The 230,686-nt window shown below is 70.4% G+C and carries 184 protein-coding genes and 3 pseudogenes (2 of these 187 cut by a window edge); 116 read left to right on the plus strand and 71 right to left on the minus strand.

All coding sequences use genetic code 11. The features are described from left to right. Both NF681_00570 and NF681_00575 read left to right on the plus strand, forming a co-directional pair. A protein-coding gene (locus NF681_00570) for a tripartite tricarboxylate transporter substrate binding protein (GenBank protein UST52505.1) crosses the window boundary here: on the plus strand, positions 1–605 show its 3' portion. Its footprint begins 391 nt before the window's first position; the window shows 605 of its 996 coding nt (coding positions 392–996); its start codon lies beyond the left edge, outside the window; its stop codon occupies positions 603–605. 22 nt (positions 606–627) lie between these two features. Then, positions 628–1,587 carry a tripartite tricarboxylate transporter substrate binding protein gene (locus NF681_00575; GenBank protein ID UST52506.1) on the plus strand — a complete coding sequence of 320 codons (960 nt, stop codon included), beginning with the start codon at positions 628–630 and terminating at the stop codon, positions 1,585–1,587. A 250-nt stretch (positions 1,588–1,837) separates the two neighbouring features. Here NF681_00575 and katG read toward each other — a convergent pair whose 3' ends face one another. Further along, positions 1,838–4,132, minus strand: a complete 2,295-nt coding sequence (katG, locus tag NF681_00580; protein UST52507.1) for a catalase/peroxidase HPI — start codon at positions 4,130–4,132, stop codon at positions 1,838–1,840. A 559-nt stretch (positions 4,133–4,691) separates the two neighbouring features. Between katG and NF681_00585 the strand changes: the two genes are divergently transcribed. Continuing rightward, positions 4,692–5,588, plus strand: coding sequence for an SDR family oxidoreductase (locus tag NF681_00585; GenBank protein ID UST52508.1), 897 nt, complete (start codon positions 4,692–4,694; stop codon positions 5,586–5,588). A gap of 263 nt (positions 5,589–5,851) precedes the next feature. Here NF681_00585 and NF681_00590 read toward each other — a convergent pair whose 3' ends face one another. From NF681_00590 to NF681_00600, 3 genes are all read right to left on the minus strand, one after another. Beyond that, complete coding sequence (locus NF681_00590) at positions 5,852–6,859, minus strand: tripartite tricarboxylate transporter substrate binding protein (protein ID UST52509.1); 1,008 nt, start codon at positions 6,857–6,859, stop codon at positions 5,852–5,854. Between the two features lie 62 nt (positions 6,860–6,921). Further along, the gene (locus NF681_00595; GenBank protein ID UST52615.1) at positions 6,922–8,061 is read right to left on the minus strand and encodes a CoA transferase; all 1,140 of its coding nucleotides are present in this window, start codon (positions 8,059–8,061) and stop codon (positions 6,922–6,924) included. A 122-nt stretch (positions 8,062–8,183) separates the two neighbouring features. Further along, positions 8,184–9,200, minus strand: coding sequence for a hydroxymethylglutaryl-CoA lyase (locus NF681_00600; protein ID UST52510.1), 1,017 nt, complete (start codon positions 9,198–9,200; stop codon positions 8,184–8,186). Between the two features lie 125 nt (positions 9,201–9,325). On the opposite strand from NF681_00600, the gene NF681_00605 reads away from it, so the two are divergent. Then, positions 9,326–10,237, plus strand: a complete 912-nt coding sequence (locus NF681_00605) for a LysR family transcriptional regulator (GenBank protein UST52511.1) — start codon at positions 9,326–9,328, stop codon at positions 10,235–10,237. A 52-nt stretch (positions 10,238–10,289) separates the two neighbouring features. Here the strand turns inward: NF681_00605 and rraA are convergent, their stop codons facing one another. The 4 genes from rraA to NF681_00625 all read right to left on the minus strand — a co-directional run bounded on the left by rraA (position 10,290) and on the right by NF681_00625 (position 14,773). After that, positions 10,290–10,754 carry a ribonuclease E activity regulator RraA gene (rraA, locus tag NF681_00610; protein ID UST52512.1) on the minus strand — a complete coding sequence of 155 codons (465 nt, stop codon included), beginning with the start codon at positions 10,752–10,754 and terminating at the stop codon, positions 10,290–10,292. A gap of 13 nt (positions 10,755–10,767) precedes the next feature. Further along, positions 10,768–11,751 (minus strand): tripartite tricarboxylate transporter substrate binding protein, encoded by a 984-nt coding sequence (locus NF681_00615; protein ID UST52513.1) that lies wholly within the window; start codon positions 11,749–11,751, stop codon positions 10,768–10,770. Further along, a complete protein-coding gene (locus tag NF681_00620) occupies positions 11,748–13,766 on the minus strand; it encodes an aconitase family protein (protein ID UST52514.1) in 2,019 nt (672 codons plus the stop codon). The genes NF681_00615 and NF681_00620 overlap by 4 nt, the downstream gene beginning before the upstream one ends. A gap of 80 nt (positions 13,767–13,846) precedes the next feature. After that, positions 13,847–14,773: a LysR family transcriptional regulator gene (locus NF681_00625; protein UST52515.1), complete on the minus strand. Its 927-nt coding sequence runs from the start codon at positions 14,771–14,773 to the stop codon at positions 13,847–13,849. A gap of 94 nt (positions 14,774–14,867) precedes the next feature. Here NF681_00625 and NF681_00630 point away from each other — a divergent pair, with 94 nt between their 5' ends. Continuing rightward, positions 14,868–15,449 carry a hypothetical protein gene (locus NF681_00630; GenBank protein UST52516.1) on the plus strand — a complete coding sequence of 194 codons (582 nt, stop codon included), beginning with the start codon at positions 14,868–14,870 and terminating at the stop codon, positions 15,447–15,449. 111 nt (positions 15,450–15,560) lie between these two features. Here the strand turns inward: NF681_00630 and NF681_00635 are convergent, their stop codons facing one another. The 3 genes from NF681_00635 to NF681_00645 all read right to left on the minus strand — a co-directional run bounded on the left by NF681_00635 (position 15,561) and on the right by NF681_00645 (position 17,759). Beyond that, positions 15,561–16,610, minus strand: a complete 1,050-nt coding sequence (locus tag NF681_00635; GenBank protein UST52517.1) for a DUF1176 domain-containing protein — start codon at positions 16,608–16,610, stop codon at positions 15,561–15,563. Positions 16,611–16,675: 65 nt separating this feature from the next. Beyond that, positions 16,676–17,116, minus strand: a complete 441-nt coding sequence (locus NF681_00640; protein UST52518.1) for a hypothetical protein — start codon at positions 17,114–17,116, stop codon at positions 16,676–16,678. Positions 17,117–17,414: 298 nt separating this feature from the next. Continuing rightward, complete coding sequence (locus tag NF681_00645) at positions 17,415–17,759, minus strand: hypothetical protein (GenBank protein UST52519.1); 345 nt, start codon at positions 17,757–17,759, stop codon at positions 17,415–17,417. Positions 17,760–18,596: 837 nt separating this feature from the next. On the opposite strand from NF681_00645, the gene NF681_00650 reads away from it, so the two are divergent. Together NF681_00650 and NF681_00655 are read left to right on the plus strand one after the other, a co-directional pair. Further along, a complete protein-coding gene (locus NF681_00650) occupies positions 18,597–20,057 on the plus strand; it encodes a D-aminoacylase (GenBank protein UST52520.1) in 1,461 nt (486 codons plus the stop codon). Between the two features lie 3 nt (positions 20,058–20,060). Next, complete coding sequence (locus NF681_00655; protein UST52521.1) at positions 20,061–20,486, plus strand: DUF4440 domain-containing protein; 426 nt, start codon at positions 20,061–20,063, stop codon at positions 20,484–20,486. Between the two features lie 29 nt (positions 20,487–20,515). Here NF681_00655 and NF681_00660 read toward each other — a convergent pair whose 3' ends face one another. Further along, positions 20,516–21,487: a helix-turn-helix domain-containing protein gene (locus NF681_00660; protein UST52522.1), complete on the minus strand. Its 972-nt coding sequence runs from the start codon at positions 21,485–21,487 to the stop codon at positions 20,516–20,518. Between the two features lie 168 nt (positions 21,488–21,655). On the opposite strand from NF681_00660, the gene NF681_00665 reads away from it, so the two are divergent. From NF681_00665 to NF681_00795, 27 genes are all read left to right on the plus strand, one after another. After that, positions 21,656–22,273 carry a DJ-1/PfpI family protein gene (locus NF681_00665; GenBank protein UST52616.1) on the plus strand — a complete coding sequence of 206 codons (618 nt, stop codon included), beginning with the start codon at positions 21,656–21,658 and terminating at the stop codon, positions 22,271–22,273. After that, a complete protein-coding gene (locus NF681_00670) occupies positions 22,270–22,992 on the plus strand; it encodes a DJ-1/PfpI family protein (GenBank protein ID UST52523.1) in 723 nt (240 codons plus the stop codon). Before NF681_00665 ends, NF681_00670 begins: the two co-directional genes overlap by 4 nt. Positions 22,993–23,035: 43 nt before the next feature. Further along, positions 23,036–24,247, plus strand: a complete 1,212-nt coding sequence (locus tag NF681_00675) for an ABC transporter substrate-binding protein (GenBank protein ID UST52524.1) — start codon at positions 23,036–23,038, stop codon at positions 24,245–24,247. 20 nt (positions 24,248–24,267) lie between these two features. Then, positions 24,268–25,014, plus strand: coding sequence for an ABC transporter ATP-binding protein (locus NF681_00680; protein UST52617.1), 747 nt, complete (start codon positions 24,268–24,270; stop codon positions 25,012–25,014). A gap of 10 nt (positions 25,015–25,024) precedes the next feature. Beyond that, a complete protein-coding gene (locus NF681_00685; GenBank protein ID UST52525.1) occupies positions 25,025–25,720 on the plus strand; it encodes an ABC transporter ATP-binding protein in 696 nt (231 codons plus the stop codon). A 2-nt stretch (positions 25,721–25,722) separates the two neighbouring features. Next, entirely contained in the window at positions 25,723–27,645 is a 1,923-nt protein-coding gene (locus tag NF681_00690) for an ABC transporter permease (protein ID UST52526.1), read from the plus strand. Beyond that, positions 27,646–28,770 carry an FAD-binding oxidoreductase gene (locus tag NF681_00695; protein ID UST52527.1) on the plus strand — a complete coding sequence of 375 codons (1,125 nt, stop codon included), beginning with the start codon at positions 27,646–27,648 and terminating at the stop codon, positions 28,768–28,770. 194 nt (positions 28,771–28,964) lie between these two features. Further along, complete coding sequence (locus NF681_00700; GenBank protein ID UST52528.1) at positions 28,965–30,200, plus strand: 3-methyl-2-oxobutanoate dehydrogenase (2-methylpropanoyl-transferring) subunit alpha; 1,236 nt, start codon at positions 28,965–28,967, stop codon at positions 30,198–30,200. A 78-nt stretch (positions 30,201–30,278) separates the two neighbouring features. After that, positions 30,279–31,283: an alpha-ketoacid dehydrogenase subunit beta gene (locus tag NF681_00705; protein ID UST52618.1), complete on the plus strand. Its 1,005-nt coding sequence runs from the start codon at positions 30,279–30,281 to the stop codon at positions 31,281–31,283. A gap of 2 nt (positions 31,284–31,285) precedes the next feature. Next, positions 31,286–32,614 carry a 2-oxo acid dehydrogenase subunit E2 gene (locus tag NF681_00710; protein ID UST52529.1) on the plus strand — a complete coding sequence of 443 codons (1,329 nt, stop codon included), beginning with the start codon at positions 31,286–31,288 and terminating at the stop codon, positions 32,612–32,614. 2 nt (positions 32,615–32,616) lie between these two features. Next, positions 32,617–34,014, plus strand: coding sequence for a dihydrolipoyl dehydrogenase (lpdA, locus tag NF681_00715; GenBank protein UST52530.1), 1,398 nt, complete (start codon positions 32,617–32,619; stop codon positions 34,012–34,014). Between the two features lie 568 nt (positions 34,015–34,582). Then, complete coding sequence (locus NF681_00720; GenBank protein UST52531.1) at positions 34,583–35,548, plus strand: ABC transporter substrate-binding protein; 966 nt, start codon at positions 34,583–34,585, stop codon at positions 35,546–35,548. 14 nt (positions 35,549–35,562) lie between these two features. Then, positions 35,563–36,336, plus strand: coding sequence for an ABC transporter permease (locus NF681_00725; GenBank protein UST52532.1), 774 nt, complete (start codon positions 35,563–35,565; stop codon positions 36,334–36,336). Then, positions 36,321–37,121 carry an ABC transporter ATP-binding protein gene (locus NF681_00730; GenBank protein ID UST52533.1) on the plus strand — a complete coding sequence of 267 codons (801 nt, stop codon included), beginning with the start codon at positions 36,321–36,323 and terminating at the stop codon, positions 37,119–37,121. The genes NF681_00725 and NF681_00730 overlap by 16 nt, the downstream gene beginning before the upstream one ends. A 13-nt stretch (positions 37,122–37,134) precedes the next feature. After that, positions 37,135–37,872, plus strand: a complete 738-nt coding sequence (gene hutC / locus NF681_00735; GenBank protein ID UST52534.1) for a histidine utilization repressor — start codon at positions 37,135–37,137, stop codon at positions 37,870–37,872. Positions 37,873–37,942: 70 nt separating this feature from the next. Beyond that, the gene (gene hutH, locus NF681_00740; protein UST52535.1) at positions 37,943–39,517 is read left to right on the plus strand and encodes a histidine ammonia-lyase; all 1,575 of its coding nucleotides are present in this window, start codon (positions 37,943–37,945) and stop codon (positions 39,515–39,517) included. 15 nt (positions 39,518–39,532) lie between these two features. Beyond that, positions 39,533–41,251, plus strand: coding sequence for a urocanate hydratase (locus NF681_00745; protein UST52536.1), 1,719 nt, complete (start codon positions 39,533–39,535; stop codon positions 41,249–41,251). 5 nt (positions 41,252–41,256) lie between these two features. After that, the gene (locus tag NF681_00750) at positions 41,257–42,279 is read left to right on the plus strand and encodes an ornithine cyclodeaminase family protein (GenBank protein ID UST52537.1); all 1,023 of its coding nucleotides are present in this window, start codon (positions 41,257–41,259) and stop codon (positions 42,277–42,279) included. Between the two features lie 19 nt (positions 42,280–42,298). Further along, entirely contained in the window at positions 42,299–43,105 is an 807-nt protein-coding gene (locus NF681_00755; GenBank protein ID UST52538.1) for a PhnD/SsuA/transferrin family substrate-binding protein, read from the plus strand. Beyond that, positions 43,105–44,079, plus strand: coding sequence for a tripartite tricarboxylate transporter substrate binding protein (locus NF681_00760; protein ID UST52539.1), 975 nt, complete (start codon positions 43,105–43,107; stop codon positions 44,077–44,079). The genes NF681_00755 and NF681_00760 overlap by 1 nt, the downstream gene beginning before the upstream one ends. A gap of 94 nt (positions 44,080–44,173) precedes the next feature. Then, on the plus strand, positions 44,174–44,926 hold the full coding sequence (locus tag NF681_00765; GenBank protein ID UST52540.1) for a transporter substrate-binding domain-containing protein: 753 nt from the start codon (positions 44,174–44,176) through the stop codon (positions 44,924–44,926). A gap of 13 nt (positions 44,927–44,939) precedes the next feature. Beyond that, entirely contained in the window at positions 44,940–45,608 is a 669-nt protein-coding gene (locus tag NF681_00770) for an amino acid ABC transporter permease (GenBank protein ID UST52541.1), read from the plus strand. Further along, a complete protein-coding gene (locus NF681_00775) occupies positions 45,605–46,219 on the plus strand; it encodes a HutD family protein (protein UST52542.1) in 615 nt (204 codons plus the stop codon). The genes NF681_00770 and NF681_00775 overlap by 4 nt, the downstream gene beginning before the upstream one ends. 2 nt (positions 46,220–46,221) lie before the next feature. After that, the gene (gene hutI / locus NF681_00780) at positions 46,222–47,463 is read left to right on the plus strand and encodes an imidazolonepropionase (protein ID UST52543.1); all 1,242 of its coding nucleotides are present in this window, start codon (positions 46,222–46,224) and stop codon (positions 47,461–47,463) included. A 73-nt stretch (positions 47,464–47,536) separates the two neighbouring features. Continuing rightward, on the plus strand, positions 47,537–48,928 hold the full coding sequence (locus tag NF681_00785; protein UST52544.1) for a formimidoylglutamate deiminase: 1,392 nt from the start codon (positions 47,537–47,539) through the stop codon (positions 48,926–48,928). Continuing rightward, entirely contained in the window at positions 48,925–49,752 is an 828-nt protein-coding gene (gene hutG / locus NF681_00790; protein UST52545.1) for an N-formylglutamate deformylase, read from the plus strand. The genes NF681_00785 and hutG overlap by 4 nt, the downstream gene beginning before the upstream one ends. A gap of 40 nt (positions 49,753–49,792) precedes the next feature. Beyond that, entirely contained in the window at positions 49,793–51,151 is a 1,359-nt protein-coding gene (locus tag NF681_00795; GenBank protein ID UST52619.1) for an FAD-binding oxidoreductase, read from the plus strand. A gap of 112 nt (positions 51,152–51,263) precedes the next feature. Here NF681_00795 and NF681_00800 read toward each other — a convergent pair whose 3' ends face one another. Then, positions 51,264–52,574, minus strand: coding sequence for an MFS family transporter (locus tag NF681_00800; protein ID UST52546.1), 1,311 nt, complete (start codon positions 52,572–52,574; stop codon positions 51,264–51,266). Between the two features lie 230 nt (positions 52,575–52,804). Between NF681_00800 and NF681_00805 the strand changes: the two genes are divergently transcribed. Beyond that, on the plus strand, positions 52,805–53,152 hold the full coding sequence (locus NF681_00805; protein UST52547.1) for a hypothetical protein: 348 nt from the start codon (positions 52,805–52,807) through the stop codon (positions 53,150–53,152). Between the two features lie 65 nt (positions 53,153–53,217). Here the strand turns inward: NF681_00805 and NF681_00810 are convergent. The 5 genes and pseudogenes from NF681_00810 to NF681_00830 form a co-directional block, all read right to left on the minus strand. Beyond that, positions 53,218–53,683, minus strand: a pseudogene (locus NF681_00810) (NADP oxidoreductase). 124 nt (positions 53,684–53,807) lie between these two features. After that, complete coding sequence (locus tag NF681_00815) at positions 53,808–54,497, minus strand: type 1 glutamine amidotransferase domain-containing protein (GenBank protein UST52548.1); 690 nt, start codon at positions 54,495–54,497, stop codon at positions 53,808–53,810. Positions 54,498–54,583: 86 nt separating this feature from the next. Next, positions 54,584–55,189, minus strand: a complete 606-nt coding sequence (locus NF681_00820) for a TetR/AcrR family transcriptional regulator (GenBank protein ID UST52549.1) — start codon at positions 55,187–55,189, stop codon at positions 54,584–54,586. A 259-nt stretch (positions 55,190–55,448) separates the two neighbouring features. After that, the gene (locus tag NF681_00825; GenBank protein ID UST52550.1) at positions 55,449–56,129 is read right to left on the minus strand and encodes a hypothetical protein; all 681 of its coding nucleotides are present in this window, start codon (positions 56,127–56,129) and stop codon (positions 55,449–55,451) included. An 847-nt stretch (positions 56,130–56,976) separates the two neighbouring features. Continuing rightward, positions 56,977–57,867, minus strand: coding sequence for a LysR substrate-binding domain-containing protein (locus NF681_00830; GenBank protein ID UST52551.1), 891 nt, complete (start codon positions 57,865–57,867; stop codon positions 56,977–56,979). A 115-nt stretch (positions 57,868–57,982) separates the two neighbouring features. On the opposite strand from NF681_00830, the gene NF681_00835 reads away from it, so the two are divergent. Genes NF681_00835 through NF681_00860 form a run of 6 tightly spaced genes read left to right on the plus strand, consistent with a single transcriptional unit; the run spans position 57,983 to position 63,496 of the window. Continuing rightward, a complete protein-coding gene (locus NF681_00835) occupies positions 57,983–58,732 on the plus strand; it encodes an SDR family oxidoreductase (protein ID UST52552.1) in 750 nt (249 codons plus the stop codon). 23 nt (positions 58,733–58,755) lie between these two features. Further along, on the plus strand, positions 58,756–59,748 hold the full coding sequence (locus NF681_00840) for a TRAP transporter substrate-binding protein (GenBank protein UST52553.1): 993 nt from the start codon (positions 58,756–58,758) through the stop codon (positions 59,746–59,748). Between the two features lie 55 nt (positions 59,749–59,803). Then, entirely contained in the window at positions 59,804–60,322 is a 519-nt protein-coding gene (locus NF681_00845; protein UST52554.1) for a TRAP transporter small permease, read from the plus strand. A gap of 20 nt (positions 60,323–60,342) precedes the next feature. Continuing rightward, positions 60,343–61,602, plus strand: coding sequence for a TRAP transporter large permease (locus NF681_00850; protein ID UST52555.1), 1,260 nt, complete (start codon positions 60,343–60,345; stop codon positions 61,600–61,602). A 30-nt stretch (positions 61,603–61,632) separates the two neighbouring features. Continuing rightward, positions 61,633–62,469, plus strand: a complete 837-nt coding sequence (locus NF681_00855; protein UST52556.1) for a transketolase — start codon at positions 61,633–61,635, stop codon at positions 62,467–62,469. 13 nt (positions 62,470–62,482) lie between these two features. Next, a complete protein-coding gene (locus NF681_00860) occupies positions 62,483–63,496 on the plus strand; it encodes a transketolase family protein (GenBank protein ID UST52557.1) in 1,014 nt (337 codons plus the stop codon). A 229-nt stretch (positions 63,497–63,725) separates the two neighbouring features. On the opposite strand, the gene NF681_00865 is transcribed toward NF681_00860, so the two are convergent. The 8 genes from NF681_00865 to NF681_00900 form a co-directional block, all read right to left on the minus strand. Then, positions 63,726–64,109, minus strand: coding sequence for a hypothetical protein (locus NF681_00865; GenBank protein ID UST52558.1), 384 nt, complete (start codon positions 64,107–64,109; stop codon positions 63,726–63,728). A gap of 62 nt (positions 64,110–64,171) precedes the next feature. Next, positions 64,172–67,321, minus strand: a complete 3,150-nt coding sequence (locus tag NF681_00870) for an efflux RND transporter permease subunit (GenBank protein ID UST52559.1) — start codon at positions 67,319–67,321, stop codon at positions 64,172–64,174. Between the two features lie 16 nt (positions 67,322–67,337). Beyond that, positions 67,338–68,510: an efflux RND transporter periplasmic adaptor subunit gene (locus NF681_00875; protein ID UST52560.1), complete on the minus strand. Its 1,173-nt coding sequence runs from the start codon at positions 68,508–68,510 to the stop codon at positions 67,338–67,340. After that, positions 68,507–69,175 carry a hypothetical protein gene (locus NF681_00880; protein UST52561.1) on the minus strand — a complete coding sequence of 223 codons (669 nt, stop codon included), beginning with the start codon at positions 69,173–69,175 and terminating at the stop codon, positions 68,507–68,509. Before NF681_00880 ends, NF681_00875 begins: the two co-directional genes overlap by 4 nt. Beyond that, positions 69,172–70,383, minus strand: a complete 1,212-nt coding sequence (locus NF681_00885; GenBank protein UST52562.1) for a TolC family protein — start codon at positions 70,381–70,383, stop codon at positions 69,172–69,174. The genes NF681_00880 and NF681_00885 overlap by 4 nt, the downstream gene beginning before the upstream one ends. Before the next feature lie 195 nt (positions 70,384–70,578). Continuing rightward, entirely contained in the window at positions 70,579–70,932 is a 354-nt protein-coding gene (locus tag NF681_00890; protein ID UST52563.1) for a hypothetical protein, read from the minus strand. A gap of 268 nt (positions 70,933–71,200) precedes the next feature. Next, complete coding sequence (locus tag NF681_00895; GenBank protein ID UST52564.1) at positions 71,201–81,193, minus strand: hemagglutinin repeat-containing protein; 9,993 nt, start codon at positions 81,191–81,193, stop codon at positions 71,201–71,203. Between the two features lie 12 nt (positions 81,194–81,205). Next, on the minus strand, positions 81,206–82,909 hold the full coding sequence (locus NF681_00900; protein ID UST52565.1) for a ShlB/FhaC/HecB family hemolysin secretion/activation protein: 1,704 nt from the start codon (positions 82,907–82,909) through the stop codon (positions 81,206–81,208). 385 nt (positions 82,910–83,294) lie between these two features. Between NF681_00900 and NF681_00905 the strand changes: the two genes are divergently transcribed. The 6 genes and pseudogenes from NF681_00905 to NF681_00930 all read left to right on the plus strand — a co-directional run bounded on the left by NF681_00905 (position 83,295) and on the right by NF681_00930 (position 91,627). Further along, positions 83,295–85,352 (plus strand): ATP-binding protein, encoded by a 2,058-nt coding sequence (locus NF681_00905; GenBank protein ID UST52566.1) that lies wholly within the window; start codon positions 83,295–83,297, stop codon positions 85,350–85,352. Between the two features lie 718 nt (positions 85,353–86,070). Further along, positions 86,071–87,558 (plus strand): SulP family inorganic anion transporter, encoded by a 1,488-nt coding sequence (locus NF681_00910; protein ID UST52567.1) that lies wholly within the window; start codon positions 86,071–86,073, stop codon positions 87,556–87,558. Positions 87,559–87,571: 13 nt separating this feature from the next. Further along, on the plus strand, positions 87,572–88,441 hold the full coding sequence (locus NF681_00915; protein ID UST52568.1) for a hypothetical protein: 870 nt from the start codon (positions 87,572–87,574) through the stop codon (positions 88,439–88,441). Between the two features lie 8 nt (positions 88,442–88,449). Continuing rightward, a pseudogene (locus NF681_00920) lies at positions 88,450–88,692 on the plus strand (LysR family transcriptional regulator). Positions 88,693–88,942: 250 nt separating this feature from the next. Continuing rightward, the gene (locus tag NF681_00925; protein ID UST52569.1) at positions 88,943–89,671 is read left to right on the plus strand and encodes a haloacid dehalogenase type II; all 729 of its coding nucleotides are present in this window, start codon (positions 88,943–88,945) and stop codon (positions 89,669–89,671) included. Positions 89,672–89,866: 195 nt separating this feature from the next. After that, positions 89,867–91,627, plus strand: a complete 1,761-nt coding sequence (locus NF681_00930) for an ABC transporter ATP-binding protein/permease (GenBank protein UST52570.1) — start codon at positions 89,867–89,869, stop codon at positions 91,625–91,627. 172 nt (positions 91,628–91,799) lie between these two features. Here the strand turns inward: NF681_00930 and NF681_00935 are convergent, their stop codons facing one another. The 6 genes from NF681_00935 to NF681_00960 all read right to left on the minus strand — a co-directional run bounded on the left by NF681_00935 (position 91,800) and on the right by NF681_00960 (position 97,693). Further along, on the minus strand, positions 91,800–92,816 hold the full coding sequence (locus NF681_00935) for an isopenicillin N synthase family oxygenase (protein ID UST52571.1): 1,017 nt from the start codon (positions 92,814–92,816) through the stop codon (positions 91,800–91,802). 52 nt (positions 92,817–92,868) lie between these two features. Next, a complete protein-coding gene (locus tag NF681_00940; GenBank protein UST52572.1) occupies positions 92,869–93,771 on the minus strand; it encodes an ABC transporter permease in 903 nt (300 codons plus the stop codon). Beyond that, the gene (locus tag NF681_00945) at positions 93,771–94,574 is read right to left on the minus strand and encodes an ABC transporter ATP-binding protein (GenBank protein ID UST52573.1); all 804 of its coding nucleotides are present in this window, start codon (positions 94,572–94,574) and stop codon (positions 93,771–93,773) included. The genes NF681_00940 and NF681_00945 overlap by 1 nt, the downstream gene beginning before the upstream one ends. Beyond that, positions 94,571–95,479, minus strand: a complete 909-nt coding sequence (locus tag NF681_00950) for a LysR family transcriptional regulator (GenBank protein UST52574.1) — start codon at positions 95,477–95,479, stop codon at positions 94,571–94,573. Before NF681_00950 ends, NF681_00945 begins: the two co-directional genes overlap by 4 nt. After that, positions 95,476–96,522, minus strand: coding sequence for an adenosine deaminase (locus NF681_00955; protein ID UST52575.1), 1,047 nt, complete (start codon positions 96,520–96,522; stop codon positions 95,476–95,478). Before NF681_00955 ends, NF681_00950 begins: the two co-directional genes overlap by 4 nt. A gap of 64 nt (positions 96,523–96,586) precedes the next feature. Further along, complete coding sequence (locus NF681_00960; protein UST52576.1) at positions 96,587–97,693, minus strand: ABC transporter substrate-binding protein; 1,107 nt, start codon at positions 97,691–97,693, stop codon at positions 96,587–96,589. Between the two features lie 476 nt (positions 97,694–98,169). Here NF681_00960 and NF681_00965 point away from each other — a divergent pair, with 476 nt between their 5' ends. From NF681_00965 to NF681_00995, 7 genes are all read left to right on the plus strand, one after another. Beyond that, positions 98,170–99,273 (plus strand): DUF1615 domain-containing protein, encoded by a 1,104-nt coding sequence (locus NF681_00965; GenBank protein ID UST52577.1) that lies wholly within the window; start codon positions 98,170–98,172, stop codon positions 99,271–99,273. Between the two features lie 65 nt (positions 99,274–99,338). Next, positions 99,339–100,562 (plus strand): DUF1028 domain-containing protein, encoded by a 1,224-nt coding sequence (locus NF681_00970; GenBank protein ID UST52578.1) that lies wholly within the window; start codon positions 99,339–99,341, stop codon positions 100,560–100,562. Then, positions 100,559–101,569 carry an ABC transporter ATP-binding protein gene (locus NF681_00975; protein ID UST52579.1) on the plus strand — a complete coding sequence of 337 codons (1,011 nt, stop codon included), beginning with the start codon at positions 100,559–100,561 and terminating at the stop codon, positions 101,567–101,569. The genes NF681_00970 and NF681_00975 overlap by 4 nt, the downstream gene beginning before the upstream one ends. Then, positions 101,566–102,645 (plus strand): dipeptide ABC transporter ATP-binding protein, encoded by a 1,080-nt coding sequence (locus NF681_00980; GenBank protein ID UST52580.1) that lies wholly within the window; start codon positions 101,566–101,568, stop codon positions 102,643–102,645. Before NF681_00975 ends, NF681_00980 begins: the two co-directional genes overlap by 4 nt. After that, positions 102,642–104,162 (plus strand): ABC transporter substrate-binding protein, encoded by a 1,521-nt coding sequence (locus tag NF681_00985; protein UST52581.1) that lies wholly within the window; start codon positions 102,642–102,644, stop codon positions 104,160–104,162. Before NF681_00980 ends, NF681_00985 begins: the two co-directional genes overlap by 4 nt. Before the next feature lie 25 nt (positions 104,163–104,187). After that, entirely contained in the window at positions 104,188–105,129 is a 942-nt protein-coding gene (locus NF681_00990) for an ABC transporter permease (GenBank protein ID UST52582.1), read from the plus strand. Positions 105,130–105,131: 2 nt separating this feature from the next. After that, positions 105,132–106,022, plus strand: coding sequence for an ABC transporter permease (locus NF681_00995; protein UST52583.1), 891 nt, complete (start codon positions 105,132–105,134; stop codon positions 106,020–106,022). 129 nt (positions 106,023–106,151) lie between these two features. Here the strand turns inward: NF681_00995 and oxlT are convergent, their stop codons facing one another. Then, positions 106,152–107,447, minus strand: coding sequence for an oxalate/formate MFS antiporter (oxlT, locus tag NF681_01000; GenBank protein UST52584.1), 1,296 nt, complete (start codon positions 107,445–107,447; stop codon positions 106,152–106,154). Between the two features lie 435 nt (positions 107,448–107,882). After that, positions 107,883–108,350: a nuclear transport factor 2 family protein gene (locus tag NF681_01005; GenBank protein ID UST52585.1), complete on the minus strand. Its 468-nt coding sequence runs from the start codon at positions 108,348–108,350 to the stop codon at positions 107,883–107,885. Between the two features lie 649 nt (positions 108,351–108,999). On the opposite strand from NF681_01005, the gene NF681_01010 reads away from it, so the two are divergent. From NF681_01010 to NF681_01020, 3 genes are read left to right on the plus strand one after another with little or no spacing between them, the layout of a single operon-like run. Continuing rightward, positions 109,000–109,140: a hypothetical protein gene (locus NF681_01010; protein ID UST52586.1), complete on the plus strand. Its 141-nt coding sequence runs from the start codon at positions 109,000–109,002 to the stop codon at positions 109,138–109,140. 60 nt (positions 109,141–109,200) lie between these two features. Next, complete coding sequence (locus NF681_01015) at positions 109,201–109,572, plus strand: hypothetical protein (GenBank protein ID UST52587.1); 372 nt, start codon at positions 109,201–109,203, stop codon at positions 109,570–109,572. 58 nt (positions 109,573–109,630) lie between these two features. Next, positions 109,631–110,713, plus strand: a complete 1,083-nt coding sequence (locus tag NF681_01020; protein UST52588.1) for a hypothetical protein — start codon at positions 109,631–109,633, stop codon at positions 110,711–110,713. Between the two features lie 133 nt (positions 110,714–110,846). On the opposite strand, the gene NF681_01025 is transcribed toward NF681_01020, so the two are convergent. Beyond that, positions 110,847–111,005 (minus strand): hypothetical protein, encoded by a 159-nt coding sequence (locus NF681_01025; protein UST52589.1) that lies wholly within the window; start codon positions 111,003–111,005, stop codon positions 110,847–110,849. Positions 111,006–111,098: 93 nt separating this feature from the next. Here NF681_01025 and NF681_01030 point away from each other — a divergent pair, with 93 nt between their 5' ends. From NF681_01030 to NF681_01045, 4 genes are read left to right on the plus strand one after another with little or no spacing between them, the layout of a single operon-like run. Further along, a complete protein-coding gene (locus tag NF681_01030; protein UST52590.1) occupies positions 111,099–113,036 on the plus strand; it encodes a multicopper oxidase domain-containing protein in 1,938 nt (645 codons plus the stop codon). Between the two features lie 14 nt (positions 113,037–113,050). Continuing rightward, entirely contained in the window at positions 113,051–113,527 is a 477-nt protein-coding gene (locus NF681_01035; protein UST52591.1) for a hypothetical protein, read from the plus strand. A gap of 26 nt (positions 113,528–113,553) precedes the next feature. After that, positions 113,554–114,555: an SCO family protein gene (locus NF681_01040; protein UST52592.1), complete on the plus strand. Its 1,002-nt coding sequence runs from the start codon at positions 113,554–113,556 to the stop codon at positions 114,553–114,555. Then, entirely contained in the window at positions 114,552–116,744 is a 2,193-nt protein-coding gene (locus NF681_01045; protein ID UST52593.1) for a cytochrome-c peroxidase, read from the plus strand. Before NF681_01040 ends, NF681_01045 begins: the two co-directional genes overlap by 4 nt. 66 nt (positions 116,745–116,810) lie before the next feature. Here the strand turns inward: NF681_01045 and NF681_01050 are convergent, their stop codons facing one another. After that, the gene (locus tag NF681_01050; GenBank protein UST52594.1) at positions 116,811–117,704 is read right to left on the minus strand and encodes a LysR family transcriptional regulator; all 894 of its coding nucleotides are present in this window, start codon (positions 117,702–117,704) and stop codon (positions 116,811–116,813) included. A 134-nt stretch (positions 117,705–117,838) separates the two neighbouring features. Here NF681_01050 and NF681_01055 point away from each other — a divergent pair, with 134 nt between their 5' ends. Beyond that, positions 117,839–118,579 carry a glucose 1-dehydrogenase gene (locus NF681_01055; protein UST52595.1) on the plus strand — a complete coding sequence of 247 codons (741 nt, stop codon included), beginning with the start codon at positions 117,839–117,841 and terminating at the stop codon, positions 118,577–118,579. A 66-nt stretch (positions 118,580–118,645) separates the two neighbouring features. On the opposite strand, the gene NF681_01060 is transcribed toward NF681_01055, so the two are convergent. Further along, on the minus strand, positions 118,646–119,536 hold the full coding sequence (locus NF681_01060; protein ID UST52596.1) for a LysR family transcriptional regulator: 891 nt from the start codon (positions 119,534–119,536) through the stop codon (positions 118,646–118,648). A 97-nt stretch (positions 119,537–119,633) separates the two neighbouring features. Here NF681_01060 and NF681_01065 point away from each other — a divergent pair, with 97 nt between their 5' ends. Further along, complete coding sequence (locus NF681_01065) at positions 119,634–120,470, plus strand: SDR family oxidoreductase (protein ID UST52597.1); 837 nt, start codon at positions 119,634–119,636, stop codon at positions 120,468–120,470. Positions 120,471–120,507: 37 nt separating this feature from the next. Here NF681_01065 and NF681_01070 read toward each other — a convergent pair whose 3' ends face one another. Together NF681_01070 and NF681_01075 are read right to left on the minus strand one after the other, a co-directional pair. Next, complete coding sequence (locus NF681_01070) at positions 120,508–121,248, minus strand: SDR family oxidoreductase (GenBank protein UST52598.1); 741 nt, start codon at positions 121,246–121,248, stop codon at positions 120,508–120,510. A 71-nt stretch (positions 121,249–121,319) separates the two neighbouring features. Beyond that, entirely contained in the window at positions 121,320–122,048 is a 729-nt protein-coding gene (locus NF681_01075) for an SDR family NAD(P)-dependent oxidoreductase (GenBank protein UST52599.1), read from the minus strand. A gap of 164 nt (positions 122,049–122,212) precedes the next feature. On the opposite strand from NF681_01075, the pseudogene NF681_01080 reads away from it, so the two are divergent. The 4 genes and pseudogenes from NF681_01080 (at position 122,213) to NF681_01095 (ending at position 129,874) form a co-directional block, all read left to right on the plus strand. Then, positions 122,213–123,142: pseudogene (locus NF681_01080) on the plus strand (LysR substrate-binding domain-containing protein). Between the two features lie 274 nt (positions 123,143–123,416). Beyond that, a complete protein-coding gene (locus tag NF681_01085; GenBank protein ID UST52600.1) occupies positions 123,417–124,970 on the plus strand; it encodes a sensor domain-containing diguanylate cyclase in 1,554 nt (517 codons plus the stop codon). Positions 124,971–125,214: 244 nt separating this feature from the next. Beyond that, positions 125,215–125,634 carry a BLUF domain-containing protein gene (locus NF681_01090; GenBank protein UST52601.1) on the plus strand — a complete coding sequence of 140 codons (420 nt, stop codon included), beginning with the start codon at positions 125,215–125,217 and terminating at the stop codon, positions 125,632–125,634. Between the two features lie 133 nt (positions 125,635–125,767). Then, positions 125,768–129,874 carry a PAS domain-containing protein gene (locus tag NF681_01095; GenBank protein UST52602.1) on the plus strand — a complete coding sequence of 1,369 codons (4,107 nt, stop codon included), beginning with the start codon at positions 125,768–125,770 and terminating at the stop codon, positions 129,872–129,874. A gap of 16 nt (positions 129,875–129,890) precedes the next feature. On the opposite strand, the gene NF681_01100 is transcribed toward NF681_01095, so the two are convergent. The 5 genes from NF681_01100 to NF681_01120 all read right to left on the minus strand — a co-directional run bounded on the left by NF681_01100 (position 129,891) and on the right by NF681_01120 (position 134,145). Next, on the minus strand, positions 129,891–130,277 hold the full coding sequence (locus NF681_01100) for a phosphonate transporter (protein UST52603.1): 387 nt from the start codon (positions 130,275–130,277) through the stop codon (positions 129,891–129,893). 51 nt (positions 130,278–130,328) lie between these two features. Then, on the minus strand, positions 130,329–130,895 hold the full coding sequence (locus NF681_01105) for a carboxymuconolactone decarboxylase family protein (GenBank protein ID UST52604.1): 567 nt from the start codon (positions 130,893–130,895) through the stop codon (positions 130,329–130,331). 66 nt (positions 130,896–130,961) lie between these two features. Then, positions 130,962–131,858: a hypothetical protein gene (locus NF681_01110; GenBank protein ID UST52605.1), complete on the minus strand. Its 897-nt coding sequence runs from the start codon at positions 131,856–131,858 to the stop codon at positions 130,962–130,964. An 85-nt stretch (positions 131,859–131,943) separates the two neighbouring features. Further along, positions 131,944–133,164: an ATP-binding protein gene (locus NF681_01115; GenBank protein ID UST52207.1), complete on the minus strand. Its 1,221-nt coding sequence runs from the start codon at positions 133,162–133,164 to the stop codon at positions 131,944–131,946. 357 nt (positions 133,165–133,521) lie between these two features. Next, positions 133,522–134,145 (minus strand): TetR/AcrR family transcriptional regulator, encoded by a 624-nt coding sequence (locus NF681_01120; protein UST52208.1) that lies wholly within the window; start codon positions 134,143–134,145, stop codon positions 133,522–133,524. Between the two features lie 263 nt (positions 134,146–134,408). On the opposite strand from NF681_01120, the gene NF681_01125 reads away from it, so the two are divergent. The 5 genes from NF681_01125 to NF681_01145 all read left to right on the plus strand — a co-directional run bounded on the left by NF681_01125 (position 134,409) and on the right by NF681_01145 (position 141,913). Next, positions 134,409–135,197 (plus strand): SDR family oxidoreductase, encoded by a 789-nt coding sequence (locus NF681_01125; GenBank protein ID UST52209.1) that lies wholly within the window; start codon positions 134,409–134,411, stop codon positions 135,195–135,197. Between the two features lie 17 nt (positions 135,198–135,214). Further along, positions 135,215–136,216, plus strand: coding sequence for an NADP-dependent oxidoreductase (locus tag NF681_01130; GenBank protein ID UST52620.1), 1,002 nt, complete (start codon positions 135,215–135,217; stop codon positions 136,214–136,216). Between the two features lie 378 nt (positions 136,217–136,594). Beyond that, a complete protein-coding gene (locus NF681_01135) occupies positions 136,595–137,599 on the plus strand; it encodes a TRAP transporter substrate-binding protein (GenBank protein ID UST52210.1) in 1,005 nt (334 codons plus the stop codon). A gap of 67 nt (positions 137,600–137,666) precedes the next feature. Then, complete coding sequence (locus NF681_01140; GenBank protein ID UST52211.1) at positions 137,667–139,904, plus strand: S-layer homology domain-containing protein; 2,238 nt, start codon at positions 137,667–137,669, stop codon at positions 139,902–139,904. Between the two features lie 122 nt (positions 139,905–140,026). Next, positions 140,027–141,913, plus strand: a complete 1,887-nt coding sequence (locus tag NF681_01145) for an AI-2E family transporter (protein ID UST52212.1) — start codon at positions 140,027–140,029, stop codon at positions 141,911–141,913. A 22-nt stretch (positions 141,914–141,935) separates the two neighbouring features. On the opposite strand, the gene NF681_01150 is transcribed toward NF681_01145, so the two are convergent. Together NF681_01150 and asnB are read right to left on the minus strand one after the other, a co-directional pair. Continuing rightward, on the minus strand, positions 141,936–142,910 hold the full coding sequence (locus NF681_01150) for an AraC family transcriptional regulator (GenBank protein UST52213.1): 975 nt from the start codon (positions 142,908–142,910) through the stop codon (positions 141,936–141,938). A 58-nt stretch (positions 142,911–142,968) separates the two neighbouring features. Then, a complete protein-coding gene (gene asnB, locus NF681_01155) occupies positions 142,969–144,930 on the minus strand; it encodes an asparagine synthase (glutamine-hydrolyzing) (protein UST52214.1) in 1,962 nt (653 codons plus the stop codon). Between the two features lie 406 nt (positions 144,931–145,336). Between asnB and NF681_01160 the strand changes: the two genes are divergently transcribed. Both NF681_01160 and NF681_01165 read left to right on the plus strand, forming a co-directional pair. Then, positions 145,337–145,774 (plus strand): hypothetical protein, encoded by a 438-nt coding sequence (locus NF681_01160; protein ID UST52215.1) that lies wholly within the window; start codon positions 145,337–145,339, stop codon positions 145,772–145,774. Between the two features lie 133 nt (positions 145,775–145,907). Beyond that, entirely contained in the window at positions 145,908–147,971 is a 2,064-nt protein-coding gene (locus NF681_01165; GenBank protein UST52216.1) for an EAL domain-containing protein, read from the plus strand. A 28-nt stretch (positions 147,972–147,999) separates the two neighbouring features. On the opposite strand, the gene NF681_01170 is transcribed toward NF681_01165, so the two are convergent. After that, positions 148,000–149,811, minus strand: coding sequence for a glycoside hydrolase family 15 protein (locus NF681_01170; GenBank protein ID UST52217.1), 1,812 nt, complete (start codon positions 149,809–149,811; stop codon positions 148,000–148,002). A gap of 704 nt (positions 149,812–150,515) precedes the next feature. On the opposite strand from NF681_01170, the gene wecB reads away from it, so the two are divergent. From wecB to NF681_01205, 7 genes are all read left to right on the plus strand, one after another. Then, positions 150,516–151,706, plus strand: a complete 1,191-nt coding sequence (gene wecB, locus NF681_01175) for a UDP-N-acetylglucosamine 2-epimerase (non-hydrolyzing) (GenBank protein ID UST52218.1) — start codon at positions 150,516–150,518, stop codon at positions 151,704–151,706. Positions 151,707–151,719: 13 nt separating this feature from the next. Further along, the gene (locus NF681_01180) at positions 151,720–153,267 is read left to right on the plus strand and encodes a glycosyl transferase family protein (GenBank protein ID UST52219.1); all 1,548 of its coding nucleotides are present in this window, start codon (positions 151,720–151,722) and stop codon (positions 153,265–153,267) included. An 11-nt stretch (positions 153,268–153,278) separates the two neighbouring features. Next, a complete protein-coding gene (locus NF681_01185; GenBank protein UST52220.1) occupies positions 153,279–153,581 on the plus strand; it encodes a hypothetical protein in 303 nt (100 codons plus the stop codon). Between the two features lie 36 nt (positions 153,582–153,617). Further along, on the plus strand, positions 153,618–155,288 hold the full coding sequence (locus NF681_01190; protein UST52221.1) for a DUF2334 domain-containing protein: 1,671 nt from the start codon (positions 153,618–153,620) through the stop codon (positions 155,286–155,288). Beyond that, positions 155,285–158,389 carry a tetratricopeptide repeat protein gene (locus NF681_01195; GenBank protein UST52222.1) on the plus strand — a complete coding sequence of 1,035 codons (3,105 nt, stop codon included), beginning with the start codon at positions 155,285–155,287 and terminating at the stop codon, positions 158,387–158,389. The genes NF681_01190 and NF681_01195 overlap by 4 nt, the downstream gene beginning before the upstream one ends. After that, a complete protein-coding gene (locus tag NF681_01200) occupies positions 158,389–159,462 on the plus strand; it encodes a DUF4434 domain-containing protein (protein ID UST52223.1) in 1,074 nt (357 codons plus the stop codon). The genes NF681_01195 and NF681_01200 overlap by 1 nt, the downstream gene beginning before the upstream one ends. A gap of 130 nt (positions 159,463–159,592) precedes the next feature. After that, the gene (locus tag NF681_01205; GenBank protein UST52224.1) at positions 159,593–162,181 is read left to right on the plus strand and encodes a PAS domain S-box protein; all 2,589 of its coding nucleotides are present in this window, start codon (positions 159,593–159,595) and stop codon (positions 162,179–162,181) included. A gap of 17 nt (positions 162,182–162,198) precedes the next feature. On the opposite strand, the gene NF681_01210 is transcribed toward NF681_01205, so the two are convergent. From NF681_01210 to NF681_01225, 4 genes are all read right to left on the minus strand, one after another. Beyond that, the gene (locus NF681_01210; GenBank protein UST52225.1) at positions 162,199–163,701 is read right to left on the minus strand and encodes a helix-turn-helix transcriptional regulator; all 1,503 of its coding nucleotides are present in this window, start codon (positions 163,699–163,701) and stop codon (positions 162,199–162,201) included. 198 nt (positions 163,702–163,899) lie between these two features. Further along, positions 163,900–164,148: a CsbD family protein gene (locus tag NF681_01215; protein UST52226.1), complete on the minus strand. Its 249-nt coding sequence runs from the start codon at positions 164,146–164,148 to the stop codon at positions 163,900–163,902. Positions 164,149–164,231: 83 nt separating this feature from the next. Beyond that, positions 164,232–164,423 carry a CsbD family protein gene (locus tag NF681_01220; protein UST52227.1) on the minus strand — a complete coding sequence of 64 codons (192 nt, stop codon included), beginning with the start codon at positions 164,421–164,423 and terminating at the stop codon, positions 164,232–164,234. 202 nt (positions 164,424–164,625) lie between these two features. Next, positions 164,626–166,389, minus strand: coding sequence for a rhodanese-like domain-containing protein (locus tag NF681_01225; protein ID UST52228.1), 1,764 nt, complete (start codon positions 166,387–166,389; stop codon positions 164,626–164,628). Positions 166,390–166,564: 175 nt separating this feature from the next. Between NF681_01225 and NF681_01230 the strand changes: the two genes are divergently transcribed. From NF681_01230 to NF681_01255, 6 genes are all read left to right on the plus strand, one after another. Next, entirely contained in the window at positions 166,565–167,524 is a 960-nt protein-coding gene (locus tag NF681_01230) for a fatty acid desaturase (GenBank protein ID UST52229.1), read from the plus strand. A 141-nt stretch (positions 167,525–167,665) separates the two neighbouring features. Next, the gene (locus NF681_01235) at positions 167,666–168,553 is read left to right on the plus strand and encodes a MurR/RpiR family transcriptional regulator (GenBank protein UST52230.1); all 888 of its coding nucleotides are present in this window, start codon (positions 167,666–167,668) and stop codon (positions 168,551–168,553) included. A gap of 167 nt (positions 168,554–168,720) precedes the next feature. Then, positions 168,721–170,142 carry an MFS transporter gene (locus NF681_01240; GenBank protein UST52231.1) on the plus strand — a complete coding sequence of 474 codons (1,422 nt, stop codon included), beginning with the start codon at positions 168,721–168,723 and terminating at the stop codon, positions 170,140–170,142. Next, a complete protein-coding gene (locus NF681_01245; GenBank protein ID UST52232.1) occupies positions 170,139–170,786 on the plus strand; it encodes an aspartate/glutamate racemase family protein in 648 nt (215 codons plus the stop codon). Before NF681_01240 ends, NF681_01245 begins: the two co-directional genes overlap by 4 nt. 390 nt (positions 170,787–171,176) lie before the next feature. Continuing rightward, the gene (locus NF681_01250) at positions 171,177–172,217 is read left to right on the plus strand and encodes a major royal jelly family protein (GenBank protein UST52621.1); all 1,041 of its coding nucleotides are present in this window, start codon (positions 171,177–171,179) and stop codon (positions 172,215–172,217) included. A gap of 5 nt (positions 172,218–172,222) precedes the next feature. After that, the gene (locus NF681_01255) at positions 172,223–172,783 is read left to right on the plus strand and encodes a 2'-5' RNA ligase family protein (protein ID UST52233.1); all 561 of its coding nucleotides are present in this window, start codon (positions 172,223–172,225) and stop codon (positions 172,781–172,783) included. Positions 172,784–172,794: 11 nt separating this feature from the next. Here NF681_01255 and NF681_01260 read toward each other — a convergent pair whose 3' ends face one another. Next, entirely contained in the window at positions 172,795–173,286 is a 492-nt protein-coding gene (locus NF681_01260; protein ID UST52234.1) for an Lrp/AsnC ligand binding domain-containing protein, read from the minus strand. A gap of 95 nt (positions 173,287–173,381) precedes the next feature. On the opposite strand from NF681_01260, the gene putA reads away from it, so the two are divergent. Beyond that, entirely contained in the window at positions 173,382–177,227 is a 3,846-nt protein-coding gene (gene putA, locus NF681_01265; protein ID UST52235.1) for a trifunctional transcriptional regulator/proline dehydrogenase/L-glutamate gamma-semialdehyde dehydrogenase, read from the plus strand. Between the two features lie 49 nt (positions 177,228–177,276). Here putA and NF681_01270 read toward each other — a convergent pair whose 3' ends face one another. Then, positions 177,277–177,546 (minus strand): hypothetical protein, encoded by a 270-nt coding sequence (locus NF681_01270; protein UST52236.1) that lies wholly within the window; start codon positions 177,544–177,546, stop codon positions 177,277–177,279. Between the two features lie 300 nt (positions 177,547–177,846). Between NF681_01270 and NF681_01275 the strand changes: the two genes are divergently transcribed. The 3 genes from NF681_01275 (at position 177,847) to NF681_01285 (ending at position 179,683) form a co-directional block, all read left to right on the plus strand. After that, positions 177,847–178,530 carry a sugar transferase gene (locus NF681_01275; protein UST52237.1) on the plus strand — a complete coding sequence of 228 codons (684 nt, stop codon included), beginning with the start codon at positions 177,847–177,849 and terminating at the stop codon, positions 178,528–178,530. Continuing rightward, a complete protein-coding gene (locus tag NF681_01280; GenBank protein ID UST52238.1) occupies positions 178,520–179,182 on the plus strand; it encodes a PIG-L family deacetylase in 663 nt (220 codons plus the stop codon). Before NF681_01275 ends, NF681_01280 begins: the two co-directional genes overlap by 11 nt. A 93-nt stretch (positions 179,183–179,275) precedes the next feature. Further along, positions 179,276–179,683, plus strand: coding sequence for a BLUF domain-containing protein (locus tag NF681_01285; GenBank protein UST52239.1), 408 nt, complete (start codon positions 179,276–179,278; stop codon positions 179,681–179,683). Between the two features lie 12 nt (positions 179,684–179,695). On the opposite strand, the gene NF681_01290 is transcribed toward NF681_01285, so the two are convergent. The 3 genes from NF681_01290 to NF681_01300 all read right to left on the minus strand — a co-directional run bounded on the left by NF681_01290 (position 179,696) and on the right by NF681_01300 (position 182,446). Next, a complete protein-coding gene (locus NF681_01290; GenBank protein ID UST52622.1) occupies positions 179,696–181,249 on the minus strand; it encodes a cryptochrome/photolyase family protein in 1,554 nt (517 codons plus the stop codon). A 283-nt stretch (positions 181,250–181,532) separates the two neighbouring features. Continuing rightward, positions 181,533–181,958, minus strand: a complete 426-nt coding sequence (locus NF681_01295) for an Hsp20/alpha crystallin family protein (protein UST52240.1) — start codon at positions 181,956–181,958, stop codon at positions 181,533–181,535. 47 nt (positions 181,959–182,005) lie between these two features. After that, a complete protein-coding gene (locus tag NF681_01300) occupies positions 182,006–182,446 on the minus strand; it encodes an Hsp20/alpha crystallin family protein (protein ID UST52241.1) in 441 nt (146 codons plus the stop codon). Positions 182,447–182,677: 231 nt separating this feature from the next. On the opposite strand from NF681_01300, the gene NF681_01305 reads away from it, so the two are divergent. From NF681_01305 to NF681_01315, 3 genes are all read left to right on the plus strand, one after another. Beyond that, complete coding sequence (locus NF681_01305) at positions 182,678–184,129, plus strand: metallophosphoesterase (protein UST52242.1); 1,452 nt, start codon at positions 182,678–182,680, stop codon at positions 184,127–184,129. Further along, complete coding sequence (locus tag NF681_01310; GenBank protein UST52243.1) at positions 184,126–185,430, plus strand: cytochrome B6; 1,305 nt, start codon at positions 184,126–184,128, stop codon at positions 185,428–185,430. Before NF681_01305 ends, NF681_01310 begins: the two co-directional genes overlap by 4 nt. A gap of 168 nt (positions 185,431–185,598) precedes the next feature. Further along, on the plus strand, positions 185,599–187,032 hold the full coding sequence (locus tag NF681_01315) for a diguanylate cyclase (GenBank protein UST52244.1): 1,434 nt from the start codon (positions 185,599–185,601) through the stop codon (positions 187,030–187,032). A 176-nt stretch (positions 187,033–187,208) separates the two neighbouring features. Here the strand turns inward: NF681_01315 and NF681_01320 are convergent, their stop codons facing one another. After that, on the minus strand, positions 187,209–187,871 hold the full coding sequence (locus tag NF681_01320; protein UST52245.1) for a nucleoside 2-deoxyribosyltransferase: 663 nt from the start codon (positions 187,869–187,871) through the stop codon (positions 187,209–187,211). A 74-nt stretch (positions 187,872–187,945) separates the two neighbouring features. Further along, positions 187,946–189,064 carry a putative zinc-binding peptidase gene (locus NF681_01325; protein UST52246.1) on the minus strand — a complete coding sequence of 373 codons (1,119 nt, stop codon included), beginning with the start codon at positions 189,062–189,064 and terminating at the stop codon, positions 187,946–187,948. A gap of 213 nt (positions 189,065–189,277) precedes the next feature. Between NF681_01325 and NF681_01330 the strand changes: the two genes are divergently transcribed. Next, entirely contained in the window at positions 189,278–189,832 is a 555-nt protein-coding gene (locus tag NF681_01330) for an acyl-CoA thioesterase (protein UST52247.1), read from the plus strand. On the opposite strand, the gene NF681_01335 is transcribed toward NF681_01330, so the two are convergent. From NF681_01335 to nirB, 4 genes are read right to left on the minus strand one after another with little or no spacing between them, the layout of a single operon-like run. Then, positions 189,833–191,575 (minus strand): bifunctional serine/threonine-protein phosphatase/kinase, encoded by a 1,743-nt coding sequence (locus NF681_01335; GenBank protein ID UST52248.1) that lies wholly within the window; start codon positions 191,573–191,575, stop codon positions 189,833–189,835. Positions 191,576–191,582: 7 nt separating this feature from the next. Then, a complete protein-coding gene (locus NF681_01340; protein ID UST52249.1) occupies positions 191,583–192,395 on the minus strand; it encodes a formate/nitrite transporter family protein in 813 nt (270 codons plus the stop codon). Between the two features lie 51 nt (positions 192,396–192,446). Further along, complete coding sequence (gene nirD, locus NF681_01345) at positions 192,447–192,803, minus strand: nitrite reductase small subunit NirD (GenBank protein UST52250.1); 357 nt, start codon at positions 192,801–192,803, stop codon at positions 192,447–192,449. A gap of 34 nt (positions 192,804–192,837) precedes the next feature. Then, positions 192,838–195,366, minus strand: coding sequence for a nitrite reductase large subunit NirB (nirB, locus tag NF681_01350; protein UST52251.1), 2,529 nt, complete (start codon positions 195,364–195,366; stop codon positions 192,838–192,840). A gap of 351 nt (positions 195,367–195,717) precedes the next feature. Between nirB and NF681_01355 the strand changes: the two genes are divergently transcribed. Beyond that, on the plus strand, positions 195,718–197,022 hold the full coding sequence (locus NF681_01355) for a DUF2254 domain-containing protein (protein ID UST52252.1): 1,305 nt from the start codon (positions 195,718–195,720) through the stop codon (positions 197,020–197,022). A gap of 46 nt (positions 197,023–197,068) precedes the next feature. Here NF681_01355 and NF681_01360 read toward each other — a convergent pair whose 3' ends face one another. After that, the gene (locus tag NF681_01360) at positions 197,069–198,808 is read right to left on the minus strand and encodes a tannase/feruloyl esterase family alpha/beta hydrolase (protein ID UST52253.1); all 1,740 of its coding nucleotides are present in this window, start codon (positions 198,806–198,808) and stop codon (positions 197,069–197,071) included. Between the two features lie 288 nt (positions 198,809–199,096). Between NF681_01360 and paoA the strand changes: the two genes are divergently transcribed. The 4 genes from paoA (at position 199,097) to NF681_01380 (ending at position 203,415) form a co-directional block, all read left to right on the plus strand. Continuing rightward, positions 199,097–199,756, plus strand: a complete 660-nt coding sequence (paoA, locus tag NF681_01365; protein UST52254.1) for an aldehyde dehydrogenase iron-sulfur subunit — start codon at positions 199,097–199,099, stop codon at positions 199,754–199,756. After that, on the plus strand, positions 199,753–200,703 hold the full coding sequence (locus tag NF681_01370; protein ID UST52255.1) for a xanthine dehydrogenase family protein subunit M: 951 nt from the start codon (positions 199,753–199,755) through the stop codon (positions 200,701–200,703). The genes paoA and NF681_01370 overlap by 4 nt, the downstream gene beginning before the upstream one ends. Before the next feature lie 8 nt (positions 200,704–200,711). Next, complete coding sequence (locus NF681_01375) at positions 200,712–202,907, plus strand: xanthine dehydrogenase family protein molybdopterin-binding subunit (protein ID UST52256.1); 2,196 nt, start codon at positions 200,712–200,714, stop codon at positions 202,905–202,907. A gap of 205 nt (positions 202,908–203,112) precedes the next feature. Then, positions 203,113–203,415 carry a hypothetical protein gene (locus NF681_01380; protein ID UST52257.1) on the plus strand — a complete coding sequence of 101 codons (303 nt, stop codon included), beginning with the start codon at positions 203,113–203,115 and terminating at the stop codon, positions 203,413–203,415. Here the strand turns inward: NF681_01380 and NF681_01385 are convergent. After that, positions 203,400–204,149 carry a hypothetical protein gene (locus tag NF681_01385; GenBank protein ID UST52258.1) on the minus strand — a complete coding sequence of 250 codons (750 nt, stop codon included), beginning with the start codon at positions 204,147–204,149 and terminating at the stop codon, positions 203,400–203,402. The two genes, NF681_01380 and NF681_01385, sit on opposite strands and share 16 nt — an antisense overlap. Positions 204,150–204,428: 279 nt before the next feature. On the opposite strand from NF681_01385, the gene NF681_01390 reads away from it, so the two are divergent. Both NF681_01390 and NF681_01395 read left to right on the plus strand, forming a co-directional pair. Then, positions 204,429–205,490, plus strand: coding sequence for a catalase family peroxidase (locus NF681_01390; protein UST52259.1), 1,062 nt, complete (start codon positions 204,429–204,431; stop codon positions 205,488–205,490). Further along, a complete protein-coding gene (locus NF681_01395) occupies positions 205,487–206,071 on the plus strand; it encodes a cytochrome b/b6 domain-containing protein (protein UST52260.1) in 585 nt (194 codons plus the stop codon). The genes NF681_01390 and NF681_01395 overlap by 4 nt, the downstream gene beginning before the upstream one ends. A 61-nt stretch (positions 206,072–206,132) precedes the next feature. Here NF681_01395 and NF681_01400 read toward each other — a convergent pair whose 3' ends face one another. The 3 genes from NF681_01400 to NF681_01410 all read right to left on the minus strand — a co-directional run bounded on the left by NF681_01400 (position 206,133) and on the right by NF681_01410 (position 208,121). Further along, complete coding sequence (locus NF681_01400; GenBank protein ID UST52261.1) at positions 206,133–206,585, minus strand: ABC transporter substrate-binding protein; 453 nt, start codon at positions 206,583–206,585, stop codon at positions 206,133–206,135. Positions 206,586–206,815: 230 nt separating this feature from the next. Beyond that, the gene (locus NF681_01405) at positions 206,816–207,463 is read right to left on the minus strand and encodes an urea carboxylase-associated family protein (protein ID UST52262.1); all 648 of its coding nucleotides are present in this window, start codon (positions 207,461–207,463) and stop codon (positions 206,816–206,818) included. Beyond that, positions 207,456–208,121 carry a YqcI/YcgG family protein gene (locus NF681_01410; protein UST52263.1) on the minus strand — a complete coding sequence of 222 codons (666 nt, stop codon included), beginning with the start codon at positions 208,119–208,121 and terminating at the stop codon, positions 207,456–207,458. Before NF681_01410 ends, NF681_01405 begins: the two co-directional genes overlap by 8 nt. Positions 208,122–208,326: 205 nt before the next feature. On the opposite strand from NF681_01410, the gene NF681_01415 reads away from it, so the two are divergent. The 6 genes from NF681_01415 (at position 208,327) to NF681_01440 (ending at position 214,688) form a co-directional block, all read left to right on the plus strand. Next, a complete protein-coding gene (locus NF681_01415; GenBank protein UST52264.1) occupies positions 208,327–208,824 on the plus strand; it encodes a C40 family peptidase in 498 nt (165 codons plus the stop codon). A 143-nt stretch (positions 208,825–208,967) separates the two neighbouring features. Then, positions 208,968–209,615, plus strand: coding sequence for a hypothetical protein (locus NF681_01420; protein UST52265.1), 648 nt, complete (start codon positions 208,968–208,970; stop codon positions 209,613–209,615). Positions 209,616–209,640: 25 nt separating this feature from the next. Beyond that, a complete protein-coding gene (locus tag NF681_01425; protein ID UST52266.1) occupies positions 209,641–210,720 on the plus strand; it encodes a TAXI family TRAP transporter solute-binding subunit in 1,080 nt (359 codons plus the stop codon). Between the two features lie 148 nt (positions 210,721–210,868). Beyond that, positions 210,869–211,414 (plus strand): (2Fe-2S)-binding protein, encoded by a 546-nt coding sequence (locus tag NF681_01430; protein ID UST52267.1) that lies wholly within the window; start codon positions 210,869–210,871, stop codon positions 211,412–211,414. After that, positions 211,411–212,427 carry a xanthine dehydrogenase family protein subunit M gene (locus NF681_01435; GenBank protein ID UST52268.1) on the plus strand — a complete coding sequence of 339 codons (1,017 nt, stop codon included), beginning with the start codon at positions 211,411–211,413 and terminating at the stop codon, positions 212,425–212,427. Before NF681_01430 ends, NF681_01435 begins: the two co-directional genes overlap by 4 nt. Next, positions 212,427–214,688 (plus strand): xanthine dehydrogenase family protein molybdopterin-binding subunit, encoded by a 2,262-nt coding sequence (locus tag NF681_01440; GenBank protein ID UST52269.1) that lies wholly within the window; start codon positions 212,427–212,429, stop codon positions 214,686–214,688. Before NF681_01435 ends, NF681_01440 begins: the two co-directional genes overlap by 1 nt. A 61-nt stretch (positions 214,689–214,749) precedes the next feature. Here the strand turns inward: NF681_01440 and NF681_01445 are convergent, their stop codons facing one another. The 3 genes from NF681_01445 to treF are packed head-to-tail and all read right to left on the minus strand — an operon-like array spanning position 214,750 to position 217,633. After that, complete coding sequence (locus NF681_01445; protein UST52270.1) at positions 214,750–215,106, minus strand: DUF1090 family protein; 357 nt, start codon at positions 215,104–215,106, stop codon at positions 214,750–214,752. A gap of 19 nt (positions 215,107–215,125) precedes the next feature. Then, positions 215,126–215,974 carry a serine protein kinase RIO gene (locus NF681_01450; GenBank protein ID UST52271.1) on the minus strand — a complete coding sequence of 283 codons (849 nt, stop codon included), beginning with the start codon at positions 215,972–215,974 and terminating at the stop codon, positions 215,126–215,128. A gap of 42 nt (positions 215,975–216,016) precedes the next feature. Beyond that, positions 216,017–217,633, minus strand: a complete 1,617-nt coding sequence (gene treF / locus NF681_01455) for an alpha,alpha-trehalase TreF (protein UST52272.1) — start codon at positions 217,631–217,633, stop codon at positions 216,017–216,019. A gap of 230 nt (positions 217,634–217,863) precedes the next feature. Here treF and NF681_01460 point away from each other — a divergent pair, with 230 nt between their 5' ends. From NF681_01460 to NF681_01490, 7 genes are all read left to right on the plus strand, one after another. Next, entirely contained in the window at positions 217,864–218,745 is an 882-nt protein-coding gene (locus NF681_01460) for an SDR family oxidoreductase (protein UST52273.1), read from the plus strand. A gap of 164 nt (positions 218,746–218,909) precedes the next feature. Continuing rightward, positions 218,910–220,889, plus strand: coding sequence for an EAL domain-containing protein (locus NF681_01465; GenBank protein ID UST52274.1), 1,980 nt, complete (start codon positions 218,910–218,912; stop codon positions 220,887–220,889). 347 nt (positions 220,890–221,236) lie between these two features. Beyond that, positions 221,237–223,384, plus strand: coding sequence for an ATP-binding protein (locus NF681_01470; protein ID UST52623.1), 2,148 nt, complete (start codon positions 221,237–221,239; stop codon positions 223,382–223,384). Next, positions 223,377–223,835, plus strand: a complete 459-nt coding sequence (locus NF681_01475; GenBank protein ID UST52275.1) for a response regulator — start codon at positions 223,377–223,379, stop codon at positions 223,833–223,835. Before NF681_01470 ends, NF681_01475 begins: the two co-directional genes overlap by 8 nt. Next, positions 223,828–226,335: a response regulator gene (locus NF681_01480; GenBank protein ID UST52276.1), complete on the plus strand. Its 2,508-nt coding sequence runs from the start codon at positions 223,828–223,830 to the stop codon at positions 226,333–226,335. Before NF681_01475 ends, NF681_01480 begins: the two co-directional genes overlap by 8 nt. A gap of 74 nt (positions 226,336–226,409) precedes the next feature. Then, entirely contained in the window at positions 226,410–226,643 is a 234-nt protein-coding gene (locus NF681_01485) for a DUF2789 domain-containing protein (GenBank protein UST52277.1), read from the plus strand. Then, on the plus strand, positions 226,640–227,203 hold the full coding sequence (locus tag NF681_01490) for a hypothetical protein (protein UST52278.1): 564 nt from the start codon (positions 226,640–226,642) through the stop codon (positions 227,201–227,203). The genes NF681_01485 and NF681_01490 overlap by 4 nt, the downstream gene beginning before the upstream one ends. A gap of 8 nt (positions 227,204–227,211) precedes the next feature. Here the strand turns inward: NF681_01490 and NF681_01495 are convergent, their stop codons facing one another. Next, positions 227,212–229,728: an AI-2E family transporter gene (locus NF681_01495; protein ID UST52279.1), complete on the minus strand. Its 2,517-nt coding sequence runs from the start codon at positions 229,726–229,728 to the stop codon at positions 227,212–227,214. 119 nt (positions 229,729–229,847) lie between these two features. On the opposite strand from NF681_01495, the gene NF681_01500 reads away from it, so the two are divergent. Next, positions 229,848–230,686: the 5' portion of an NAD(P)-dependent oxidoreductase gene (locus NF681_01500; GenBank protein ID UST52280.1), read on the plus strand. The gene runs 61 nt beyond the window's last position; only the first 839 of its 900 coding nucleotides appear in the window; its start codon is at positions 229,848–229,850; the stop codon falls past the right edge of the window.

Consider the following 230,686-nt stretch of genomic DNA (forward strand, 5'->3'; position numbering starts at 1 on the left):
CGAACGTGCTGGTCGCCAACCCGGCGCTGCCCGTGAAGAACGTCGAGGAACTGATCGCCTACGCGAAGAAGAATCCGGGAAAACTGTCGTATGCGACCAGCGGCGTGGGCAACCCCCAGCACCTAAATGGCGAGCTGTTCGCCTCGATGGCAGGCATCCAGATGAACCACATCCCGTACAAGGGCTCGGCCGGGCAGCTGGTGGACGTGGCCGGTGGCAACGTCGACCTGAGCTTCGTCAGCATGGCTGGCGCTGCGCCGTTCCTCAAGGGTGGGCGCCTGAAGGCGCTGGCCGTGACCTCGGCCCGACGTGCCAGCTTCGCGCCCGACATCCCGACCATCGCCGAGTTCAAGCCGATGGCGGCTTACGACATGGACAACTGGTTCGGCCTGTTCGCCCCCGCCAAAACACCGGTCGACGTGCAACAGAAGCTCAACACCGCCGTGACGCAGGCCCTGCAGGATCCGGCGTTCGCAAGGAAGTTGATGGAGCAGGGCGGTGATCCTGCCCCCATGACGATCGACCAGTTCCGCGCCTTCATCAAGACCGAATCGGTGCAGTACGGGCGCATCGTGGAGGCCGCGAAGATCACTCCCGAAAACTGAAATCCCCACCCAAGGAACTCCCATGCGTCGCAACGACTTTTTGAAGACCCTCATCGCGTTATCCGCCACCAGCGCACTTCCGCTCACGGCCTGGGCCAACACCGCCATCAAGACGATGATCCCGGCCAACCCGGGCGGCGGTTGGGACACCACCGGCCGCGCTCTCGGCAAGGCCATGCAGGAAGCGGGCTTCGCCTCCTCCGTGAGCTACGAGAACAAGGGCGGCGCCTCCGGCACCATCGGCCTGGCGCAATTCGTCAGCAGCAGCAAGCGCGATCCGAACGCGATCGTCATGACCGGAGCGACCATGGTCGGCGGCATCATCGCGAGCAAGCAGGCCTCGCAGCTCGAGGCCGCGACGCCCCTGGTCCGGCTGATGACCGAGTACCAAGTGTTCGTGGTGCCGACCGCCTCGCCGATCAGGACGATCCAGGACGTGGTGGCGCAACTCAAGGCGAATCCCGGCAGCGTGAAATGGGGTGGTGGCTCGCGTGGCACCACCGAGCACATCGCCTCCGTCATGATCGCCCGGGAAGCCGGCGTCGATCCGACCAAGGTCAACTACGTGGCATTCCGCGGCGGCGGTGAAGCGGTCTCCGCGATCCTCGGCGGCAACGTCACGGTCGGCGGAAGTGGTTACACCGAGTTCGGCGAGTACATCAAGGCCGGAAAGATGCGCGCCATCGCCGTTACCTCCGAGGCCCGTATTCCGGGCATCGACGCGCCGACGTTGAAGGAACAGGGCCTGAACGTCGTGATCGGCAACTGGCGCGGCGTGCACGGCGCGCCCGACATCACGCCCGAGCAGCGCAAGGCGCTCATCGAGGGCATCGTGAAGGCGACCAGGACCCGGGCCTGGCAGCAGGCCGTCGAGCAGAACGGCTGGACGCCGGCCATGTTGACGGGTGATGAATTCAGCAAGTTCGTCGAAGACGAATTCGCGAGTCTGCGCGCGACCATGACCAAGGCCGGGATGATCTGAGGTCAGCGAAGCGTCCGGAAGACCGGGGAAGCCCACGCAGCACGGCACAGCAAGTCGCCCGGCTGGTGGACGAGGGGAACAAGGCCCCCGACACGCTGAAGCACGCGCCCCGCTTGCTGTCGGCTCATGCGGCCGACCCGCAGCGCCACCGGCATCCACCGGCGCTCGACACCCCCGTGCTGCGAGCCCGAACTCACTTCGTCACGGACGACCGATGGGGCGTGCAGCGTCGCCAGACCTCGCAACCTGTCTATTGGCGAGCTTCGTAACGGTCGAGCATCATCACTTTGTCCCAGACCTTGACGAAGTCCCTGACGAAGCGATGGTGCCCGTCGCTGCCCGCATACACCTCGGCCACCGCGCGCAACTGGCTGTTCGAACCGAAGACCAGGTCACAGCGCGTGGCCTCGAAACGCTGTTGTCCGGTGGCGCGATCGACGATCGAGAAGGTCATCGCCTTGTCGTCCGCCGGCTTCCATTCGTGATCGACGCTGGTCAGCACGCGGAAGAAGTCATTCGACAGCAATCCGACGCGGTCGGTGAAGACACCGTGGGCCGACCCGTCATGGTTGGCGCCCATCACGCGCAGCCCGCCGACCAGTGCCGCCCATTCGGGCGCGGTCAGGGCCAGCAGATGCGCCTTGTCGAGGAACATCTCTTCCGGCGCGACGCCCGGCGCGATCTGTGCGAACTGATCGTCCGTGTAATTGCGGAAGCCGTCGACCAGCGGCTTCAGCCAATTGAACATTTCGATGTCCGTGAGCTCCTGGGTGGTGTCGCGCCGGCCCGGGGTGAACGGAACCGACATCGGGACGCCCGCGTCGGCGGCCGCCTTCTCGATCGCCGCACAACCGCCCAGCACGATCAGATCGGCCAGCGACACGCGCAGGCCGCCCGACTGCTTGCCGTTGAAATCCGCCATCACGCGTTGCAGCGCGGCGATCACCGGCACGGTGCGCCGGTTGACCGCCCAGTCCTTCTGCGGCGCCAGCGCCAGCCGTGCGCCGTTGGCACCCCCCCGCTTGTCGCTGTTGCGGTAGGTGGCGGCCGCCGAGAAGGCCGTGAACACCAGATCCGACACCGACACGCCGGCGGCCATGAGCTGCTGCTTGAGCGCCGCGACATCGCCCGCACCGATCACGTCGTGGTCGGCCGGCGGGATCGGGTCCTGCCAGAGCAGGCCGTTCTCGTTGCGCTTCTCCGGGCCCAGATAGCGCTCACGGGGACCCATGTCGCGGTGCGTCAGCTTGTACCAGGCCTTCGAGAACGCCTGCGTGAACGCGTCGAAGTCGTTCAGGAACTTCTCGCAGACCGCGCGGTAGGCGGGATCGGTCTTCAACGCGATGTCGCTGGTCATCATCATCAAGGGATTCATCTGCCCCGGGATGTGCGCATCGGGGGTCCTGGGCGCGTTCGGATCCGTGGGTGTCCACTGCAGCGCCCCGGCCGGGCTCTTGGTCTGCTGCCACTCGAACTTGAACAGGTTCTCGAGATAGTCGTTGTCCCACTGCGTGGGGTTGGGCGTCCAGCTGCCTTCGATGCCGTTGGTCGACGTGAATTCGCCGGCCCCGCTGCCTTCCGGGTTGTGCCACCCCAGGCCCATGGCCTGCATCGGCGCGATCTCCGGCGGCGGCCCGATGCGTTTGGCCGGCACCATGCCGTGGCTCTTGCCGAAGGCGTGGCCCCCGGCGATCAGCGCCACCGTCTCCTCGTCGTTCATGGCCATGCGCGTGAAGGTGGTGCGGATGTCGCGCGCCGACCCCATCGGATCGCCCTTCGAATAAGGGCCCTCGGGATTGACATAGATCAACGCCGAATGGCTGGCGGCCAGCGGGTTCTCCAGGTCGTAGTCGGCATCGCCGTTCTGATCGCGCCAGCGCTTGTCGCGCGAAACCATGGCGTCGGGCGTGTTCTCGACGCTCGCGTCCCACACCTCGGGTCCCCAGTACGTGCTGGTGTCCGCTTCCCAGGCGTCTCGACGCCCGCCCGCGAAGCCATAGGTCGGAAAGCCCATGATCTCGAGTGCGCAATTGCCGGTCAGGACCATCAGGTCGCCCCATGACAGCGCGCTGCCGTACTTCTGCTTGATCGGCCAGATCAGGCGGCGCGACTTGTCGGTGTTGCCGTTGTCCCACCAGCTTTCCACCGGTGCAAAACGCTGCAACGCCTCGCCCGCACCACCACGCCCGTCGGAGATGCGGTAGGTGCCTGCGGCATGCCAAGCCATGCGGATCATCTGCGGACCGTAATTGCCATAGTCCGAAGGCCACCACGCCACCGAAGTCGTCAAGAACGTCTTGATGTCCTGTTTCAGTGCCGCGTAGTCGATCGTCTCGAAAGCGGCGGCGTAATCGAAGTCCGCGCCGAGCGGATCCGCCTGTGGACCGTTCGCGTGCAGCTGCTCGACCTTCAGGCGGTTCGGGTACCAATCCGACAGCGCGGGGGGTGTGCCCAACGCGCCCCCGACCCGGTCTCCGCCGAACGGGCAACGACCGGTCATGTCGTGGGTCTGCGTGTCGGTCTTGTCGTCCTTGATGTCCAGCATGTCGTGTTGTCCTTGTTTTGTTACAGCTGCAGTCTATGGCTGTCCGTACTCCCCGCGTTTCATTGTTGACATTGCCATGGCGCTCGCCACGCGCCCGCTGCAGCCGATCGCCGAAGCTCGCTTCGCAGAAACCGATTGCAAGTTGTTTCAAGATGGGTAACGGTGAGACGTTCGAAGAGCGCTGTCGGTCTTCCGCGACCCGATGGAAGATCGTCGTGCGATCAGCAGTCGAGCTCACCCATGAGCCGGGTGGTGACCATCTCAGTGCAACAAAACTGGGATCGGTTCGAAGTGACGGGTCGACGCTCGCTCGACGCCGACATCCGGGTGCACCAGTGACCCTGCGAATGCTCGGGCAGGGTCATCGGCGCACAGGCAATCTCCGGACCGGGCGCGGCCTGGAAACCCGCTTCGTCGTACGAAGCGGCAAGCGCCGGGACTATGGCAGCGAACCCGATCGTCGGTTGCACTGCCTCGTCATGCGCGTGGCGCCGTCCATTGCAGTGGCAAGGCGCTCGTGGGTCTGCCTGATCCTTTTTTCCAATCAGTGAGAAATACCATGTCCCGTGATCAATACAGCTATACGAATCCGGTCGAACAGTACGGTCGCGTGGAGCCGCCCGTGCAACATCAGCCGATGCCCGGCGTTCAGGCGCGGATGACGCCAGTGCCCGATCTGGGTGAGGCGACGTATCGCGGCAGCGGACGGCTCGCGGGGCGCAAGGCGTTGATCACGGGCGGCGACTCCGGCATCGGCGGTGCCGTCGCCATCGCGTTCGCGCGCGAGGGCGCCGATGTCGTGATCGTGCATCTGCCCGCCGAGCAAGAGGATGCCGCGCACATCCTCGGCCACATCGAGAAGGCCGGAAGGAAAGGGCATGCGATCGCCGCCGACATCACGGACGCCGATCGCTGTCGCGCGCTCGTCACGGAAGCCGTCGACGTGCTCGGTGGACTCGACATCCTCGTCAACAACGCCGGCAAGCAGGTGGCCGTTGCGCGAATCGCGGACCTGTCCGACGCGCAGTTCGAGCTGACGTTCCGCACGAACGTGTTCGCGAATTTCTGGATCACCAAGGCGGCACTGGCCCACATGTCGGCGGGTGCCAGCATCATCAACACCGCATCGCTGGAGGCCTACAAGCCGTCACCGGAGCGTCTGGATTACGCGGCCACCAAGGCAGCCATCAACAATTTCTCGAAGGGCCTCGCGCTGCAGGTCGCTTCGCGCGGCATTCGAGTCAACGTGGTCGCACCCGGGCCGGTGTGGACTGCGCTGCAGGTGTCGGGCGGTGTGTCCGACGAGCAGATGAAGACCTTCGACGACGAGAATACCTACAAGCGTTCCGGACAGCCCGCCGAAATCGCGCCCGCCTACGTCTTCCTTGCTTCCGCGGAATCGAGCTATGTCTCGGGCGAGACGTTGAACGTGAACGGCGGCATGGTCACGCCGTAGACGATCAGAAGGAAGGCGGTCCTTTTTCTCCACGGGACGTTGTTGCATGACACGTCATTCAGACCTCTGCCGAGCAGGGTCCGATTGATCGACAGCGAGATCTGGAGGGTGCCGTCAGTAAGCGCCATGACCATCGAGCCCGTGACGTGCGACCTGTCGACCCGTCGTGTCCGACGCCACGATGCCCATCCGCCGTACGCGTCGACACGGTAGACGACAAGTGACGTGCCGGCAGGTCAAATGGGTGGCGAAAGAAAGCGATTTCACGTCACGGTGACGCCAGCGCTTTTCACGATCTTCTCGTACTTGTCCTTCTCGCTGCGGAAGAACACCGCCGCCGAGTCCGGCGCCGTCGGCCCGATGACGTTGCCCTGCTTGATCAGCGCGTCGCGCACCTCGGGCACCGCCACCGCCGCCACGAACGCATCGTGGATGCGCGCCACGTCGGCGGCGGCCATGCGCGCCGGGCCGATCACGCCGAACCAGCCGTCGACCACGCAGTTCGGCAGACCCTGCTCGGCGATGGTCGGCACCTCCGGCAGGATGGGCGAGCGGGCGGCGGTGCAGACGCCGACCGCCACCATGGCCTGGCTTTTCAGATGCGCCTGGATGGCCGGCACGGCGATCACCGCCATGTCGACCTGGCCGCCGATCAAGTCGGCGATCAGCGGCGCCGATCCCTTGTAGGGCACATGTTGCACGCGCACGCCGGCCTCGTCGACGAACAGCGCGGCGCCCAGGTGCAGGATCGTGCCGTTGCCCGAGGAGCCGTAGTTGTACTTGTCCGGATTGGCCTTGAGCAGCGCGACCAACTCGCGCACCGACTTGACCGGCAGCTTGCGTGGGTTGATCACCAGCGCCAGGGGTGTGCTGCCCAGCACGGTGATGGGCGTGACGTCGGCGAGGGCGTCGAACGGCAGGCTCTTGTAGACGCTCGGGAAGATCACGTGGTTGTTGGACACCACGCCCAGCGTGAAGCCGTCCGGCGGCGACTTGACGAGCGCCGTGGTTCCGGTGATGCCGCCGGCACCGGGCTGGTTCTCGATCACGACCGGGTGCTTCAATGCAACGCCCAGGGCCTGCGAGCAGGCCCGCATGATGGTGTCGACACCCGAGCCGGCGCTCACCGGGAGGATGAAACGCACCGGCCGATCGCTGCCGCCCTGGGCCCGCGCGGCGGGCGATGCACCGAGCGCCAGGGCTGCGGCGACGCCGAGGAAGTCGCGGCGAGGCAAGCTCCCGTGTGGTGGGTCGAAGGTCTGGATCGTCATGGGTCGTCTCTCTTCGTTGTGGATGCGTGGCCCCGCCGACGGGCCGGTCTCGCCGGCGCCGCTCAAGCCAATGCGTGCCGTTCACGCATCTCGGTGATGGCGTCCCGACCGTAGCCCAGTTCGGCCAGCAGTTCGTCGGTGTGTTCCCCGAGGGTCGGTGGATCGAGCCGCACGCCGAGCCGTTCGCCGTCCATCGACAGCGGGAAGAGGGCGGTGCGCGCGGTCTGCCCGGCGCGCTCGCCGTCGGGCAGCCGGATCTCGGCCAGGCCGCCGGTGGCCAGCAGGTGCGGATCGTCGTAGAGGTCCTCCGGCCGGACGATGGGCGCGAAGGGCAGGCCGTGGCGCTCGAAGATCGCCGACAGCTCGGCCGCCGTGCGTGGCGCCAGGCGCACGCGCAGGTCGGCCAGCATCGAAGGCCGTGCGCGCACGCGCAGGTTGTTGGTCGCGAGCGACGGGTCGGCGAGCAGGTCGGCGAAGCCCAGCGCCGTGCAGAAGGTCCGCCATTGCGCATCGCTGACGGCGGCCAGGAAGATCTGCTCGCCGTCCTTCACGGTGAAGACGTCGTACAGCGCCCAGGCCGAGATGCGCTCGGGCATCGGCGCGGCGGCCTCGCCAGTGATGGCGTACTGCAGCATGTGCTGGCCGACCAGGAAAACGTTGTTCTCGAACAATGCCGAGCGCACCCGCTGACCGCGTCCGGTCTCGCGACGCTGCATCAGTGCGGCGAGCGCGCCGATGGCGCCGAACATCCCGCCCATAATGTCGTTCACGCTGCTGCCGGCGCGCAGGGGGTCGCCGGGCCGGCCTGTCATGTAGGCAAGCCCGCCCATCATCTGTACCACCTCGTCCAAGGCGGTGCGGTGCTCGTAGGGGCCAGGAAGGAATCCGGCATGGTCGACGTACACCAAGCCCGGATTGAGCCTGGACAGCGCTTCGTGGTCGAGGCCGTAACGCGCCATCACCCCGGGCTTGAAGTTCTGCGCCACGACATCCGCGCCCACGCACAGGCGCAGCGCCACCTCCAGACCCTCGGGCGTCTTCAGGTCGAGGGCGATGCTCTTCTTGTTGCGGTTGAACATTGGGAAGAAACCGGCGCCCGCGCCGAGCAGGCCGCGCGTACGGTCGCCCTCGATGGGCTCGACCTTCACCACGTCGGCGCCCAGGTCGGCCAGCACCATGCCGCAGGTCGGGCCCATCACCATGTGGGTGAACTCGATGACGCGGATGCCGGCCAGCGGCAGCGGTGCATGGGCCGCGCGGCCGGGAGCGGCGGCGTCGGGGCGAAGGAGCGTGGTGTCGGGATCGGTCATGGCGTCGATGGCGGTCATGCGCTGGCGGCGGTCTGCGGCGCCGCGACGGCGGCCGCGGGCGTGGCCGGCACGAAGGTCTTCGGGAAACCAGCGCGCCACAGCGTGCCCTGCAGCGTCTGGCCAGCCAGCCAGACGGCGAGGCGCGCGCGCAGGTCCAGCAGGGCCTGCAGGTCGATGCCGGTGGCGATGCCCATGCGTTCGAGCATGAAGGCGACATCCTCGGTGCTCACGTTGCCGCTGGCGCCGGGGGCATGGGGGCAGCCACCGATGCCGGCGAGACAGGCGTCGAAGCGCGTGACGCCGACTTCCAGCGCGGCATACACATTGGCCAGCCCCATGCCGCGCGTGTCGTGGAAGTGGCCGCACCAGACGCGGTCGCCAGCGATGCGGATCGCCTGCTCGAACAGGCGGCGCACCATCGCGGGATCGGCGTAGCCCACCGTGTCGGCCAGGCTCACGCGATCGGCGCCGGCGTCGAGCAGGGCCTGCATCAGGCGCAGCACCTCCTCGGTCCTCACTTCGCCCTGGATCGTGCAGCCGAAGGCGGTGCCGACGCCGCCGTCGATCAGCGTCCTGGAGCCCGCCGCGTCCCGGGCGGCGCGCATCCGGCCGACCTCGGCGACCACCTCGTCGGGTGTCCTGCGCAGGTTGGCCAGGCTGTGCGCGTGGCTGGCCGACAGGGGCACCATCATCAGGTCGGCGCCACCCTCGATGGCGCGTTCGGCGCCCTTCAGGTTGGGCACCAGCACCGAGGCGAAGACGCCGGGCAGCGTCCTGGCGAAAGCCAGCAGCTCGGCCGTGTCGGCGAGCTGGGGCATCAACCGTGCCGGCACGAAGGAGCCGACCTCGATCTCGTGCTGCCCCGCCGCGTGCGCGGCACGGATCCATTCGATCTTGATGGCCGTGGGCAGCACGACCGGGATGCTCTGCAGGCCGTCGCGCAGGCCGACCTCGCGGATCACGGCGCGCAGCGGCGCGGCGGCACGGGGCTCGCGCTGCGTCTGGGCGAGCGTTGGGATGTGGTCGTTCATCGCGTCTGTCTCCTTGTGCCGTCATCGTAGGAATTCCAGACCGCGATGCGACGCAATCTGGGAACATGCAGGATTCCCGATCGGAACATCACGGGGCGTGTCGCCCGCTACGAAGGGCCGCCCCGATGAGAGACCTCGACCTGACCACCCTGCGCCTGTTCGTCGCCGTGTGCGAGACCGGGAGCCTGAGCCGCGCCGCCGAGCAGGCGCACATCGTCGGCTCGGCGATCAGCAAGCGCCTGGCGCAGCTCGAGGGCGGCCTGGGCACGCCGCTGCTGGTGCGCCGTCGGCGCGGCGTGGTGCCCACGCCCGCCGGTGCGACCCTGCTCGAGCACGCCCGCGTCGTGCTCGCCGGTGTCGACCGCCTCGGGCGCGACATGGCGGGCTATGCGGGCGGCGCGCGGGGAATGGTGCGGGTGCTGTGCACGTCCTCCGTGCTGGAGGAATCGCTGGCGCACGACGTGGCCGACTTCCTGCGCCTGCCGGCGCATGGAGACATCCAGGTCACGATGGAGGACCACATCAGCTCGCAGGTGGTGCGTGGCGTGTTCGAAGGCACGGCCTCGCTGGGGCTGTGCTGGGACGCCGTCGACACGCAGGGTCTGTCGACGCGGCCCTACCGCACCGATCGGCTGGCCATGGTGATGCACCCGGCGCATTCGCTGGCGGGTCACCAGCAGCTGCACTACGCGCAGACGCTGGCACACCAACAGGTCGGACTGCCCGCCACCACCATCCTGCAGATCCTGCTGCGGCGGGTCGCCGCCGAGCAGGGCCTGCAGATCCAGAGCCGCGCCACGGTGTCGAACTTCGACGCCGCGCTGCGCGTGGTGCAGGCCGACCTCGCCCTGGCGGTGGTGCCGGTCGAGGTGGCCGGCATCTACGCCGGTGCCGTGGGGCTGCGCGTCGTTGCGCTGGCCGACGCCTGGGCGCGGCGACAGTTCGTCGTGTGTTTCAAGGATCAGGCCACGCTGTCCACCGCTGCGCGGTTGCTGCTCGAACACCTTGCCAACCGGTCCGACCAGCACGGCGATTGACGGACCGGCGGGCGATCGACGCAGTTCGCCGCCAGGCGGATCCCTTCGCGCCTCACGACGCGACGACCACCACGCCATCGTCATCCATGGCGACGAAGTCTCCGGACTTGAACGGCACGCCCCGCAACGTCACGACGTCTCCGGAGTCGGCAGCGAAGCGGCCTCGCGCACGTGCGGGCGAAGTTCCGAGCGCGAAGACGGCGAAATCCCCGCGTTGCAACGCATCGGCGTCGCGCACCGCGCCGTGGATCAGCGCACCTGCCCAGCCGTTGTCCCGTCCCAGGGTCGCCATGCGGTCGCCGAGGACGGCCACGTCCAGGGACCCGCCGGCATCCACCACCAGGATCCGGCCTTCGCCAGGCTGGGCGAGTCGCAGCCGGATCGGCTCGGCGTCCTCGAAGGTGCGCACCGTCACGATCCTGCCGGCAGCGCGCCGGCATCGACCGAACGAACGCCAGGGTCCCGGGCAGATGCGCGCCCCGGCGCCCTCGCTGTCGCAGAGGTCCGCGGTGTTCATGCGCGTTCCGGCTTCAGTCCAGGGTGGCGCCGGACTGCCTGACGAGCTTCTGGTGCTTCGCCAGTTCGGCCTGCAGGAAGGCGGGGGCCGCGTCGGGACCGGTGTCCAGCACCATGAGGCCCTGGCCCGCGATGGCGGTCTGCGCCTCCGGCGCGTGCAAGGCGGCCTTGATCGCCGCGGCGTAGCCGTCCACCAGGGTCCTGGGCAGCCCGGCGGGGCCGATCAGGGCGATCCATGCGTCGAAGCCATAGCGCGGCGCGCCGGCCTCGGCCATGGTCGGCACGTCGGGCAGGGCGGTCGAGCGGCGGGTCGTCGACACCGCCAGTGCCCGCAAGGCGCCGGACTTCACGTGCGGCGCGACCTGCGACACCGAGACGAAACCGAGCTGCACCTGCCCGCCGATCAGGTCGGTGACCAACGGGCCCGTGCCGCGGTAGGGCACGTGCTTCATGTCGACCCCGGTCTCGCTCACCATCAGCTCGCCGGCCAGGTGCAGCGTGCTGCCGTTGCCCGCGGAGCCGTAGTTCAGCGTCCCGGGCTTCGCCTTCGCCAGGGCGACCAGTTCACCGAGGGTTTTCGCCGGCACGGCCGGATTCACCACCAGCACCAGCGGCACCGTGGCCAGCACGGCGATGGGCGTGATGTCCGTCAGGCTGTCATAAGGCACGCTCTTGTAGATGCCGGGATTGATGACGTGGTTCGACGAGATCATGCCGAGCGTGAGGCCGTCCTTGGGCGCGCGGACGATCTGCGTCGTGCCGGGAATACCGCCCGCGCCCACGAGGTTCTCCACCACGACCGGGTGGCCGGTGGTGCGGCCGAAGCCGGGCGCCAGGGCCCGTGCCACGGCGTCGACCGTCGAGCCCGCGGCCAGCGGCACGATCAGGCGGATCGGTTTGTCGGAGGCCGGGGATTGCGCGCCCGCGACGAGCGAGGCCGTCAGCAGCGTCGCGCCGATCAGCGCGCCGAGCGAGCGCCGGGTGATGACTGGGTTCATGGGGTGTCTCCGTGGTGGTGTGCGTGCCGACGCTGCAGCGATTCGAAGGACATCAGCTCGCCGGCGATCGCGCTGGCGGCCACCGTCGGTGGGCTGGCGAGCCAGACCTGGCCCGGCCCGCCACGCCCGGGAAAGTTGCGGTTGATGGCGCTCACGGTGACTTGGTCGGCGGTGGCCGATCCCCCCGGGCCGCAATTGCCGCAGGCCCCGCACGAGGGCTGCAGGATGCGCGCGCCGACGCGCTCGAACGCGTCGAGGTAGCCCGACGCGATGCAGTGGTCGCGCACCGCGGTAGTGCCGAACTGCAGGTACAGCCGCACGCCCGGTGCCACGCGCAGGCCGTGGTCGACGGCCCAGCGCAGCACGGCGTGGTAGTGGTCGAAGTCCTCGCGCTTGCCCGCCGTGCAGGAGCCACCGTAGGCGATGTCGACGCGCACCGGGCCGGGCACCCGCGACAGCGCCAACCCGTTGCCCGGGTCGCCCGGCGACGCCACCATGGGCGCGACGGCCGCGCAATCGACGGTGATCGTCTCCGCGTAGCGCGCCCGCGCGTCGCTGCGCATCCAGGGCTCGATCGCGACGTCGATGCCGCGCCGCTCGCGCAGGAAGCGCACCGTCTCCGCATCGGGCGCGACGATGCCGGTGAGGCCGCCGAGCTCCGCCGTCATGTTGGTGAGCGTCGCGCGCTCGTCGGTGGTCAGGCCGGCGACCGACGGGCCGGTGAATTCGAACACCGTGCCCACGCCCCCGCCCGAGCGGATGAACGGCTCGGCCAGGAGGTGCAGCACGATGTCCTTGGCCGTCACGCCCGGCGCCGGTCGGCCCTCGAGCACGATCCGCAGCGACTGCGGCACCGTCAGCCGCACCGCGCCGGTGATGAAGGCATTGGCCATGTCGGTGGTGCCGACGCCGAAGGCGACGCAGCCGAGCGCGCCGCTGTGGGGCGTGTGCGAATCGGTCCCGACCACCACCTGGCCCGGGAGGGCGTAGTGCTCGGCCATCATGGCGTGCGAAATGCCCGCGACGTTGGTGCCGTCGTCGGCGGCGGCCTCCGGCTCGGTCAGCGTGCGGTGGCTGCGCAATCCGTAGGACGCCACGAAATCGCGCTGCGCCTGGACCATGCGGTGCACGTTGGGCACCAGGCCGCCGCGCACGTGCGCCGGGCTTTCCTCCACATAGGACGTGTGGTCCTCGAACACGACGATGCTCGCCGGATCGTGCAGGGCGAGCGGCCGGCCGAAGGTGGCGTGCAGCATGTGCGCGGCCATGCCGGTGTAGTACTCGTGGATGAAGCGCCAGTCCGCCCGCACGAAGGCGCCATCGCCGGGCGCGGGGTCGGCCGGGGTCAACTCGGTGGCCAGCGCGTGGCGATCGACGATCTTCTCGAACAGCGTGCGCGGCCGGGTGCCCGCGTCGGGCGCGCGCCGCATCCGGCGCATGTGGGTCTGGCCGAAGCGCAGCAGGCCGCCGCTGCGCAGGATCGAGCCGGCCAGCGCGTCGCGTCCCGCCACCAGTTCGTCGAGCGCGATCGCCTCGCCCGCAGCGATGCGGTCGATCAGGCCGAAGTCGGTGGAGGTGAAGAGCCCGATGTTGTCGGCGTTCTGGCGGTAGATGCGCTCGAAGGTCTCCGCGATGACCAGGCGGACGCCGGCGAGCCGTTCCGCCGCCGGACTGTGTTCACGCGACGAGCCTTTGCCATAGCGCTTGCCGGCGACCACCACCTCGATGCCCGAGGCGCGGATCGCGCCGACGCCGACGGGCCGCTCGCCGGATGCCTCGAAGCCCACGTACGGGTGGCGGCCGAGCGCGTCGTCGTAGTGGGTGAGGATCGTGATCGGCGTGATCTCGTCGGTCGAGACGTCGTCGCGCAGGGGCCGGGCGTCGCGCAGGGACACGGTCCGGCCGGCCAGGACCTCGCGGATCGCCTGGGGCGACCGGCTCAGGAAAAGGATTCGCGGAAGGAATCGCAACGCCGCCTCGTGGGCGGCTCGATCGGCAGGCGCAAGGGCTGTCATGCCCCGATGCTGGCGGACCGAGGCGGCGCGGCGAAGCGCCGAAACGGCACAGGGGCTCTCGCGCGTCGCGAGATCCTCGTTTACCCGCGCAACGCCTCGATCAGCGCCTGCACGACCCGTGGCTGCGGCGTGCGGTGCAGCGCGTAGAGATGCAGGCTGCGCGCGGCCCAGGGCTCGTCCAGCGGCCGACGCACGAACCGGGGATTGCCGGCGTAGGCCGCGGCGGCGCTGGAAGGGATGACGGCGATGCCCAGGCCAGCCTCGACCATGCGGCAGACGGCGTCGAAGCTGCTCACCCAGACCGTGGGCGCGAAACGCGTGCGCATCGCCTCGGCACGCTCGTGCAGGGTGCGGTCCAGGGCGCCGCCCTGGTGGACGCCGATGACCGGGTGCGCCAGCGCCTGGGCGAAGCCGACCTTCCTGGCGGCCGCCAGGGCGTGACCCTGCGGCAGAACGACCTGCAGCGGATCGCTGGCGAAATGCCACGCGTCGATGCCGGAGGCCACCGGCGTTTCCACGCCGACGCCCACGTCGGCGCGGTCCTCCAGGCAGGCACGGATCACGTCTCGCGTGTCCGCCTCGTGCAGCGACACCGTCGCGCCGGGGTGCCGGCCCAGGAAGGCCTGGAGCCGTTCGGGCAGGAAGCCGACCACGGCCGACATGTTGGCGTGCAGCCGGACCGTGCCGCGCGCCTCGCCCGCCTCGCTCTGGACTTCGCGCAGCAAGGCCTGCAGGTCGTCGTCGAGCTTCGTGCCGCGATCGAACACGAGGCGACCGGCATCGGTGAGCAGGACGCCGCGTGGCGAGCGCACCAGCAAGGCCGTGCCGAAGGCGTGTTCGAGGTCCGCCAGGCGCCGGCTCAACGCCGAGGCGGCGATGTGTTCCTGTTGCGCCGCGCCCACGATGGAGCCCGCGCGGGCGGCGGACACGAACAACCGCATGCTGTAGGGATCAATGCGCAAGGTCAGGAGGACTCCGATCAACCCGTCTCGTGGGGGCTTCACCATACTCGCGCGGCATTTTCATGCCTGTCCTCGTCGAGCCGCGGGCGCTGGTCGTCTCGGCGCCGGTCGCGTCAGGACCACCCTGGACAGCTGCCTGGTGCGGGTCGAGCTCGACAACGGTCTCGTGGGCTGGGGCGAGTCCTATGGCGCGCAGCTCGACGCCATGCCGGCCCTCTTCACGGGCTGCACCGAGCCGCTCGCGGTGGGGCAGGATGCCGGCGATCGCCGCCTGACATCGACGATTCAGCAAGGGGCGCTGCCTTCCATCGTCCTGGAAGCCGTGTTCCTCATGAAAGCGCGGCGGCATCGTTGCCGCTCCCTCTGGATCAATCACGTCGGCAAGGCGCGCGAAGCCGGTCTGGACGACGACACGGTGGCTGCATTGGGTGACGGTTCGATTCCCGCGGCGCCGGCTGCCGTGCGGGCCGCCGCTCACTTCGAGCAGGCTCTGGCCGAAACGCATTGCGTGCCGCAGCCTCTGTACGACGACGTGGCCGCCGAGTTGGGGCCCGTGGCCGGGTGGACCTCATGGTCTTCCGCGGCTTTGCGGCTCTGGTGGCATCGATTCTCAACGTCCGTCAGCCCGAGACGCCCGAAGGTGCCGAAGCACCGTTCTGAAGCCCGGTTTCGTTCGCAAGCCACCCTTTTTTCACACCGACAGCGAGGGCCGCGAATGTGACGCGTGCATCGCAGGTGCGGGTCGTCGAGAAAACCAGCGCACGCCACCGCGACAGCGCCGACGGCCCAGACGAGCGGCAAGCCGACGCCATGCCAACGTCGGCCGCCGTCGCTAGCGTCGGGCCGGCGTGTATTGAACACGGCTGACATACCGCGGCAGGCTCCAGGCGCCACCGGCGAATCCCCGGCACATCGTGTCGCCCGCTTCGCGCGTGCGAACGAAGCCCTGGCCATCGAAGTGCGCTTCCTGCACCCAAAGACAGTCGGCGATACCGCGTCCCTTCTGTAGCGACGTCACACTGCCGTCCTTCGCATCGAAACCGCCTGTCGCCTCGAGGTGCCGGACGGCATGGGGCGGCTTGTCGTTGGCGATCCACAGGAAACTCTGGTCGTTGTAGGCACCGGTGCCACACGCCAGCGACACCAACACGCTCGCATCCGTGAGGCGATCGACCGTGAGCGCCTTGGCGTCGATGCGCTCAGCTTGATTGCACGAGGTCCGCGCCTCGCGGAGGTCGAGCTTCGGAAAGATGCGTGCAGCCAGGGCCGCGTCGCCCGGACGGGTCGCGACAGGCCGCACGGCCTTCACCACGGGCACGGGCAACGGCGACAGGACCGAAGACTCCGGCTTGCTGCCCCGCTGGACCAGCGCACCGGGCGTATCGACACGACCCTGCGCCTCGTCCATCTTGAGCAGGACGGCGTTGAGCCCGAGCAGCGAGACCACCCAGCGCCCGCCGCCTGCGGAGGTCACCACCGCCTGCTCGGCACGCATCAGTTGAGGCAGCAGGCTGCGGGCCTGCGCTTGGCTCAGGCGCGCCACTTCGGTGCCCAGGCCGCGTATCTCTGCCGTCCCTGCCTTCAGGCTCAGTGGTCCCCGCACGTCGTTTTCGCCGCCGACCTGCACATCGATCTCCACCTTGGTCGCCGGTCCGGCCGATCGCGTGAGCAGGATCGACGCCGGCTCCGAACTCCCGGCCTCGGGCTGGTAGCCGGCGGCACGGCAGGTCCGGGTGTTGTCGCAGGCGACCTCCCAATCCTTGTAGGAGAACGATGGCGCTTCGCCGTCCGCCGCCGCAGCGTGAAAAGTGGACAGCACCGCGGCGGCTGCGACAGCCAGCAGTGACGCGTTGCGCTGCCATCTCGAGACGGACGTATTCATGTGACGAGTCGGCTTCCGCGGCTTCCGTGGCTTCGCGCGCACGTGCCACGATGCCCGGTCGACCTTCAGAGGTTGGCCTGCAGCCATTTCACGACCGTGGCAGGACCGTGGCCACGATAGGGCACTTGGTAGCGGAAGACACCGCCGTCGAGGGATTCTTCGGCCTCGCTCGCACCGTTCGCTACGATCACGCGCTTGATCTTGGCCTGAACGGCCTGCTTGCCTGCATCGCTGCGGCAGACCTGCTTCAGCGCGTCGGTCGCATTGGCCAGATAGGCCCATGGACTCTGGTTGTTGTCGTCTTCGGCGACCCGGGAATAATTCGCGTCGTCGATCTGGGTTCCGCAGGCCTGGTTCGTTTCCTTGGCGAGCGAGGCGACTTTTTCCCAGTCCCGGGAAATCATTTCCTTCTGCTTCAGCATTTGCGCATCGGCGCCGGATGCGACCATCAGGGCGCTGGAAAGAATGGAAGCCGCTGCGATACCGAGCGCGAAGGCTTTTTTCATGGATGAGAAGTGGAGGGATTGACACGCACAGGGCACCGACGGTGCGCTCGTCATCCTACCGGTACCGGGTGTCATGGCATCGCCGATGAGCCTCCGCGCGGACGGCGAGAGCGATGCCAAGTCCCGCCTGCGGCGGAAGTCTCGCGCCGGGGATGAGACGTGGTGGCCTGACGCCGGTGGTCGGACCTTCGATCTTCCACGGACACCCGTGCCGTGCAGGCCTTCAGGGCATTCCTGCGTCGGCGGGTCCATGTGCAGGACCGGTCGACGACCTCCGCCTGGCCGTGCGGGGATCGCTTCAGCCCCCATGGGCGATGTTCCGACACTGCAGGTACCTGCGCCAGTCGGTCAGATGACCGACCTCGCCCTCCGGCACGCACGCGAGCACACGGTGCAGGACGCTGGTGTAGCTCGACGATGGAAGGCGGACCCATAGGCGCACGCGCGGCGCGGCATTGCCATAGGCACCACCGGGATGCAGCAATGGCTCGCAGCGAAGCACACCCGTGCGTTCGCAGGACGACAAGGCGCGACGGACGCGGAACGCGTCGACCGACGGAATGGTGAGATCGAGCACCTGGAATGCATCGTTGTTGGTGGCCCTGGCGGTGGCGGCATGGTCTCGATAGGCGGCGTAAGCCATGGATTTCTCATCTGGAAAAAGGGAAATTCATTGTCTCGAGACCCACGAAAATACAGTACAAAGATTCAAATGAGTGGCGACAAATTGGCGTAAACAGGCGATCCGTGTTGCCGCGTTTCGTCGATCGCTTCGATCTGCGCCGACGCTGTCTGGAACCGATCCTGCGGTGGATGCCTGGTCCAGAACCGGCGGTGCCCGCGCGATGGCGCCGAACGCCGCCGACCTGGAGAAGCTCGGACGCCGGACAGCGTCACCATCGCGCGCACCCGACGCTCTCTCCTGATCCCAGCGACGGTGATCCCTTCGGACGCAACATGTCTCATGAAAATCAATGCCGAAGCACCTCTCGCCGGTGACGCGATCGTGGCCCGCTGCATCGGGCGACACCGTCTGCTGCCGACCGACCGTGATTTGACGGACGGTCTCTTGCACCCTCGGGAGGGGAGGTCGTCGGGTTCGACGAACGCCATGGCGAGCGGCTTCGATGCAAGACCCTTGAGAGAACCGTCGGGTGGCGCAGCGCCGTTGAATCCGGAGGCCAGGAGTGACCCAGCTGCCAGATGGCTCGTGGGCCATCGGGGAACTCAGGATCGGTCTCAAGGCGGGTTCAGGAATCCGCGGGTCGTCTGGAAACGATGGGAGCTTTCTGCCACCACTTCGGCCATTCCGTGAATCGACCTGGCCACGCAGAGAAGTCGCTACTCCCCCCAGCCAATGATTGATGGACGCCTGTCGGCGGATCGAGCTTCATGCGCGTCATCAGAACGCCTGAAACTTTGGCGGATTTCGTGATTCATTTGTCGTTTACGCAGCCGAGGCGGGTGCAGAGAATGAATCATGACCCTCTCCCGCCACTTCGACCTTCTCATTCGCAACGGTACCGTGATCGACGGAACAAAGGCGCCCCGATTCGAAGCAGACGTCGGAATCACCCACGGTCGGATCGCCGCTATCGGGAACCTCGCCGAAGCCACTGCCGCGCAGGTGGTCGACGCCACCGACCTCATCGTTGCCCCGGGGTTCATCGACTCCCACACACACGATGACCAGGCCGTGCTCTCACACGCCACGATGCCCTTCAAGGTTTCACAAGGCGTCACCACGGTGGTCGCCGGCAACTGCGGCATCAGCGCCGCACCGCTTCGGGAAGGCATGGATCTTCCCATGCCGCTCAGCCTTCTCGACTCGCCGAGCACGGGCCGCTTCACCTCGTTCGCTGCCTATCTGGACGCGTTGCGCGCCGCTCCCTCGTCCGTCAACGTGGCTGCCATGGTCGGCCATTCGACGCTGCGTGCGCTCACAATGGCCGACATCGACCGCCCCGCCAACGACGTCGAGATCGCAGCCATGCGCGCGCATGTCGAAGAGGCCATGCAGGCGGGGGCCATCGGGGTGTCCACAGGTACTTTCTACCCGGCCGCGGCCAAGGCCACGACCCGGGAGATCATCGAGGTATGCCGCCCGCTGACATCGCGCAAGGCGCTGTATGTCACCCACATGCGCGACGAATCCGATCAGATCATGGAGGCCTTGGAAGAGACCTTTGCGATCGGTCGAGCGCTCGATGTACCGGTGGTCGTGTCGCACCACAAGGCCATGCACAAGGCCAACTTCGGAAGGACGAAACTGACCTTGCCCGTCATTCGCGAGGCGATGCAGCACCAGTGCGTGTCGCTTGACTGCTACCCCTACACCGCGGGCTCCACCGCGCTGCGCACGGACCGCGGCATGCTGGGTGGCCGCGTGCTGATCGCCAGCAGCGAATCGCATCCCGACCGGGCCGGGCAGGACCTGGACGACATCGCCATCGAATGGGGTGTGGGCAAGGAAGAGGCCGCGCGCCGCTTGCAGCCTGGCAGCGCCATCTACTTCATCATGGACGAAGACGACGTGCAGCGCGTGCTCGCATTCGACGAAACCATGATCGGCTCCGATGGCATCCCCCTCGGCACCAAGCCGCACCCGCGCCTCTGGGGTACTTTTCCGCGTGTGCTGGGCCATTACAGTCGCGACATCGGCCTGTTCCCGCTGGAGACCGCGGTATGGAAGATGACCGGCTTGACAGCGCGCAACTTCGGGTTGCACGAGCGCGGCACCCTGAAAACCGGACATTGCGCAGACCTCGCGATCTTCAATGCGCTGCGGGTGCGCGATACGGCGAGTTATGAGAAACCTGACGAACCCGCCGACGGCATCGAAGCCGTCATCGTCAATGGCGTTCTGACCTGGCAAAACGGCAAGCACACGGGCGCGCGCCATGGACAGGTGATCACGCGCCACGGCCCTGGGAGGGCATGAGGAATGAACGACGAAGGATGCATTCGCGCGGCGAGGGCCGCCTCCAACTTGGCGATCGCCCGCAAGGACGTCGAAACGATCGCCAGCTTCTGGACGAAAGACGTTCACGTGCTCGGCTCGGTGTCGTTGCAACTGTCGGGCATCGAAGCCAATCGTCGTTTCTACGAGGAACAGTTCGCCAGACGACCGGACACGACCTACAAGCGCACGCCCCTCGTCGTGCAGGTCATGGCGACGTGGCGGGTCGCGCTCGAATCGGGTGAATGGGCCGGGACCTGGACCGATGCCGACGGTCCGGTTCGGGTCGGTGGAAGTTACATGGCGCAATGGCTGCTGGAGGACGCGGGTTGGCGCATCCAGGGGGAACTCTATGTGCCGACGTCTTGCGTGGGAGGTGCGTACTGCGCTCGTCATCCGGTCATTGGCTGACACCTCGTAGCCTCTTCCGAGGCAACACGTCACCCATGTCGGCAATGCAGCTCGCGAAACAGCAGCGGCGTCATCCCGAAGCGCCGGTCGAAGGCCTTGGAGAGTTGCGAGGGCGTCGAATAGCCCGTCTTCGCTGCGATCTCCTTGAGAGAGATGCCCAGGGCCAGCAGGCTGCGAGTGTGGTCCAGCCGCAGCGTCTCGACAAAGCGGGCGGGTGTCGTGCCGGTGGAGCGGGCGAATTTACGCAGGAAGGTGCGTTCGGACATGGCGACCCGTGCCGCAAGCCGGGGCACGTCCAGGGTTTCCGAAAGATGCTCGTGCATCCAATGGATCAGAGCGGAAAACGGGGCATCGGCATGCATCTGCGCATCCAGCACGGGGCTGAACTGTGACTGGTAGCCCGGTCGGCGCGCGTACAGCACGAGACGCTTGGCAATCGCATTCGCGATCTCGCCACCGAGGTCCGCCGCCACCATCTCCAGGCTCATGTCGATGCCGGTGGTGACCCCCGCAGAAGTCCAGATGTTGCCGTCGTTGACATAGAGCGCATTCACATCCACTTCCGTGTCCGGATACGCTGCCGAGAGTTGCGAACAGGTCGACCAGTGGGTCGCCACGCGCTTCCCACGCAGCAGGCCGAAGTGTGCGAGTGCGAAGGTGCCGGTGCAGATCGAGCCGTAGCGACGCGCGTTGCCGCATGCCTTGACCGCCCAGCGCTGCACCACCCTGTCGTGTGCCATCGCCATCAGCGCCGTGTGGTCGCCCCCTGCGATCAGCAGCGTGTCGACGTCCGAAGCGGACACCTCGCCGATCGGTTGCGTCGCCAGTTCGACGGCACTGCTGCTGTGCAAGACACCGCCTTCGGCCGAGAGGATGTGTACCTTGTAGAAAGGCGAGCCTTGCGCGTCGTTGGCTGCCGCGAAGACTGACGCCGCGCCTGCGACGTCCAGGATCTGCACGCCCGCAAAGGCAAGGATGGCGATGTGTCGGGGCGATGACATTGGCGGATATTAACTTTGCTTTGTCATTTACGCCAAGCGGTCGGCTCCACAAAATCGAGGTCCGAACAGGCTGCCTTCCACCAAGGACATCGACGCGTGACAACGACTTTAACCCCCACTGTGCACATCGGATTCTTGTTGTTTCCCGACGTGACGCAGCTCGACCTGATGGGCCCGGCACAGATCCTGAGCCGGGTTCCGGGCGCGAGGATCCATCTGGTGTGGAAGGCGATCGAGCCTGTGATGACCGACGTCGGCTTCAGCATCAATCCGACGACGACCTTCGCCGAATGTCCGCAGCTCGACGTGCTGTGCGTGCCCGGCGGGGTGGGGGTGGTGCCGTTGATCAACGATGCCGCCACCTTGGCTTTTCTGCAAGCGCAGGCGGCGCAGGCACGCTATGTCACCTCGGTCTGCACGGGGTCGATCGTGCTCGGCGCCGCGGGCTTGCTCACGGGTTACGAGGCCGCCTGCCATTGGTCGTGGCTGCACCTGCTGCCGCGACTCGGCGCAAAGCCGAAGGCGCAACGAGTGGTGCGCGACCGTAACCGCATCTCGGGTGGCGGTGTGACCTCGGGCATCGACTTCGGACTCACGCTCGCTGCCGAGCTCGCTGGCGAGGAAGCGGCACGATTGATCCAACTCGGCGTTGAATACGACCCGAAACCGCCATTCGATTCCGGCTCGCCTGCCGCTGCCGGTCCACAGCGCGAGGCGATCGTGCGTGGGCGAAATGAAAACGGTGTCCTGCTCGCGCAAGCGGCAATTGAAAGGTCTCGATCATGAGTGCCGCGGAATCGACAAGTGCGCCGCTTCGCATCGGGATGCTGGTTTTTCCGGAGATCACCTCGCTAGACGTGCTGGCCCCGTTCGAAATCCTCTCGCGGGCGAGCAACTGCAAGGTTCAACTGGTCTGGAAGACCATCAACGCGGTGACGGGCGACACCGGCCTGCAGCTGATTCCCGACGTGAGCTTCGCGGACGCACCGCAGTTCGATGTGCTGATGGTGCCGGGCGGGCCCGGACAGATCGTGCTGATGGAGGATGCCGAGGTCCTGGCCTTCTTGAGGAAGCAGGCTCCCGGAGCGAAATACATCACCTCGGTGTGCACCGGCTCCCTGCTGCTGGCAGCCGCGGGCCTGATGCGGGGCTACAAGGCCAGCACCCATTGGCTTTCATTCGATCAACTGGCGCAGTTCGGCGTCGTGCCGGTCGACGAGCGCGTGGTCATCGACCGCAACCGTATCAGCGGCGGCGGTGTGACCTCTGGCCTGGACTTTGCATTCAGTGTGCTGGCCGTCCTGCGTGGCGAACACGAAGCAAGAAAAATCCAGCTGTTCATGGAATACGACCCCCGGCCGCCGTTCGAAAGCGGGCACCCCCGCGTTGCGTCCGCAGCGCTGGTCGAGGAGGTTCGCACCATGGCCGAGCCCATGCTGATTAGGAGACGCGAGGCTTCGGCGAAAGCCGCTCAAGCAATGAAATTTCTCGATCCACTGGCCTAAAGGAAACGTCATGCCATGCCGTCTGAACTGCAGCGCTCTTTCTGTGACCGCGCTGCTGCAAGCCACGCTGTTCGTCGCCTTCCCGGCGTTCGCACAGATCTCCGGTGACGTCGTGAAGATTGGCGTCATCAACGACCAGTCCGGTCCATATTCCGCATTAAGTGGACCAGGCTCGGCGCTGGCAGTCACGATGGCGGTAGAAGACACCAAGAGTCAACTCGGCGGCATCAAGGTCGAAGTGCTGGTGGCCGATCATCAGAACAAGGCGGACCTGGGCGTGACGATCGCCAGACGCTGGTTCGACGTCGAGCAGGTCGATGCGATCATGGACGTGAGCAACTCGGCCGTCGCGCTCGGCATCCAGACGGTGATCAGGGAGAAGAACAAGATCGGCATGTACGGCGCCATCGGCACGACCGAACTCACCGGCAAGCAGTGCGTCAGGACGGGCTACTCGTGGCTGCACGATTCGTACTCGCTCGTGTCCGGGCCAGTGCGCTCCATCCTCAGAAGCGGCGGCAACACGTGGTACTTCGTTGCAGCCGACTTCGCGTTCGGCAAGAACGCAGTGCAGGTTGCGAAGCAGATCCTCGCGGCAAATGGCGGTAGGAGCGTGGGCGAGACCTATCACCCGATGGCCACTTCCGACTACAGCTCTTTCCTGCTGCAAGCGCAGAGCTCGAACGCCAAGGCCGTGCTGTTCGCCAATGGCGGCGCGCAGCTCGTGAACTCGATGAAGCAGTGGAAGGAGTTCGGCATGCAGAACGGCAAGCAGAAGCCGGTCGCCACCATCCTCGAGATCTCCGACGTGCATGCGGCCGGTCTGGACGTGATCGAGGGGCTATCGGCGACCACCGCTTGGTACTGGGACAAGGACGATCAGGCACGTGCCTTCGGCCGCCGCTTCTTCGAGCGTTTCAAGGCGATGCCCACGGCCACGCAAGCTTCGATGTACTCGGCCGCGAGTCACTACCTGAAAGCCGTGATCGCCGCCAAGAGCGACGCGACCGACGTCGTCGACGCCAAGATGCGCGGCACGCCGGTCAATGACATGTATGTGAAGAACGCGGTGCTGCGTCCTGATGGCAAGCTCAGCCATGACTTCCTGCTGGTGACGGTGAAGTCGAAGGCGGATTCCAAATACCCGTGGGACTACTACAAGGTGGACGCCCTGATCCCGGCGAGCGATGCACTGTCGCCACTCGGCGAAAGCGAATGTCCACTCGTGGACAAGGCTGGCTTGCAGAAGAAATGAAAGCCGCCATTGAAGGCGAAATGGACGCCGACCCGATCCTGATCGCAAAAGGCTTGACCCGCAGCTTCTCCGGCTTCACCGCCGTGAAGAACGTGGACATCAAGGTGCGCCGCAACACCATCCACTCGGTGATTGGCCCGAACGGGGCAGGCAAGAGCACCCTGTTCAACCTGCTCACCCGCTTCCTTGAAGCCGACACAGGCACCATCACCTACAACGGTGTGGACGTCACGTCCACCTCTCCCGCGCAGCTCGCGCGCCAGGGCGTGGTGCGCTCGTTCCAGATTTCGGCGGTGTTCCCGCACCTGACGGCCTCGCAGAACCTGTGCATCCCGCTTCAGCGGCTGGCGGGTTTCACGCGCGTGTTCTGGCGATCGACTGCCTGCCTGAGCGAGGTCGACGGGCGCGTGACCGATCTGCTCAGGCGCTTCGGCCTGAGTGCCTACGCGCACGTGGCCGCCGGTGAACTGCCGTACGGCCGCAAACGCGCGCTCGAACTTGCAACGACCTTCGCGTTGGAGCCCGAACTCGCACTGCTCGACGAACCGATGGCGGGCCTGGGGATCGAGGATGTGGCGCGCGTGACCGACCTCATCGCCGAGCAGTCCGCGAGAAACACCATCGTGATGGTCGAGCACAACCTCAAGGTCGTGCAGAAGCTGTCCGACGTCGTCACCGTGCTGTGCCGTGGCGAGGTGCTCGCAGAGGGCGCGTACGACGCGGTGGCCGAGGACCCCCGAGTGTTGGAGGCCTACATTGGCCACTGAGACGAAATCCATGGTCCTGGATGTGAAGGACCTGCGCGCTGGTTACCTGGGCAACCAGGTGCTCGACGGCATCGGTTTTCACCTGAAAGGCGGCGAAGTGGTCACGCTGCTGGGTCGCAACGGCGCGGGCAAATCCACCACGCTTAAGTGCCTGATGGGTTTCATCAGTGAGAAGTCGGGCTCCATCGAGTTCAGCGGCACGGCCATCGCACGCTGCCTGCCCGAGCAGATCGCGCGGCTGGGCATGGCCTACTGCCCGGAAGAGCGCGGCATCTTCTCGCAGCTGTCCGTGCTGGAGAACCTCACGCTGCCCCCGGTGATCCGGCAAGGGGGCCTCAGCGTGGACGAGGTCTACCAGCTCTTTCCCAACTTGCGCGAGCGAAGTGCCAGCCAGGGCACCAAGCTCTCCGGCGGCGAGCAGCAGATGCTCGCCATCGGCCGCATCCTGCGCACCGGCGCGAAGTTCCTGCTGCTGGACGAACCGAGCGAAGGCCTCGCGCCGGTCATCGTGAAGCTCATTGGCAAAACCATCCAGCAACTGAAGGACCGTGGTTTCACGATCCTGCTGGTGGAGCAGAACCTGCGCTTCGCCTGCGAACTGGCAGACCGGCACTACGTGATGGAAACGGGCCGCATCGTCGACGAGCTCTCGCGCAGCGAGATCAACCACAACCTCTCGCGCGTCCATGCGCACCTGGGGATCTGAACATGTTTGAAATCCTGGGCCTATCGCCCCAAGCGCTCGTCGGGCAGGTCTTGCTGGGACTGATTAACGGCTCGTTCTACGCGATGATGAGCCTGGGCTTGGCGATCATCTTCGGCTTGCTGAACGTCGTGAATTTCACGCACGGCGCGCAGTACATGATGGGTGCGTTCGCGGCCTGGATGCTGCTGCAGTGGGCCGGCATCAACTACTGGTTCGCCCTCGTGCTGGCGCCGATCGCGGTCGGCGCGAGCGGCATGCTGATGGAGCGGCTTTTCGTGCGCCGCATCTACCACCTGGACCATACGTACGGACTGCTCCTGACCTTCGGCGTCACGCTGATCATCGAAGGTCTCTACCGCAAGAGTTTCGGCGCCGCGGGCCTGCCGTACGAGAACCCGATACCGGGCGGCTTTCGCACGCAGCTGGGCTACATGCCGTACTACCGGCTCTGGGCGCTATTCGCTTCGTTCGCGGTGTGCCTGGGCGCCTGGTTCATGATCGAGCGGACCAAGCTCGGCGCCTACCTGCGTGCCGCCATGGAACGTCCCGACCTCGTGCGCGGCTTCGGCATCAACGTGCCGCTGATGGTGACGCTGGCCTACGGCTTCGGCGTGGGCCTCGCAGGCCTGGCAGGGGTTTTCGCCGCGCCGATCTACAACGTCAGCCCTGCCATGGGGTCCAATCTCATCGTCGTGATCTTCGCCGTCGTGGTGATCGGCGGCATGGGCTCGATCAAGGGCGCGATCATCACGGGCTATCTGCTCGGCCTGTCCGAAGGATTGATGAAGGTGTTCTACGCGCCGCTGGCCGACACGGTCGTGTTCATCATCATGGCCGCCGTGTTGCTGATCAAGCCTGAAGGCCTCTTCGGCAAGGGCGTCATCACGCAGAAATTCTCGAGTGCCATAACCGGCTCGGCGTCGTCGGCAAGGGCGCACAGCGGGCCCTGGACATGGGTGGTGCTCGCAATGTCGGTCGTCGCCCTGGTAGCAGCACCGTTTTTTGTCTACCCCGTGTTTCTCATCAAGGTGCTGTGCTTCGCGGTCGCCGCCAGTGCCGTCAATCTGCTGCTCGGCTACATGGGAGTGCTGTCTTTCGGACATGCCATGTTCTTCGGCTTCTCGGCCTATGTGTCCGGGCACGTGGCCACGGTCCTCGGCATGGCGCCACAGTGGGCCATTCTTGCCGGTACTGTCTCCTCGGTCGCGCTGGGCAGCATCGTTGGCGTGATCGCCATCCGGCTGCAGGGCATCTACTTTGCGATGTCCACCTTGGCGCTCGCACAGATGGTGTACTTCTTCTGCGTTCAGGCACCCTTCACCAATGGCGAGGACGGGCTGCAGAACATTCCCCGCGGGGTCGCCTTCGGCGTATGGGACCTCAAGAGCGACATCTCGACATACTTCTTCGTGTTGTCGATTTCCGTCGCCTGCATCCTGACGATCGCGAGACTGGTGCATTCGCCGGTCGGCCGCATCATCTCGGCCATCCGCGACAGCGAGCCGCGCGCCGTGTCCCTGGGCTACGACGTCAACCGCTACAAGCTCGCTGTGTTCGTGTTCTCGGCCGGTGTGACAGGCCTGGCTGGAGCTACCAAAGCCATCGCGGTGCAGATCGCCACGCTCACCGACGCCACGTGGCAGATGTCCGGCGAGTTTGTCCTCATGACGCTGGTGGGTGGCTTGGGCACCATCACCGGTCCGGTCCTCGGTGCGTTGACACTGATCGGAATGGAGACGTACATGGCCGGGCTGCAGGACTGGGTGACCGTGGTCCAGGGCGTGGTGTTCTTCGTTGTCGTTCTTTCCTTCCGGGCAGGAATCGCGGGGACATTCGCGAGGGCCTTCGCGGGTGCCAAGCGGCAAACGCCCGAGGCGGAAAGCGAAACCGTCGCGTTCCCGGCGCAGGCGTACCAGGAGCGTTGAATGCAGTTCGACATCGTCATTGTGGGTGCGGGAATCGCCGGTTCGTCCCTGGCTTGGCAGCTCTCGCGGCACGCGCGCGTCGCGCTGCTGGAGATGGAGGCGCAACCCGGCTACCACGCCACCGGTCGCTCGGCGGCGCTCTTCATGGAGACCTACGGCACGCCGATGATCCGCGCGCTCACCCGTGCCAGCCGCGCGTTCTACGAGAATCCGCCCGAAGGCTTTACGGAGCATCCGATCCTTTCGCCACGCGGGGTGATGCACGTGGCCAAGCACGGACAGGAGCGGGAATTGGAGGACGCACTGGCGTTCGCACTCGCGTCATCTCCGAATGTCGTGTTGCTGTCCACCTCGCAGGTGGTCGAGCGTTGCTCCGTCCTGCGGGCCGATCTCATCTGCGGCGCCGTGTACGAAGCGGATGCGATGGACATCGACGTGCATGCCCTGCATCAGGGTTACCTGCGCGGGTTCCGTGGCAACGGAGGCCAACTGCTGAGCGGCGCGACGCTGTCGTCGGCGGCCTTCGGGTCCGGTCAATGGACGATCACGCTGGCCGATGGACGTGGCTTGTCGGCCGGCAAGCTCGTGAACGCGGCTGGTGCCTGGGCCGATGTGGTGGCCTCCCGCTGCGGCGTGCCGCCGGTCGGGTTGCAGCCGAAGCGTCGCACGGCCTTCACCTTCGAGCCCCCAGCCGACGTGGACATCGCCCGCTGGCCCGCCATCGTCGGGGTCGACGAGACCTACTATTTCAAGCCCGATGCAGGCCAGCTCCTCGGGTCACCGGCGAACGCGGATCCGGTCGATCCCCAGGACATCCAGCCCGAAGAACTCGATGTCGCCACCGGCATTCACTTCATCGAGGAAGTCACCACGCTGCAGATTCGACGGCCGAGGCACGTGTGGGCCGGGCTGCGCTCCTTCGTCGCTGATGGGGACCTGGTGATCGGTGCGGACGACAGGTGCCCGGCTTTCGTCTGGGCGGCGGCGCAAGGCGGCTACGGGATCCAGACGGCATCGGCGGCGGCGGCACTGGCGGCAGCCTCGGTGTTGGGACAGGACGTGCCGCAACACCTGGCGGCGCATGGCGTCGTGGCCGAAGCGCTTCTGCCACGCCGCCTGCGCTGACCCGGCCCGGCTGCACAACCACGTCGGGTCCGGAGAGCCTCGAAGCCGCGTCGTGGGTAAAACCCTGTGTGGCATCCCGGGAGTCCAATTTAAAGTCTTTCGGCCGCGTCTACCAACGCTGCGACTGAACCCGTTGCCTATCCGGCAGTGGCGTTTGTTTCCATCCAAACACGCTACCGCGTGCGGAGTCCATCATGAATGCGCGTCCAGCCCTGCGGCTGCATGTGCCAGAGCCCTCAGCGCGCCCTGGCTGTGCCACCGACTTTTCCTATCTGCAACTCTCCAGCGCGGGCACCGTGCGCAAACCGCCGGTCGATGCGCTTCCCGCCGAGACGAGCGATCTCGCGGACTCGCTGATCGGCGTGCTCGATCGTGAAGGGCATGCGGTCGGCCCGTGGACGCCCGATGTCGACGGCACGCTGTTGCGCAAGGGCCTGCGCTCCATGATGAAGACGCGCATCTTCGACCTGCGCATGACGCTGGCGCAGCGCCAGCGCAAGACCTCGTTCTACATGCAGTGCTTCGGCGAAGAGGCCATTGCCGTCGCGCACGGCGCTGCGCTGCAGAAGGGCGACATGTGCTTTCCGACCTACCGGCAGCAGGGGCTGCTGCTGGGTCGCGATGACGTGTCGATGACCGAGATGATGTGCCAGCTCATGAGCAACGAAGGCGACCCCATGAAAGGGCGCCAGCTGCCGGTGTTCTATTCGAGCAAGCGCGCCGACTTCTTCACCATCTCCGGCAACCTGGCGACCCAGTTTCCGCAGGCCGTCGGTTGGGCGATGGCCTCGGCGATCAAGGGCGATACACGCATCGCGTCGGGCTGGATCGGCGACGGCGCCACGGCCGAGGCCGATTTCCATACCGCGCTCACCTTTGCCCATGTCTACCGCGCGCCGGTGATCCTGAACGTGGTCAACAACCAGTGGGCGATCTCCACCTTCCAGGCCATCGCCGGCGGGGAGTCCACCACGTTCGCGCAGCGCGGCGTGGGCTGCGGCATCGCGTCGCTGCGCGTGGACGGGAATGATTTCCTCGCGGTCTACGCAGCCACCCGTTGGGCCGCGGAGCGCGCACGCTCGAACGCCGGCCCCACGCTGATCGAATGGGTGACGTACCGGGCCGGGGGTCATTCGACGTCCGACGACCCGTCGAAGTACCGCCCGGCCGACGACTGGGCACGGTTTCCGCTCGGCGATCCGATCGAACGGCTCAAGCGCCATCTCGTGAACCTGGGCGTCTGGTCGGACCAGGAGCACGAGCAGGTCCACAAAGAGCTCGAAGCCGAAGTCGCAGCAGCGCAGAAGGAGGCCGAGCGCCACGGCACCCTGCTCGACGGCCGCAGCGCCAGCGCCGCCACGATCTTCGAGGACGTCTACGAAACCATGCCGCCGCACCTGCGCCGGCAACGCCAGGAACTGGGGATCTGACCGATGTCCGCACTGCTTGAAAACCACGGCGCTGATGTCGACGCCACCACTACCGCCACGGCCGACGCCACCAAGCCGATGACCATGATCCAGGCGCTGCGTTCGGCGCTGGACGTGATGATGGCGCGCGACCCCGACGTGATCGTCTTCGGACAGGACGTCGGCTACTTCGGCGGCGTGTTCCGCGTCACCGAGGGCTTGCAGGCCAAGTACGGCAAGACCCGCTGCTTCGACACGCCGATCAGCGAAGGCGGCATCGTGGGCGTGGCCGTCGGCATGGGCGCCTACGGCCTGCGCCCGGTGACCGAGATCCAGTTCGCCGATTATTTCTATCCGGCCGCCGACCAGATCGTGTCGGAGGCGGCGCGGCTCCGGCATCGGTCGGCGGGCGACTTCACCTGCCCGATGGTGATCCGCATGCCCTGCGGCGGCGGCATCTATGGCGGGCAGACCCACAGCCAGAGTCCCGAGGCGATGTTCACCCACGTCTGTGGCCTGCGCACCGTCGTGCCGAGCAATCCGTACGACGCCAAAGGCCTGCTGATCTCCGCGATCGAGTGCAACGACCCGGTGATCTTCCTGGAGCCCAAGCGGCTCTACAACGGCCCGTTCGACGGCCATCACGACCAGCCCGTGGTGCCGTGGTCCAAGCATGCGCTTGGCGACGTGCCGGACGGCTACTACACCGTGCCGCTCGAGTCGGCGAAGGTGTTCCGCCCAGGTGGGCAGCTGACGGTGCTGACCTACGGCACGATGACCTGGGTGGCTGAATGCGCGGCGCGCGAGACCGGCATCGACGCCGAGATCATCGACCTCCGCTCGATCTGGCCGCTGGACCTCGACACCATCGTGCAGTCGGTGCAGAAGACCGGCCGGTGCGTGATCGTCCACGAGGCGACCAGGACCAGCGGCTTCGGTGCCGAACTCTCCGCCCTGGTGCAGGAGCACTGCTTCTATCAGCTGGAAGCGCCGATCGAGCGGGTGGCGGGCTGGGACACACCGTACCCGCATGCACAGGAGTGGGCGTATTTCCCTGGACCCGGTCGCGTCGGCGCCGCCTTCCAGCGCGCGATGGAGGCATGACCATGGGACAGTACGCGATCAAGATGCCCGACATCGGCGAAGGCATCGCCGAGGTCGAACTGGTGGTCTGGCACGTGAAGCCGGGCGATGCCGTTGTCGAGGACCAGACGCTGGCTGACGTGATGACGGACAAAGCCACGGTCGAGATTCCGTCGCCCGTCGCGGGCACGGTGGTGTCGCTGGGTGCGAAGACCGGTGCGGTCATGGCCGTGGGCAGCGAGCTGATACGGCTCGACGTCGCGGGCGCCGGCAACGTGCAGTCGGGTTCAGTGCCCGCGGCCAGCACGCCCCCCGCGCCGGCGGCCGTTGCCACTCCCGCGCGCGTGGCCGTGCCACGGGCGCCGCCCGAGGCTGCGGCGCCGGTGGCGCCCCCTGCGAAGGCGCCTGCCGCGCAAACCCCGTGGCTGCAACCGGCGCCGTCGGTTGCAGCGCCCATGCCCATGCGCGCGTCGGACGGCAAGCCGTTCGCCTCGCCCGCGGTGCGCCAGCGTGCCCGCGAACTCGGCATCGAACTGCAGTTCGTTCACGGCAGCGGGCCGGCCGGACGCATCACGCAGGACGACCTCGATGTCCACCTGCTGGCGGCCAGCCAGCCGCGCACGAGCGCCCGCGCCAGTGGTCATGAGCGACTGCACGGCGAGGAGTCGCATCCGGTGATCGGCCTGCGCCGCAAGATCGCGCAGAAGATGCAGGAGGCCAAGCGCCGCATTCCGCATTTCAGCTACGTCGAGGAGATCGACGTGACCGACATCGAGCTGCTGCGCGGCACGCTCAACGAGCGCTACGGCGCGAAGCGCGGCAAGCTCACGCTGCTGCCGCTGCTGGCGCGCGCCGTGGTGATCGCGCTGCGCGATTTCCCGCAGATGAACGCCCGCTTCGACGACGACGCGGGCGTGGTCGTGCGCTACAAGCCCGTGCATCTGGGCATCGCGACCCAGACCGATGCCGGGCTGCTGGTGCCGGTGGTGCGTCATGCGGAATCGCTGGACCCCTGGGCCTGCAGCAGCGAGATCGCGCGGCTCGCCGAAGCCGGACGTGCCGGGAAGTCGGGTCGCGACGACCTGTCCGGCTCCACCCTCACCATCAGCAGCCTCGGGCCGCTCGGCGGCATCGTCACGACACCCGTGATCAACCATCCGGAGGTGGCCATCATCGGCGTCAACCGCATCGTCGAACGCCCGGTGTTCCGTGGCGGCGTCGTGGTCGCGCGCAAATTGATGAACCTCTCGTCGTCGTTCGACCATCGGGTGGTCGACGGCATGGACGCGGCACTGTTCATCCAGGCGATCCGGGCCCTGCTCGAAACCCCGGCCCTGCTTTTCGTGGAGTGAGGATGACGACGAGATTCAAGACGACGACGCTGCTGATCATCGGCGGCGGCCCAGGCGGCTACGTGGCGGCCATCCGCGCTGCGCGACTGGGCATCGCGACGACGCTGGTCGAAGGCGAGGCGCCGGGCGGCACCTGCCTGAACATCGGCTGCATCCCCTCGAAGGCGCTCATTCATGCGGCGGAGGCGTTCGACGATGTCCGGCGGGCCACGGCGGTCTCGCCGCTCGGCATCAAGGCCGGATCGGCGTCGATCGACCTGCACCTCACGCAGGCGTGGAAGGAGGGCGTGGTGTCGAAACTGACCGGCGGCGTCGCGGCGTTGCTTCGCAAGGCGGGCGTGCAGTACGTCCAGGGCTGGGCGAAGGTGGTCGATGGCAAGACCGTCGATGTCGCGGTCGAGGACGACGAGCCGCTCCGCATGCAATGCGAACACCTGCTGCTGGCCACGGGTTCCGAGCCGATCGCGCTGCCCCAGTTGCCGTTCGGCGGCCGGGTGATCTCGTCGACCGGTGCGCTCGCGCTCACCGAAGTGCCGCGCCATCTGGTGGTGGTCGGTGCCGGATACATCGGGCTGGAACTGGGCATGGCCTGGCGCAAGCTGGGCGCCGAGGTGACCATCGTCGACGTTGCGGACCGCATCCTGCCCGGCTACGACGAAGACCTCGGCCGGCCCGTCATGGCGTCGCTCCAGCGCATGGGGGTCGTCGTGCACCTGGGCTGTACCGCCGAAGGCATGAACGAGCCGGGCGACGGCTTGCGGGTGCGCAGCCGCCAGGCCGACGATCTGGTGCTGCCCGCCGATCACGTGCTGGTGGCCGCGGGACGTCGTCCACGCACCGCGGGGCTCGAATCCCTGCAACTGGAGATGCAGGGGCGCGCGGTGAAGGTCGATGCCCGGTGCCGCACGTCGATGCGCAACGTCTGGGCCATCGGCGACCTCACGGGTGAACCCATGCTGGCGCACCGTGCCATGGCGCAGGGTGAGGTGGCGGCGCGCTGCGTGGCCGGGCAAAAACGCAGTTCTGCGCCCCTGGCCATCCCGGCGGTGTGCTTCACCGATCCCGAAGTGGTCGCGGTCGGCCAGACGTCGGGCCAGGCATTGCAATCGGGCATTCAGACCATCACGACCGTCTTCCCTTTCGCCGCAAACGGCCGGTCGTTGACGATGGAAGGCGGCGAGGGCTTCGTCCGGGTGGTGGCTCGCCAGGATAACCACCGGGTGATCGGCTGGCAGGCCGTCGGCGTCGGCGTGTCGGAGCTCGCGGCGGCGTTCACGTATTCGATCGAGATGGGTGCGCAGCTCGAGGACATCGGCGCGATCGTCCATGCGCATCCAACGCTGGGCGAGGCGCTGCAGGAAGCCGCCTTGCGTGGGCTGGGCGATGCGGTACACGTTTGAGGCAGTGCGGGCCGGGTCGCACTCGCAACCATGGCGTGCACGGATCCAGGCGGCGACGATCATGAAGAATGGCCGATGCGCTGCGGACCGACAAACGCGTTTCCATCGAAAAAACGGGTGCCGAGAGCACAGCGATCTGCCGCCGCCGGTCGGTATCCGACTCGGCGTGCCGCCACCGCCGAGCAAGGGGTCGGGAATGGACACCCCGCGCACTTCGGGATTGTCGGCAGCCGAGCACCTCGCGGAGGCTGTCGGCGAGCGCCGCACCGACCCGGTTTCCGGCGGCGTGGGGGAGGGTGTCGGAGCACGATCCGCCAGGGGGTCCGACCGCCCGGCCTTGTCACTGGCACGCGCTTTGCAACAGGTCACCGGTCGGACGACCTCGACTGTATAGACAGCAATTTGGTGCATTCGCCGTCGAAGCATGCACCTCGAGCGCGCGCAGGGGTAACCCTGTATATACAAGTTGGGGCGCCCGACCACAATCCGGCCCACGTCGGTCGGTGCGCATGTGCTCGGCGTCGGCGAGCCCTGCTTTTTCATCACGAACGGAATCCACGGAGTACCCATGGTCAAGATGGTCGTCAAAGTCACTTCGCTGCTCGCAGCCGGCCTGTGTGCGGCCGGCCTGGCCACCACGGCTTCCGCACAGGACACCAAGCTCGTGCTCGGCATGTCCGGCTGGACCGGCTTCGCGCCGCTCACGCTCGCCGACAAGGCCGGCATCTTCAAGAAGAACGGCCTGGCCGTCGAAATCAAGATGATTCCGCAGAAGGACCGTCATCTGGCGCTGGCGGCCGAAGCCATCCAGTGCGCGGCCACCACCGTGGAGACGCATGTGGCATGGAACGCCAACGGCGTCCCGATCGTCCAGATCTTCCAGCTGGACAAATCCTACGGCGCCGACGGCATCGCGGTGCGCGGCGACATCAAGGGCTTCGCCGATCTCAAGGGCAAGACCATCGGCGTCGATGCGCCCGGCACGGCGCCGTATTTCGGTCTGGCCTGGATGCTCAGCAAGAACGGCATGACGCTGAAGGACGTGAAGACCACCACGCTGTCGCCCCAGGCCGCCGCGCAGGCCTTCATCGCCGGCCAGAACGACGCCGCCATGACCTACGAACCCTACCTGTCCAGCGTGCGCAACGCGCCCGAGTCCGGCAGGATCCTGGCGACCACGCTCGACTACCCGATGGTCATGGACACGGTCGGCTGCGCGCCGACTTGGCTCAAGGCCAACGCCAAGGCGGCCCAGGCGCTAACCAACTCGTATTTCGAGGCGCTGGAGATGATCAAGAACGAGCCCGCCAAGGCCAACGAGATCATGGGTGCGGCCGTCAAGCAGACCGGCGAGCAGTTCGCCAAGTCGTCGGCCTACCTGCGCTGGCAGGACAAGGCCGCCAACCAGAAGTTCTTCGCCGGTGAACTCACGGCCTTCATGAAGGACGCCGAGAAAATCCTGCTGGAAGCCGGCGTGATCCGCAAGGCGCCGGACAACCTGGCCGCGACCTTCGACGCCAGCTACATCAAGTGATGGGGCTCGCCCCGATGGCCCCGCTCGAGCCGGTGAGCGCGCGTGCGCGCTGGGTGCTCGGCGTCGGCTTCTTCGTGCTGTTCGTCGCGGTGTGGGCCTTCTTCACGCTCGGCGGCTTCGTGTCGCCGACCTTCCTGGCGAGCCCCGTCACGATGGTGAAGGAAGCCTGGCTGCTGTTCACCGAGTACAACTTCCTCCACGACATCGGCATGACGGTGTGGCGGGTGCTGGGCGGCTTCGTGCTCGCGACCGTCGTGGCCGTGCCGCTGGGCATCGCGATGGGCGCCTACAAGCCGGTCGAAGCCTTCCTCGAGCCCTTCGTGTCCTTCTGCCGCTACCTGCCGGCGTCGGCCTTCATTCCGCTGCTGATCCTGTGGGCCGGCATCGGCGAGACGCAGAAGCTGCTGGTCATCTTCATCGGCTCGGTGTTCCAGATCATCCTGATGGTCGCGGTCATCGTCGGCGGCGCACGCAAGGACCTGGTCGAGGCCGCGTACACGCTGGGCGCGGACAGCGGCGGCATCGTCAGGCGCGTGCTCATCCCGGGGGCGGCGCCGGGCATCGCCGAGACGCTGCGCCTGGTGCTCGGCTGGGCCTGGACCTACGTGATCGTGGCCGAACTCATCGGCTCCTCGTCGGGCATCGGCCACATGATCACCGACAGCCAGGCGCTGCTCAACACCGGCCAGATCATCTTCGGGATCATCGTGATCGGCATCATCGGCCTCGTCTCGGACTTCGCCTTCAAGGCGCTCAACCGCAGGCTCTTCGCATGGAGCACGCTCTGATGTCGCGCAACCAGCTTTCCATCCAGGGTGTGTCGCGCGTGTTCGAGGGCACCAGGGGCCAGCGCACGCAGGCGCTCCAGCCGATCGATTTCGAGGTCCGCGAAAACGACTTCGTCACCATCCTCGGTCCGTCGGGCTGCGGCAAGTCGACCCTGCTGCGCATCGTCGCCGGCCTCGATTTCCCGACGACCGGCCAGGTGCTGCTCGACGGGGAACGCGTCGCGGGCCCGGGCGCCGACCGCGGCGTGGTGTTCCAGAGCTACACGCTGTTCCCGTGGCTCACCATCGCGCAGAACATCCGCTTCGGCCTGCGCGAGCGCGGCATGAGCGAGGCCGAGCAGAAGGAGCGCAGCGACTTCTTCATCGCCAAGGTGGGTCTGCGCGGCTTCGAGCATCATTTTCCCAAGCAGCTGTCGGGCGGGATGCAGCAACGCACGGCCATCGCGCGCGCGCTCGCCAACGACCCGAAGATGCTGCTGCTCGACGAGCCCTTCGGCGCGCTCGACAACCAGACCCGCGTGCTGATGCAGGAACTGCTGCTGGGCATCTGGGAGTCGGCGCAGAAGACCGTGCTGTTCGTCACGCACGACATCGACGAAGCCATCTTCATGGCCAACCGCGTGGCGGTCTTCAGCGCGCGACCGGGCCGCATCAAGGCCGAGATCGTGGTGGACTTCCCGCATCCGCGGCACTACACGATCAAGACCTCGCCCGAATTCATGGCGATCAAGGCGCGCCTGACCGAAGAGATCCGCGCCGAGTCGATGGCGTCGGCCGAGCACTGAGACGTCGAGCGCCATGAAACGCGATCTGCCGGCGCTCGCCCTCTACGCGCAGGTGAAGGAATTCATCTCTCGCAGGATCCAGGACGGCACCTGGCCGGCCGGCCATCGCCTGCCGTCGGAGCACGAGCTGGTCGCGCAGTTCGGCGTGGCCCGCATGACGGTGAATCGCGCGCTGCGCGATCTGGTCGAGCAGGGCCGCATCACCCGCGTGGCCGGTGTCGGCAGCTTCGTCGCCGAGGACAAGCCGCAGTCGACCCTGCTGCAGATCGCCAACATCGCCAGCGAGATCCGCCAGCGCGGGCACGACTACCGATGCCGGATGCTGGCGGTCGAACGCTGCGCCGCATCGCCCGACGTGGCGGCCTGGCTCGACCTGCGCGCGGGCGAATCGGTGTTCCACAGCGTGTGCCTGCACCTCGAGAACGAGACCCCGGTTCAGCTCGAGGAGCGCTACGTGAACCCGGCCGTGGTGCCGGCCTACCTCGACCAGGACTTCGAGGCGACGCCGCCCAGCGAATACCTGGTGCGCCACGTGCCGTTCGACCAGATCGAGCACCTGGTGGACGCGGTACTGCCCACGGCCGAACAGGCCGAGCGGCTGGCGATGCCGGCGGCCGAGCCCTGCCTCCTGCTGACGCGTCGCACCTGGACGCGGACCACCCCGGTCACCTGGGTGCGCTGCCTGCATCCGGCGTCCCGCTACCGCCTGGGCAGCCGCTTCCGCGCCGACGGCAATCCCAGCTTCGGCTGAACTCGCCCGTGCCCAGCCACCTCGCTCACCTCTGCGCCCACGCCGAAAACGACCTGTATAGACAAGCCACATGACCGGTCTCCACCACGCACCCTCCGCCGCCAGGATGCTCACGCCGGGCGCCGTCGACCTCCCGCTGCTGCGCGCCATCCACGCGGGTGGCGTGACCTTGTCGCTCGACCCGTCGGCCGTCGCCGGCATGCGGGCCTCGCAATTGGCGGTGCAGCGCATCGTCGACACCGACGCCGTCGTCTACGGCATCAACACCGGCTTCGGCAAGCTGGCGAGCACGCGCATCGGCAACGACCATCTGGCGGACCTGCAGCGCAACCTGGTGCGCTCGCACGGCGTGGGCACCGGGGAGCCGCTGGCGGCGCCGGTGGTGCGGCTGGTGCTGGCCACCAAGGCCGTGAGCCTGGCGCGCGGGCATTCGGGCGTCCGCCCGGAACTGGTCGATGCCCTGCTCGCGCTGTTCAATGCCGGCGTGCTCCCGCGCATTCCGGCCAAGGGCTCGGTCGGCGCGTCGGGCGACCTCGCGCCGCTCGCGCACCTGGCCTGCGTGCTCATCGGCGAGGGCGAGGCGACCCTGCCCGCATCGATGGGCGGCCGCGTCGTCGGCGGTGCCGAAGCCATGCGCAGCATCGGCCTCGAACCGTTCGTGCTGGGGCCGAAGGAAGGCCTGGCACTGCTCAACGGCACGCAGGTGTCGACCGCGCTGGCGTTCGCCGGCCTCTTCGGTGCCGAGCGCGTCCTCGCCGCCGCGTTGATGTCGGGTGCAATGTCGCTCGAGGCGATCCAGGGGTCGATCAAGCCGTTCGACGCCCGCATCCATGCCGCACGCGGGCAGCCGGGGCAGATCGCCGTCGCGGCCGCCGTGCGCGCGCTGCTCGACGGCAGCGACATCGTGCCGTCGCACGCCGACTGCGGCCGTGTGCAGGACCCGTACTCGGTGCGCTGCATTCCGCAGGTGATGGGCGCCTGCCTGGACAACGTGACGCACGCCGCGCGCGTGCTGGTCATCGAGGCCAACGCCGCCTCGGACAATCCGCTGGTCTTCACCGACACCGGCGACGTGATCTCGGGCGGCAACTTCCATGCCGAACCGGTGGCGTTCGCGGCCGACATCCTCGCCCTCGCCATCGCCGAGACCGGCGCCATCGCGGAGCGCCGCATCGCGCTGCTGCTGGACACCGGCCTGTCGGGCCTGCCGCCGTTCCTCGTGCGCGACGGCGGACTCAACTCCGGCTTCATGATCGCGCAGGTGACGGCCGCGGCACTGGCATCGGAGAACAAGTCGCTCGCGCACCCGGCCAGCGTCGACAGCCTGCCCACGTCGGCCAACCAGGAAGACCACGTGTCGATGGCGACCTTCGCCGCGCGTCGGCTCGGCGACATGGTCGACAACACGGCGGTGGTCGTCGGCATCGAGGCCCTGTGCGCGGCGCAAGGCATCGAACTCAGGCGCGGGCCGACCGCGTTGCCGAAAAGCTCGCCATTGGTCGAAGCCGAGCTGGCCACCATCCGAAGCCGGGTCGCCTTTCTCGAACGCGACCGCTACCTCGCACCCGACATCCAGGCCATGCGGCAGTGGGCCCTCGCGGCCGACTTGCCCGACGTCCTGCTGCACCTCCTGCCCAGCCATTGAAAGGACCCCAGCGCCATGAACGCTCCCGAGAGAATCAACGCCGATCCCCGCCACGATCCCACCCGCGTCATCCGCGCGCCGCGTGGCAGCGAACTCACCTGCAAGAGCTGGCTCACCGAGGCGCCGTTCCGCATGCTGCAGAACAACCTCGACGCCGAAGTCGCCGAGCGCCCGCAGGACCTGGTGGTGTACGGCGGCATCGGCCGTGCCGCGCGCAACTGGGCCTGCTACGACCAGATCCTCGAATCGCTCAAGGTGCTGGAAGACGACGAGTCGCTGCTCATCCAGTCGGGCAAACCCGTCGGCGTGTTCAGGACGCACGCCGACGCGCCGCGCGTGCTCATCGCCAATTCGAACCTGGTGCCCAAGTGGGCGACCTGGGAAAAGTTCAACGAACTCGACCGCGCGGGCCTCTTCATGTACGGCCAGATGACGGCGGGCAGCTGGATCTACATCGGCGCGCAGGGCATCGTGCAGGGCACCTTCGAGACCTTCGTCGAAGCGGGCCGCCAGCATTACGGCAACGATCTCGCGGGTCGGTGGATCCTCACCGCCGGCCTCGGCGGCATGGGTGGCGCGCAGCCGTTGGCGGGCGTGCTGGCCGGCGCCTGCGTCCTGGCCATCGAATGCCAGCAGTCGAGCATCGACTTCCGGCTGCGCACGCGCTATGTCGACAAGCAGGCCAAGGACCTCGACGATGCGCTGGCGCTCGTCGCGCACCACACGGCCAGGAAGGAAGCCGTGTCGATCGCGCTGCTCGGCAACGCCGCGGAGATCGTGCCCGAACTCGCCAGGCGTGCGAAGGCCGGCACCGCGATCCGCCCCGACCTGGTGACCGACCAGACCTCCGCGCACGACCTCGTCCACGGCTATCTGCCGGTGGGCTGGACGGTGCCGCAGTGGCAGGCCGCCATGAAGGACGCGTCGCAGCACGCCACGCTCACGGCGGCGGCCGCCAGGTCCTGCGTGCTGCACGTGCAGGCCATGCTCGACTTCCAGGCCATGGGCGTGCCCACGGTCGACTACGGCAACAACATCCGCCAGGTGGCGTTCGACGAAGGCGTGAAGAACGCCTTCGACTTCCCCGGCTTCGTGCCCGCGTACATCCGCCCGCTGTTCTGCGAGGGCAAGGGCCCGTTCCGCTGGGTCGCGCTCTCGGGCGACCCGGAGGACATCTACAGGACCGACGCGAAGATCAAGGAACTGTTCCCGGAGAACAGGCACACGCACCGCTGGCTCGACATGGCGCGCGAGCGCATCGCCTTCCAGGGCCTGCCCGCGCGCATCTGCTGGCTGGGCCTGGGGGAACGCCACAAGGCCGGCCTGGCCTTCAACGAGATGGTGAAGACCGGCGAGCTGAAGGCGCCCATCGTCATCGGCCGCGACCACCTCGACACCGGCTCGGTCGCCAGCCCGAACCGCGAGACGGAAAGCATGAAGGACGGCACCGATGCCGTCAGCGACTGGCCGCTGCTCAACGCGCTGCTCAATACCGCCGGTGGCGCCACCTGGGTCAGCCTCCACCACGGTGGCGGCGTCGGCATGGGTTATTCGCAGCACGCGGGCATGGTGATCGTGTGCGACGGCACCGACGCCGCCGCCAGGCGCATCGGCAACGTGCTGTGGAACGACCCGGCCAGCGGCGTGATGCGCCACGCCGACGCGGGCTACGACATCGCCGTCGCGACCGCCAGGAAGCACGCCCTCAACCTGCCCATGATCAACGAAGGCTGAAGCCCATGTCCGATTCGACCGCGGAGATCCATCTCCAGTACCTCAACCACCCCGACGTCCAGAAGCTGGCGATGACCGATGCCGAGATCATCGCGGCCGTCGAGCAGGGCCTGGTCGCGCAGGCGCGCGGCGAGGCGACCATCGAGCCGCGCATGCACCTGGTGCCCGAGAAGGACTATCCCGGCCACTTCAACGTGCTGCGCGGCTACATCCGCACCCTCGGTGACCAGGGCGTGGCGGGCGTGAAGGTGGTGGGCGACTTCTATCGCAACTACGAGATCGGCCTGCCGTCGGAACTCGCCATCCTCAACCTCTTCAACCCGAAGAACGGCACCCCGGTCGCGATCATCGATGCGTCCGACATCACCGACATGCGCACCGGCGCGGTGACGGCCATCGGCGCCAAGCACCTGGCGCGCAAGGATTCGAAGGTGCTCGGCCACATCGGCGCGCGCGGCACGGCCTACTGGAACGTGCGCCTGCTGCAGTCGATCTTCCACTTCGACGAGATCCGCGTGCACTCGCGCCGCAAGGAAAGCCGCGACGCCTTCGCCGCCAGGCTCGAGCAGGACCTGGGCGTGAGGATCACGGTGACCGAGGACTGGGAAAGCTGCGTGCGCGGCGCCGACATCGTGGTCGAGGCATCGCGCCTCGAGAAGCCCGCGCCGATGCTCAAGACCGAATGGATCAAGAAGGGCGCCTGCGTCATTCCCTACGGCACCAACAGCGCGGTCGAGCTGTCGCTCACCGACATCATGGACAAGATGGTGATGGACGACTGGGGCCAGGCCAAGGCCGGCCCCTTCGGTGCGCTGCGCGCGCACGTCGACAGCGGCAAGCTGTCGGCGACCACGCTCTACGCCGAGCTCGGCCAGATCGTGGCCGGCATGAAACCCGGCCGCCAGAGCGACGACGAGACCACCCTGTTCTGGCACCGCGGTCTGTCGCTGTCGGACATCGCGCTGGGTTGCGCGATGCTCGACAAGGCGAAGGCCATGGGCGTCGGCCAGACGCTGCGATTCCGTTGAACGACCGCCGCGTCGCCCCATGACCGCGATCGCCAACGCCCGCATGTACTCGGCCACGCCGGCCGTGCGCGACGCATGGAAGGTGCTGCTGCACTGGGTGCTGGCGCGGGCCGGGCTCGCGTGGGAGGTGATCGACCACGACCCGCCCGCACCGTTGTCGGCGCTGTGGGCGCGCGACGACCTCGGCCTCGCGATGATGTGCGGGCTGCCCTTCGCCCAGCGCGGTGCGCGGCCCACGCTGGTGGCCGCACCGATCCCGTCGCCGGCGCGCTATGGCGGCCGGCCGGTGTACTTCACCGACATCGTGGTGCGTGCGGACTCGAGCTTCGAGCGGCTGGAGGACACCTTCGGCGGCACGGTCGGCCACACGCTGGCCGACTCGATGTCGGGCGGCGTCGCCTTGCGCGACCATCTGGCGCCGTACCGCCGACGAGCGGGCACGCGGCTCTATCGCGCCACCGTGGGCAACCTCGTCCACGCGCGCGGCGTGATCGAGGCGCTGGCGGCGGGCCGCATCGATGTCGGTCCGCTCGACAGCTACTACCACGACCTGCTGCGCCACGACGAACCCGCGCTCGCCGCGCAGGTGCGCGTGGTCGCGCGCACCGAGCCGATGCCGATTCCACCGCTGGTCGCGACCGCGAGGATGACCGATGCCGAACTGCAGCGCCTGCGCGACGCGCTGGGCGACGTGGCCACGTCCGACGCGCTCGCACCCGCCAGGGAACGCTTGTTGCTTGCGGGATTCGCCATTCCAGACCCCGCCGGCTACGACGTGCTGGCGGCCATGGCCCGACGCCCCGTCCCACCTTTCGAGGACCTCTGATGAAGCACTTCCTGCTGGCCACCTCCCTGACCGCTTCGCTGCTGCTCGCGACCACCCCGTTTTCGGCTTCCGCCCAGAGCTATCCAGCCAAGCCGGTGCACGTGATCGTGCCGTTCGCGCCCGGCGGCCCGGTCGACGTGCTGGCCCGCATCCTGGGCCAGGAGTTCGGCGAGGCCTGGCGCCAGGCCTTCGTGGTGGAGAACAAGGTCGGCGCGGCCGGCAACATCGGCGTCGACCAGGTGGCCAAGGCCGCGCCGGACGGCTACACGATCGGCATCGTTCCCGCGGGCAACATCGCGGTGAACCCGTCGCTGTTCAGCAACCTGCCCTACAAGGCCTCGGAGCTGCAGCCCGTCGCGATGCTGGCCACCGTCGAGAACGTGCTGGTGGTCAGCGCCGACTCGCCGGCCAGGAGCCTGAAGGACCTGCTCGCGATGGCCGCCGCCAAGCCCGAGACGGTGAGCTTCGCTTCCCCCGGTGCCGGCAGCCAGGCGCATCTGGCGGGCGAGCTGATGGCGCTGGACGGCGGCGTGCGCATGATCCACGTGCCGTACAAGGGCACGGGGCCGGCGCTCAACGACGTGATCGGCGGCCAGGTCACGATGATGTTCGGTCAGATGTCCTCGGTGCTGCCGCTGATCAGGGGCGGCAAGCTGCGCGCCGTCGGCGTCGCCAGCCCGAAGCGTTCGACCGTGCTGCCCGACGTGCCGACGATCGCCGAACAGGGCATGCCGCGGTTCGAGGCGGTGTCGTGGTATGCGCTGATGGTGCCGGCCGCCACGCCGAAAGCCATCGTCGACAGGCTCAACGCCGAGAGCCTGAAGATGCTGGACAAGCCGGCCATCCGGGAGAAGTTCGCGGGCCTCGGGCTCGAAGCCGGCAGCGGCACGCCGCAGTCGCTGGCCGCCACCATCCAGAGCGAAACCGCGCGCTGGGCCGACGTCATCCAGAAGAAGAACATCAAGCCGGAATAGGGCACTGCCCGCCGCCTGCCATCCTCCGACGTCTCGCCGCGCACCGCCCGTCTCGTCTCGTCTCGTCTCGTCTCACCATTCCTCAGGACCCACCATGACCTTCCGCCGCGCGCTTCTCGTCGCCGCATTCGCCCTTGCCGGCTTCACCGGTTTCACCGGCGCGGCCCATGCCCAGGCCGTTCTCACCGTCGGCACCGACGCCACCTTCCCGCCGATGGAGTTCATCGAAGCGGGCAGGCACACCGGCTTCGACGTCGAACTCGTCGAGGCCATCGGCAAGGCGATGGGCCGCAGGGTCGAGTGGGTCGACATCGACTTCAAGGGCCTCATCCCCGGCCTGATCTCCAGGCGCTTCGACATGGCCGTGTCGGCCATCTACATCACCGACGAGCGCAGGAAGGTCGTCGACTTCACCGAGCCCTACTACGCCGGCGGCCTGGTCGCGATGGTCAAGGCCGACAACACGACGCTCAGGTCGCCGGCCGACCTGAACGGCAGGAAGGTCAGCGTGCAGGTCGGCACCAAGTCGGTCGGCTACGTGAAGGAGAAGTACCCGAAGGTCGAGCTGATGGAAGTCGAGAAGAACCAGGAGATGTTCAACCTGGTCGCCATCGGCCGCAGCGACGCGGCGGTGACCGGCAAGCCCGCCGCCTTCCAGTACGTGCGCACGCGCCCCGGCCTGAAGGTGCTCGACGAGCAGCTCACCACCGAGGACTACGGCATGGCGATCCGCAAGGACTCGCCCGAACTGACGAAGGCGGTGAACGTCGCCCTCGCCAGGCTGAAGGCCGACGGCACCTACGCGGCCATCGTGAAGAAGTGGTTCAGCAACACCGCGGCGAAGTGATCCGGCGTCGTTGATGGACCTGGACTTCACACCGGTCTGGGCGGGCTGGACCGACTTGCTGCGCGGCGCGCTCGTCACGGTGCAGATCACCGCCTGCGCGCTGACGCTCGGCTGCGTGCTCGGCCTGCTGGTCGGCATCGGGCGGCTGAACCCGAAGCGGCGCTGGCGCCACGGCTTCTGCACCGCCTACGTCGCGGCGGTCCGCGGCACGCCGCTGCTGGTGCAGTTGTTCATCCTGTTCTTCGGGCTGCCGCATTTCGGCATCCTGCTGCCCGCCTTCCTGTGCGGCGTGCTGGGGCTCGGCGTGTATTCGGGTGCCTATGTGTCGGAGATCGTGCGTGGCGCGATCCAGTCCATCGACCGGGGCCAGACGCTGGCGGCCGAATCCCTGGGCATGACGCCGGGCGTCGCGATGCGGCAGATCGTGCTGCCGCAGGCCGTGGTGCGGATGATCCCGCCGCTGGGCAACGAGTTCATCGCCCTGATCAAGAACTCGGCCCTGGTGTCGCTGCTGACCATCCACGACGTGATGCACGAAGGCCAGAAGATCATCAGCGTGTCGTACCGATCGCTCGAGGTGTACCTGGCGATCGCGGCCGTGTATTTCGTGCTGACCGGCGGGGTGACGCTCACGCTGCGGCACTTCGAACGCAAGCTGCGCCAGGGCGGGTTGCTGAGATGACCGTTGGGCGCTTTGACCGCGACACCCTGCCCGTCACGCCCTGGAAGAACGGCGGCGGCACCACGCGCGAGATCGCGAGCTGGCCCCCGGGCGCCGGCCTGGAGACGTTCGACTGGCGCGTGAGCATCGCGACCATCGGGGCGAGCGGCCCGTTCTCGGTGTTCGGCGGGGTGGACCGCACGATCATGCTGCTCGACGGCGAAGGCATGCGGTTGCATGCCGCCGACGGCAGCATCGCGCACCGGCTCGACCGGCCGCACCAGCCCTTCGCCTTCCGTGGCGACGTGCCGATCGATTGCACGGTGCTCGGTGGCGCGTCGAGCGATTTCAACGTGATGAGCCGGCGTGCAAAAGGCACCGCCGACGTGCGGGTGCTGACCCTCGCGCAGACGCTGGACGCCGCGCCGGCCGGGCTGCTGATGGCCTTGCATGGACGCTGGCGCGTCGACGACCGGTCGCTCGCCGCGGGCGAAGGCCTGTGGTGGGCCGACACGCCGACCGCGTGGGCGCTCGCGCCCCGGGACGACGCTGCCGAACTGGTGGCGGTACGCTGGACACCACGGCACCGACCGAACGAGCACGGAACGGACGTTCCGCAACCCGCAGGATGACCATGAAGCACAAGCCATTCGACGCACTCCCCTCGGCCGACGGTCTCTGGACCGGCCTGCGGCTCGCGAGCGACGCGACCACGCAGGCGGCCATCGTCGTCGGGCAGGGCATCGTCCGCTGGGTCGGCCCGCGCGCGGCGCTGCCTGCCGGGTTCGCGTCGCTGCCGCTGCACGACGGCGGCGACGCCCTGGTCACCCCGGGCCTGGTCGACTGCCACACGCACCTGGTCTACGGCGGACAGCGCGCCAACGAGTTCGCGATGCGACTCGCCGGTGCCAGCTACGAAGAAGTGGCCAGGGCCGGCGGGGGCATCGTCTCGAGCGTGCGCGCCACGCGCGAGGCCAGCGAGGACGATCTGTTCGCGAGCGCGGCCGTGCGGCTCGAGGCGCTGCTGGCCGAGGGTGTCTGCGCGATCGAGATCAAGTCGGGCTACGGCCTGGCGCTGGAACACGAGCGCAAGCAGTTGCGCGTGGCGCGCCGGCTCGGCGAGGCCTATGGCGTCACGGTGCGCACCACCTTCCTGGGCGCGCACGCATTGCCGCCCGAGTACGCGGGTCGCGAGAACGGCAGTGGTGACTATATCGCGCTCGTCTGCGACGACATGATGCCCGCGCTCGCGGCCGAAGGGCTGATCGATGCGGTCGACGTGTTCTGCGAGCGCATCGCCTTCTCGCTGGAGGAGACCGAGCGCGTCTTCCAGGCCGCGCGGGCGCTGGGCCTGCCGGTGAAGCTGCACGCCGAGCAGCTGTCGGACATGGGTGGCGCGGCGCTGGCGGCGCGCCATGGCGCGCTGTCGTGCGACCACATCGAGCATCTGTCGCAGGCCGGCGTCGACGCGATGCGCGCGGCGGGCACCGTGGCCGTGCTGCTGCCCGGCGCGTACTACACGCTGCGCGACACGCAGCCGCCGCCCATCGCCGCGTTGCGCGAGGCCGGCGTGCCGATGGCTGTATCGACCGATCACAACCCCGGCACCTCGCCCGCGCTGAGCTTGCTGCTGATGGTGAACATGGCCTGCACGCTGTTCCGGTTGACGGTCCCTGAAGCCATCGCCGCCGTGACGACGCATGCGGCGCGTGCCTTGGGGCTGCAGGCCACGCACGGGGCCATCGCGGTGGGCCTGCCCGCGAACTTCGTGCTGTGGAACCTGCGCGAGGCTTCGGAGCTGGCTTATTGGTTCGGTCAGCGGCCCGTGTCCACCGTCGTGCGGCAGGGGCGGATCGCGGCGGGTGTCGGCGCATGAGGGCGCGTTGCGGTCCGTCCGTCCGGCATGCTGCCCGCCGGCGCTCCCGCCCGTCGACCGCGTGGAGCGCGAGATGACCCGGAGCCTCGTCGCGAGCCAGGCGTTGCTCCCCACCGGCTGGGCCTGCAACGTCCTCCTTCAATGGGACGCCCAGGGTCGACTGACCCGCGTCGAACCGAATATCCCCGCACCGGGCGGGACGACCCATGGCCCGGTCGTCCCGGGCACTCCCAACCTCCACTCGCATGCCTTCCAGCGTGCGATCGCCGGCCTGACCGAATACCGCGGCGCGTCGCGGGACAGCTTCTGGAGCTGGCGCACGCTGATGTACCGCTTCGCCTCGCGCCTCGACCCCGCGCAACTCGAAGCGATTGCGCTGGGCCTCTACGTCGAAATGCTCGAGGCCGGCTACACCTCGGTCTGCGAGTTCCACTACGTCCATCACGAAGCCGACGGGCGTCCTTACGCCGACGATGCCACGCTGGCGCACGCCCTGATGCGCGCGGCGCAGCGCGCGGGCATCGGCTTCACCCTGTTGCCGGTGCTCTACCAGACCAGCGGCTTCGGCGGCCTGCCGCCGAGCGAGGGGCAGCGCCGCTTCATCCGCTCGACCGAGTCGATGCTGCGCCTGCTCGAAGGCCTGAAGCCGCTGTGCGAACGCCAGGACGCCCGGCTGGGCCTGGCGCCGCACTCGCTGCGCGCCGTGCCGCCGGACGGCCTGCGGGAGGCCCTCGCCGGGCTGAACGCGCTGGATGCGACGGCACCCATCCACATCCACATCGCCGAACAGACCCGGGAAGTCGACGACTGCATCGCCTGGAGCGGGCAGCGCCCGGTCGCCTGGCTGCTCGACCACGCGCCGGTCGACGCGCGCTGGTGCCTCGTGCACGCGACGCACATGGATGCCGACGAACACCGTCGCGCCGCCGCGAGCGGCGCCGTCGCGGGCCTGTGCCCGACCACCGAAGCGAACCTCGGCGACGGCATCTTCGACCTGGGCGCGTGGCGCGCCGCCGATGGCGCGACGGGCGGCGCGTGGGGCATCGGCTCCGACAGCCACGTCTGCGTCAACGCCGCCGAGGAACTGCTGATGCTCGAATACAGCCAGCGCCTGGCGACGCGCCAGCGCAACGTCGCGGCCGATGCCGGGCGGCCGCAGGTCGCCGAGGCGATGACGCTGGCGGCGGTCGCGGGTGGCGCCCGGGCGGCCGGCCGTGCCGTCGCGGGCCTGGCCGTCGGGCAGCAGGCCGACTTCGTGGTGCTCGATGCGAACCATCGTGCGCTGCGCGGGCTGTCCGCTTCGGACATGCTGTCGTCGCACGTCTTCGCGAGCCACCGCACCAGCGCCATCGAAGCCGTCTGGGTCGGTGGCCGACCGCGCGTGCAGGCCGGGCGCCACGAACTTCACGAACCTGCGACCGCCGCCTTCGTCGCGGCGCGCAGCCAGCTCCTCCACACACCATGACCACCTTCCACACCACCGAACCTGCCTTCCGCTTTCGCCAGGGCACGCGCGCGCTGCTGATCTCGATGCCGCACGTCGGCACCTTCGTGCCGCCCGCGCTGGCGGCACGCTTCACCGACGAGGCACGACGGGTGCCCGACACCGACTGGCACCTGGAACGCCTCTACGACTTCGCCGACGAACTCGGCGCCTCGGTCCTGGTCGCCACGCATTCGCGCTACGTCATCGACCTGAACCGCGCACCCGACGGCGCCAGCCTGTACCCGGGCCAGAGCGTCACGGGGCTGTGCCCCGTCGACACCTTCGACGACACGCCCATCTACGCCGCGGGCGACGTGCCCGGCGAGGTCGAGATCGCGGCGCGGCGCGAGGCCGTCTGGCAGCCGTACCACGCCAAGCTCACCGAAGCGCTGGCGCAAATCAAGGCGCAGCACGGCGTCGCCGCGCTGTGGGACGCGCATTCGATCCGCTCGGTGTTGCCACGCTTCTTCGACGGCAAGCTGCCCGACCTGAACCTGGGCACCGGCAAGGGCATCAGTTGCGACCCGGCGCTGGCGCAGACGCTGCTCGCCATCGCCGAGCGCGCACCCGGCTACACCGGGGTGCTCAACGGGCGCTTCACGGGCGGCTACATCACGCGCCACCATGGAAACCCTGCGCAGAACGTGCATGCGGTCCAGCTGGAGATGACCCAGTCGAGCTACATGCAGGAAGCGCTGCCCTTCGACTACCTGCCCGACGTGGCGGCGGGCGTGCAGCCGCACGTGCGACGGATGATCAAGGCGGTACTGGCGTTCGTCGAGGCGAGGGCCGTGCGTGCCTGAGGTGGATCTTCCACCTCCGACCGCCTTCATCGACGCGCTGATCGCGGCCCTCGGTGCCGATGCCGTGCAGGCCGCCGACGCGGTGCCGCCGCGTCACTTCACCGACTGGAGCGGCGTCACGCCGGTGCGGCCGCTCGCGCTGGTGCGACCGCGCAGCACCGCGCAGGTGGCCGAGGTGCTGCGGATCTGCACCGGACACCGGGTGCCGGTCGTGCCGCAGGGCGGGCTCACCGGCATGGCGGGTGCGGCGGTGCCCGTGCCCGGCGGCATCGCCTTGTCGCTCGACCGGATGGCCGCGATCGAGTCCATCGACGTGGCGGCCTCCACCGCCACGGTGCAGGCCGGCGCCACGCTGCAGGCGGTGCAGGACGCCGCAGCGGCGCACGGCCTCCGGTTCGGCGTCGACCTCGGGGCGCGCGGCTCCTGCCAGATCGGCGGCAACCTCGCCACCAATGCCGGCGGCAACGGCGTGCTGCAGTTCGGGATGATGCGCGAGCAGGCGCTCGGCCTCGAGGTCGTGCTGGCCGACGGCAGCGTCCTGCCGATGCTGCGGCCGATGATCAAGAACAACACCGGCTACGACCTGAAGCAGTTCTTCATCGGCGCGGAGGGCACGCTGGGCGTGATCACGCGCGCGGTGCTGCGGCTGCACCCGGCACCGCCGGCCAAGGCCACGGTGCTGGTCGCGCTGGAGGACTTCGATGCAGCCCTCGCGTTGCTGCGCCGGCTGCAGGCGCGCTTTCCCGGGGCGGTCGCGGCCTACGAGCTGATGTGGCGCGACTTCGTCGAAGCCTCGCTGCGATGGCAATCGCTGCGCGAACCCTTCGACACCGTGCATGCGTTCACGGCGCTGGTCGACGTGACGGGCGACGACGAGGCCACGCTGCGCGCGTCGCTCGAAGCGCTGCTGGCCAAATCGATGGACGCCGGCGAGGCGCTCGACGCGGTCGTCGCGCAGTCGGACGCCCAGGCCCGTGCGCTCTGGAAGATCCGCGAAGCGACGGCCGAACTCCCGACGAACATGCACCCGCCGCTCAACTTCGACGTGAGCCTGCCGATGGCCGAGATCGGCCGCTTCGCCCAGGCCTGCCGCAGCGCGCTCGATGCCCGCTGGCCCGGCCAGCATTCGGTGTTCTTCGGGCACGTGGGCGACAGCAACCTGCACCTCTCGACCGACCTCGGCACGCTCGACGGCGCCGAACACGACGTGGCGCGCGTCGTCTACGACCTGGTGGCCGCGTTCGGCGGCAGCGTCTCGGCCGAGCACGGCATCGGCACGCACAAGAAGCCCTGGCTGGGACTGAGCCGCACGCCCGCGGAGCTGGCCGCCATGCGCGCCATCAAGTCGGCGCTCGATCCGTTGGGGCTGATGAATCCAGGAAAATTGTTCGACCTCTGATCGTGTCGCTCGACGGAAGCGGCCGGCCGCGCTCCGGGCTTCGATCCTGGATGGAAAAGGAAGCGCGTCGGTCGGGGAAGCCTCGGCCCGCTCCCGATCGCCGCGCCAAGCATCAGTGGTCGTGATGAAGGTAGCTGGCTTGCTTCGGCAGCCGCCAGCTCACCAGAAAGGCGACCGCCATCATCAAGGTCACATACCAGTAGAAAGCGGATTCGTGACCGAGCGATTTCAGCCCCAGCGCCACGTATTCCGCCGAGCCACCGAAGATCGCGTTGGCGACCGCGTAAGCCAGACCCACGCCGAGCGCACGCACTTCGGGTGGAAACATCTCCGCCTTGACGATGCCACTGATCGATGTGTAGAAGCTCACGACGGCCAATGCCAGGATGATGAGCAGGAAAGCCGCGATGGGACTCGTGACGTGCTGCAGGCCACTCAGGATCGGCACCGTGGCGACCGCGCCGAGCGCGCCGAACAGCAGCATGTTGTTCCGGCGCCCGATGCGATCCGAGAGGGCGCCGAACAGCGGTTGCATGCACATGTAGACGAACAGTGCGCAGGTCATGACATAGCTGGTCGTCTTGATCGGCATGCCCACCGTGTTCACCAGGTACTTCTGCATGTAGGTGGTGAACGTGTAGAAGATGAGCGACCCGCCGGCGGTGAAGCCCAACACGGTGAAGAAGGCCGCCTTGTGGTGCCTGAACAGGTGCGCCAGGCTGCCGGATTCCTTGTTCTTGAGATTTTCCGCCGTTTGCGTCTCCTGCAGCGTGCGGCGCAACAGCAGGGCCACGACCGCCGCGATGGCGCCGATGACGAAGGGAATGCGCCAGCCCCAGGCCTTGAGCTCGGCTTCATCGAGCAATTGCTCCAGCACCACGATGACGAGCACGGCCAGCAATTGGCCGCCGATCAAGGTGACGTACTGGAACGACGAGAAGAACCCGCGCTGACCGCGCAGCGCCACTTCGCTCATGTAGGTCGCCGTGGTGCCGTATTCGCCGCCCACCGACAGCCCCTGGAACAGCCGGCAGACCAACAGCAGGAAGGGCGCCCAGGCACCGATCTGCGCATAGGTCGGCAGGCAGGCAATGGCCAGTGAGCCACCGCACATCATCGTCACCGAGATCAGCATGGACGTCTTGCGGCCATGCTTGTCGGCGACGCGGCCGAACAGCCACCCGCCGATCGGACGCATCAGGAAGCCCGCCGCGAAGACGCCTGCCGTGTTCAGCAACTGCGCCGTCGGATCCGATTTGGGGAAGAAGGACGGCGCGAAGTACAGCGCGGAAAACGCGTAGACGTAGAAGTCGAACCACTCGACCAAATTGCCGGAAGAGGCCGCCATGATCGCGAAGATGCGGCTTCGCTTCTCGGTCGCGGTGTAGGGACGCGGGGTGTCGGAGGACGAGTCTGTGGACATGAATCAGCTTTGTTGGGAATATTTTTGCTGTGGCCGATTCTGCGACCCGGTGAAACCCTTGGATGTCGGAGTCGGTCTTGTTTGACCGGCACGAAGGGAGATGCGCACCGTCTGCCGCGCATGCATCGATCCGTGCGACGTGCGGCATCGAAAGCGGTCAACAAGAATGTGACACCGCATGGGCGCAGATGCCGCGGCGAGTTCGGCTGCGCAATGCCAAATGAGTCCGAATGCTGCGCTCGAAGCAGTCACGAGGTTCGAGCGTTCACCCGACGATGAAACCCGGCCAAGCGTCGCGCTCGATCCCTCGACGTCGACATCCGGCCCTGCCAGGTTCGCCGGTCGATGACCGGCCATGCATCCCGGGATGCACGCTGGCCTTGAAAGAGGTCGCCGGCCACGCGGCTGATCGCGTCTCGGCCCCGCACCGGGCGATCGGGCTCGTACATGACCGGTGCGTCGGTGAACGATTCGTGCACGGCCGAGGCGCGCTGGGCGTCATCGCGTTCATTGAAAACGCGCTCGAGATCGGCGCGAAGCGACGAGTCGAAATCGAACGGCGCGCCGGTGATCGCTGATCGGTGAACGGTCGGTCATGCGGGTTCCGGACGTGAGGGGCCGGCGAGCGGTCGCGTCGCCGAGGTCAGCCGAATCGCACGAGTTCGAGCGCGCTCGACGGCCCGCCCGGGAATCGCGACCGACGCCCGCCCTCGGCGAGCGTGCCGAGGTCGATGCCGGCGAAGCCGAGCCGATCGATCAGGGCGGCCACGGTGGCGTTGGCCCGGGCATCGTCGCCAGCGAGAAACAGCACGCACCAGCCACCGCGTTCGACGGGATCGGCCGAGCGCAACGCCGGACGCAGGTGATTGAAAGCCTTGACGACCCGTGCGTCCGGGACCAGGCGGGCGAATGCCTCGCTGGACGTGCGGCCGTGGAGGGCGATGGGCTCGAACAGGGGGCTTCGACGGGATTGTTGGCGTCGATGACGATGCGTCCCCCGAATGGTGGCAGGCCCGCCAGCGCCTCGGGCAGCCTCGACCCGTGCACGGCGACCAAGACGATCGGCTGGGCCGCGGTTTCTGTTCGCGGGACCCGGCACGGATGCCGGGGCCCCGGGGACTGCACCAGGGCCGGCGCCCGTGCGGCGGACCGTTCGCCGCACGCAGGGCAGGATGAAAGCGAAGGTCCCCGCGGGACCTTCTATAGGGGCTGTTGGAAGAGGCGACGTGGTGTTCAGCGTGCGGCTCGAGCGACTTCGCTGAGCAGCCGCTGGGCCGCGGGGGCCGACGAGGCCGGGTTCTGGCCGGTAATCAGCAGGCCGTCGACGATCACGTAGGGTCCCCAATCCGGACCCTTGGCGTACACGCCACCCTTGGCCTTGAGTTCGTCCTCGACAAGGAACGGCACGATCGTCGTCAAGCCGACACCGTCTTCCTCGGTGTTGGCGAAGCCCGTGACCTGGCGGCCTTCGACCCAGGGCCGTCCGTCGGCCGCTTTGACGTGACGCAGGACGCCGGGCGCATGGCACACCAGCGCGACGTGCTTGCCGGCGCCGAGGAACGACTCGATCAACGCGATCGAGTGCTTGTCCTCGGCCAGGTCCCACAGCGGGCCGTGGCCGCCGGGATAGAAGACGGTGTCGAAGTCCGCCGGGTCGATCGTGTCCAGCCGCACCGTGGCGGCCAGCTGGGCCGTGGCGACCGCGTCGGCCTCGAAGCGGCGGGTCGAGTCGGTCTGGGACGAGGCCTCGTTGCTCTTCGGATCGAGCGGCGGCTGACCACCCTTCGGCGAGGCAAGGGTGATCTCGGCGCCGGCAGCCTGGAACGCGTAGTACGGCGCGGCCAGTTCCTCCAGCCAGAAACCGGTCTTGCGGCCCGTGTTGCCGAGTTGGTCGTGCGAGGTCAGGACGATGAGGACTTTCATGGGAACTCCAGTGGATAAAAAATAGACCGGTCGACTAACGACGCGGCGAAGAAAAGCGCAGGACCGGGGCGATGGGTGGCCGGTACTCACGCGGACAAGTGAAGCATGTGACGGGTGGTGGTCAGCGCGGTTTCGAACGGCTGCAGATCGCGCACGATCTTCGCCATCACGCTCGCGCCGAGCCAGAGCTGGTAGAGGCCTTGCGCGACCCGTTCCGGCGTGTCGTCGATCGACAGGGAGCCTTCGGCGGCGGCGGTCTCGATGGCGATGGCCAGGCGGGAGATGATCGCGGCGGTGCCCCGGTTCATGGCCGCGCGCAGCGTCTCCGACAGATCCGCCACCTCGGCGCCCAGCTTCACAGCCAGGCACTTCCCCTGGCAGTCCAGGAACGACTGGCTCTCCTGCCAGCTTGCGAAGTAGCTCATGAGGCGCTGCGCCATGTCGGAGCCGGGCTTGGCGAGCGTCGTGTCGATCTCGGCCAGGTAGTCCTCGAAATAGGCCTCGATCAGCGCTTCGCCGAACGCGTTCTTGGAACCGAAGTAGTGATAGAACGAGCCTTTGGGCACGCCTGCGGTCGTCAGGATCTCGTTCAAGCCGACGGCTGAAAACCCCTTGCTCGCCATGAGTCGCTGGCCCGACGCGAGGATGTTGTCGCGGGTGTCGTTGGACGGTGCAGGGGTGACGGAAGGCATGCGGTGACTCTAACAACAAATAGACCGGTCGTCTAGTGAGCGTTCGGTTGATCGAGTTGCGTCGGAGCGCTGATGGCGACGACGGTGGCGAACTGGCGTGTCGGGCCGGTGGCCCCGGTCCGACAGGGGGGCGACCCGGTCGACCGAGTCGAGAGCGACGTCGCGGATTGCACAGTTTGGGGACCAGGCCGCGTTCCGCTGCGGACGCGCGGCACAGGATTCGTGACGAAGCGGACTCCGAACCGCGCCGGGGTCCCGCTCAGTTCGTCGCGAAGCAGTACATCAGGCCTGCGCTGCCGCTCATCTTGAGCTGGTCGATGCTGCAGCCGCGCGTGCCATGCGAAGCGTTCCAGGAGGCGTTGGCCACCGGATCGGGGTTGGTGCCCTTGTGATCGTGATGGCCCACGATGGCGGAGCCGCCGTCACTGCGAGTCCAATTACCGCATGTCGTGTCCTTGCCAGGGTCTGGCACCGCCAGGGTGCCGTCGGGACGCGAACCGGTGAGGATGTCGTGGCGGTTGACCGGGTCGCCGAAGCCGGAAACGACCTCGCCCTTTTCGGTCAGCGACGTGTCCTTGCCTACACGGGCGTTGGCACTGTGCAGGTCGGCCAGGCTGGTGGCGACGACGACACCCTTGGCGTTGGTCCAGGGGCCGGCGCCGATCCGGTCACGTGCGTTGACAGCCGGCTGCCCGTTCATGGCCGTGGTGCTCAGGTAGGCGCGCCAGGTCTTGCCACCGGCCCCGGCGCCGGATGCCAGCGACTGGCAGAAGCGGTCGGCACCGACCAGGCCGCCGAGATCGCCGCCCTGGCCTGGATTGACGCTGGTGACGAAGAAGCTCATCGGCGTGCCGCCCGACGGCTTGATGGCACCGCAACCCAGGACCAGAGCAGCCGCCGCGGCGGCGACGCCTGCGGAAAGAACGAGACGACGGGACATCGGAGCACTCCTGGGGTTGTGGAAGCGGCGAAGGCTAGCGCACTGTGGCGCCAGCGGCAATTGGTGCTGTCAGGGGCGTGTGCGCAGGGCATGACCCTGCAGCAGGCGCGTCGCACCCAGCGTGACCGCGCAGCCGTCGATCGGGTGAACCTGATCGGGCCTGACGCCCACCGACGCCGAACTGGCGTGTCGCTTCGGTGCCTTTCAGCGTCGACGTCTCGCGCACATGGCGACCGGCGGTGCTCCGCAGATCCGGCGCATGCCCCGGGACGCCAAGCTCGCCGAACCGCAGGCGGGGTCGTGCCGACAAGACCATGGACGCGCGCGACGTGTCGCTCTGCGCCCTGGAAACCACGGCCGTCGCGGCCGCATCGTTCAGGTCCTGCGATCGAGGCAGGTGGTGGAGCGCATGAATCTCGTGCTTCGTCAGCCCAGGCGCTGTGGAACATGCGCTGCAGCATCGACATGGATCGGTTGCACCTGCCGGAGCTGCTTCGCTGGGCGTCGCCGATACGGCACACGCATCCGTCCACTTCCCGCGCCTTTGCAAGCAGTCGACGAACGCGCGTTGCCGCCGATGTTCACGACGCTGGTCGAGCACGATCCATTGCATGCCGATCGCACCGAACATGCACGCCAATCGGCGCTGGCGGATGTCGATGTCCGAATCCATGAGGTAAGCGGTCAGATGCACGGGCACGCGCGTGCACTGCCTCACGCGTCGGTTGCGCGGGATGTCCTGGAAGCAGTTTGCAATTGGCTTCCGGCCGGGCGCTTATCCGATGTTGCCGGGCAGTCCCGAGCGGCGTCTTGTCCTCGCAGCGCGATCGCATGACCAACCAGATTTTCAGCTTGCAGTCTTCGCGGCCACGCGATGCACCCACTCGACGAATGCTTCGACAGCGGGTCGCTTGGCATGACGGACCGGATAGACCACGAAGTGTCCCTTGATCGGAATGGCCATGGTCTGCGGAAAAACAGGTTTCAGTTTTCTCTCGGCGATGTGCGAGGCTGCGATCGTGGAACTCTCCAGCGCAATGCCGAGACCCAACGTGGCCGCATCCAAGGCCATCTGCGCGCGGTCGAAGCGCACGGCGAACACGTCGGGCGAACGCCGGTCCGTGAACCGCAGGAACCAATCCGGCCATTGCACCACGCTCACATTGCTCTGGATCAATGGAAGCTCGAACAGCTGCTCCGGCCTCTTCAGCTTGTGTTCCCGGATGAAGCTGGGGCTGGCCAGCGGAAGCACTTTCTCCTCGAACAATGGCTCGACGATCAGGTCCGGCCAATGAGGAACGCCGTAGCGGATGTCGACGTCGGCCTGGCCGAGCGCGAAGTCGCTCGTTGTATGCGCAGCGGACAGGTTCAGCGAGATCTCGGGATGCTCCTGTGAAAAAGCGCGCAGCCTGGGCATGAGCCAGAGGCTGGCGATGCTCGGCGCCGAGTGGACGAAGAGGCTGTTGCCGTTGCCTTGGCGCAGGTCGTCGGTCGCGGACGACAGCGCCATCAGCGCACCGGAGACGCGGCGTTGGTACGTCTCCCCAGCGACGCTGAGCCTGACGCCGTGCGCGCTGCGTTCGAACAGGCGGACCCCGAGTTGCGCCTCCAACCTGGAAATCTGATGACTCACCGCAGAGGCGGTCAGGTGGAGTTCGGACGCCGCAATGGCGAAGCTGCGCCGCCTCGCAACGGCCTCGAAAGCCAACAACGTGCTGATGGGTGGGATGGTGCTCATCCTGGGGTCAACCCGGCTGTAAGGTGAAGGAACTTCATCTTACTCTGACCAAACATCCCTTGTCGTCATCGTTGAGCCCACAAACAATCGCGTCGTTCACAAACAAGGAGACGTGATGCTGTTGAAAGACAAGGTCGTGATGATCACCGGCGGCGCGGGCCTCAATGGCCTGGGCTATGCGACCGCCCGCAACATGGTCGAGCAGGGCGCGCGCGTGGTCATCCTCGACCTCGAGCGGGCCGACCCGGCCGGTGCCGCTTCGCGGCTCGGAGAAGGCCACCTCGGGCTGGTCGCCGATGTGACGTCCAAGGCATCGTGCGAGGCCGCGGCCGCCGCGGTGCTCGAGACCTGCGGTCGGATCGACGTCCTCGTGAACAACGCGGGCATCACCCAACCCGTCAAGACGCTGGCGATCACCGGCGCCGACTACGACCGCATCCTGGACGTCAGCCTGCGCGGAACGCTCTACATGTCGCAGGCGGTCCTGCCGGCCATGCGCGAGCGGAAAGCGGGCTCGATCATCTGCATTTCCTCGGTATCGGCCCAGCGGGGAGGCGGCATTTTCGGCGGGCCTCACTACTCCGCGGCAAAGGCGGGCGTGCTCGGTCTGGCACGTGCCATGGCACGCGAATTCGGCATCGAGGGCATTCGCGTGAACAGCATCACGCCGGGTCTGGTGGAGACCGACATCACCCAAGGCAAGCTGAGCGACGCCCAGAAGACGCAGATCTCCGAAACCATCCCCCTGGCGCGTCTGGGCCGGCCCCAGGACGTCGCCGGTGCGTGCGTGTTTCTCGCCAGCGACCTGTCCGCCTACTGCACCGGCATCACGCTGGATGTGAACGGCGGCATGTTGATTCACTGAACGTTCAGACGGAGACAAGAACCATGAAGAACAAGATCGTTGCACGCACCGTGCTGGCCATCGCGGTGGGCTGCCTCTGGGCGCCGCTGGCCGCCCAGGCGCAGGCCATCAAGCTCACGCTGGGCCATGGCGCCGCACCGGGCAACCCACGCCACGAAGCCGCCTTGAAGTTCGCCGAAGTCGCCAAGGCGCAGAGCGGTGGCCGGATCGAGGTGTCCGTGGCGCCGTCCGCTCAATTGGGCGACGACGCGGCCATGGTCACCGCGATCCGCACCGGGGCGCTCGATCTCTCGGCGAACTCGCAGGGCGCCGTCGCGACGGCGGTCCCTGAATACGCGGCCTTCGGCATGCCGTTCCTGTTCTCCACTCCGGCGGACGCCTTCAGACTGCTCGATGGCGCGCTGGGCAAGGAACTGGCCGACAAGTCCGTGGCCAAGGGCATGGTGGTACTGGGCTACTGGGACAACGGCATCCGCCACATGACCAACAGCAAGCGCCCGATCGTCAAGGTGGACGACATGAAGGGGCTCAAGATGCGCACCCCACCGGATGCCGTGCTGGTGGACATCATGCAAGCCCTCGGTGCCGACGCGCAGCAGATCAAGTTCGCCGAGCTCTACGTGGCGCTGCAGCAGGGTGTGGTCGACGGCCAGGAGAACCCGCTGGTCAACTTCCACGCCAGCAAGCTGTACGAGGTCCAAAAGCATCTGGCGCTCACCAGCCACATGTTCCAGATGACCCCGCTCCTCATGAGCAAGCGCAGTTGGGATCGGCTGACCAACGACGATCGCAAGGCGCTGACCGAGGCGGCCGCAGAGGCCACGACGCTGCAGCGAAAGCTGTCGCAGGACGCCGACGACAAGCTGCTCGACGACCTCAGGGCCAAGGGCGTGCAGGTGACCAAGGTCGACAAGGCGGAATTCGCCAAGGCGACGGCGGTCGTGGACGCCAAATGGCGCAGCGGCCCCATCGGCCCCTACGTGACCAAGGTGATCGATTCGGCGCGCACGCGCTGACCCTGGCAGACCGGTTCGCGGATGCGCCGCGAATCGACATTTCCGGAGACAAACAATGAACGCGATTGAACGTGGCGTGGCCGCGCTGTGTCAGGTCGTACTGTGGATCAGTACGTCCGTCATCTTCCTCATCCTGGTGGCGAATACCGTGCTGCGCTACGCCACCGGTGCCAGTCTGCAATGGGCCAACGAGGTACCGGAAGTTCTCTTCCCGTGGCTGGTGATGTCCGGTGTGGTCCTGGCCGCGCTGCAGGGCGCCCACATCACGACGACCTTCCTGATGGACGCGGTGTCGGCCGGTGCACGCCGCGTGGTCGCCACGCTGTCCTGGCTCGCCGTCGCCGGCCTCTATGCCACGTTGGCGACGGCCACGTTCCGCATGCTGGAGATCGTGCACGACGAGAAGTCGCCCATGCTGCAGATCCCGGGCTCGCTGACCTACGGGTGCGTGATGGCCGGCATGGCGCTGCTGTCCTTGCTGGCCTTGCAATCGGCTTGGTTCAGTTGGAACGCCCAGCCGGCCTCACCCCCGGACCCCGAAGCCGACCCCGCCGTGCCGGTGGCGCATTGGTAAGCGGTCTCTGAGAGAACATCATGAGTGCCTTGATTCTTCTTGTCTTCATGGGTGCGGCGTGCATCGCCATGCCCATCGCCCATGCGTTGCTCATCGCGGCGATGGCTGCCGCGGCGACCTCCGACCGTGTGCCGCTGGACCTGCTGGTGCAGCAGATGGTGGCCCAGGTGCAAAGCTTTCCGCTCATCGCGATCCCGTTCTTCATGTTGACGGGCTCCCTGATGATGGGCGGAAAGCTCGGCGCCGCGCTGGTGGGTGTGCTGTCCGCACTGATCGGCCGGTTCCACGGCGGCCCGGCGCAGGTCGGCGTCCTGTCGTCCACCCTGTTCGGCGGCGTCTCCGGCTCGGCCGTGGCGGACGCGTCGGCCATCGGCTCCCTGATGATTCCGTGGCACAAACGGCTGGGTTATCCGGCGGCGTTCTCGGCGGCGACGCTGGCGTCGGCAGCCACCATCGACATCCTGATTCCGCCCTCGATTCCGCTGATCCTCTACGCCTTGTCGGCGAACGCCTCGATCGCCGCGCTGTTCGTCGCCGGCATCCTGCCGGGTCTGGTGATGTGCGGGGGCTTCATGTTCATGTGCTGGTGGGTCGGCAAGCGGCGCAATTTCCCACGGGACCGGTCGCCGTTCGACCTGGCGGCCTTCCGCACGCACCTGCTCTATGCCTTGCCGGCCGTGCTGCTGCCCGTCCTGATCGTCGTCTTCCTGCGCTTCGGCATCGCGACGCCGACCGAGGTGGCCGTGCTGTCGACGCTCTATGCGGGGGTCGTGTCGGCGGTCGTCTACCGTGACCTCGGGCTCAGGCGGTTGCATGAAGCCGTCGTGCATGCCGGTCTGGCCACCGGCGTGGTGTTGCTGGTGATCATGGCCTCGGCCGCGATCGGCTGGCTGCTCACGTTCGACCAGATGCCACAAGGCATCGTGGCGTGGGTGGGCGACAACGTGCATCAGGCCTGGCTCGTGATCTTCATGATGAACCTGATGATGCTGTTCGTGGGCATGTTCATCGACCTGCCGGCGGCAGTGCTCCTGCTGACCCCCGTCTTCGTGCCGTTGGCCACCGCGGTCGGCATGGACCTCACGCAGCTCGGAATCATGATGGTCGTGAACCTGGCCATCGGGCTGTACACGCCGCCGGTGGGCACCACGCTGTTCATCACCAGCGCGCTGGCCAAGGTCAAGGTCGGCCAGACGGTGCGCGAACTCGGGCCGTTCTACCTGGTCGCCTTCGGCGTGCTGGCACTCGTCTCCTATGTCCCCGCCTTCATCCTGCGCTGACCTCTTCTTCACTCTTCAGGAACGCTCGAAATGACGAACCTCTCCGACGCACCCGCGCACCTCGCGCAGTGCGCCTACCGCATCCGCCGCTACGCCCTGCGCATGGGCGAGGTCCAGGGCCAGGGCTACATCGGTCAGGCCCTGGGATGGGCGGACGTGCTGGCGGTCGCCTACGGCCATGCATTGAAGTTCAGGGCCGATGAGCCCGACTGGGAGGGTCGTGACCGCTTCCTGCTCTCGCACGGCCACTACGCCATCGCCTTCTACGCCGCGCTGATCGAGGCGGGCATCATTCCTCAGGACGAACTGGAGAGCTACGGCAGCGACGACAGCCGACTGCCCATGTCGGGAATGGCGACCTACACGCCGGGCATGGAGATGTCGGGTGGATCACTGGGTCAAGGACTGCCCATCGGCGTGGGCATGGCCCTGGCGCTGCGGCTGAAGAAGAACCCGGCGTTCGTCTACAACTCGATGTCGGATGGAGAACTGGACGAAGGCTCGACCTGGGAAGCCGCCCTCGGCGCCGCACACCATGGCCTGTCCAACCTGATCTGTCTGGTGGACATCAACAACCAGCAAGCCGACGGTCCCTCGGGAAAGGTCATGGGATTCGAACCCCTCGCCGACAAGTGGGCCGCTTTCGGCTGGCATGTCCAGCGCGTGGACGGCAACGACCTTTCCGCCGTGATCGCCGCGTTCGACATCGCGCGCGCGCTGAAGGACCCCAAGCCGCGCGTCATCCTCTTCGACACCCTGATGGGCAAGGGCGTGCCCTTCCTGGAGCAGCGCGACAAGAACCATTTCATACGCGTCGACCCGCCCGAGTGGCAGCAGGCGCTCGACCATCTCGACCAGTCCCAGTGAGGAGCAGATCCCGATGAACACGCCCATCACGCCCATCACGCCCGTGAAGCCGAGGTTGACCACCTCGGCGATGATTGCTTCGATCGCGGCCGAAGGCCAACGCGTCAAGGCCGCGCCTTTCGGCAAAGCACTCGTCGAACTGGCACGCGACCGGCCCGACATCGTCGGCCTGACCGCGGACCTCGCCAAGTACACCGACCTGCACCTGTTCGCCCAGGCCCATCCCGAGCGATTCTTCCAGATGGGGATGGCGGAGCAGCTGCTGATGGCGGCCGCCGGCGGCATGGCGAAGGAAGGCTTCGTTCCTTTCGCCACGACCTACGCCGTGTTCGGCACGCGACGCGCGTACGACTTCATCCATCAGGTGATCGCGGAAGAAAATCTCAACGTCAAGATCTGCTGTGCCCTGCCGGGTCTGACGACGGGCTATGGCCCCAGTCATCAGGCGACCGAAGACCTCGCGATGATGCGCGGCATTCCTGGCCTCACGATCGTCGACCCGTGCGATGCACTGGACATCGAGCAGGCCGTTCCACAGATCGCCGCGCACGCGGGACCGGTCTACATGCGCCTGGCGAGAGGCAATGTGCCCCTGGTCCTGGACGAGTACGACTACAGGTTCGAGCTCGGCAAGGCCAAGCTGCTGCGCGGCGGCTCGGACGTGCTGGTCATCTCCAGCGGGTTCATGACCATGCGCTCGCTCGAAGCGGCGGCGCAGCTCGGATCGGATGCGGTGGACGTCGCGGTCCTCCATGTGCCCACCATCAAGCCCCTGGACGAACAGACGATTCTCGACGAGGTCGGCCGGCCGGGTCGCCTGGTCGTGGTGGCGGAAAACCATTCGGTCATCGGCGGCCTGGGCGAGGCGATCGCGTCGCTGCTCATGCGCACCGGGGTTTTCCCCGCCTACCGACAGATCGCGCTGCCCGACGCGTTTCTCGACGCCGGCGCACTTCCGACGCTCCACGACCGCTATGGCATCTCGACGGATGCCGTCTGCCGGAAAATCAAGGAATGGCTGCGCTGAGGCGACCGGGCCCTGCCATGGCCAGGCGCATCACTGCGGCGTCTTCAGCCTGTCTGCGGGCTGGGTCTCCATCGCAGCCGTGAGGGCCGGTCGGCAGGGCTCGCTCGCCCCTCGCTGACGTGCCGGACCCGCGGCGTGCTCACGCCGAAGCGCGCAGCCGCCGGCAGCGCTGGCAGCCCGCCCCGCAACGCGGACCACGACGGGCGGCCATGGTTCACCGATGGCCCTGTCACTTGATGGCGAAGCGCACCGTCGTCGTCTTGCTGCCGTCGGTGACCATGGCCACGGCCTTGGCGCCCTTGTCCAGGGTCACGCCTTTGGCTTCGAGCCTGTTGCCGCCGGCCGGGGTCAGCGGCACCTCGGACTTGTCGCTGCCCCGGAGCACGGTGAGCTTGCCGCTCAGCGTCCTGGTGTCGTAGGCCTTGTCGTGGTCGTCGACGTACAGCGCCGCGCCGTCGGGCGTCGCGACGAGTTCGAACGACAGGTCGTTGGCGCTCTGCACGACACCGCCGTGCCGGGCGGCGGCAGTGCCATGGGCCGACACGGTGGCAGCGCCCAGCGTGGCGGCGCTCAGCAGCAGGGTGGCGAGCAGGCGGGAGAAATTGCGGGTCATGAGAGGATTCCTTGGATCGGAGCGGTTGCGGGAAGAAGGACGGGCGTGCGGGAGGGTGGACGTCAGTAGGTCGCTGGCGGGCGCACCGGCGACGTCGCCTCGCCGGGGTCGGCGTCGGTCGCGACCAGGCGCTCGGTGGCCCGGCGTCCGAAGCGCCAGAACAGCAGCGGGGTGAGCAGGGTGTCGAGGAGTGTCGAGCTGATCAGTCCACCGAAGATCACCACCGCCACCGGATGCAGCACCTCCTTGCCCGGCGCGTCGGCCGCCAGCAGCAGCGGCGTCAGGGCGAAGGCCGCGACCAGGGCCGTCATCAGCACCGGCGTCAGGCGCTCCAGCGAGCCGCGCACGATCATCGACGGCGTGAAGCGTTCGCCCTCGAACCGGCACAGGTTGATGCAGTGGCTGATCTTCAGGATGCCGTTGCGCGTGGCGATGCCCGCCAGCGTGATGAAGCCCACCATCGAGGCCACCGACAGGCTGATGCCGCCGAGCCACATCGCGACCACGCTGCCGATGAGCGCCAGCGGGATGTTGGCCATGATGATCGCCGCGAGCACGACGGACCGGTAGCGCGAGAACAGCACCAGGAAGATCAGCGCGAGCGAGACCACGGACAACCCGATGATGAGATTCATGGCCTGTTCCTGGGCCTGGAACTGGCCTTCCAGGCTGATGAAGGCGCCGTCGGGCAGCGACGTCCCGCCGATCACCGACCGGATGTCGGCGACCACGCGGCCCATGTCGGACCCGTCGGTGTTGGCGTAGACCACGATGCGCCGCCGGCCGTTCTCGCGCCCGATCTGGTTGGGCCCGTCGGTCTCCTGCACCGTGGCGAAGCTGGAAACCGGCAACCGGCCGGCGGGCGTGTCGACCAGCGTGTTGGCCAGGTCCTGGGGGCCGCGCCGGTGGTCGGGCAGGCGCAGGACGAGCTCGTAGCGGCGCGACCCGTCGACGATGGTGGCGCCGTGCGCGCCATCGGTGAGCGTCTGCAGGATGCGGATGGCCTCGCCCGGCGCCAATCCCGTCTGTGCCAGCTTGCGCGGGTCGATGCGCACCGCGATCTGCGGGATAAGCACCTGTTTTTCCACCGACAGGTCGACCAGACCCGGGATGCCCGCCAGGCCTTGGCGCACCTGCTCGCCCAGGCTGCGCAGCGTGTCGGTGTCCTCCGCGAAGACCTTCAAGGCGATCTGTGCGCGCACGCCCGAGAGCAGGTGATCGAGCCGGTGCGAGATCGGCTGGCCGATCGCGATCTGGGCCGGCAGCACCGCCAGGCGAGCGCGGATGTCGGCCGTGATGGCTTCCCGGTCGCGCCCGGAGCGCTTCAGATCGACATCGATCTCGGACGAATGCACGCCCTCGGCATGTTCGTCGAGTTCGGCGCGGCCGGTGCGGCGGCCCACCTGCGTCACCTCGGGCACTTCGGCGATGAGCGTTTCGGCCAGCGTGCCCATGCGGTTGGCTTCGGCCAGCGCGGTGCCGGGGTCGAAGACCATGCCCAGCACCAGCGAACCCTCGTTGAACGCCGGCAGGAAGGCACGCGGGAGGAAGGGCACGCTCGCCGCGGCCACGACGACGGCCGCCGCCGCGATGGCGGTCAGCCACCGGGCGCGCGGAAACGACCAGTTCAGCACACGCTCGTCCCAGCCCTTGAGGCGTGCGACCAGTGGACCGTCGCCGCGGTCGAGCCGCTTCATCCGCGGCAGCAGGAGGCTGCACAGCACCGGCGTGACCGTCATGGAAACCGCCATCGACGCCAGGATCGACGCGATGTAGGCGATGCCCAGCGGCGAGAACAGGCGGCCCTCGATGCCCGGCAGCGCGAACAGCGGGACGAACACCAGCACCACGATCGCCGTGGCATAGACGATGCCCGATCGCACCTCGACGCTAGCCCGTCGCACCACCTCCGGCACCGGCAGCGGCCTGGCGGCCGCACGGTTCTGCTTCAGGCGCCGCAGGACGTTCTCGACGTCGACCACCGCGTCGTCGACCAGCTCGCCGATGGCGATCGCCAGGCCGCCCAGGGTCATGACGTTGAGGGACTGGCCCAGCAGCTTGAAGATCAGGATCGTCACGGCCAGCGACAGCGGGATGGCGACCAGCGAGATCAGCGTCGTGCGCGCGGACAGCAGAAAGGCGAACAGCACGATCGCCACCATGATCGCGCCGTCGCGCAGGGCATCGCTCACGTTGCCGATCGACGCCTCGATGAAATCGGCCTGCTGGAACAGCACTTTCGGCGCGGCCAGGCCGCCCGGCATGGCCTGGGTCATCTCGGCCAGTACGGTCTCGATGGCGCGCGTGAGCTGCACGGTGTCGGTCGAGGGCTGCTTCTGCACGCTGACGATGACGGCCGGCGCACCGTCGTGGCCGGCGTCGCCGCGCTTCATGGCGGGCGCGAAGCGCACCGTCGCCACCTGCTCGAGCAGCACGGCGCGGCCGTCCTTCCAGGCCACGGCGATGCCGCGCAGGTCCTCGACGCGGTTCGTGCGTCCGAGATGACGGATGAGGAACTCGCGGCCGTTCAGGTCGATGAATCCACCGCCCGCGTTGCCGGCGAAACCGCGCAGGGCCTGCTCGACCTGGGTGAGCGAGACGCCGAACTGCGCCATGCGCGCCGTGTCGGGCTCCACACGCAGCTGGCGCACGTCGCCGCCGATCGGGATGACTTGCGAGACACCGCGGATCGACAGCAGGCGCGGACGCAGCACGAAGTCGGTCCACTCGCGCGAGCGCATCGGATCGGCGGTCGCCTTGCCGTCGGCCGACCCCAGGGGCAGGGCGATCAGCATGACCTCGCCCATGATCGAGGAGACCGGTCCCATGACCGGGGTGACGCCCGCCGGCAGCTGCGCATCGATCACGCTCAGCCGCTCGGCCACCAGCTGGCGGTTGCGGTAGATGTCGGTACCCCAGTCGAACTCGGCATAGACGATCGACAGCCCGACGCCGGAGGTGGAACGGACGCGGGTGACCCCCGGCGTGCCGTTGAGGGCGGTCTCCAGCGGAAAGGTCACGAGCTGCTCGACCTCCTCGGGCGCCATGCCGCCGGCCTCGGTCAGCACGGTGACGAGCGGTTTGTCGAGGTCGGGAAACACGTCGACGGGCGCGCGCCAGGCGGTGAAGGCGCCGCAGACCAGCAGCAGGGCGGCGATGGCCAGCACGAACAGGCGGTTGTGCAGGCTGCTTCGGACGATCCAGTCGAACATTCGGTCGGCTCCCGGTTCAGCGGATCTGCGCGAGCAGCGGCGCGCCCTGGACCACGACGCGGTTGTCCGCGCCCAGGCCCCGGGTCACGACCACCGTGCCGGCGTCCAGCGGTCGGAACGCCACAGGCTGGGCGATGTAGCGCTCGGCACCGGACTTGATCCAGACGATGGGCTCGTTGGCGGCATTGCGTGCGATGGCGGCGGCGGGCAGGACGAAGCCCTTGACCCGTTCATCGGACGACGCGAGCACGGTGACCGGCTGCCCGACCGCGAGCGGCAACGCCGTGCCGGCCTGGCTGGCTTCGGCCCGGAAGGTCAGCGGCAGCACGCCATCGCGCAACGAACGCGCCGCGCCCAGGAAGGTGAGCTTCACGGCCGGTGTCCCCTGCAGCGAGGCCGCTCGCACGCGTGCGGCCAGCGCCGGATCGGACGTCGTCGCCTCCACCAGCACGCGGGTTGGGTCGATCACCTCGAACAGCACGTCGCGGGCCTCGACGATCTGGCCGACGACCGCATCGGCGCGCGCGATGACGCCCGAGACCGGCGCCACCAGCGACTCGCGGGTCGAGATGCTCGTGGCGATCAGCCGCTCGCGCGTCGCCAGGCTCTGCAGTTCGGCCCGTGCCGCCTCGATGTCCTTGCGCGGCACCGTGCCCTCCAGGGCCTCGAGCCGCTGGACGCGCTGGGCCGCGAGCATGCGGCCACTGCGCAGTTCGGCCAACTGCGATTGCTGGGCGGCCAGGGCGTAGGGTTCCGCATGGTGCTGGACCTGCACCAGCACCTCGCCCTTGCGCACGGTCTGTCCGGCGACCGGCAAGCCGCGCGGCCCGGGCATCACCCGACCACCGTGCACGGCCTGCGCCCGGCCGCTGGCGTTGGGGTCGACCACCACGCGGCCCGGCAGCTCCAGGGTCACCGCCGCCTCGCTCTCCGGTGCGATCGCGGTCCGGATGCCCAGCCGGCGCTGGGCCAGCATGGGCACCTGCACGCTGCCGTCGGGCAGCCGGGCGAGACCCGACGCCGTGCGGGTGCTCCCCGGCGCATCGAGGTGTTCCCCGTTGGGGCCATGGGCGCCGGGTGACGCCAGCGAGGTCACCGGCCCGCCCAACGCCAGGGCGGCCACTCCCGCGGCCAGATTCGCCCTGTGGGCGTTCAGGAAGGAAAACGACATGACGGTCAGGCGGCTCATCGAGCGGCTCCGGTGGATGGGGGGGACGAGCGGCCGCGCCGCAGCCAGAGGATCAGACCCAGGGCGGCCAGCACGGCGCCGGCGATCCACGCCTTGAGCGGAACGCCGTGACCCGGGTCGTTCCCCGGCGCACGACCATGCCCGTGGCCGGCCATCTCGGCCGCGTCGGCAGCGTTGGCCGTGGCATCGCCGGTCGTGCGCAGCGAGCCGTCGAGCAGGTCGGTGTCGTTGCCCGCCAGGACGGTGACCACCAGGGCGTGCTCGCCGGGCGTCCGCAACGCCTTGAGGAACGCCGGATCGTCCACCGCATAGTCGCCCTGGTCCGGATGGAAGCTGGCGACCGCCTTCAGGTTGCCCGACGCCACCTCGACCTGGGCCTCGAGCACGGGCTCGCTGGTCTCGAAACGGTTGACGAGCATCGACAGTTCGCCGGTGCGCAGGACGGCGACGAGCTCGAACGTCTCGGAGCTGGCTTCCATGCGTGGCGCACCACGGCCGCTGGCCGTCGCGCCGTGCGCCGGTCCGTCGAGGTGTTCGCCGTTGGGACCATGGGCACCGGGCGCGGCCCAGGCGGCGGCGCCCGCCACGGTCATCAGCGCCGTCAGCAGGCATCCGCGCAGCCGGCGGAAGAGGGTCGGCCGAGTGCCGGGAGCGGGACAGGTCATGGAAGAACCCCCAGGGCTTGTTGACGTTGAGCGTGCGCCAGGCCGAGTGCGGCGCGCTGGCGGACCAGCGCCGCATCGGCGCGCGCGGCGGCGTTCACGGTGCGCAGCAGTTCGGGCAGGGGCGTCTCCCCGGCCTTGAAGGAGCGCTCGACCAGTTGCGCGCGCTCGCGCAGCAGCGCGGCGCGGGTGCGCGCCGTCGCCAGTTGTCGTGCCGCACGCACGAGCGCGCTGCGCGTGGTCTGCAGCTCCGCATCCAGCTGGTCGTTCAGGCGCCGCGCGTTGGCCTCGGCCACTTCGAGCTCACCCGCCGCGGCCGCCTGCAGCGGCGCGTTGCGCCCGTCGGTGCCGAACGGAATGCGCAGGCCCACGCCCAGGCCACGCCGGGTCACCTGTCCGAGGCCTGGAACCTCCTCGCGGTACCTGACGCTCAGTTCGGGCGCGTCGCGTCGAAAGCGGGTGACGACATCGAACCGGCGTCGGGCGCGCTCGACGGCCTGGCTGGCCAGACGCCGTTCGGGATGGTCCGCCACCGGGGAGATCGCCGTCTCGGCACTGGCTTCGACGTCGGCGGGCAGTGTCAGCACGGGCAACGCGTCCAGGCCCGTGATGGTTTGCCATTGCAGACGCAGCGCCTGCTGGCGTTGCACGGCGTCGCTTTGCAGGGCATCGGCCTCCAGGGCTTCACCTTGTGCGGCCAGCGTGTCCGAACGTGCCAGGTCGCCGGCGTTCACACGGCGCCGCACGTCCTCGGCGAGGCCCTGAAGGTAGCGCTGCTCGGCACCGAGGGCCTGCACGTCCGCCTCGGCCGCCGACGCTCGCCACGCGAGGTCGCGCACCTGGCCGGCCACGCGCAGGCGTGCGGCCTCGATGCCGATGTCGGCCAGCCCGGTCTCGGCTTCGGCCACCGCCATCCGGGCGTCGCGCTGACCCGGCAGCCACAGCGGCCAGGCGATGCCGACTTCGGTCTCGCGGCGTCCCGCGTTGGACTGGGCGCGGTCGTTGAGGTGGTTGATCTCCAGCGCGGGCGGCAGGGCCGAGAGGCTGCTCGCGGCGATGCGCTCGGCGGCCGCGCGCCGTGTCTGCGCGTTGGCCTCGGAGGCCTGCACGGCACGCTGCCAGGCCGCGTCGACGGCCTGGGCGAGGGTAGGCGCACCCGCCGAGCCCGGCGGTGCAGGAGGAAACGGGGTTGTCTGCGCGGTGGCAGGCAAGGCGCCTCCCCAGAACGTGAGACCTGCGACGGCGCAGGACACGAACCATGGAACGTGTTTCAAGGGATTCCCGATCGACTTGCCGGTGGTCCGGATGAGCCCCGGCGTCACGCGTCAGCGTGACGACCGGTGCCATGGGGGTCACCCGCGTGAAAACGACCCAACCGCGCGGACGCAGGATGGGCGAGGACGTTTTCAGGCGATCGGTCGGGGAGGCCGTCGCGGCCCGTCGGGCGGTGGCGCGGGCAGGGCCACCTCGATGGCCGTCGAAGGATGCGATCCCCGGACAGGCGCGAACGTCAAGGAAGGCGTGGTCCAGATGGCATGGACGCTCAGGCAGCCATCGGCGACGACGTGCTGGAGCGATTCGTCGGAATCGTCGCGGGTCACCGTGCCGTCCTCATGGTGGTGGTGCTTCTCTTCCTGCCAGTGCAGCAGGGCGTGGGACGTCGCTTCCGTCGTGCCGAAGGCCGTGGCCTGGCCCGCGATGGCAACCACCTGCCAGAACGCAGAGATGACGAGAAGAACGAGGACGAGTCCGCGGCGCATCCCTCAAGTCTAGCTCGGGCATCGCGGCCTACGCAGCCGGACCCATGACGAAGCAGGTCTTCGAGGGTGGAACGAACGACCGGAAGCCGCGACATCGATCACGTCACCGCCGGTGATGAAGCGATCGCGCGTCCCAAGGCATTCGCGACGCGAAGCGCCACGTGCTCCGGGGCTTTCTCCGTGCCTGGAGACGATACGCGCTCGGGTCGGGCTCCATTCGTCTGAATCGGACGCGAGGATGCCGTCGGCTTTTCGAACGACGCCCTGTCTACCTGCCCGGCTGGCCCGAGGTGATCGTCACGCCGTTGCCTCCCTGCAGCGTGGTGCCCTGGGTGGTGCGGTCGCTGTCCATCAGGAACCTGGCGGTGCCGGAGATGTCCTTGGTCGTGGCGGGTTGCGCCGCGGCCGCGGTCGAACCCGTGCCGTGCGGCGTCGACGCCGATGCCGGCGTGGTCGCGGTCGAGGCCGGCGTCGCCGGCGTTCCGGTCGCCGAGGGCGCCGGTGTCGTGCGCTCCCTGGACGCGGAGCCCGCCAGCGACCCGCCGACCTCGAGCGAGCTCGACGTGCTGACCGCGTCCTTCACCACCACCGCGCCTCCCGCGCCGACCGCGACGGCGCCGCCGGCCTTCACCCGCGTGCCTTCCAGCGTCGTGTTGCCGCCCGAGCCGATGGCCACGTTGCCGCCGCTGCGGATGCTCGCGCCCTGCGCGGTGTCGCTGGCGCTCTGGCCGAAGTTGCCCGAAAGCCCGACCGAACCCTCCCGGCTTGTCGTCGTCGAACCCGCACCCGTGCCGCCCGTGCCGCCCGCCGCCCCCTTCGTCGTGCTCGACGTCGCACCGCCCAGCGACGCGGCGACGCCCACGTCCTGCGTGCTCGACGTGCTGCGCGCGGCGTCGAAGGCCACGTTGCCGCCGGCCTTGACCGACGCGTCGCCGCCGCTGGACAGCGCGGTGCCGGTGAAGGTCGCGTTGCCGCCGGCATTCACGCTCAGCGGTCCGCCGTTGGTGATGCTGCCGGCCACGGCGTCGCTGCTGCTCGCGGTCGACTGCTGGTAGCTGCCCTCGACGTCGAAGCCCTTCGAACTCTTCGAGCCACCGCCGGCACCGCCTTTCTTGCCGACCGTGACGTCGGCCGACGCACCGATGGCCGTGTCCTTCGAGGTGGCGGTGTTCTTCGCCGCGTCGAAGGCGACATTGCCGCCGGCGTTGATGGCCGCAGCGCCGCCGGCTTCGACCTTGGTCCCCTCGAAGCGCGCGTCGCCGGCGGTGTTGACCGTGACGTTGCCGCCGGACTTGATGCCGCCGACCACCGCCGTGCTGCTGCTCGCGCCCTGCTTGCCGTTGTCGTAGCTGGCGCCGACGCTCACGCTCTTGTTGGCGATGTCGACGCCGACCGAGGCGCCGGCCTGGGTCTTGTCGGCACTGCTGCTGGCCGTGTTCTGCGCCGCCGAATGCTCGAGGCTGCCGGCGCCCAGTGTCACGTCGCGGCCGGCCGAGATGTGGGTGCCTTCGAGGCTGGTCCTGCCGCTCGACGTGCTGTTGACACTGCCGCCGACCTTCACGTTCGACACCACCGCGTTGCTGCTGGCGGAACGCGAACGCTCCTGCTGGTTCTCGTACGTGGCCCGCACGCCGGCCCCGGCGCCCGAGCTGTTCTCCAGCTTCGCCTTGCCATCGGCCGACACGCTCGCGTTCGCGCCGGCGGAGGCCTCGGCGAAGCCGCCGAGCTTGCCGGTGTTGGTCTCGGTGCTCGACGCGCGGTAGGTCGTGTCGGCCGCGGCCTTGCTCGTGATCGTCGTGGCCGACTGGTTCAGGTTGCCGCCGGCGCCGATCTGCGTGCCGACGTCGGTGATGCCGCCGGTCGCGGTGCGGTTGATGTCGCCGCCGGCCGTGATGCCCGACGTGACGGCGGTGGTCGCGCCGTCGACCGTCCTGGTCTGGGTGTTGCTGCCGTAGAAGCCCATCTCCAGGCTGGCCGACGCGTTGACCGAGGTCTCGGCCTTGGGCTTCAGGCCAGTCTCGGCGCTCGCGCCGGCCGTCGCGCCGGCCTTGCCGCTCTGGTACTGGCCGACCGACGTGGTGGTGCTGCTGGTGCGCGTCTCGCTCACGTCGTTCACCGCGCCGAAGGTCATGTTCTTCGCCTTCACGTCGACGTTGCCACCCGCGCCGACCTGGGAGCCCTGCACGTTCAGGTCGTTCGACGCGTTGAGCGTCATGTTGCCGCCCGACGTGATGCCCGAACCCTGGTGCCGGATGTCGAGCGTGTCCTTGGTGGTGGTCGAACTCTGCAGGTAGTCGAGCTTGTTCTCGACGCCGGCGCTGGCCTGCGCGTTGGCCTGCGCGTCGGCGCTGGGCAGCCCGACGCCCTTGCCCGATGCGCCGGTCGCGCTGTTGGCGTTGGCGCTCGCATCGGCGCTCGCACCGGCGTTGCTCTGGCTGCTGCCCATCAGGCCGACCGCGGTCGACGTCGTGGTGGTGCTCGACGTGGCCACGTCCTTGGCGGCGACCACGTTGATGTTCTGCGCGTTGACGGTGGCGTTGCCGCCGGCGTCGACCTTCGAGCCGACCAGATTCACGTCCTTTTTCGCATCCACGCTCAGATCCCCGCCGAAACTCAGCCGCGAACCGACGTTCTTCAGGTCCGTGGTCCGGCGGGTGGTCACATCGACCGCCAGGACCTGCAGACCGCCGCTCGACGTCGAGCCGGTCGAGGCCTCGGCGCCGGCACCGGCCGATGCCAGGCCCTTGCCCGCCGACGCCTGGGCGCCGGCGCTCGATCCGGCGGTGTTCTGCGTGCCGCCGTTGACGATCTTCCCGACGCTGGTGCTGACGGTCGAGGTGTTGGTCTCGTCGTAGTTGCGTCCGGCCAGCACGTTGACGTTGGTGCCGCTGATCGCGCCCTTGCCGGCCACGTCGACGCTCGAGCCCTGGACCGTCACGTCGTTCTTCGCCGCGAGGCTGGCGTCGCCGCCGACCTCGAAGGTGCTCCCCACGTTGCGCACCGACAGCGAATCGGTGGTGGTCTTGCTCGACCCGAAGAGCGCGCCGCCCATGCCGATGCCCGAGGCCTGACTGGTGGTGCGGCTGGTCGTCGTGTTCTCGCGCGCCAGGATGTTCAGGTTGCCGCCGGCGTTCAGGTCCGCGTTGCCACCGACCCTGGTGTCGGTGCCGGCGAGCGTGATGTCCTTGCCGGACGTCATCGCGAGGTTGCCGCCGGTCGTCAGGCCCGACTTAACCTGTTCGACCTTCGTGGTCGTGGTAGTCGTCGTTCCGGTGCCGCCGTCCTGCCGATAGGCGCCGCGCGTGGTGTCGGTGGTCTTGTTCTCGATCGTGTCGAAGGTGATGCCGCCACCCGCCTTCAGGCTCGCGTCGCCGCCGGCCGACAGGGTGGCGCCGAGGTTGGTGATGTCCCTGGCGGCGTCCAGCGACAGGTTGCCGGTGGCGGTGATGCCGGCCGTCTTGCCGATGTCGGTGACGTAACGCTCGCCATCGCCGGAACCCGACACGCTCGTCCGGTTGACGATGCCGCCTTGCGTCGAGCTCACCGCGACGTCGCCGCCGGTGATCGTGCCCGAGGTGTTGGTCACGTCGCCCACGGAGACGATCTTCAGCGTCTTGCCGCCGGCGATGGTGCCGCCGGCGTTGGTCAGCGAGGTCAGGCTCAGGTTGGCGTTCTCCGCGCTGATGACGGCGCCCCCGGTGATGCCCGCGCGCGTCGCCTGCGACAGGTAGACCACCGGCGCGAGCACCACCTGCCCGCCGACCTCGGTCTGCACCATCCAGACGATGTCCTGCGTGAGGGCGGCCTGCTGCGCCGGCGTGAGCGCCTGTCCGTAGGCGAGGCCGAGGTCCTTGCTCTCGGCCGCCGCCTGGTCCATCAGCCGCCGGACCTGCGTCGACGCGTTCTGCGCGCCGGCCAGGATCGCATTGCCGGTCTGCGCGACCAGCTGCTGGCGGATCAGGTAGGCCTCGTAGCCGGCGTCGCCGAGGCGCCGCACCAGCACGTCGGGGCTGAAGCCGAGCAGGTTCGAGAGGTAGTCCGATCCGACCGAGGTCGAGCCGACCTGGTAGCGCGGATTGGTCTCGACGAGGAAGCCGGCCCGCGGCGTCGCCGCGGTCACGAAATAGCCGTTGACGTTGGTCGGCAACGACACGGTCGTGCCGCCGAAGGTCGCGCCCCTGACGCCGTTGCCCGCGTTGGCCGCGACGAAGGAGACCGCGTTGCTGCCGTCGAGCGTGCGCACGCCGGTCGCCGTGGTCGAGAGCAGGCGCGCGAGCGATTGCACGGCGGCGGGGGACAGCGCCGGTCGGCCGGTGGTGCCGGTCGCGCCGGCGAAGCCCGCCGACGCGGCGAGCGCGGCATCGCCGGTGCTGATGCCACGGGTCCCGTTTTCGACGACCGCGCTGCCGACGCCGTACAGGGCCGGATTCGACGAGTCCAGACGATCCGTCGGCTTCCCGATCTCACCGTTGGCGACGTTGCTCCGCGTCGGAGCGGCGGCCGCAGCCGCGCTGACGGCCGCGCCCGCTTTTCCCGCGCTGATCGCAGGCTGCGTCGCGCCGTTGTTGGTCAATGCGACGTTCGAACCATCGAGCGATCCGGCGAAGATGCCCGCCCCGACGGCGGCACCGCTCGTGCTGACGCTCGTGATCGCCCCCGGGACCCAATCGTTGCGATATTTGGCGGCCAGGTCCGCCAGACCCGCCCAGTAGATCTGGTGTTCGGACTTCTGTGTGTATTCGGCGTGCCGCAGCGCCAGGTCGTCGTTGACGAAGGTGGCGCCGGTGCCGACGCCGGTCAGGGTGACGGTTCCGCCTGAAATCAGGCCGCCCGTATTGGCGCCGGCGTTGAAGCGCAAGGTGACGAGCCCGTTGCCGACCACTTGCGGCCGATTGGTGGGAATCGCCGTGGTGTAGTACTGGTCCTGGGACCATTTGTTGTCGTAATACCAGACCTCGTAGTCGCCAGCGGTTCGTCCCGACTCGGTATGGGCATGCGAAAGGGCGTAGGACGTCTGGGTCGTGGTGGTGGCGGATCTGGCGCCCCAGGCTCGCGTATCGCCGCCCGGCACCTCGTTGCGCAGGGTCGTCGCTGTGAGCTGGATGCCGCCATCGCTGTAGATGGTGCTGTTGTTGACGATCGTCGTCGCCTGCAGGTCGACCTGGCGTCCAGCGTTGACAGTGCCCTGGTAGCCGGTCGAGGTCCCGACATTGGTCAGCGTTCCCGCGCTGGCCGATGCACTCAACGTGTCGCCCGCATAAAGGGCGCCCCGATTGGTCAGGTCGCCGGTCGTCGCGCGCACGGTGACGTTGCGTAGCGCCGCGATACCACCGTTCGTGGAATTGACGATGGACGGCGCGTTGACCGCGAGATCGTGGCCCGAGAACAGCAGCCCGTTGTTGACCAGCGTGCTGGCGACGGTCAGCGTCGTGATGCCGGTTCGGGCGCCGTCCTTCGAGCCGATCAGCGCCGATTTGCCGCCGGCCATTGTCAGGGTGCCGACGGAGACGGTCATGTTGCCCTCGGAGGAAAGCGTGCCGCCCGAGGTGCCGCCGGCCAGCGCGATGCGTGTGAGCGAGGCGCTCAGCGTGTCGCCGACCACCGTGCCCCCGTCGGCGACATTCAGCACGCTGGTGCCGTTGCCGGTGACCGAAAGCAGGCCGCCGCTTTCCAGCAGGCCGCCGACGTCGGCCGTGTAACCGCCGGTCGAACGGCTGCGCAGCGTGACGTCGCCGGCGGCATAGGTGATGCCGGTGTTGTCGAAACCGCCGCTGCCGACGCCGATGTCGAGCGCGCCTACCGATTGCAGCGTGCCGTCGTTGACGATGCGCGTCGCGCTGATGGTGCCCTTTCCGGTCGCGTCAGTCGCGCCGGTGATGACACCGGTGGCAGTGTTCGTCAGCGTGTTCACCACAGAGATCGCACTGGCCTGACTTTTGCCGCCCTGCACGATGCCGCCGTTGGTCAGGTTGCCGGCCGCAAGGGCCAGGGCGTCGCCGATCAGGCGACCCTTCGTCGTGGCGCTGCCGGCGTTGACGAGCGTGTCGGCGGCGTCGATGCGCAGCGTGCTCCCCGCCTGCAGCGTGCCGGTGGTGTCGACATTCACGGTGGCGGCGGTGGCACTCAGGCTGCCCGCAGCCAGGATCGTGCCGCCCGTTCCCAGCGCGGCGGCGGTGTAGTTCGCGCTGCCCAGGCTCTGCATCAACCCGTCGTTTCGCAACGTGCCGCTCACGGTAACGACGTCGCTCGCCGTCCCTTGCGTGGAGAGCAGCCAGTTGCCGGTGTTCTCCAGGCTGGCGGCTTCGACCGTGGTGGCGTTGGCGCGGATCAACCCGGTATTGCGCAGTGAACCGGTGGTCCGCAGCGTCGCCCGTCCGGCGGCCGCCGCGAGCGCTCCGCCGTTGAGGATCGTGCCGGCGGAAAGATCGACATCCGCGCCCTTCACCAGCGCGTCGACGCGGTTGTCGAAGACCGTGCCGGTGCTCAGTCGCAGTGCCGCGCCGGCCTGCAGGATGCCGGCGGACGCATTCCGGAAGTCGGCCGTGGTCGTCACGGCGAGCGCCGCTGCCGCGGACAGTGTGCCGCTGTTGTCGACGCCGACCGCGCTGATGTCGGCGCCACGCCGACTCTGCAGCGTGCCGCTGTTGGTCAGGCGTCCGGCGACGTCGATCGTGTCGTCGGCGCCACCGCCTTGCGTCGACAGCAGCCAGATGCCGCTGTTCGAGAGGCTCGACGCGCTCACCCGGCTGCCGTCGGCGGCCTGAATGCGCCCGGTCGAGGTGTCGGTGCCGCGTTGCGTGTTGGTAAGCGATGCGGCCTTCACGGTCAGCGTGGTGCCGGCGAGCATCACGCCGGTGTTGGCGAGGGCTTGCGAGCCGGTGCCGTTTTGGTCGGCGATGTCGAGCGCGGTGCCGGCATGGAGGCCGCCGCCGTTGTCGAGCCGGCTGGCCACGCGCAGGGTCGCCGCACCGCCATTGGCGACCAGGTTGCCGGCATTGTCGAGCACGTCGGCCTGCAGGCCCAGGTCCACGGCCTTGACGAGTCCGCCGCCCGCGTTGGTCAGGGTGGCGCCGCTGGAAAGCGTCGCGGTCCGGCCGGACTGCACCGTGCCGCGGTTGGCGAAATCGCCCGGCGTGGCGGCGTTCAGGTTGCCCGCGGCGTACAGCACGCCGCTGTTGTCGACGCTTCCCGCGGTGACGGTCGTGTCGCCACCGCCCTGGAACGTTCCGCTGTTGTCGAGCCGGCCGCCGACGATGACCGTGTTGGACGCGCCCGGCTGCGTCGACAGCACCCAGCTGCCGCTGTTCGACAGGCTCGTCGCGGTGATGTCGCTGGCGGTGGCGGCCTGCACACGGCCGGTGGTGGTGTCGGCGCCGACCTGGCGGTTCGACACCGCGGCGCCCTTCAGCGTCAATGCCGCGTCGCTCAGCATGACGCCGGTGTTGGCGACCGATTCGCCCGCGCCGCCGCGGCGGTCGGCGATGTCGAGCGCCTGCCGGGCGTACAGCATGCCGCTGTTGACCAGCGCGCCGTCGACGCGCAGCGTCTGCGCACCGGCGTCCGCCGTGACGGTGCCGGCGTTGTCGAGGCCGGTCGCCGTGATGGCGACGCTCTGCGCCTTGACCAGCGCGCCGGCGGCGTTGCCGAAGCGCCCGCCGGCGGTCAGGTCGAGCGCGCTGCCCGCCTCCACCACACCGCGCGTGCCGTCGAAGTCACCGGCGGTCGAGGCCGTGAGCGCCGTCGCGGTGACGATCACGCCGCTGTTGGCGACGCTGCCGGCGGCGACCGTCGCGGCGCCTTCGCTCTGCAGCGTGCCGCTGTTGGCGAACGCGCCGCCGACGCTCACGCGGTCGACGGCACCGGCGCGGGTCGACAGCAGCCAGGTGCCGGCGTTGTCGAGACTGCCCGCCGTCAACCTGCTGCCTGTGTCGGCCTGCACGAAGCCGGTGTTGTTCACGTTGCCGCTGGCACTCGCGACCAGGGTCGTGCCGGCGAGCAGCGTGCCGCCGTTGAGGAGGCTCGCGGCGGCGATGTCCGCCGAGGTGCCCGACTGGATGCGCCCGCTCGCGGTGTTGCCGTCGAGCTGCACGTTGGCGAGCGCCGACGCCTTGATCGCCAGCGCGGCGTCGGTCATGACCAGCCCGGTGTTCGAGAACCCCGCGCCGCCGCCGGCCTTGCGATCGGCGATGTCGAGCGCGCCCTGCGCGTAGATCACGCCGCGGTTGTCGGTGGCGCCGTCGACGCGAAGGGTCGCCGCCCCACCGGTGGCCGCCAGCGAGCCGCTGTTGACCAGTCCCCCGGCCGTGAGCGCGAGGCCGGTCGCGCCCTGCAGCACGCCGGCGTTGTCGACGTTGCCCGCGTCGACCGCGACCGCGCCGGCGCCCTGCATGGTGCCGCCGTTGCGCAGTGCGCCGCCCACCGCCACCGTGTCTGTCCCGCCGCCGCGTTGCGACAGCAGCCAGCCGCCCTGGTTGTCGACGCTGCTGGCTGCCACGGTGCTGCCGGACTGCGCCTGGACGATGGCGCCCGCGGCATTGACGACTCCGGCCGCCTTCAGCGCCAACGCGCGGTCGGCGATGAGTTGCCCGGTGTTTGCGACCGCCTGCGTCTCGCCGCCGCCGAGGTCGGCGATGTCGATGTCCTGCGCCGCGTGCAGTGTGCCGCTGTTGGCGACGGTGCCGTTGGCGCGCAGCGTGGCGTTGCCCGCATCCGAGGTCACCGTGCCGACGTTGACGATGCCATTGCCCGCCGCCAGCGACAGGTCGCCGCCGCGCGACTGCAGCGTGCCGCCGGCGTCGATGCCGATGCGTCCGCTGGCCGACAGCCGCAGGTCGCCGGCCGACTGAAGCACCGCCAGGCCGAGCGCGAGATCGCCGTCGTCGGCGCTGGCGATCAGCGTGCCGCCACGGCTGAAGAGCTGCGTCGCCGCCGTGGTCGCCAGGCTGCCGAAGCGCCCGCGGACATCGTCGCCGGCCTGCCAGTTCGTCGCGCCGAGCACGGCGTTCCCACGGATGGCGAGATCGATCGCGCCGCCCGCGCTGCGCTGGTTGGCGTTGGGGGAGCTGGCGGTGCTGGCGGCGTCGAGCAGGCTCGCCGCGCCAATGGCGAGGTCGGTGCCGGCGACCAGCGCGCTGCCGGCGATCGATGCGCCGCCGCGCGCGGCGAGGGCGGTGCGGCCAGTCGAACTCAGGCTGGCGTCGGTCAGCGCGATGGCGACCGCGTCCGGCGCGGCGCTGGCGATGGCGATGTCGCCGGCCGCCGAGACGCGGTTCTGCAGTTCGACGCGTCCGGCGGCGGACAGCGTGAAGTCACCCGCGCTCGCCGCCGCGTCGCCGGCCATGCGCACGCCGACGCCGGCCTCGGTGGCCAGCAGGCGGATGCGGTTGGCGTACATGCCGCCCAGCGCCGACGTGTCGATCGCGTACGTGGGCGTGGCGCCGGTCGCGGCGGCGTTGCCGTCGACGGCGCGGGTGGTGTAGTTCCAGCGGTTCAGGCCGGTCGCGACGCTCACGTCGCGGCCGTTGACCGGCGCCTCGGCGCGCAGCGCGCGCGTGACCAGGTCGAGCACCTGCTGCGCGCTGGCGTCGAGCCCCGTGCCGGTGATCAGGATGTCGCCCTGTCCGACCGCGAAGCCGCCGAGGCCGCCGTTGGTCGCCAGGAACGGGCTGCCGGTGGTCAGCGTCACGCGGTCGGTGTTGATGAAGCCGCAGCCCGAGCAGGTGATGCCGTACGGGTTGGCGAGGATGACATCGGCCCGGCCGCCGAGCACCTCGGTGAACCCGGCGAGCGTGCTGCGGTTGTTGGCCACGACCTCGTTGAGGATGGTGCCGGCCTGCGTCGTCAGGTTCATGTTCGCCGTGACCTGACCGGCCAGCTGCGACTGGCGCGCGACCACGTCGTTGTTGCCGTTGTTGAGCACCAGCCCGTTCGCGTTGACGTTGTAGGTCGTGTAGCGGTTGTGCGAGAGGCCGGCCGCATTGGGCGTGGCGATGTTCACGACCGACACGCCGTTGGGCGCGACATAGGTGGTCGTGTTGCCCGCGTTGCCCGGGCTCACGACCACCGACGACACCGGCTGCGCGCCGGCCACGGGCGCGAGGCTCGCCCCGGCGAGCGCGGCCGCCATGGCCGGGCCCGTGGCGCGGACGACGGCGCGCCGGACGCTTCCACGGGCCGACTTGCCGTGCGCGGTCGCGTTCTCGGCGACGGCGGCCCAGGTGCCCGTGGTCGCGTTCCAGATGTTGCGGTAGATGTGGTTCATGGTCGCCCGGAATCAGAGAGAGACGGAAAGACGGAAGCCGAACCGGGTCGATTCACGAACCAGTGGCGACGGCACGTGCAGCGCGCGTGCGGCGAAGAGGTCGAGGCTGGTGCGTTTCCAGTTCACCGTCGTGCCGAGCGTCGCGCCCGACAGCGAGCCCGACGGCACGCCCGGGGCGCGGTTGCGCACATGGCCGAAGTCGTAGGCGACGTAGACGCGTCCACCCAGCGTGGCGCCCTCGCTGGGGAGTTGCCACGGCAGCGAGAGTTCGTTGCGCAGCAAATAGCCGTCGTCGCCGCTCAGCGTGCTCATGAGCGCGCCGCGCACCGTCGACACGCCACCGACGAGGAACTGCTGCGAGCCGTAGAGCGTGTCGTAGGCATGCTGGGCGCTGAACTGCGACGACCACAGCAACGGCTGCTTCGCAATGTCGAAGCGGCGGTTGAAGCCGACGTCCAGCACGACCTTGCGGAACTGCGCGTGTGGCGCCTCCTCGGGCAGATCGGCCGCGTCGCGCAGCGCGCCGAAGTCCGACAGGCCCTTGACGTGGCCGAGTCGCGCGTTCGCCAGGCCGCCGGCCATCGCGGTGAAGCCCGACACGCCGACGTCCGCGTAGGCGAGCTTGCGGCTCGCGATGCCCAGGAACTGGCCACCCAGGTAGCTCTCGGTCTCCTGGGTCGAGAGGCGGCCGGAGAGCGACACGCGACTGGCCTGGTCGCGGTAGACGACGCGGTCGAGCGCCGCGCTGCGGGTGGTGGTCTTGCCGGTGGACAGGAGGGTGGCACCGCTGGGCAGCGACAGCCGGTTGGCATAGCGGCTCTGGCTGTGGTCCAGCGACAAGGTGCTGTAGCCGAACGGGATCGAGAACTGGGCCGCGTTGATCGTCGCGTCGTGGTCGGCGTCGTGCGGCACGGTGGCGCGCCGCGTCAGCGAGAGCATTTCGTTGAGTCCCAGCACGCTGTCGAAGCTGACGGTGGCGGAGGCGCTGTCCCGCCCCGTGGCCCGCGTGCCGTAGTTGTCGGCCGAGGCGTAGAGGTTGACCGGCAGCACCGACGGGTTCTTCACCACCACCACGCTGTCGCCGGGCCGGCTGCCGGGCTGGATGTCGAGCACCGCGCGGCTGGACGCGAGGCGATTGATCTGGTCGATGCCCTGTTCCAGGTCACGCAGGTCGAGCAGTTCGCCCGGCGTGGCCGGAAAGACCCCGCGCGGCCAGACCGACGCGGCGCGCGGTCCGTCGACGCGGTAGGCCTCGATGCGGCCTTCGATCACGTTGATCTGCAGGGTGCCGGTGCGCAGGTCCTGCGCCGGGAGGTAGGCGCGCGTGGTGATGAGGCCGCGGTCGATGTAACGCTTGGTGATCTGCGCGAGCACGGCCTCGAGCTCGCCGACGCCGAGGCAGCGGCCGGCGAAGTCGGTCTCGATGCGTCGCGCCACGTCCGCCGGAAGGTGCTCGGCGCCGTCGATGCGCACCGTGCGGATGTCGCGGCACGCCACGCCGATGTCCGGCACGTTCACCTGCGGGCGAACGTCGCGCAGGTCGGCACCGGGTTGCGTCGACGGCGCACGGCGCGCGCGTTCCTGGTCGAGGCGCAACAGGTCCTGCTGCTGGCGCTCGATCAGCTGGTTCTGCCGGTCGAGCGCGTTGGCGTCGATCTGCGCCGACGCCGCCTGCGCCAGCGCGCCGATCAGGGCGCCCAGCGTGCCCGTCCGCATGTGTCTCCATCCGCTCATCGCATGTCCCGTCGTTGGTCCGGATCGCCCGGCCGCTGGATTCGGCCTTCCGGATCTGGCGGGTCTGTTCGCAGGCCGATCGACGTCGCGACGTCGGCGGAATGAAACAGAATGTGTGATCTTATTTACATTTGTTCATGATTGTCACAAAAATTATTCATGTGTCGGCCCGAACGAACACGTGGGGATTCGGACCGCTTCGTGCTCGGTGCCGGGCTGCTTTGGCGGTTGCACGCGACGGCCGAAATCCAGGGTGGCGCGATGCGAAGGGCGTGCGTGTCGATGTCGGACACGTTGCCCGGCATAGGAAAATGCGTGCATGAAGCCTCCCTTGCATGCAGGTCCCGCAGCCGCGAAGAGTGAGACGGTGCCCGTCGCGGGGATCGACTCGTTTCCCCGGTCTGAGGGGGCGATGGGCCAGCGGGTGCGCGATTTCGACTGGGCGGCGACGTCCCTCGGGCCGCTGGCGGTCTGGCCGGGCGAACTGCGCCAGGCGGTCGAGACGATGCTGTCGTCGATGTTTCCCCAGTGCCTGGTCTGGGGACCGGGCCTGGTGACGATCTACAACGACGGGTTCCGCCTGATCCTGGGCGACAAGCCCGAGGCGTTGGGCCGCTCCATTGCCGACGTCTGGTCCGAGGTCTGGTCATCGATCCAGCCCATCGTCGCGCGGGCTTTCGCGGGCCACGCCACGTTCATCGAGGACTTTCCGCTGGTGGTCAACCGGCATGGCTTCGACGAGCAGGCTTACTTCACCTTCTGCTACAGCCCGGTGCGCGACGTCCACGGGACGGTAATGGGCATGCTCGACACCGTGGTGGAGACCACCGGCAAGGTCGACGCGTTGAAGCGTCTGAGCGCTCTGGCCGCTTCGCTGGAGCACGAGGTTTCCGAGCGGACGGTCGATCGCGACCGGATGTGGCAGCGCTCGACCGATGCGATGGTCGTGTGCGCGCGGGACGTGCTCATCGACTCGGTCAATCCCGCCTGGACGCACATCCTGGGCTGGAACGAGGCACAGGCCATCGGTCGGTCGTTCCTGGATTTCGTCCACCCCGACGACCGCCCATCGACCCGCGAACTGCTGGCGAGCCTGCCCGAGGCGGGTCCCGCATTCACCTTCGAGAACCGCTGCCGTTGCGAGGACGGGACCCACCGCACGCTGGTGTGGACGACGGTGCCGGACGGCAAACTGCTGCTGGTCGGCCGCGACGTGAGTGCCGAGCGGGAGGCGGCCGACGCACTGAGGCGGTCCGAGACGGCCTTGCACCAAGCGCAGAAGATGGAGAGCGTCGGACAGCTCACGGGCGGTGTCGCGCACGACTTCAACAACCTGCTGCATGTCATCTCCGGCAACCTGCAGCTGCTCTCCAAGACGCTGGCGACGGACGCACGCGCCGAGCGCTACATCGTCAACGCGTTGGCGGGCGTCCAGCGTGGCGCCAAGCTCGCCAGTCAGTTGCTGGCGTTCGCGCGCCGGCAACCGCTCGAACCCAAGGTCGTCAACGTGGCCCGGCTGATTCCCGGCATCGAGGACATGCTCCACCGCACCATCGGCGAAGGCATCGAGATCGAGGCCGTGCTGTCGGCGGGCCTGTGGAATTGCTTCGTCGACACGGCCCAGATCGAAAACGCGATCCTGAATCTCGCGATCAACGCGCGTGACGCCATGGAAGGCGTGGGCCGGCTGACCATCGAGGTCGCGAACGCCCATCTGGACGACGCCTATGCCCGCCTGCACGCGGACGTCACGGCGGGCCAGTTCGTGATGCTGGCGGTGACTGACACCGGCAGCGGCATGTCGGCCGAGCTGATGCAGAAGGTGTTCGAGCCCTTCTTCACCACCAAGACCGAAGGCAAGGGCAGCGGCCTGGGTCTGTCCATGGTCTATGGCTTCGTCAAGCAGTCCGGGGGTCACGTGAAGCTCTACAGCGAAGTGGGCCACGGCACCACGGTCAGGATCTACCTGCCACGGGTCCTGGCCGAGGAAGAACGCGCCGATCTCGCCGTGCCCGGCCTGATCCTGGGCGGCGCGGAGACCATCCTGGTGGCCGAGGACGACGATGCCGTCCGCGGCACGGTGGTGGAGCTGTTGACCGAGCTGGGCTACAACGTGCTGAAGGCCCGGGATGCGGAGGGCGCTCTGACCGTGATCGAGAGCGGCGTGCATGTCGACATGCTGTTCACCGACGTGGTGATGCCGGGCACCCTGCGCACCCCCGAACTGGCCCGGAAGGCACGCGAGAAACAGCCGCACATCGCGGTCCTGTTCACCTCCGGCTACACCCAGAACGCGATCGTCCACGGGGGGCGCCTGGACGCGGGCGTGGCGTTGATCAGCAAGCCCTACACCCAGGAAGCGCTGGCACTCAAGATGCGCGAAGTGTTCGACAGACAGCGTCTGGCGAGAACGCGCTCGTCCTGAGCGATGCGGTTCGACGCGCCGCCGTGCGCCGTCATGCGCGGTCGACGACGCTGCGGTGATTCCACCATCGAGCCGTCCAACCGCTCGCGACATCGAATGCGGTGGAGGTCTCCATGGCGCTCGACAGGGCGCCCGAGCCGAAGTCAATCGCCAAGTTGATGAAAAAGTGGCTACTTTGGTACTCGTTGAAGTAACATGCTGTCATGAAAACGTGTGGCTCCAACTTGGGTTCTGCACCGGCGGGTCGCCGGGGCAAGAACTTGCCACGCGGGTTTTTCCACTCCGTCACTCCCCCATGAGGCGCGGACCGCCTTCGCAGCGGTCCCATCGTCTCGAACGCCCCGACGCTCGTCGGGCGCATTTCGTCCCATCTGCCTGGTGAGGTGACCCGACGTCCCGTCGGGTAGGTCCTCGAGCCACGCCTGCTCGTTTCGGGGGCACGCGTGGCGCGGAGCGCCGGCGCACGCGCCCGGGCTGCCGCAGCCAATCCCGTTCGAGTCCGTCTTCGGCCCCCCGAAGCCATGGTCTCGTCCATCGTGCGCGTTTCGGCGTCGCACGCGATCTTCGACCGGCGACTTCCTTGATTCGATTCAAGCGACTGACCGTGACCCAGTCTCCCGCCCTCCACCGTTCCGTCTGCCCCGGCAGCCGGGCACCGCGATGGTTCCAAGCCCCCGTGCCTCACCGATCCGGCCCGACCGCGGTCGGTGCATTCCTCATGTCCCTCTCTTCCCTCCGTCGCGACTGGCTGTCCAACGTGCGCGGCGACCTGCTCGCCGGCATCGTGGTGGCCCTGGCCCTGATCCCCGAAGCCATCGCCTTCTCCCTCATCGCCGGCGTGGACCCCCAGGTCGGTCTCTATGCCTCCTTCGGCATCGCGGTCGTCATCGCCTTCGCGGGGGGTCGACCGGGCATGATCTCCGCGGCGACCGGCGCCATGGCCCTGGTGATGGTCACGCTGGTGAAGGAGCACGGGCTGCAGTACCTGCTCGCGGCCACCGTGCTGACGGGCATGCTGCAGATCGCGGCCGGCCTGCTCGGACTCGGCCGGCTCATGCGCTTCGTCTCGCGCTCGGTCGTCACGGGCTTCGTCAATGCGCTGGCGATCCTGATCTTCCTGGCCCAGCTTCCTGAACTGACGAACGTCGGCTGGCCGGTCTACGCCATGACGGCGGCCGGTCTGGCCATCATCTATGGACTGCCCCGGCTCACCAGGGCGGTGCCTTCGCCGCTGGTCTGCATCGTGGTGCTGACGGGAGTGGCCATGGTGCTCGGGCTGGACGTCCGCACCGTGGGGGACATGGGCCGGCTGCCCGCCAGCCTGCCCGCGTTCCTGTTGCCCGACGTGCCGCTGGGTCTGGACACGCTGCGCATCGTCCTTCCCTACGCGGTCACCCTGGCCGTGGTCGGCCTGCTGGAATCGATGATGACGGCGTCCATCGTCGACGACCTCACCGACACCGACAGCGACAAGACCCGCGAGTGCGTGGGCCAGGGCGTGGCCAACATGGCGGCCGGCTTCATCGGCGGCATGGCTGGCTGCGCCATGATCGGCCAATCCGTCGTCAACGTGAAATCCGGCGGGCGAGGGCGCCTGTCCACGCTGACGGCGGGCGTGGTCCTGCTCATCCTGATCGTCTTCCTGGGGCCCTGGGTCGAGCGCATTCCCATGGCCGCCCTGGTCGCGGTCATGCTGATGGTGAGCATCGGCACCTTCCGCTGGGATTCCATCGCGGCACTGCGCACCCATCCGCCGAGCTCGTCGGTCGTCATGGTTGCCACCGTGCTGGTCACGGTCCTCACGCACGACCTAGCCCAGGGCGTCCTCGTGGGCGTGCTGCTCTCGGGCATCTTCTTTGCCCACAAGGTGGGGCGCGTGCTGCGCATCGAGCATGGCACGCGCGACGAGGGCCGCACCGCGACCTACGACGTGGTCGGCCAGGTCTTCTTCGCCTCGTCGCACCGCTTCGCCGCCGCCTTCGATTTCAAGGCAGGGGTCGAACGGGTTCGCATCGATCTGAGCCGCGCCCATTTCTGGGACCTCACGGCCATCGACGCGCTCGACAAGGTGGTGACGACGTTCAGACGCGAGGGATGCGCCGTCGACGTGAGCGGCCTGAGCGGCATGAGCGAAACGGGTTCGACCCTGGTCGAACGCTTTGCCGTCCACGACGAGCCGCATGCGATCCATCGACCCCTGCATTGAGGAGAAGAAAAAAATGAACAAGATCTACGCCTGCCTGGACGATCGGGAACCCCCGTTTCCCGTCGTCGATGCCGCGGTCTGGTGCGCTCGGCACCTGCAGGCACCGCTGGAATTCCTGCACGTGCGCGACCGTGAGCGGCATCCCCGCACGAGCGTCGTCGACCTGAGCGGCGTGGTCGGGTTGGCGGCTCAGGAAGCGCTGCTTCGCACGCTGGTCGAACGCGACGAGCGGCAGGTCCTGTCAGGGCGGCAGGCGGGCTGCCTCGTCCTGAAGAACGCCCGCTACCGCGCGCTGGCGTCGGGCCTGGACGATGTGATCGCCCGGTTCTCGCACCGCGAGCTGGAACACCACGCGTGCGACATCCGGGACGACGCGAGGCTCCTGGTGATCGGGTCGTGCTTCCCGCATGCGGACGCGCACGGCCGTCGCCGGACCGAGCACCTGAGAAATGCCCTGTGTTCGATGAAGACCCCCGCGCTGCTGGTGCCGGACTCGCCTTTCCAGGAACCACGGTGCCTCGTGCTGGCGATCGACGGCCGGGCGTTCTCCCACAAGTCCCTGATCGACGTGTTGCTGGCGACGCCCGCGCTCACGCGGTTGCCGGTGTTCATCGCCACGGCACCGACATCGGACGCGAAGTCGGGTCGGCGCCTGCAGGAAGCCGTCGATCTGCTGGCCTGCGCGGGTTTCGACATCCAGACACGCCCTGGCGCGCACGGGTCCAGGCCCGCCACATCGGGCCGTCCGGCCTGGCACGTGCCGGCCCTGCTGATCATGGGCAACGACAACGACGGGTGCTGGCAGCAGCTGTTGAGCGGCCGGGCGACCGGCCCATCCCTCGTCCCGGGCGCGATGCCCGTGCTCGTGCTGCCTTGCCATTGAGTTGCCCGATGACCATCAGCCTTGACGATCTGAGGGTGTTCGCGGCGGTCGCGGACGCAGGCTCGTTCCGCGAGATCTCGAAAGCCAGCGCCCGCAGCGCCACGGCCGTGAGCCGGGCGGTCCGGCGTCTGGAGGCCGAATTGGGGATCACGCTGCTGGAGCGCACGACGCGCAGCGTTTTTCCGACCCGCGAGGGAGCGCTGTTGCTGGAGCGGCTCGCCCCCGCGCTGCTGCAGGTGGAGGCGGCCGTCGCGTGGGTGATGACCTCCGGGGGCGCGGAGCGCGGCCCGGGCGACGCCGACGCCGGGAACGTCGCCGCATCGCCCATGCCGGAACTCGCGCGCAAGACCTGGCCCTGAACACCCGTCGATCCACGTCGGCGACGCGTCCAAGCGGGAGCAGAGGCGACGTCGTCGCGCCCGCGGGCTGGCCGATGTCCGACGTGACCACTCACCCGGGTCGATGGCAGCATGCACGGTTCCAATCGATCCGGAGGGCGTCATGCCGCAACCGCAACCGCAACCCCAAACGCAGCCCGGCGGCAGACCGCAAGTTCTGTTCTTCGACGTCAACGAGACGCTGCTCGACCTCGCGCCGCTGAAGACCCGCATCGGCGACATCCTCGTCGACCCCGGCCAGGCCGAGCTCTGGTTCGCCATGACGCTGCAGCACGCGCTCGCGATGACGGTCGCCGGCCAGTACGCACCGTTTTCCGACATCGGGGCCGGCGTGCTGCGGATGCTCGCGCGCAACAGCGATCTGACCGTGAGCGAGGCGGACGCCAGGGACGTCCTGTCGGGCATGACCCGGCTCCCGCCCCATCCCGATGTGGCTCCCGCCCTGCAGCGGATGAAGGCGGGCGGCCTGCGGCTGGCGTGCCTGACCAACTCGTCGCAGGCGGGGCTCGCGGCGCAGATGCAGCATTCGGGACTCGCGCCTTTCTTCGAGCGACAACTCAGCGTGGAGTCCGTGGGCCGGTTCAAGCCGCATGCCGACGTGTATCGCTGGGCGGCCCGGGAGATGGCGCGCGAGCCCGGCGACTGCATGCTGGTCGCCGCCCACGGATGGGACGTGGCGGGCGCGAAATGGGCCGGACTGCGGACGGCTTTCGTCGCCCGCGAGGGGCAACAGAAGTTTCCGCTGGCACCCGCGCCGGACGTCGACGTGCCCGACCTGGGCGCGCTGGCCGAGGCGCTCGACGCGTCGTCCGAGGCCCGGCCGGTCCGTTGATCCGGGCATGGCTTCCGAGCCGGCGTCCTGGCGAGCTTCGACGTCGGCGCGGCCTGGCCGATCCCGCCGCCGGCCCGCGCGCCACGCGATGCGATGCCCGATCCGTGCGGATCGACGACGTGCGCGCCACCCGGTCGCCAGCGCGACTTCTTGCATGATCCGACCTTTCCATCGAGCGTTGGCAGGAACACGCGAATGACGGCATCGACAACGGCTTCCGCGGCGCCGCGCCCGCCCGCGATCGGACTGGGCGGGGCGGCGCGCGATCTCTACCAGGCGCTCTGGCGCCACGCGCTGGGGGTGCGCACGCAACTGGTCGGCGCGGCCGGGCTGCTGTCGGCGGCGCAGCTGATGCGGCTGACGATGCCCTGGCTGGCCGCCCAGGCCATCAACGCGCTGCAGCAGGGCGACATCGCCCAGGCGGGGCGCTGGATCGCCGGCCTGATCGGCATCTACCTGCTGTCCTGGCTGCTGCACGGCCCGGGCCGGGTGCTGGAGCGCAACGTGGCGGTGCGGGTGCGCGAACGGCTGGCCGACCTGCTCTACGCGCGCATCGCCGCGGCGCCGCTGGCCTGGCGCGACGGGCGCCACTCCGGCGAGCTGCAGCACCGCGTGACGCAGGCCAGCCGGGCGTTGTCGGAGTTCGCGCAGAGCCAGTTCGGCTACCTGCAGAGCGCCTTCGGCTTCGTCGGTCCGATCGTCGCGCTGGCGCTGCTCTCGCGCACCAGCGGCGCCATCGCGGTGTCGGGCTACGTGATCATCGCCGTCATCCTCCTGCGCTTCGACCGCGCCCTGATGCGGCTCGCCCGCGCCGAGAACGATGCCGAGCGCCGTTACGCCGCCGCGCTGCTGGACTTCGTCGGCAATGCCGGCACGGTGATCGGGCTGCGGCTGCAGGCCGCCTCGCGGCGGCTGCTGGGCCGGCGCATGGACGCGGTCATCGCGCCGCTGCGCCGCGCGGTGCTGGTCGGCGAGGGCAAGTGGTTCGCCGTCGACCTGCTGGGCATGGGCCTGACCTGGACGCTGGTGGTGGTCTACGTGCTGCAGACCCGTCAGCCGGGGGCGGCCGGCGCGACGGTCATGCTGGGCACCGTGTTCATGATCTACCAGTACGCCCAGCAGGCCGCGTCGGTGGTCGGCGCGATGGCGTCGAACTTCCAGGGCTTCGCGCGGATGCACACCGACTACGGCAGCGCCGAGCCGATCTGGGCCGCGCCGGGCGACCCGGACGCCGCCGTGCCCGCCGTGGCGCCCGATGCGCCGTGGCGGACGCTGTCGCTGCACGGCGCCAGCTGGCGCTATGGCGACGACGCGCGCGGCGGCCTGCGGGAGGTCGAGCTGGTCCTGCGGCGCGGCGCGCGCGTGGCGCTCATCGGTCCCAGCGGCGGCGGCAAGAGCACGCTGCTGCGCACCCTCGCCGGTCTGTACCGCCCGCAGCAGGGCGAACTGCGGCGCGACGGCGCCACGATCGACTGGGCCGAACTGCGCACCCTCGCCACCCTCATCCCGCAGGAGGCCGAAGTCTTCGAGGCCAGCGTGCGGGAGAACCTCACCTTCGGCGAGCCGGCCGACGAAGCGGCGCTGCGCCGCGCCGTGCACGCGGGCGTCTTCGACGAAGTGCTCGAGCGCCTGCCCGAGGGCCTGGCCAGTGCGCTCAACGAGCGCGGCGGCAACCTGTCGGGCGGCCAGCGGCAGCGGCTCGCGCTGGCGCGCGGCGCTCTGGCGGCCGGGGGCAGCTCGCTGCTGCTGCTCGACGAGCCGACCAGCGCGCTCGACCCGCAGGCGGAGGCGCGCGTCTTCGACCGCATGGACGCCGCTTTCCGATCGGCCTGCATCGTCGCGTCCGTGCACCGGCCGAGCCTGCTCCAGCGCTTCGACACCATCGTCGTGATGGAAGCCGGTCGCGTGGTCGACGCCGGACCGCGCGACGAGGTGCTGGCGCGGCGCGCGGGTTGAGGCGCCGGTCACCCGGCGCCGTTCTCGTCACTGGTGGTCGCATCGGAACGGCAGCGTCGGCGGACCGCCTTCCCTCGACGGGTGGTGACCGTGCGAGGCTTGCCACGGCCCGACCGTCCGGGTCGTACCCTGCCCACCGTGGCGGACCTGCCCGCGGCGGGCGCGGCGTGGCTCAGGCTGCCTGCAGCTCGGCCGGGGTCTTGTACTTCTGCACCTCGGAGAAACGCTTGACCAGATAGTCGCCTGATTTCACCGGCGCGTGGCGGGGTGGGTTGTCGGCCGACTGGAACTGCGGCAGGCAGGCGACCGGCGTGGCGTAGTCGAGGTTGAAGAACGTCGGGATCGAGAACCGCTCCTTGCCAGTCCGGTTGGCCACGCGGTGCGGGTTGGAGACATAGCGGTCGTTGGTCCACACCTTGACCATGTCGCCCAGGTTGATGACCAGCGTGTCCTCGATGTAGGGGGCGCCGACCCATTCGCCGCTGCGCGTGCGCAGTTCGAGCCCGCCGATCGGGTCCTGCGCGAGGATCGTCAGCATGCCGTAGTCGGTATGGGCCGCCGCACCGAGTTCGAGCGCGGTGGGGCTCGACTGGGGCGGATAGTGGAAGAGCCGCGACTGCACCATCGGCTTGCGGCACCACTGCAGGAAGAAGTCCTCCGGCTGCGCCAGGGCGGTCGCGAAGATGCGCAGCAGGTGCTTGCCCAGGGTCACCGTGTGATCGAAATAGGCTTCGGCGGCTTCCTTCAGCCAGGGCTTGTCCGCGGGCCAGCGGTTGGGGCCGTGCAGCGGCAGGCCGGCCTGCACGTCGGGGTCCGTCACGGGCAGGTCGACACCCAGTTCGTAGCTTTCTTTCAGGTCGGGCTTGTGACCGGGATGCTGCGTCACGCCGTAGGGCATGAAGCCGCGTCGAAATCGCTCGTCGATCCTGTCCTTCAGGCGCTCGTCCATCGACAGGCTGAAGTAGCGGCGCGTCGCATCGAACACGGCATCCACCGCCGCGCGCGGAACGCCATGGTTGCGGACATAGAGAAACCCGGTGTTCGTGCAGGCCGCCTCGAACTGCGCGACCAGCGGGTTGATCGACCCGCCGGCGAGCCAGTCGCCCAGATCGAGGATGGGCATCTCGACGGCGGAGGCACGGCGGGGAACGGCGACTTGCGGGTCGAGTGTGGAATCGATCGAGGGCATGGGGAACTCCTGGAGGATGAGGGGGCGAGATGGGACGGTGGCGCGGTTCGGCTCAGGCGCCTCGCGACAGGTCGGTGAAGGCGTCCGTCCAGAAGATGACGCGGCGCGCGATGAACTTCATGAGGCCGTGCAGCACCAGCCCGATGAGCGAGAGCACGACCAGGATGGCGAACATCCCGGCGGCGTCCATGGAGAAGTTGCGCTGAAGGATGAGGTAGCCGAGACCGGCTTGCGCGCCGACGAATTCGCCGACGATGGCGCCGATCACCGCCAGCACGATGCCGATGTCGAGTCCGGCGAAGACGTACGGCAGGGCCTGGGGCAGCCGCACCATCGTGAACACATGCCACGGCGACGCGGTGAAGGCCTTCATCAGCTCGATCTGGTCGCGTGGCGCCGAACGCAACCCGACGATGGTGTTGGCCAACACCGGGAAGAAGACGATGGTGGCGGTGATCACCACCTTGGACGTCGTGTCGAAGCCGAACCAGAGCACGAAGAGGGGCGCGACGGCCACCTTGGGAACGGTCTGGAAAGCCACCACGTACGGATAGAGCACCGCTTCGAGCAAGGCGCTCTGGCCGATCAGCGCACCCAGCACCAGCCCGAAGACGGCCCCGGCGGCGAAGCCCGCCAGAATCTCGTAGAGCGTCACGCCCACGTGCCCGACGATCTCGCCCGACTGCACGAGTTCGACCAGCGCGCGTGCCACCGCGGACGGACCGGGAAAGATGAGCGGCGAGACCGTCAGCAGCACGACGGCGAAATGCCAGACGGCCACGACGAGCACGAAGAACCCGAGCATCAGGCAGCGCCGGCGCATCGGTGTGAGGCCGGTCGGTTCCGGTGCCGCGCGGATCGTGGTTCCCGGTGGCGGCGCCGGTGACATCGCTTCGTCGAGGCGGGCGTTCGGGGCGTCGAGGGACGACGCCAGGGGCAGGGCGCGGCTGTTCATCAATCGAGTCCTCCGGCGGCATTCAGGTTGGCGCGGATGCCCGACACATAGGTGCCGAAGCGGTCCGTGTTGATCATGTCGAGCGAGCGTGGATGCGGCAGGTCGACGTCGACGATTTGCGTCACCCGACCCGGACGGGGCGACATCACGACCACGCGGTCGCCCAGGAAGACCGCCTCGGGAATGCTGTGCGTCACCAGCATGATGGTGGCGCCGGTGCGCGCCTTGAGCTTGTGCAGTTCGAGGTTCATGGTCTCGCGCGTCATGGCGTCCAGGGCCCCGAACGGTTCGTCCATCAACAGCACCATCGGGTCGTTGACGAAGGCGCGTGCGATGCCCACGCGCTGCTGCATGCCGCCCGACAGTTCGCCCGGGTACTTGGTGGCGAACTTCTCGAGGCCGACCAGCGCGAGGTAATGCATGGCGCGCTCGGTGGCCAGCGCGAGGTCGCGGCCCTGGATCTGCGCCGGCACCAGGACGTTCTGCAGCACCGTGCGCCAGGGCAGAAGCACCGGTGCCTGGAACACCACGCCGACATCGCGGCTCGGCCCTCTCACGGCCCTCCCGTCCAGGGCCGCCACGCCGCCGCTCGCGCCCTCCAGCCCCGCGAGGATGCGCAGCAGGGTGCTCTTGCCGCAGCCGCTGGGGCCGACCACGGTCACGAACTCGCCCCTGCGCACCTCGAAGCCGACGTCGTGCAAGGCGACCACGGTGGCGCCGTCCTTGGATCGGAACTCTTTCTGCAGTCCGGCGAAGCCGAAGGCTGGCGCCTCCGCCTGCCGGGAGGTCAATGGCATGTTCATGCGTGCTCCAGTTCCTTGAACGCTTTCTTGAGGGTCTCGATGAACACGGCCGCGATCGGGCTGGGCGTGCGCCCCTCGCAGGTGCAGATGGTCATGCGCTGGTGCTTCACGCGCGAGTCCATGATGGGCACGTAGCGAAATCCCGGCATGTCCGCGCTGTCGCCCGGGCGGGCGTTGACCAGCGTGATCGCCATGCCGGTCTCGGCCACGGAGCGCATCATTTCGTAGGAGTTGGTGACCAGCACCTGACGCGGTTCGATGCGCGCCTTCGCGAACATCTCGTCCTGGTCGCGCTTGGCGCTGATGGTCTCGTCGGGCATCGCCAGACCGTAGGCGGCGCAGTCGCTCAGCTTGACGGTCGCCAGTTGCGCCAGCGGGTGGTGCTTGGCGACCATCACGCAGGTCTCCAGCGTGCGTTCGTAGACGTGCTTCACGCGCGGTGAAGGGGGCGCGTTGAACGTCACGGCAACGTCGAGTTCGTCGCGGCCGACCTTCTCGAGCAGTTTCGTGGTCGGGGCCACCTCCACCTGGTAGGTCACGCCCGGGTAGCGGTCATTGAAGCGGTGCAGGATGCCGGGGACGACCTCGCGCACGAAGGTCTCGACGATGCCGAGGCGGACCTTGCCCTTGCGCAGTCCCTTGAGCGCCTCGATCTCGGAGCGCACGCGGTCGAGTTCATGGTCGACGTGCCGCGCGTGCCGCATCATCAGCTCGCCCGCCGCCGTGAGCCGCAGCACCGTGCGTCCCGGGCCACGCTCCAGCAGGGGCGCGCCGAGCTCGTCCTCGAGCAGGGTGATCTGCCGGCTGATGGCGGAGGCGGCCACGAACAGGCGCTCGGCCGCCGCGCGGATCGAGCCGGCGCGGACGACTTCCGCGAAATACCGCAGCGAGACGGCGCTGATCATCGGATCGTCGGCGAGGCACCGTCGGTCCAGGGCGGCGCATCGCGGTCATGGGCCGCGACGGCGGCCAGCGCCGCCTCGCGCTGGGCGGGCGGCATGAACGCCGCGACGAAGCTGTTGCGCGCCAGGGTCACCAGGTCCTGCCGGCTCAGGCCCAGGGCGGCCTGGCAGGCGATGTAGTTGTCGTTGACGTAGCCTCCGAAGAACGACGGGTCGTCGGAGTTGACGGTCACGCACAGCCCGGCGTCCAGCAGCTGCTTCAACGGATGGCGGTCCATCGAGGCCACGACCCGGAGCTTGAGGTTCGACAGCGGGCACACGGTGAGCGGAAGCCGCCGCCGCGCCAGCATCGCCACCAGGGCCGGATCGTCGAGGCACGCATTGCCATGGTCGATGCGCTGCACGTCGAGCAGTTCGATCGCCTCGCGCACGTAGGCGGCCGGACCTTCCTCGCCAGCGTGCGCGACCACCTTGAAGCCACGTTCGCGGCAGCGCCGGAAGAACTCGACGAACTTCGAGGGCGGATTGCCGACCTCCGCGCCGCCCAGGCCGAAGCCGAGCAGCCGGTCGGCCCAGGGCTGGGCCGCGTCGAGCAGGGCCAGGGCTTCCTCCTCGCTGCGGTGGCGCTGCGCCAGCAGGATGAGCCCGCTGGTGATGCCGTCATCGCGCCGGGCCGCCTCCATCGCGGCGAAGGTGCCTTCGAGCACCGCGCCCAGCGCCACGCCGCGCGACGTGTGGCCTTGCGGACCGAGGAAGAGCTCGGCGTGCAGCACGCGGTCGGCGTGCGCGCGCGCCAGGTACGCACGCGTCACGTCCTGGAAGTCGGCTGCCTTCACCAGCACCCGGCAGCCGTCGTAATACAGGTCCAGGAAGGACTGCAGGTCGCGGAAGTGGTAGGCCTCGCGCAGCTCGGCCTCGGTCTTCCAGGCGATCGCCACGCCGTTGCGCTTCGCCAGCGCGAGGAACATCGCCGGCTCGATGGAGCCCTCGATGTGCATGTGCAGCTCGGCCTTGGGCAGGCCCGCGATGAATTCGCCGGGTGTCATGGCAGGAGGTCCGGGTTCCGCGAGGTCGTGTGCGTCGGGTGGCTGCAGGCGTTCGACATGCCGCTCATGCCCCCGCGCAGGCCTTGGCCGCATCGATGACCGCCTGATGGTCGAAGCGGTTGATCGCCTCGACGAAACCGGGCTTGTCGATCAGCAGGGACGCGGGCGCCACGGTGCGCTTGATGGTGCCGTCCTTGAGCATGAAGTCCTGCATGCGGCCGTAGGCGGCCGGGTCCATGGCGCCGATCAGCTTGCCGCCGTGCAGGTCGAAGGCACCTTTCATGGCTTGCAGCTGCGCGTCGAGCAGGCGCCTGTCCCAGCTGAGCAGGGTGGCTTCATCGGCACCGGTCGGCTTGCTGCCGGGGTAGTGCTTCCAGTGCAGCCGGAGGGCGCACATCGGGTTGGTCTGCGCGAACAGGGTGGCCTTGGCGGCGCCCCGGGAGATCGCCTCGACCATCGCCGGGTCGGCGTCGATGGTCTTCTGCAGGGTTCCGAAAGTGAAGTCGGGCATTGCGCGCCACGCCGGGTCGAAGATCACTCGCAGCTTGGCGCCCGCGTTCTCGAAACCCGCCAGCGCCGAACCCCAGAACATCAGCGCCTGCACGCGATCGCTCTTGAGCGCCTCGAGAGCCGGTGCGCCGGCGCCGGTCGCGATGATTTGCACGTCGGTGTCGGGATTGATGCCGTTCGAGCGCAGGTAGCCCTTGAGCAGCGGCACGCCCCCGGTGCCCAGGCTGAAGATGCCGATCTTCTTGCCCTTGAGGTCGGCGACCGACCGGATGGGACCCTCCTGCATCACGCCGACGCCCCAGTCGATCACGCCTGTGCCCATGAGGCCGCGCACGGCGACGTTGTTCTCGGTGTTGGCCTGGATCAGACCGGTCGAGTTGAGTTGCGCGAAATCGACCGCGCCGCCCACCATCTGCTGGATGCCCTGCAGCGAACCACCGACCGTGATGACCTTGACGTCGTAGCCCTCGCTGCGCCAGTAGCCCAGGACGACCGGCAGCGTCAGCCATGGGTAGGTGACGTTGAGCACCTGCGTGCCCACGGCGATGGTCACCGGTTTGAGTGGCTTCGCCGGTGCCTGTGCGGCCGCGTCGAATGCGGCGATGGCAGTCAGGAAGAAGAAGGCGAGCGCACGAAACCCGGATTGAAGCGGTGTTGGCATTTTGGGGAGGTCATCCGTGGGTTGGGAGGGAAGCGGAAGGCTGAAATTAGCAGCGATCGAATGATTTCTAAAACACCCGTTTCAGCGGTCTATGTGCATGTTTTTGGAACATTGGAGACAAGCGGGGCGGGTGATAGCAACACCTGTGCCCGATGGGCGTCTGTGGCGATGTGGGCTTGGCATCGTGTCGTCTCGGGTCGTTTTGCGTCGGCTTCGGCACCGGACGGCAGGATCTCAACGACCCAGGCGTCTTGCGGCGTCGCCGACTGCGGACGGCCGCCGAGGCCGCGCCGTGCCACGGCGGACTTGATCGAACCGGCATCGGCCGCACCGACCCGATCCAGTCGATGTCAGGCCCGGAGGCCATGCGCTGCGGCGCGACGCCGACACACGGGGTCAGCACGGCGGCCGTCGGGCGGCTGGTCCGCCGGACGGCCAGGAAGGTCGACGTCCCGCCTTGCGCTACCCTGCGCGTCATGCGATCGCCACGCGCCCTGATCCTGTTGCTCGCCCCGCTGGGTCTCTTCCTCGCGGGCTGCGGCACCACGCCCTCGTCGGCGCCCGCGCGTCCGGAGGACGTCCGCGCACGCATCGTGAAGCTGCTGCCACAGAACGCGGTCGACCGTCCCGGCTGGGCGATCGACCTCTACGCGGCATTCGACGCCCTGCGCATCGAACCGAGCGTGGACAACGTCTGCGCGGTGCTCGCCGTCACCGAGCAGGAGTCGAACTATCGCGCCGACCCGACGGTGCCCGGACTCGGCAGGATCGCGCGCGAGGAGATCGATCGCCGTGCCGAGCGTGCCGGGCTGCCGCAGGTGCTGGTGCGGACCGCCCTGCAGTTGCGCTCGCCGGACAGCCGCACCTGGAGCGAGCGGATCGACGCCGCGCGCAGCGAGAAGGAACTGAGCGAACTGTTCGAGGACTTCATCGATCAGGTTCCGCTGGGTCGGCGCCTTCTGGCGGGCTACAACCCGGTGCGCACCGGCGGGCCGATGCAGGTGAGTGTCGAGTTCGCCCAGCGGCACGTGAAGGAGCTCGACTATCCCTATCGAATGACCGGCTCGGTCCGCGACGAGGTGTTCTCGCGCCGTGGCGGCCTGTACTTCGGGACGGCGCACCTGCTGGGGTATGCGGCGCCGTACGACCAGCCGATCTATCGATTCGCCGACTTCAACGCCGGTCAGTACGCCAGCCGCAACGCGGCATTCCAGAGCGCGGTGAGTGCGCTCGCCGGTGTCGCGCTCGACCTCGACGGCGACCTCGTCGCGCCCGGCGGCGACGCCGCCAAGGTGGGCGGCACCGAGGCCGCGGTGCGCGCGATCGGTCCGCGCCTGGGTCTGAGCGACGGCGACATCCGGCGCTCGCTCGAGCAGGCCGGCCAGCCATCGCTCGAACGGACGCGGCTGTGGACGCGCGTCTTCGAGCTGGCCGACGCACAGGCACGGCGGCCGGTGCCGCGCGCGGTGCTGCCGCGCATCCGCCTGCAGAGTCCGAAGATCACCCGCAAGCTGACGACGGAGTGGTTCGCTCGCCGCGTCGACGAGCGTTACCAGCGCTGCCGGGGCAGGGCGGGCTGAGTCGGCCTGGCCGTCGGGTCGGCCGATCGCACCACCTTGCAGCTGCAGCGGGAATTCGTGGGTCCGTGAGCGACCTCGAACGGCCGTCGGCGGCTGCCACGCCGCCGCCGACGGCCGCGCCGCGAATCCACATCGCCGGACACCACACGACGCTCGGCGTGGAGCCCGAAGCGCACGCCGACGACCGGCGGCTGCGCCCGCACGAGGAATGGGTGCTGTTCCGGTTCTGTCTGGTGGCGGTGGCGGTGGCCTTGCTGGGCTGCGGCCATGCACAGGTTTTCACCAACCTGTCGAGCGACGACGAGCGCAGCGTTTTCGCGGTGCTGACCCTCATCCTCGGCGGCATCGTGGGCTGTTTCCTGCAGAAGCGAGGCGCTGCTCGCCGCCACGACGAGGCCTCGACGCGGCGGGTCCGGCAATGCCGTGGTGCCCCGCGCCACTGGCCCGGTCGTGGCATGGGTCTTGCATCCAAGCTGGGATATGTTGTTCTTCATCGACGCTTCCTTCTCCGGTCACGCCACGGCGCCCGCGGTTCGTGGGGGGCCGGCCGCCACGGTCCGTCCGATCCGATGACCTGGTCCATCCTGGCGCGTGACGACCAGGGACATCTCGGCGTCGCGATCGCCAGCCGCTTTTTCGCCGTGGGGGCGCTGTGCGTGCACACGCGTCGCGGCACGGGTGCGTTGGCCACGCAGGCGCTGATGAATCCCCTGTACGGGCCGGCCGGTCTCGACCACCTCGGCGCCGGGCGTTCGGCCGACGAGACGGTCCGTCTCCTGACCCAGGCCGACGCCGGCCGTGCGCAACGTCAACTCCACGTGCTGCCGGCGACCGGCCGGCCTGTCGCCTGGACCGGCGCGGACTGCGTGGACTGGTGCGGCCACCATGTCGAGGCCGACTTCAGCGTCGCCGGCAACATGCTGGCCGGCCCGCAGGTCGTCGCCGCGACCGCCCGGGCCTACCGCGACGCCGCGGGCCTGCCGCTGGCCGAACGCCTGCTCGCCGCCATGGCGGCCGGCGAGGCCGCGGGGGGCGACCGGCGCGGGAAGCAGGCCGCCGCGCTGCGCATCCACGCCGACGAGGACCATCCCCAGCTCGACCTGCGCGTGGACGACCACGAAGCGCCGCTGGTCGAAGTGGCCCGTCTGCATCGCAAGAGCCTCGAGCGCTACCAACCCTTCATGGCCTGCCTGGCCGGTCGCTACGATGCCGTCGGTCTGACCGACCGCGGCGAGATCGAGGCGCGCATCGCGCGCTTCCACGCCCGCGCGGCAGGACCCGCCCCATGACCGCGCTGCTCGAAGTGCGCGACCTGCGCACCCATTTCATGACCGACGACGGCGAATTCCCCGCCGTGGACGGCATCGGCTTCTCGGTGTCGGCCGGGCACACGCTGGCCATCGTGGGCGAGTCGGGATGCGGCAAGAGCGTGACCTCGCTGTCGATCATGGGCCTGGTGCCCAGCCCCCCGGGTCGCATCCACGGTGGCTCGATCCGCTTCGAGGGCCGCGAACTCGTCGGCGCGCCCGAGCGCGAGATGCAGGACCTGCGCGGCAACGGCATGGCCATGATCTTCCAGGAGCCGATGTCCTCGCTCAATCCGGTGTTCACCATCGGCGAGCAGATCGTCGAAGGCCTGATGCGGCACCGCAGGATCACGCGCGCCGAGGCCCGGGAACGCGCCATCGCGATGCTGCGCAAGGTGCGCATCCCGGCGGCCGAGCAGCGCTTCCACGAGCACCCGCACAAGCTGTCGGGCGGCATGCGGCAGCGGGCGATGATCGCGATGGCGCTGGCCTGCGAGCCGCGCCTGCTGATCGCCGACGAGCCGACCACCGCGCTGGACGTGACCATCCAAGCGCAGATCCTGTCGCTCATGCGCGAGCTGCAGCAGGAGACCGGCACCGCCATCATCCTGATCACGCACGACCTGGGCGTCGTCGCGGAGGTGGCCGACGAGGTGGTGGTGATGTATGCGGGCCGCATCGTCGAGCAAGCTCCGGTGCACGCGCTGTTCGACACGCCCCAGCATCCCTACACCATCGGCCTGCTGGGCTCAATCCCCCGGCTCGACGGCGAGCGCGACCGCCTGGCGTCGATCGAGGGCCAGGTGCCGAGTCCGCTCCGGCGCCCGTCCGGCTGCAGCTTCGCCGACCGCTGCCCGTTCGCCGATGCGCAATGCCGCGCGGCCGTGCCGGCCCTGCGCGAGGTCGGCCTCCGGCATCGTTCGGCCTGCCGGAAGGCACCGCTGGATCCGGTGGTGCTGATGGCGGCCGCCATGGAAAGCCGCGCATGACCGCGCCGCTGCTCCAGGTCGAAGGGCTGGTCAAGCACTTTCCCATCCGTCGGGGGCTGCTGGGGCGCGTGGCCAACTCGGTGCGCGCGGTCGACGGCGTCGATCTGCGCATCGCGAGCGGCGAGACGCTGGGCGTGGTGGGTGAATCCGGCTGCGGCAAGTCCACGCTGGGCCGGCTGGTGCTGCGGCTGATCGAGCCGACGGCGGGCAGCGTGCGGCTGGATGGCGAGCCCCTGGGCGCCCTCGACGCGAGCGCGCTGCGGGCCCGCCGCAAGGCGATGCAGATCATCTTCCAGGACCCCTACGCCTCGCTCAATCCGCGCATGACGGTCGGCCAGACGCTGACCGAACCGCTGATGCTGCACGGCCTGCACACCGGCCGCCACCGCGAGCGCGTCGCCGAACTGCTGCACACCGTGGGCCTGGCGCCGGAGCATGCGCAGCGATTCCCGCACGAGTTCTCGGGCGGCCAGCGCCAGCGGGTGGGCATCGCGCGGGCCCTCGCGGTCGAGCCGAAGCTCATCGTCTGCGACGAGGCGGTGTCGGCGCTCGACGTGTCGGTGCAGGCCCAGGTGGTCAACCTGCTGCAGGACCTGCAGCGCCGCTACGGCCTGGCCTACATGTTCATCGCGCACGATCTGGCGGTGGTCAAGCACATCGCCAGCCGCATCGCGGTGATGTACCTGGGCCGCATCGTGGAGATCGGCGAGAAGCGCTCGCTGTTCGCCGCACCGCGCCATCCCTACACGCAGGCGCTGCTGTCGGCCATCCCGCTGCCGGAGCCGGGCCTGCGGCGCGATCGCGTGCTGCTGGCCGGCGACGTGCCGAGCCCGCTGAACCCGCCGCCGGGCTGCCATTTCCACACCCGTTGCGTGCATGCGCGCGCGCTCTGCTCGCAGCGCGCGCCGCTGCTGGAGGACGCCGGCGGCACGCAGGTCGCGTGCCATTTCTGGCGCGAGATTCCTCCGTCGGCGGTGCTGCCCGAGCGTGCCGCCCGCACTTCCGACCAACTGCGCCTCGAACGGCTGCAGTCGGCCTTCGTCGTTCCACCCCTCGCCGTGAAGACTTCCCCATGAAATTCCCGATCCGTTCCCTCAAGACGGCGCTGCTGCTGGCCTTGCTGCCGCTCGCGCTGCAGGCCCAGGCCCAGACCCTGCGCATCGGCCTGGCCGAGGACCCCGACGTGCTCGACCCGTCGCTCGCCCGCAGCTTCGTCGGCCGCGTCGTCTTCGGCGCGCTGTGCGACAAGCTGGTGGACATCGACGACAAGCTGGCCATCGTGCCGCAGCTGGCGACCGCCTACGAATGGTCGGCCGACAACAAGGCCCTGACGATGAAGCTGCGCCAGGGCGTGACCTTCCACGACGGCGAGAAGTTCGACGCGGCCGCGGTCAAGTTCAACATCGAACGCCACAAGAACCTGCCGGGCTCGGCGCGCCGGGGCGAGCTGGCGCCGGTGAGCAGCGTCGACGTGGTCGATCCCTCGACCGTGCGCCTGAACCTGTCGGCCCCGTTCTCGCCGCTGCTCGCGCAACTCGCCGACCGCGCCGGCATGATGGTCTCGCCCAAGGCGGCCCAGGCCGCGGGCGACCGCTTCGGCACGAAGCCGGTGTGCGCCGGTCCGTTCCGGTTCACCGAGCGCGTGGCGCAGGACCGCATCGTGCTGGAGCGCTTCGCCGGCTACTGGAACAAGGACGCGATCCACTTCGACAAGGTGGTCTACACGCCGATCCCCGATGCCACCGTGCGGCTGGCCAACCTGCGCGCCGGCCAGCTCGACTTCATCGAGCGCGTGGCGCCGAGCGACATGCAGAAGATCCTGTCGGAGAAGAAGCTCAAGGTCTCGCGCATCACCGAGATCGGCTACCAGGGCGTCACGATCAACCTGGCCAAGGGCGACAAGGCCAGGACCAGCGTGCTGGCGCGCGACCCGCGCATCCGCGAGGCCTTCGAGCTGTCGCTCGATCGCCAGGGCCTGGTGCAGGTGGTGATGGACAACGAAGCCACGGCCGGCAACCAGTGGGTCGCGCCCTCCAACGCCTTCTACGCCAAGGGCGTGCCGATGCCCAAGCGCGACGTCGCGCGCGCCAAGGCACTGCTCAAGGAAGCGGGCGTGCCCAACCCCAGCTTCACGCTGGTCACGCCCACCACCTCGGACGCGCAGCGCATCGCGCTGGTGGTGCAGGCGATGGCGCGCGAGGCCGGCTTCGACGTCAAGATCCAGTCGACCGAGTTCGCGACGTCGCTGAACATGGCCGACCAGGGCGACTTCGAGGCGCTGGTGCTCGCGTGGAGCGGCCGGGCCGATCCGGACGGCAACACCTTCAGCTTCTACGGCTGCAAGCAGCCGCTGAACTACACGGGCTACTGCGATGCCGACACGGACCGGCTGCTCAACGAGTCGCGCGCGCTGCGCGAGCCGGCCGAGCGCCGCAAGGTCTACGAGCAGCTGGCCGCGCGTGCCCTGAAGGACCGCTCGATCGTCTACCTCTACCACCGCAACTGGCTCTGGGCCTACAACCCCAAGCTCACGGGCGTGCGCGACATTCCCGACGGCCTGCTGCGCGTCGGCGGCCTGCAGATGGCGAAGTGAACGCGGTCACCCGATCGATGCCCCGATGTTCGAGTACCTCGTCAAGCGCATCGCCACGCTGATCCCGACCCTGATCCTGGTGTCGATGCTGATCTTCGGACTGCAGCAGCTGCTGCCCGGCGATCCCGCGAAGATCCTGGCCGGGGAGGACCAGGACCCGGCCGTGGTGGCCTACCTGCGCACCAAGCTGCACCTGGACGAGCCGTTGCCGGTGCGCTATGCCTACTGGGTTGGCGGCGTGGTGCGCGGCGACCTGGGCGAATCGGTCCGCACGCAGCAGCCGGTGCTCGACCTGGTGCTGCAGAAGCTGCCCGTGACGCTGGAGCTGGCGCTGCTGGCCTTCGCGATCGCGCTGCTGATCGGCATCCCGGCGGGCATCGTCTCGGCGGTCGGGCGTGGCACGGCGTGGGACTACGCGGCCAACCTCTTCGCGCTGTGGGGCCTGTCGACGCCCAATTTCTGGCTCGGCATCCTGATGATCCTGCTGTTCTCGGTGCAGCTCGGCTGGCTGCCGGCGTCGGGCTACGTGAGCCCGTTCGAGGACCTGGGCGCCAACCTGGCCGCGATGATCATGCCGGCCTTCGTGCTGGGCAACGCCATCGCGGCGGTGCTCATGCGCCACACCCGCAGCGCCATGCTGCAGGTGCTGTCGGCGGACTACGTGCGCACCGCGCGCGCCAAGGGCCTGAGCGAGCGCACCGTGGTCGTCAAGCACGCGCTGCGCAACGCCCTCACGCCCATCATCACGCTGGGCGCGCTGGAACTCGGCACGCTCCTGTCGGGGGCGGTCCTGACCGAGCAGGTCTTCACCATTCCCGGCTTCGGCAAGCTGATCGTCGACTCGGTCTTCAACCGCGACTATTCGGTCGTGCAGGGCGTGGTGCTGGTCACCGCCAGCGCCTACATCGTGCTGAACCTGCTGGCCGATCTCGCCTACTTTCTCGTCAATCCCCGACTCAGAGGCTGAACATGGCTGCCGTGCTTCCTTCCACCTCGCCACCGGTGGCCGCCGCGACGCGGCCCGCCGGACCGTGGCGCCGGGCCTGGCGGCGGCTGCGCCGCCGCCGCGCGGCCATGCTGGGGCTGGCCGTGGTGCTGGCCTTCGTCGCGCTGGCCGTGTTCGCGCCCTGGATCGCGCCGCAGGACCCGATCGCCACCAGCTGGGGCGCGATCCGCCAGGCGCCCAGTGCCGAGCACTGGTTCGGCACCGACGACATCGGCCGCGACGTGCTCTCGCGCGTGATCTGGGGCACGCGCGCGTCGCTGCTCGCGGGCGTGGTGTCGGTGTCGATCTCGCTGCTGCTGGGCGTGCCGATCGGCCTGGCCGCGGGCTTCCTCGGCGGCCTCGCCGACGGCTTCATCTCGCGCGTCACCGACGCCTTCCTGGCCTGCCCGTTCCTCATCCTGGCGATCGCGCTCGCGGCCTTCCTGGGCCCGAGCCTGAGCAACGCGATGATCGCGATCGGGGTCTCGGCCACGCCGATCTTCGTGCGGCTCACGCGCGCGCAGGTGCTCAACGTGAAAGTCGAGGACTACATCGAGGCGGCGCGCGCCGTGGGCAACTCGCCGCTGCGCATCGCGCTGCGCCACGTGCTGCCCAACATCACGGCGCCGGTGATGGTGCAGGCCACGTTGGCGATCGCCTCCGCCGTCATCGCCGAGGCCAGCCTGTCCTTCCTCGGCCTCGGCCAGCAGCCACCGGCGCCGAGCTGGGGCAGCATGCTCAACACCGCCAAGAACTTCGTCGACAACGCGCCGTGGATGGCCATCTGGCCCGGCCTGTCGATCTTCCTGCTGGTGCTGTCGTTCAACCTGCTGGGCGACGGCCTGCGCGACGCGCTGGACCCGCGCCAGCGTTGACCCGCGCGGCTCGCCGCGCGCGACCGCCGGCTCGAGCAGAGCGGGCCGGACATCCTGGACACCCCCCAGAGGGCGGCAGCTACCCGATCGCGTCCCGGCCTCGCCGACCGACGTCTCGGTGATCCGGCTTCAACGGCGGGGCGCGAGCGCCGTCTCCGCCAGATAGCGCCTGCGCCAGGGCTTGAGCACCAGGATCGCCAGCAGCGCCGCCAGGACGTCGAGCGTGATGGCGGTGCCGAACACCGGGAACCAGCTGCCGGTCCTCTCGTGCATCAGTGCGGCCAGCGGTCCGCCCAGGATGGAGCCGATGCCTTGCGACATGTAGAGCAAGCCGTAGTTGGACGTGGCGTGCCGCGTGCCGAAGGTGTCGGTGAGGGTCGAAGGAAAGAGCGAGAAGATCTCGCCCCAGCCGAAGAACACCACGCCCGACAGCAGCACGAACAGCACCGCGTTCTCGCGGGTCAGCAGCCACAGCGCCATGGCGACGCCTTCGAGCGCGAAGGCGAAGAACATGGTGTTCTCGCGGCCGAAGCGGTCGGAGATCCAGCCGAAGAACGGACGTGTCAGGCCATTGGTCAGCCGGTCGATGGTCAGTGCCAGGGGCAGGGCGACCATGCCGAAGACCAGGACGTCGGCCACGCCGAAGTCGCGCGCGAAGGTGGCCATCTGCGACGTCACCATGAGCCCCGAGGTCGACATCATGGTCATCATGCAGAACATCAGCCAGAACAGCGGCTTGCGCAGCATCTGGCGGGGCGACAGGTCGACGCCGGTGGTGGTCTGGCCGCCCGGCCTGGCCGAACGGACCTGGACCGGGTCGGGGGAGCGCAGCAGCTGCGCGGCGACGAGGCCGATCACGGCGAAGACGATGCCGAAGCGCCAGAGCGTGCTCTCCAGGCCCTGGTTCGCCAGCGCGCTCGCGATCGGGAACGTGGTCAGGATCGCACCCATGCCGTAGCCCGCGGCGACCATGCCGACGGCGAAGCCGCGACGGTCGGGAAACCACCGCACCATCTGGCCCACCACGCCCACGTAGACGATGCCGGTGCCCAGTCCACCGACCAGGCCGTAGCTCAGGTAGAGCATGCCGATGGTGGTGGCCTGCGAGGCCAGCACCCAGCTCAGGCCGGCCATCAGGGTGCCCAGACCGATCAGCCGTCGCGCGCCGAAACGCTCGATCAGGCCGCCCTGGAAGGGCGAGAAGAAGGTCTGCAGCACGATCAGCACGGAGAACGTGATCTGCAACTGGGACAGCGGCACGCCCAGCTTGGCCGACAGCGGTTTGGTGAAGAGCGTCCAGACGTATTGCGGACTGGAGATCGCCATCATGCAGACCAGGCCGACCAGCAACTGGAACCAGCGGTTGTGAAGCACGGACGTCGGTTCGCTCGCGAGCACGGTCGCGGGAGAGGCGATGGTTTTCATGGAATTCCCAGGGACGTTGAAAAAGGGGTCGACCCGCCGGCGACGCGGTCGTCGATAGACCGTGGCAGGCCCCGCGCACCTTCTTGCGCACGCTCGCGCGCCACGGTCCGGGGTGGGGCGCGCTCCAGGTGCGGGGTGCGGTCGGCGGCGTGGGCGACGTCGTGGTGCCCTCGGACGGAAGCGGGGTTCATTCAGGGATCGGAACGGGGCATGCCTTCGTGAAGGCCAGGCTTCACGCACGAACCGTGCCGATCGGACCATGCGGGCGTGCCGTCGCCTGCGCCGTCGGCGCCAGCGACGCGCCATCGGGCGTCGGTGGATCACGCCCGGTGTGTGGCGCGCGTGCGCCGGGCGCTCCCGCAATGCAGCCGGCATTCGGCGCAGCGCTGCGACCGCTTCTCCTGCAATGGCGTCGAAAACCGGATGCGCGCCCGGCTACAGGAACAGGTCGGAGAGGCCGGCGTGGTCGTCCGGGCGGGGGCCCAGCGGCCAGCGGAATTTCCTCTCCGCTTCATCGATGGCGAGGTCGTTGATGCTGGCGAACCTGCGTTCCATCATGCCCTGGTCGTTGAATTCCCAGTTCTCGTTGCCGTGGCTGCGGAACCACCGGCCCGCCGTGTCGTGCCATTCGTAGGCGAAGCGCACCGCGATCCGGTGGCCGGTGAATGCCCACAGTTCCTTGATGAGGCGGTAGTCGAGTTCCGCTCGCCACTTTCGAGTGAGGAACGCGTGGACTTCTTTTTTCCCGGTTGGGAATTCGGCGCGATTGCGCCACCGGGTGTCCTCGGTGTAGATCTGGACGACGCGGTCGGGATCCCTGGAGTTCCAGGCGTCTTCTGCCATTCGCACTTTCTGCGTCGCCGATGACTCGGTGAAGGGGGGGAGGGGCGGTCTGGATTGCATGGTCGGTTGCCGAGTTGCCTGATGGACTGCGGAACTTACCTCGTGGACGCGATGGACGCCGAGTGCCGCAGTGCGTCTCGCGGCATCGATCGACGATGACAACACGATGTCGCGGGCGATGCCCGCGTTTCGATTCCGACGGAAAGACGTCGGATTTCGTCGCAATGCCGCATCGGGTCGGTTCGAGTCGCCCGTCGGCGGGTCCCGTGATCACGTCGCTGCTTCCGCATTGCTCGACGTTGGCTCGGCCTTGACGTTCGCGACGCGCGAAGCCTGATGAATTGACATTCATTGACGGCGTGTCCAATTAAGTTGGAGATGTCTCCTGGACGATGCAATTGCACCTAAAAGGCCCGTGCAAAAAAGTCAAGTACGCCACTCTCGATCCAATTCGGGGAACGGATGAGTGCACGACCGCCGTGATGCACCAAATTGATCAACTCAGCAGTTCGTCCATGCTATTTAAGTAATAAGTAAGTCAAAAAGTTACTTTGCGGTATAGCAAACTAGTACTTACGTACACTTACGACAGCAAATTAGCGTAAAGCCTTACAGAAAAACGAGAGTCCTCTGACGTCGAGGGCCGGGGCTCCTGCGTCCCGCAAAACCTTTCGATAAAAAATTTGCTTTGGATCGAACGAGGAAAACCATGACACCACTCACCGAAACGAAGGTCCAGGCGATTGCTCGCGATGCGAGGGCATCGTCGAATGCCAATGACGGTTTTGTGGGGCCGAAAGCTTTTCTTCGATCCGGTGCGCACGGTGCCTTGAAGCGTCATATCGCTTGAACGACGGAATCGTCCTTCAAGGATTTCAGTCGGTAATTCCAATTAAGCAGGACCACCCGGATGCATCGGAACCGTTCTTTTCCCAGTCGACGCGCGGCATGCGCCTGGCGTGTCACGGGTGCCTGGTTGCTGGTCTGCATGGCCGCGGGCTGCGGCGGTTCGGACGGCAGCTTCGCCGACGCGGCCCGTGGCTCGAACGCGAATGCTGCCACGACGGATGCCGCGGCGAAGGGCACCGCCGCCGACGACGCGTCGGCAGGGCCCATGGCGCCCGCACTCATCGATCCCCTGGCGTCGAGCGTCAACCCGGCCTTGCGAAAGCTCGCGGCGATCAAGTGCGATCAGTCGACCACGTCGAAGCCCGGAATCCCGGGCGCGCCATCGCGGATCAGTCGCCGGCAGGACGCATGCGAAGCCAGCAAGGCGATGTAGCGGGCCGAGTCCTCGACCTTTCGATTCCATTACCCACTGAGCAATGAGGAAGACCACGATGAAATCCACCACCCAATGGGTCCTGTTCGCCGGCGCATGGGCCGGACTCGCGGCGTGTGCACATGCCGTTCCGTTCGCGGTCGAGGGCAAATTGGCGCAGGTCAATGTGGAGCCGTCCTCATTGGCCCTGCTGCCACCCGTCAACACCGTGCTGTGCAACGGCACGCTGATCTATCTGACGGCTGCGACGGAGTATTCCACCCCGACCGGATCGATCACGACCGCCCAATTGATCTCCGGCACGCCGTGGCCGGGACGTGCGTCCGTTGCTCCGGCCGCACCCCTGCGCCAGTACTCGAAGGATTCGGCGTTCATCGGCGGCACCTGCATCATCGAAGGTGATGACGACGGAAGCCCGGCCGGACGGCGCGCGAGCAAATTGTTCGTCGAACCGGCGGAGAATGTCCTGGTGGGTCCGACGACGAACGAGTCGGGACAGCCGTTCGCGATCATGGGCGTTCCGGTGGTCCTGCTGGCCAGCAAGCCGAGCGATGGGACGCCGTTGCCAGCGGGCTACGTCGAGGAACCGGAGGGTCGAATCATTGCCACGCCACCGGTGAACGCAGCCAACATGAAGATCCGATTGGACACCGTGCCGAAGAACGACGAGTCGTCCGCCGAAGGCTATCTCGGCGACGATGGAAAGATCTTCTATGCCTTCGCGGTCGAGACCACCGGCGGAACGCTCGCGGAGCCGAAGGATTTCCCCACCGCTTCCGTGCAGCGCGGCGACGTCACGTTTTCCAGTGCCACGACGGTCAAACTCGAAGTGCGTGGAGGCTGCACGTTCCTGCCCACCACGGCGCGCCCGCTGCAACTGGTCGTGCAGGTGGACCGTGGCAATGCCTGGGTCAATGCCACCGGCGGCACGTCCGCGACCGCCGTCGCCACCACGTGCGCCGAAGACCCCGCGACGCCTGGCAGCGGCACCTACCGCTATCGCAACGACCGGTTCGCGGCAAGCGCGACACCGGTGCCCGGGACGATTCCGACGAAGGTCCGTGTGGCCCCGGCGGTCACGCCCGCGGAGCCGCTGAATTTCTCGGATGCGTTCACGTTGAACAGGCTCGGCTTCCGTTGAAAGAAGCCTGCCGACGTCGACGTCGACGTCGACGTCGACGTCGAGGCTGATCCAGACACGTTCGCGCGTGAGCACCGGCGACCCGAGGGTCGCCCCACATTCCCCAGCCCAGCAGCCAAGGACATCCATGTTTTTACCGGACCGGCCGTCGAAACGACGCCTTCAGGAAGCCGAGAACGCGCGTCGCAATCGACACGAAATCGTCGAGGCGCTCTCCCATGGACAGGTCGTCCGCCGTGACCTTTTCAAGTGGGGTCTGTTCACCGCGGCGGGTGGGCTGGCGCTCAAGCACGGGTTGAGCCCGTTCGTGCGCAGTGCGTACGCGTCGGATTTCACCGGGACCCCCCGGAGCCCCCTGTTCGGTGCCACGCCCTTCACCCAGGCCATGCCGCGCGCCGACCTGCTCGCGCGCACGCCCGATCCCATGAGCGCCTTCAGCCCGGCGCCCATGGCACAGGCCAACGAGACCCTGCAGTCCCTCGATCCCGCCCTGGTCGCGGCCTATCCCGGCGGCAACATGGGCCCCATCGAGGGCCGTCCTCCAGGGACGATCTGGGCGCATCAGCGCTGGAACGAATTCCTTCCGCAGGTCGGCGTCGTCGCGACCCAGGAAGGCGCCCGGACGAACACGGCCTACAACCCCGGGGTGGCCTCGAGCCTGAACTCCGGCATCGATCCGGCCACGTCGATCCCGCTGCGGTTCCACCGGAACCTGCCGATCCAGGATCCCAACACGCTCTGGACCTTCAACGGAACGGTGCCGCCCAAGCTCCTGCTCAGCCGCTATGGCGAACCGGTCCTCTTCCGGCATCACAACAAGCTGCCGTTCGACCCGAAGCAGAACAACGGGTTCGGTCGCCACACGATCAGCACGCACGAGCACAACGGACACCACGGCGCCGAGAACGACGGCTTCACGGGCGCCTTCTTCTTCCCGGGCCAGTTCTACGACTACCACTGGCCGCTGGTGCTCGCCGGCTTCACGACGATCAACACCGCGGCCACCGACCTTCGCGCCGGCACGCCCAACGGCAGCGGCGGCATCACCAAGATCCCCGGCGACTGGCGGGAGACGATGAGCTCGCACTGGTTCCACGACCACATGTTCGAGTTCACGGCACAGAACGTCTACAAGGGGAATTGCGCGCTGCACAACATCTACAGCGCCATCGACCGTGGCAACGAGGAGATCAACGACGGGGTCAACCTGCGCCTGCCCAGCGGAACCGCGAAGGACTGGGGCAACCTCGAGTACGACGTCAATCTGATGCTCGCGGACAAGTCGTTCAACGCCAGCGGCCAGATGCGTTTCGACATCTTCGACACCGAGGGTTTCCTGGGCGACGTCATCACCGTGAACTTCGCCTACAAGCCGTACTTCGAGGTCGAACGTCGCAAGTACCGCTTCCGCATCCTGAATGGCGGGGTCGCCCGCATGTACAAGCTGGCGCTGAGCGATGCCAAGCCGTTCTACATGATCGCGAACGACGGCAACCTGCTGCCGGAACGCCTCCTGATGACGTCGATGGACCTGTGCGGGGTGGCCGAGCGCTGCGACATCGTGATCGACTTCACCCAGTGGAGCGTGGGCAGCAAGGTGCGCATGGTCAACCTGGCCGAGCACGACAACGGCAAGCTCGTGAGCAAGGTGCTGTCGCTGAGCGAGGCGATGTCGGGCAACTCGGACGACCCGGGGGTCGGCGCCTTCCTCGAGTTCCGCATCGTCCGCAATCCCGCCAAGCCCGACCTGAGCCAGGTCCCGCTCAATCTGATCCCCAACCCGTTGCTGACCGCGCCGGTCGCGCGCGAGCGGGTCTTCGAGTTCGGCCGCAGCGCCAACCAGACGCTGCCCGAGACGTCCAACCCGCCGACCGCCTCGCAAGGGCCGTGGGGCATCCGCACCGACGGCGGCGCCATGCTTTCGGCGGCGTTCAGCCGCATCACCTCGCAGCCGAAGTTCAACACCCGCGAGGTCTGGACCCTGAAGACCGGCGGCGGCTGGGACCACCCGGTGCACATCCACTTCGAGGAAGGCCAGATCCTGTCGCGCGACGGCAGCCTCTCCAACGTGCCCAAGTGGGAACGCGGCCGCAAGGACGTCTACCGGCTGCGTCCCGGCGGCGAGGTCAAGATCTCGATGCAGTTCCGCGACTGGGGCGGCATGTTCATGGAGCACTGCCACACCACGACGCACGAAGACCACGCGATGCTCATGCGCTGGGACATCAGCAACGCCGGCGCGCCGTTCCTGCAGCCGCTGCCCACCCCGATGCCGCGTCCCCAGGGCGTGACCTTCACGCCTGCGGCCCAGGTCCTGTCCTGACGAGAGCCCCTTCCATGATCAATCCCCTTGAAGTGCGGCGCACCGCCGCCGCCGTCTGCCTGACGGCGCTGCTGCCCCTCGCGTGGCCGTCCGTTCAGGCGCAGAACCGCCTGCAGGTCAAGCAGGTGGCGGTGAAGACGAACGGTCCGGACGCCGATGTCGAGCACGTGCAGTTCGCGGGTTCGGCCGTGGTCAACAGCCGCATGGTTCCCGACCCCGACTTCGGCAAGCCGTCGCTGCTGATGCAGTTCGACCTGACCGGCGTCACCGGCACGGGCGCCAAGAGCGGCATCAGGTACGTGCTGACGAGCCAGGAGCATGTCATCCGGCCGTTCGCGATCCATCAGAACGTCGAGTTCACCTTTCCCATGGCGACCGACGAGAACGCGCCGATCAGCAAGGTGCGGGTCGGCACGGCGCGCTTCATGATGAACGTCGACCGCGACACCGGCGAAGTCACCTCGCTCAACGTCGTCCTGACGCCGCGCTGAAGACCCGCCGAGTTCGGATCATGCGAATGCCCCGGTTCCTCGACAGGAAGGCCGTCCTGAGCATCGCGGGCATGGGGCTCGTCGCGTTGGCGCTGCTGTACTTCGAGGGCGCTTTCGAGCGCGGGCTCTGGGGCGCCAGACATTTCCCGAACGTCGTGCTCACGACCCAGCACGGTACCAAGGTGCGTCTCTACGACGACCTGATCAAGGGCAAGGCGGTGGCGATCAACACCTTCTTCGCCGGTTGCGGCGACGTGTGCCCGCTGGGCACGGCGAAGATGCTGGAACTGCAGCGGCTCCTGGGTGATCGGGTCGGCCGGGACATCTTCTTCTACTCGATCAGCGTCGACCCGTTCAACGACACCCCGCAGGCGATGAAGGCGTACGCCGATCGCTTCGACATCGGGCCGGGCTGGCTGTTCTTGACCGGCAGCGAGAAGGACGTGCAGCTCGCCACGCGCAAGCTCGGCCTGGGCACGCTCGAGGCGACCGCGCCGCGCGACAACCACAGCACCACGCTGATGGTCGGTCACGAACCGAGCGGGCAATGGATGAAGAACTCGAGCACCGACAACCCGCGCTTCGTCGCCGGGAGCATCCAGACCTTCCTCGGCTGGCCCGATCGGCTGCAGAGCCGCAAGTACGCGGAGGCGACGCCTCTGCAGGTGACCAACGGCCAGTTCCTGTTCCAGAACGGCTGCATGGCCTGCCACAGCATCGGCGGCGGCGACAGGATCGGCCCGGACCTGCTGGGCGTCACCGAGCGCCGGCAGCGCGGGTGGCTCGAGAAGTTCGTGCTGGTCCCCGACGAGGTGCTCGCCGCCGGGGACCCGCTGGCCAACGAGCTGCTCAAGCGATACAAGGGCGTGCGCATGCCCAACCTGGGTCTTTCGCGGGAAGAGGTAGGCGACATCCTGGCGCACATCGACACCCGCACGGCCGAGGCCCGCGATCGCCAGGCGAAGGCCGGCGCGTCGGGTCCGGCCATGGTGCCCGGCCCGGCACCTCCACCAGGAGCGAGGCAATGACCCTGTTCGGACGCGATGCGGACTTCCACGTGCGGGGTGCGGGGGCGTTGATGCTCCTGGCCATGACGAGCCTGGTCACGGCCTGCGGGGGCCAGGGCGACAGCGACGCGACGGTCGCCGCGCGAGAGACCCCCGACCTCGGGCGAAGCCGGGTCCTCGCCGCCCCGACGGCGACGCCGGCCGCCACGTCCGCGCTGCAGACGTTGCGCGACGTCGCGCCACCGGACCCGTCGGGCTCGGAGGGCACGGCCGAGGGCCTGTGGCGTCCCGTCGTGCTGGCCGACTACGTCAGCGACCGCGGCGCCGCGATCCGCCTGGGCAAGGCGCTCTTCTGGGACATGAACGTCGGCAGCGACGGCAATACCGCCTGTGCGAGCTGCCACTTCAAGGCCGGTGCCGACAACCGCATCGCCAATCAGCTCAATCCCGGCCTGGCCAATGTCGATCCGGCCCTCGGCGCGCTGTTCAACAAGCCCTGGACCGCCCGTGCGGTGCCCGGTGACGTGCCCTCGCATGGCATGAAGTCGGGCGGCCAGGGGGGTCCCAACTACACGATGGCGGCGGCCGACTTTCCCCTGCACGTCCTCGCCGATCCGCTCGAGCGCAACTCGGCCATCCTCTACACCACCGACGACGTCGTCGGCTCCCAGGGCGTCTTCGACGCCAACTTCGTGCGGCCCGGGCAGTCGCGCTTCGACGACTGCACGCTGCGGCCCGACGGGTTGTTCCACGTCGGCGCCTTCAACACCCGTCGGACGACGGGCCGCAATTCGCCCACCGTCATCAATGCCGTGTTGAACGTGCGCAACTTCTGGGACGGTCGCGCCAACCAGGTCTTCAACGGCTTCTCGCCCTTCGGTCTACGCGATCCCGACGCGGGCATCTGGGTGACGTCGGCCGAGGGCCGGGTGGTGAAGGCGCGCCTGGCGCTCAAGGATGCGAGCGCCGCGTCCCAGGCGGTGGGCCCACCGGGCAGCGATGTCGAGATGTCCTGCGGGGGCCGGTCGTTCCCGAACATCGCGCGACGGGTGCTCGACCTGCCGGCGTTGAACCGCCAGGCCATCGATCCGACCGATTCGGTGCTCGCGTCGTTCGAGGGAGGGCTCAAGCCCAAGTACCGCCAACTCGTCCAGGCCGCGTTCCAGCCCCGGCTCTGGAACGGTGTGCAGCCGGTCCTGCTGGGCGACGCGCCCTACAGCCAGATCGAGGCGAACTTCCCGCTCTTCTTCGGTCTGGCGATCCAGCTCTACGAAGCCACGCTGCTGTCCGATCGGACGCCCCTGGACGCCTACCTCCAGGGCGATTCCCGGGCGCTCAGCGCCTCCGAGGTCCGTGGCCTGAACCTTTTCACCGGCAAGGCGCAGTGCATCAACTGTCACGGCGGCCCCGAGCTCACCAACGCGGCCTCCCGGCTGCGCCTGGCGCCCACAAAGCGTGTCGAACGCATGGCCATGGGCGACGGCCAGCCCGCGATCTACGACAACGGCTTCTACAACATCGGCGTGCGGCCCACGAGCGAGGACCTGGGCGTCGGTGGCGTGGATCCCTGGAACAACCCGCTGTCCTTCACGCGCCAGTACCGCACGGTGGTGGGGGGCGGCAGCGTGCCCGATCCGTTCACCGTCGACGTCTGCGCGTTCGAGTCGGGATTGGGGGGCGCCGAGCCCTGCGACGCGCGGCGACTTGCGCCGCCCGATTTCCGCGACGCCGTCGACGGCGCCTTCAAGACCCCTGGGCTGCGCAACGTCGAACTGACAGGGCCCTATTTCCACAACGGCAGCCGGGCCACGCTCGAGCAGGTGCTGGAGTTCTACAACCGCGGTGGCGATCGTCGCGGATCGAATGCCGACAACACCAGCGGCTTCGGCCCGAACGGCGCCAACCTCGACCCCGACATCCGGCCACTCGGCCTCACGCCGGCGGAAGTGGCCGATCTCGCCGCTTTCCTGAAGACGCCGCTCACGGACCCACGGGTCGCCTGGGAGCAGGCGCCGTTCGACCATCCGGCGCTGATGCTGCCCAACGGCCATCATCTCGGCGATGGCGCGCGCGCCGCGGCGCCGCAGTCGACCGATCCCAAGGGCGCGAGGGAAGCCCCGGACGTCGTGCTGCGGGTGCCGGCGGTCGGCGCGAAGGGCCGAACCGCCAGGGAAGGTGCGCTGCAGCCGTTCCACCTGCAGCTGAAGTGATCGGCAGGCCACGCGGGACCCGGGGCGGTTCGCGGTCGCACCGGGCAGGCCGTCCGGCGGCCGAGGTCAGGCGCCCTGGCGCGCCTGCATGAACTCGATGAAGACGCGCAGCTTGCGCGGAACGTGGGCCCGGCTCGGGTGATACAGGCAGAAGCCCGGGAAGGCCGGCCACCAGGGCTCGAGCAGCGCCACCAGACGTCCCGTGGAAAGGTCGTCCCGGACCTGCGACTCGAACGCGCAGGCGATGCCCGCGCCCGCACGCACCGCGGCGAGGATGAGGTCGCCGTCGTTGGTGAGCACGGGGCCCTGGACGTCGATGGTCATGTCGCTGCCCTCGTGCGTGTATTCCCAGCGATAGACCACGCCGCCCAGGCGCGCGTTGATGCAGCGATGGCCGGCCAGGTCCTGCGGTGCGCGCGGCGGTTCGCGCCCGGCGAGGTAGCGCGGCGACGCGACGGTGGCGATGCGCTGCCGGCCGCCGAGCGGCACGGCGACCACGTCCTGCGCCAGGTTCTCGTCCAGGCGGATGCCGGCGTCGAATCCGCCCGCGACGAGGTCGAGCAGCGCGTTGTCGCAATGCATTTCCAGCGTGATGTCGGGGAACGCGTCCAGAAACGCCATCAGGTGGGGCATGACCAGGATGTCGGCGGCCGTGCGCGACAGGTTCAGCCGAAGCAGCCCGGCGGGCCTGTCGCGCGATTCGTTCAGGCCCTCGACGGCGAGCGCCACCGCGGCCAGGCCGGGCTGCGCCTGCGCGAGGAAACGCCGGCCGAGTTCGGTCAGGCTGACCCGGCGGGTGGAGCGGTCGAGCAACCGCACGCCGAGCCCGCGTTCGAGCTTGCGAACGGTCTGGGACAGCGCGGAGGGCGACACGCCGAGTTCGGTCGCCGCGCGCGTGAAGCTCGCGTGGTGCGCCACGCGCGCGAAGGCGGCAATGGGGGCGAGCAGGTCCGAGGGCATCGCCGCATTATGAAGACCGGCTTCAGGGCGCATCCCGCGCGCCCGGGTTTATCCAGTGGTGCTTCCTGTCTACGCTCGGCACCGGTCCGCTCCCCGGGGCGGCCGCTCGTCGACAACCATCAAAGGAACACACCATGACCCAGCTCACGGGCAAAGTCGCCATCGTCACCGGTTCGTCCAAGGGGATCGGTGCCGGCATCGCTGAACGCCTGGCCGCCGACGGCGCCTGCGTCGTCGTCAACCACTCGCGCAGTGCCGAAGCGGCGGGGCGCGTCGTCCAGCGCATCGCCGCGGCCGGCGGGCGCGCCGTCGCGGTCCAGGCCGACCTGTCGCGGCCCGACCAGATTGGTCCCCTGGTCGATGCCGCGATCACGCACTTCGGGGGCCTCGACATCCTCGTGAACAACGCCGGCATCTACCGGCCCGATTCGCTCGAATCGCTGACGGCGGAGAGCATCGACGCGCACTTCGCGCTCAACGTGCGCGGTCTTCTCCTGACCACCCAGGCGGCGGCGCGCGTCATGCGCGCCGGGGGCGTCGTCGTGAACATCAGCTCCGGCCTCGCGAAGAGTCCCTATCCCACGGTCCATGCCTACTGCGCGACCAAGGGCGCGGTCGACACCCTGACGCGTTCGCTGGGCCTGGCGCTCGGCCCGCGGCGGATCCGCGTGGTCGGCATCGCACCGGGATTCGTGAAGACCGAGGGCAACGCCGAGTCCGCCCGGGACGTGGCCGACGTGCTGGTCGGCAAGACGCCGCTGGCCCGGGTCGGGATGCCGGCGGACATCGCGGCCGCGGTGGCGTTCGTCGTCTCCGGCGATGGCGGCTGGATCACCGGCACGACGATCGATGTCGCCGGAGGCATGGTGTTCTGACGCGCGGCGCCGCCGTCCGCGTCGGCGCCCCGGGCACGCCAGGAGCTCGCGCAGGTCCGCGGGCCGCTACGCCTCGGCTTTGAGCAGGTCCACCAGCGCCCGCAGCGGCGCCGGCATGAGGCGGTTGGCCGGGAAGTAGAGGAACAGGCCGGGCCCGGCGGGGCACCAGTCGTCCAGGACAGGCATCAGCCGACCCTGGTCGAGCTCCGCCCGCGCCGAGGTCTCGGGCACGTAGGCGATGCCGAGACCGCGCAGCGCCGCCTCGACCATCAGCGGCACGTTGTCCAGCGTCAGCGCGCCCGGCACGTCGATGGCGACCTCCTGGCCGTGCTTCGCGAACTCCCACCGGTAGCGCTTGCCGCTGGGCAGGCGCTGGCGGATGCAGACGTGCCGCTTCAGGTCGTCCGGCGTCACCAGCGGCGCGCGGCCGGCGAGGTAGGCGGGCGATGCGACGGCGACGAACCGGACGCCGCCGCCGACGGGCACGCCCACCATGTCCTGCGGCAGGGCATCGCCGAGCCGGATGCCGGCATCGAAACCCTGCGCGACGACGTCGACCAGCTGTCCCTGCGCCACCAGGTCCAGTTCCACCAGCGGACAGGCCGCCAGGAAGCGGGGCACGACGTCCTGCAGCAGCAGGCGCGCGGCGGCCTCGCTGGTGTTGATCCGGAGGGTTCCCTGCACCCGGCCGTCGACCTGCGCAACCACGTCCAGCGCGTCGTCCAGGTCGCGCAGCACCGGCCCGATGCGCGCCAGCAGACGTTCGCCCAGTTCCGTCGGCGCGACGCTGCGGGTCGTGCGGTTGAGCAGGCGCGCCCCGAGTTGGCTTTCGAGCCCGCGCATGGCGTGGCTGAGCGACGAGCGCGACTGTCCGAGCGCGTCGGCGGCCCGGCGGAAGCTGCGATGCGTGGCGACGGCCTGGAACGCGGCAAGGTCGGCGAGCGTCGGTTTGGGCATTGGTGAATTTCGTTGACCGTCTCGTCCCGGTCCATCGGACTTCTCAGGACACCGGCGGCTTTCCAGAATCGAGCCCTCAACATTCTGGACGAAACGCATGACCTCCAAGACCTGGCTCATCACCGGCGCTTCCGCCGGCCTCGGGCGCCTGCTCACGCAGACGCTCCTCTCGCGTGGCGACCGCGTCGTCGCCACCGTCCGGAGGCCTGGCGCGCTGCAGGCGCTCGAAATGGCGCACCCGGAGCGCCTGCTCGTCCTGCCGCTCGACGTGACCGACGTGGCGGCGATCCGCCGGACCGTCGACGACGCCTTTGATCGCACGGGACGGATCGACGTCGTCGTCAGCAACGCGGGCTACGGGCTGTTCGGTGCGGCCGAGGAACTGAGCGACGAACAGATCGACCGCCAGATCGCGACCAACCTGGTCGGCTCGATCCAGGTGATCCGCGCCGCCCTGCCGCACCTGCGCCGCCAGGGGGGTGGACGGGTGGTGCAGGTCTCCTCCGAGGGCGGGCAGATCGCCTACCCCAACTTCAGCCTGTACCACGCGACCAAGTGGGGCATCGAAGGCTTCGTCGAGTCGGTCGCGCAGGAGGTCGAGGGCTTCGGCATCGACTTCCTGCTGGTGGAGCCCGGCCCGACCGCGACGGGCTTCCGCGACGGTCTGGACCACGCGACGCCCCTGCCCGACTACGAGGACACCCCCGCCGGCCGGGTGCGCCGGTCGGTCCGCGATGGCGACTTCAGGCTGACCGGGGATGCCGGACGGACCGTCGCGGCCATGCTCGCCGCGGCCGACGAAGGCACGCCGGGGTTGCGTCGCCTGGCGTTGGGCAGCACCGCCTACGCGTCGATCCGCACGGCGCTGCGGTCGCGCGTCGGGGCGCTGGAGGCGCAGCGGGAGATCGCGTACTCCGCCGACGCCGACGCCTGACGGTCCGGGCGCCGCGTGGACGCCGGGTGCCGGCCGCTCACGCCAGGCCGCCGTTGACGCGAAGGATCTGGCCGTTGACCCATGCCGCATCGTGCCCGGCGAGGAAGGAGACCACGCTGGCGATGTCGTCCGGCTGGCCCAGGCGCTCCAGGGGCGGCATCTTGGCGAACTGCGCGATCAGCGCGTCGCTCTTGCCGTCGAGGAACAGCGCCGTGGCGACCGGACCGGGTGCGATCGCGTTGACGGTGATGGCGCGGCCACGCAACTCCTTGGCGAACACGTGGGTGAAGGCTTCCACCGCCGCCTTGGTCGCGTTGTAGACGGCGTAGCCGGGCAGGTTCAGCGCGAGCGTCGTGCTCGAGAAGTTGACGATGCGTCCGCCTTCGTTCAGGCGCGTGGCCGCCTCGCGCATCGTGTTGAACGTGCCCTTCGCATTCACGTCGAAATGCCGGTCGTAGTCGGCGTCGCTGGTCTGCGCCAGCGGGGTCGTCCTGAGGATGCCGGCGTTGTTGACGAGCACGTCGATCGTGCCGAGCGTGTGCTCGACCTCGTCGAACATCGCCTTGACCTGCGAGCTGCTCGCGACGTCGGCCTGGACCGCCATGGCCGTCTGCTCCCTGGCGTTCATCGACAGGACGAGTTCGTCGGCTTCCCGGGGGCTGTTGGCGTGATTGAGGACGACGGCGAAACCGTCGTCCGCCAGCCGCCTGGCGATCGCGGCGCCGATGCCGCGCGACGCGCCGGTGACGAGGGCGATCTTCTGTCTGGAGGAGGTCATTCGGATTTTCCTGAGTGGGAAGGTTGGAGCGTGGGAGATGGAAGACGAACTGGCCGAGACGGCCAGGGGACTCACCAGGGCACTTGGCCCCGGGCATCCAGGAACTGCCCGGTGCCTCCGGTTTCCGTCAGCGCCAGCCGGACCGCCGTGGCGGCGCCTTCCTCGACCGTCAGGACGCCCGTGTTCCCGTTGAGGTCGGTCCTGACGAACCCGGGGCAGACGGCGTTGACCGCGATCCCGTGCTCGCCGAGTTCCTGGGCGAGTTGCACGGTCAGCATGTTGAGCGCCGCCTTCGACGCGTTGTAGCCGATCCATTGCGCCTGGTGGTACGGCGACGTCGGGTCGCTGTTCAGGCTCAGCGAGCCCAGGCTGCTGGACAGGTTGACGATCTTGGCCGATCGGCCCCGCCGCAGGAGCGGGAGCATCGACTGCGTCACCGCCAACGCACCGAGAAAGTTGGTTTCGAGCAGGCGACGCACGGCATCGACGGACGCGTGAGCGGGCCGGCCGTCGCCGGGGTCGTTGATCCCGGCGTTGTTCACCAGGATGTCCAGCGATCCGAACCGCCCGAGGATCCGGTCGGCGGCGCGCGCCACGCTGGCCTCGTCGGTCACGTCGATTTCGATCGCATGGGCGTCGATGCCTTCCGCGCGCAGCGTACCCGCGGCGGCGTCGCCGCGCGCCAGGCTCCGGGCGCCGATCAGCACGGTCAGCCCGCCGCGCCCCAGTTCCCGACCGATCTGCCGTCCGATTCCCTTGTTCCCGCCCGTGATCAGGGCGATCCGCCCGGCTTGCTTCATGTGCTCGTTCCTTCGCTGTGGAAGCAGGATCATCGGCGCCGGCCCGCGTTCCGATAAGGCTGGCGCGCGGGAACAAGCCGTTCGCCGTGGCGATCAGGCCGACGCGCCGGCGGCGGTGGCAGGGCGCTCGGAGGCGCTCGGGGGTGGCCGGTAGACTGGTCGTCATGGCCAACGATCGCGATCCCTCGCTGGACGACCTGTCGGTCTTTCTCGCGGTGTGCGAGGCCGCCGGCTTCCGCGCCGCCGCCCGGCGACTCGGCCGCGCGCCGTCCAACGTCAGCGAGACCGTCTCGAGGGTCGAGGCCCAGCTCGGCGTGGCGCTGCTCCATCGCACCACGCGCAGCGTGATGCCGACGGAAGCGGGGCGCGAGCTGCTGGCGCGCATCGCTCCGCTGCTCGCCGGCATCCGCCTGGCGCTGCACGATGTCACGGGGTCCGACCAGCAGGTCCGGGGGCTGCTGAAGCTCAATGTCACCGGCGCCGTGATGGTCGACATCCTTCCGCCCCTGATCGACCGGTTCCTCCTCAGGCATCCGGCCACGAAGGTCGAGCTGGTGGTGGAGGACCGGCTGGTCGATGCCATCGCCGAGGGCTGCATGGGCGGCATCCGCTACGGGGAGCACCTCGCTCAGGACATGATCGCGGTGCCGATCGGTCCCCGTTTCCAGCAGCTCGCGCTGGCGGCGTCGCCCGGCTACATCGCGGCGCACGGAAGCCCGCGCCATCCCGACGAGGTGGCCGGGCATGCATGCATCCGGACGCGGTTTTCCAGCGGTGCCCTCACCGCGTGGGACTTCGAGCGCGACGGCGTGCGCCTGCGGCTCGATCCGCCCGCCCGCCTGACCATCGGCGTGAACGCCGCCGCGGCCGCGATCGACCTGGCGCGCGGCGGCCACGGGCTGATCTGCACGTTCGGGAACTGGCTCGACCCCCATTTCGCGAGCGGCGACCTGGTGCCCGTCCTGTAAGACTGGTGGACGCGGTTCGACGGACCACGGCTGTATTTTCCGAGCCGGTTGATGCCCGCCCCGCTGCGCGCGTTCGTCGATCTGATCACCGGGTCCGACGCCGACGACCGTCCGCTCGCGCCCTGAAGCGGCCGCCGGGCGGGGCCCCACGGCCGACCCGGGCGTGCCACGCGGCCGGTGGCGCCTGCATCGCCCGGCGTCCGATGCGGCGAACAGCGCCGTATTCGACGACGTATTCGAGGCTTCGGAGGCATCCACGCCTGCTTATCCTCTGGCGGGTCGGCTCCGTGCGCAGGCAGGGATCGCGCAGCACGCCGGTCCGGCCGCCCGCCCGGGCGCACGGACCCGCCTGGCGCCCCTGGCACTTCCTTCCCGTCTTCCCGTCCTTCATCGAACCCACGTGCAAACCCGATCCGTTCAACGCCGCACGGTCCACGCCACGACCATCTTCGTCGTCTTCGTCTGCCTGTCGTTGCTGGCCGTGGACGTCTGGCTCGCGTGGCGGGCGCGCGATCAGCAATTGCGACAGGCCGTCGTGAGCAACACGAACCTGGCTTCGGCGGTCGCGCAGCAAATGGACGGAATGATCGCGGAGGTCGGGCACCTGCTCGACAGCATCGCCTACGAAATGGCCTCGGACGGGTCGGACCGGCACGTGCTCGACCACGTCCAGCCGCTGCTTCTCAACCACGTGGCGACCAACCGGCACGTCCAGGGCATCTTCGTCTACGACGCCGAAGGGGCCTGGGTCATCAATTCGCAGGCCATCGCGTCCGAGGGCCGGAACAACGCAGACCGTGCGTACTTCGTCGATCACCGCGAGGCGGCGTCGCTCGCGGTCCGCGTCGGCACGCCGCTCGTGAGCCGTTCGTCCGGTCGCTGGATCATTCCCGTGTCGCGCCGCTTCAACGACGCGGCGGGCCGCTTCGCCGGCGTCGTGCTGGCGACGATCGAGGTCGAGCATGTGAACCGGTTGCTGGCCAACTTCGAGATCGGCCAGCAGGGCGCCCTCACGGTCGCCCTGAACGACGGAGCCATCCTGGTGCGGCGCCCGTTCGCGGCCGAGAACCTGGGCAAGACCATCGCCGGCACGCCGCTGCAGAAGGACTTCGCGTCCCGCGCGGCGGGCACCTACGAAAGCATCTCCCCGTTCGACGGCGTCGAGCGCCTGGGCAGCTTCCAGCACACGCAAGGCCATTCGCTGCTGGTGTCGGTGGCGCTGTCCAAGCGCGAGATGCTGCGCGAGTGGCGCGAAACCACCTGGATCCAGACCCTGTGGATCGTGCTGCTGTGCGCGATCACCGCGCTGGCCGGCGCGTTGGTCGTCCGCTCGGTGCGCCAGCGCATGCGGGTCGAACTCGACCTGGGGGCGACGCGCGACGAACTCACCCGGGCCAACGCGCGCCTGTCGCAGCTCGCCAGCCACGACGGCCTGACCGGTCTGGCCAACCGCCGCGCCCTGGACGAGGCGCTGGCGCGGGACTTCGCCGAATCGTGTCGTTCCGGAGAGCCCCTGAGCCTGGTCATGATCGACGTGGATCACTTCAAGCGCTACAACGACCGCTACGGCCATCCCCAGGGCGACGCCTGCCTCCAGCAGGTGGCGCTGGCCGTGCAGTCGGCCGCGCGGCGGCCCCTCGACCTGGTGGCGCGCTACGGCGGCGAGGAGATGGTGATGGTGCTGCCCCACACCGACGCCCTGGGCGCGACCATGGTCGCGGAGATGGCGCGCGCGGCGGTCGAAGCGCTGGCGATTCCGCACGCCACGCATCCGCTGCAGAAGGTGACGGTCAGCGTCGGGGTGGCCTCGCGCACGTTCGACAACGCCATCCAGGAGGTGCAGGCCCTGGTGCGGCATGCCGACGAGGCGCTCTACGAGGCCAAGGCGGCGGGCCGCAACCGGGTGGTCGTCCACCGCGACCAGGCGATCTATCCCCGTCTGATCGCGGCCTGATCCGCACCTCGCGAGGCATCGCCCGGGGGTGGGCGCTACACGGACCGCGCCTGCGGCCGACCGGAATCGCCGTCGGGGCGGGTCGCCAGCCACGACGGCCGGCCGGACGTCGCGCGCTGTGCGAAGCGTCCCGGCGATCCACAGGGATCACCGCTGGGACGCGACGCGCCGTCCGAAAACTCAGTAGAAACACAGTTTTGCCCGGCAACGAGGAGGCCGGGGATGCTTCATCTGCCGAGAATCCATGTACCGACTGATCTACGCCAGCCACGCGTGCGACGCGTGCCCGGAGGACGTTGCCCGCATCGTCGAACGGTCCAGGGCGCGCAACCCGGGCCTGGGCATCACCGGCGTGCTGTGCCTGCTCGATGCCACCTACATGCAGTACCTCGAGGGCGAGGAGCGCGCCGTGCGCGCGCTTTTCGCGCGCATCGCCAGGGACGCGCGGCACCGCAACGCCACCGTCCTCGATCAGCGCCCGATGGCGCGGCGCGCCTACCCCGACTGGTCGATGGCGCTGATGCAATGGGACGACCGTACCAAGGCGATCTTCCGGAGTTTCTCGCCCGGCAAGCACCTGGACCTGTACGCCAGCGATCCCGCGACGGCCGCCCCGCTCGTGCGCGCCCTCACACGCGACGCGGACTGGAGATTCCAGCCCTGAGGCCGCCGTCCTGCGACGGCGGCGCCGTGGCGGACTCGTAACACGAGGTTTCGATTCATTTCGCGGCCGCGCGGATTCCGTGCGCCTTTTATCGACAATCCGGACGTCGAGAAAACACAGCCGCGCAAACCACATGACGTCCGCACGAGAGCCGGACCCCGAGGAGTTCAGGGTCGCCAAGAGTCATCTCAATTTTCCCGTCGTCGGCTTCGGCGCGTCGGCTGGCGGGTTGGCGGCCCTGCAGAAGCTGCTGGGTCGCATGCCGGAGACGCCCGGCATGGCCCTGGTGGTGGTGATGCACCTGAGTCCCGAGCACGAGAGCATGCTCGGCACGATCCTGCAGCGGGTGACGAGGCTGCCCATCGTCACCGTCACGCAATCCACGCCGATCGAGGTGGACCACCTCTACGTGATCTCGCCGGCGCTGAAGCTGGTGATGAGCGACGGCCACCTCCACGTGGCGCCGCTGACCACGCTGCCCGCGCGCGGCGCCTCGATCGACCTTTTCTTCCGCACCCTGGCGCAGGCGCACCAGGAGCGCGCGATCGGGGTGGTGCTGTCCGGCTCGGGCAGCGACGGCGCGCAGGGGCTGCGCCGGATCAAGGAACTCGGCGGCGTCGCGATCGCGCAGAGCCTGGAGGACGCCGAGTTCGACGGCATGCCCGGGGCCGCCATCCAGACCGGCGTGGTCGACTTCGTGCTGACCGCCGAGGAGATCGCGCCCAAGCTGGTGCTGCTGTGGGACAACGCCCGCTGCCTGGCGCTGCCCAATCCCCCGGACGGCCTGGAGGTGGTGCGGGTGACCGGCGCCGCCGAGGCGATGGCGGAGGAGGCCCTGGTGTCCATCAAGGCGATCCTGCGCGAACGCACCGGCCACGACTTCGCCAACTACAAGCGCGGCACGGTGCTGCGGCGGATCGAGCGGCGCATGCAGGTCAACGCCGTCGCCGACCTCCCGGCCTACCGCCGGCTGCTCGACACCCAGCCGCGCGAGACGCCGGCGCTGCTGCAGGACATGCTCATCAGCGTGACCAACTTCTTCCGCGATCCCGAGGCGTTCGACGCCTTGCGCGACGCCCTGAAGCACCTCGTCGACGACCGCTCCCCGACCGAGCCGTTCCGGGCCTGGGTGGCCGGCTGCGCCACGGGCGAGGAGGCCTATTCGATCGCCATCGTCCTGCGCGAGTTGCTGGGCCCGCGCGGGCCGCAGATCCAGGTGTTCGCCTCCGACATCGACGAACGCGCGGTGGCCTCGGCGCGCACCGGCGTGTTCCCCCTGTCGATCGCCGCGGACATCGAGCCCCGGCGGCTGCGCGAGTTCTTCGTCCAGGACGAGAACAGCCTGCGCGTGAACAAGGCGCTGCGCGAGACGGTCGTCTTCTCGGCGCACAACCTCCTGCGCGATCCGCCCTTCACGCGGCTGGACCTGGTCTGTTGCCGCAACGTGCTGATCTACCTCGACCGCGCCGCCCAGGCGCAGGCCCTGCGCAGCTTCCACTTCGCGCTCAAGCTCCATGGCCTGCTGTTCCTGGGCAGCTCGGAGACCGCCGACGCGGCCGAGGGCCTGTTCGACGACATCGACAAGGCCCGGCGCATCTACCGGGTGGGCGCCCGCTCCGTGCGCACGCGCGTGCTGACCCCCATCGCCGTGCGCGTCCCCGAGGTCAGCGTGGCCCCCGTCGCGGCGCCCCAGGAACCGTCCCAGAAGCCGCCCCTCGAGCTGCTCCACGAGCGGGTCCTGCACAAATACCTGCCGCCGACCGTCCTGGTGGACAAGGACGACACCGTGCTGCACGTGAGTCACCGCGCCTCGCACCTGCTGCGGGTTCCCGAGGGCGCGCCGACCAACAAGCTGCTGGCGCTCATCCGTCCCGAATTGCGCATCGCCCTGCGCACGGCGCTCCATCGGGCGGCGCAGAGCGCGTCGAGCGTCGAGGCGTCGCGCGTGAGCCTGACGCTCAACGGCGTGCCGCACGCGGTCATCATGACCGTGCGACCCGCCGTCGACGAGGCGCCCGCGGGGATGATGCTGGTGGTCTTCAACGAGGTGCGGGAGAGCCTGACGCTCCCCTTGGGCGATCCGCGGGGGCGCGACGCGGTCAACGAGGCGCTGGAAGCCGAGCTGCTGCAGCTGCAGGCCCGGTTGAAGAACACGGTCGGTGAATCCACCGCGTTCACCGAGGAACTCCGGGCGTCGAACGAGGAGCTCCAGACCATCAACGAGGAATTGCGCTCGACCACCGAGGAGCTGGAGACCAGCCGCGAGGAGCTGCAGTCGGTCAACGAGGAACTCACCACCGTCAACACCGAACTGACGCTGCGGGTGGAGGACAGCACCCAGCTCAACGACGACCTGCACAACCTGATGAACTCGGCCGAGATCAGCGCGGTGTTCGTCGACCGCGACATGCGGCTCAAGCGGTTCACGCCCCAGGCGGCGACGCTGTTCAACCTGCTGGACGCCGACATCGGGCGGCCGTTGCTCGACATCACCCACCGGATGGACTACCCGGCGCTGTCGGGCGACGTGAGGAACGTGCTGCGCGAGCTCACGCGCAGTGAGCGCGAGGTGCGCAGCCACGACCACCGCTGGTTCCTGGCCCGGGTCGTGCCCTACCGCACCGCCGAGGACCGCATCGAGGGCGCCGTCCTCGCCTTCTTCGACATCACCTCGCGCCGGCTGGCCGAGGACAAGCTGCGCCTGAGCGAGCAGCGCATGCGGCTCGTGGCCGAGAGCATGCGCGACTACGCCATCATCACGCTGGACGGTTGCGGAACCATCGTCACCTGGAGCCCCGGCGCGGTGAAGATCTTCGGCCACCTGCCCGAGGAGGCCATCGGTCAGTCCTTCGGCCTGATCTTCCTGGAGGAGCATCGCCAGGCCGGGCTGCCGGAGCGCGAACTGCGCCGGGCGTCCGAGTTCGGACGGGCCGACGACGACCAGTGGCACCTGCGCAAGGACGGCGAGAAGGTCTACTGCAGCGGCATCACCGTGCCGCTGGAAGGCAGCGGTGTCGTGGGCTTCGCCAAGATCTGCAGGAACTTCACCCAGGAGGAGTTCCGCGCGCGCCAGCGCGAGTCGGCGCTGCAGAGCGAACGCGCCACGCGCGACCGGCTCCAGGAGGCCAGCACGATGAAGGACGAGTTCCTGGCGGTGGTCTCGCACGAACTCAAGAATCCGCTGTCCGTCATCAAGATGAACGCCCAGCTGCTCGCCCGGCTGCCGCTGCTGCAAGGCAACGAGCGCGCGCTGCGCGCGACGGCATCGATCGAGACGGCCGTCGCGAGCCAGCTGCAGATCATCAACGACCTGCTGGAGTTCTCGCGCGCCAACATGGGCAAGCTGGTGCTCGCGCCCGCGCGCTTCGACCTGGCCGACACCGTCGCGAGCATCGCGGCGGCGATGGGCGGCGACGTCGAGGAGAAATCGCAGACGCTGCGGGTCGCCACGGTGCCGGCCGTCGTGCATGCCGATCCGGTACGGATGGAACAGATCGTGTGGAACCTGGTCGCCAACGCGGTGAAGTTCACGCCGAACGGCGGCACCATCGACGTCGATCTCTCCACGCGCGACGGCATGGCCTGCCTGGCCGTCGCCGACTCCGGCATCGGCCTGGACCCGGCGCACGTCCAGGGCGTCTTCGAGATGTTCCGGCAGGTCGACACCGGCCTGAACCGTCGCACCGGGGGGCTGGGCATCGGCCTGGCGCTGGTGAGGCAGCTCGCCGAACTGCACGGCGGGCGGGTGGCGGCCGAGTCGGCCGGCCTGGGACGGGGCGCGTGCTTCAAGGTCTGGCTCCCCCTGAACACCGAGGCTCCCGCCCTGCGGACGCAGGACCGCGCGCCGGCGCGCACCCTGGACGGCCTGCGCATCCTCGTGGTCGACAACGAACCGCAGCTGCTGCAGGCGTTCGGTGCGCTGCTGGAGAGCGAGGGGGCGCGGGTCACGCTGTGCGCCGGAGCCGAGGAGGCCGTGCGCATCGCCACGCGTGGCGCCTTCGACGCGGTCGTCTCGGACCTGGCCATGCCCGAACACGACGGGCACTGGCTGGCGGGCGCGTTGCGCGCCGACGCGGCCACGCGCGGGCTGGCGCTGGTCGCGGTCTCGGGCATGACGCGGGAGACGGACCGGGCGCGCGCCCAGGCGGCCGGCTTCGACGCGCACCTCAACAAGCCCGTGGACCTCGACCTGCTGGAGGAGACGCTGTTCGCGATCCTCGGATCGCGGGACGCCGGCTGAGGCCGCGCGCGCGGATTCAGCGCCGGCGGTCGATCGCCACGCAGCGTCCGGACGTCCACGGCGCGGCCAGCAGACGCAGGCGGACCTTGACCGGCCGCATGCGCAGGGTCAGCACGTAGTCGATGGTGGCGTCGAGTTCGCTGCCGTCGGCCGCGGCGTCCTCGAAGCGCTGCGCCACGAGGTAGTTGTTCATGCAGACGGCGACCTCGTTGAACAGCGACAGGCCCAGCACGCGTTGCGGCGACAGGCCCGAGGCCCGGGATTCATGGGCGCCGTAGCGGCGCACCACGCCGGCGGCATCGAAGCCGATGACGCCGAAATCCAGGTCGTCCAGTTCGGCATCGGACATCGCATCGAGGCGGCGCAGGAGGTCGGGATCGTCGAAGGAAGGGAGGGAGCTCATGGGTCGGGAGAATACCGCCGCGATCGGTGCCGGCGGCGAGCCGGCGCCCGGCTAGTCGCGTTCCGGCACCGGCACGTTGAAGCCGTTGAGGGTGGTCGAGACGAGGCTGTAGAGCCCCACCAGGTAGATCAGCTCGTTGGTGCCGTGCTGGCCGAACGTCGCCACCGCGAGTCGGTAGAGCGGCTCCGGCAACACCCCGCCGCGCGAGAGCGCGAAGGCGACGTCGTAGGCGATGCTTTCCTCGGGCGAGAGGTCGTTCGGCTTGAGGTCCGCCACCAGCGTCGCGAGCCGCTCTGGCTTCATGCCCTCGCGTTCGGCCACCGCGATGTGCGCGTAGATCTCGTAGGCCGCGTCGAAGCGCGCGCCGACGACCAGGATCGCGATCTGGCGCACGTTGTCCGGCAGGCTCGCCTCGGCCGTCATCGCCAGGGTCAGGTCCCAGATCGCCTTGCCGATGCGCGGCTCGTGCAGCCACGGGTTCCACGGGCCCATCAGGGCGCCGTCCTCGCGCTGCGCCACGAAGGCGTTGAAGTTGCTGGCGATGCCCTTGCGCATGTCGTCGTAGAGGGGCTGCTGCTCGGGGGTCAGTCGGTCGGGCGGGATCAGGGGCAGGCGCATGGGAAGGCTTCCGGTCGGAGGGTAGAGGGTGGGTGGTCGTGTTCGAGGGCGGTCGCCCGCCAGGGTTCATTCCAGCGGCGTCGCCGGACGCTGCGCGCCGGCCTGGAATTCCGGCCCCAGCAGCGCCTGCGCCGCATAGCCCCGGTTGACGTCGAGTCCGGTGATGCGCCAGTCGTGGGCCGGCAGCGCGATCGGATGCACCACGCGTTCGAACGAGTGCATCGGCCAGGTCACGCCGAAACGCCGCTGGTGATCGAAGGTGTCGACCTCGGCCACGGCGCCCCGCGTGTTGCCGAAGCCCTCGAGCGTGAAGCGCAGCCGCCGGGTGATGCGCTCGGCGCGGTCCACGCACAGCGCCACCCGGTCGGAACGCACCTGCCCCAGGCCCGGCGTCATCCAGACCTCCACCACGTCGCACAAGCGTCCGTCCACACGTTCGGTGCCGGCCAGCCGCGCGGGCAGGTCGCGGTCCGCGAGCCACAGCGGTCCCAGCAGGAAGAGGCCGTAGGCCTCGGCCACTAGGGCCGACGCCTGCTGCGCCGCCGGATCCTGGCTGCGCGCGCCGTTGAACCAGACCGCCACGTCGCCCCGGTCGCCGTCGGCGCCGCTGCCGCGCCGCCAGGCCACCTGCTTGCGCCCGCGCGGTCCGGTGTAGGCCTGCCCGGACACGCCGATCCTCGGCATCAGCCGTTCCTGGGAGCGCCCCCGGAAGCCGGTGTCGGTGACCTCGGGCTGGATGCGGCCGATGAGCGGACGCCACTCGCCCTCGTAGGCGACGTTGATGTCGGTGAGTTCGCGGTAGGCGCGCAGGCCGTGCGCCTCGGCGCTGGCCAGCAGGACGCGCGCCGCCTTGGGGTCTCCGGGCGGCGCGGCCACCACGGGCAGCGGCGAGCTGCAGCCGGCGAGGGCGGGCAGGACGAGGGCGCCGAGCAGGGCGCGGCGGGTCATCGGGGGTGGCGTCACGGGCGGCCTTCCAGCGTTGCATTGCACGGCGCGAGCGTGCGGCGCGTCCGTCCGCGCGCCCCCAGGCCATCGACGCGTCGGCGCGTCAGGCCTTGACGACAATCGGCAGGCGCGCCCCGAAGACGGTTCCCGCGGCCGCCGAGGAGGCCACTTCCATCCGGCCGCCGTGCGCCTTGGCGATCTCCGTGCAGATGTACAGGCCCAGCCCCAGCCCGCCCCCCGGCTGGCTGGTGTTGGGGCGCCAGTAGGGCTGGAAGACGCGCGACAGGTTCTCCGGCCGGATCGGTGCCCCGCCGTTGGTCACCGCGAGCACCAGCGACGCCCCGTCCAGCGTGGCCGAGACCTCGACCGGAACGTCCGCCGCGCCGTAGGTCAGGGCGTTGCCGATGAGGTTCGACAACAGCTGCTGGAGGCGTCCGCGATCGCAGCGCAGCGACCGATCGATTTGCAGGTCGGCGCGGATCTCGCGCTCGGGATGGGCCTGGCGCAGTTCGTCGACGACGTCGAGCAGCGCGCGGTTCATGTCGGACTCGACGGTCATGGCGACCCCGATGCCGGTGCCCAGGCGGCCCCGGGCGAAGTCCAGCACGTCGTCGATCAGCTTGGCCATCCGGCGGCTCGTGGTCCGCAGGCGCGTGCCCAGCCGGACCACGTCGGGTTCGGGGCGGCGGATGAGGAGCTCCGCCGTCGTGCTCACGGCCGACAGCGGATTTCGCAGGTCGTGCCCCAGCACGGCGATGAACTGCTCACGCAGGTCGGAGACGGCCTTCTCGTCCAGGCGTGCCACGGTGGCCTCGCGCAGGCGGTCCTCGCTGTCGAGCTGCATGGCGATCAGGTCCGCGAAGATGGCGAACATGGCCCGCGTCTGGGCATCGGACACCGCGCGCGGCGCCGGATCGATGGCGCACAGGTTGCCGAAGTAGGTGCCGTCGCGCCGGACGATGGGCACCGTGACGTAGCTCTCGATGCGGTAGGCCGATGGACCCGGATGCCCGCGGAAGTCCGGATCGGCGCTGATCCGGTCGATGAAGAGGCCCCGGCGCATCGCGCGGGATTCGCTGCACAGCGTCGTGCGCACGTCGAGCGAGTCACCCGCCTCGAGGCCCATGCGCAGGTCGTCCTGCAGAGCGCAGACCGTCCACAGGTCGTCCGTCACCCGCGCCACGGCGGCGAAGCCCATGCCCGTGGCCTGGCAGATGAACTTGAGCAGGGCCGGCACGGCATCGATGCGGGCGATGGCGCTCACGTCCTGCGCGATGTCCTCGGCCATCGCGCTCATCGCCTTCATGCCGTTCATTCCGCTCATCTCGGTTCGATCCTTTTTTTGGGGGGTGTCCGACGGGCCGGCGCCGGTCGTGCGCGTGCACGGGCGTCTTCGGTCGGGAGGGCTGTCGCTGCGCCCGGCGACGGGCCGGTCCGGCGCGCCGCCTGCCGGTGGCCGGTGTGCCGCAGGAAGGCAAAGGCGGGACCGCCGTTCCGTGGCGGGAGGGGTGGGGTGAGTCGCACCGGATCGGGGCCGGAATCCGTCCGGAAATCAGAACGATCTTACCCGCGACCCCGGGCCGACGACCGTGACGGATGCACTGTCCGGCATAGGGCATTTGCACCATGCCATGGCGGGACAAGGCGGCGCGGTCCGGGCCGGGTCCCGTCCCTTGCCGTCTCAGGCGGTGGCGGGGGGCGCGGCGTCGCGCGCGGGCGCGATGGGTGGCGTCGACGCGGGCGCCAGTGCCGCGAGGACGCGGTCGCGGCAGACCGACAGGATCTCGTCGGCCAGCGGCGCGTCGTCGGGGCAGGCGCGCGACAGCACGACGGCGCCGACGACGTGGGCCAGCAGGTCGAGCGCGTCGGCGCGCCGCAGGTCCGCGTCCGCGCCGTTCGTCGCGCCGTCTGCGGGCGCGAGGGCGGCGAGCAGCTGCTCGATGCCGGCGGCGAACGTGGCGCGCACCGGCTCGGGCTGGCGCGCGGCGTCCGCGCCCAGCGCGGCCATCGTGCAGCCGGCCGCGCGCGCATCGCGGTGCTGGCGCGAAAGGTAATGGCGCGCGAACACCGCCGGGTCGACGCCGGCGCTCAGCGCCGCGGTCTGCGCGATGCCGCAGGCGGCCGACGCCGCCATCAGGTCGGCCTTGGAGCGGAACTGCTTGTAGAAGCCGCCGTGGGTGAACCCGGCGGCGGCCATCAGGTCGGCGATGCCGACGCCGTCGTAGCCGCGTTCCCGGAAGAGGGCGGACGCCGTCTCCACCACATGGGCCCGGTTGGCCTGTGCTTTTGCCTGGGTGACCTTCATCGTCGTCGGGAGGTGAATGGATGCCGATCCGAAGCCCTCACTATACATTGATGTCGATCATCATCAAAACGTTGACATTTTGGATGATGGTCGTAATCATTGCGGCCGATCCGACATCCCAAGGCCCGACGACATGACCGACCGCGCACTTTCCGAACCTGTCGACCCCTGCCGGCCTGCCGGAGACCAGGGCTCCGGCGCTGCCGGCTGAGCCGCGCGCGCCAGCGTCCCACCATCCCATCTTCCCCGACGAAAGACCCGCCATGACCTCGAAACCCACCGTCCTCATCACCGGCGCCTCCAGCGGCATCGGCGCCACCTACGCCGAGCGCTTCGCGCGCCGTGGCCACGACCTGGTGCTCGTCGCGCGCGACGAGGCGCGCCTGGACGCCCTGGCCACGCGCCTGCGCGCCGAATGCGGCGTCGCCGTCGACGTGCTGCCGGCCGACCTGACCCGGTCGAACGACACCGCCGCCGTCGAGGCCCGGCTGCGCGACGACGCCCGCATCGGCATCCTGATCAACAACGCCGGCATCGCCCAGTCCGGGCCTTTCGCGCAGCAGACCGCCTTGGACATCGAGCGCCTCATCACCCTCAACACCACGGCGCCGACGCGGCTCGCCGCCGCCGTGGCGCCGCGCTTCGTGCAGGCCGGGACCGGCGCGATCGTCAACATCGGCTCGGTGGTGGGCTTCGCGCCGGAGTTCGGCATGTCGGTCTACGGCGCGACCAAGGCGTTCTTGCTGTTTTTGTCGCAGGGGCTCGACCGGGAGCTGTCGCCCAGCGGCGTCCACGTGCAGGCGGTGCTGCCCGCCGGCACCCGCACCGGGATCTGGGGGCCCGCCGGCATGGACGTCGAAGCGATGCCCGACCTGATGGACGTGGGCGAACTCGTCGATGCCGCGCTGGTCGGTTTCGACCGCCGCGAGCGCGTGACGATCCCGCCACTGCACGTGGCCGGACGCTGGGAGGCGCTCGACGGCGCGCGCGAGGGACTGCTCTCGGACGTCCGGCAGGCCCATGCGGCCGAGCGCTATCGGCCGCAGGCGTGAGCGGCGTCGCCTCCCACATGAAGGCCTTCGCCGTCGAGCGCTACGGCAAGGGCGAGACCGGCCGGGTGATCGACGTGCCGACGCCCACGCTGCGCGACGACGACGTCCTGGTCGAGGTCCACGCGGCAGGGGTCAACGTGCTGGACGTCAAGATCCGCAATGGCGAATTCAAGCCGATCCTGCCCTACCGCCTGCCGCTGATCCTGGGTCACGACATCGCCGGCAGGGTGGTCGGGGTCGGACCCGGCGTGCGGGGCTTCAGGGTCGGGGACGAGGTCCATGCGCGGCCGGACGATTTCCGCATCGGGGGCTTCGCGCAGTACATCGCGGTCCGGGAAGGCGCGCTGGCGCGCAAGCCCGGCAACCTGAGCATGGTGGAGGCCGCTTCCCTGCCGCTGGTCGCGCTGACCGCGTGGCAGGTGCTGGTCGAGACCGCGGCGCTGCAGCGGGGCCAGAAGGTGTTCATCGAGGCCGGCTCCGGCGGCGTGGGCACGGTCGCCATCCAGCTGGCCAGGCACCTCGGCGCGTTCGTCGCCACGAGCACCGGCACGGCGAACGTCGAGTGGGTGCGGGCGCTCGGCGCCGACGTGGTGATCGACCACCGGACGCAGGACGTCGCCGCCGAACTGCGCGATTACGACGTCGTGCTCCACAGCCTGGGCAGCGACGCGCTGGCGACGTCGCTGCGGGTATTGCGCCCCGGCGGCCGGCTGGTGTCGATCTCCGGGCCGCCCACGCCGGCGTTCGCCGAACGCCGGAAGCTGTCGTGGCTGCTGCGCCAGGGCATGCGGGTCCTGAGCCACGGCATCCGGCGCAAGGCTGAGCGACGCGGCGTGGCCTACGACTTCGTCTTCATGCGCGCCGACGGCGCGCAGCTCGCCCGCATCACCGAACTGGTCGAGACCGGGGCGATCCGGCCGACGATCGACCGCGTCTTTCCGTTCGAGGCGACGGCCGACGCGCTCGCGCACGTGGCCCGGGGACACGCCAGGGGCAAGGTGGTCGTCCAGGTCCGGTGAGCGATCGGACCGGGGCCGTGCCGGGCCGTGCCGTGCCGTGCCATGACGGACCGGCGGGGTCGTCGCCGGCCACCACAGCCTCGCGACGTAGGCGCAAAGGGTTTCCACTGTGGAAAATAATTCCGTTTCATCAATAAGCTCCTCCCGGTCGATCGGCCGGGTCGCCGCGCCGGTGGGCACGGTGCTCGACGGGGGCGCCGGCGTGAGGCGCATGGCGATGGACGCCGTCACGCGCGGCGCGCCGCCTCTCAGGCACGCGGCGGTCGTTGCACCTGCCGCGCGGTGCCGTGCCCCCGGTTCGTCGCCCGGCCGGCCAGGCGCTCCAGAGACAAGACCCGACGAGACCCGAGAAAAACCGAAACCCCGAGGAGACCCATCGTGAAAAAACTGTCCGCCGCCATCGCGGCCGCGTCCTTCTGCGCCCTGATCGCGACCGGCGCCGTGGCCCAGGTCAAGGAGCGCACGCTCAAGTTCGCCTTCCAGAACCAGACCGGCCACCCCCAGGCGCAGGGCGCGCAGAAGTTCGCCGACCTGGTCGCCGAGCGCTCGGGTCGCAAGATCACCGTCAAGCTGTTCCCGGGCGGCAGCCTGGGCGGCGACCTGCAGACGGTGTCGGCCCTGCAGGGCGGCACGCTCGACGTGACCGTGCTCAACGCCGGCATCCTGACCGCGCAGGTCCGGGAATTCGCCGCGTACGACCTGCCGTTCCTGTTCAACAGCGCGCTGGAAGCCGATGCCGTCACCGACGGCCCGTTCGGCCGCCGGCTGATGGGGCGGCTGGAGGAGAAGGGCCTGCACGGCCTGGGTTACTGGGACCTGGGATTCCGCAACCTGACCAACAGCAAGCGGCCGATCGCCCGGGCCGACGACATCGCCGGGCTGAAGGTCCGCGTGATCCAGTCGCCGATCTACATCGACCTGTTCAACGCCCTGGGCGCCAACGCGACGCCGATGCCGTTTCCCGAGCTGTACTCGGCCCTCGACCAGAAGGCCGTCGACGGACAGGAGAACCCCAACACGACCATCCTGGCGTCGAAGTTCGCCGAGGTGCAGAAGCACATCACGCAGACCCGCCACATCTACAACCCGCAGGCGCTCATCGTCTCCAGGAAGACCTGGGACGGCCTGAGCGCGGAGGAGCGCCGGATCGTCGAGGAAGCGGCCGCCGAGGCGACGCGCTTCCAGCGCACCGTCTCGCGCGCCGAGGCCGACAAGGCGCTCGCGGCGCTGAAGACCGCCGGCATGGTCGTCACCGAACTGCCGCCCGAGGAGGTCGCCAAGCTGCGCGCCAAGACCCAGCCGGTGTTCGACAAGTTCGCCGCGAGCGTCGGCGCCGAGACCGTCAACGAACTCAAGGCCGAGATCGCCAAGGTCCGGAAGTAACGCACCGGCGCGCCGCGACGCGTCCGATACGACCCGAGACGAACCCGAGACGAACCCGAGGATTTCCGTGACCCACCCGACTGTCCCGCACGCCCGGCCCGGCGACGACCCGCGCTCGCTCGACCCCGACGCCCCCCTCACCGGCCGCATCTCGCGCCGCCTGTTCGCCCGGCTGCTGGGCCTGCCCGCCGCGCTCGGCGCCGGCGTGGCGCTGTCGAGCTGTGGCGGCGGCAGCGACGATCCCGGCGCCCCGGCGGCACCGGCACCTGACCCGGCGGCGCCGCTGGGCAGCGCGCGGCCGCTCGCGCGCGGCGAGTTCGTCGCCACGGTGTCGGACCACTTCGACTGGGTCCATTCGTCCGAATACAACGACCAGTACAAGGCCGTCCAGCCGACCTTCACCGACGTGCGGCTCGGCCAGACGCCCTTCGCGAAACAGATCGAGACCGCGTTGGAGGAATCGATCATCGGCGGCGCGGGCGGCGCGTTCCAGCCCGCGCGCGCGGTGACCCGGGAGGAGGCGGCCGACATCTACGTCAAGGCCTTCAAGATCCCGGCGGCCGCCGCCGACGCGCTGGCCGGCTTCACCGACGCCGCCGGCATCGCCGCCGCGCGGCGCGCCGCCGTCAACGCGATGGTCGCCGCCGGCCACATGAAGGGCACGAGCGCCACCACGTTCGGGCCGTCCGGCACGCTCTCCGGCGACGAGGCCCGGGCCATCCTGGCGGCCATCACGGCGCGGCAGGTGTCGCCGCCGCAGGTGATGTGCAAGGCCGGCACCACCGCGCCGCGCCGCTACGTGCGCATTTCCACGCCGACCGAGGGCGCGGTCATCCGCTACACCGTCACCTTCGACGGCAGCGAGCCGGCCGACCCGCTGACGTCGGGCGCGGTCTACGACTTCACGGCCGACGGCGTGCTGCAGTTCGTCAACCCGCTGACCTCGACCACCGATTCGCGCTTCTACCGCCTGAAGGCCGTGGCGACCAGGGAAGGCTTGGCCGCCAGCGCCGTGCGCGAGTTCACCTGGAACATCGTGCGCCCGGCCGTCGGTGCCTTCCAGGCCAAGCTGATGCACGCGGGCACGGCCACGGCGCCGACGGTCTGGAAGATCAACAACCCGGCCGAGTACTTCCAGGCCTTCGTCTTCTACATCGAGGGCAGCGCGCGCGGGCTGGTCTTCGACGCCGGCGAGTACGGCTACCGGAAGGCCGACCTCAAGGCCTTCATCGACACCCTGGCGACCCGGCCGTACGACGTGCTGGTCGGCCACAACCATCCCGATCACGCCGAGCAGATCCACAACTTCACCTCGGCCGGGGTCACGCTCTACGCCTCGGCGATCGAGAAGGCGGCCTTCATCGCGTCGAGCCGTCCCGACTTCCAGGCCGCCGGCCGGGCCGCCGTGGCGATCGCCGACGGCCAGGTGCTCGACCTGGGCAACGTGCAGGGCACGGCCTGGATCCAGCCCGGCCACACCAACGGCACCGCGACCTTCATCGTCAACCAGACCGGGTGGGTCTTCGGCTCCGACATGTGGGGCTGCAACCGGCCGCACACCGCCGACACCACGCAGTACCAGAGCGTGAAGGTGGACCTGTTCCTCTCGCTGACGCGCCAGCTGATCGCCAACTACAGGCGCAGCAGCACCAGCGGACAGATCGTGGAGGTGACCAACGCCCACCAGGAGATCTCGGTGGGCATCGCGTGCGTGGACAACTTCGTCCAGTGCTTCCAGCAGCTCATCGACGAGGGCAACGCCGTCGCGAAGCCGTCGATCCGTGGCGGCACCAAGGGCGGCGACCGCATGAGCATCGTGGGGGACATGTGGCGCGACAAGAACTGGATGGCCATCGGGCCGATCGGCAAGTACGCGAGCCCGGTGGACTACCTGACGCAGCCGACCACGGCGTTCCCGTGCGGGGCCGTCATCAACCACAACGCCGCCGGCGGCCACCGCAGGTATTCGCAGCTCGCCAACGTGGAGTTCGACGGCGGCACGCTGGTGGGCGTGGACGTGCACTGGGCGGCACCCGCCAACGGCGTGCCCAACCGGCTGCCGGACAAGTTCGATCCCTGGACCTACGCCTACACGGTCAACGTGCCGCGCGCGACGGGCCGCATCGTCGTGCGGCCGTTCGCCCTGTCGGGCCGATCCAGCGCCATCCGGGTCGATGGCGCGGGCGTGGCGCAGGGCGCGCCGAGCACCGTCTCGGTGGCCGCGGGACGCCGCTTCACGATCGAGGTCGTGTCGCCCGATGGCGCCGCGACGAGCGTGTACGTGTTCACCGTGGTCGCGGTCTGACGCCCGCGCACGGCCCGCACGGGGCCTGAGCCCGGACGGGCCTGGACGGGCCGGGCGCAGGGCGGAGCGCCGGTTCTGCTCCAATCGACGCATGCAGCGTTCGTGTCCGCCGGTTCTCGTCCATGGGTGATCTCCTGCCGGATCGGGGCGTGCGCATCGGCCGCGTGGTGCCGGCGACCTGCGTGCTGGTGCTGCTGCACTTCGGCCAGGATTTCCTCAAGCCGCTGGCCATCGCGAGCATGCTGGCGCTGGTGATCGCGCCGCTGGTGCGCAAGCTCGCGCGCAGCGGGCTGGGCTCGGCGGTCTCGACGCTCGTGTCGGTGGCGCTGGTGGCGGCGTGCGTGGTCGCGATGAGCGCGGTGTTGACGATCCAGCTGGTCTCGGTCGCGGCCGATCTGCCCGGCTACCGGGCGGCCATCGAGGCCAAGGTCGATGCGGTCCGGGAGCGGGCGGTGCGCCCGTTCGAGCGCTTCGAGGCGCAGCTGCGCGGCGAGTCACCCCCGGAAGCGGGGCGCGAGCGCGCCGCCACGCTGGCGCGTTCCCAGCGGGGGTCGACCGCGCCGGGCCGGGGCGCGGCGCCACCCCCGGCCGCGGTCCCGGCCCCGGCCGCGGCGCCGGCCGCGTCGCCCGGCGACCTGGTCTCCAAGCTGCTGTCCGGGCTGGTCGGGCCGGTGGGGGAGGCCGGCATCGTCTTCGTGCTGCTGGTGTTCATCCTGCTCGAACGCGAGTCGCTGGGCGACCGCTTCATCCGCCTGGTGGGCGAGGCGCGGCTGGGCACGACCGTGCAGGCCCTCGACGACACCGCGCAGGGCGTCTCGCGCTTCTTCCTGTCGCAGTCGATCGTCAACCTGGCCTTCGGCGCGGTGGTCGGCGCCGGGCTCTGGGCGATCGGCATCCCGCACGCCGCGCTGTGGGGGGCCATCAGCGGCCTGCTGCGCTTCGTGCCCTACGTGGGCGTGCTGGGCGCCGCCGCGCTGATCGCGCTGTTCAGCGCCGCGGTGGACCCCGGCTGGCAGCTCGTGGCGGCCAGCCTGGGCTTGTTCCTGGCGCTCGAACTGCTGGTCGCGCACGTGGTCGAGCCGCAGGTCTACGGCCACAGCACCGGCCTGGCGCCGCTGGCGGTGATCGTCTCGGCGCTGTTCTGGGGCGCGCTGTGGGGCCCCGTCGGGCTGCTGCTGTCGACGCCGCTGACGCTGTGCCTGGTGGTGGCCGGGCGGCACGTGAAGGCGCTGGAGCCGCTGACCATCCTGCTGACCGAATCGACCGGCCTGAGCGCCGGACAGCGCTTCTACCAGCGCGCCCTCGGCGGCAGCGCCGAGGCCATGATCCGGGACGCGCGCGCCTTCCTGCGCCGCGACAGCTTCGCGCGCTACTGCGACCACGTGCTGCTGCCCGGCCTGGCGCTCGCCGTGGCCGACTTCCGCTCGGGGCGCATCGACGCCCAGCAGCGCGCGCGCATCCAGGCCCAGGTCGTTCGGCTGGCCGAATCGTTCACGGTGGCCAAGTCGGGCTGGCGCGCGCGGCGGCGCGCGTCGATCGCCCTGACCGACGCGAACATCGGCACCCGGCTGCGCCAGATGCGCGAGGCCCGCCTGGGCCGCTGGCAGGGCAAGCTCGACGTGCCCACCGGCTCGATCGCGCTGTGCGTGAGTTCGGGCTCCGAGCACGACGAACTCCTCACCGAGCTGCTGGTGCGCGCCCTGGTGGACGCCGACATCGACGCGCGCAGCGTGTCGATGACCGAGCCGCGCGACCCGGAGACCGACGACAAGGCGCAGCTGGTCGGCACGGTCTTCATCGCCTGTCCGCGCCAGGACGGGTTCGCGGCCTGGGTCGCGCTGGCCACCGAGTTCCGGGCCGCGCTGCCGCACGCCGTGCTGGCCACGATCCGTCTGCCGCAGGACGAGGCCGCCGCGCCGGAGGAGGCCGTGGCGGCGCACGTCGACCTGGTCCTGCACGCGTACGCCGAGGCCGAGACCTTCATGCTGCGGGGCGCGAAGACGGCCTGAGCCGTCCGCCGGCGCCGCCGGCCTAGCGGTGGTTCCTGAGCGTCGCCGAGGGCGTTTCCCCGAAGGCCTTGGCGTAGCGCTGGGCGAACATGCCGTGGTGCGGGAAGCCCCAGCGGTAGGCGACGGCGGCGACGGTGGTGCCGGGAACGCCCTGCATCAGTTCGCTGCGCGCGCCGTCCAGGCGCAGGCGCCGCAGGTACTCCATCGGCGTGGTGTCGCGGAACCGGCGGAACGCCAGCTGCAGCGAACGCGCGCTGGTCTGCGAGGCTAGCGCGATGTCCTCCAGCCGCAGCGGCTGCAGCAGGTGGGCGTGCATGAATTCGATGGCGCGCCGCACGTGCCGGGGCGCCGGCACGATCGCGCGGCGCCCCAGCTGCGCGGAGTGGCTGTGGGGCATGGCCTCGATGAAGGTCCAGAGCACGGACTCGCGCAGGTTGGCCATCGCCATGGGCGCGGACAGCAGCGGGGCGTCGCCGCGCGTGCCGTCGATGATGGCCTGGCTCAGCGCCAGGATCAGGCCGCAGGCGCCGTGGTCCATCCGGACATGCGGGGCGAACTGCAGCCGGTGGTGGACGGGCCGCTCCGTGAGCGTGGCGAGGCGTTCGTGCATCACCTCGGTGCTCAGCGTGATGCGCTGCCACACGCTGCGCGAGGAGAACGTGGCCGCGTCGATGGCGCGCGAATCCATCATCAGGCCGCCGTTGGCGCGGGAGGTCGTCGGCTCGCCGCCGCCCGAGGCGACCGACATCGAGCCGGCGAGCGGCATGGACATGCCGTAGCCGTCGAACGGCTCGTCCAGGATCAGCTGGATGCCCGAGCGCGAGGTGGACGTGGAGAAGCCCAGGCCGCCGCAATGCACGGCGTGGGTCTCGAAGTCGACCGGATCGCGGCCGCGCGCCGCCACCCGCAGGGGCACGTAGATGCGGGAGAGGAAGGCCTGGGCCTGCTCCCCGTCGTTGCATTGCAGCGACAGGCGCTGCGCGGAGGGACTCGACATGGCTGAATTCTTGCTCATCCTTTCAACCGCGCGCGGATGCCCCTGCGCGCGGCGGTGGTCATGCGTGCGCATCGAACCAGGCCTGGAACATCAGCACGCACCACAGCGGGTGCTGCCGGTCCGTCCCCCCGGCGAGGTGTTCGCGCCACGTGCGGCGCACGACCACCGGGTCGAAGAAGCCGTCGGCACGCAGGCGCCCCTCGTCCAGCAGCGCCTCCGCCCAGTCGCGCAGCGGCCCGCGCAGCCACGCGCCGACGGGCAGGACCGGGCCCGGCCCGGCAGGCCCGACCAGTGCGCGCGGGACGTGCCTGGCCAGCATCTCCCGCACGATCCAACGCGGCGTCGTGGCCGCGCCGCCGCGCCGCAGCTTCAGCGCGAGCGGCAAGCGCCAGGCGAATTCGACCAGCCGGTGATCCAGGAAGGGCGCGCGCGCCTCCAGGCCGACGCCCATGGCCGCGCGGTCGGACCGGGCGAGGAGGCCGTCGGGCAGGCAGGTGAGGCTGTCCAGCACCATCATCCGTTCGACCTCGTCCAGGCCCGCCAGCGTCGGTCGCAGGCCGGTCAGGAACGAGGCGCGCTCCCGGCTGCCGAGCACCACGCCGGCCGGATCGCTCCAGCGCGACATCAGCCGCAGGTGCAGGTCCGTCGCCGAGGACGACCCCAGCACGCGCGCGCCGCGCTGCACCCGCTCGCCCAGGTCGGGCCAGCCGCGCAGCACCGGCACGCGGGCCGCCAGCCGGTCGATGTGATGGGGCGCGACCTGCTGCATCAGCCGCGCCGTCGCGCGCCGCGCGGGCACCGGCATGGCCGACAGCCGGTGCCAGAGGCGTGGCGTCGTCCGGTAGCGGTCGTGGCCGCCGAAGAGTTCGTTGCCCGCGTCGCCCGACAGCGACACCGCCACGTCGCGCCGCGCCAGCTGACTGACCAGACAGGCCGGGATCTGCGCCGGGTCCGCGAGCGGTTCGCAGTACCGGCGCGGCAGCAGGGCGACGGCGTCGATCGCCTCGCGGGCCGACACGCGCAGCGCCGTGTGGTCGGTGCCCAGGTGCCGGGCGACCGCGACGGCGCCGGTCGATGCGTCGCCAGGCGCTTCCTCCAGGCCGACGCTGAAGGTCTTCACGCGCCGCGTGCTGCGGGCCTGCATCAGGGCGACCACGGCCGACGAGTCGACCCCGCCCGAGAGGAACGCGCCCGGCGGCGCGTCGGCGGTCATCTGCTCGCGCACGGCGCGTCCGGCCAGCGCCTCCAGCCGCTCGACGGCCTCGGCGGCACCGCCCGTGAAGCGATCGGCCGCGCCCGCCTCGGCCACTCGAGCGAGCGACCAGTACGCCTCGATCGCCGGCGTCGCGTTCGCGGCGCCCAGGGTCAGCACATGGCCCGGCAGCAGCTTGTGGACGCCGCGGAAGATGGTCTGGTCGCCGCCGACGTGGCCGTGGCGCATGAACGCGCAGAGCGAATCGCGATCGATCTCGCGCGGGAAGCCCCGGCAGGCGGTGAAGCCGCTGAGTTCCGAGGCGAAGAGGAAGGCCGCCGCGTCCCCCGTGCCCACGGTGCCGTAGTGCAGCGGCTTCTCGCCGAAACGGTCGCGCGCCAGCGTGAGCACGCGCAGCTTGCGGTCCCAGAGGGCGAAGGCGAACATGCCCACCGCGCGCCGCAGCGTCTCCGTCACGCCCCACGCACCCAGGCAGCCGAGCAGGGTCTCGGCGTCCGAGCGGCCGCGCCACGCGATCTCGCAGGCCGCCAGGTCCGGCGCCTCGCGCAGTTCGAGGTGGTTGTGGATGCGCCCGTCGAGGCTCAGCACGTAGCGCCCACCGGCGGAGCGCATCGGTTGCGCGCCGGCGTCCGAGGCCTCGACGACGGCCAGGCGCCGGTGGCCGATGGCGATCGCCGCGTCGGGGTCCTCCCAGGCGCCCTGGGCGTCGGGGCCACGATGCGAGACCGCGTGCGTCATGCGCATCAGCTGGGCGACCCGCTCGGCGGCGGGGTGGCGGCCGCCCCAGATGCCAGCCAGCGCGCACACGGTCAGGCGTCCACGGGGACGTCCGACGCGAACCGGCTGGCGCAGCGGCGCGCGGCCGGGCGCACCGGCCGGTCATGGGGGCTGGCGCGGCGGCGGGTGCGGCGGGAGGGGCAGGGGAGGCGGGCTGGGATCAAGGCGTGCGCGGGGACCGGGCGGACCGATCGATGCTAGGGGATCGATCCGCGTGGCGGACCGCGAAAGGCGGGTGGCCGGACGTGCCTTCGTCGTCGATGCGAAACATCCATCGCGATAACGCAAGAAGTTGCGCCCGCCGCCGGTCGCCGCGCCCGAACTGGCCGACATTCCTGCTGCGCGGGGCCGACCGGTCCGCCCCGCGCGCCGTTCCCGACGTCCACCCGCCCGTTCGCCCGCTCCCTGCTTCCTGCTCCCTGCTCCCCGTTGCACGATGCCCGTCACCCTGTCCGACTGCCGGCCGAACCGGTTCCTCGCGGCCCTCGATCCGGTGGACCTCGCGCGCTGGCTGCCCTGGCTCGACGCGCTGGAGGTGCCGGCCGGCGCGGTGCTGGTGGAGGCCCACGCGCGGCAGTCGCACGTGTTCTTTCCGATCACGGCGGTGATCGCGCTGGCGCGCGTCATGCCCGGGGGCGCGGCCGTCGAGGTCGCCGTGGCGGGCCGCGAAGGCTTCGTCGGCCTGCCGATCGTGCTGGGCGGGGAGTCGGCCCCCGACCGGGCGACGGTGCGGCTTCCCGGCCGCCTGCTGCGGCTGCCCGCGCGCTGCGTGGAGGCCGAGATGGCGCACGTCACCGGCGTGCGGCGGCAGCTGCTGCGCTTCGCCTCGGGGCTGCTGGGCGAGGCGCAGCACACGGCCACCTGCGCGACCTGACCGCCGCCCGGGGCCCTGCGGGACCGTGGGACAGGCGGCTTTCCGACGCCCCCGTCGAGCGCGACGCCGCCAGAATGCACGCCGAAAACGCCGTGCGCGCCGATGCGCATGCCTTCCGCCGGGAACCCAACGCTTGATCGATATCGACTACAACTCCTGGATCGTCGGCCTCTCGTTCGCGATCGCCAGCTTCGCTTCCTACGTGGCCCTGGACCTGGCCCAGCGGGTGCGCACCACCGACCGGTTCCTGGGCCGCGTCTGGTGGGGCGCCGGCTCCGCGGCCATGGGCACGGGCATCTGGTCGATGCACTTCGTGGGCATGCAGGCCGCCGCGTTCCCGTTCGCGGTGGGGTTCGGCTACGCGCTCACCGCGCTGTCCTGGGTGGCGGCGGTGGCGGTCTCGGCCATCGCGCTCTACATCGCCAGCCGCTCGCGCCTGTCCCGGGGCCGCTGGGTGTTCGGCTCGCTGGCCATGGGCGCGGGCATCTGTTCCATGCACTACATCGGCATGGCCGCGATGGACATGGCGCCGGGCATCCGCTGGTCGGCCGGCTGGGTGGCGGCGTCGGCCGCCATCGCCGTGATCGCCTCGGCCGCGGCGCTCCAGATCTTCTTCGGGCTGCGCCGCCTGCGTGGTGCGGCCGCCCGCTGGGGCCAGCTGGCCGCGGCGCTGGTCATGGGCGCGGCGATCTGCGGCATGCACTACACCGGCATGCTGGCCGCCGGCTTCGCCGAGAACGCCGTGTGCCGCAGCGTCGGCGAATTGCGCGGCGACAGCCTGGGCCTGCTGGTGGCGGGCGCCACGATCGTGCTGCTGGCCATCACCAGCTTCACTTCGGCGATCGACGCGCGCCTGCAGGACAAGGCGGCGGTGCTCGCCACGTCGCTGCAGGAGGCCAACACCGAGCTGCAGCAGCTCGCCTTCAAGGACGCGCTGACCGACCTGCCCAACCGGCTGCTGCTGGAGGACCGGCTGGGCGCGGCGGTCGAGCGCTGCACGCGCGACGGCAGTTCGCTGGCGGTGCTGTTCATCGACCTCGACGGCTTCAAGCCCGTCAACGACTCGTTCGGCCACGGCTTTGGCGACGGGGTGCTGCGCGAGATGGCGCGGCGCCTGGCCGCGCAGGTGCGCGCGACCGACACCGTGGCGCGCCTGGGCGGCGACGAGTTCGTGCTGCTGGTGGAAGGCGACCCCGACACGCCGGTCGTCGTTCAGATCGCCCAGCGCATCATCGACGCGCTGGCCCAGAACGTCGTCTGGCAGGACTGCGAGGTCCGCCTCTCGTGCTCCGTGGGCATCGCGATGTACCCGGCCGACGGCCCGCGCGACAAGCTGCTGACCAACGCCGACGCCGCGATGTACGCGGCCAAGCGGACCGGCGGCGCCGCCTTCGCCTTCTTCGCGCCGCACATGAACGCCGGCGCGCGCGAGCAGGTCGAGCTGCGCAACGACCTGCGCGTGGCGATCGAGTCCGGCGGGCTCGAGCTGCACTACCAGCCCAAGGTGTGCTCGCGCGACGGCACGGTGCGCGGCGTCGAGGCCCTCGCGCGCTGGCGCCACGCCGGGCGCGGCATGGTCGGCCCGGACGTCTTCATCCCGATCGCCGAGCGTTTCGGCCTCATCAACGCGCTGGGCTCGTGGGTGATCGAGGAGGCCTGCCGGCAGATCGTCGCGTGGCGCGCCCAGGGCCTGCCGATGCGCGTGGCGGTCAACCTGTCGGTGCACCAGCTGCGCCAGGCCGACCTGGCGCAGCGGCTGACGGACACGCTGCGCGCGCACGCCATCGACCCGTCGCTGCTGATGCTGGAGGTGACCGAGTCGGTGGCCATGGAGGACGCGGGCAGTCACCTGGCGCTGTTCGAGCAGTTCGGGCGGGCCGGCATCGCGCTGTCCATCGACGATTTCGGCACCGGCTATTCCAGCCTCTCCTACCTGCGCCGCCTGCCGATCAGCCAGGTCAAGATCGACCGCTCCTTCGTGCGCGACCTGGAGACCAGCGCGGACGCGCGCGTCATCGTCAAGGCCATCGTCAACCTCGCGCATGCGCTGAACCTCGGCGTCGTCGCCGAGGGCGTGGAGACCGCGGCGCAGCGCGACGTGCTCACCGCCATGGACTGCGACGAGCTGCAGGGCTACTTCTACGGCCGGCCGATGGCGCCGGCGGCCCTGGCGCAGTGGACCCGCGAGCGGGCCTGAGCCGGCCCGGCGGAAGGGCCGGACCGCGTCACGGCTGCCAGAGCGAACGCTTGCCCGGATCGAGCCGGCGGTCGATGAAATGGGCCGCGCTGATGAAGGCCAGGTGGGTCAGGGCCTGCGGGAAGTTGCCGAGCTGCAGGCCGCGCGGATCGAGTTCCTCGGCGAACAGCCCGAGCGCGCTGCCGTAGCGGATGCCTTTCTCCAGCTGCAGCTGCGCCGCGTCCAGGCGACCGGCCCGCGCCAGGCACTCCGCGTACCAGAAGGTGCAGGTGGTGAAGGCGCCTTCCTCGCCCTCGAGCCCGTCGTCGTTGCGGTAGCGGTAGACCAGTCCGTCGTCGCACAGGGTCTCGCCGATGGCATCGAGCGTGCGCAGCCACACCGGGTCGGTGGCGGAGACGAAGCGCACCAGCGGCATCAGCAGCAGCGAGCCGTCGAGCGCGGTGCCGCCGCGTTCCTGCACGAAGTGGCCGTGTTCCGGATGGCGGAAGTTGTCCCACACGTCCGCCATGATGCGGTCGCGGCAGGCCGCCCAGTCGGCGATGGGCGCGGGCAGGGAGCGCTGCGTCGCCAGGCGGATGGCCCGGTCCAGCGCGACCCAGCACATCACCCGTGAATGCAGGAAGTGACGGGGCTCCGAGCGCACCTCCCAGATGCCCGCGTCCGCGTCCTGCCAGTGCGCCATGACGTGCGCGATCAGGTCGCGCACGTGCGACCAGCCCTGGTGGCTGATGGCGCGACCGTACTTGTTGGACAGGTACACGCTGTCCATCAGCTCGCCGAAGATGTCGAGCTGGTTCTGGCCGTGCGCGGCGTTGCCGATGCGCACCGGCCGGCTGTCCGCGTAGCCCGCCAGGTGCGACAGTTCCTCCTCGTCGGGCATCCGCGAGCCGTCGAGCGCGTACATGATCCGCAGCGGCGTGGCGTCGCAGGCCTCGTTGATGCGCTCGCTGGCCCAGAGGTGGAACTTCTCGGCCTCTTCCACGAAGCCCAGGCGCATGAAGGCGTAGACGGTGAAGGAGGCGTCGCGGATCCATGCCGCGCGGTAGTCCCAGTTGCGGCCGGCGCCCGGCGCCTCCGGCAGCGAGAAGGTCGCCGCCGCGGCGATGGAGCCATGGCGCGCCGACGTCAGCAGCTTAAGCGCCAGCGCCGAGCGCAGGACCTGCTCGCGCCAGCGCCCCCGGTAGTGGCTGTGGCCCAGCCAGTGGCGCCAGGCGTCCACCGTGGCCGCGATGTTCGACGCGATCGCCGCGTCGTCCGGCCGCGCCAGATGGTCCTCGCCGAGCACGAACCACGCCTGCTCGCCGGCGTGGAGGCGGAACCGCGCCGTCGCGGCGCCGACGGCGCTGACCAGCGGGACCGACGCGTGCAGGCGCATCGCCAGGTTGCGCCCGACGAAGCGCACGCCGCCGGTGGCGCCCTCGACCGCGGGCGATTCGCGCGCGTAGTCGAAGCGCGGCGCGCAGTCGACCGCGAAGTCGACGGTGCCGCGCGTGACCTCGATGCGGCGGATGATGCCGCGCGCGTTCAGCCGGAAGTGGTCGCGCAGGTCGGGGTGCGGCATCAGGTCGATCACCTCGGCACTGCCTTCCTGCGCCATCCAGCGCGTCATCAGCACGTTGGTCTCGGGCAGGTAGAGCTGCAGCAGGCGCGGCGCCGACAGGGCCGGCACGATGGAGAAGGCGCCACCCTCGCCCGGCGCCAGGAGGTCGGCGAAGATGGACGGGCTGTCGAGCGACGGCCAGCACAGGTAGTCCAGCGTGGCGTCGCCGGCGACGAGCGCGACCGTCTCCATGTCGCCGATGATGCCGTGGTCGCCGATGGCGCGAAGCGGCTCAACCATCGAGGGGCCCACCCGGAAATGCACGCACGGTCGCCATAGAAATCCCTGTTCCTTGAAATTCGAGGACCGCAGTAGACCGCACGCCCCATGGCCTTGGGCGGCCGGTGACATTGCGCCGGGCGAGCCGGCGGACCTCGGGCCGGCGCGCCCGGACCGCGTCGCGGCCCCGCGCGAAGGCTGCCCGAGCGCGCTCGACATCCTCTCGATGGAGGATGACCGCCGGTGCGCGTGCGCCTTAAATTGCGATTCCCGTGGACACCCTCCGATCCACGCCGTCGACCACTCCGAATTGCATTGCATTGCATTGCATTGCATTGTTGAAACGGTCGCGTCGCCCCGCCGTGCAATTGGATTCGCGGTGAACAGGGCTGCCTGCCTGCGGCCATTGTCCGACCTCCACTCGATTGCAATGCAGCGATGGCGATCCGCCTGATGCCGAATTGCTGTTCAACGCCAATTGATTCCATTGCTCGTCGATGCGATCGGACCGGGCTTGAAGCACCGCTTCCGATGGAATGCGGGATGGCCTGGAAGGCCTGTTAGACGGCCCTGATGCACCGTCGACGTGACGTCGCAATCAAGTTGAAAAACAAAAAGTTACCCAGCAATTAGCGGACAAAAGTTAATTCGTTAGTATTACATTCCTTTTGTCATTACCACGACGAGAGGAGTCCGCAATGTCGATCGCATCGGTGGTTCTTTGCATGGGAACACGTCCCGAAATTATCAAGATGGCGCCGGTCCATCGCGCGTTGCGGGCCGCGCGGGTGCCCACGCTGGTGCTTCACACGGGCCAGCACGACCAGATGGCCTGGCCGCTCTACGAGTTCTTCGACATGCGCCCCGACCACGTGCTCGCGCTCGATCGGAAGTCCACGTCGCTCTCCCACCTCACCGCCGCCCTGGTGGAGCAGTCGCACGGGGTGCTGGCCGAGGCGCGGCCGGCGGCGGTGCTGGTGCAGGGGGACACGACGAGCGCCATGGTCGGGGCGCTCGCGAGCTTCTACCTGCGGATTCCGGTCGGCCACGTCGAAGCCGGTCTGCGCACCTTCGACACCGGCGATCCGTTCCCCGAGGAGGCCAACCGCCAGCTCATCGGCCGCCTGGCGCGCTGGCACTTTCCGCCCACCCGCATCGCCACGGCCAACCTGCGCCGCGAGGGCATCGCGCCCGGGTCGATCCACCAGACCGGCAACACCATCGTCGACGCCACCCAGTGGGGGGTGGCCTACCTGCGCGCGCTGCCCGACGGCGCGGCGGGCGTGCTGCCGCCGGAACTCTCATGCCTGGCCGCGACGCCCGGCCGCCAGCGCATCGTGCTGGTCACCGCGCACCGGCGCGAGAACTGGGGCGCGGGGATCGACTCGATCGCGCGCGGCGTGCGCCGGCTGCTGGAATCGCAACCGGGGCTGGCGGTGGTCTGGCCGGTGCATGCGAACCCCCAGGTGAAGGAGGCCGTGCATCGCGCCTTCGAGGGCATGGTGTGCGAGGAGGGCTCGCAGCTGCTGCTGTCCGAGCCGCTCAATTACCCGGCCCTGTTGTGGGTGATGTCGAGGTCGTGGCTGATCATGTCGGACTCGGGCGGCATCCAGGAGGAGGCCGTGTCGGCGCGGGTGCCGATCCTCGTGCTGCGCGAGACGACCGAGCGGCCGGAGCTGATCGCCGCCGGCGCGGGCAAGCTGGTGGGCACCGACGCCGACCGGCTGTGCCGCGAGTTCCTCGCGCTGCAGGGGGACCGCGGCCTGTACGAGCGCATGCGCACGGCCAGGAATCCGTTCGGCGACGGCCAGGCCGGCCCGCGCATCGCCGAGCTCATGTCGCGCGCGGTGCCGGCCGCGCCGCGCGCCGAGATCCGGGCGGCACGCGGCGAGACCGCCGAGGCCGGCACGCCGTAGCCGGAGCGCGTCGATGGAATGGATGGACGTGATCGCGGCGGCGCTGGTCGCCCTCAAGCTGGTGTTCGTCGCCGTCAGCGTGGTCTTCCTGCTGTGCGGCCTGGACGATCTGGTCATCGACGGCTGCTATGGCGCCTGGCTGCTGCGCCAGCGCGCGTCGGGACGCGCCCGCGCGCAGCCGACCGAACAGCAGCTGCAGGACCGTCCCGAGCAGCCGATCGCCATCATGCTGCCGGCCTGGGACGAGTCGGCCGTCATCCGGCCGATGCTGCTGCGCCTGCTCAGGACGCTGAACTACGGCAACTACCACGTGTTCGTGGGCACCTACCCGAACGACACCGCCACGCACGTGGAGGTCGAGCACGTGCGCGCCGTCTCCGACCGGGTGCACCGCATCTGCACGCCCGCCGACGGCCCGACCTGCAAGGCCGACTGCCTCAACTGGATCTACCAGGGCATCCGGCGCCACGAGAAGGAGCACGGCATCCGCTTCGAGGTCTTCGTCATGCAGGACTGCGAGGACGTGATCCATCGGCTGGCCTACAAGGTCTTCAACCACCTCGTCCCGGCCAACGACATGGTCCAGCTGCCGGTGCTGTCGCTCGACCGGAAGTGGCACGAGTTCACCGGCGGCCACTACCTCGACGAGTTCGCCCAGCTGCACTCGAAGGACCTGGTGGTGCGCGCGCTGCTCGACCGCAGCATTCCGGCCGCCGGGGTGGGGTGCGCCTTCAGCCGCCGCGCCTTCGAGACGGCCGCGGCGAACAATCACAACGAGCTGTTCAACATCGATTCGCTGACCGAGGACTACGACTTCGGCTTCCGCATGAAGGCGCTGGGCATGAAGCAGGTGTTCGCCAAGTTCGTCGTCGAGCGGCGCGTCGTGCGCCGCCACTGGCTGACCGGCCGGCCCCGCGAGGTGGCGCTGCGCGACTACGTGGCGATCCGCGAGTACTTTCCCTCGGGCTTCGGGGTCGCCGTGCGGCAGAAGGGCCGCTGGGTGGTCGGCATCACGCTGCAGGGCTGGAGCAGCCTGCGCTGGCGCGGCGGCCTCGCCACCAAGTACATGCTCTACCGCGACCGCCGGGCGCTGGTGACGAACTTCTGCAACGTGCTGGGCTACGTGGTGGTGCTGGGCGTCGCGGCGCTCTGGGTGCTCAACGCGCTGGTGCCCGAATCGCTGCACTATCCGCCGGTGGTCGAGCCGGGCAGCTGGCTGTGGGACCTCACGCTCGTCAATGCCGCCCTGCTGGCCTGGCGCGTCGCCCAGCGCGCCTACTTCGTCCAGCGGCTCTACGGCTGGGCCCAGGCGCTGTGGTCGGTGCCGCGCATGGTGTGGGGCAACTTCATCAATTTCGCAGCGACGGGGCGCGCGGTGCGGCTGTACGCGCGTTTCCTGCGCACCGGCAAGCTCATCGCGTGGGACAAGACCACCCACACCTTCCCGTCCGAGGACGACCTGCCCGACACCGACACCCCGGTCACCGCGCCGCCCGAGCACGGTCCCGGGCTCGCCGGCGCCACCGCCACCGCCTTCGCTTCCACGCCCCCCCATCCCTGAAGGAGAACGCCATGCATCGAGGCATCCACGCGGCCACGGCCGCATCCCTGCTCGCCCTGCACGCGGCCGTGCTTGCGGCCCCGGCCGCGGCGGACGCCGCGCCCGCGCCACAGGCCGCGCCGGCCGCCGCCGACGCCGTGGCGGCCGCGCGACGACCGGAGCCGCCCGTGCGCGCCGTGGTCGCGCCGCCCCGGCCCGCGGTCGAGACGGTGGTGCGGCCGGGCCTTGAGCGCATCGAGAAGCACGAACGCCTCACCGACGTGCTCAAGGCCCGCAAGCGCGCCGGGCGGTCCGACCGCGTGGTCGCCGATTGAGCGAAGCGAACCGAACCAAACCCTCAGGAGCCCACCATGAGCATCTCGAATGCCTTCAAGCGCCTGCTGTGCGCATCCGTCCTCGCCATCGGCCTGTGCGTCGGGGCCCAGGCGCAGACGACGCCGATCCGCGCGCTGGTGCTGTACGACCAGCCCGACGACGGGCCCTACGCGAAGCTCGGCATGGCCTACGCCATCATGCTGCGCAACCTGCTGGGGCACTGGAACACCACCGTGGACATGAAGCCCGTGCAGGGCTACACCGCCGGCCAGGTCGATCAGTACGCGGTCACCTTCTACCTCGGCTCCTACTACGACCTGCCGATCCCGCCCGCCTTCCTGGCCGACGCCTACGGCACCACGCGGAAGATCGTCTGGTTCAAGAACAACCTGTGGCAGCTGGCATGGCACCCGGGCTACACCGGCTTCGCCGCCAAGTACGGCTTCAACTTCTCGAGCCTGCGCGGCCTGGACGCCGCGCCCACCCCGGCCAATCCCAACCCCGGGTTCTTCGACACGGTCACCTACAAGACGCGGCCGCTGAAGAAGTACTACGCCTTCGACGCGGCGAGTGGGGCCATCAACGCCGATCCGGACGTCGGGGTCGCGCAGATCGTCGACGCGGCGAAGGCGCAGCAGCTCGTGCCGATCGGCAATTCGCGCACCGGCGAGGTGATCCCCTATGTGGTGAAGGGCGGCAACTTCTGGTACTTCGCCGACCTGCCGTTCTCCTACATCGGACCGCGCGACCGCTACCTCGTCATCTGCGACATGCTGCACGACATCCTGGGCGTCGACACCCCGACCCAGCAGCGCGCGCTGGTGCGGCTGGAGGACGTCAGCGCCCTGGTCAACCAGAACACCATGACGGTGCTGTCGAACTACCTGCGGTCGAAGTCGATCCCCTTCGGCGTGGCGGCCATCCCCTACTACCACGATCCGCTGGGCGCCTACAACGGCGGCGTGCCCCAGACCGTGCGGATGACCACCAACGGCACGCTCGCCCGCACGCTCAACTACGCGATCCAGAACGGCGGGAAGATCGTGCTGCACGGCTACACCCACCAGTACGCCAACTGGAAGAACCCGCACACCGGCGTGAGCGGCGACGACTACGAGTTCTGGGACATCGTCAACAACCGCGTGCTGCCCGTGGACACCGTGGCGGCGCACAAGGCGCGCATCCAGTCGGGCGTCGCCGAACTCAGGCGCGGCGGTTTCACCGCCTTCGCCTGGGAGCCGCCGCACTACCAGATGTCTCCCAATGCCTACACGGCGGCGACCCAGGTGCCGATGAACCCGCAGAAGCCGACCAACTTCACCACCTGGCAGCGCGCGGTCTACTACACCGCCACCACCCCCGACCTGCGGCCGACGGCGGCGAACCGGGACTTCGCCGTCGGGCAGTTCTTCCCCTACATCATCCAGCGCGACCACTACGGCCAGCGGATCCTGCCGGAGAACCTCGGCAACATCGAGTACGACATTCGCGAGATCGATCCGTCGTCGAACTTCAACTACACCTGGGAGGACCTGAAGCTCAACGCCGAGAACGCGAAGGTGGTGCGCGACGGCTTCGCGTCGTTCTTCTTCCATCCGTTCTGGCTGGAGCCGGAGATCGGCAAGCCCGGCTTCCAGGACCTGCAGTCGATCATCAACGCCATCGAGGCGCTCGGCTTCCAGTGGGCCGACGCGAGCACGCTGTGAAGACATCCCGCCGATCGCGTCCCGGCGCCGCCCGCGCCGCCCGCTCCGTCCTCGTCACCCGTGCCCCTGGCGCTCGCGGCGCCCCTGGCGACCTCGCGGCGGGCTGCCTGCTGTGCCTCTCGCTCGCCAGCGCGCCCGCCGCGTCCGCCGCGTCCGCGTTCGACGCGTCCGGCGGCGGTGGCGGTGGTGCGGCCGCCGTCTCGGCCGCGGCGTCCGGCGCGATCGGCTTCGTCGGGCGCGAATTCAACCGCTTCCGGGCCCACGCGCGCTTCGACCGTGCCTTCCGCATGCTGGCGGCCCAGCGGTTCGACGAGGCGGGACGCGATTTCGCCGATGGCCTCGCGCTCGACCCCGATCACCTGGCCGCGCGCCTGGGCTATGCCCAGCTGCTCGGCCGGCGCGGTGCCTATGCGGCGTCGGTCGCGCTGCTGGACGCGGCGCGCCCGGCCGACGGCCTGCCGCTGACGGCGCTGCGCCTGCGCGCCCAGATGCGCGCGGCCGCCGGCCAGTGGGCCGAGGCCATCGCCGACCACCAGGACGTCGTCGCGCACCCGGCGGCCAGCGCGGCGGAACGGCGCTTCGCGCTGGAGTCGGCGGCCGACCTGCACCTGCGCCTCGGGCAGCTCGACCAGGCGCTGGCCGCGCTCGAGCGCCTTCCGGCGGGCGACCGCGACGCCACGCCCACGCTGCTGCGCCGGGCGTTCGTCTACGAGCGGCTGCAGCGCTTCGGCGACGCCGCCGCCGCCTACGGGGAGGCGGCGTCGCGCGCCGATGCGGCCGCGCGCGGGGCGCAATGGCGCGATGCGCAGCGCGTGGCCGCCACGATGGCCGTGGCGCACCACGCGCAAACGGTCGCCTTCGCGCTCAACCTGCCGGCGCCGGCGCCGGGTGCCGGGGCGGACGCGTCGGTGCCCGCCGCCGGCCGGTCCGGCGCGGCGCGCACGACCGCGCACGGCGCCGCCGAGGCGCCGCGACGGGTGCGAACGGCCCAGCGGCTCGCCTTCGCGCAGTCGAAGGCCGGCCACTGGGGCGCGGCGGCCGACATCCAGGAACGCCTGCTCGGCGAGGGCGGCCTGACGGCGGCCGAGCGGATCGAAGTCCTCGGCCAGCAGGCCTACGCGCTGAGCCAGCTCGGCGACCACGCCGCCGCCGCCCGCGCGCTCGAGCACCGGGCCGCGATGCCCGGGGGCGACACCCTCGAAACCCTCGAGCGGCTGGCGCACGCCCATGCGCTGGCCGGCCGGCCCGAAAGCGTCGCCGAGGCCCAGCGGCGCGCGCTCGACCAGGCCGGCGCCACGCCGGAGGAATGGCTGGCGCTGGCGCGTCGCCTGGTCGCCCTGCAGCGCACGCTCGGTCGCGACGACGACGCGATCGCCACCTACCGCGCGATGCTCGCGCGCGAGCCCGGCGATGGGCGGGTCCGGCTCGAACTGGGGCTGCTGCTGCAGGCACGGGATCGCTGGCCGGAGGCCGAGCCGCATCTGGTCGCGGCCGCCGGCGACGCCACCGACGGCGTCGCCACGCTGGCGCTGGCGCGCGGACTGAAGGCGCGAGGGCGGGGCGCGGCGGCGATCGAGGTGCTGCAGCGCGTGCGCGGCGCCGATGCCCGAGCCGAAGCCGAGGCCGCGTCGTCCCTGCCCGTGGCGGTGCGCAAGCAGGTGCTCGACGAACTCGGGTACCTGCGCGAGGCCGCGGGCGACCTGCCCCGCGCGGCCGAGGACTGGCGCGCGTCGCTCGCGCTTGCGCCGGACCCGCGCATCGCGCTGGCGCTGGCCAGCGTGCAGCTGCGCGACGGGCAGGGCCAGGCCGCGCGCGGCACGCTTGACGAACTGGCCGGAACGGCCCCCGACGACGACGAGGCGCAGGCCGCGCGGCTGGACCTGCGCTGGCAGCTGGAGACGGCCCAGGAGCGCCACGCGGCCGCGCACGAGGCCGCCGCGCAGGCGCTGGCGCTGCGCCCGTCGGCCGCGCGGCGCTACCAGCTCGGGCGGTCCGAGCGCGAACTGGGCCGGTTGCCGCAGGCCATGGCGCAGTTCGAGCAGGCCTTCGCCGAGGACGCCCGCACCGAATACCTCGACGCCCTGGCCTACGGCCACCGGGCCGCCGGGTCCTACCCGGAGGCCGTGCGCGCCTTCGAGGCGCTGCTGCAACGCCATCCGGAGCGCGACGCCCTCTACGCCGACCTGGCCTACACGCTCATGCGCGCGGGCGACAACGACCGCGCCGCCGAATGGTTCAAGCGCGCCATCGATCGCCGCATCGAACGCGACGAGACCGTGAAGCTGGTCCAGGCGCCCGGCGCGCCGCTGCCCGCGATCACGCCACGGCGCGAGGACGACGAGCTGCGCGCCCTGCGCGACGAGGTGCGCAAGCTCACCGAGCGCTGGACCCTGAGCGCCTACGAGTCGCTGCGCGGGGGGCGGAGCGACCGCGCCAGCACCATCGCAGGGGCCGAGTCGACCGGGCTGATCCCGTCGCAGGGCGGCGTGGAGGTGGCGTGGCGCCCGCCGGTGGTGGGGTTGCGCGACGAGCGCACGCTGGACGTGTTCGCGCGCCTGCTGTGGTCCAACCAGCCCGGTTCGCTGCGCATCGACAGCGCCAGCCGGCAGGCCGGCGTCGGCGTGCGCTACAAGCCGCTGCGCGAGCACTCGTTCTACCTCTCGGCCGAACGCCTGATCGGCATCGGTGCCAACGCGCAGGACGACTGGCTGCTGCGCGCGTCCTACGGCTGGAGCAGCGGCTACGAGATGCGCGCCAACCAGGCGTCCTGGAACTACACCACGCTGTTCGCCGACGTCGGCGCGTTCAGCGACCGGGACCACACGCGCGCCTTCTACGTGGAGGCGCGCCAGGGCCGCAGCTTCCGCGTCGGCGAGCGCTGGATCCTGACCCCGCACGTGGTGGCCGATGCGCGCCGGCAATGGCCCGACCCCGGCCGCTTCAACTACGCCGAGGTCGGCGGCGGCGTCTCCGCGCGCTACGTGTTCAACGAATCGCGCTACGTCACGCCGCGTTCCAGCGCGGAATTCGTGCTCCAGTACAAGAAGGGTTTCGACGCGGCGAAGAGCGGCTGGCTGCTGACCTCGGTGCTGAGGTTCTGATGCCCGGCCCGCTGGCGAGGGCGAGGGCGCGGGAGGAGGCGGAGGCGCCCGGGCGGCGGACGGCGCTCGCGGGCCTGCTGGCGGCGGGCTGCCTGTTCGCGGGCTGCGCGTCGACGGCGCCGCGCCGCGCGTCGTCTCGCCTGGACGGGACGGTGGTCCAGTTCACCCCGGCGCACAACCTGTACACGCGCGGCGACTGGACGCGGCTGTTGCAGGCCCTGCGCGCGCTGGGCATGACGCGCATCGTCGTGCAGTGGAGCGTCGACGGCACGACCGCCTACTACCCGTCGCGGCACTTCCGCATCGGGCCGATGCCGCCGCTGGAGACGCTGCTGGACCTGGCCGAGGCGGCCGGCATGCGCGTGCTGGTCGGCCTGGCCCACGACCCGCAGTACTGGCGCCACATCGCGGGCGAACCCGCCGAGGTGGCGCGCCACCTCGGCGCGTCGCGCGCGCGCTCGCTGCGCGCGGCGGGCGAACTCGCGCCCCGGCTCGCGCGGCGCGACGCGTTCGAGGGCTGGTACCTGAGCGAGGAGATCGACGACGTGAACTGGCGCGAGCCGGCGCGCCGCGCCGTCGTCGCCGCCCACCTGGGGGAACTGACCACGGCCCTGCGCGCGCTGGACGCGCGCGCGCGCATCGCGATCTCCGGCTTCGCCAATGCCGGGACCGACCCGGCCCTGCTGCGGGCGTTCTGGGACGCGCTGCTGGCCGAGGCGCCGGAGCTGGGCGTCGTGATGTTCCAGGACGGCGTGGGCGTGGGCAAGCTGTCGCTCGACGAACTGCCCGGGGTGCTGGACGCCGTGCGGCGCGCGGTCGAGGGCCGGGGTCGGGAGCTGCGGGTCATCGTCGAGGTGTTCCGCCAGACCGCCGGCGCGCCCATCGACGCGGCGCCGTTCGCGGCCGAACCCGCGCCGATCGAGCGGGTCCGCCGGCAGGTCGCGATCGCGCGGGCGTTCTCGGCCAGCCTGCTGGCCTTCACCGTGTCGGACTACATGAGCCCCGGGGACACGCCGGCCAAGGCGCGGCTTTTCGAGGCCTACCGCCGCGCCTGCGTGGAGGGCGACTGCTGAGCGCGACGGCGCCGCCGTGCCCGCGCCCGGGGGCGCGTTGCGGTTAACCTCGTGGCTCCCGAGAGCCGCCGTCGCCGGGCGATCGCCCGCCCCGCCGGCGTTCCAGCCGCGATGGCGAACCGAGGTGAACTTGTCCACGACCCGATCCGACCCGTTCGTCGACCCGCGCCTGTGCGGACAGGACGACCACACCGACCCGTTCGTCGCCCTGGTGCGCGCGACCGAGATGCCGATGATCCTGACGGACTGCCGGCTGCCGGACAACCCGGTCGTCTTCGCCAACGACGCGTTCTGCCGCATGACCGGGTACGCGCGCGAGGAGGTCGTCGGGCGCAACTGCCGCTTCCTGCAGGGCCCGGAGACCGACCGGGCGGCCGTCCAGCGGATCCGCGAGGCGGTGCGCGAGGCCAGGACCGTGCGGGTCGACCTGCGCAACCACCGCAAGAGCGGCGAGCCGTTCTGGAACCGGCTGATCGTCGGTCCGGTGCGCGACCGCGCCGGCGAGGTCGCCTACTTCTACGCCAGCCAGGAGGACGTCACGCTCGAGCTGGAACGCGTCAAGGGCCTGGAGACGTCGAACGCCGTGCTCACCGCCGAACTCGCCGACCGGGTGCGGGCGCTGGAGGCCGCCGAGGAGCGCCTGCTCGCCGCGGCCGAGGCCGGCGACCTGGGCATCTGGGAGTTCGACCTGGCCACGGGGACGCTGTTCGCGTCGGAGCACTGCAAGCGGAATTTCGGGCGCGACGTGACGCGGCCCTTCCACTACGACGAGCTGCTGGAGGCGGTGCACGAGGACGACCGGGCGCGCATGCGCGCGGCCGTCGCGCACAGCGTGGCGACCGGCGAGGACTACCGCATCGAGTACCGCGTCGTGCGCCCGGACGGCCGGCTGTCCTGGGTCAAGATCCAGGCGCGCCTGAAGCGCGACGCCGCGGGCGCGCCGCTCTACCTGGCCGGCACCTCCCAGGAGGTGACCGAGGCGGTGATGGCGCGGCGCCGCACGGAACTGCTGCTGGCGCTCGAGCGCGAGGTCTTCGGCGCCATCGACGACCCGGCGGAGATCGCGCGCGGCGCGGCCGAGGCGCTGGGCCGGGCGCTGGACGCGGGCCGGGCGGGCTACGGGACGGTGGACGCCGCCGCCGAGACCATCGTGATCGAGCGCGACTGGACCGCGCCGGGCACGCCCACGCTCACCGGCACCGTCCGCTTCCGCGATCACGGCGACTGCATCGACGAACTCCGGCGCGGCGCGATGGTGGTGTTCGACGACGTGCTCGCCGACCCGCGCACGCGCGGCCACGCCGACGCCCTGATGGCCATCGGGGCGCGCTCGGCCATCTACATGCCGATCACCGAGGCCGACGCGCTCGTCGCGATGCTCTACCTCGCGGCGCCCGGCGTCCGGTCGTGGACGGCCGACGAGATCGCGCTGGTCCGGGAGGTGGCGCACCGCACGCGCCAAGCGGTGGAGCGCCGGCGCGCGGAACATCGCCTGCGCGATCTGGCGGCGTCGCTCGAGCGCCAGGTGCGCGAGCGGACGGCCGCGCTGATGCAGTCCGAGGCCGCGCTGCGCCAGGCGCAGAAGATGGAGGCGGTGGGGCAGCTGACCGGGGGCCTCGCCCACGACTTCAACAACCTGCTGGCCGCGATCTCCGGCAGCTTCGAGCTGCTCAAGCGCCAGGGTCGCGACCAGCCGGGCCTGCAGCGCCACGTCGACATGGGGCAGACCGCCACCCGGCGCGCGGCCGCGCTCACGCACCGCCTGCTCGCGTTCTCACGCCAGCAGACGCTGGAGCCCCGCTACATCGACGTCGACCGGCTGATCGAAGGCTTCGAGGACCTGGTGCGGCGCACGATCGGCCCGCAGGTGACGCTGGACGTGCGTGCCGGCGCGGGCGTGTGGCCGGTGCTGGCCGATCCGGGTCAGCTGGAGAACGCGCTGCTCAACCTGTGCATCAACGCGCGCGACGCCATGCCCGACGGCGGGAGCCTGGTCGTGGCGACGGGCAATCACGCGCTGGACGAGGCCGGCGCCGCCCGCCACGGCCTGGCGCGCGGCGACTACGTGGCGATCTGCGTGACCGACACCGGCAGCGGCATGCCGCCGGAGGTGATCGCGCGCGCCTTCGATCCCTTCTTCACCACCAAGCCCATCGGCGTGGGCACCGGGCTCGGGCTGTCGATGGTCTACGGCTTCGCGCGGCAGTCCGGCGGCCAGGCCCGCATCTGCTCGAGCGAGGGCGCCGGCACGACCGTGTGCGTGTACCTGCCCCGCCACGAGGGCGAGGCCGTGCCCGAGCGCGCCGCGCTGGCGGGCGCCACGCCGGGCGCCGACGCCGGCCGGGGCGAGACCGTCCTGGTCGTCGACGACGAGGCGTCGGTGCGCGCGCTGATGGTCGAGCGGCTGGGCGAACTCGGCTACCGGGTGCTGCAGGCCGCCGACGGTCCGCGCGCGATCCAGGTGCTGCAGGCCGACCGCGACGTGGCGCTGCTGGTGACCGACGTGGGATTGCCCGGCGGCATGAACGGCCGCCAGGTGGCCGATGCCGCGCGCGTCCTGATCCCGGCGCTGCGCGTGTTGTTCGTCACCGGCTACGCCGAGACCGCCGCGCTGAGCCACGGCCACCTGCCCGAGGGCATGCAGGTGATGACCAAGCCGTTCGAGCTGAGCGCGCTGGGCCAGCGCGTGCAGGCCCTGGTGCGCGCGGCGCGGGACTGAGGCGCCCGCGCGCGGCCTCAGCCGCCGTTCGCGCGCCAGCTCCCGGCGCTGCGCCTGGCATTCGGGAAGTGGCCCCGGTCGCGCGCCCACAGGAGCGCCGCGTTGCGGCTGTGGACGCCGAGCTTGGCGTAGATCTTCGCGACGTGGTTGCGCACCGTGCCGAGCGCGACGCCGAGCCGCTTGGCGATCTCCTTGTCCGAATCGCCGCCGCACAGGGCCTCCAGCACCTGCTGCTCGCGCCGTGTCAGGTGATCAATCACGGCCTTGCCGGCGCGCTCGCCGGGCCGCTTGACGTTGGCCAGCTTCTCCACGAGCGACCGGCTGAACCAGGAGGTGTCCTGCAGCACCAGCTCGATCGCCGCGACCAGTTCCATCTCCGAGCGCCGGCGCTCGGTGATGTCCAGCCAGGTCAGCAGGATGCAGGCCTGCCCGTCGATCGACACCCGCTCGGCCGACGCCAGCCCGTCGACGGGCTCGCCGTCGCCGAAGTCGATGCGCAGGTCGATGTTGCGCGCGCTCGCGCTGCGTCCCAGGTGCTTCTCCAGCGTCGCCACGAACGGGTCGAGCCAGCGCGACACCTTCGCGGGCGGCGGGCCCAGCAGGTCCCCGGCGTCGCACGACGCGGCCAGGCAGAACGCCTCGTTGACGTCCAGCAGCCGCAGGTCGTCCGCGCGCAGCACGGCCGTGGGCACGGGCAGCATGCGGAACGCCTTCTGGAAGCGCTCGTCGCTCTGGCGCAGCGAGGCCTCGGCGCGGCGTCGCGGTTCGAGGTCGACGAAGGTGAACAGCATGCAGGCTTCCTCGCCGATCTCGATGGGCTGGCCCGCCACGATGACCGGCTTGTGCCCGCCCGGCAGGCGCAGCACGGACTCCATCTGCGGGATGGTCTCGCCGTGGCGCAGGTGGGCGATGGCGGTCTCTCGCTGCGCCGCCTGCGCGAAGACGTCGAACTCGTAGACCGTCCGCCCGATCAGGTCGTCGCTCTCGCAGCCGGTCATGTCCAGGAAGCCGCGGTTGACCTTGACGTAGCGCTGGTCGCTCAGCCGGCAGATGATGGCCGGCGCGGGATTGGCGTTGAAGGTGCGCTCGAAGCGCAGTTCGGCATCGGCCCATGCGCTCGCGTCGTGCAGGATGAGCACCAGCACGTCGGGATCGCCGTCGGCGTCGGTCAGCACCAGGCTGCGCACGCGGTGGACCCAGCTGACGTCGTGGTCGGCGGCGAGGAACACCTCGACCACCACGTCGGTGAATTTTTCCCCGGAGATGACCCGCTCGATCGGATAGCGCCCGTCGGCGAGCGCGTGGTTGTTGCGATAGCGCAGCCGGAACCGCTCGCGGTACTCGGTGACGTCGCGCCCGAGCGCGCCGAGTTCAGTGACGCCGTGCATGCCCAGGGCGGCCTCGTTGGCCCACAGGATCGTCTGGTCGGGCTCGATCAGGATGACGCCTTCGGTCAGGCCGGCGATGATTTGCTGCAACTGCCGGCGGTCGGTGTTGCGCTGCAGGGCGGTGTCGATCATGGAAAAGCGGGGCGAACGGCTCCGCCGGGGACCATCGGTCGCACCGGAGGGAACACGGGTCGGGGTCGGTGGTCCGTGCCGACCGGTGTTCGGACCAGCCACCGGTTACCGCGCCGGGCCGTGGGGCCCGGGTGGCTGGGTGGGTTCTCGGGGCGCGCCGGTCCGTTCAGGACGCGTCGGCGCGGGGCGGGGCGACGCTCAGCGGCGCGCCCACATCGCGCCGACGACGAAGAAGACGCCGGCGACGATGGCGACCGTGCCGATCGGGTTCTTCACGGCCGACTCGCGCAACTGCTCGACGACTTCGCCGTACCCGTACTGGGCGTCGCCGGCGGCGCGGCGGACCTTGCCCTTGACCTCATTGCCGGTGTCGCCCGTGGCGGCGCCGAATGCTTCCTGCACGCGGCCGGCGATGTTCTGGAAGGTGCCTTCGGTCTTGTTGAACATGTGGATTCCTCGGATAGGTTGGAGTGGATGGAAATGAGACGAATGGGCCCGGCTCGGTGCGGGAGGGCGCCGCTTCCGGCGGTCTAGCCCGGCTTCTTCCGGGTGGTCTCGCGGGCGATCTCCTGGGCTTCGCCGGCGCCCTTCTGGGCCTTGCCGACGGCTTTCTCGGTCGCGCCCTCGGCCTCCAGGCTGTCGTTGCCGATCACCTTGCCCAGGGCTTCCTTGACGGAGCCCTTGACTTGCTTCAGCTGGCCTTCGGTCGTGTTCTTGTTCATCGGACGGGTCCCGGAGATCGCCCGCAGCAAACCGCTGGGGGCATTCGCATCGCTCGCGAACCCGACCATGCTAAGCAATGCGTCGCGCGCTGGACGCCTTCAGATGCACTACGGCATGTAGTGCATTTGAACCATTTCCTGTAGTTCCGTTCGTGACGCGTAGGTGACGTTCCCGCGGACCCGTAGGGCCGGGTTCGGGCGCCTACGTGGTGGGTGCCGGGGTGGGCGGCCAGGGCGCGAACGGCCGGAACGACACCGTCGCGTCGCGCGCCATCTGTGCGTCGAGCGCGCGTTCCCAGGCCAGGTAGTCGCGCCAGGCGTCCGGACGGCGCTCGGGCGGGAGGCGCATGACGGAACCCCAGTCGTCCTCGAACGGGGTGAGCAGCTGCCAGGGCGCCCACTCGCGCTCGGTGGGCAGGCCGGCGTCGCGCCACGCCCGCGTGCCGCCGTCGAGCCAGGCGGCCGCGCCCGGTCGGCGCTCGCACGCGTCGCGCGCCGCGAGCCGCGCGGCGCGGCCGTCGGGCGACGTGAAGACGATGCGCGCGCCCGTCCCGAGGCCGGCCAGCGGCGCCCAGGTGAACGGCAGCAGGAAGCGGGCGCGCGGCAGGTGATGGCGTTCGTACTCGGCGCTGGGTCCGACGTCGATCACCTCGACGTGGGCGGACCCGTCCGCCAGCAGGGCCGAAAGCCGCGCCGGCGAGAGGGCCTCGCCTTCGGCCGCGCCGGCGGTACGCGCCGGCGCCGGCGAGCGGCGCGGCGTCGGCGCCCCGCACGGCGTCGGCGCCCCGCACGGCGGTGGACCGTCGAGGATCAGCACCTCGGCCTGGTCGAGTTGCGTCAGCCAGTACGACGTGACGGCGGCGCGCAGCCGGTGCGTCTCGTCGATCAGCACGATGCGGGCGTGGCGGGTGCCCACGAGGTTCTCGAAATGCATCAGCAGCTGTCCGCCGGCGACCGCGCGCACGGTGACGCCGTCGCCGTCGCCGTCGCCGTCGCCGCCGTCGCCGCCGCCGTCCTGCCAGGGCGCGCCGTCGACCGCGCCCGGGCGCAGATCGAAGGCGTAGAGCGTGCGGTCGGTCGCCATCCGCAGGCGCGCCAGCGCGTCGGGACGCACCCGCGCCAGGCGATGGCGGTCGATGAGCGCGTCGGCCCGGCGGCGCAGTTCGCCCGCCGGGGCGTCCGGCAGGGCGAAGGCCGGATCGGCGTCCGCCACGGCCGGCGCGCCGTCGAGCGTCCACTGCATGACGCCGTCTTCCAGGAAGCGGGCGTCGGGGTGGCCCAGCACCCGCAGCGTGGTCGCGCCGATGATGCCGCGCGTGCGGCTGAAGCAGTTGACGATCCAGGGACCGGCCGCCGCCCCGGCGCCCCAGTCGCGCAGCGCGAGTTCGGTGCCGGCGTGGTTGGCGCCCCCGGGCAGCGCCAGGTAGGCGTACTCGTCGGCCGGCCGGGCGTCGACCAGCGTGACGGGTTCGCCGGCCGCCCGCCGCCCGCGAAGCAGGGCACCGGTAACGCCGGGCGTCGCGTGGTGGCGGCGCATCCGGTCGCCGAAGGCCTTGACCAGGGCACCGTAGCCGTCGATCACCGGCAGGCCCTCGGCGATCCAGCCGGCGACGCCGCCGGCGAGCACGCGCACGTCGGTGTAGCCCAGGCGCCGCATCAGGAGCGTCCGGGCGCGCAGCGCCGGTCCGGGTCCGCCCGCCGCGCCGTCGGACCCGTCGGCCCCCGCGTCGTCCACCAGGATCACCGGCGTGCCCCGTCGCGGCACCATCGCGCCCACGTCGAGTTCGAGGCACGACAGCGGCGCCATCCGCGCAAGCGCGAGGTGGGCGCGGACGTAGGCGCGCGCTTCCCGCACGTCGAGCAGGGCGAGTTCGCCCCGTGCGCGCAGCGCCGCGTGGAGGTCCGGCGGCGTGATGAAGCGGGCGGGGGCGGCGAGGGTGGGGGGCGTCGTGGGCGTCGTGGGCATCGGGGGTGGCGCGGTCGGCCGGGGAATGCCGCAGGCGCGACCGGTCCGACTCTAGGCGGCGGCCCGCGCCACGCCAAGCAGGGTTTCCGCATGTGCTCACTCGCAAACGTCGCAAGCGCGCCGCCGCGACGGCGGCACCATGGCCGCCTCGCCGTCGCACCGCCTTCCCCGAACGATGTCCCACGATTCGCCGTCAGCTCCGTCCGCGCCGTCGGTTGCAGAAACCGGTGCGCCGGGTGCGCTGCGCCGGCGCTGGCATCGCCACGAGGTTCCGACGCTGCTGCTCATCGCGCTGGTCTACGCGGTCTGGGCGGCGCTGGTGTGGTGGCACCGGCAGATCCCGCCCGTCGCGCTGTTCCTGCTCGGGGGCTACACCGTGCAGCTGCACGGCTCGCTCCAGCACGAGGCCATCCACGCCATGCGCCACGTGCCGCGCGCCCTGCGCCTCGCGGCCGTGTGGCCGCCGCTGAACCTGTGGCTGCCCTACGCGCTGTTCCAACGCAGTCACAGCGCCCACCACGTCAACTTCCACCTCACCCATCCGGGCAAGGACACCGAGAGCGCCTACCACGCCGCCAGCGCCTGGAACGGCTACGGACGGCTGCGGCGCGCGGTCGCCCGGGCCGACCAGACGCTCGCCTTCCGGATGGTCGCCGGGCCGTGGCTGCGGCTGGCCGGCTTCGCCCGCGCGGAGGTCGCGCGCCTGGCACGCGGCGACCGCTCTCACCTGGGCATCTGGGCGCGCCACGCGCTCGGCGTCGCGGTCCTCCTCGGGATCGTGACGCAGCTGGCGGACATGGCGGCGTGGACGTACGTCCTGTGTTTCGTCTACCCGAACATGATGCTGGGCGCGCTGCGCGCCTTCACCGAGCACCGCTGGGAGGCGTCGCCTCACGGGCGGGTCGCCATCGTCGAGTCGAACGCGCTGTTCGGGCTGCTCTACCTCAACAACAACTTCCACCACGTCCACCACCGCGCGCCGACGATGCCGTGGTACCGCATCCCGGCGCACTTCCGCACCCACCGCGCGGCCATCCTGGCGGCCAACGGCCATTTCTATTACCGGGGCTACGGGCAGATCGCGCGGCGCTACCTGCTGCGGCCGGTGTTCGAGCCCGTGCACCCGCGCTGGTAGGGGGCCGGGGCGCGGGCGCCGCCGGGGTCCGGGCCTGGCGCCGCCCGCGACCACGTATCCTCGGCGGCGCGCGTCACGCCGGCCGTCCGCCGGCGCCGCCGGCTTTCCATCCCGCTGCCCGTTGCCCCCACGCCCGACCGAATGCCCCCGTCGCCGTCCGCCCCGAACCGCTCGTTCCTGACCCAGATCCGCCGCATGCGCGACGCGCTGCCGCCGAGCGAGCAGCGCCTGGGCGACTTCATCCTGGCCTTTCCGGGCGACCTCGCCAGCTACACCGCCTCCGAACTGGCGGCGCTGGTCGAGGTCTCCAACGCCACGGTGACGCGCTTCGTGCGCCGGCTGGGCTACGACAGCTACGAGGCGGCCCGGCGTCACGCGCGCGAGGCCCGCGCCGAGGGCTCGCCCCTGTTCCTGAAGCCGCTGGGCCAGGGCGCGCCGGAAGGCTCGATCGACGCCCACGTCCAGCGCGCCCACCAGAACATCGCGGCCACCTTCGCCGACCTGGGCGAGGACACGGTCGACGAGATCGCCGGGGCCATCGCCCAGGCGCGCGGCGTCTGGTTCGTGGGCTACCGCAACAACCGCAACTTCGCCGCCTACCTGCGCTGGCAACTCGCGCAGCTGCTGCCGCGCACGCAGGTGATCCCGGGGCCGGGCGAGACGCTCGCGGAGTACGCGGCGGACCTCGACGGCGGCGACGTGCTGGTGCTTTTCGCGCTGCGGCGCAGCCTCGACGTGGCCACGCGCTTCGCCGAGCAGGCCGTCGCCGCCGGCGCGCGCGTGCTGTGCGTGACCGACGCGCAGTCCGGCGCTCCGGCCGGCGCGCACTGGGTGATCCGCTGCCATTCGGGCTCGCCCGGGCCGCTGGACAACCACGTCGCGCTGATGCTGCTGTGCGACCTGCTGGCCACCCGCGTCATGGCGCAGGCCGGTGCCGCCGGGCGCCAGCGCCTGTCGCGGGTCGAGGCGGCGCACGACGCCCTGGCGGAGTTGCGGGCGCCGTCCGACGCCCGCCGGCCGGCGTCCTGAGCGGGGGACCGGACGCGGCCCGCCATCGCCCGTCGATGAAAAAATGATTTCATCAAGCGAGTGGCATGAAAAATGCTTTTCTTGACGCGGTCCTCGGAGGAGGCACCAGCAGCGGGCGTCGCACCATCGCGCGCCCTTCGCAACGTCACGGAAAACGAGGATCCGACATGGCAGGAGCCCCCATCGCGGCATCGTCCGCCCCCCAGACCGCGCAGATGCGCCAGCTCGAGGACGCGCTCGACGGCATCGGCGTCACGCGCTCCCACAAGACCATCATCTTCCTGGTGGTGTGCGGCGTCCTGTTCGACGTCTTCGAGCAGAACGCGGTCGGCCTGGTCGGGCCGCTGCTGCGCGCGCAGTGGGGCCTGAGCGCGACCGACATCGGCTTTCTCAACACCATCACCTTCATCGCTGCGGCGACCGGGCGCCTGGGCTCGGGCTACTTCGCCGACCGCAAGGGCCGGCGCTTCATGCTCAACGTGAACCTGGCGCTGTTCACCTTCGGCGCCATCGTCTGCGCGCTGGCGCCCAACTACACGGTGCTGTGCATCGGCCGCTTCGTCGTCGGGCTGGGCCTGGGCGGGGAGATCACGACGGCGGTGACGATGCTGGCGGAGTTCTGCTCGGCGCGCTTCCGCGGCACGGCGGTGGGGCTGATCAACGTCGGCGGCGGCGGGCTGGGCAACATGCTCGCGCCGGCCTTCGCGCTGCTGGTGTTCGCGATCTTTCCCGGCGCCGACGCCTGGCGCTGGCTGTTCGCCTGCCTGGTGCTGCCGGCGGTGTTCATCGTCTTCTACCGCCGCTTCGTGCCGGAGACGCCGCGTTTCCTGCTGTCGCAGGGGCGGGTGAGGGAGGCCAACGAGGTGCTGTCGATGCTGGCGTCGGGCCGGCTGGCCAACGGCCGCTGCGAGGTGCGCGACTACATCACCGCCGGCGCGGAGACGCTCGCGCCGCCGCGGCGCCGGGCGTCGCTGGGCGACATCTTCAGCGGCCCCTACGCGCGGCGCACCGTCGCGGTGGGCATCGCGTCGTGGATGACCTTCGGCGCGCAGCTGTCGGTGCTCACGCTGATGCCGACCATCCTGGTGGCGCAGGGCTACTCGATCACCAGGAGCTTCGCCTTCACCATCGTGATGCAGAGCGGCAGCCTGCTGGGCGCGATCGCCGCCTCGGTCATGGGCTACCACTTTCCGCGCAAGCGCGTCCTGACCTTCGGCGCGATCGCGGCCTGCCTCGCGGGACTGGCCTTCGGCAACCTCACCAGCAGCGTCGCCATGATCCTGCTCTTCGGCGCGCTGTTCCAGTTCTGCGTGCTGACCCTCAACACCTCCATCTGGATCTACGCGCCGGAGCTCTATCCGACCCGCATGCGCGGCCTGGGCGTGTCGTTCCTGCTGGCGTTGGGCACGGTGGGCGGCGCGCTGTCGCAACTGGCCGCCGGCCGGATGTTCGACCTGTACGGCGTGGCGGGCATGTTCGGGATGATCGCGGCGATGTACGCGATCTTCGCGGTGGCGGTGCAGTTCGCGCCGGAGACGTTCGGCCGCTCGATCGAGGCCGGAGCGGACGAGGCGGCGGCCGCGCCATGAACGCGCCGGTGGTCCTGCTGATCAACCCCAACACGTCGCGCGCGACGACGGCCATGATGCACGCCGTCGCCCGCGTGGCCCTGCCGCCGGACTTCGCGCTGGAGAGCGAGACCGCCGAGCGCGGCGCGGCCATGATCACCACGGCCTCGGAGCTGGCCACGTCGGTCGACGAGGTGGTGCGGATCGGGCGGCACCACGCGTCGCGCGTGTCGGCGATCGTGGTCAGCGCCTTCGGCGACCCGGGACTGGAACGCCTGCGCGCGGCCGTCGGGGTGCCGGTGGTGGGCATCGGCGAGGCCTCGCTGCGCGAGGCGGCCGCGCTCGGGCGGCGCTTCGGCGTCGCCACCACCACGCCCGGGCTGGAAGCGCCGATCGTCGTGGCCATTGCCCGGCTGGGGCTGGCCGGGCGTTTCACGGGCTGCCGCATCCCGCCGGGCGATCCGCTACGCCTGGCCGCGCAGCCCGCGCTGCAGGACGAGGCTTTGGCCGAGGCGGTCCGCCTGGCCATCGAGCGGGACGGCGCGCAAGCCGTGGTGATCGGCGGCGGGCCGCTGGCGGACAGCGCCGGACGCATCGCGGCGCGTTTCTCGGTGCCGGTGATCGTGCCGGTGGCCGCGGCCATGCGCGCGGTCGCCGCGCTGTGACGCCGTCGCGGCCCCGGCGTCCGTAAGAAAGGGCGTGCCGCGTCCGGCGATGGCTTCCCACGGGCGAGGGCGGGGCGGGCGGCGGCAATGGCGCCTTCCTCGTGACGACGGTGCCGGTCGCCGTCGTGCCGCCGCCTCCCGCTCCCCGTGCGCGCGCCGTCGCGTGCCATCGCCATGCCCCTTCCATCTCCCCCGTCATCCTCCCTGCCTCGCCGCGACGTGCTCGCCGGCGCCATCGGCACCCTGGGCGCCGTCGTCGCGGCGGGCTGCACGAGCGCCGGAATCCGGCACCCGTCGGCGCTTCCCGTGCCGTCCACGCCTGCCACGCCTGTCACGTCGCCGTCCCCGGACGCGCCGCCCGCCGTCGGCACCCTGGAACGGGTGCGCCGCATGCATTGCCCGTCCACGCCCACCGGCATCGCGTGGTCGCCCACGGGGCGGCTGTTCGTCTTCATGCCGCGCTTCGACGCCGCGACGCCCTTCACGGTGGGGGAGGTGGACGCCGAGGGACGGGTGTCGCCCTATCCCGACGCGGCGACCCACCGGCCCGACGCGCGGCGCCCCGGCGCCACGCTGGTGCACGTGCCCAACGGCGTGTTCGACGCGGCGGGACGGCTGTGGCTGCTCGACGCCGGCCTGCCGAGCGGTTCGAGCCCGCCGCTCGCCGGCGCCGCCAAGCTGGTCTGCATCGACATCGCGACCGACCGCGTGCTGCGGGTGATCCCGCTGGACGCGGTGGTCGTGGCGACGTCCTCGCTCAACGACCTGCGGGTGCGAGCCGGCGGGCGCGGGCGCGAGGTGGCCTACGTCACCGACCAGGGACAGGACGGCCAGGGCGCGCTGATCGCGGTCGATCTCGCCAGCGGCCGGGCGGTGCGGCGGCTGGGCGCGCACCGCAGCACGGCCTCGGTCGAGGGCATCCTGAAGATCGTCGAGGGGCGGCCGGTCGAGCGCGTGGACGCTTCGGGCCGGCGCAGTCCGGTCAAGGGCGGCGCCAACGGCATCGCCCTGAGCCACGACGGCCGGACCCTCTATTACGCCCCGCTGATGGGTCGCAACCTGTACGCGGTCGACGCGCTGGCCCTGCTCGACGCGCCCGGCGACGCCGCCGTGGCGGCCACCGTCCGGGATCTGGGCGAGAAGGGCATGACCGGCGGGCTGGCCTGCGACGACCGCGACCGCGTCTACCTGGCGCTGCAGGAATTCGACGCGATCGGCCGGCGCGACCCCGACGGCCGCATCGAGATCCTGGCGCGCGACCCGCGCCTGTCGTGGCCCGACACCTTCCACCTGGCGAGCGACGGCTGGCTGTACTGCAACGCGGCGCAGGTGCAGCGCCGCGCCGAATACCACGGCGGCGAGGACCGCCAGCGGCCGCCCTACGACCTGTTCCGCATCCGGGTCGACGCCGGCCCGGCGGCGGTGGGCTGATGGCGATGGAAGCGACCGCCCTGATCGTCACGCTGCGCATGGACCCGGACGCCGCCGCGCGCTTCACGGCGTTGCGCCAGCGTCATTTCCCGCCCCACCGCAACTGGCTCGATGCCCACGTCACGCTGTTCCACGCGCTGCCGCTGGCGGCCGAGGACGAGGTGCTGCGCGACGCCGCCGAACGGGCCGGCGCGACCCTGGCCTTCGCCCTGCGCGTCGACCGGCTGCTGTTCCTGGGCGGCGGCGTCGCCTACGGGATGACGTCCGCGCGCGCGCTGGACCTGCGCCGCGCGCTGGCCGGGCGCTGGGACGCCTTGCTGTCGCGCCAGGACCGCGCCTGGCAGGGGCGCCTGCACGTCACGGTGCAGAACAAGGTCGAGCCGGCGGTGGCGCGCGCGCTGCAGGCCGAGCTCGAACGCGACTTCGCGCCGCACGACGTCGGCGCGACCGGCCTGCAGGTCTGGCGCTACGTCGGCGGACCGTGGGCGCACGTCGCGACGCTGCCGTTCGTCGCCACGCCGTCCGTGCCATCCGTGCCGTCCGCGCCTGCGACGCCGCGCGGCTGAGGCGCCGGGCCTCAGCGGATGTGCAGGTGGGTGGAGTGCTTGACCTCCTCCATCACCGCGTAGGTCCGCGTCTCGCGCACGCCCGGCAGCCGCCACAGCACGTCGCCGGCGAAGCGGCGGTAGGCGTTCATGTCGGCACTGCGCGTCTTGAGCAGGTAGTCGAAGCCGCCGGCCACCATGTGGCATTCCATGATCTCGGGGCGCACCTGCACCGCCGCCTTGAACTCGTCGAAGACGTTGGGCGTCGTGCGGTCGAGCAGCACCTCGACGAAGACCAGCATCCCGGCGCCCAGCCGCACCGGATCGAGCCGTGCCTCGTAGCCCAGGATGAAGCCGTCGCGCGTGAGGCGCTGCACGCGCGCGAGCGTCGCGGTGGGCGACAGGCTCACCGCGTCGGCGAGCTTCAGGTTGGACAGGCGGCCGTCGGCCTGGAGCAGGGCCAGGATGCGCAGGTCGATGCGGTCGAGCGAGGCGGGCGGCGCCACCGGGGAGTCAGGCGTCATGGCATGGTGATTCGTTGGGTGATCGGGCTCGAATTTGGTGAAACATTCTGCCTCGATCGCCGGATGATGGTCAGATCCACCAACCCGCCATCGCCATGCCGAACCTTTCCACCACGCTGCCCGTGCCTCCCTTCGCCAGCGGCCTCGCGCCGCCGCGCGACGCGCTGCGTCGTGCCATCACCGCCGCGACGCGCATTTCCGAGCCCGATGCCGTGGCGCCCCTGCTGACGCGGGCGCGGCAGGCGCCCGACGAGGCACGGGCGTCCCAGCGGCTCGCGCTGAAGCTCGCCGCGACCCTGCGCGAGCGCAAGGGCGCGGGGGGCCGCGCGGGGCTGGTGCAGGGGCTGCTGCAGGAGTATTCGCTGTCCTCGGGCGAGGGCGTGGCGCTGATGTGCCTGGCCGAGGCGCTGCTGCGCATCCCGGACGCCGCCACGCGCGACGCCCTCATCCGCGACAAGATCGCCGAGGGCGACTGGCATCGCCACGTCGGGCGCAGCCCGTCGCTGTTCGTCAACGCCGCGACCTGGGGCCTGATGCTCACGGGGCGCCTGGTGGCCACGCACAGCGAGCGCGGCCTGTCCACCACGCTCGCGCGGCTCGTGGGCAAGGGCGGCGAGCCCCTGATCCGCAAGGGCGTGGACATGGCGATGCGCGTGATGGGCGAGCAGTTCGTGGCCGGCGAGACCATCGCCGACGCGCTGCGGCATGCCGTGCCGCAGCAGGCGCGGGGCTTCCGCTACTCCTACGACATGCTCGGCGAGGCCGCGCTCACCGGCGACGACGCCCGGCGCTACCTGGGCGACTACCGCCGCGCCATCGACGCCATCGGCCGTGCCGCGGCCGGCGCCGGCCACCAGGCGGGCCCGGGCATCTCGATCAAGCTGTCGGCCCTGCACCCGCGCTACGTCCGCGCGCAGCACGACCGCGTGATGGCCGAGCTCTACCCGCTGGTGCGGGACCTGGCCGTCCAGGCGCGCGGCCACGACATCGGACTGAACATCGACGCGGAGGAGGCCGACCGGCTGGAACTGTCGCTGGACCTGCTCGAACGCCTGTGCCACGAGCCCGCGCTCGCGGGCTGGCACGGCATCGGCTTCGTCGTCCAGGCCTACCAGAAGCGCTGCCCCCGGGTGATCGACTTCCTGATCGACCTGGGCCGGCGCAGCGGCCACCGGCTGATGGTCCGGCTGGTCAAGGGCGCCTACTGGGATTCGGAAATCAAGCGCGCCCAGGTCGACGGCCAGGCCGGCTACCCGGTCTACACCCGCAAGCCGCACACCGACCTGGCCTACCTGGCCTGCGCGCGCCAGCTGCTGGCGGCGCCCGAGGCGGTGTACCCGCAGTTCGCCACCCACAACGCCCACACCGTCGCGGCGATCCACCAGATGGCCGATCCGTCGGCCTGGACGCCGGGCCAGTACGAGTTCCAGTGCCTGCACGGCATGGGCGAGCCGCTCTACGAGCAGGTGGTAGGCGACCCCGCCGCCGGTGGACTGGGGCGGCCGTGCCGCATCTACGCGCCGGTGGGCACGCACGAGACCCTGCTGGCCTACCTGGTGCGCCGGCTGCTAGAGAACGGCGCGAACACGTCGTTCGTCAACCGCATCGCCGACCCGACCCTGGCGCTGGCGTCGCTGGTGGAGGACCCGGTGGAGACCGTCGAGCACCTGGCCCGGACGGAGGGCCGCGCCGGGCTGCCGCATCCGTCGATCCCGCTGCCGGCCGACCTCCTGGGCCCCGCCCGGCGCAATTCCACCGGCCTGGACCTCTCCGACGAGGACACGCTGCGCGACCTCGCACGGTCCGTCGCCGAGGCGGCCAGGCGTGCGTGGACGGCCGCGCCGATGACCGGCGCGCCGGCGGCGGGCACGGGCGGCGACGGGCCCGCCGCTCCGGCGACGCCCGCCGGACCGGCGTTCGAGGGCGCGCGCGTGGAGGTTCGCAATCCGGCCGACCGACGCGACCTCGTCGGCCACGTCATGGAGGCCGCGTCCGGCGACGTCGAGGCGGCGCTGGCGGCGGCGGACGCGGCGGCCCCGGCCTGGGCCGCCACCGCGCCGGCCGCGCGCGCCGACGCCCTGGAGCGGGCCGCCGACGCGCTGCAGGCGGACCTGGGGCCACTGATCGGCCTGCTGGCCCGCGAGGCCGGCAAGACGGCGGCGAACGCCGTCGCCGAGGTGCGCGAGGCGATCGACTTCCTGCGCTACTACGCCGCCCAGGCGCGCGCCGACTTCGCCGTGGCGACGCACCGGCCGCTGGGGCCGGTGGTGTGCATCAGCCCCTGGAACTTCCCGCTGGCGATCTTCCTGGGCCAGGTCGCGGCCGCGCTGGCGGCGGGCAACCCGGTGCTGGCCAAGCCCGCCGAGCAGACGCCGCTGGTGGCCGCGCACGCCATGCGCCGGCTGTGGGAGGCCGGCGTGCCGCCGGGCGTGGCGCAGCTGCTGCCGGGCCGTGGCGAGACCGTCGGCGCCATGCTGGTGGACGACGCCCGCGTCCAGGGCGTGCTCTTCACCGGGTCGACCGACGTCGCCCGGCTGCTGCAGAAGTCGCTGGCCCGGCGCCTGGGCCGCGACGGCCGGCCGGTGCCGCTGGTGGCGGAGACCGGCGGGCAGAACGCGATGGTGGTCGATTCCTCGGCGCTGGCCGAGCAGGTGGTGGCCGACGTCATGGCCTCGGCCTTCGACAGCGCGGGTCAGCGCTGCTCGGCCCTGCGCGTGCTGTGCCTGCAGGAGGAGGCGGCCGAGCGCGTCGTCGCGATGCTCAAGGGCGCGATGGCGGAGGCCCGGCTCGGCGACCCGGCCCGGCTGGCCGTGGACGTCGGCCCGGTCATCGACGAGGATGCGCGCGCGGGCATCGAGCGCCACGTCGAGGCGATGCGCGCCAGGGGCCGCGCGGTGTTCCGTGCCCGGTACGCCGGCGCCGATGCCGTCGACGAAGGGGACGCCGGCGCGGCGACCGCCCACGGCACCTTCGTGGTGCCCACGCTGATCGAACTCGACGACATCGCCGAACTCCGGCGCGAGGTGTTCGGGCCGGTGCTGCACGTCGTGCGCTACCGCCGCACCGACCTCGCCGGGCTGCTCGAGCGCATCGCGGCGACCGGTTACGGGCTGACGATGGGTCTGCAAACGCGCATCGACGAGACCATCGCCCAGGTGACGGGCGCGGCGCGCGCGGGCAACGTCTACGTGAACCGCAACATGGTGGGGGCCGTGGTGGGCGTGCAGCCGTTCGGCGGCGAGGGCCTGTCGGGCACGGGTCCGAAGGCGGGTGGACCGCTCTACCTCTACCGGTTGCTGTCGCACCGGCCCGACGACGCGCTGGTCCGCGCGGTCGGGGCGGCCGGCGCGGCGGCACCGGTGCCCGCAGGGATCCGGGGGACGGAACGTCCGGCCTTCGACGCGCTGCGCGCCTGGGCGACGGCCGCCGGCCCGGCCGGACTCGGCGCGCTGTGCGACCGCCTCGCGGAGCAGCCCGGCCCGGGCGCCGCGCGCGAACTGCCGGGACCGACCGGCGAGCGCAACGTCTACACGCTGATGCCGCGCGAGGCCGTGCTGTGCCTGGCCGACGCCGACGCGGACCGGCTGGGCCAGCTGGCGTCGGTGCTGGCGGTGGGGGGGCGGGCGGTCTGGCCGGCGGAAGGGGCGCCGCTCGCCGCGCGACTGCCGGCGCCGGTGCGGGCGGCGATCACGCTGGTGGCCGACTGGCGCGGCGACGGCGCGGACGTCGATGCCGTGCTCCACCGGGGCGACGCCGCGTCGCTGCGGGCGGTCAATCAGGCGATGGCGGCGCGCCCGGGGCCGATCGTCGGCGTCCACGGCCCTTCGTCGAATGGTGCAGCGGCGCCGGCATGGCCGCTGGAGCGGCTGGTCGTCGAACGCGCGACGAGCGTCAACACCGCCGCGGCGGGTGGCAACGCGAGCCTGATGACGATCGCCTGAGGCGCGGTCCCGGCGCCGTCCCCGGCGCCGGGGGATGGCGGCACCCGCCTCAGTGCCGCTCGGACGGCGGCGTCGCGAGGTCGCGCGCCTGCAGGGCGACGTCGAACAGCTTGGCCTTGCCGGCGTAGTAGCGCTCCAGGCGCCATTCCTTGAGGATCGAGATCGCCAGTTGGAAGGAATCGATGTCGAGCGCGTAGAGGCTGGAGATGTCGAAGTTGCTCTCCGACTCCAGGGCCAGCACGAGCCGGGCCAGGGTCTTGGCGGTCGGGGTCGCGGGGTCCTGCGTGATCAGGTGGCGGGCGGTCTTGATGGCGTGCATGGGGTCACCTCGGCGTGTTGGAAAAGGACCGTCCCGGCGCCCGGCGCACCCGGACGAGGGCTTGCGGGGACGTCGGACATGACCGTTTGTAATGATTTCGTACCCAGTATAAACACCGTGTCGCCGACGCGACCTGTCGCCTCGCGACCGTGACGCCGGACCTTGCGTGCCGGTCCCTTCCTCGAGCGCCGCCCGCCTCCGTCCCACAGGGATTTGACGTGCCTTGTATAGTACTAAGGTACTCTAAACTCAGGCCATGGGATTCCGATGTTCCGTCCCGACCCGTCCGATCACCGGCCCATGACGAAAGTCGCGACGCCTGCCGGCACGCGCGCCCGAGGCGACCATGCACCGGCTCGCGGACCCGCGCCACGTGCCGCCGGCCTGGTCGTCAAGCGCGCCATCGACATCGTCGGCGCGCTGGCGTTCTTCGCCTTCTTCGGCCCGCTCTACGTCATCGTGGCCGCGTGCGTCTGGCTCGGCGGCGGCCACCCGGTGCATTACCACCAGACCCGCATGGGGCGCGGCGGGCGGCCGTTCCGCTTCCACAAGTTCCGCTCCATGGTGATCGATTCGGACCGGGTGCTCGAGGCGCACCTCGCGCGCGACCCGGCCGCCCGCGCCGAATGGGACACCTTCCAGAAGCTGGAGAACGACCCCCGCATCCTGCCGGTCGGCCGCCTGATCCGCCGCCTCAGCCTGGACGAACTGCCCCAGTTCTGGAACGTGCTCAAGGGCGACATGAGCCTGGTCGGGCCCCGGCCCTGCATGGAGCGCCAGCGCGCGCTCTACGGCGCCGCGTGGCCGCACTACACGGCGATGCGTCCGGGCCTGACCGGCCTGTGGCAGGTGAGCCAGCGCAACGAGCAGACCTTCGCGCAGCGCGTGGCGCTCGACGTCGCCTACGTGGAGGACTGGTCCCTGTGGCTGGACTGCCGGATCCTGATGCGGACGGTGCGCGCGGTGCTCTTCGATGGCGAGTGAGGACGGGCACCCGCGCGATTTCCCGGGGCTCGGCCGCAGCATCCTGCTGGTGGGCGCGCACGCCGACGACGTCGAGCTCAACGCCGGCGGCTCGATCCACAAGTGGCGCGAGCAGGGACGCGACGTGCGCGTCGCGATCCTGGCGGGCGACGCGTCGCGCCCGCGCCATGTGGAGAGCCTGGCCGCCTGCATGCACCTGGACGTCGACCACGTCTACGCGATGGGCGGCCGGGACACCTCGCTGCACGAGGGGATGCCGGGGCTGATCGAGGCCCTGGAGGCGATGCTGCGCGACCACGCCGTGGACACCGTGCTCACGCATTTCCACGCCGACACGCACCAGGACCATGTCAGCGCCTACCGGATCACGGTCGCGGCCGCGCGCAAGGTGCCGAACTTCCTGATGTTCAAGCCCACTTTCCCCAGCGGACGCACCGACATCCCGTTCCAGCCGAACGTCGTGAGCCTGCTGTCGGTGGGCAACATGCTCGCCAAGGTGCGGGCGCTGGACGCCTTCAAGAGCCAGCGCGTGAAATATGGCGACGAGAACTGGGGCCGCGCCATGCACGCGGTCGCGCAGGGCGACGCCTGGACCTACGCCGGCGTGCACGGCCATGCCGAGGTGTTCCAGCTCGGACGCATCCGGATCTGAGCCGGCGCGCGCCGCCACTGCGTCGGTTCTTCTTACACGCAAGGGTGCGCAGTTCGCACGCCGCCGCCCCGCGCGGGGCCGGACAGTGCAGCGATGCTCAGTCGCATCATCTACAGCAGCCGTTCGCTGTGCAGCCCGTCCGAGGCGATGGCGCTGCTCGACCATGCGCGCGTCACCAACGCCCGCCGCGACATCACGGGCGCGCTGTACCTGGCCGACGGCCGGTTCCTCCAGTGCCTCGAAGGCGAGGAGGAGGTCCTCGCGCCCCTGCTCGAACGCATCCAGCGCGATCCCCGCCATGCCGACTGCCAGGTCCTCGACCGGCGGCCGATCTCCCGGCGCGTCTACACGGGCTGGTCCATGGCCTGGCTGCCGCCGTCGCCGAGCGCGGCCCTGATGATGAAGACGATCGTGGCGCAGGCCCTGCCGCAGGGCGGCCCTGACGCGCGCGCGGTGGGCGCCTTCTTCTACGCGATGGCCCAGATGGGCGAGTCCGAGTAGCGGCCGTGCCGCTCAGGGCGGCGGCGCCGTTCCCGGGCTTCCGACGCGGCCCTCGCGGACGTCGGTCGCCCGCCGGGCGATCGCCTCGCGCTGGGCGCCGTCGAGCGACGCGAGCCGCCCGAGCTGGTGCGCGAGGCGGGGTTCACGGGCCAGCCGGTTTTCGTGGCGGACCATGAAGTCCCAGTACAGCGTGGTGAACGGGCAGGCGGTCTCGCCGTCGGAGCGCCCGGGGTCGTAGCGGCAGGTGGCGCACGGCCCGCCCATGCGCTCGATGTAGCGGCCCGTCGCGATGTAGGGCTTGCTGCCCATCAGCCCACCATCGGCGAACTGGCTCATGCCCAGCGTGTTGGGCAGCTCCACCCATTCGACCGCGTCGACGTAGACGGCCAGGTACCAGGCGTGCACCGCCTGCGGCCGCACGCCCATCAGCAGCGCGAACAGGCCGGTGACCATGAGGCGCTGGATGTGGTGGGCGTAGCCGTGGCGCAGCGTCTGGCGGATGGTCTCGCGCAGGCAGGCGAAATCCGTCTCGCCGTCCCAGTACCACGCGGGCAGGGCCGCCGTCGCGTCCAGCGCGTTGCGCGCCAGGTAGCCCGGCATCTGCGTCCAGTAGACCCCCCGCACGTACTCGCGCCAGCCCAGGATCTGGCGCACGAAGCCCTCGACGGCCGCGAGCGGCGCGCGGCCGGCGCGGTAGGCGGCCTCGGCCGCCGCGACCACCTCCCGCGCGCCGAGCAACTTCAGGTTGAGCGCCGCCGACAGCTGGGAGTGGTAGAGCCAGGGCTCGCCCGGCCACATGGCGTCCTGGTAGTGGCCGAAGGCCGGCAGGCGGTGGTCGATGAAGTCGCCCAGCGCGCGCAGCGCGTCCGCGCGCGTGACCGGCCAGTCGAAATCGTCGAGTTCGCCCGGATGGTCGGCGAAGCGCCGCGCCACCAGCCCCAGCACCTCGCGCGTCGTCGCGTCGGGCGCGAAGCGCGGCCGCGCGGGCAGCAGGCCGGGACCGGCGCGGCCGAAGGCACGGCGGTTGGCGCGGTCGTAGTTCCAGGCGCCGCCTTCCGGGCGGCCGTCGTCCGCCATCAGCACGCCGTGGCGCCGGCGCAGCGCGCGGTAGAAGTACTCCAGGCGCAGCGGCCGGCCACCCAGTCCCCGCACGTAGGCCGCGAAGTCCCGCACCGTGAGGTGGAAGTGGCGGTCCGGACGCACGTCCAGGGGCACGCCGCGTTCGCGCGCGGTGGCCGAGAGCGCCTGCCACACGCGCCAGTCGCCCGGTGCCGTCATGACCAGGCCCGCGGGGGCCAGCGCGTCGATGGCGGCCCCCAGTTCACCGGCCAGCGTGCCGGCGTTGCGCGCGTCGTCCAGGCGGACGTGACGCACCCGCCAGCCGCGCGCGACCAGGGCCTGGGAGAAGTGCCGCATGGCGGCGAGGAACATCGCGGTGCGCGGCTTCGCCGACCAGACGTGGGTCGACTCCTCGGCAACCTCGGCCATCCAGACCGCGTCGTGGTCCGGATCGAAGCCGTCGAAGGCGGCCGCGTCGTGATCGAGCTGGTCGCCCAGCACCAGGATCAGGTGACGCGTCGGCCGCCCGGCGGCGGCGAGGGCGTTAATGGCCGTCCTTGCGCGACCCGCGCCGCACGCCGTTCCAGCCCGGTCGGCGGGCTCGGGCGTGCAGGAAACGGGTCATGGAACGGCCTTTCGGAGTGCGGGGGTCGGAGGAGGGGGCCGACCGGCCCCCGACGTCCGGGCGGCGGTGGAGACACCGAGGCCAACGAGGCTAGCGGCGTCCCGGTCCCGCCACGTGGGAGGGCGTCGCATCCTGCGTAGGAAACGCAGGCCGGCCGGTCCGGCCTCAGGCCACGTTGACCTGGATGCGGCGCGGCTGAGCGTGCCCGGCCTTGGGGATCGTCAGCTTCAGCACGCCCTGCGCGAGTTCGGCCGACACCTTCTCGGCATCGAGTTCCTTGCTCAGCGTGAAGACGCGGCGCCAGCGCGCCAGGCCGATCTCGGTGTGCTGCGAGGTCAGGCCCTCGGGCAGGGTCATGTCCGACTCCGCCTCGATGATCAGCGTGTCGGCCTCGACCTGCAGGTCGAGCCGGTCGCGGCTCACGCCGGGCAGGTCGGCGTACAGGGTGATGCCCTGGGCGTCCTCGATCACGTCGACCGGTGGGGTCAGCGTGGCCTCGCCCTGACGGGCGCGCCGCTTCGCGTCGGCGCCGGCCCCGGCGGAGGCGGACGGATCGCGGGTGGCGGACGTGGTCTGGATGTCGTTGCTCATGGCGTTGCTCCTTCGTTCGGTTGGATGTCGGGGTTCGGGTGCGGCCCTCACTGGACCGGGATGCGGCGCGGCTGGGCCGAGGCGCGGCGCTGCACGGTGATGTGCAGGAGGCCGTCGCGCAGCCTGGCCTCGACCGCTTCCGGATCGGCATCGTCGGGCAGCGTCAGCACGCGGCGGAAGCGGCCGTCGAAGCGCTCGTTGACGTGCAGGGTGGACTGCTTGGCGTCCGGGCCGGGCAGGCCGGTGCGGCGCTCGCCGGCGATCGTCAGCAGGCCGCGCTCGAGGTTCACCTCGAGCGAGTCCGGGTCGATGCCCGGCGCGAAGGCGTAGACCTCGATGGACTGCGGCGTGCCACCGACGTTGAGCGCCGGAAAGCCGTGGCGGGCGGCCCCCCGGATGGCGGGAGAGGGGTCGAAGGCCTGTTGCATGTCGCGTTGCAGGCGATCGATCTCGGCGAAGAGGTCGCGCGGGAAGAGGGATCGGTACATGGTGAACATCTCCGGTTGACGGGTTGGACGACGTGTCGCCGGCGCCGGTTCGGACGGCATCGGCGGCCCCACCGGGGAACTAGGAGCGGGCGAAAACTTTTCAAGGGGATTTTTCGCGCGACCGCGCGCGGCGCTTTCAACGCGCTTTTCATCGCGCCGTCATGCGCGGCCGGCAGCATCCGCCGCGCACCGATCACCACAACCCTGACCGCCCCGAGCGCGTCCATTTCAATGCAACGCACCCCCTTTCGCGCCACCCCGGCGCTGCTGGCACTGACGGCGGCCGCCGTCGCCACGGTCCTCGCGTCCTGCGGCGGCGACGGCGGCGAGGCCGCCTGGCCCCCCGCCGCCACGGCCGACGCCCGGGTCAAGGCGGCCTGGGTCGAACTCGGCGCCGACGGCCAGACGATCGTGCGCGCTATCACCTCGGCCGACGCCTGCCCGGTGATCTCGCTGGACGGCGTCGTCGCGCCGATGACCCTGCGCGCGGCCGCCGGCACCGCCGCCCAGCGCACCACGGCCAGCGATGCGGCCGACTCCAAGCCCTCGGCGTTTCCCGTCACCACCTGCGAGAGCCGGCCGAGGGCCGGGACCCTGGCCGCGAGCGTCGCCGGCCGCGCGCTGCCGCTGCCCAAGGCGCAGCCCCGGCGCATCGCCGTGCTGGCCGACACCGGCTGCCGCATGAAGAAGGCCGACAACGCCTTCCAGGCCTGCAACGACGCCACGGCCTGGCCGTTCGTGACCATCGCCGCCACCATCGCGTCGATGCGGCCCGACCTCGTCATGCACATCGGCGACTACCACTACCGCGAGAACGCGTGTCCGACCGACATCGCCGGCTGCCGCGACAGCCCCTGGGGCTACGGCTGGGACACCTGGGAGGCCGACCTGTTCGCGCCGGCCGCGCCGCTGCTGGCCGCCGCCCCCTGGGTGATGGGTCGCGGGAACCACGAGGAGTGCGCGCGCGGCGGCCAGGGCTGGATGCGCTTCCTGGACACGCGCGCCTACGGCGCCACGCTCAGCTGCGACGCGCCGGCCAACGACAACGCCGCCAACTTCAGCGCGCCCTACGCCGTGCCGCTGGGCGGCGACACGCAGGTCGTGGTGTTCGACTCGGCCAAGGCCGGCACCGCCGCTTTCGGCGCGTCCGACTTCAAGTTCCCGATCTACCAGGCCCAGTTCCGCCAGGTGGCCGCGCTGGTGGCCGACACGTCGAAGACCTCGCTGTTCGCCAACCACCATCCGATCCTGGCCTTCGCGCCCATCGCCGGCGGCGCGCCCGTGCCGGGCAACCTGGGGCTGCAGGCGGTCATGCGCACGCTGGAGCCGACGGCCTACTACCCCGAGGGCGTGAAGATCGCGCTGCACGGCCACGTGCACGACTTCCAGGCGCTGAACTTCGCGAGCGCGCACCCGGCGACCTTCGTCACGGGCAACGGCGGCGACAACGTGGACGTCAACCTGCCCGACCCGTTCCCGGCCGGGCTCGCGCCCGCGCCCGGCGTGACGCTCGAGCGCATCACCCACACCAACACCTTCGGCTTCATGATGATGGAGCGCGACGCGGAGGCCGGGTCGGCGTGGCGCTACCTCGCCTACACCCGGGACGGCAAGCTGCTCACCACCTGCGTGCCGACGGGCTCGAAGATCGCCTGCGACAGGACGGGCTTCCTCGCGCCGTGACGCGCCCCGCCCCGATCGCCCGGACGGCGGCCTGGCTGGCCGCGCTGCTCGCCGCCCTGTCCATGGCGCACGCCGCCCCGGCGGGCGACGCGCCGCGCGTGGTCGGCCACGTGGGCGACACGCCGCGCTACGCGGCCATCGTCCCGGCCGCGCGGCCCCTGGCGCCGCCCGCGCCGGAGGACGTCGCGCTGGGCCGCCGGCTGTTCGAGGACACCCGCCTGTCGCGCCCGCGCGGCACCAGTTGCGCGAGCTGCCACGATCCCGCCAGGGGCTTCACCAGCTTCAACGGCGGGCGCGACGGCGTGGCTGGCGGCAGCGTGCGCGCCCGCCTGGGCACGCGCAACCCGCCCGCGCTGACCTACGCGCGCTACCTGCCGCCGCTCTATTTCTATCAGGACGACGACGCCCAGGCGCCCGCGCCCTTCGGCGGCCTGATGCTCGACGGCCGTGCCGACACCCTGGCCGCGCAGGCGCGCGAGCCGCTGCTCGCGCGCCACGAGATGAACCTGGGCACCCCGCGCGCGGCGATGCGGCGGCTGCGGGAGGCGGGCTACGAAGCCGCGTTCGAGGCCCGCCATGGCGCCGGCGTGCTGCGCGATCCGCGCCGCGCGCTCGACGCCTTCGGCCACAGCCTGGAGGCCTACCTGCGCAGCGACGCGCTGTCGCCGTTCGACTCGCGCTTCGACGACGCGCTGCGCGGCGGGCCCGCCCTGAGCGCGCGCGAGCAGCGCGGCCTGGCGATCTTCCGCGACCCCGACCGCGGCAACTGCGCGTCCTGCCACAGCGTGAGTGCGACCTCGAACAACCCGGCGCGCTCCCTGTTCACCGACTTCGGCTACGAGGCGCTGGGCGTGCCGCGCAACCGCGCGCTGCCGGCCAACGCGCGCGCCGACGCCTACGACGTCGGCCTGTGCCGCACCGCCCGGGACCGTCGCTGGCCCGACGCCCAGGCGTGGTGCGGCTACTTCCGCACGCCCAGCCTGCGCAACGTGGCGGTGCGCGAGCGCTTCATGCACAACGGCGTGTTCACCTCGCTGCGCGACGCGGTGGCCTTCTACGCCACGCGCTCGACCGACCCGCAGCGCTGGTACGGCCGCCATCCCGCGTTCGACGACCTGCCCGGGGCGCTGCGCGGCAACGTCAACGTCGCGAGCACCCCGCTCAACCGGCGCGCGGGCGGCGCGCCGGCGCTCGGCGAGGACGACATCGACGCGCTCGTCGCGTTCCTGGGCACCCTGACCGACCGGCGCCACGCGGCGGTGCTCCCGGCGCCGACGCCAACGCCGACGCCCGCGCGCTGAACGAACGACCCGGCGCCGGCCGGGCGATCCGACGATCTGGCACCCGGATGCCGGCTTATTCCGGGGAAGGGCGCGCGCGCGCCGGGGGAGACTGCGCCAGCCCCTCGCGCCGTGCCGCGGCGCGAATGGGGTCCTCGGCCATCCGCCGTCCATTGCCAGGAACGTCCCGTGATCCTCTCCGCCCTTGCCGCTCCGGTCGAAGACCTCGACGAGCGCGACCGTCTGCGCGCGCTCGACGCGCTGCAGATCCTCGACACCTTCCCCGAGGCAGTCTTCGACGACCTGGCCTGGCTGGCGGGACGGCTGTGCGACGTGCCCATTAGCCTGGTGACGCTGGTGGCCGCCGAGCACGCCTGGTTCAAGGCGCGGTGCGGACTGGCGCACGAGCGCATGCCGCGCAAGGAGGCCTTCTGCGCGCACGCGCTGGCGCAGGACGACATCCTGGAGGTCCGCGACGCGCGCGCGGACCCGCGTTTCGCCGACCTGGCCCCCGTGACCGGCGCGCCCCACGTCCGCTTCTACGCGGGCGCGCTGGTGCGGGGCGCGCAGGGCCATCGCCTGGGCACCCTGTGCGTGCTGGACACCCGTCCGCGCACCCTGAGCGAGGACCAGCGCGAGGGCCTGCGACGCCTGGCGCGGCGGGCCAGCGAGGCCCTGGAGACCCGGCGCCAGCGCATGCTCGCGCAGAGCCGCGAGGCGGCCGTCGCCGAGCTGCTCGACGTGCTGCCCGACGGCGTCGTGACCTGCGACGCGACCGGCGCGCTGCGCGAATTCAACGCCGCCTCGCGCGAGTGGCACGGCGTCGACGCGCGCCACTGCGCGCCCGCGGACTGGGCGCGCCATTTCGGCCTGTACGACGAGCGCGGCGAGGTCCTGTTGGAACCCTCGCGCATCCCGCTGGCCCGGGCCTGGAACGGCGAGCGCGTGCGCGGCCAGACCATCGTCATCCGCCGGCCGGACCGCCCGCCGCGCACCGTGAGCTGCAACGCGAATCCGCTGCTGGGGCTCGACGGCGCGATCCTGGGGGCGGTGTGCACCATGCACGACGTCACGGCCCAGATCCGGGTCGCGCAACTGATGGAGAAGATGGCGCTGACCGACGACCTGACCGGCCTGCCCAACCGCGCGGCCTGGTTCGCCGAACTCGACCGGGCGGTGGCCTGGGGGCGGCGCAGCGACCACGGCGTGGCCGTGATGTTCATGGACCTGGACGGCTTCAAGCAGATCAACGACGTGCTCGGCCATGCCGCGGGCGACGAGGTGCTGCGGCAGTTCAGCCAGCGCCTGCGCCAGGCGTGCCGCGGCTGCGACTTCATCGCGCGCCTGTCGGGCGACGAATTCGTGGTGCGCCTGCAGGGGCTGGGTGCCGATCCGCTGGACCTCGACCGGATCGCGCGCCGCATCCACCAGTCCATGGCCAGCGGCATCCGCTGGAACGGCCGCGACATCGCCGTGGCCTGCAGCATCGGCTTCGCCATGGAATGGGGCCCCGACGTCGATGCCGCGCGGCTGATGGAGAAGGCCGACCAGGCGATGTACGTCGCCAAGCGCGACAAGTCGCTGGCCTTCTCGGCCACGCTGGACGCACCGCTGACGGCCTGAAGGGGCCGGGCACGGTCGGCGGCGCGGTGGCGCGGCCGCGCGGCCGACCGGTGACGGACGCAGTCGGTCGACTTCGTCCGAACGCAATGAAATTCAACCGAGGATGAACCAGAACACCGGTTCGCGCAGCGTCGACTCGACTGACGTCACCGCAGGCGCTTCTGGGCCTGGGCCCGTCAGGCGATCGCGTCGACGGGCGCGGCTTCGTCCTGCAGCCGCGCGCGCAGCCAGCGATCGAAGCGGCCCTCGGGTGGCGACGTCGGCGTGGGCCGGTGCTCGGCGAAGAACGCGGCCAGCAGCGCGATGGCGTCCTCGGCGGCGGGCACCAGCCGCGCGGCGCAACCCAGCATGAGGTTCAGCGGCATGCCGAAGTCCTCCACCGCCATGCCGCCGTCGACCTCGCGCAGCATGCCCACGGCGTCGCGCTCGCAGCGCCGGGTGCGCGAGACCCGCTCGGCGTACGCCTCGGCGGACGCGCCGTAGCCCACGATCGGCAGGTCCAGCGCGGCGGCGAAGCCGACCTCGAACGCCGTGCCCGAATCGGGTTCGTGGCCGCGCCACTCCTGCAGGTCGGCCAGCACGCCGTCGGCCTCGCGCAGCATCCGGGTGTTGGCCGCGTAGATGCGGCGGGCGAGCGGCGCGTCGGCCGCCCCGCCGCAGTCGTCGGTCGGCAGCAGGGCGTGCAGACCGTGGGCCTCGCACACGGCGGCCAGCCGAGCCAGGTGCTCGCGCGCGTCGGGACGGAAGACGGACGGCCCGGCGAGGTAGACCTTGGGACGCAGGGATGCCGCGGCGGGCACGGCGGGCATGTCGGGACTGGCTGGAACGGCGATGGTCATGCGGCGACTCCTGGAGGCCGGTGGGCGGAGTCCGCATGCTAACGGCCGCGCGGCGTCCCCGGCCGGCCGTCGCCTCACAGGCGCTGCGCGATCACGATCTCGTGGATGAACTGCAGCTTGGCGACGGCGCGGAAGGGCAGCACGAACGGGTAGGCATCGGGCTGGCCCATGCTGCGCGACAGTTCGTTCATGACCTGGGTCAGCTGCACCCACGCGTTGAGCATTTCCAGGAAGCCGGCGGCGCCCGGCAGCTCACGCCGCCAGAGGTAGTTGCCGTCGAGCGGGTCGGATTCGGTCGCGGCCTCGTCCAGCGCGATGCCGAAGCTCGCCGCGGTGTCGACCGTGTCGGCGATGTGCAGGTAGTGCGACCAGGTCTCGGCCCAGTCCTCCCAGGGGTGCGCCGACGCGTAGCTGCTGAGGTAGGTGGCGCCCCAGGCGGGCGGGGGGCCGTCGCGGTAGTACTGCTGCAGGGCCTTGGCGTAGTCCATGCGCTCGTCGCCGAACAGCGCGCGGAAGTATTCCAGGCGCAGCGCGTCCGAGCGCACCAGGCGGTCCCAGTAGTAGTGGCCGATCTCGTGGCGGAAGTGCCCGAGCAGCGTGCGGTAGGGCTCGCCCATCGCGGCGCGGATGGCCTCGCGCTGGGCGTCGTCGGCTTCGATCACGTTTAGGGTGATCACGCCGTCGTGGTGGCCGGTCATCACCGGCGCCCCGCCGGCCAGGGGTTCGAGCATGTCGAAGGCGATGCCCGGCGTCGTCGCCGTCCGCACCTCCACCGGCAGCCGCAGCGCCAGCAGCTGCGTGAGCAGGCGGCGCTTGGCGGTCTCCAGCTCGCGCCACCGGTGGCGGTTGAGCGGCGTGTCGACGTCGAACATGCGGCGGTTGAGGCGGCACGCCAGGCAGGGCGTCTCCAGGTGGCCGAGCTGGTTCTGCGGCTCGTGCGAAGGCACCAGCCAATTGCAGCCCGACGCGCTCTGGCGGTTGACGCAGAAGCGGAACAGCGCCCCGGCGTCCGCGCCGACGATGCGCCAGAGCGCCGGCGCCGGCCCGGGCGTCAGCGCGACCATGGTCAGGCGGCCGGTCTCGTAGCCGAGCTGGCTGCCGCAGTTGACGCACTGCGTGTTGCGCAGGAACACCGGGCGCCCGCACTGGCACTTGTAGGCGCGTCGGACGACGGGAGACTTGAGGTGCGGCATGGCGGATCCGGGAAGGCGAGGAGGGTGCGGCCGGTGTCGACCGGTCCGCCGGGGTCACCGCGTCGATGCCGGCGTGGGCACTATGGCCGTGCCGGGGCGGCGGGCGTGCAGGACCGGGGCTCTTTCGGTGGGTCCGGGGCCGCGCGCGAACGCCCGGCAAAGGCGCCTTTGCCTCTAAACTGCCGCGACTCCCCCGGTCGAAAAGAAAGCGCCATGAACCTGCCCGCACACCAGCTGACGATGACCGTCCTCATGACGCCCGACATGGCGAACTTCGCCGGCAACGTGCACGGCGGCACGATCCTGAAGTTCCTCGACCAGGTCGCCTACGCCTGCGCCAGCCGCTACGCCGGGCGCTACGTGGTCACGCTGTCGGTCGACCAGGTCATGTTCCGCGAGCCGATCAACGTGGGCGAACTGGTGACCTTCAACGCGTCGATCAACCACACCGGCACCTCGTCGATGGAGGTCGGCATCAAGGTGCTGGCCGAGAACATCCGCACCCAGGAGACGCGCCACGCCAACAGCTGCTTCTTCACCATGGTGGCGGTCGACGACGACCGCAAGCCCACGCCGGTGCCGCCGCTGCGGCCGTTCTCGCCCGAGGAGCGCCGCCGCTACGCGGCCGCCGAGCTGAGGAAGCAGCTGCGCCAGGAATACCGCAGCCGCTTCGAGGCCGCGCGCAACGTCGCGCCACCGCCGGCGGCGCCGCGCCTGCCGGGGATCAAGACGAAGGACGGCGCCCCGGCCCCGGCCGCCAAGGCCTGATCAGGCCCCGGCGATCCGCAGGCCCAGCAGGCCGATCGCCAGCGCGCCCGACAGCACGGTCGCGCATTTCCAGAACACCACCGGGTCGCGCTCGATCAGGGCCGGCGCGCGCCGCTCCAGGAATTCGCGCCCCGGCGCGCGCAGGTCGTGGACGAACTCCGACACCACGGCCTGGCGCCGCGCGGGCCGCGGGTGCAGGGCCTTCTGCAGCACGGCGTCCACCCAGGCCGGCAGGGCGGGGCGGTGGTGGCGCACCGGCACGTAGCGCAGCCGCCCCAGGTCGCCCGCGCCCCGCACGCGCGCGACCTGCAGGCCGTAGGGCAGGTGGCCGGTGAGCATCTGGTAGGTGAGGACGGCAAGCGAGAACAGGTCGGAACGCTCGCTCGCGGCGTCGCCGACGAAGTATTCGGGCGCGGCGTACTGCAGCGTGCCGACCCGCTCGCCCGCCGCGTCCTCGCGTCCGCCCTCGGCCAGCCCGGCCACGTGCGCGGAGGCCAGGTCGATGATGCGCACGGTCCCCGCGCGGTCGATCATGACGTTCTCCGGGCGCAGGTCCTGGTGCAGCATCTCCTTGCCGTGCAGCGCCTGCAGGCCGCGCGCGAGCTGCTCGACGATGGCGCGCACGCGGTCGAGGCCGGGCGCGGGGTGGTCGACCATCCACTGCGCGAGGGTCTGGCCCTCGACGTATTCCATGGCCACGAACAGGTGGCCGCGCACGCGGTCGACGGCGGCGGCCTTGACCACGTGCGGGCTGTCGATGCGCCGCGCCACCCATTCCTCCAGCACGAAGCGGTCGAGGTGGTCGGCGTTCTCGTGCATGTCCACCGCCGGCAGCTTCAGCACCACCCGCGCGCCAGTCGCGTCGTCCACCGCCAGGTGCACGTGGCTGCGCGCGCTCGCGTGCAGTTCGCGCACCAGCGTGAAGCCCTCGAAGCGCGCGCGCGGGCCCAGCGCCGGCGGCAGCGCCAGGCCGGCGCGCGGCAGCGGTAGGCGGGCCGGGTCGGCGCGTTCGGGCAAGGCGTCCACGCGCACGATCTGCACGGTGGCGTCGTCGTCGCTGCCGAGCGCGCGCGCCCGCTCGACCAGCCACCGCGCGGCGCCGTCGAGGTCGTCGCCGTGGCGCGCCAGCGCCTCGTGCACCGCCGGCGCGTCCAGGCGCACGCAGGCGCCGTCGGTGGCCAGCACGTAGATGTCGCCGACCGCCAGGTCCCAGCGGCGGTAGTCGATCTCCACGTGCGCGCCGGCCCCGAGGGCGCGCGCCAGGTAGGACTCCAGCGAGGAGACGTGGACCCGGTGGTCCTCGGTGAGCTGTTCCAGCGCGTGCGCGTGCAGGCGGTGGACGCGGGCGTCGCCCACGTGCAGCAGGTGGGCGTCGCGGCCCTTGAGGATCAGGGCGGTGAAGGTGCAGACGTGGCCGCTGTCCTTGTCGAAGCGCGCGTCGCCGCGCATCGTCTGGGCGTGGAGCCAGGCGTTGGTGGCGTCGATGACGCGCTGGGCCGAGCGCCGCACCGACCAGGCGTCCGAGGTGGCGTAGTAGTCGTCGAGGAAGCCGCGCACGGCCGCCGCGCTGGCGACCTGGCTGACGGGGCTGGAGCCGATGCCGTCGGCGATGGCCACGGCGATGCCCTTCGATTCGCGCAGCGGCCCTTCGGCCAGCATGGCGCCGTGGAAGTCCTGGTTGACGGCCTTGCCGGGCCCGGCCAGCGAGTGCTGGCCGAGGCTCACGCGCAGCGACTCGCGCATGCCGCGTTCAGCGCACGACGCGTTTGGGAGCGGTCTTGTAGTGCGTCGAATAAAGCGTCAGGCCGACGAAGGTCAGGCCGCCGACCAGGTTGCCCAGCACGGTCGGGATCTCGTTCCAGATCAGGTAGTCCATGAGCGTGAACTTGCCGCCCAGCAGCAGGCCGGTGGGGAACAGGAACATGTTGACGATCGAATGCTCGAAGCCCATGTAGAAGAAGATCATGACCGGCATCCACATGCCGATGGCCTTGCCCGAGACGGTGGTCGACATCATGGCCGCGACCACGCCGGTGGACACCATCCAGTTGCACATCACGCCGCGCACGAACAGCGTCAGCATGCCGGCAGCGCCGTGCGCCGAATAGCCCAGCGTGCGGCCTTCCCCGATGTGGCCGAGCCGCTCGCCGACGGCGTTGGGCGCCTCGCTGAAGCCGAAGGTGAAGATGATGGCCATGAGCACGGCCACGGTCAGCGCGCCGGCGAAGTTGCCGCAGAACACCAGCCCCCAGTTGCGCAGCACGCCGGACCAGGTGGCGCCGGGGCGCTTGTCGAGCACCGCCAGCGGCGCCAGCGTGAACACGCCCGTCAGCAGGTCGAAGCCCATCAGGTACAGCATGATGAAGCCGACCGGGAACAGCATCGCGCCGACGAGCGCGTTGCCCGTGTTGACGGTGACGGTGACGGCGAACGCCGCCGCCAGCGCCAGGATGGCGCCGGCCATGTAGGAGCGGATCAGCGTGTCGCGGGTCGACATCAGGAGCTTGGATTCGCCGGAGTCGACCATCTTGGTCACGAATTCGGCGGGGGCGAGGTAGGCCATGGGATTCCTTGGAAAAAAGAGGGAGGCGGCGGCGGGGACGCGGGGTCGGGCTCAGGCCAGCGCGACCTGCACGCGGCCCTCGTGCACGCGCACCGCGTGGGCGCGCACCGAATGCTCGGGCGACTCCAGGCATTCGCCGCTATAGAGGTCGAAATGGTTCTTGTAGAGGGGCGAGGCGACGACGATGCGTTCGCCCAGGTTGCCCACCAGCCCGCGCGAGAGCACGCTGGCGCGCGACTTGGGGTCGACGTTGTCGATGGCCAGGAAGGCCTGCCTCGCCGCGACGTGGAAGATCGCGACGTGCACGCCCTCGACCAGGGCGCAGACGCCGGTGTCGGGCAGGATGTCCTCGGGCGCGCACACGGCGGTCCAGCGCGGGGTGTCGTCGGGGGTGGGGGTGGCGGTCATGGGGTGGTCCTCGGTGGCGTTCATGCGGCGGCGTTCATGCGATGGCGACGCTGGACGCGGCGGCGCGTTCCTCGGCGCTGGCCGGGCGGATCTGCCCGCGCTCGCCGACGAAGACGATGTGCTCGTCGGGCTTGTCGCTGTTGACGAACGAGCGGAAGCGCTGGCGCACGGCGGGATCGGTGATGGCGGTCTTCCATTCGCACTGGTAGGTGTCCACCACGTGCTGCATCTGCGCCTCCAGTTCGGCGCCCAGGCCCAGGGTGTCGGCCACGACCACGCCCTTGAGGTAGTCCAGGCCGCCCTCGAGGTTGTCGCGCCAGGTGCTGGTGCGCTGCAGGCGGTCGGCGGTGCGCACGTAGAACATCAGGAAGCGGTCGATCAGGCGGATCAGCTCGGTCTTCGAGAGGTCGGTGGCGATGAGTTCGGCATGGCGCGGCTTCATGCCGCCGTTGCCGCAGACGTAGAGGTTCCAGCCCTTCTCCGTGGCGATGATGCCGACGTCCTTGCCCTGCGCCTCGGCGCACTCGCGGGTGCAGCCGGAGACGCCGAACTTGATCTTGTGCGGCGCGCGCAGGCCCTTGTAGCGGTTCTCCAGCTCGACGGCCAGACCCACCGAGTCGTCCACGCCGTAGCGGCACCAGGTCGAGCCGACGCAGCTCTTCACCGTGCGCAGCGACTTGCCGTAGGCGTGTCCCGATTCGAAGCCCGCCGCGATCAGTTCCTCCCAGATCAGCGGCAGCTGCTCGACGCGGGCGCCGAACATGTCCACCCGCTGGCCGCCGGTGATCTTGGTGTAGAGGCCGTACTTCTTGGCGATCTGGCCGCAGGCGATCAGGCCGTCGGGCGTGACCTCGCCGCCGGTCATGCGCGGCACCACCGAATAGGTGCCGTCCTTCTGGATGTTGCCCAGGAAGTAGTCATTGCTGTCCTGCAGGCCGGCCAGGTCCTTGCGCAGCACGAAGTCGTTCCAGCACGAGGCCATGACGCTGGCGGCGGTGGGCTTGCAGATGTCGCAGCCCAGGCCGTGGCCGTGCCTGGCCAGCAGCTCGGCGAAGGTGCGGATCTCGCCGACGCGCACCAGGTGGTAGAGCTCCTGTCGCGAGTAGGGGAAGTGCTCGCACAGGTGGTTGTTCACCGCCATGCCCAGGCGCGCCATCTCCACCTTCATGACCTGGGTGACCAGGGGCACGCAGCCGCCGCAGGTGGCGCCGGCCTTGGTGCAGGCCTTCATCTCGGCGATGGTGCAGGCGCCCTTGCCGACGGCCGCGTGGATGGCGCCCTTGGAGACGTCGTTGCACGAGCAGATCTGCGCCGAGTCGGGCAGCGCCTCGACGCCGATGCCGACCTTGGAGTGGCCGTCGCTCGAGGGCAGGATCAGGAACTCCGGCTCGGCCGGCAGCGCGATGCCGTTGAGCGCGATCTGCAGCAGCGTGCCGTACTCGGCCGCGTCGCCCACCAGCACCGCGCCGAGCAGCTGCTTGCCGTCCTCGCTAACGACGATCTTCTTGTAGATGCCCTTGTGCTCGTTGACGTACTGGTAGGCGCGCGAGCGGGGCGTGCGGCCGTGGGCGTCGCCGATGCTCGCCACGTCCACGCCCATCAGCTTGAGCTTGGTGCTCATGTCGGCGCCCGCGAAGGCGGCGTCGGTCTGGCCGGCGATGTGCCGGGCGGCCACGCGGGCCATCTCGTAGCCCGGCGCCACCAGGCCGAAGGTCTGGTCGTTCCAGGCCGCGCACTCGCCGATGGCGTAGATGTCGCGGTCGCTGGTGCGGCAGTGGGTGTCCACCGCCACGCCGCCGCGCGCGCCCACGGCCAGCACGCTCTGGCGCGCGAGCTCGTCGCGCGGCCGGATGCCGGCGGAGAACACGATCATGTCGGTCTCCAGCCAGGTGCCGTCGGCGAAGACCATGCGGTGGCGCGCCGTCGCGCCGTCGACGATCTCCACCGTGTTGCGTCCGGTGTGCACGTGCAGGCCCAGGGCCTCGATGCTGCCGCGCAGGGCGGCGCCGCCGCCCTCGTCGACCTGCACGGCCATCAGGCGCGGCGAGAACTCCACCACGTGGGTGTCCAGGCCCATGTCGCGCAGCGCCTTGGCGCATTCGAGGCCCAGCAGGCCGCCGCCCACCACCACGCCGCTCCTGGAGCGCGCGCCGCATTCCTTCATGGCCACCAGGTCCTCGATGGTGCGGTAGACGAAGCAGTCGGGCCGGTCGCGGCCGGGCACCGGCGGCACGAAAGGCACCGAGCCCGTGGCCAGCACCAGCTTGTCGTAGTGCAGCACCTCGCCGTCGGCGGTGGTGACGGTGTTGTCGCGCCGCTCGATGGCGACCGCGCGCGCGGCCAGCCGCAGCGAGAAGCCGCTGCGGTCGAAGAAGCCGTCCTCGACCATCGTGAGGTCCTCGGCGCTCTTGCCGGCGAAGAATTCCGAGAGGTGCACGCGGTCGTACGCCGCGCGCGGCTCCTCGCACAGGATGGTCACCTGGACGTCGGGCACGCCGAGGTCGTGGAGCTGTTCGAGGAACTTGTGGCCGACCATGCCGTGGCCGATGACTGCGATTTTCATGTGGGGTCCTGCATGCACCCGGTTCCGTGGCGGTGCGGGATGCGTGGCGTGCCGGGAAGGCAGCGCGCATGCAGGGGACTCCCGCCAGGGAATGGATGCGAATCGGGTTGGAACGGGCGGACCGTCGGCCGGGGGCCTGGGGTCCGCTTCAATCCCGCCTTCGTTAGCGGAAGCACCGCGGACCGGAAGCAGCTATGCCCTGGTCGCAGCGATGAGCAGGCAAGCACGTTGCGTGCCAGTGTTTCGGGCCGCCACGGGCCGCGAAAGCCGGGTCGCGGCCCGTGGCGGCGGTCCATCCTGGCGCGACGTCCCCGCTCTGGTGCACGCGCGCACTGACCTATGCTGCGCCGCATGTCCGAAAAACTGATCTACCTCCTGCGGCGCACGCTGCGCAAGACCTGGTGGCGCTGCGCGCTGTTCTCGCTCTTCGCGGTGCTCGCCGTGGTGCTCGCCACCGTCCTGGGACCCTGGATTCCGGACCACGTCGCGCTGCGGCTGGGGTCCGACGCCATCGGCAGCCTGCTCAACATCCTGGCCTCCAGCATGCTGACGGTGGCCATCTTCTCGGCCAGCACCATGGTCGGCTCGTTCACCGCCGTCGCCAACAGCGCCACGCCCCGCGCTTCGCAGTTGCTCATCGAGGACACCACGGTGCAGAACACGCTGGCCGTGTTCATCGGCGCCTTCCTGTACGCCGTGATCGCGCTGATCGGCCTGCAGGCGCACCTGTACGGCGACGGCGGGCGGCTGGTGCTGTTCGGCTTCACGATCGTGATGCTGGGGGTGGTGGTGGTGGTGCTGCTGCGCTGGATCGACTACCTGTCGGTGCTCGGCCGGCTGGGCGAGACCATCCGGCGCGTCGAGTCCGCCACGCGCGCGGCCATGGACCAGCGCCTGGCGAAGCCCCACCTCGGCGGGGTGCCGCAGCCCGAGGGCGCGCGCGGCGCCCATGCGGTCGAGGCGACGGACACCGGTTTCGTGCAGCACGTGTCGATGGACATCCTGCAGAAGTGCGCCGAGCGGCTCGACGCCCGGCTGCACCTGCACGTGCTGCCCGGGGCCTTCGTCGATCCCGGCACCCCGCTGGTCAGCAGCGACCGGCCCCTGGACGATCCGGCGCGCGCGGCGCTCTCGGACGCGGTGCTCGTGGGGGCCGGGCGCACCTTCGACCACGATCCGCGCTTCGGGATGGTGGTGCTCGGGGAGATCGCGGCGCGGGCGCTGTCGGCGGCGGTGAACGATCCCGGCACCGCGACCGACGTGATGACCGCCATGGTCAAGGTGCTGGCGCACTGGTCGGCGCAGAAGGCCCGGCGCGACGGCGACGGGGCGCCGGAGGTGGCGTTCGACCGCGTCAGCGCCCCGGCGCTGGCCGAGGCCGAACTGGTCGAGGACGCCTTCATGCCGGTCGCGCGCCACGGCGCCTCGGCGGTGGAGGTGGGCATCGCGCTGCAGCGTGCGCTCGCCTCCGTCGGCCGGCTGGGCGGCGCCCTGCCCGGATCGGCGGCGGCGCTGTCGGCCTACGCGCTCGCGCGCGCACGGCACGCGGGGCTGATGGAAGACGACCTGGCCCTGCTGGCGCGGGCGGCGTCCACGCAGCGCACGCTGCCGGTGCGCGCGGCGGGTGCCGACCGGTGGCGCGCGCGACCGGACTGAGCGCGGCCGCCGCGCCGGCGGCCGAGCCCGTGCCCGTGCACGGTGCCTAGCGGCAGCTGAAGCTCGCCGCGTCCTCCACGTCGCCGGTGCCCCGGTAGTGCGCCACCTGCGGGTAGGGGCACAGCGGCCGCGTGCGGGTGGGCGACCAGCCCGGCGGCAACTCGGGATTCGCGCCGCCGGCGTTGCCCGGGCCGCGCGCCGCCGCGACGACCCGGTCGGGCGTCCGGCCCTGCTCGACCCAGGCCACCAGCGCGCTCACCATGTCGAACTGGTCGGTGGCGGGGCCGGCGCCGCAGTGGTTCATGCCCGGCACCAGGTAGAGCCGGGCGAAGTCGTCGGCGCTGCCGCCGTAGGCGCTGCGCAGGCGGTCGTACCAGGCGGCGGTGTCGTCGGGGGAGAACACGCCATCGCTCACGCCGTGGTAGATCATCATCTTGGCGCCCCGGCCGCGCAGGGCCGACAGGTGGCCGGCCTCGGGCGGCGTCATGAACGAGAGCGACGACTCGGTGTAGAGCGCATTCGTCGCGGCGATCTTCGGGGCATCGGTGTCCATGCTGAAACCGAGCGCGAAGGCCCGCGTGTCGGCCAGGATCGAGACCGGCGCCGGCGGCACCTGGAAGATGAACCCCACCGCCACCGGGTCGCGCGCCGCGCCGATCGACGAGTTGAACTTCCAGCCCGCCCAGTTGGTGCTGGTGATGCCGGCGTCCCACGGGAACGAAGCGTAGATCGCCTCGCCCCGGCCGTTGCGGGCGCCCGCGAAGACGTTGTCCAGCGCCGTCTTCTGCGCGCCGCTCAGGCAACTGCCCGTGCGCGCGCCGGTGCAGGTGGGCACGTCGCGTGCCAGCGAGAAGGCGGCCTTGCAGGCCTGGACGTCCTGCACCAGACCGTCGGTGGCGCCGTCGAGGGCGTCGCAGCGGTCCAGCACGCGGGCGGCGACCAGGGCGCGTTCGGGCACGGTGAAGGCGCTCGACAGGTCGGTGGCGCTGGTCGCGACGGCATTGAGCTGCTGGGCGCCGTAGAGTTGGGCGACGGCGGCCTTGGGCAGGTTGAAGCCGGGGTTGCCGGCCAGGATGCCGTCGTACTGGTCGGCGTAGCGCGCCGCGCCGACCATGGCGTGGCGCCCGCCGTTGGAGCAGCCCACCAGGTAGGAGCGGTCGGGCGCCTTGCCGTAGGCGGTGGCGATCAGCGCCTTGGCCATGGGCGTGAGCTTGCCGACGGCCTGGTAGCCGTAGTCCAGCCGCGCCTGCGGGTCGAGGCCGAACAGCGGGTTCTGCGCCGCGCCGTGGCCGGCGTCCGAGGTGATGACGGCGAAGCCCTGCCGCAGTCCGTTGGTGAGCGGCCCGCCGCCGCCGATGCCGCCCGTGGCGGTGCCGACGACGCCGTCGGTGCCGCCGTTGACCTGGTGGAAGAAGCGGCCGTTCCAGTCGCGCGGCAGCCGCATCTCGAAGCCGATCGCGTAGGTCTGGCCGTCCACCGGACTGGTGCGGCTGAACATCCGGCCGGTGACCTGGCAATGCTCGCCCACCGGCTGGCCGGCGACCCCGAGGGTGCCCGCCGGCACCAGCGTGGCGCCCGTGAAGGTGGTGTCGGCGAAGGCCGCGCGGCCGGCGAGGTCCGCGCACGCGCGCAGCGTCGCGGGCGTGGCCGCCGCGAGCCGGGGCGGCGTGGGGTAGGGCGGCGCGTCGTCGCCCGAGCCGCCGCCGCAGGCGGACAGCAGCAGGCCCGACAAGGCCAGCGCGAGGGCGCGGCCGGACGACGGGCGGTCGATGGAGGATGGCGACATGAGGAAGGGCTCCGGTGGGGATGGGGGTGGCGAGGGCGTGTGGCACGTGCCGGCGCCGGGCCCGACCTTAGGGGTCGCCGGGGCGTCTGAACATCGTGGTTGCCCCCAGGACCGCCCCGATGGCGGGCGGCGCCAGCGCGTCCACTCCTACGAGCGAACCCGCCCGCTCCCACGGCCCGGGTCGATCCGCGTTTCCATACTGGGTCCACGGATTGCCCGCGGGCGGCCGGCCCTGGAGCCGGCCGCGCACGTCCGGCGGCGACCGACCCCACGAACAAGGAAGAACCCATGGACCTCAATCGACAACTGCCGATGACGCGGCGCGGCGTCCTGGCCGCCGCCGGCGCCGGTGCCTCCACCGCCCTGTGCGCCGCCCCCGCCGCGGCCCAGAACAATGCCGCCGCCGCAGCGGGCGGCACCCGTCCGCTGGACCCGTCGATGTCGCGCGTGTCGATCACGGTGAACGGCCAGGTCCAGCAGATGGAACTGGACACGCGCACCACGCTGCTCGACGCGCTGCGCGAGCACCTGCACCTGACGGGCACCAAGAAGGGCTGCGACCACGGCCAGTGCGGCGCGTGCACGGTCATGGCCGACGGCCAGCGCATCAATTCCTGCCTCACGCTCGCGGTCATGCACGACGGCGGCTCGGTCACCACCATCGAGGGCATGGGCACGCCGCAGAAGCTCCACCCGCTGCAGGCGGCCTTCGTCAAGCACGACGGCTACCAGTGCGGCTATTGCACACCCGGGCAGATCTGCTCGGCCGCCGGCGCGATCCAGGAGATGCAGCAGGGCATCCCCAGCCACGTGACGGGCGACCTCACGGCCAAGCCGCTGCTGTCGGCCGCCGAACTGCGCGAGCGGATGAGCGGCAACATCTGCCGCTGCGGCGCCTACAGCAACATCGTCGACGCCATCTCGGAAGTCGCGGGAGTCAAGGCATGAAGAGCTTCACCTACGAACGCGCGACCACGCCGGCGGACGCCCTGGCGAAGGCGCAGAAGTCGGCCGAGACGCGTTTCATCGCCGGGGGCACCAACCTGCTGGACCTGATGAAGCTGGAGATCGAGACCCCGACCCACCTGGTGGACCTCAACCGCCTGGGCCTGAAGGCGATCGAGCCCACGGCCGAGGGCGGCCTGCGCATCGGCGCGATGGTCAGCAACACCCAGCTCGCGGCCGACGAGCGCGTGCGCCGCGACTACGGCGTGCTGTCGCGGGCGCTGCTCGCGGGCGCCTCGGGGCAGCTGCGCAACAAGGCCTCCACCGCCGGCAACCTGCTCCAGCGCACGCGCTGCCCGTATTTCTACGACACCAACCAGGCCTGCAACAAGCGCCAGCCCGGCAGCGGCTGCGCCGCCATCGGCGGCTACAGCAAGCAGCTGGCGGTGGTGGGCGTGAGCGACGCGTGCATCGCCACGCACCCGAGCGACATGGCCGTGGCCATGCGGGTGCTCGACGCGCAGGTCGAGACCCTGCGCCCGGACGGATCGAAGCGGGTCATCCCGATCGCCGACTTCCACAAGCTGCCGGGCACCACGCCCCACATCGAGACCGAACTGCAGCGCGGCGAGCTGATCACGGCCGTGACACTGCCTGCGCCTCTGGGCGGCACCCACATCTACCGCAAGGTGCGCGACCGCGCGTCCTACGCCTTCGCGCTGGTGTCGGTGGCCGCGGTGCTGCAGAAGGACGGCACGGGCCGGGTCGCCATCGGCGGCGTGGCCCACAAGCCCTGGCGCCTGGCGAGCGCCGACGCGCTGCTGCCGCGCGGCTCGAAGGCCGTGGCCGACGCGCTGTTCGCCCAGGCGAAGCCGACCGAACACAACGCCTACAAGCTCCCGCTGGTGGAGCGCACGCTCGCCGCGACCCTGGCCCAAGCGAGGACCTGAGGACCATCATGAAATTCGAGACCCCCGCCACCACCAACCCGATCGACCAGCTGAAGGTCGTGGGCCAGCCCCTCGACCGCGTCGACGGACGCCTGAAGACCACCGGCACGGCGCGCTACGCCTACGAGCACCATGACGTCGCGCCCCGCCAGGCCTACGGCTACGTCGTCGGCGCCGGCATCGCCAAGGGCCGCATCGCGTCCATCGACCAGGCCGCCGCCAAGGCCGCGCCCGGCGTGCTCGCCGTCGTCACGGCGGCCAACGCCGGCAAGCTCGGCAAGGGCGCCATGAACACCGCCCGGCTGCTCGGCGGCCCGACCATCGAGCACTACCACCAGGCCATCGCGGTGGTCGTGGCCGAGACCTTCGAGCAGGCGCGCGCCGCCGCGCAGCTGCTGAAGGTGACCTACGACAAGGCGCCGGGCAACTACGACCTCGAGAAGGCCAAGGCCACCCAGCGCCGCACCGTGGACAAGGACAAGAAGGTGGGCGACTTCGCCACCGCCTTCGACCGCGCCGAGGTGCGCCTGGACCTGACCTACACCACCCCCGACCATTCGCACGCCATGATGGAGCCGCACGCCACCACCGCCGTGTGGAACGGCGACCAGCTCACCGTCTGGACCAGCAGCCAGATGGTCGACTGGTTCGCCGGCGACCTGGCCAAGACCCTGGCGATCCCGAAGTCGAAGGTGCGCATCGTCTCGCCGTTCGTCGGTGGCGGCTTCGGCGGCAAGCTGTTCCTGCGCTCGGACACGGTGCTCGCGGCGCTCGGCGCGCGCGCGGCGGGCCGGCCCGTGAAGGTCACGCTGCAGCGGCCGCTGATCGCCAACAACACGACGCACCGCCCGGCCACCATCCAGCGCCTGCGCCTGGGCACCACGGCGCAGGGCAAGATCACGGCCGTCGCGCACGAGACGTGGTCGGGCAACCTGTCCGGCGGCGACCCGGAGGACGGCTCGGCGCAGACCGCGATGCTCTATGCCGGCGCCCATCGCCTGACCGGCACCCGCCTGACCGCGCTGGACCTGCCCGAGGGCAACGCCATGCGCGCGCCCGGCGAGGCCCCCGGCCTGATGGCGCTGGAAGCCTTCATGGACGAGGCCGCGGAACGGCTGAAGCTCGATCCGATCGAGTTCCGGGTCATGAACGACACCCAGGTCGATCCGGCCAAGCCCGAGCGCCGCTTCTCCCAGCGCCAGCTGGTGCAGTGCCTGCGCCTGGGCGCGGAGCGCTTCGGCTGGAATCGCCGCGACGCCACGCCCGCCCGCGTGCGCGACGGCGATTGGCTGGTCGGCATGGGCGTGGCGGCCGCCTACCGCGAGAACGCGGTGAAGAAGTCGGGCGCGCGCGTGCGGCTCGATGGCCGGGGCATCGTGACGGTGGAGACCGACATGACCGACATCGGCACCGGCAGCTACACGATCATCGCGCAGACCGCCGCCGAGATGATGGGCGTGCCGATCGAGCGCGTGGTGGTGCGTCTGGGCGATTCGACCTTCCCGGTGTCGGCGGGCTCGGGGGGGCAGTGGGGCGCCAACAGTTCCACCTCGGGCGTCTACGCCGCCTGCGCCAAGCTGCGCGAACTGATCGCCAAGCGCGCCGACATGCCCGTGGGCGCCGCCGTCTTCGCCAACGGCAACGTGTCGGCAGACGGCAAGACCGTGGCCCTGACCGAGGTCGGTGGCGGCCAGGAACTGGTGGCCGAGGACACGCTGGAGTTCGGCAAGCTCGACAAGGAATTCCAGCAGTCGACCTTCGGCGCGCATTTCGTGGAAGTGGGCGTCCACGCGTACACCAGCGAGGTGCGGGTGCGCCGGATGCTCGCCGTCTGCGCGGCGGGCCGCATCCTGAACCCGAAGACCGCGCGCAGCCAGGTCATCGGCGCGATGACCATGGGCGCCGGCGCGGCGCTGATGGAGGAGCTGGCGATCGACGAGCGGCAGGGCTTCTTCGTCAACCACGACCTCGCGGGCTACGAGGTGCCGGTGCACGCCGACATGCCGCACCAGGACGTGATCTTCCTGGACGAGACCGATCCCATCTCTTCGCCCATGAAGGCCAAGGGCGTGGGCGAGCTGGGCATCTGCGGGGTCGGCGCGGCCGTGGGCAACGCCGTCTACAACGCCACCGGCGTGCGGGTGCGCGACTACCCGATCACGGTGGACAAGCTGATCGGCAAGCTGCCCGCGATCGACGTCTGATCGGACGACTTTCCTACGGAAGCGAGTCAGCACGTCGCGTGCGCCCGACAGAGCGTGCGAATGCTGACTTTCTTCACGGGGCGAAGCACTTCCTGCCGGGCGCGGACGACACATCAGGACACATTTCAGTGACGCTCGACGCACCGCGAACCGCTCCATTCCGGAGCGGTTTCGCGTTCAACCTCCGTCAAGCCAGGACCTCCTCATGAACCCGTCCGTCCACCCGTCTTCCACCCCGCCCATGCCCTTCGACGCCTCGCAGATCAGCCTCGTGCTCGAACTGCTGGACATGCGCACGCTGGCGCCGAAGGAAACCGCCGCGCGCTTCTTCCGCCTCGGCGACGAAGCGGTCTTTTCCGCCGGTCAGCAGGAAGCGGTCGAGTGGCTGTTCGAGCTCGAGGACGACCAGATCGCCGACGTGCTGATGGAATTCGCCGACGACGAAGCGCGCGACATCGTGCGCGACCAGTTGCTGCACGAAGCCCGCCTGGACTACGTGATCGCCTGATCGGGCGTCGGCAGGAAACGGCCGGACGCCGGACACAGCCGGGCCGGCTCGCCATCCAGCCACAACCCTCCCTCGCCTTCCTCGCCTGAATCCTCCTCAGCCGCCACCGGTGCGTCGTCGACGACGATGCCCAGGGCGCGCGCCACGCGCGGGTCCGACAGGGGCAGCTCCCAGGTCAGGAAGACCTGATCACGATCGCCGCCCGGCCTGAAATCGACGGCGTCGAAACGGTCCCCGCCGCGTGGCACGACGGCATGCGGCTGGCCCGTGTCGAAGACCAGCATCGTCCCGCGCGTCAGCGCGATCCTCCGGTCCGCCACGGGAAAACGCACGTCCAGCCCCCGGTCGTCGCTCAGGAAGAGGTTGCAGAAGACCGAGCCGCCGTACTGCGCGGCGTCGTGGTGGTAGCGCGCGCCCCGGCACGCCATCAGCGCGACGTCGGCGGTGGCCAGCACGTCGGGCAGCCCGAGCGTGCGCAGCCAGGCCGATGCCGTCTCGACGCAGCGCCTGAAATCCGGCCAACGCAGCCGCGCGCGCGGCAGCGACAGCGGCTCGACATCGCCGGGTTCCAGCCGGAGGTGGGTGGCGATCTCGCGCGCCCAGTCCGCCACGAGCCGCGCCGGCAGCGCCGGAACCTCGACCACGCCCGCATGCACGATGCCGCTCACGCTCCGGGTGCGCATCGCGTCCGTGCCGGAGTAGCGCGAGCGCAGTCGCCCGGCGTACGGCGGCACGGGTGGAGAGTCGGGCGGAGGGTCGATCGGTCGCACCGGTCGATTGTCGGCATGGACGAGAAGGACCGCCGGCCGGCCGGTCCGCGCCGTCGGTCGAGCAGGTCCGAAGGTCGCCGCGGTCGAACGGCGCGCTGGCGCCCAGGCCGCGGCCAGCGTCCTCGGGAGGCACCTCGCGGTCACCACGTCGCGCGGCCGTTCGGCGGCATTCCCCCACGCGGCCGGCGCGGCCCCGCTGTTAGAGTCCGCCGCCCTTCGACGACAACACCAAGAAAACTTCCCATGAACGAGCGAAAGACACCTCCGGCCGGCGCCAGCCCGGGCCGGCTCCTCCTGATCGCGGCCGTGGTCGCCGGCGTGGCCGGCGCCTTCGCCTATGCCGCCGGCTGGTTCTCGCCGCAGCGCCTCACCCCGGCCAAGGTGGTCGACATCCTGGCGCCGCCCGGCGGCCCGGTCGCGGGCCACCGCCGCAACCACGCCAAGGGCATCTGCTTCACCGGCACCTTCGAGGCCAACGGCGCGGGCGCGGCCCTGTCGAAGGCGGCGCTGTTCGCGACCGGCGGCCATCCGGTGACCGGCCGCTTCAACCTCGCCGTGCCGACGCCCACGGCCGACGACGGCACGGCCCGCGTGCGCGGCCTCAGCCTGCGCGTGCGGACGGCCGACGGCCAGGAGTGGCGCACCGCCATGATCAGCGCACCGTTCTTTCCGGTGGCGACGACGCAGGCGTTCTACGACCTGCAGACGGCATCGCACGCGGCCGATCCCGGTGCCATGAAGGCCTTCGCGGCGGCGCACCCCGAGTTCCGCGCGTTCGGCGCCTGGGCCGGCAGCGCGCCCTACACCGCCTCGTACGCCGACACCGCCTTCCAAAGCCTCAACGCCTTCGTCTTCACCAACGCGCAGGACCAGGACGCGGTGGTGCGCTGGTCGTTCGTGCCGGTCGCGACGCCGGTGACGGTGACGGCGGCCGAGCTCAAGGCGCGCGGCGCCGATTTCCTCGACAAGGACATCGCCGAACGGGTGGCGGCGGCGCCCCAGCGCTGGACCCTGTCGGTCATGGTGGCGGGCCCGGGCGACCCGAGCGCCGACCCCAGCCAGGCCTGGCCCGAGGACCGGCGCAAGCTCGATGTCGGCACCCTCGTCGTCGAGCGCGTCGAGCCCGAGGCCGACGGTCCGTGCCGCGACCTGAACTTCGACCCGACGGTTCTGCCCACGGGCATGCGCACATCGGACGACCCGTTCCCGGCCGCGCGGTCGGCCGCCTATTCCGTGTCCTTCCACCGGCGCGCCGCCGAGGAACAGAGCTATCCCCGCACCGCCGCTTCCGGAGCCAAGCCATGAACGCCCCCCGCCACCGATTCACCGCGCTGCAGCGCACGCTCCACTGGGCCATGGCGCTCGGCATCCTGGCGATGCTGTTCATCGGGGTGGGGATGGTCTCCACCTTCGGTCCGCGCTACCTGACGCTGGTGTCGATCCACAAACCGCTCGGCCTCGCGATCCTGTTGCTCGCGCTGGTGCGCCTGGGCGTGCGACTGCGCGATGGCGCGCCCCCGCTGCCGCGCGCCATGCCCGGACCCATGAAGCTGGCCGCCCGGCTGTCGCACTTCGCGTTCTACGTGCTGATGATCGCGATGCCGCTGATCGGCTGGGCCATGCTCTCGGCGGCGGACTATCCGGTGGTGGTGGCGGGCTGGCACCTGCCGGCCATCGTGGCGCCCGACCCGACCTTGCACAGCAGGCTGTGGGATGCCCACCGGTTCCTGGCGTTCGCCTTCTTCGCGCTGATCCTGCTGCACCTGGCCGCCGCGCTGTTCCATGCGCTGGTGCGCCGGGACGGCGTGTACGAAGCCATGGCGCCGTACCCGGCCGAGGCACCGGCCTCGAGCGCCGCGCTCGCGAACCAGCGCGCGCGCAGCTAGGCGACGCCGAGCGCCGGGACGAGGACGTCGCCCGGACGGGCGCCGCCTGCGTCCCGCCGGATCACTTGGTCGCCGCGCGGGCGGCGTCCGCCTTCGCCTTGGCCTCGTCGGCCTTGCGCTGCAGTTCCTTGGCTTCCTTCTCGTGGCCTTCGGCTTCCTTCGCCTTGGCTTCCTTTTCCTTGTCGGCGGACGAGGGGCCGGCGATGGCGTTGCCGGCCATGGTGCCGATCAGGCCACCGGCGGCCACGGCCCCCATGGTGCCCATCAGGCCCGGGCCGGAGGCGGCGGCGGGCGCCGCGGCGGCCGGCGTGGCGGTGTTGGCCGCCGGCGCCGCGGCGGGTGCGGGCGTGCGCGCCGCGGGTGCGGCCGCGGCCGGTGCGGCGGCGGGGCGCGCGGCCGTGGTCGAGCGGCTGCCGAAGCGCTTGGCGTGCGCCACGCTGGGGATCGCCATCGAGGCGATCGTCAGAGCGATGACGGCAGCGGCCGTGGCGCGGAAAGAAGTCGATTGACGCATTGCGATGTCCCTTTGAAATGGTTTGGGTTCAGGGTTGGAGACCCATCCGGATCGTCGGTTCCCGGTCCGTGGGCGAAGGTCGTCGCGATGTCGCGCCGACCCCGGCGATGCGTCCATGATGCGCAGCGTTCGGCCTTTGCGCGACAGAGTCCCCAGGACCCGGGGGGACTCGGGCGACGCTGGGCGATCCATCGTCGGCGGCACGCCCGGGCGGCGTCGCCCCGCGCGCTTCAGCGCGGCGTGGACGCCGCGACGATCTCGTAGTCGATCGGCTTGAAGGCTCCGTTGTTGGACTGCTCGGCCGAGCACGAGGTCAGCGCGCACAGGAGGTCCATCTCGGCGCGCAACTCGATCGCATCGCCCGGCTTCGAGGTGGGCGGCAGCACGGCCACCCGGCCCTCGGGGTCCACGGTCACGTTCATGAAGACGTTGAAGGTCGTGTGGATCTGTTCGGGGCGGATGCCGAATTCGGCGAACGCGGTGTACAGGTTCTCGAAACAGCTCGGGTGATGCCCGACGTGCCGGTACAGGATCTCGAACATCTCCTGGCTGCATGGCGTCAGCAGGAAGTCGTGGCGGCCGACATCGTCGGCCACGATGGTGAACATCCGCTGGCTGTCGTTCGCATACAGCACGTCGCCCGTCGAGAGGTAGATCTTGGAGGCGTAGTCGATGCTGCGGCCCGAGGACAGGCTGCAGGCGTGGTTGCCGTCCTGGAAGGCATAGAGGTCGGCGACCTGCTCGCCCTCGGGGTCGGTGATGCGCAGGATGTCACCCTTGCGCAGGCGGAACGCACGACCGGACTGCGGGGGGATGCGGCAGGTGTCGCCGTGTGCGTGCGGATGGGCGTGGGCGTGCGCCGGATCGTGCTCATGCATCGCGCGATTCCCGGTGATGGAAGGGGCAGACCCAGTCCGCCTCGACCGCGCGGCCGGAGTATTGCCGGGCCTCCGAGGCATCCCCGAAGCGCGACAGCACCGGGTTCACCGACCCCTGCAGCGCCACGTCGCGCTTGCGGATGGCCTCCTGCATGGTCTGGTATTTGCCCGAGGCCTTGAGCGCCTCGAACTGGTCGTGGAAATTGAACACCAGGCAGGGTGCCGGCGAGCGCCGCGCCAGCCGCGAGGCCCCCGGATGCAGGCCGACCACGAAAAAGGCCCGACCGCCGATGCTGAAGGAGAATTCCTCGCGCGCCGGATCGCCCGACACCGACGTGTCCCAGGACGACCCGAGCGAGACGTCGAGCGCGTGCATGTCGCTCAACTGGCGCCACAGCAGGCGCTCGAAGCCGAGTTCGTCGAGCGGCATCGCGTCGAAGAGCGCGACGAGGCTCACCGGCACGGTGCCGGGCTGGGGGAACTCCTGCGCGAAGGCGTGCAGCCCGTGCACCAGGCGCCGCGACGCGGCTTCGCTGCCGAGCACGCCGGCGGGCACGAAGCGCATCCGGTCCTTGTGGAGGGCCGACTTCGCGCCGACGCAGGGAAACGCGGCGCCTGCGACGAAGTCGGAGAATGGGCGCCGGTCGGAAACCGGCATGGTGTGGGGATCGATCGACGGATGCATGGATGACCTGAATGCTTGAGATGGGTGCAAGTTAGACGGCACCCGCGGTGTCCATGACGTCCATCGGAGGCACCTCGGGTGGGCGCGCGCGAGGCCGGACGTAAGGCAAAGCGCTGCATTCCCGTGACACCCGCGCCGGCGACCGTTCCACCACGACGACGTTTTTCCAGGGTCTCCGATGACACGACACGCTTCTCCGCTTTCGCTGCTGCTGGCCGTCACAGTCTGTCTGGCCGGGTGCGCCAGCGGACCCCGCCCCGGCGGCCCCGGTGGTCCCGGCGCGACCGCCGTGCCGTCGGCGATCACGACCGAGCAGGCGCAGGACATCGCCATCCACGCGCTCGGCCTGGTCGGCACGCCCTACCGCTACGGCGGCAACACGGTGGCCGGCGGCTTCGACTGCAGCGGCCTCATCGGCCACGTCTACCGCACCCGCGTCGGCGTGACGCCGCCGCGCACCGTGGCGCAGCTCGCGGGCTTCGGCCGCGCGGTGGACGCGGGCGAACTGCGCACCGGCGACCTGGTCCTGTTCGGCGGCGCGCGTCCCACGCACGCCGGCATCTACGTGGGCGACGGGCGGTTCGTGCACGCGCCTTCGTCCGGTGGCGACGTGCGCCTGGACCGGCTCGACGGGCCGTACTGGTCGCGTCAGCGCATGGAGGTGCGCCGCATCTAGCCGCGCCCCGCGGGTGCCCGGGGCCACGGGCGAAGGCGCTGCGCACAAACCCGCTTTTTCCAGGGCCGGGCGTGGGGGATACTCGGCACGAGCACAGGTCCCCACCGCACGCGCGCACCGCGCTGGAGAAAGTTGTTGAACCCATGGTGAATCTGGCCGATCAGGACACGTCGTTTCTCGTTCCATGCCGCCACTGCGGCGACCTGCTGCCCGAGCAGGAGCGGATCTGTCCGCACTGCGGCAAGGACCAGACGGTGGCGCCCGCCAAGGGCGGCGCGGGCGCCGCCGCCGCGCCGGCCTCCCTGTCCGGCCCCGCGCCGGGCGACGAGGCGCCGGACCCGTTCGCGGCACCACGCGGCCCGAACGATTTCATGACGGCCGGCTTCGGCCCGCACGCGGCGGACGACGGCTCGGCACGGCGGCGCCGCAAGGCGATCGGCGTGGTGGCGCTCATTGCCGGCGTGCTGCTGCTGGGCATGGCCTACGACCGCTACGCGAAGCAGCGCGCGGCCGGTGCACCGCCGGCGGCACTCGCGCAGGATGCGCCGCTCGCGCCGGTGCAGCCGGCCACGGCGGCCCGGGCGGCGACGGCGACGGGGCCCGTCGTGCGCACGCCGTCCGCCACCACGCCTTCGACCGCCACCGCCACGCCGTCCGCAGCGCCGATCGCACCGGCGTCGCCGACGACGACCCCGGCCGCCGCGTCGCCCGCCGGGCCCGCCACCGCCGACGCCCCCGCGCCGCGCTGCGACGACGCCCTGGCCGCGCTGTCGCTCTGCGCGCGTCCCTGAATCCGCATCCCGAAGGAGTTTCCCCATGTCCGTCCGATCCATCCTCGCGGGCCTACTGCTCGCCACGGCCGCCGGCGCGGCCGCCGCGGCCGGCCCGGCGCCTTTCAAGATCGTCACCGCCTCGAAGACCGGCACGTACATCCAGATCGGCAACGACCTCGCCAAGTGGGTCGCCGAGCCGGCCGGCATCGACCTGGAGGTGCTGGAGTCCAAGGGGTCGGCCGAGAACGTGCAGCGCATGCGCTTCGAGCCCGGCATCAAGATGGCGCTGGTGCAGTCGGACGTCTACCAGGCCTTCCTCGACGAGGCGAAGGCCGGCAACGCGGAGGCCGGCAACATCATCCGGCCGCTGCGCCTGATCATGCCGCTCTACGACGAGGAGATCTATTTCGTCGCGCGGGCCGATGCGCCCATCAACGCCATCCACGAGATCCGCGACAAGCGCATCGGCGTCGGGCCGATCGGCAGCGGCACGGCGCTGACCTCGCGCACGGTCTACCAGCTGATGTTCGGCGAGCCGTTGCCGCCGGCCAACACCAGCTATCTGAGCAACGAGGAAGCGCTCGCCAAGCTCACGGTCGACAAGTCGATCGACGTCGCGATCATCGTGGCGGGGCAGCCCGCCAAGCTGTTCTCGGACATGAAGCCGGAGGCGCGCAAGTACATCAAGATCCTGCGCTTCGACGAGGCGGCCCCCGAGAGCCAGCGGGCGAAGAAGACCTATTTCCCGGTGACGCTGCGCGCCCACAGCTATCCGACCTGGCTCACCGGCGATGTGCCGACCCTGAGCGTGAAGGCCTACCTCGCCACCTACGACTACGGCCTGGCCTCCACCGTGGACACGCTCAACCGCTTCGCCGAATCGCTGTGCGGCAACTTCGACAAGCTGCGGGCCAACGGCCACCCGAAGTGGCAGCAGGTGCGGCTCGAACTGCCCGCGCTCGGTCAGGGCTGGCGTTACTACGCCCCGATGGAGCGCCGGCTGCGCAAGTGCATCGCGACCGCCAAGGCGCCCGACGCCGACGCGTCGGCGCCGTCCCGGAACGCGCCCAAGGGACGCGTGTGCAGCGAGCAGGAAAAGGTGCTGGGCATCTGCAAGGCGTGAGCCGCGTCGCGGTGGTGTGAGGCTTGTCCGGGGCGCGTGCGGCGGTCGTCCTACAAATCCTGCAAAACGCGGTCGTTAGTTTGCACGTGACGGTGGGTTGTCCTGCCGCACCGGTACGAACCCCACGACCCGCCCCACAAGGATTTCCATGGACGACACAGTTCACCCCGCGACCCTCGCCGGGACGCGCGAGACCGCCACGCGCGATACCACCCTGCCCATCACGCTGCACCTCAACGGCAGCGCGCATCCCACCCGCGTCGCCCCCTGGGTGACCCTGCTGGACCTGCTGCGCGAGGAGGCGCACCTCACCGGCACCAAGAAAGGCTGCGACCACGGCCAGTGCGGCGCCTGCACGGTGCTGCTCGACGGCAAGCGCGTCAACAGCTGCCTGGTGCTGGCGGTTTCGGTGGACGGCGCGAAGGTGCAGACCATCGAGGGACTGGCCGGCGGTGCCGACGGCGGCGAACTCGACCCGCTGCAGCAGGCCTTCATGGACCACGACGCCTTCCAGTGCGGCTATTGCACGCCGGGCCAGATCTGTTCGGCGCGCGGACTGATCGCCGAGGGCAAGGCCCGCACCCGCGAGGAGGTGCGCGAACTGATGAGCGGCAACCTGTGCCGCTGCGGCGCCTACACCAACATCGCCGATGCCGTGATGCACGTGCTCCAGCGCGAGGGAGCCTCGTCATGAACCGCTTCGACTACGCACAGGCCCAAGACGGCGCGGAGGCCGTCCGCCTGGGCAGCGCGACCGGCGCGCGCTTCCTGGCCGGCGGCACCAACCTGGTCGACCTGATGAAGGAGAACGTCGAGCGGCCGGTCTCGGTCATCGACATCCAGCGCCTGCCGTTCGCGGCCATCGCGGAGCTCGACGGCGGCGGGCTGCGTCTGGGCGCGCTGGCCACCAACGCCGACACCGCCTACGACCCCCGCGTGGCCGAGCGCTACCCGCTGCTGGCCTCCGCCATCCTGGCCGGCGCCAGCCCGCAGCTGCGCAACCGTGCGACCAACGGCGGCAACCTCAACCAGCGCACGCGCTGCTACTACTTCTACGACACCGCCACCGCGTGCAACAAGCGCGAGCCCGGATCGGGCTGCGGGGCGCTGGGCGGGGTCACCCGCATCCACGCCATCCTGGGCGCGAGCGAGCAGTGCATCGCCACCCACCCGTCGGACATGTGCGTCGCCCTGGCCGCGCTGGAGGCCACCGTGCGGGTCGAGGGGCCGGACGGCGAGCGCACGATCCCGTTCGCCGACTACCACCGCCTGCCGGGCGACGACCCGGCGCGCGACAACACGCTGGCGCCCGGGGAGCTGGTCACCGGCATCGACCTGCCGGCCGAGGGCTTCGCGACCCACTTCACCTACCTGAAGCTGCGCGACCGGCTGTCCTACGCCTTCGCGCTGGTGTCGGTCGCCGTGGCGATGAAGGTGGGCGTCGACGGCCGCATCGAGACCGCGCGCGTCGCGCTCGGCGGCGTGGCGCACAAGCCGTGGCGCGTGCCGGAGGCCGAGGCCATGCTGGTCGGCGCGATGCCATCCCACGAGGCGTTCGCCGGCGTGGCGCGCCGCCTGCTGGAGGGCGCCGTCGGACGCGGCGACAACGAATTCAAGATCGAGTTGGCACGTCGCGCCATCGTGCGCGCGCTCCAGCAGGCGGCCGACGGCACGCCCCAATCCCAAATCGACAAGCGGGTGGCCTGATGAACACGACGACGACTTCCGAATCGACCCGCAGCGTGCGGATCGGCGACGCCTTCAACCGCGTCGACGGCCTGGAGAAGGTCACCGGCCGCGCCCGTTACGCCGCCGAGTACGCGGCCAGTGGCCTGCTCTACGGCTGGGTGGTCTCCAGCGACATCGCCAAGGGGCGCATCGTCGCGTTCGACGAGACCCGGGCGCGGGCCGTGCCGGGCGTGGTGGAGATCCTCACCCACGCCAACCGGCCGCACCTGCCGCTGCGCGACAGCAACTACACCGACGAGGTGTCGGTGCCGGGTTCGCCGTTCCGGGCGCTGTACGACGACAAGATCGCCTTCAGCGCCCAGCCGATCGCGCTGGTGGTGGCCGAGTCGCTGGAAGCCGCGCGCGACGCCGCCGCGTTGCTGCGGGTCGAATACGACGTCGAGCCGCACAACACCGACTTCGACGCGGCCATGCGCGAGAAATTCGAACCCTCGAAGAAGCGCAGCACGTTCGCGCCGCCCAAGCCGCGCGGCGACGCCAAGGCCGCCTTCGCGGCCGCGCCGGTGAAGCACGTGGGCGCCTACCGCCTGTCGTCGCATTTCCACAACCCGATGGAGATGCACGCCGCCACGGTGGTGTGGGAGGGAGGCGGCAAGATCACCGTCTACGACAAGACGCAGGGGTCGCAGAACGTCCAGGCGTACCTGTCGTCGATCTTCGGTTTCCCGAAGGCCGACGTCCGCGTGGTCAACGCCTTCGTCGGCGGCGCGTTCGGCTCGGGCCTGCGGCCGCAGTACCACGTGTACCTGGCGACGATGGCCGCGAAGATGCTGTCGCGCTCGGTGCGGGTCGTGCTGACGCGCCAGCAGATGTTCAGCCACGTGCATCGGCCTGAGGCGATCCAGTCGGTGTCGCTCGCGACCGACGAGGCCGGGCACCTGCAGGCCATCCTCAACGACGCTACCACCACCACGTCGCGCTTCGAGAACTACATGGAAGTGGTGTGCAACTGGGGCCTGATGAACTACGCGTGCGAGAACGCGACCGGTGCCTACACCCTGGCGCCGGTGGACACCTACACGCCCGGCGACATGCGCGCGCCCGGGGCCGCCACGGGCATGACGCTGTTCGAGATGGCGATCGACGAGATGGCGCACGCGGTGGGCCAGGACCCGCTCGAATTCCGTCGGCTGAACTATTCCGAAGTCGACGCGATGAACGACAAGCCCTACACCTCCAAGGCGCTGCGGGAGGCCTACCACGAAGGCGCCGAGCGCTTCGGCTGGTCGGCCCGCTCGCTGGCGCCGCGCTCCATGAAGGAAGGCCGCGAGCTGGTCGGCTGGGGCGTCGCCACCGGCATGTGGGACGCGATGTTCATGAAGACCAGCGCCCGCGCGCGGCTGACCGCGGCCGGCGACCTGGAGATCGCCACCGCCGGTTCGGACATCGGCACGGGCACCTACACGGTGGTGTCGCAGGTGGCCTCGGAGACGCTCGGCGTGCCGCTCGGGCGCATCACCGCCCGGCTGGGCGACAGCGACCTGCCGGCCTCGCCGGTGGAAGGCGGTTCGTGGGGCGCGGCGTCCTCGGGCGCGGCGACGCAGCTGGCCTGCCGGCGCATCGCCCTGAAGCTGCACGACGCGGCCCTGGAGATCGAGGGCGCCCCGCTGGGCAAGGTGAAGTTCGACGAGGTCGAGTTCCGCGACGGGCGCATCACGGTCAAGGCCGATCCCTCGCGCTCGGTCAGCCTGGCCGAGGCGATGGCCGCGACCGGCAAGGCGGTGCTGGAGGAGGAACAGACCGCCAAGTCGGGCGTGGGCGACATGGTCAGCTCGATGACCCGGGCGCGCAACACGCACAGCGCGATCTTCGTCGAGGTGAAGGTCGACGAGGACCTCGGCGTGGTGCGGGTGACGCGCGTGGTCTGCGCCGTGGCCGCCGGCCGGATCATCAATCCCAAGACGGCGCGCAGCCAGATCCTGGGCGGGGTGGTGATGGGCATCGGCATGGCGCTGCACGAGGAAGGCATGACCGACCACCGGCTCGGCCGCGTCATGAACCACAGCCTGGCCGAATACCACATCCCGGTGAACGCCGACATCGACAGCATCGAGGTGATCTTCGTCAACGAGCCGGACCCGAACGTGACCCCGCTCGGCGTCAAGGGACTGGGCGAGATCGGCATCGTCGGCACGGCTGGCGCGGTCGCCAACGCCATCTGGCACGCGACCGGCAAGCGCCAGCGCAGCCTGCCGGTGACGATCGACAAGCTGCTCTGAAGCCGGTCGTGCCCGGTGCCGACCGATGCCCCGGCATCGCCGGCCGGGTTCCGGCGGATGCTCAGAGCCCTTGTCGCAGCTTGCGCAGATCGGTCTCGGCGCGGTCGAGTTCCTTGCGCAGTTCGAGGATCTCCGCCTGCAGGCGGGCGATGGCGTCCTCGCGGCTCTCCGTGGGCGGCCGGGTGCCGCACTGGCGCTGGACCGCCTCGAGCTGCTCGGCGAGTTGGCGCCGCTGCAGCATGCGGCCCCGGGCGCGGGCCGCGTCCATCGCCTGAACCAGCGCGGCTTCCTCGGCGCGGCAGTCGGCGGCTTCGGCCGCCGTCGTCGGGGGTGATGTCGCCGGTTGCGCGAATGCGGGAGCGGACGGCGCCGACGCCAGGATCAGCACGGCGGCGGCCAGGGCAGGGATCGAACGCATCGCTCGGGCCTCCCGTGTCTCAGCGCGCCGTCGCCATGCGCAGGCGCCGCGCCGCTTCCTCCGCCTTCGCATCGTCGACCTCCCGAAGCACGCCGCCGACGTCCACCGCCCCGCGCGGAGCCTCGAAGCGCCCGGTGAGCACGGTCGACGGATCGAGTTCGCCGCGCTCGTAGACGTGCCAGATCTCCTCGCCGTAGCGCGTGGGCAGCAGTTCCGGAGCGAAGCGACCGAAGAACACGCGCAGGTTGTCGACGTCGCGCAGCAGCATGCGGCGCGCGTGGTTGTTGCCGGCGGCGTCCACCGCCTGCGGCAGGTCGATGACGACCGGGCCGTCGGCCGCCAGCAGCACGTTGAACTCCGACAGGTCGCCGTGCACGATGCCCGCGCACAGCATGCGCACGACCTCGCCGATCAGGCTGGCGTGGTGGCGCACGGCGTCCTCGGGCGTGAAGACCACGTCGTTCAGGCGCGGCGCGGCGTCGCCCTCGGCATCGGTCACCAGTTCCATGAGCAGCACGCCGTCGGCGAAGTTGTACGGCTGCGGCACGCGCACGCCGGCATCGGCCAGGCGGTAGAGGGCGTCGACCTCGGCGCTCTGCCAGGCGGCCTCGGTGGCCTGCTTGCCGAACTTCGTGCCCTTGGCCATCGCGCGCTGCAGCCGGGTGTTCTTGACCCGGCGGTTCTCGGTGTAGTCGACCGCCTGGCGGAAGCTGCGCTGGGTCGCTTCCTTGTAGATCTTGGCGCAGCGGGTGTCGTCGCCGCAGCGCACGACGTAGACCATGGCTTCCTTGCCGCTCATGAGCTGGCGCACGACGGTGTCGATCAGGCCTTCGTCGATCAGGACCTGGAGTCGGGGGGGTGCTTTCATGCGGGCATTCTGCGCCGGCGCGCCGAAGCGCGCCGCCGCGGGTCAGGCCGGGTCGGCCGGGGGTTTTCCGTGGCCTTCGTGCAGCCATTCGCGCACCACGCCGTTGGTCCAGCCGAAGCCGTCCTGCAGCGGGTACTCGCCCCCACCACCGCCGCACGGCGCCTCGCGGGCGCTGCCACGCAGGGCGTACTTCTCCACCAGCTTGCCTTCGGCGTCGTAGACGCGCTCGACGGTGTCGAGCCAGCGGGCCCGGATGTCGTTCGCCAGAGCGTGGTGGCCGTAGGCTTCGAAACCTTCGGCCGCCAGCCACTGCAACGGCGCCCAGCCGTTGGGGCGGTCCCATTGCTGGCCGCTCTCGGTCAGGGAGGTGGCCAGGCCGCCCGGCGCCAGCAGGTGGGCACGCACGGTCGCGGCCAGCGCGCGCGCCTGCCCGGGCGTCGCCGTGCGGGTGAACAGGGGGGTGACCGTGGCCGCGTTGAGGTGCCGCCGGGCGGTGCCGGTGGTCCAGTCGTGGTCCAGGAAGGCGCCGGTCCGCTCGCACCAGAAGACCGCGGTCATGGCGCGTCGCCGTGCCTCGGCGCGGGCCTCGAAGTCCCGCGCGGTGGCGCCGTCGCCCGCCGCCAGCGCGAGGCGGGCGATGGTCGTCTCCAGCTTGTGCAGCAGCGCGTTGAGGTCGACCGGCAGGATCGACGTCGTGCGGATCGTCGCCAGCGCGTCGGCGGGCTCGGCGTGCGGCGCGGCGTCGTCGAGCCACCGCGAACTGAAGTCCCACCCCGATTCGGCCGCCGCCCGCAGGTCGCGCCAGACCTGCGCCGCCGGCCGCCTGGCGCGCGTGGCCGTCGCCGTGTCCTCGCGCCAGGATTCCTCGCGCGGCGTGTCCCGGTCGTCCCAGTAGCGGTTGAGCAGCGTGCCGTCGGCCAGGGCCACCACGCGGCGGTGCGCGGTGCCCGGCGCCAGGCCCTCGGCCCCGTCCATCCAGAAGGCGTGCTCGCGCCGCATCTGCGGCAGGTAGTGCCCGCAGCCGTGGCCCCGGTGCGACTCGCACAGCTCGGCCATCAATGCGAAGACCGGCGGCTGCGACCGGCTGAGGTAGTAGGTGCGGGTGCCGTTGGGCACGTGACCGTGGGTGTCGATGAGGTAGGCGAAGTTGTCGGTCATCGCGTGCAGCAGCGACGTCCGCCCGCTCGCGTCGAGGCCGAGCATGGTGAAGTACGAATCCCAGTAGTACATCTCCATGAAGCGCCCGCCCGGCACCACGTAGGCGTGCGGCAGCGCGAGCAGCGAGCCGCGGTGCGGATGGCGCGACGGATGCCGCGTGAGTTCGTCCCAGAGCGCCTCGATGTGCGCCGCGAGCGGCAGGCCGGGCGCGACCCCGCCACGGCGCTGCGCGGCATGCGGTTCCGGCGCGAAGTGCGCGGCGACGAAGGCGCGCAGGTCGAAGCCCGCGTTGTGGCAGGTCCGGCGGTAGGCGGCCAGGATGGCCTCGGGGGCCTGGCGGGGCGCGCAGTCCACGAAGGTCTTGGAATCGTCGAAGACGCCGGCGCGCTGCACCGCGACGAAGAGCTCGGCGTAGCGGTCGGCGGGGGAGTGCGTGTCGGCGGGCGGAACGGCCGCGGCGGCGGCGTGGCGCGCGGCGGCGTCGGGAGGAGTGCGCTGCATGGCGCAGGACTGTGCCGCAGGCCCCGGCGCACGCCGGACCCGGCCCGCACGCAGCGCGGGCCGGACGGCGCGCCGACTTGGCGTCGTCCGGGCCGCGCGCGACGCCAGCGCTTGTCCGGCGGACGCTTGCAGGGAAGGCTGGCACGGGACGGGCGGCGGCAAGGGCAGGGTCGTCGTCCGACTGCGGTTTTTCTCCTCCATCGTTCCCACGGCCACGGCCTGTCCGCACCATGAACCCATCCTCGCCTTCCACTGCCTCCGACGCCAACGCGTCTTCCTCCTCCGCCGCCGGTGCGCCGGCCACGCCCGTGGCCCCGGTGCTGCGGGGCCAGCCGGCCCTGGTCACCGGCGCCAGCTCGGGCATCGGCCGCGCGGTGTCGCTCGCCCTGGCGCGCGCCGGCGCGGACGTGGTCGTCAACTACGCGCACGACGAGGAGGGCGCCAACGCCGCCGTGGCCGACATCGAGGCCTGCGGCCGGCGGGCCATCGCCGTGCGCGCCGACGTCGCCGACGAGTCCGAGGTCGAAGCGATGTTCGCCCGGGCGATCGAGGCTTTCGGCACGCTGCACATCGTGGTGTGCAACGCCGGGCTCCAGAAGGACGCGCCGCTCCACGAGATGACGATCGACCAGTGGAACACCGTGATCGGCATCAACCTCACGGGCCAGTTCCTGTGCGCACGCGCCGCCGTGCGCGAATTCGCCCGCCGGGGCGTCGATGCGGGCGTGTCGCGCGCGGCCGGCAAGATCATCCACATGAGTTCGGTCCACGAAGTCATCCCGTGGGCCGGCCACGCCAACTACGCCGCCTCCAAGGGTGGCGTGTCGATGCTGATGAAGACGCTCGCGCAGGAGGTGGCGCCGCAGCGCATCCGCGTGAACGCCATCGCGCCGGGCGCCATCCGCACGCCCATCAACACCGAGGCGTGGCAGACCCCCGAGGCGTACGCCGCGCTGATGAAGCTCGTGCCCTACCAGCGCATCGGCGAGCCCGACGACATCGGCCAGGCGGCGGTCTGGCTGGCCTCGGACGCGTCCGACTACGTGACGGGCACGTCGCTGTTCGTCGACGGCGGGATGTCGCTCTATCCGGAGTTCGCGCACGGGGGCTGAACGTCCCGCCACGCGCGACACGGCGCGCGGGCCAGGGCCGCCGGTGTCGATGACGCGATAAGTCGGGTGATCGTGGCGCTGTTCGGGACGCCGGGCGTGCCGGCAGCCGATATGCTCGCGCTCGATCGGAGGCCGAGGTGGCTCTCGTCGCTTCGTCCTCACCCATGAATCCCAGCCCGTCGTCCCTCACCGCCAGCGCAGACATCGACGAAGCGTCCCTGGCCCGCATGGTGCGCCGCGACCAGCTCGTCATGCTGCGCGCCAGCGTGCGCAGCGCCATCCCGATCAACCTGATCCTCAGCGTGACGGCGATGCTGGTGGCGGCGCACGCGGGCCTGGTCGCGGAAGGGCTGGCCTGGCTGGCGCTCTCGGTCGTGGTGAACGTGGCGCGCCACGTGCTGTGCGGCCAGCCGTTCGAGGACTCGGCCGCCGGCGTCGAACGGCAGTTGCGGCGCATGGTCGCCGCGTCCGTGGTGGCGGGCGCGGTCTGGGCGCTGGTCCCGGTGCTGTGCGCGGGCTACACCTCGCCGCAGACGCTGTTCTACATGGCGATGGTGTGCGGCATCTGTGCCGGCGCGGTGAGCTACGGCATCGCCTACGCCGCGGTGCCGATCGGCTTCATCGCGCCGCCGCTGCTGTCGGGCGCCGTCTGGCTGGCGGTGACGGGCGACTTCGACCGGCGGTGCCTCGCGGCGATGGTGGTGGTGTATTTCGCCGGCCTGGTGCGCGCGGCGGTGCAGAGCGAACGCGGCATCCGCAGCGGCTGCCTGCTGAAGAACAAGGCCACGGCCATGGCCTCGCAACTCGGCGCGGCGCACGAGGCGCTGCAGGAATCGGCCGAGCACCTGGCGATCCGCGCCTCGCACGACCCGCTCACCGGCCTGCTCAACCGCGAGGGCTTCGCGCAGGCGACCGCGCGCCGCATCGGGGAGCGGCCCGGCCGGCCGCACTGCCTGTACCTGTTCGACCTCGACGGCTTCAAGGGCGTCAACGACGCCTTCGGCCACCGCACCGGCGACCGGGTGCTGCAGGACGTGGCGCGCTGGCTAGAGCGCGAGCTCGACGGCCTGCGCGCGATCGTCGGGCGCTGGGGCGGCGACGAGTTCGTGGTGCTGTGCAACCACGACGAGGACCGCGCCCGGGCGCCCGCCGCGCTGGCGCAGTCGCTCATCGCCGCGCTGCCCGCGGCCATGCCCGCGAGCGGCAGCCACATGGGCCTGAGCGTGGGCATCGCCATCGCCCACGACACCGACATCGTCGACATGATCAGCCTGGCCGACGAGGCGCTCTACGAGGCCAAGCGCGCCGGGCGCAACCGCTTCCGCATCGTGGACGACGCGCTCAACAAGCGCCTGGCGGTGCGCCGCGACATCGAGCGCGACCTGGAGGGCGCGATGCGCACGCGCGCCATCTCGATGTGGTACCAGCCGGTCGTGGCGCTGGACACGCAGCGCGTCCACAGCCTGGAGGCGTTGCTGCGCTGGGACCACCCGCGCCACGGGCGCATGCCGCCCGAGCAGGTGATCTTCGCGGCCGCCGCCGCCGGCATGGCCGAGGCGCTGCTGCGCTACATCGTCGAGGAGGTATGCCGGACGCTGCGCGAGCTGGAGGCGCAGGGCGGGGCGCTGGCGGCGGTGCCGATCGCGCTGAACGTCTCGCCGCGCGAGATGGCGCAGCTGGCCGTCGACCGGCTGGTGCTGGGGCTGCTGGCCGAGCAGGGCGTCGCCGCGCAGCGCCTGAAGATCGAGATCACGGAAGAAGTGGCGCTGGACACGCCGGCCGCGCGCGGCTGCCTGAGCGCGCTGGCGGCGGCGGGCGTGACGATCGTGGTGGACGATTTCGGCGTGGGCTATTCGTCGCTCGCCTCGTTGCGCGACCACTACGTGCGCCAGGTCAAGATCGACCGCAGCTTCGTCGCCGGCCTGGGCGGCTCGTCGGGCAACCGGGTGCTGGTGGACGCGATCGTGCGGCTGGGCCGCGCGCTCGACATCGAGGTGGTGGCCGAGGGCGTGGAGACGGTCGACGAACTCGACGTGCTGCGCGTGCTGGACTGCCCGCTCGGCCAGGGCTACCACTTCGCGCGGCCGGCGCCGCTGGCCGAGGTCGTGGCGTGGGCCGAACGGCGGCGCGCCGCGGCGGTCTGACTTCCGGCGCGATGTCCGAAGGGCCGCGGACCACGCGAAATGCGCCTACTCGCCGAGCGGGCGTGGACAGACCCGGCGGCGCGGCCGAACTGCGATCATCCGATAATCCACGGGCCGTGTCTGCGCTGACTCGATCGACCGTTCCCGCCCGTTTGCCCACCGTTTCCCGCCTCCCAGAAGACGCCGTCCCCGACGCCCAGACCGTGCCCACGCCGAACGACGCCGCCCTGCGCGACACCCCCATCGACGCACCGCGCACCGACCTGGCCGTGCCGTCGGTGGCCGACCTCACCACCTGCGACCTCGAACCCATCCGCGTGCCCGGCGCCATCCAGCCGCATGGACGGATGCTGGTGCTCGACGCGACGGACGCCGCCGCCGTGGCCCACAGCGCCAACTGGCCGGCGGCCGAACTGCGCGACGCCTCGGCGGCCCTGCCGCACGCGGCGCTGGCGGCGCTGGTCGATGGCGAGGCGCCGCTCGCGCTGGGCGACGTGCTGCTCGGCGGCGCGGCCTGGGCGCTGTCGGGTCACCGGCGCGGCGACCGGCTGGTGCTGGAGTTCGAGGCGCCGGAGCCGGAGTCGCCGGTCGGCCGGGTGCCGGTCCATCCGCTCGCGCGCGGGTTCCTGCCCCGCCTGCAGGAGACGGCGACGCTGGACGACGCGACGGCGCTGGTCGCCGCCGAGATAAAGCGCCTGACCGGATTCGGGCGCTGCCTGGTCTACCGCTTCGACGCCGACGGCCATGGCGAGGTGCTGGCCGAGCGGTGCGATGCGGGCTATGCGAGCCACGCCGGCCACCACTTTCCCGCCAGCGACATCCCCCGGCAGGCGCGCGAGCTGTACGTGCTCAATCCGTTCCGGCTCATCGTCGACGCCCACTACGACCCGGTGGCGCTGGTGGCCACCGGGACGCACGCGGGCGATGCGGCGTCGGTGTCGGGCATCGACCTGTCGCAGGCGCAGCTGCGCAGCGTCTCGCCGGTGCATCTGGCGTACATGCGCAACATGGGCACGCGGGCCTCGATGTCGGTGTCCATCACCGTCGAGGGACGGCTCTGGGGCCTGATCTCCTGCCACGACGACGCGCCGCGCCGGCTGGTGCCGGCGGTACGCCTCGCCTGCGAGCACCTGGGGCAGCTGCTGGCGCTGCAGGTCCAGGTGCTGGAGGCGCGGCGCGCGGTGGCCGAGCGGCTCGAGCTGCGCCACCTCACCCTGGACATCGTCGCGCGGCTCGCCGACGGCGACGCCACGCTCGCGCGGCTGGTCGACCACCCGGACGCACTGCTCGGCCTGGCGCGCGCCAGCGGCGCCGCCGTGGTGCGGGACGACCGGGTGTGGAGCGTGGGCCAGGCGCCCGCGCACGCCGACATCCTCGATCTCGCGCAGTGGATCGACGGGCGCGGCCGCGAGGTCTTCGAGACGCAGGGGCTGGCCTCGCACCATGCGCCCGGAGCCGCCTTTGCGCACGTGGCCGCCGGCGTGCTGGCCATCTCGATCTCGCAGGTCCACCGCCACCTGGTGCTGTGGTTCCGTCCGGAAGTGCTGCAGACCATCACCTGGGCCGGCGACCCGCGCAAGGCGGCGCCGTCGGACGACGGCCGCATCCACCCCCGGCGCAGTTTCGCGAGCTGGGTCGAGACGATCCGGGGGCGCGCGGCGCCCTGGACCGAGGCCGAGGTCGGCGCCGCCGCCGAGCTGCGCCAGGCGCTCATCGGCATCGTGCTGCGCCGCGCCGAGGAGATGGCGCAGGTGGCGGCCGAACTCGGGCGCGTCAATAAGGAACTCGAAGCCTTCTCGTACACCGTCTCCCACGACCTGCGCGCGCCGATGCGCCACATCGCCGGCTATGTCGACCTGGTGGTGGAGTCCGAGGGCGCCGGCCTGGGCGAGCGCTCGCTGCGCTACCTGGCGCACGCCAAGGAGGCCGCCGCCTTCGCCGGCAAGCTGGTCGACGGGCTGCTCGACTTCTCCCGCATGGGCCGCGCCGCGCTGAAGCTGCGCGCCATCGGCACCGCCACGCTGGTGGAGGAGGTGGTGGGCGAACTCGAGCGCCTGGAGCCCGGGCGCGGCATCGAGTGGGCGGTGGCCCCGGACCTGCCCGTGCTGCACGCCGACGCGCTGCTGCTGCAGGTGGCCGTGCGCAACCTGCTGGGCAACGCCGTCAAGTACTCGCGTGGCAGCCGGCCGGCGCGCATCGCCGTGCGCGCCGTGCGGCGCGAGGATGGCGAGGGCCTGGAGGTGGAGGACAACGGCGTGGGTTTCCAGATGAAATACGCGGGCAAGCTGTTCGGCGTGTTCCAGCGCCTGCACACGATCGACGAATTCGAGGGCACCGGCATCGGACTGGCCAACGTGAGGCGCATCGTCGAGCGCCATGGCGGCACGGTCTGGGCCCGTGGCGAGCTCGGCAGGGGGGCGTGCTTCGGCTTCGTGCTGCCCCGCCGCCCGCCCGCCGACGGCGTCCCCACGCAAAGAGAAGGAACCCATGCTTAAACCGATTCTGCTGGTCGAGGACGACAAGCGCGACCTCGAGCTGACCCTGGTCGCCCTGGAGCGCAGCCAGCTGGCCAACGAAGTGGTGGCGCTGCGCGACGGCGCGCAGGCGCTGGACTACCTGCTGCGCGAGGGCGAGCACGCCGGGCGCGGGGAGGGCAATCCGGCGGTGATCCTGCTCGACCTGAAGCTGCCCAAGGTCACCGGGCTGGAGGTGCTGGAGGCGATCAAGGCCGACCCGGCGCTGCGCAGCATCCCGGTGGTGATGCTGACCTCCTCGCAGGAGGAGTCGGACGTGCTGCGCAGCTACCAGCTCGGCGTCAACGCGTACGTGGTCAAGCCGGTGGCGTTCGACCGTTTCGTCTCCGCGATCTCCGACCTGGGCGTGTTCTGGGCCGTCCTCAACGAGCCGCCGCCGGGCTCGCTGCGCAGCGCGCGCCACCATGAGTAGTCCGGCGCCGCTGCGCGTGCTGCTGCTGGAGGATTCGCGCTTCGACGCCGAACTGGTGCTGGAGGCCCTCGCCAGCGCGCTGCCCCAGGCGCAGCCGACCTGGGTGCGCGACGAGGCGGGCTTCCTGGCGGCGCTGGCCGCCACGGCGTTCGACCTGATCCTCTCGGACGTCGAGCTGCCCGGGTTTTCCGGCGTGCAGGCGCTGGATTTCGCGCGCGCGCACCACCCGGGCGTCCCGTTCGTCTTCGTCTCGGGCGTGATCGGGGAGGACAACGCGGTCGAGCTGCTCAAGCGCGGCGCCACCGACTACGTGAGCAAGGCCCGCATGGCGCGCCTGCCCGTGGTGCTGGACCGGGCGCTGCGCGAGGCGGCCGAACTCGCAGCGCGCCATGCCGCCGAGAGCCGCCTGCGGGAGGCCGACGACGCCTTCGTGCGGGTCGAGTCCCGGCGCATGGCGCTGGTCGAGCTGAGCGACCGCATCCGCGACCTGGACGACCCCGGCGAACTCGCCTACGCCGCCGCGGAGATCGTCGGGCGGCAGCTGGGCGTCGACCGCGCCGGCTACGGCGTGGTGGACACCATCGCCGAGGTCATCACCATCGACCGCGACTGGACCCTGCCGGGCGTGCCCAGCCTGGCGGGCGCGCTGCGGTTCCGCGACTACGGCTCCTACATCGACGACCTGCGTCGCGGCGTGACCGTGGCCATCGGGGACGCCTATGTCGATGCCCGCACGGCCGCGAACGCCGACGCGCTGGTGGCCATCCAGGCGCGGGCGTTCGTCAACATGCCGCTGACCGAGAAGGGCGGGCTGGTCGGCCTGCTCTATGCCAACCACGGCGCCGTGCGCGGCTGGCCGGCGGAGGACCTGGCGTTCATCCGCGAGATCGGCGAGCGCGTGCGCACGGCCATCGCGCGGCTGGACGCGCAGCACGAACTGACCGCGTTCGCCGCGTCCCTGGAGCGGCAGGTCGAGGAGCGCACCTACGAGCGCGACCGCACCTGGAAGCTCAACCAGGACCTGCTCGGCGTGGCCAACCCCGACGGCTTCTTCGAGAGCGTGAACCCGGCCTGGGAGGCGGTCCTGGGCTGGAGCGCCGAGGAGATCCGCCGCATCCCGTTTCGCGAACTGGTGCATCCGGAGGACCTGGCCGCGACGCAGGACGAGCTGCGGCGCCTGGCGCAGGGCCAGCGCACCCAGCGCTTCGTCAACCGCTACCGCACGAAATCCGGCGGCTATCGCTGGCTGGCCTGGACGGCCGTGCCCGACCGCGGCCTGATGTACACCGCCGCGCGCGACATCACCGAGGACAAAGAGCGCGAGGCCGAACTCGAGGCCGCGAAGGAGCAGTTGCGCCAGAGCCAGAAGCTCGAGGCCGTGGGGCAGCTGACCGGCGGACTGGCGCACGACTTCAACAACCTGCTCGCGGCCATCACCGGCAGCCTGGAACTGATGCGGCGGCGCAGCGCGGCGGGCCGGACGGCCGAACTCGAACGCTACATCGGCGTCGCGCAGGGCGCGGCGCAGCGCGCGGCGGCGCTCACGCACCGGATGCTGGCGTTCTCGCGCCGCCAGACGCTGGCGCCCAAGTCGCTGGACGTGAACCGGCTCGTCGCGGACATGGCGGACCTGCTGCGCCGCACGATCGGCCCGGAGATCCACCTGGAGACGATCGCCGCCGTCGGCCTGTGGAGCGTGCTGGCCGATCCGAGCCAGCTGGAGAACGCGCTGCTGAACCTGTGCATCAACGCCCGCGACGCCATGCCGGGCGGCGGGCGGCTGGTGGTCGAGACCGCCAACCGCTGGATCGACGAACGCACCGCGCGCGAGCGCGAACTCGCGCCCGGCCAGTACGTCTCGCTGTGCGTGAGCGACGACGGCGTGGGCATGAGCCCCGAGGTCGCCGCGCGCGCCTTCGACCCCTTCTTCACCACCAAGCCGATCGGCATGGGCACGGGCCTCGGCCTGTCGATGATCTACGGCTTCGCCAAGCAGTCCGGCGGGCTGGTGCGCATCTACTCGGAAGCCGGCCAGGGCACCATGGTGTGCCTCTACCTGCCCCGGCACGCGGCGCCGGCGGAGCCCGTCGCCGCGAGCGCGCCGGCGGTCGTCGCGCCGCGGGCCGACCGGGGCCAGAGCGTGCTGGTGGTGGACGACGAGCCGGCCGTGCGGATGCTCGTCGTCGAGGTCATGCAGGAGTTGGGCTACGCCACGCTGGAGGCCGCCGACGGCGCCGAGGCGCTGGCGCACCTGCGCTCGCCGGCGCGCATCGACCTGCTGGTCACCGACGTCGGCCTGCCCGGCGGCATGAACGGCCGTCAGGTCGCGGATGCGGCGCGGGGCGTGCGGGCGGGCCTGCGCGTGCTCTTCATCACCGGCTACGCCGAGAACGCCGTGCTCAGCCACGGCCACCTCGACCCCGGCATGCACGTCATGACCAAGCCGTTCGACATGGACGTGCTGGCGAGGCGCGTCAAGGACCTGATCGAGAGCGACTGATTCTTCCTACGCCGGGCGGCGCCGCCGTGCCTTCCAATCGCCTTTTCACTCGATCCCGTCAGGCTTACGTTTCCATGGACACCACGACCCCTACCCTCCAGACCCTTTTCGACCAGCTCGGCCTGCCCAGCGAAGCCGCCGACATCGACCGCTTCGTGGCCGAGAACCGTCCCGTTCCCCAGGAGGTGGCCCTGCCCGACGCCCCGTTCTGGACGCCGGCCCAGGCGCAGTTCCTGCGCGAGGAGTGGAAGGACGATGCGGAGTGGATCCCGGTGGTGGACCAGCTCAACGTGATGCTGCGCGATTGAGGACGCCCGGTCTCGCCCTGGCGGCCGCGCGCGCGCTCCGTGTCGCGGCGAAACGGATGCCGGCATTGGCATTGGCGCTGGCGATCGGGCTGGGCGCGATGTCCGCCGTCGCGCTCGCGCAGGAACTGCCGGCCGGCGTCCGATGGGGCATGGACGCCGACGCCCTGCGCGCCGCCGTTCCCGACGCCAGCCGCGTCGCCCGGCCGCAGCGCCTGGCCGGTGGCGTCGCCGGCACCTGGCACGCGCCCCCGGTGCGGATCGCCGATGCGCTGGATGCCGAGCCCGTCTTCTTCTTCGGTGGGGGCCGTCTGGTCCGCGTCGAGCACGTGGCCGCCGGCCTCGACGCGCCCGATCGCGGCGAAGCCGCCTTCGCCGCGCTGCGTGACTGGGGTCGCGAGCGCTTCGGCGCCGAACTGGCGACGCGCGACCCCGGCAGCGAGATCGCGGCCTGGGTCGACGGCGACACCGACGTCTATGTCCAGCGTACCGTCGACGCCCGGGGCGCGACGGTACGGCTGGTCCGCAAGCTGCGCGTGGTGAAGGACGGCCGGGCGCTCTGAACGAGCGCTCAGCCTGCCAGCAGGGGTTGTCCGACGGTGGCCGAGGCGGGTGGACCGAACGGGTCGCCGCCCGCGGGCAGCGGGTCGCCCCACTGCGCACGGTTCTGCCGCAGCAGGGTCATCACGTCGTCGGCCATGGCCTCCAGCAGCTTGACCTCGCGCTGGCTCAGTGCGCGCGGCTCCACGTCCAGCAGGCACAGCGTGCCCAGGACGTGCCCGGCGGCGTCGCGCAGCGGCGCGCCGGCATAGAAGCGCACGCCCTTGGCGCCCAGGGCCGGATTGCCGGCGAAGCGCAGGTCACGGCTCACGTCGGGCACCACCATCGTCTGCGCGTTGGCCACCACGTGGCCGCACAGCGACAGCGAACGCGGCAGGTCGAGTTCCTGCGCGGTCACCGGCGCGACGCCGGAGGCGTCGGGCGTGACCAGCGGGCCATGGGCGGCCAGCACGTTCTGGCGGTCCTCCTCGATCAGCGACACCATCGCCAGCGGCATGTCGAAGATGTCGGCCGCGCGCTTGGACGCGGCCTCGAAGAGCGGCATCGCCCGCGCGTCGAGCGCGCCGCTGGTGCGCAGCGCCTCCATCCGCACGGCGTCGTCGGCCGGCACCTGGGGCGCCATGAAGCCCTGGTCGAGCTTGGCGCCGGTCAGCGCGACGATGCGGATCACGGCCTCCGTGACGGAGGTGACCACGGCGTCCGCGCCCAGCGACTTGCAGGCCGCCTCGCCCAGCAGATCGGCCGGAGCGTTCCACAGGCCCAGGATGATGTGAATGTCGGGCCAGCGCCGGCGCAGGCGGCGGCAGAAGTGGCGCGCCGGAACCTGCGGGTCGCGGCTGAAGTACGACAGCAGCACCACTTGCGCGCCTTTGAGGTCGAGGCGGGCGATGTAGTCGGCGCTGATGGTGGCCGCCGGGCGATGCTCCGCCGGCAGTCCCTCCAGCGACAGCGAGTGCGCCAGCATGCGCGCGGCCAGCGTGTCGATTTCCCACTTCGCGCCGATGCACACGGTCGTCGGCAGCGCCGCGCCGAGGGCGCTGGCGTGCTGCTCGGCCACGTCGTCGATCAGCGTCTCCATGCCGATGACGATGCGATGGCGGTGGTGGGCGGTGGCCGCGCTGCCCTGGTCCTGGCTGGCCATGCGCAGTACCGGCAGGCCGACCTGGTCGTAGAACGCGGTCACCTTGACGTTGCTGGTCTGCTCGTGCGCGAGTTCGATGGCTTCCTCGACGTCGCCGGCGATCAGGCGCTGGTAGATGCGCGTCGGCGCGTCGAGCGCCGGCTGGCTGCCCAGCAGCACGTCCAGGAATTGCAGGCGCGGCAGGTAGCGCCCGATCACCAGCAGGCACACCGTCAGCGGCGTGGACATCACCAACCCGACCGGTCCCCACAGCGCGGTCCAGAAGATCGCCGAGGCCATCAGCGAGATCGCCGACAGTCCGGTGCTCGCGCCGTAGAGCCAGGGCGCGACGAAGTTGCTGCTGATCATCTGCAGCACGCCGATCAGCGCCAGCGTCCACAGCACCATGTGCCAGCCCGGGTCGATGGCGAAGGCCAGGGTGAGGGGGAACGCGGCCGAGATCATCGGGCCGACGTAGGGCACGAAACGCATGACGATCGCCGTCGCGCCCCACAGGAGCGCCCCCGGGATGCCGATGATCCACAGCCCGAGCGCGAGCGGCAGCCCGTAGCTGGCGTTCACGATCAGCTGCATGGTGAGGTATTTGCTGATGCGCGCGCCGGCCTCGTCCATGGCGTCGGTCGAGCGGTGCAGGCTGCCCCCCCACAGCCGCAGCATGCGGTCGCGCAGGTCCAGCCGGTCGAGCAGGATCAGCACCACGAACACCATCACGATGCCGGCGGTGGCGAGCGGGCCGCTGCCCAGCCTGAGCCATTCGGTGGCGGTCTCGAAGGCCGACGGCGGCGTCTCCTCGATCACCACGCGCCGCGGCGTCAGTTCGCGCGCGCCCGGGCGCGTCGGGTCCGCCGCCGGGACGCTGGGCGTGACCGGGAGGTTGATCTCCCGGCGCAGGGTCTCGAAGGTCTTGGACACGCCGTCGAACATGCCGGGCTTGTCGGCGTCCTCGCGCAGGTCGCGCAGCTTGTCGACGATGTTGTTCTGGTAGGTGGGCAGGCGCGCGCTCAGCGTGCTGACCTGGTTGGCCAGGAACAGCCCGGTCAGGCCGATGAGCACCAGCGTGGCCACGGCCACCACCGCGACCGCCGGCATGCGCGGCAGGCCCAGCCGCTTGAGCCGGACTACCAGCGGATCGAGCACGAAGCCCAGGAAGATGGCCAGCGCGAGCGGAATCAGGATGTCGCGGCCGAAATACAGCGCCGCGATGATGATCGCCGCGGTCACCAGCCCCATCATCAGCCGCAGCTCGGGCAGCAGCGTCAGCAGCACGCTGCCGGGTTCGTTGATCTGCCGCAGCGAGGCCAGGTGGCTCTGTTCGACGGGATCCTCGACGGGCTCGCGGGGGCGTGGGGACGGCGCGTCCGGCGTCGACTTCTCGAAATCTGTCACTGCGAAGCTCCGGTAGGGAAACCCGAGGTTACGGCCAAGGGAAAGATCGGTGTGAAAGCCGGCGGCTTCGAACCCACAATGCAGCCACTTTTCACGCGCGCATCGCGCAGGAGACACGCATGGAACCGCAAGCACGACAACGCATCGGCCTGATCGGCGTGGGCCTCATGGGCCACGGCATCGCCTTCAACATCCAGAAGCACGGCCACCCGCTCGCGGTGCTGGCGCACGCCGGCAACCAGCCGATCGACGACCTCGTGGCGGGCGGCGCGACGGTCCATGGCACGCCGGCCGAGCTGGCCGCGGCGGTCGACGTGCTGCTGCTGTGCGTGACCGGCACCCCGCAGGTCGAGGCCGTGCTGCTGGGGGAGGGGGGCGCGCTGGGCGCGCTGCGTGCGGGCGGCGTGGTCATCGACTGCTCGACCGCCATTCCGGCGTCGACCGAGCGCCTGGCCGCGCGCGTGGCCGAGGCCGGCGGGCGCTTCATGGACGCGGCCATGACGCGCACGCCCAAGGAGGCCGCCGAGGGCCGGCTCAACCTGCTGGTGGGCGCCGACGACGCGCTGTTCGCGCAGTGCCGCCCGCTGCTCGCGTGCTTCGCCGAGAACATCACGCACGTCGGGCCGGTGGGCGCCGGCCACCGCATGAAGCTGCTGCACAACTACGTGTCGCTGGGCTCGGTGGCGCTGATCGCCGAGGCCGCCGCCTGCGCCGCGCGCGCCGGGGTCGCGCCCGAGGTCTTCGTCGACGTGCTGGCCAAGGGCGGCGGTGGCGGCATGGCGCTGGAGCGGCTCCGGCCGGTCCTGCTCTCGGGCGACGCGAGCGGCCTGCGCTTCGCGATGTCCAACGCGGCCAAGGACCTGGGCTACTACGCCGCCATGGCCGAGGACGGCCACGCCGCGCGGGCCATCGCCGAGGGCGTGCGCCGGACCTTCGAGGAGGCCCTGACGCACGGCGA

It is taken from the genome of Comamonadaceae bacterium OTU4NAUVB1 (genome assembly GCA_024372625.1).
GTDB lineage: Bacteria > Pseudomonadota > Gammaproteobacteria > Burkholderiales > Burkholderiaceae_C > Variovorax.

What these genes read in the sequence shown, in the direction of transcription:
- NF681_00575 (UST52506.1), top strand. Translation starts at nt 628, where the DNA reads ATGCGTCGCAACGACTTTTTGAAGACCCTCATCGCGTTATCCGCCACC.
- katG (UST52507.1), bottom strand. Translation starts at nt 4,132, where the DNA reads ATGCTGGACATCAAGGACGACAAGACCGACACGCAGACCCACGACATG.
- NF681_00585 (UST52508.1), top strand. Translation starts at nt 4,692, where the DNA reads ATGTCCCGTGATCAATACAGCTATACGAATCCGGTCGAACAGTACGGT.
- NF681_00590 (UST52509.1), bottom strand. Translation starts at nt 6,859, where the DNA reads ATGACGATCCAGACCTTCGACCCACCACACGGGAGCTTGCCTCGCCGC.
- NF681_00595 (UST52615.1), bottom strand. Translation starts at nt 8,061, where the DNA reads ATGGTGATGGGCCCGACCTGCGGCATGGTGCTGGCCGACCTGGGCGCC.
- NF681_00600 (UST52510.1), bottom strand. Translation starts at nt 9,200, where the DNA reads ATGAACGACCACATCCCAACGCTCGCCCAGACGCAGCGCGAGCCCCGT.
- NF681_00605 (UST52511.1), top strand. Translation starts at nt 9,326, where the DNA reads ATGAGAGACCTCGACCTGACCACCCTGCGCCTGTTCGTCGCCGTGTGC.
- rraA (UST52512.1), bottom strand. Translation starts at nt 10,754, where the DNA reads ATGAACACCGCGGACCTCTGCGACAGCGAGGGCGCCGGGGCGCGCATC.
- NF681_00615 (UST52513.1), bottom strand. Translation starts at nt 11,751, where the DNA reads ATGAACCCAGTCATCACCCGGCGCTCGCTCGGCGCGCTGATCGGCGCG.
- NF681_00620 (UST52514.1), bottom strand. Translation starts at nt 13,766, where the DNA reads ATGACAGCCCTTGCGCCTGCCGATCGAGCCGCCCACGAGGCGGCGTTG.
- NF681_00625 (UST52515.1), bottom strand. Translation starts at nt 14,773, where the DNA reads ATGGTGAAGCCCCCACGAGACGGGTTGATCGGAGTCCTCCTGACCTTG.
- NF681_00635 (UST52517.1), bottom strand. Translation starts at nt 16,610, where the DNA reads ATGAATACGTCCGTCTCGAGATGGCAGCGCAACGCGTCACTGCTGGCT.
- NF681_00640 (UST52518.1), bottom strand. Translation starts at nt 17,116, where the DNA reads ATGAAAAAAGCCTTCGCGCTCGGTATCGCAGCGGCTTCCATTCTTTCC.
- NF681_00645 (UST52519.1), bottom strand. Translation starts at nt 17,759, where the DNA reads ATGGCTTACGCCGCCTATCGAGACCATGCCGCCACCGCCAGGGCCACC.
- NF681_00650 (UST52520.1), top strand. Translation starts at nt 18,597, where the DNA reads ATGACCCTCTCCCGCCACTTCGACCTTCTCATTCGCAACGGTACCGTG.
- NF681_00655 (UST52521.1), top strand. Translation starts at nt 20,061, where the DNA reads ATGAACGACGAAGGATGCATTCGCGCGGCGAGGGCCGCCTCCAACTTG.
- NF681_00660 (UST52522.1), bottom strand. Translation starts at nt 21,487, where the DNA reads ATGTCATCGCCCCGACACATCGCCATCCTTGCCTTTGCGGGCGTGCAG.
- NF681_00665 (UST52616.1), top strand. Translation starts at nt 21,656, where the DNA reads ATGGGCCCGGCACAGATCCTGAGCCGGGTTCCGGGCGCGAGGATCCAT.
- NF681_00670 (UST52523.1), top strand. Translation starts at nt 22,270, where the DNA reads ATGAGTGCCGCGGAATCGACAAGTGCGCCGCTTCGCATCGGGATGCTG.
- NF681_00680 (UST52617.1), top strand. Translation starts at nt 24,268, where the DNA reads ATGGACGCCGACCCGATCCTGATCGCAAAAGGCTTGACCCGCAGCTTC.
- NF681_00685 (UST52525.1), top strand. Translation starts at nt 25,025, where the DNA reads ATGGTCCTGGATGTGAAGGACCTGCGCGCTGGTTACCTGGGCAACCAG.
- NF681_00690 (UST52526.1), top strand. Translation starts at nt 25,723, where the DNA reads ATGTTTGAAATCCTGGGCCTATCGCCCCAAGCGCTCGTCGGGCAGGTC.
- NF681_00695 (UST52527.1), top strand. Translation starts at nt 27,646, where the DNA reads ATGCAGTTCGACATCGTCATTGTGGGTGCGGGAATCGCCGGTTCGTCC.
- NF681_00700 (UST52528.1), top strand. Translation starts at nt 28,965, where the DNA reads ATGAATGCGCGTCCAGCCCTGCGGCTGCATGTGCCAGAGCCCTCAGCG.
- NF681_00705 (UST52618.1), top strand. Translation starts at nt 30,279, where the DNA reads ATGACCATGATCCAGGCGCTGCGTTCGGCGCTGGACGTGATGATGGCG.
- NF681_00710 (UST52529.1), top strand. Translation starts at nt 31,286, where the DNA reads ATGGGACAGTACGCGATCAAGATGCCCGACATCGGCGAAGGCATCGCC.
- lpdA (UST52530.1), top strand. Translation starts at nt 32,617, where the DNA reads ATGACGACGAGATTCAAGACGACGACGCTGCTGATCATCGGCGGCGGC.
- NF681_00720 (UST52531.1), top strand. Translation starts at nt 34,583, where the DNA reads ATGGTCAAGATGGTCGTCAAAGTCACTTCGCTGCTCGCAGCCGGCCTG.
- NF681_00725 (UST52532.1), top strand. Translation starts at nt 35,563, where the DNA reads ATGGCCCCGCTCGAGCCGGTGAGCGCGCGTGCGCGCTGGGTGCTCGGC.
- NF681_00730 (UST52533.1), top strand. Translation starts at nt 36,321, where the DNA reads ATGGAGCACGCTCTGATGTCGCGCAACCAGCTTTCCATCCAGGGTGTG.
- hutC (UST52534.1), top strand. Translation starts at nt 37,135, where the DNA reads ATGAAACGCGATCTGCCGGCGCTCGCCCTCTACGCGCAGGTGAAGGAA.
- hutH (UST52535.1), top strand. Translation starts at nt 37,943, where the DNA reads ATGACCGGTCTCCACCACGCACCCTCCGCCGCCAGGATGCTCACGCCG.
- NF681_00745 (UST52536.1), top strand. Translation starts at nt 39,533, where the DNA reads ATGAACGCTCCCGAGAGAATCAACGCCGATCCCCGCCACGATCCCACC.
- NF681_00750 (UST52537.1), top strand. Translation starts at nt 41,257, where the DNA reads ATGTCCGATTCGACCGCGGAGATCCATCTCCAGTACCTCAACCACCCC.
- NF681_00755 (UST52538.1), top strand. Translation starts at nt 42,299, where the DNA reads ATGACCGCGATCGCCAACGCCCGCATGTACTCGGCCACGCCGGCCGTG.
- NF681_00760 (UST52539.1), top strand. Translation starts at nt 43,105, where the DNA reads ATGAAGCACTTCCTGCTGGCCACCTCCCTGACCGCTTCGCTGCTGCTC.
- NF681_00765 (UST52540.1), top strand. Translation starts at nt 44,174, where the DNA reads ATGACCTTCCGCCGCGCGCTTCTCGTCGCCGCATTCGCCCTTGCCGGC.
- NF681_00770 (UST52541.1), top strand. Translation starts at nt 44,940, where the DNA reads ATGGACCTGGACTTCACACCGGTCTGGGCGGGCTGGACCGACTTGCTG.
- NF681_00775 (UST52542.1), top strand. Translation starts at nt 45,605, where the DNA reads ATGACCGTTGGGCGCTTTGACCGCGACACCCTGCCCGTCACGCCCTGG.
- hutI (UST52543.1), top strand. Translation starts at nt 46,222, where the DNA reads ATGAAGCACAAGCCATTCGACGCACTCCCCTCGGCCGACGGTCTCTGG.
- NF681_00785 (UST52544.1), top strand. Translation starts at nt 47,537, where the DNA reads ATGACCCGGAGCCTCGTCGCGAGCCAGGCGTTGCTCCCCACCGGCTGG.
- hutG (UST52545.1), top strand. Translation starts at nt 48,925, where the DNA reads ATGACCACCTTCCACACCACCGAACCTGCCTTCCGCTTTCGCCAGGGC.
- NF681_00800 (UST52546.1), bottom strand. Translation starts at nt 52,574, where the DNA reads ATGTCCACAGACTCGTCCTCCGACACCCCGCGTCCCTACACCGCGACC.
- NF681_00805 (UST52547.1), top strand. Translation starts at nt 52,805, where the DNA reads ATGCTGCGCTCGAAGCAGTCACGAGGTTCGAGCGTTCACCCGACGATG.
- NF681_00815 (UST52548.1), bottom strand. Translation starts at nt 54,497, where the DNA reads ATGAAAGTCCTCATCGTCCTGACCTCGCACGACCAACTCGGCAACACG.
- NF681_00820 (UST52549.1), bottom strand. Translation starts at nt 55,189, where the DNA reads ATGCCTTCCGTCACCCCTGCACCGTCCAACGACACCCGCGACAACATC.
- NF681_00825 (UST52550.1), bottom strand. Translation starts at nt 56,129, where the DNA reads ATGTCCCGTCGTCTCGTTCTTTCCGCAGGCGTCGCCGCCGCGGCGGCT.
- NF681_00830 (UST52551.1), bottom strand. Translation starts at nt 57,867, where the DNA reads ATGAGCACCATCCCACCCATCAGCACGTTGTTGGCTTTCGAGGCCGTT.
- NF681_00835 (UST52552.1), top strand. Translation starts at nt 57,983, where the DNA reads ATGCTGTTGAAAGACAAGGTCGTGATGATCACCGGCGGCGCGGGCCTC.
- NF681_00840 (UST52553.1), top strand. Translation starts at nt 58,756, where the DNA reads ATGAAGAACAAGATCGTTGCACGCACCGTGCTGGCCATCGCGGTGGGC.
- NF681_00845 (UST52554.1), top strand. Translation starts at nt 59,804, where the DNA reads ATGAACGCGATTGAACGTGGCGTGGCCGCGCTGTGTCAGGTCGTACTG.
- NF681_00850 (UST52555.1), top strand. Translation starts at nt 60,343, where the DNA reads ATGAGTGCCTTGATTCTTCTTGTCTTCATGGGTGCGGCGTGCATCGCC.
- NF681_00855 (UST52556.1), top strand. Translation starts at nt 61,633, where the DNA reads ATGACGAACCTCTCCGACGCACCCGCGCACCTCGCGCAGTGCGCCTAC.
- NF681_00860 (UST52557.1), top strand. Translation starts at nt 62,483, where the DNA reads ATGAACACGCCCATCACGCCCATCACGCCCGTGAAGCCGAGGTTGACC.
- NF681_00865 (UST52558.1), bottom strand. Translation starts at nt 64,109, where the DNA reads ATGACCCGCAATTTCTCCCGCCTGCTCGCCACCCTGCTGCTGAGCGCC.
- NF681_00870 (UST52559.1), bottom strand. Translation starts at nt 67,321, where the DNA reads ATGTTCGACTGGATCGTCCGAAGCAGCCTGCACAACCGCCTGTTCGTG.
- NF681_00875 (UST52560.1), bottom strand. Translation starts at nt 68,510, where the DNA reads ATGAGCCGCCTGACCGTCATGTCGTTTTCCTTCCTGAACGCCCACAGG.
- NF681_00880 (UST52561.1), bottom strand. Translation starts at nt 69,175, where the DNA reads ATGACCTGTCCCGCTCCCGGCACTCGGCCGACCCTCTTCCGCCGGCTG.
- NF681_00890 (UST52563.1), bottom strand. Translation starts at nt 70,932, where the DNA reads ATGCGCCGCGGACTCGTCCTCGTTCTTCTCGTCATCTCTGCGTTCTGG.
- NF681_00895 (UST52564.1), bottom strand. Translation starts at nt 81,193, where the DNA reads ATGAACCACATCTACCGCAACATCTGGAACGCGACCACGGGCACCTGG.
- NF681_00900 (UST52565.1), bottom strand. Translation starts at nt 82,909, where the DNA reads ATGCGGACGGGCACGCTGGGCGCCCTGATCGGCGCGCTGGCGCAGGCG.
- NF681_00910 (UST52567.1), top strand. Translation starts at nt 86,071, where the DNA reads ATGTCCCTCTCTTCCCTCCGTCGCGACTGGCTGTCCAACGTGCGCGGC.
- NF681_00915 (UST52568.1), top strand. Translation starts at nt 87,572, where the DNA reads ATGAACAAGATCTACGCCTGCCTGGACGATCGGGAACCCCCGTTTCCC.
- NF681_00925 (UST52569.1), top strand. Translation starts at nt 88,943, where the DNA reads ATGCCGCAACCGCAACCGCAACCCCAAACGCAGCCCGGCGGCAGACCG.
- NF681_00930 (UST52570.1), top strand. Translation starts at nt 89,867, where the DNA reads ATGACGGCATCGACAACGGCTTCCGCGGCGCCGCGCCCGCCCGCGATC.
- NF681_00935 (UST52571.1), bottom strand. Translation starts at nt 92,816, where the DNA reads ATGCCCTCGATCGATTCCACACTCGACCCGCAAGTCGCCGTTCCCCGC.
- NF681_00940 (UST52572.1), bottom strand. Translation starts at nt 93,771, where the DNA reads ATGAACAGCCGCGCCCTGCCCCTGGCGTCGTCCCTCGACGCCCCGAAC.
- NF681_00945 (UST52573.1), bottom strand. Translation starts at nt 94,574, where the DNA reads ATGAACATGCCATTGACCTCCCGGCAGGCGGAGGCGCCAGCCTTCGGC.
- NF681_00950 (UST52574.1), bottom strand. Translation starts at nt 95,479, where the DNA reads ATGATCAGCGCCGTCTCGCTGCGGTATTTCGCGGAAGTCGTCCGCGCC.
- NF681_00955 (UST52575.1), bottom strand. Translation starts at nt 96,522, where the DNA reads ATGACACCCGGCGAATTCATCGCGGGCCTGCCCAAGGCCGAGCTGCAC.
- NF681_00960 (UST52576.1), bottom strand. Translation starts at nt 97,693, where the DNA reads ATGCCAACACCGCTTCAATCCGGGTTTCGTGCGCTCGCCTTCTTCTTC.
- NF681_00965 (UST52577.1), top strand. Translation starts at nt 98,170, where the DNA reads ATGCGATCGCCACGCGCCCTGATCCTGTTGCTCGCCCCGCTGGGTCTC.
- NF681_00975 (UST52579.1), top strand. Translation starts at nt 100,559, where the DNA reads ATGACCGCGCTGCTCGAAGTGCGCGACCTGCGCACCCATTTCATGACC.
- NF681_00980 (UST52580.1), top strand. Translation starts at nt 101,566, where the DNA reads ATGACCGCGCCGCTGCTCCAGGTCGAAGGGCTGGTCAAGCACTTTCCC.
- NF681_00985 (UST52581.1), top strand. Translation starts at nt 102,642, where the DNA reads ATGAAATTCCCGATCCGTTCCCTCAAGACGGCGCTGCTGCTGGCCTTG.
- NF681_00990 (UST52582.1), top strand. Translation starts at nt 104,188, where the DNA reads ATGTTCGAGTACCTCGTCAAGCGCATCGCCACGCTGATCCCGACCCTG.
- NF681_00995 (UST52583.1), top strand. Translation starts at nt 105,132, where the DNA reads ATGGCTGCCGTGCTTCCTTCCACCTCGCCACCGGTGGCCGCCGCGACG.
- oxlT (UST52584.1), bottom strand. Translation starts at nt 107,447, where the DNA reads ATGAAAACCATCGCCTCTCCCGCGACCGTGCTCGCGAGCGAACCGACG.
- NF681_01005 (UST52585.1), bottom strand. Translation starts at nt 108,350, where the DNA reads ATGCAATCCAGACCGCCCCTCCCCCCCTTCACCGAGTCATCGGCGACG.
- NF681_01010 (UST52586.1), top strand. Translation starts at nt 109,000, where the DNA reads ATGACACCACTCACCGAAACGAAGGTCCAGGCGATTGCTCGCGATGCG.
- NF681_01015 (UST52587.1), top strand. Translation starts at nt 109,201, where the DNA reads ATGCATCGGAACCGTTCTTTTCCCAGTCGACGCGCGGCATGCGCCTGG.
- NF681_01020 (UST52588.1), top strand. Translation starts at nt 109,631, where the DNA reads ATGAAATCCACCACCCAATGGGTCCTGTTCGCCGGCGCATGGGCCGGA.
- NF681_01030 (UST52590.1), top strand. Translation starts at nt 111,099, where the DNA reads ATGCCGCGCGCCGACCTGCTCGCGCGCACGCCCGATCCCATGAGCGCC.
- NF681_01035 (UST52591.1), top strand. Translation starts at nt 113,051, where the DNA reads ATGATCAATCCCCTTGAAGTGCGGCGCACCGCCGCCGCCGTCTGCCTG.
- NF681_01040 (UST52592.1), top strand. Translation starts at nt 113,554, where the DNA reads ATGCCCCGGTTCCTCGACAGGAAGGCCGTCCTGAGCATCGCGGGCATG.
- NF681_01045 (UST52593.1), top strand. Translation starts at nt 114,552, where the DNA reads ATGACCCTGTTCGGACGCGATGCGGACTTCCACGTGCGGGGTGCGGGG.
- NF681_01050 (UST52594.1), bottom strand. Translation starts at nt 117,704, where the DNA reads ATGCCCTCGGACCTGCTCGCCCCCATTGCCGCCTTCGCGCGCGTGGCG.
- NF681_01055 (UST52595.1), top strand. Translation starts at nt 117,839, where the DNA reads ATGACCCAGCTCACGGGCAAAGTCGCCATCGTCACCGGTTCGTCCAAG.
- NF681_01060 (UST52596.1), bottom strand. Translation starts at nt 119,536, where the DNA reads ATGCCCAAACCGACGCTCGCCGACCTTGCCGCGTTCCAGGCCGTCGCC.
- NF681_01065 (UST52597.1), top strand. Translation starts at nt 119,634, where the DNA reads ATGACCTCCAAGACCTGGCTCATCACCGGCGCTTCCGCCGGCCTCGGG.
- NF681_01070 (UST52598.1), bottom strand. Translation starts at nt 121,248, where the DNA reads ATGACCTCCTCCAGACAGAAGATCGCCCTCGTCACCGGCGCGTCGCGC.
- NF681_01075 (UST52599.1), bottom strand. Translation starts at nt 122,048, where the DNA reads ATGAAGCAAGCCGGGCGGATCGCCCTGATCACGGGCGGGAACAAGGGA.
- NF681_01090 (UST52601.1), top strand. Translation starts at nt 125,215, where the DNA reads ATGTACCGACTGATCTACGCCAGCCACGCGTGCGACGCGTGCCCGGAG.
- NF681_01095 (UST52602.1), top strand. Translation starts at nt 125,768, where the DNA reads ATGACGTCCGCACGAGAGCCGGACCCCGAGGAGTTCAGGGTCGCCAAG.
- NF681_01100 (UST52603.1), bottom strand. Translation starts at nt 130,277, where the DNA reads ATGAGCTCCCTCCCTTCCTTCGACGATCCCGACCTCCTGCGCCGCCTC.
- NF681_01105 (UST52604.1), bottom strand. Translation starts at nt 130,895, where the DNA reads ATGCGCCTGCCCCTGATCCCGCCCGACCGACTGACCCCCGAGCAGCAG.
- NF681_01115 (UST52207.1), bottom strand. Translation starts at nt 133,164, where the DNA reads ATGAGCGGAATGAACGGCATGAAGGCGATGAGCGCGATGGCCGAGGAC.
- NF681_01120 (UST52208.1), bottom strand. Translation starts at nt 134,145, where the DNA reads ATGAAGGTCACCCAGGCAAAAGCACAGGCCAACCGGGCCCATGTGGTG.
- NF681_01125 (UST52209.1), top strand. Translation starts at nt 134,409, where the DNA reads ATGACCTCGAAACCCACCGTCCTCATCACCGGCGCCTCCAGCGGCATC.
- NF681_01130 (UST52620.1), top strand. Translation starts at nt 135,215, where the DNA reads ATGAAGGCCTTCGCCGTCGAGCGCTACGGCAAGGGCGAGACCGGCCGG.
- NF681_01145 (UST52212.1), top strand. Translation starts at nt 140,027, where the DNA reads ATGGGTGATCTCCTGCCGGATCGGGGCGTGCGCATCGGCCGCGTGGTG.
- NF681_01150 (UST52213.1), bottom strand. Translation starts at nt 142,910, where the DNA reads ATGTCGAGTCCCTCCGCGCAGCGCCTGTCGCTGCAATGCAACGACGGG.
- NF681_01160 (UST52215.1), top strand. Translation starts at nt 145,337, where the DNA reads ATGCCCGTCACCCTGTCCGACTGCCGGCCGAACCGGTTCCTCGCGGCC.
- NF681_01170 (UST52217.1), bottom strand. Translation starts at nt 149,811, where the DNA reads ATGGTTGAGCCGCTTCGCGCCATCGGCGACCACGGCATCATCGGCGAC.
- wecB (UST52218.1), top strand. Translation starts at nt 150,516, where the DNA reads ATGGGAACACGTCCCGAAATTATCAAGATGGCGCCGGTCCATCGCGCG.
- NF681_01180 (UST52219.1), top strand. Translation starts at nt 151,720, where the DNA reads ATGGAATGGATGGACGTGATCGCGGCGGCGCTGGTCGCCCTCAAGCTG.
- NF681_01185 (UST52220.1), top strand. Translation starts at nt 153,279, where the DNA reads ATGCATCGAGGCATCCACGCGGCCACGGCCGCATCCCTGCTCGCCCTG.
- NF681_01190 (UST52221.1), top strand. Translation starts at nt 153,618, where the DNA reads ATGAGCATCTCGAATGCCTTCAAGCGCCTGCTGTGCGCATCCGTCCTC.
- NF681_01200 (UST52223.1), top strand. Translation starts at nt 158,389, where the DNA reads ATGCCCGGCCCGCTGGCGAGGGCGAGGGCGCGGGAGGAGGCGGAGGCG.
- NF681_01210 (UST52225.1), bottom strand. Translation starts at nt 163,701, where the DNA reads ATGATCGACACCGCCCTGCAGCGCAACACCGACCGCCGGCAGTTGCAG.
- NF681_01215 (UST52226.1), bottom strand. Translation starts at nt 164,148, where the DNA reads ATGTTCAACAAGACCGAAGGCACCTTCCAGAACATCGCCGGCCGCGTG.
- NF681_01220 (UST52227.1), bottom strand. Translation starts at nt 164,423, where the DNA reads ATGAACAAGAACACGACCGAAGGCCAGCTGAAGCAAGTCAAGGGCTCC.
- NF681_01225 (UST52228.1), bottom strand. Translation starts at nt 166,389, where the DNA reads ATGCCCACGACGCCCACGACGCCCCCCACCCTCGCCGCCCCCGCCCGC.
- NF681_01230 (UST52229.1), top strand. Translation starts at nt 166,565, where the DNA reads ATGTCCCACGATTCGCCGTCAGCTCCGTCCGCGCCGTCGGTTGCAGAA.
- NF681_01235 (UST52230.1), top strand. Translation starts at nt 167,666, where the DNA reads ATGCCCCCGTCGCCGTCCGCCCCGAACCGCTCGTTCCTGACCCAGATC.
- NF681_01240 (UST52231.1), top strand. Translation starts at nt 168,721, where the DNA reads ATGGCAGGAGCCCCCATCGCGGCATCGTCCGCCCCCCAGACCGCGCAG.
- NF681_01245 (UST52232.1), top strand. Translation starts at nt 170,139, where the DNA reads ATGAACGCGCCGGTGGTCCTGCTGATCAACCCCAACACGTCGCGCGCG.
- NF681_01250 (UST52621.1), top strand. Translation starts at nt 171,177, where the DNA reads ATGCATTGCCCGTCCACGCCCACCGGCATCGCGTGGTCGCCCACGGGG.
- NF681_01255 (UST52233.1), top strand. Translation starts at nt 172,223, where the DNA reads ATGGAAGCGACCGCCCTGATCGTCACGCTGCGCATGGACCCGGACGCC.
- NF681_01260 (UST52234.1), bottom strand. Translation starts at nt 173,286, where the DNA reads ATGACGCCTGACTCCCCGGTGGCGCCGCCCGCCTCGCTCGACCGCATC.
- putA (UST52235.1), top strand. Translation starts at nt 173,382, where the DNA reads ATGCCGAACCTTTCCACCACGCTGCCCGTGCCTCCCTTCGCCAGCGGC.
- NF681_01270 (UST52236.1), bottom strand. Translation starts at nt 177,546, where the DNA reads ATGCACGCCATCAAGACCGCCCGCCACCTGATCACGCAGGACCCCGCG.
- NF681_01275 (UST52237.1), top strand. Translation starts at nt 177,847, where the DNA reads ATGACGAAAGTCGCGACGCCTGCCGGCACGCGCGCCCGAGGCGACCAT.
- NF681_01280 (UST52238.1), top strand. Translation starts at nt 178,520, where the DNA reads ATGGCGAGTGAGGACGGGCACCCGCGCGATTTCCCGGGGCTCGGCCGC.
- NF681_01285 (UST52239.1), top strand. Translation starts at nt 179,276, where the DNA reads ATGCTCAGTCGCATCATCTACAGCAGCCGTTCGCTGTGCAGCCCGTCC.
- NF681_01295 (UST52240.1), bottom strand. Translation starts at nt 181,958, where the DNA reads ATGAGCAACGACATCCAGACCACGTCCGCCACCCGCGATCCGTCCGCC.
- NF681_01300 (UST52241.1), bottom strand. Translation starts at nt 182,446, where the DNA reads ATGTACCGATCCCTCTTCCCGCGCGACCTCTTCGCCGAGATCGATCGC.
- NF681_01305 (UST52242.1), top strand. Translation starts at nt 182,678, where the DNA reads ATGCAACGCACCCCCTTTCGCGCCACCCCGGCGCTGCTGGCACTGACG.
- NF681_01320 (UST52245.1), bottom strand. Translation starts at nt 187,871, where the DNA reads ATGACCATCGCCGTTCCAGCCAGTCCCGACATGCCCGCCGTGCCCGCC.
- NF681_01325 (UST52246.1), bottom strand. Translation starts at nt 189,064, where the DNA reads ATGCCGCACCTCAAGTCTCCCGTCGTCCGACGCGCCTACAAGTGCCAG.
- NF681_01330 (UST52247.1), top strand. Translation starts at nt 189,278, where the DNA reads ATGAACCTGCCCGCACACCAGCTGACGATGACCGTCCTCATGACGCCC.
- NF681_01335 (UST52248.1), bottom strand. Translation starts at nt 191,575, where the DNA reads ATGCGCGAGTCGCTGCGCGTGAGCCTCGGCCAGCACTCGCTGGCCGGG.
- NF681_01340 (UST52249.1), bottom strand. Translation starts at nt 192,395, where the DNA reads ATGGCCTACCTCGCCCCCGCCGAATTCGTGACCAAGATGGTCGACTCC.
- nirD (UST52250.1), bottom strand. Translation starts at nt 192,803, where the DNA reads ATGACCGCCACCCCCACCCCCGACGACACCCCGCGCTGGACCGCCGTG.
- nirB (UST52251.1), bottom strand. Translation starts at nt 195,366, where the DNA reads ATGAAAATCGCAGTCATCGGCCACGGCATGGTCGGCCACAAGTTCCTC.
- NF681_01355 (UST52252.1), top strand. Translation starts at nt 195,718, where the DNA reads ATGTCCGAAAAACTGATCTACCTCCTGCGGCGCACGCTGCGCAAGACC.
- NF681_01360 (UST52253.1), bottom strand. Translation starts at nt 198,808, where the DNA reads ATGTCGCCATCCTCCATCGACCGCCCGTCGTCCGGCCGCGCCCTCGCG.
- paoA (UST52254.1), top strand. Translation starts at nt 199,097, where the DNA reads ATGGACCTCAATCGACAACTGCCGATGACGCGGCGCGGCGTCCTGGCC.
- NF681_01370 (UST52255.1), top strand. Translation starts at nt 199,753, where the DNA reads ATGAAGAGCTTCACCTACGAACGCGCGACCACGCCGGCGGACGCCCTG.
- NF681_01375 (UST52256.1), top strand. Translation starts at nt 200,712, where the DNA reads ATGAAATTCGAGACCCCCGCCACCACCAACCCGATCGACCAGCTGAAG.
- NF681_01380 (UST52257.1), top strand. Translation starts at nt 203,113, where the DNA reads ATGAACCCGTCCGTCCACCCGTCTTCCACCCCGCCCATGCCCTTCGAC.
- NF681_01390 (UST52259.1), top strand. Translation starts at nt 204,429, where the DNA reads ATGAACGAGCGAAAGACACCTCCGGCCGGCGCCAGCCCGGGCCGGCTC.
- NF681_01395 (UST52260.1), top strand. Translation starts at nt 205,487, where the DNA reads ATGAACGCCCCCCGCCACCGATTCACCGCGCTGCAGCGCACGCTCCAC.
- NF681_01400 (UST52261.1), bottom strand. Translation starts at nt 206,585, where the DNA reads ATGCGTCAATCGACTTCTTTCCGCGCCACGGCCGCTGCCGTCATCGCT.
- NF681_01405 (UST52262.1), bottom strand. Translation starts at nt 207,463, where the DNA reads ATGCATGAGCACGATCCGGCGCACGCCCACGCCCATCCGCACGCACAC.
- NF681_01410 (UST52263.1), bottom strand. Translation starts at nt 208,121, where the DNA reads ATGCCGGTTTCCGACCGGCGCCCATTCTCCGACTTCGTCGCAGGCGCC.
- NF681_01415 (UST52264.1), top strand. Translation starts at nt 208,327, where the DNA reads ATGACACGACACGCTTCTCCGCTTTCGCTGCTGCTGGCCGTCACAGTC.
- NF681_01420 (UST52265.1), top strand. Translation starts at nt 208,968, where the DNA reads ATGGTGAATCTGGCCGATCAGGACACGTCGTTTCTCGTTCCATGCCGC.
- NF681_01425 (UST52266.1), top strand. Translation starts at nt 209,641, where the DNA reads ATGTCCGTCCGATCCATCCTCGCGGGCCTACTGCTCGCCACGGCCGCC.
- NF681_01430 (UST52267.1), top strand. Translation starts at nt 210,869, where the DNA reads ATGGACGACACAGTTCACCCCGCGACCCTCGCCGGGACGCGCGAGACC.
- NF681_01435 (UST52268.1), top strand. Translation starts at nt 211,411, where the DNA reads ATGAACCGCTTCGACTACGCACAGGCCCAAGACGGCGCGGAGGCCGTC.
- NF681_01440 (UST52269.1), top strand. Translation starts at nt 212,427, where the DNA reads ATGAACACGACGACGACTTCCGAATCGACCCGCAGCGTGCGGATCGGC.
- NF681_01445 (UST52270.1), bottom strand. Translation starts at nt 215,106, where the DNA reads ATGCGTTCGATCCCTGCCCTGGCCGCCGCCGTGCTGATCCTGGCGTCG.
- NF681_01450 (UST52271.1), bottom strand. Translation starts at nt 215,974, where the DNA reads ATGAAAGCACCCCCCCGACTCCAGGTCCTGATCGACGAAGGCCTGATC.
- treF (UST52272.1), bottom strand. Translation starts at nt 217,633, where the DNA reads ATGCAGCGCACTCCTCCCGACGCCGCCGCGCGCCACGCCGCCGCCGCG.
- NF681_01460 (UST52273.1), top strand. Translation starts at nt 217,864, where the DNA reads ATGAACCCATCCTCGCCTTCCACTGCCTCCGACGCCAACGCGTCTTCC.
- NF681_01465 (UST52274.1), top strand. Translation starts at nt 218,910, where the DNA reads ATGAATCCCAGCCCGTCGTCCCTCACCGCCAGCGCAGACATCGACGAA.
- NF681_01470 (UST52623.1), top strand. Translation starts at nt 221,237, where the DNA reads ATGCTGGTGCTCGACGCGACGGACGCCGCCGCCGTGGCCCACAGCGCC.
- NF681_01475 (UST52275.1), top strand. Translation starts at nt 223,377, where the DNA reads ATGCTTAAACCGATTCTGCTGGTCGAGGACGACAAGCGCGACCTCGAG.
- NF681_01480 (UST52276.1), top strand. Translation starts at nt 223,828, where the DNA reads ATGAGTAGTCCGGCGCCGCTGCGCGTGCTGCTGCTGGAGGATTCGCGC.
- NF681_01485 (UST52277.1), top strand. Translation starts at nt 226,410, where the DNA reads ATGGACACCACGACCCCTACCCTCCAGACCCTTTTCGACCAGCTCGGC.